The sequence below is a fragment of the Paraburkholderia sp. BR13444 genome, assembly GCF_040948755.1.
In the GTDB taxonomy this organism is placed as follows: Bacteria; Pseudomonadota; Gammaproteobacteria; order Burkholderiales; family Burkholderiaceae; genus Paraburkholderia; species Paraburkholderia youngii.
In genome coordinates this window covers 799,991-986,685 of record NZ_JBFPKM010000001.1, presented here as the reverse complement: position 1 = coordinate 986,685, position 186,695 = coordinate 799,991, and the positions used below count along the sequence as shown (strand labels likewise).

At 65.0% G+C, this 186,695-nt stretch carries 160 protein-coding genes and 1 pseudogene (1 of these 161 cut by a window edge); 97 read left to right on the top strand and 64 right to left on the bottom strand.

Features of this window, described 5'->3' with window-relative positions; all coding sequences use genetic code 11:
• Positions 1-499 precede the first annotated feature (499 nt).
• A complete protein-coding gene (locus tag AB3X95_RS04355) occupies positions 500-757 on the bottom strand; it encodes a DUF4148 domain-containing protein (protein WP_184227213.1) in 258 nt (85 codons plus the stop codon).
• Positions 758-897: 140 nt separating this feature from the next.
• Positions 898-1,842, bottom strand: coding sequence for a LysR family transcriptional regulator (locus tag AB3X95_RS04350; protein ID WP_368620753.1), 945 nt, complete (start codon positions 1,840-1,842; stop codon positions 898-900).
• A 183-nt stretch (positions 1,843-2,025) separates the two neighbouring features.
• Between AB3X95_RS04350 and AB3X95_RS04345 the strand changes: the two genes are divergently transcribed.
• The 4 genes and pseudogenes from AB3X95_RS04345 to AB3X95_RS04330 all read left to right on the top strand — a co-directional run bounded on the left by AB3X95_RS04345 (position 2,026) and on the right by AB3X95_RS04330 (position 7,610).
• Positions 2,026-2,949: a dihydrodipicolinate synthase family protein gene (locus tag AB3X95_RS04345; protein ID WP_184227211.1), complete on the top strand. Its 924-nt coding sequence runs from the start codon at positions 2,026-2,028 to the stop codon at positions 2,947-2,949.
• 237 nt (positions 2,950-3,186) lie between these two features.
• The gene (locus AB3X95_RS04340; protein ID WP_184227210.1) at positions 3,187-4,629 is read left to right on the top strand and encodes an MFS transporter; all 1,443 of its coding nucleotides are present in this window, start codon (positions 3,187-3,189) and stop codon (positions 4,627-4,629) included.
• A 189-nt stretch (positions 4,630-4,818) separates the two neighbouring features.
• The gene (locus tag AB3X95_RS04335) at positions 4,819-5,892 is read left to right on the top strand and encodes a porin (protein WP_368613831.1); all 1,074 of its coding nucleotides are present in this window, start codon (positions 4,819-4,821) and stop codon (positions 5,890-5,892) included.
• 270 nt (positions 5,893-6,162) lie between these two features.
• Positions 6,163-7,610, top strand: a pseudogene (locus AB3X95_RS04330) (IS1182 family transposase).
• A 322-nt stretch (positions 7,611-7,932) separates the two neighbouring features.
• On the opposite strand, the gene AB3X95_RS04325 reads toward AB3X95_RS04330, so the two are convergent.
• The gene (locus tag AB3X95_RS04325) at positions 7,933-9,378 is read right to left on the bottom strand and encodes an IS1182-like element ISBusp4 family transposase (protein WP_368620752.1); all 1,446 of its coding nucleotides are present in this window, start codon (positions 9,376-9,378) and stop codon (positions 7,933-7,935) included.
• 235 nt (positions 9,379-9,613) lie between these two features.
• Positions 9,614-10,441, bottom strand: coding sequence for a hypothetical protein (locus AB3X95_RS04320; protein ID WP_368620751.1), 828 nt, complete (start codon positions 10,439-10,441; stop codon positions 9,614-9,616).
• Between the two features lie 673 nt (positions 10,442-11,114).
• Here AB3X95_RS04320 and AB3X95_RS04315 point away from each other — a divergent pair.
• The 12 genes from AB3X95_RS04315 (at position 11,115) to AB3X95_RS04260 (ending at position 21,618) form a co-directional block, all read left to right on the top strand.
• On the top strand, positions 11,115-11,366 hold the full coding sequence (locus AB3X95_RS04315) for a LysR substrate-binding domain-containing protein (protein WP_176125556.1): 252 nt from the start codon (positions 11,115-11,117) through the stop codon (positions 11,364-11,366).
• A gap of 72 nt (positions 11,367-11,438) precedes the next feature.
• Positions 11,439-12,038, top strand: a complete 600-nt coding sequence (locus tag AB3X95_RS04310; RefSeq protein ID WP_368620750.1) for a 2'-5' RNA ligase family protein — start codon at positions 11,439-11,441, stop codon at positions 12,036-12,038.
• 501 nt (positions 12,039-12,539) lie between these two features.
• Positions 12,540-12,938: a DnaJ family domain-containing protein gene (locus tag AB3X95_RS04305; RefSeq protein WP_368620749.1), complete on the top strand. Its 399-nt coding sequence runs from the start codon at positions 12,540-12,542 to the stop codon at positions 12,936-12,938.
• A gap of 113 nt (positions 12,939-13,051) precedes the next feature.
• Positions 13,052-13,666: a tRNA adenosine(34) deaminase TadA gene (gene tadA, locus AB3X95_RS04300; protein WP_368620779.1), complete on the top strand. Its 615-nt coding sequence runs from the start codon at positions 13,052-13,054 to the stop codon at positions 13,664-13,666.
• A gap of 26 nt (positions 13,667-13,692) precedes the next feature.
• Complete coding sequence (gene ldcA, locus AB3X95_RS04295; protein WP_176108311.1) at positions 13,693-14,619, top strand: muramoyltetrapeptide carboxypeptidase; 927 nt, start codon at positions 13,693-13,695, stop codon at positions 14,617-14,619.
• A gap of 319 nt (positions 14,620-14,938) precedes the next feature.
• Positions 14,939-15,652, top strand: a complete 714-nt coding sequence (locus tag AB3X95_RS04290) for a GntR family transcriptional regulator (protein WP_368620748.1) — start codon at positions 14,939-14,941, stop codon at positions 15,650-15,652.
• 368 nt (positions 15,653-16,020) lie between these two features.
• Complete coding sequence (locus tag AB3X95_RS04285; protein ID WP_184227202.1) at positions 16,021-17,502, top strand: NCS1 family nucleobase:cation symporter-1; 1,482 nt, start codon at positions 16,021-16,023, stop codon at positions 17,500-17,502.
• A gap of 55 nt (positions 17,503-17,557) precedes the next feature.
• Positions 17,558-18,352 carry an aspartate/glutamate racemase family protein gene (locus AB3X95_RS04280; RefSeq protein WP_368620747.1) on the top strand — a complete coding sequence of 265 codons (795 nt, stop codon included), beginning with the start codon at positions 17,558-17,560 and terminating at the stop codon, positions 18,350-18,352.
• Between the two features lie 210 nt (positions 18,353-18,562).
• Positions 18,563-19,513, top strand: a complete 951-nt coding sequence (gene puuE, locus AB3X95_RS04275; RefSeq protein WP_018435546.1) for an allantoinase PuuE — start codon at positions 18,563-18,565, stop codon at positions 19,511-19,513.
• Positions 19,510-20,031 (top strand): 2-oxo-4-hydroxy-4-carboxy-5-ureidoimidazoline decarboxylase, encoded by a 522-nt coding sequence (gene uraD / locus AB3X95_RS04270; RefSeq protein WP_176368918.1) that lies wholly within the window; start codon positions 19,510-19,512, stop codon positions 20,029-20,031. The genes puuE and uraD overlap by 4 nt, the downstream gene beginning before the upstream one ends.
• 67 nt (positions 20,032-20,098) lie before the next feature.
• Positions 20,099-21,109 carry an allantoicase gene (alc, locus tag AB3X95_RS04265; protein WP_176368917.1) on the top strand — a complete coding sequence of 337 codons (1,011 nt, stop codon included), beginning with the start codon at positions 20,099-20,101 and terminating at the stop codon, positions 21,107-21,109.
• Entirely contained in the window at positions 21,106-21,618 is a 513-nt protein-coding gene (locus AB3X95_RS04260; RefSeq protein ID WP_176125565.1) for an ureidoglycolate lyase, read from the top strand. The genes alc and AB3X95_RS04260 overlap by 4 nt, the downstream gene beginning before the upstream one ends.
• A gap of 95 nt (positions 21,619-21,713) precedes the next feature.
• Here AB3X95_RS04260 and AB3X95_RS04255 read toward each other — a convergent pair whose 3' ends face one another.
• From AB3X95_RS04255 to uraH, 4 genes are all read right to left on the bottom strand, one after another.
• Positions 21,714-23,060, bottom strand: a complete 1,347-nt coding sequence (locus tag AB3X95_RS04255; protein WP_176125566.1) for a type II toxin-antitoxin system HipA family toxin — start codon at positions 23,058-23,060, stop codon at positions 21,714-21,716.
• Positions 23,057-23,323 (bottom strand): helix-turn-helix transcriptional regulator, encoded by a 267-nt coding sequence (locus AB3X95_RS04250; protein WP_008920757.1) that lies wholly within the window; start codon positions 23,321-23,323, stop codon positions 23,057-23,059. The genes AB3X95_RS04255 and AB3X95_RS04250 overlap by 4 nt, the downstream gene beginning before the upstream one ends.
• Before the next feature lie 270 nt (positions 23,324-23,593).
• The gene (locus AB3X95_RS04245; RefSeq protein ID WP_176108320.1) at positions 23,594-24,787 is read right to left on the bottom strand and encodes a urate hydroxylase PuuD; all 1,194 of its coding nucleotides are present in this window, start codon (positions 24,785-24,787) and stop codon (positions 23,594-23,596) included.
• Between the two features lie 169 nt (positions 24,788-24,956).
• Entirely contained in the window at positions 24,957-25,310 is a 354-nt protein-coding gene (gene uraH / locus AB3X95_RS04240) for a hydroxyisourate hydrolase (RefSeq protein ID WP_176125568.1), read from the bottom strand.
• Positions 25,311-25,810: 500 nt separating this feature from the next.
• Between uraH and AB3X95_RS04235 the strand changes: the two genes are divergently transcribed.
• Positions 25,811-27,199, top strand: a complete 1,389-nt coding sequence (locus tag AB3X95_RS04235) for an 8-oxoguanine deaminase (RefSeq protein ID WP_368620746.1) — start codon at positions 25,811-25,813, stop codon at positions 27,197-27,199.
• A gap of 74 nt (positions 27,200-27,273) precedes the next feature.
• Here the strand turns inward: AB3X95_RS04235 and AB3X95_RS04230 are convergent, their stop codons facing one another.
• Positions 27,274-28,206 carry a LysR substrate-binding domain-containing protein gene (locus AB3X95_RS04230; RefSeq protein ID WP_368620745.1) on the bottom strand — a complete coding sequence of 311 codons (933 nt, stop codon included), beginning with the start codon at positions 28,204-28,206 and terminating at the stop codon, positions 27,274-27,276.
• 272 nt (positions 28,207-28,478) lie between these two features.
• Here AB3X95_RS04230 and AB3X95_RS04225 point away from each other — a divergent pair, with 272 nt between their 5' ends.
• From AB3X95_RS04225 to AB3X95_RS04210, 4 genes are all read left to right on the top strand, one after another.
• Complete coding sequence (locus AB3X95_RS04225) at positions 28,479-30,077, top strand: ABC transporter ATP-binding protein (protein WP_368620744.1); 1,599 nt, start codon at positions 28,479-28,481, stop codon at positions 30,075-30,077.
• A gap of 93 nt (positions 30,078-30,170) precedes the next feature.
• Positions 30,171-31,277 (top strand): ABC transporter permease, encoded by a 1,107-nt coding sequence (locus AB3X95_RS04220; RefSeq protein ID WP_176108324.1) that lies wholly within the window; start codon positions 30,171-30,173, stop codon positions 31,275-31,277.
• 40 nt (positions 31,278-31,317) lie between these two features.
• A complete protein-coding gene (locus AB3X95_RS04215) occupies positions 31,318-32,247 on the top strand; it encodes an ABC transporter permease (protein ID WP_176108325.1) in 930 nt (309 codons plus the stop codon).
• Positions 32,248-32,309: 62 nt separating this feature from the next.
• Positions 32,310-33,404, top strand: a complete 1,095-nt coding sequence (locus AB3X95_RS04210; protein WP_176108326.1) for a BMP family ABC transporter substrate-binding protein — start codon at positions 32,310-32,312, stop codon at positions 33,402-33,404.
• Positions 33,405-33,513: 109 nt separating this feature from the next.
• Here the strand turns inward: AB3X95_RS04210 and AB3X95_RS04205 are convergent, their stop codons facing one another.
• Complete coding sequence (locus AB3X95_RS04205; RefSeq protein WP_176125571.1) at positions 33,514-33,723, bottom strand: dodecin; 210 nt, start codon at positions 33,721-33,723, stop codon at positions 33,514-33,516.
• A gap of 247 nt (positions 33,724-33,970) precedes the next feature.
• Between AB3X95_RS04205 and AB3X95_RS04200 the strand changes: the two genes are divergently transcribed.
• Positions 33,971-34,912: an NAD(P)-dependent oxidoreductase gene (locus AB3X95_RS04200; RefSeq protein ID WP_368620743.1), complete on the top strand. Its 942-nt coding sequence runs from the start codon at positions 33,971-33,973 to the stop codon at positions 34,910-34,912.
• Between the two features lie 93 nt (positions 34,913-35,005).
• Entirely contained in the window at positions 35,006-36,598 is a 1,593-nt protein-coding gene (locus tag AB3X95_RS04195) for an ABC-F family ATPase (protein WP_176125573.1), read from the top strand.
• A gap of 102 nt (positions 36,599-36,700) precedes the next feature.
• On the opposite strand, the gene AB3X95_RS04190 is transcribed toward AB3X95_RS04195, so the two are convergent.
• The 3 genes from AB3X95_RS04190 to AB3X95_RS04180 all read right to left on the bottom strand — a co-directional run bounded on the left by AB3X95_RS04190 (position 36,701) and on the right by AB3X95_RS04180 (position 39,256).
• Entirely contained in the window at positions 36,701-37,585 is an 885-nt protein-coding gene (locus tag AB3X95_RS04190; RefSeq protein WP_368620742.1) for a uracil-DNA glycosylase, read from the bottom strand.
• Positions 37,586-37,628: 43 nt separating this feature from the next.
• Positions 37,629-37,832 (bottom strand): DUF1289 domain-containing protein, encoded by a 204-nt coding sequence (locus AB3X95_RS04185; RefSeq protein WP_090800501.1) that lies wholly within the window; start codon positions 37,830-37,832, stop codon positions 37,629-37,631.
• A 122-nt stretch (positions 37,833-37,954) separates the two neighbouring features.
• Positions 37,955-39,256: an Nramp family divalent metal transporter gene (locus AB3X95_RS04180; protein ID WP_176125574.1), complete on the bottom strand. Its 1,302-nt coding sequence runs from the start codon at positions 39,254-39,256 to the stop codon at positions 37,955-37,957.
• A 534-nt stretch (positions 39,257-39,790) separates the two neighbouring features.
• Here AB3X95_RS04180 and AB3X95_RS04175 point away from each other — a divergent pair.
• The 5 genes from AB3X95_RS04175 to AB3X95_RS04155 all read left to right on the top strand — a co-directional run bounded on the left by AB3X95_RS04175 (position 39,791) and on the right by AB3X95_RS04155 (position 44,063).
• Positions 39,791-40,891, top strand: coding sequence for a polyamine ABC transporter substrate-binding protein (locus AB3X95_RS04175; protein ID WP_176125575.1), 1,101 nt, complete (start codon positions 39,791-39,793; stop codon positions 40,889-40,891).
• Positions 40,892-40,981: 90 nt separating this feature from the next.
• A complete protein-coding gene (locus AB3X95_RS04170; protein ID WP_368620778.1) occupies positions 40,982-42,148 on the top strand; it encodes an ABC transporter ATP-binding protein in 1,167 nt (388 codons plus the stop codon).
• Positions 42,145-43,077, top strand: a complete 933-nt coding sequence (locus tag AB3X95_RS04165; protein WP_176125577.1) for an ABC transporter permease subunit — start codon at positions 42,145-42,147, stop codon at positions 43,075-43,077. Before AB3X95_RS04170 ends, AB3X95_RS04165 begins: the two co-directional genes overlap by 4 nt.
• The gene (locus tag AB3X95_RS04160) at positions 43,074-43,892 is read left to right on the top strand and encodes an ABC transporter permease subunit (RefSeq protein WP_176108333.1); all 819 of its coding nucleotides are present in this window, start codon (positions 43,074-43,076) and stop codon (positions 43,890-43,892) included. Before AB3X95_RS04165 ends, AB3X95_RS04160 begins: the two co-directional genes overlap by 4 nt.
• 45 nt (positions 43,893-43,937) lie before the next feature.
• On the top strand, positions 43,938-44,063 hold the full coding sequence (locus AB3X95_RS04155) for a hypothetical protein (RefSeq protein WP_255208739.1): 126 nt from the start codon (positions 43,938-43,940) through the stop codon (positions 44,061-44,063).
• A gap of 27 nt (positions 44,064-44,090) precedes the next feature.
• Here the strand turns inward: AB3X95_RS04155 and AB3X95_RS04150 are convergent, their stop codons facing one another.
• On the bottom strand, positions 44,091-45,581 hold the full coding sequence (locus AB3X95_RS04150) for a flavin-containing monooxygenase (RefSeq protein ID WP_368620741.1): 1,491 nt from the start codon (positions 45,579-45,581) through the stop codon (positions 44,091-44,093).
• A gap of 211 nt (positions 45,582-45,792) precedes the next feature.
• On the opposite strand from AB3X95_RS04150, the gene AB3X95_RS04145 reads away from it, so the two are divergent.
• The gene (locus AB3X95_RS04145; RefSeq protein WP_368620740.1) at positions 45,793-46,461 is read left to right on the top strand and encodes a TetR family transcriptional regulator; all 669 of its coding nucleotides are present in this window, start codon (positions 45,793-45,795) and stop codon (positions 46,459-46,461) included.
• Between the two features lie 92 nt (positions 46,462-46,553).
• Here AB3X95_RS04145 and AB3X95_RS04140 read toward each other — a convergent pair whose 3' ends face one another.
• The 3 genes from AB3X95_RS04140 to AB3X95_RS04130 all read right to left on the bottom strand — a co-directional run bounded on the left by AB3X95_RS04140 (position 46,554) and on the right by AB3X95_RS04130 (position 49,732).
• Positions 46,554-47,738: a tetratricopeptide repeat protein gene (locus AB3X95_RS04140; protein WP_368620739.1), complete on the bottom strand. Its 1,185-nt coding sequence runs from the start codon at positions 47,736-47,738 to the stop codon at positions 46,554-46,556.
• Positions 47,739-47,929: 191 nt separating this feature from the next.
• Positions 47,930-48,610 (bottom strand): PspA/IM30 family protein, encoded by a 681-nt coding sequence (locus AB3X95_RS04135; protein ID WP_013089644.1) that lies wholly within the window; start codon positions 48,608-48,610, stop codon positions 47,930-47,932.
• 459 nt (positions 48,611-49,069) lie between these two features.
• Complete coding sequence (locus AB3X95_RS04130; RefSeq protein ID WP_176368907.1) at positions 49,070-49,732, bottom strand: hypothetical protein; 663 nt, start codon at positions 49,730-49,732, stop codon at positions 49,070-49,072.
• Positions 49,733-50,290: 558 nt separating this feature from the next.
• Between AB3X95_RS04130 and AB3X95_RS04125 the strand changes: the two genes are divergently transcribed.
• Positions 50,291-52,792 (top strand): penicillin-binding protein 1A, encoded by a 2,502-nt coding sequence (locus AB3X95_RS04125; RefSeq protein ID WP_368620738.1) that lies wholly within the window; start codon positions 50,291-50,293, stop codon positions 52,790-52,792.
• Between the two features lie 406 nt (positions 52,793-53,198).
• Here the strand turns inward: AB3X95_RS04125 and AB3X95_RS04120 are convergent, their stop codons facing one another.
• The 3 genes from AB3X95_RS04120 to AB3X95_RS04110 are packed head-to-tail and all read right to left on the bottom strand — an operon-like array spanning position 53,199 to position 59,061.
• The gene (locus tag AB3X95_RS04120) at positions 53,199-54,773 is read right to left on the bottom strand and encodes an efflux transporter outer membrane subunit (protein ID WP_368620737.1); all 1,575 of its coding nucleotides are present in this window, start codon (positions 54,771-54,773) and stop codon (positions 53,199-53,201) included.
• 14 nt (positions 54,774-54,787) lie between these two features.
• Entirely contained in the window at positions 54,788-57,916 is a 3,129-nt protein-coding gene (locus tag AB3X95_RS04115; protein WP_368620736.1) for an efflux RND transporter permease subunit, read from the bottom strand.
• Positions 57,913-59,061 carry an efflux RND transporter periplasmic adaptor subunit gene (locus AB3X95_RS04110; RefSeq protein WP_368620735.1) on the bottom strand — a complete coding sequence of 383 codons (1,149 nt, stop codon included), beginning with the start codon at positions 59,059-59,061 and terminating at the stop codon, positions 57,913-57,915. The genes AB3X95_RS04115 and AB3X95_RS04110 overlap by 4 nt, the downstream gene beginning before the upstream one ends.
• Positions 59,062-59,278: 217 nt before the next feature.
• On the opposite strand from AB3X95_RS04110, the gene AB3X95_RS04105 reads away from it, so the two are divergent.
• Positions 59,279-59,896: a TetR/AcrR family transcriptional regulator gene (locus AB3X95_RS04105; protein WP_176108343.1), complete on the top strand. Its 618-nt coding sequence runs from the start codon at positions 59,279-59,281 to the stop codon at positions 59,894-59,896.
• A gap of 77 nt (positions 59,897-59,973) precedes the next feature.
• Here the strand turns inward: AB3X95_RS04105 and AB3X95_RS04100 are convergent, their stop codons facing one another.
• Entirely contained in the window at positions 59,974-60,186 is a 213-nt protein-coding gene (locus tag AB3X95_RS04100) for a hypothetical protein (protein ID WP_176368931.1), read from the bottom strand.
• Between the two features lie 266 nt (positions 60,187-60,452).
• Here AB3X95_RS04100 and AB3X95_RS04095 point away from each other — a divergent pair, with 266 nt between their 5' ends.
• Positions 60,453-61,562 carry a LysR family transcriptional regulator gene (locus tag AB3X95_RS04095; protein WP_368620734.1) on the top strand — a complete coding sequence of 370 codons (1,110 nt, stop codon included), beginning with the start codon at positions 60,453-60,455 and terminating at the stop codon, positions 61,560-61,562.
• Here AB3X95_RS04095 and AB3X95_RS04090 read toward each other — a convergent pair.
• The 6 genes from AB3X95_RS04090 to AB3X95_RS04065 form a co-directional block, all read right to left on the bottom strand.
• A complete protein-coding gene (locus tag AB3X95_RS04090; RefSeq protein ID WP_176108346.1) occupies positions 61,551-61,781 on the bottom strand; it encodes a DUF2795 domain-containing protein in 231 nt (76 codons plus the stop codon). The genes AB3X95_RS04095 and AB3X95_RS04090 overlap by 12 nt on opposite strands.
• A gap of 192 nt (positions 61,782-61,973) precedes the next feature.
• Entirely contained in the window at positions 61,974-62,228 is a 255-nt protein-coding gene (locus AB3X95_RS04085) for a hypothetical protein (protein ID WP_176125587.1), read from the bottom strand.
• A 216-nt stretch (positions 62,229-62,444) separates the two neighbouring features.
• Complete coding sequence (locus AB3X95_RS04080) at positions 62,445-63,782, bottom strand: C45 family peptidase (RefSeq protein ID WP_176368902.1); 1,338 nt, start codon at positions 63,780-63,782, stop codon at positions 62,445-62,447.
• A 153-nt stretch (positions 63,783-63,935) separates the two neighbouring features.
• A complete protein-coding gene (locus AB3X95_RS04075; protein ID WP_176368901.1) occupies positions 63,936-65,669 on the bottom strand; it encodes a ClcB-like voltage-gated chloride channel protein in 1,734 nt (577 codons plus the stop codon).
• A 112-nt stretch (positions 65,670-65,781) separates the two neighbouring features.
• On the bottom strand, positions 65,782-66,519 hold the full coding sequence (locus AB3X95_RS04070; RefSeq protein ID WP_176368900.1) for a glutathione S-transferase: 738 nt from the start codon (positions 66,517-66,519) through the stop codon (positions 65,782-65,784).
• Between the two features lie 201 nt (positions 66,520-66,720).
• Positions 66,721-67,800: a YeiH family protein gene (locus AB3X95_RS04065; protein WP_368620733.1), complete on the bottom strand. Its 1,080-nt coding sequence runs from the start codon at positions 67,798-67,800 to the stop codon at positions 66,721-66,723.
• A 137-nt stretch (positions 67,801-67,937) separates the two neighbouring features.
• Between AB3X95_RS04065 and AB3X95_RS04060 the strand changes: the two genes are divergently transcribed.
• The 8 genes from AB3X95_RS04060 to AB3X95_RS04025 all read left to right on the top strand — a co-directional run bounded on the left by AB3X95_RS04060 (position 67,938) and on the right by AB3X95_RS04025 (position 75,821).
• Positions 67,938-68,828 carry a LysR family transcriptional regulator gene (locus tag AB3X95_RS04060; RefSeq protein ID WP_368620777.1) on the top strand — a complete coding sequence of 297 codons (891 nt, stop codon included), beginning with the start codon at positions 67,938-67,940 and terminating at the stop codon, positions 68,826-68,828.
• A 167-nt stretch (positions 68,829-68,995) separates the two neighbouring features.
• The gene (locus AB3X95_RS04055) at positions 68,996-69,790 is read left to right on the top strand and encodes a sugar phosphate isomerase/epimerase family protein (RefSeq protein ID WP_368620732.1); all 795 of its coding nucleotides are present in this window, start codon (positions 68,996-68,998) and stop codon (positions 69,788-69,790) included.
• 81 nt (positions 69,791-69,871) lie between these two features.
• Complete coding sequence (locus tag AB3X95_RS04050; protein WP_184227183.1) at positions 69,872-70,855, top strand: sugar kinase; 984 nt, start codon at positions 69,872-69,874, stop codon at positions 70,853-70,855.
• Positions 70,856-70,980: 125 nt separating this feature from the next.
• The gene (locus AB3X95_RS04045) at positions 70,981-72,270 is read left to right on the top strand and encodes an MFS transporter (protein ID WP_176108355.1); all 1,290 of its coding nucleotides are present in this window, start codon (positions 70,981-70,983) and stop codon (positions 72,268-72,270) included.
• Positions 72,270-73,235: a 2-hydroxyacid dehydrogenase gene (locus tag AB3X95_RS04040; protein WP_368620731.1), complete on the top strand. Its 966-nt coding sequence runs from the start codon at positions 72,270-72,272 to the stop codon at positions 73,233-73,235. Before AB3X95_RS04045 ends, AB3X95_RS04040 begins: the two co-directional genes overlap by 1 nt.
• 54 nt (positions 73,236-73,289) lie before the next feature.
• Entirely contained in the window at positions 73,290-74,363 is a 1,074-nt protein-coding gene (locus AB3X95_RS04035; protein WP_368620730.1) for a LacI family DNA-binding transcriptional regulator, read from the top strand.
• A gap of 84 nt (positions 74,364-74,447) precedes the next feature.
• Positions 74,448-75,359: a YhfC family intramembrane metalloprotease gene (locus AB3X95_RS04030; protein WP_368620729.1), complete on the top strand. Its 912-nt coding sequence runs from the start codon at positions 74,448-74,450 to the stop codon at positions 75,357-75,359.
• Positions 75,360-75,455: 96 nt separating this feature from the next.
• Positions 75,456-75,821 (top strand): DUF3022 domain-containing protein, encoded by a 366-nt coding sequence (locus AB3X95_RS04025; protein WP_176125597.1) that lies wholly within the window; start codon positions 75,456-75,458, stop codon positions 75,819-75,821.
• A 40-nt stretch (positions 75,822-75,861) separates the two neighbouring features.
• Here AB3X95_RS04025 and AB3X95_RS04020 read toward each other — a convergent pair whose 3' ends face one another.
• Together AB3X95_RS04020 and AB3X95_RS04015 are read right to left on the bottom strand one after the other, a co-directional pair.
• Positions 75,862-76,299: a PGDYG domain-containing protein gene (locus AB3X95_RS04020; RefSeq protein WP_176125598.1), complete on the bottom strand. Its 438-nt coding sequence runs from the start codon at positions 76,297-76,299 to the stop codon at positions 75,862-75,864.
• Positions 76,300-76,412: 113 nt separating this feature from the next.
• Positions 76,413-76,931, bottom strand: coding sequence for a Spy/CpxP family protein refolding chaperone (locus tag AB3X95_RS04015; RefSeq protein ID WP_176125599.1), 519 nt, complete (start codon positions 76,929-76,931; stop codon positions 76,413-76,415).
• A gap of 341 nt (positions 76,932-77,272) precedes the next feature.
• On the opposite strand from AB3X95_RS04015, the gene AB3X95_RS04010 reads away from it, so the two are divergent.
• The gene (locus tag AB3X95_RS04010; protein ID WP_176108362.1) at positions 77,273-77,731 is read left to right on the top strand and encodes an Lrp/AsnC family transcriptional regulator; all 459 of its coding nucleotides are present in this window, start codon (positions 77,273-77,275) and stop codon (positions 77,729-77,731) included.
• A gap of 257 nt (positions 77,732-77,988) precedes the next feature.
• Entirely contained in the window at positions 77,989-79,086 is a 1,098-nt protein-coding gene (locus AB3X95_RS04005) for a saccharopine dehydrogenase family protein (RefSeq protein ID WP_176108363.1), read from the top strand.
• Between the two features lie 110 nt (positions 79,087-79,196).
• On the opposite strand, the gene AB3X95_RS04000 is transcribed toward AB3X95_RS04005, so the two are convergent.
• Together AB3X95_RS04000 and cydX are read right to left on the bottom strand one after the other, a co-directional pair.
• Positions 79,197-79,778 (bottom strand): AAA family ATPase, encoded by a 582-nt coding sequence (locus tag AB3X95_RS04000; RefSeq protein ID WP_368620728.1) that lies wholly within the window; start codon positions 79,776-79,778, stop codon positions 79,197-79,199.
• Positions 79,775-79,921: a cytochrome bd-I oxidase subunit CydX gene (gene cydX / locus AB3X95_RS03995; RefSeq protein WP_026228716.1), complete on the bottom strand. Its 147-nt coding sequence runs from the start codon at positions 79,919-79,921 to the stop codon at positions 79,775-79,777. Before cydX ends, AB3X95_RS04000 begins: the two co-directional genes overlap by 4 nt.
• On the opposite strand from cydX, the gene AB3X95_RS03990 reads away from it, so the two are divergent.
• The 13 genes from AB3X95_RS03990 to AB3X95_RS03930 all read left to right on the top strand — a co-directional run bounded on the left by AB3X95_RS03990 (position 79,908) and on the right by AB3X95_RS03930 (position 98,865).
• Complete coding sequence (locus AB3X95_RS03990) at positions 79,908-80,078, top strand: hypothetical protein (RefSeq protein WP_176126225.1); 171 nt, start codon at positions 79,908-79,910, stop codon at positions 80,076-80,078. The genes cydX and AB3X95_RS03990 overlap by 14 nt on opposite strands.
• Before the next feature lie 748 nt (positions 80,079-80,826).
• Complete coding sequence (gene corA / locus AB3X95_RS03985) at positions 80,827-81,804, top strand: magnesium/cobalt transporter CorA (RefSeq protein WP_176126227.1); 978 nt, start codon at positions 80,827-80,829, stop codon at positions 81,802-81,804.
• A 315-nt stretch (positions 81,805-82,119) separates the two neighbouring features.
• Positions 82,120-83,094, top strand: a complete 975-nt coding sequence (locus AB3X95_RS03980) for a sugar ABC transporter substrate-binding protein (protein ID WP_176108367.1) — start codon at positions 82,120-82,122, stop codon at positions 83,092-83,094.
• A gap of 356 nt (positions 83,095-83,450) precedes the next feature.
• Positions 83,451-85,043 (top strand): sugar ABC transporter ATP-binding protein, encoded by a 1,593-nt coding sequence (locus tag AB3X95_RS03975; protein WP_368620727.1) that lies wholly within the window; start codon positions 83,451-83,453, stop codon positions 85,041-85,043.
• Positions 85,043-86,122 carry an ABC transporter permease gene (locus tag AB3X95_RS03970; protein WP_368620726.1) on the top strand — a complete coding sequence of 360 codons (1,080 nt, stop codon included), beginning with the start codon at positions 85,043-85,045 and terminating at the stop codon, positions 86,120-86,122. The genes AB3X95_RS03975 and AB3X95_RS03970 overlap by 1 nt, the downstream gene beginning before the upstream one ends.
• 115 nt (positions 86,123-86,237) lie before the next feature.
• The gene (locus tag AB3X95_RS03965; protein ID WP_176126230.1) at positions 86,238-87,281 is read left to right on the top strand and encodes a LacI family DNA-binding transcriptional regulator; all 1,044 of its coding nucleotides are present in this window, start codon (positions 86,238-86,240) and stop codon (positions 87,279-87,281) included.
• Positions 87,282-87,329: 48 nt separating this feature from the next.
• Positions 87,330-88,259, top strand: coding sequence for a ribokinase (rbsK, locus tag AB3X95_RS03960; RefSeq protein ID WP_368620725.1), 930 nt, complete (start codon positions 87,330-87,332; stop codon positions 88,257-88,259).
• A gap of 360 nt (positions 88,260-88,619) precedes the next feature.
• Positions 88,620-90,404, top strand: a complete 1,785-nt coding sequence (locus AB3X95_RS03955; RefSeq protein ID WP_368620724.1) for a methyl-accepting chemotaxis protein — start codon at positions 88,620-88,622, stop codon at positions 90,402-90,404.
• Positions 90,405-90,771: 367 nt separating this feature from the next.
• Complete coding sequence (locus AB3X95_RS03950) at positions 90,772-91,533, top strand: 2-keto-4-pentenoate hydratase (protein ID WP_176126233.1); 762 nt, start codon at positions 90,772-90,774, stop codon at positions 91,531-91,533.
• A gap of 619 nt (positions 91,534-92,152) precedes the next feature.
• Entirely contained in the window at positions 92,153-94,075 is a 1,923-nt protein-coding gene (locus tag AB3X95_RS03945) for a PrkA family serine protein kinase (protein ID WP_176126234.1), read from the top strand.
• Between the two features lie 162 nt (positions 94,076-94,237).
• Complete coding sequence (locus tag AB3X95_RS03940; protein WP_176126235.1) at positions 94,238-95,509, top strand: YeaH/YhbH family protein; 1,272 nt, start codon at positions 94,238-94,240, stop codon at positions 95,507-95,509.
• A gap of 237 nt (positions 95,510-95,746) precedes the next feature.
• Positions 95,747-97,270, top strand: a complete 1,524-nt coding sequence (locus tag AB3X95_RS03935) for a SpoVR family protein (RefSeq protein WP_176126236.1) — start codon at positions 95,747-95,749, stop codon at positions 97,268-97,270.
• A gap of 287 nt (positions 97,271-97,557) precedes the next feature.
• The gene (locus AB3X95_RS03930; protein WP_176369378.1) at positions 97,558-98,865 is read left to right on the top strand and encodes an MFS family transporter; all 1,308 of its coding nucleotides are present in this window, start codon (positions 97,558-97,560) and stop codon (positions 98,863-98,865) included.
• A 135-nt stretch (positions 98,866-99,000) separates the two neighbouring features.
• Here AB3X95_RS03930 and AB3X95_RS03925 read toward each other — a convergent pair whose 3' ends face one another.
• The 5 genes from AB3X95_RS03925 to AB3X95_RS03905 all read right to left on the bottom strand — a co-directional run bounded on the left by AB3X95_RS03925 (position 99,001) and on the right by AB3X95_RS03905 (position 103,512).
• A complete protein-coding gene (locus AB3X95_RS03925) occupies positions 99,001-99,222 on the bottom strand; it encodes a hypothetical protein (RefSeq protein WP_176108377.1) in 222 nt (73 codons plus the stop codon).
• A 154-nt stretch (positions 99,223-99,376) separates the two neighbouring features.
• Positions 99,377-100,495 (bottom strand): glycosyltransferase family 2 protein, encoded by a 1,119-nt coding sequence (locus tag AB3X95_RS03920; protein WP_176126238.1) that lies wholly within the window; start codon positions 100,493-100,495, stop codon positions 99,377-99,379.
• A gap of 223 nt (positions 100,496-100,718) precedes the next feature.
• Positions 100,719-100,946, bottom strand: a complete 228-nt coding sequence (locus tag AB3X95_RS03915) for a hypothetical protein (protein WP_176369381.1) — start codon at positions 100,944-100,946, stop codon at positions 100,719-100,721.
• A 78-nt stretch (positions 100,947-101,024) separates the two neighbouring features.
• Complete coding sequence (locus AB3X95_RS03910) at positions 101,025-101,954, bottom strand: LysR family transcriptional regulator (protein ID WP_368620723.1); 930 nt, start codon at positions 101,952-101,954, stop codon at positions 101,025-101,027.
• A 94-nt stretch (positions 101,955-102,048) separates the two neighbouring features.
• Complete coding sequence (locus AB3X95_RS03905; RefSeq protein WP_303246728.1) at positions 102,049-103,512, bottom strand: DHA2 family efflux MFS transporter permease subunit; 1,464 nt, start codon at positions 103,510-103,512, stop codon at positions 102,049-102,051.
• Positions 103,513-103,597: 85 nt separating this feature from the next.
• Here AB3X95_RS03905 and AB3X95_RS03900 point away from each other — a divergent pair, with 85 nt between their 5' ends.
• On the top strand, positions 103,598-104,458 hold the full coding sequence (locus AB3X95_RS03900; protein ID WP_368620722.1) for a LysR family transcriptional regulator: 861 nt from the start codon (positions 103,598-103,600) through the stop codon (positions 104,456-104,458).
• A 53-nt stretch (positions 104,459-104,511) separates the two neighbouring features.
• On the opposite strand, the gene AB3X95_RS03895 is transcribed toward AB3X95_RS03900, so the two are convergent.
• The gene (locus AB3X95_RS03895) at positions 104,512-104,949 is read right to left on the bottom strand and encodes a carboxymuconolactone decarboxylase family protein (RefSeq protein WP_176126241.1); all 438 of its coding nucleotides are present in this window, start codon (positions 104,947-104,949) and stop codon (positions 104,512-104,514) included.
• Between the two features lie 242 nt (positions 104,950-105,191).
• Between AB3X95_RS03895 and AB3X95_RS03890 the strand changes: the two genes are divergently transcribed.
• Positions 105,192-106,250 carry an NAD(P)/FAD-dependent oxidoreductase gene (locus tag AB3X95_RS03890; RefSeq protein WP_368620721.1) on the top strand — a complete coding sequence of 353 codons (1,059 nt, stop codon included), beginning with the start codon at positions 105,192-105,194 and terminating at the stop codon, positions 106,248-106,250.
• 48 nt (positions 106,251-106,298) lie between these two features.
• Here AB3X95_RS03890 and AB3X95_RS03885 read toward each other — a convergent pair whose 3' ends face one another.
• Positions 106,299-106,532: a hypothetical protein gene (locus tag AB3X95_RS03885; RefSeq protein WP_176126252.1), complete on the bottom strand. Its 234-nt coding sequence runs from the start codon at positions 106,530-106,532 to the stop codon at positions 106,299-106,301.
• A 281-nt stretch (positions 106,533-106,813) separates the two neighbouring features.
• Here AB3X95_RS03885 and AB3X95_RS03880 point away from each other — a divergent pair, with 281 nt between their 5' ends.
• From AB3X95_RS03880 to AB3X95_RS03860, 5 genes are all read left to right on the top strand, one after another.
• Positions 106,814-108,790 carry a PAS domain S-box protein gene (locus AB3X95_RS03880; protein WP_368620720.1) on the top strand — a complete coding sequence of 659 codons (1,977 nt, stop codon included), beginning with the start codon at positions 106,814-106,816 and terminating at the stop codon, positions 108,788-108,790.
• A gap of 120 nt (positions 108,791-108,910) precedes the next feature.
• Positions 108,911-110,065: an acyl-CoA dehydrogenase family protein gene (locus AB3X95_RS03875; RefSeq protein WP_176126244.1), complete on the top strand. Its 1,155-nt coding sequence runs from the start codon at positions 108,911-108,913 to the stop codon at positions 110,063-110,065.
• Between the two features lie 33 nt (positions 110,066-110,098).
• Positions 110,099-110,704 carry an SAM-dependent methyltransferase gene (locus tag AB3X95_RS03870; protein ID WP_176126245.1) on the top strand — a complete coding sequence of 202 codons (606 nt, stop codon included), beginning with the start codon at positions 110,099-110,101 and terminating at the stop codon, positions 110,702-110,704.
• Entirely contained in the window at positions 110,701-111,366 is a 666-nt protein-coding gene (locus tag AB3X95_RS03865) for a glycosyltransferase family 2 protein (protein WP_368620718.1), read from the top strand. Before AB3X95_RS03870 ends, AB3X95_RS03865 begins: the two co-directional genes overlap by 4 nt.
• 89 nt (positions 111,367-111,455) lie before the next feature.
• Positions 111,456-111,950, top strand: a complete 495-nt coding sequence (locus AB3X95_RS03860) for a DUF421 domain-containing protein (RefSeq protein WP_176108388.1) — start codon at positions 111,456-111,458, stop codon at positions 111,948-111,950.
• A gap of 63 nt (positions 111,951-112,013) precedes the next feature.
• Here the strand turns inward: AB3X95_RS03860 and AB3X95_RS03855 are convergent, their stop codons facing one another.
• Positions 112,014-113,417 carry an MFS transporter gene (locus tag AB3X95_RS03855; protein ID WP_368620717.1) on the bottom strand — a complete coding sequence of 468 codons (1,404 nt, stop codon included), beginning with the start codon at positions 113,415-113,417 and terminating at the stop codon, positions 112,014-112,016.
• 230 nt (positions 113,418-113,647) lie between these two features.
• Here AB3X95_RS03855 and AB3X95_RS03850 point away from each other — a divergent pair, with 230 nt between their 5' ends.
• The 5 genes from AB3X95_RS03850 (at position 113,648) to AB3X95_RS03830 (ending at position 121,390) form a co-directional block, all read left to right on the top strand.
• Positions 113,648-113,791 (top strand): hypothetical protein, encoded by a 144-nt coding sequence (locus AB3X95_RS03850; protein ID WP_013089588.1) that lies wholly within the window; start codon positions 113,648-113,650, stop codon positions 113,789-113,791.
• Between the two features lie 365 nt (positions 113,792-114,156).
• Positions 114,157-116,748 (top strand): bifunctional lysylphosphatidylglycerol flippase/synthetase MprF, encoded by a 2,592-nt coding sequence (mprF, locus tag AB3X95_RS03845; protein ID WP_368620716.1) that lies wholly within the window; start codon positions 114,157-114,159, stop codon positions 116,746-116,748.
• Positions 116,745-118,010, top strand: a complete 1,266-nt coding sequence (locus tag AB3X95_RS03840) for a virulence factor family protein (protein ID WP_176370041.1) — start codon at positions 116,745-116,747, stop codon at positions 118,008-118,010. Before mprF ends, AB3X95_RS03840 begins: the two co-directional genes overlap by 4 nt.
• A 363-nt stretch (positions 118,011-118,373) precedes the next feature.
• Positions 118,374-119,945 carry a threonine ammonia-lyase, biosynthetic gene (gene ilvA, locus AB3X95_RS03835; RefSeq protein ID WP_368620715.1) on the top strand — a complete coding sequence of 524 codons (1,572 nt, stop codon included), beginning with the start codon at positions 118,374-118,376 and terminating at the stop codon, positions 119,943-119,945.
• A 254-nt stretch (positions 119,946-120,199) separates the two neighbouring features.
• Positions 120,200-121,390: a 4-hydroxybenzoate 3-monooxygenase gene (locus AB3X95_RS03830; RefSeq protein ID WP_176126003.1), complete on the top strand. Its 1,191-nt coding sequence runs from the start codon at positions 120,200-120,202 to the stop codon at positions 121,388-121,390.
• A 35-nt stretch (positions 121,391-121,425) separates the two neighbouring features.
• Here AB3X95_RS03830 and AB3X95_RS03825 read toward each other — a convergent pair whose 3' ends face one another.
• Positions 121,426-122,316 (bottom strand): helix-turn-helix domain-containing protein, encoded by an 891-nt coding sequence (locus tag AB3X95_RS03825; protein ID WP_368620714.1) that lies wholly within the window; start codon positions 122,314-122,316, stop codon positions 121,426-121,428.
• A 353-nt stretch (positions 122,317-122,669) separates the two neighbouring features.
• On the opposite strand from AB3X95_RS03825, the gene AB3X95_RS03820 reads away from it, so the two are divergent.
• Positions 122,670-124,052, top strand: coding sequence for an MFS transporter (locus AB3X95_RS03820; RefSeq protein WP_368620713.1), 1,383 nt, complete (start codon positions 122,670-122,672; stop codon positions 124,050-124,052).
• A gap of 46 nt (positions 124,053-124,098) precedes the next feature.
• Here AB3X95_RS03820 and AB3X95_RS03815 read toward each other — a convergent pair whose 3' ends face one another.
• The 5 genes from AB3X95_RS03815 to kduI all read right to left on the bottom strand — a co-directional run bounded on the left by AB3X95_RS03815 (position 124,099) and on the right by kduI (position 128,075).
• Positions 124,099-124,347, bottom strand: coding sequence for a hypothetical protein (locus tag AB3X95_RS03815; protein WP_026228520.1), 249 nt, complete (start codon positions 124,345-124,347; stop codon positions 124,099-124,101).
• Between the two features lie 75 nt (positions 124,348-124,422).
• A complete protein-coding gene (locus tag AB3X95_RS03810) occupies positions 124,423-124,809 on the bottom strand; it encodes a hypothetical protein (protein WP_176126000.1) in 387 nt (128 codons plus the stop codon).
• 650 nt (positions 124,810-125,459) lie between these two features.
• Positions 125,460-126,359 (bottom strand): DNA-binding transcriptional regulator KdgR, encoded by a 900-nt coding sequence (gene kdgR, locus AB3X95_RS03805; protein ID WP_368620712.1) that lies wholly within the window; start codon positions 126,357-126,359, stop codon positions 125,460-125,462.
• Between the two features lie 102 nt (positions 126,360-126,461).
• Entirely contained in the window at positions 126,462-127,232 is a 771-nt protein-coding gene (kduD, locus tag AB3X95_RS03800) for a 2-dehydro-3-deoxy-D-gluconate 5-dehydrogenase KduD (RefSeq protein ID WP_176125998.1), read from the bottom strand.
• A 6-nt stretch (positions 127,233-127,238) separates the two neighbouring features.
• Positions 127,239-128,075 carry a 5-dehydro-4-deoxy-D-glucuronate isomerase gene (gene kduI, locus AB3X95_RS03795; RefSeq protein ID WP_368620711.1) on the bottom strand — a complete coding sequence of 279 codons (837 nt, stop codon included), beginning with the start codon at positions 128,073-128,075 and terminating at the stop codon, positions 127,239-127,241.
• A gap of 289 nt (positions 128,076-128,364) precedes the next feature.
• Between kduI and kdgT the strand changes: the two genes are divergently transcribed.
• On the top strand, positions 128,365-129,369 hold the full coding sequence (kdgT, locus tag AB3X95_RS03790) for a 2-keto-3-deoxygluconate transporter (RefSeq protein ID WP_368620710.1): 1,005 nt from the start codon (positions 128,365-128,367) through the stop codon (positions 129,367-129,369).
• Between the two features lie 54 nt (positions 129,370-129,423).
• On the opposite strand, the gene AB3X95_RS03785 is transcribed toward kdgT, so the two are convergent.
• Positions 129,424-130,044: a GNAT family N-acetyltransferase gene (locus AB3X95_RS03785; RefSeq protein WP_368620709.1), complete on the bottom strand. Its 621-nt coding sequence runs from the start codon at positions 130,042-130,044 to the stop codon at positions 129,424-129,426.
• A 134-nt stretch (positions 130,045-130,178) separates the two neighbouring features.
• Positions 130,179-131,624: an NAD-dependent succinate-semialdehyde dehydrogenase gene (locus AB3X95_RS03780; RefSeq protein WP_176125995.1), complete on the bottom strand. Its 1,446-nt coding sequence runs from the start codon at positions 131,622-131,624 to the stop codon at positions 130,179-130,181.
• 293 nt (positions 131,625-131,917) lie between these two features.
• On the opposite strand from AB3X95_RS03780, the gene AB3X95_RS03775 reads away from it, so the two are divergent.
• From AB3X95_RS03775 to AB3X95_RS03755, 5 genes are all read left to right on the top strand, one after another.
• Positions 131,918-132,121 carry a cold-shock protein gene (locus AB3X95_RS03775; protein ID WP_007181784.1) on the top strand — a complete coding sequence of 68 codons (204 nt, stop codon included), beginning with the start codon at positions 131,918-131,920 and terminating at the stop codon, positions 132,119-132,121.
• Between the two features lie 36 nt (positions 132,122-132,157).
• Positions 132,158-132,568 carry a hypothetical protein gene (locus tag AB3X95_RS03770; RefSeq protein ID WP_176369188.1) on the top strand — a complete coding sequence of 137 codons (411 nt, stop codon included), beginning with the start codon at positions 132,158-132,160 and terminating at the stop codon, positions 132,566-132,568.
• Positions 132,569-132,949: 381 nt separating this feature from the next.
• Positions 132,950-134,371: a hopanoid biosynthesis associated radical SAM protein HpnJ gene (gene hpnJ, locus AB3X95_RS03765; protein WP_176108403.1), complete on the top strand. Its 1,422-nt coding sequence runs from the start codon at positions 132,950-132,952 to the stop codon at positions 134,369-134,371.
• On the top strand, positions 134,368-135,528 hold the full coding sequence (hpnI, locus tag AB3X95_RS03760; protein ID WP_368620708.1) for a bacteriohopanetetrol glucosamine biosynthesis glycosyltransferase HpnI: 1,161 nt from the start codon (positions 134,368-134,370) through the stop codon (positions 135,526-135,528). The genes hpnJ and hpnI (AB3X95_RS03760) overlap by 4 nt, the downstream gene beginning before the upstream one ends.
• A 202-nt stretch (positions 135,529-135,730) precedes the next feature.
• Positions 135,731-136,792, top strand: a complete 1,062-nt coding sequence (locus tag AB3X95_RS03755; RefSeq protein ID WP_176369186.1) for a lysylphosphatidylglycerol synthase domain-containing protein — start codon at positions 135,731-135,733, stop codon at positions 136,790-136,792.
• A 60-nt stretch (positions 136,793-136,852) separates the two neighbouring features.
• Here the strand turns inward: AB3X95_RS03755 and AB3X95_RS03750 are convergent, their stop codons facing one another.
• Positions 136,853-138,256: an ATP-binding protein gene (locus AB3X95_RS03750; protein WP_176369185.1), complete on the bottom strand. Its 1,404-nt coding sequence runs from the start codon at positions 138,254-138,256 to the stop codon at positions 136,853-136,855.
• Positions 138,253-138,912, bottom strand: a complete 660-nt coding sequence (locus AB3X95_RS03745; protein ID WP_176125991.1) for a response regulator — start codon at positions 138,910-138,912, stop codon at positions 138,253-138,255. Before AB3X95_RS03745 ends, AB3X95_RS03750 begins: the two co-directional genes overlap by 4 nt.
• A gap of 384 nt (positions 138,913-139,296) precedes the next feature.
• Between AB3X95_RS03745 and AB3X95_RS03740 the strand changes: the two genes are divergently transcribed.
• From AB3X95_RS03740 to hpnK, 3 genes are read left to right on the top strand one after another with little or no spacing between them, the layout of a single operon-like run.
• Entirely contained in the window at positions 139,297-139,647 is a 351-nt protein-coding gene (locus AB3X95_RS03740; RefSeq protein ID WP_368620707.1) for a hypothetical protein, read from the top strand.
• A gap of 19 nt (positions 139,648-139,666) precedes the next feature.
• Entirely contained in the window at positions 139,667-140,932 is a 1,266-nt protein-coding gene (gene hpnI, locus AB3X95_RS03735; RefSeq protein WP_176369184.1) for a bacteriohopanetetrol glucosamine biosynthesis glycosyltransferase HpnI, read from the top strand.
• The gene (gene hpnK, locus AB3X95_RS03730) at positions 140,929-141,762 is read left to right on the top strand and encodes a hopanoid biosynthesis-associated protein HpnK (RefSeq protein ID WP_368620706.1); all 834 of its coding nucleotides are present in this window, start codon (positions 140,929-140,931) and stop codon (positions 141,760-141,762) included. Before hpnI (AB3X95_RS03735) ends, hpnK begins: the two co-directional genes overlap by 4 nt.
• 38 nt (positions 141,763-141,800) lie before the next feature.
• Here the strand turns inward: hpnK and AB3X95_RS03725 are convergent, their stop codons facing one another.
• The 3 genes from AB3X95_RS03725 to AB3X95_RS03715 are packed head-to-tail and all read right to left on the bottom strand — an operon-like array spanning position 141,801 to position 147,383.
• The gene (locus AB3X95_RS03725; RefSeq protein ID WP_368620705.1) at positions 141,801-144,860 is read right to left on the bottom strand and encodes an efflux RND transporter permease subunit; all 3,060 of its coding nucleotides are present in this window, start codon (positions 144,858-144,860) and stop codon (positions 141,801-141,803) included.
• A complete protein-coding gene (locus AB3X95_RS03720) occupies positions 144,857-145,981 on the bottom strand; it encodes an efflux RND transporter periplasmic adaptor subunit (RefSeq protein ID WP_368620704.1) in 1,125 nt (374 codons plus the stop codon). The genes AB3X95_RS03725 and AB3X95_RS03720 overlap by 4 nt, the downstream gene beginning before the upstream one ends.
• The gene (locus AB3X95_RS03715) at positions 145,971-147,383 is read right to left on the bottom strand and encodes a TolC family protein (RefSeq protein ID WP_368620703.1); all 1,413 of its coding nucleotides are present in this window, start codon (positions 147,381-147,383) and stop codon (positions 145,971-145,973) included. Before AB3X95_RS03715 ends, AB3X95_RS03720 begins: the two co-directional genes overlap by 11 nt.
• Before the next feature lie 222 nt (positions 147,384-147,605).
• Here AB3X95_RS03715 and AB3X95_RS03710 point away from each other — a divergent pair, with 222 nt between their 5' ends.
• The 3 genes from AB3X95_RS03710 to AB3X95_RS03700 all read left to right on the top strand — a co-directional run bounded on the left by AB3X95_RS03710 (position 147,606) and on the right by AB3X95_RS03700 (position 150,632).
• Positions 147,606-148,268, top strand: a complete 663-nt coding sequence (locus tag AB3X95_RS03710; RefSeq protein WP_018434619.1) for a response regulator — start codon at positions 147,606-147,608, stop codon at positions 148,266-148,268.
• Positions 148,265-149,629, top strand: coding sequence for an ATP-binding protein (locus AB3X95_RS03705; RefSeq protein WP_176125986.1), 1,365 nt, complete (start codon positions 148,265-148,267; stop codon positions 149,627-149,629). Before AB3X95_RS03710 ends, AB3X95_RS03705 begins: the two co-directional genes overlap by 4 nt.
• A gap of 91 nt (positions 149,630-149,720) precedes the next feature.
• Complete coding sequence (locus AB3X95_RS03700; RefSeq protein ID WP_368620702.1) at positions 149,721-150,632, top strand: ProQ/FINO family protein; 912 nt, start codon at positions 149,721-149,723, stop codon at positions 150,630-150,632.
• 27 nt (positions 150,633-150,659) lie between these two features.
• Here the strand turns inward: AB3X95_RS03700 and AB3X95_RS03695 are convergent, their stop codons facing one another.
• Positions 150,660-152,009, bottom strand: a complete 1,350-nt coding sequence (locus tag AB3X95_RS03695; RefSeq protein ID WP_176369179.1) for a TAXI family TRAP transporter solute-binding subunit — start codon at positions 152,007-152,009, stop codon at positions 150,660-150,662.
• A 206-nt stretch (positions 152,010-152,215) separates the two neighbouring features.
• Here AB3X95_RS03695 and AB3X95_RS03690 point away from each other — a divergent pair, with 206 nt between their 5' ends.
• The 3 genes from AB3X95_RS03690 (at position 152,216) to AB3X95_RS03680 (ending at position 154,106) form a co-directional block, all read left to right on the top strand.
• Positions 152,216-152,674 carry a DUF2946 domain-containing protein gene (locus tag AB3X95_RS03690; RefSeq protein WP_368620701.1) on the top strand — a complete coding sequence of 153 codons (459 nt, stop codon included), beginning with the start codon at positions 152,216-152,218 and terminating at the stop codon, positions 152,672-152,674.
• 108 nt (positions 152,675-152,782) lie between these two features.
• Complete coding sequence (locus tag AB3X95_RS03685; RefSeq protein ID WP_176125983.1) at positions 152,783-153,715, top strand: hypothetical protein; 933 nt, start codon at positions 152,783-152,785, stop codon at positions 153,713-153,715.
• A 19-nt stretch (positions 153,716-153,734) separates the two neighbouring features.
• Positions 153,735-154,106, top strand: a complete 372-nt coding sequence (locus AB3X95_RS03680) for a copper resistance protein CopC (protein ID WP_368620700.1) — start codon at positions 153,735-153,737, stop codon at positions 154,104-154,106.
• A gap of 35 nt (positions 154,107-154,141) precedes the next feature.
• Here the strand turns inward: AB3X95_RS03680 and AB3X95_RS03675 are convergent, their stop codons facing one another.
• Complete coding sequence (locus tag AB3X95_RS03675) at positions 154,142-155,029, bottom strand: LysR family transcriptional regulator (RefSeq protein ID WP_368620699.1); 888 nt, start codon at positions 155,027-155,029, stop codon at positions 154,142-154,144.
• Positions 155,030-155,730: 701 nt separating this feature from the next.
• Between AB3X95_RS03675 and AB3X95_RS03670 the strand changes: the two genes are divergently transcribed.
• Positions 155,731-156,477 (top strand): glucose 1-dehydrogenase, encoded by a 747-nt coding sequence (locus AB3X95_RS03670; protein ID WP_176125982.1) that lies wholly within the window; start codon positions 155,731-155,733, stop codon positions 156,475-156,477.
• A gap of 114 nt (positions 156,478-156,591) precedes the next feature.
• On the opposite strand, the gene AB3X95_RS03665 is transcribed toward AB3X95_RS03670, so the two are convergent.
• The gene (locus tag AB3X95_RS03665) at positions 156,592-157,491 is read right to left on the bottom strand and encodes a LysR substrate-binding domain-containing protein (RefSeq protein WP_176108423.1); all 900 of its coding nucleotides are present in this window, start codon (positions 157,489-157,491) and stop codon (positions 156,592-156,594) included.
• A 118-nt stretch (positions 157,492-157,609) separates the two neighbouring features.
• Here AB3X95_RS03665 and AB3X95_RS03660 point away from each other — a divergent pair, with 118 nt between their 5' ends.
• Positions 157,610-158,863: a 2-aminoethylphosphonate--pyruvate transaminase gene (locus tag AB3X95_RS03660; protein WP_368620698.1), complete on the top strand. Its 1,254-nt coding sequence runs from the start codon at positions 157,610-157,612 to the stop codon at positions 158,861-158,863.
• Between the two features lie 48 nt (positions 158,864-158,911).
• Positions 158,912-159,715 (top strand): phosphonoacetaldehyde hydrolase, encoded by an 804-nt coding sequence (gene phnX / locus AB3X95_RS03655; RefSeq protein WP_176125980.1) that lies wholly within the window; start codon positions 158,912-158,914, stop codon positions 159,713-159,715.
• 18 nt (positions 159,716-159,733) lie between these two features.
• Here the strand turns inward: phnX and AB3X95_RS03650 are convergent, their stop codons facing one another.
• On the bottom strand, positions 159,734-160,663 hold the full coding sequence (locus tag AB3X95_RS03650) for a LysR family transcriptional regulator (RefSeq protein ID WP_368620697.1): 930 nt from the start codon (positions 160,661-160,663) through the stop codon (positions 159,734-159,736).
• A 62-nt stretch (positions 160,664-160,725) separates the two neighbouring features.
• Positions 160,726-161,943, bottom strand: a complete 1,218-nt coding sequence (locus AB3X95_RS03645; RefSeq protein WP_368620696.1) for an amidohydrolase family protein — start codon at positions 161,941-161,943, stop codon at positions 160,726-160,728.
• Positions 161,944-162,252: 309 nt separating this feature from the next.
• Between AB3X95_RS03645 and argG the strand changes: the two genes are divergently transcribed.
• From argG to AB3X95_RS03620, 5 genes are all read left to right on the top strand, one after another.
• On the top strand, positions 162,253-163,587 hold the full coding sequence (gene argG, locus AB3X95_RS03640) for an argininosuccinate synthase (protein ID WP_176108428.1): 1,335 nt from the start codon (positions 162,253-162,255) through the stop codon (positions 163,585-163,587).
• 179 nt (positions 163,588-163,766) lie between these two features.
• Positions 163,767-164,798 (top strand): sensor domain-containing diguanylate cyclase, encoded by a 1,032-nt coding sequence (locus AB3X95_RS03635; RefSeq protein WP_311733496.1) that lies wholly within the window; start codon positions 163,767-163,769, stop codon positions 164,796-164,798.
• Positions 164,799-164,932: 134 nt separating this feature from the next.
• The gene (locus AB3X95_RS03630) at positions 164,933-166,498 is read left to right on the top strand and encodes a transporter substrate-binding domain-containing protein (RefSeq protein WP_368620695.1); all 1,566 of its coding nucleotides are present in this window, start codon (positions 164,933-164,935) and stop codon (positions 166,496-166,498) included.
• 189 nt (positions 166,499-166,687) lie between these two features.
• On the top strand, positions 166,688-166,846 hold the full coding sequence (locus AB3X95_RS03625; protein WP_176369168.1) for a BBE domain-containing protein: 159 nt from the start codon (positions 166,688-166,690) through the stop codon (positions 166,844-166,846).
• 201 nt (positions 166,847-167,047) lie between these two features.
• On the top strand, positions 167,048-169,177 hold the full coding sequence (locus AB3X95_RS03620; protein ID WP_184227142.1) for a D-(-)-3-hydroxybutyrate oligomer hydrolase: 2,130 nt from the start codon (positions 167,048-167,050) through the stop codon (positions 169,175-169,177).
• A gap of 76 nt (positions 169,178-169,253) precedes the next feature.
• On the opposite strand, the gene gcvA is transcribed toward AB3X95_RS03620, so the two are convergent.
• A complete protein-coding gene (gene gcvA / locus AB3X95_RS03615; protein WP_176125974.1) occupies positions 169,254-170,144 on the bottom strand; it encodes a transcriptional regulator GcvA in 891 nt (296 codons plus the stop codon).
• A gap of 121 nt (positions 170,145-170,265) precedes the next feature.
• Between gcvA and AB3X95_RS03610 the strand changes: the two genes are divergently transcribed.
• Both AB3X95_RS03610 and AB3X95_RS03605 read left to right on the top strand, forming a co-directional pair.
• Complete coding sequence (locus tag AB3X95_RS03610; RefSeq protein WP_368620694.1) at positions 170,266-171,108, top strand: EamA family transporter; 843 nt, start codon at positions 170,266-170,268, stop codon at positions 171,106-171,108.
• 141 nt (positions 171,109-171,249) lie between these two features.
• Positions 171,250-171,528: a hypothetical protein gene (locus tag AB3X95_RS03605; RefSeq protein WP_176108433.1), complete on the top strand. Its 279-nt coding sequence runs from the start codon at positions 171,250-171,252 to the stop codon at positions 171,526-171,528.
• Here the strand turns inward: AB3X95_RS03605 and AB3X95_RS03600 are convergent.
• From AB3X95_RS03600 to AB3X95_RS03580, 5 genes are all read right to left on the bottom strand, one after another.
• On the bottom strand, positions 171,525-174,404 hold the full coding sequence (locus AB3X95_RS03600; protein ID WP_368620693.1) for an Hsp70 family protein: 2,880 nt from the start codon (positions 174,402-174,404) through the stop codon (positions 171,525-171,527). The genes AB3X95_RS03605 and AB3X95_RS03600 overlap by 4 nt on opposite strands.
• Positions 174,401-176,260, bottom strand: coding sequence for an Hsp70 family protein (locus AB3X95_RS03595; RefSeq protein ID WP_368620692.1), 1,860 nt, complete (start codon positions 176,258-176,260; stop codon positions 174,401-174,403). The genes AB3X95_RS03600 and AB3X95_RS03595 overlap by 4 nt, the downstream gene beginning before the upstream one ends.
• Complete coding sequence (locus tag AB3X95_RS03590; protein ID WP_368620691.1) at positions 176,257-176,856, bottom strand: DUF2760 domain-containing protein; 600 nt, start codon at positions 176,854-176,856, stop codon at positions 176,257-176,259. Before AB3X95_RS03590 ends, AB3X95_RS03595 begins: the two co-directional genes overlap by 4 nt.
• Positions 176,857-177,293: 437 nt before the next feature.
• Complete coding sequence (locus AB3X95_RS03585) at positions 177,294-177,941, bottom strand: hypothetical protein (RefSeq protein ID WP_368620690.1); 648 nt, start codon at positions 177,939-177,941, stop codon at positions 177,294-177,296.
• 176 nt (positions 177,942-178,117) lie between these two features.
• Positions 178,118-179,362 carry a tyrosine-type recombinase/integrase gene (locus tag AB3X95_RS03580; protein WP_368620689.1) on the bottom strand — a complete coding sequence of 415 codons (1,245 nt, stop codon included), beginning with the start codon at positions 179,360-179,362 and terminating at the stop codon, positions 178,118-178,120.
• Between the two features lie 544 nt (positions 179,363-179,906).
• Between AB3X95_RS03580 and katG the strand changes: the two genes are divergently transcribed.
• Positions 179,907-182,165 carry a catalase/peroxidase HPI gene (gene katG, locus AB3X95_RS03575; protein WP_176126042.1) on the top strand — a complete coding sequence of 753 codons (2,259 nt, stop codon included), beginning with the start codon at positions 179,907-179,909 and terminating at the stop codon, positions 182,163-182,165.
• A gap of 134 nt (positions 182,166-182,299) precedes the next feature.
• Here katG and AB3X95_RS03570 read toward each other — a convergent pair whose 3' ends face one another.
• Complete coding sequence (locus AB3X95_RS03570; protein ID WP_368620688.1) at positions 182,300-183,316, bottom strand: alcohol dehydrogenase; 1,017 nt, start codon at positions 183,314-183,316, stop codon at positions 182,300-182,302.
• A gap of 227 nt (positions 183,317-183,543) precedes the next feature.
• On the opposite strand from AB3X95_RS03570, the gene AB3X95_RS03565 reads away from it, so the two are divergent.
• The 3 genes from AB3X95_RS03565 to AB3X95_RS03555 all read left to right on the top strand — a co-directional run.
• Positions 183,544-184,455: a helix-turn-helix domain-containing protein gene (locus AB3X95_RS03565; protein WP_368620687.1), complete on the top strand. Its 912-nt coding sequence runs from the start codon at positions 183,544-183,546 to the stop codon at positions 184,453-184,455.
• 118 nt (positions 184,456-184,573) lie between these two features.
• A complete protein-coding gene (locus tag AB3X95_RS03560) occupies positions 184,574-185,845 on the top strand; it encodes an MFS transporter (RefSeq protein WP_368620776.1) in 1,272 nt (423 codons plus the stop codon).
• Between the two features lie 140 nt (positions 185,846-185,985).
• A protein-coding gene (locus tag AB3X95_RS03555; RefSeq protein ID WP_368620686.1) for a zinc-dependent alcohol dehydrogenase family protein crosses the window boundary here: on the top strand, positions 185,986-186,695 show its 5' portion. It continues 331 nt past the right edge of the window; 710 of the gene's 1,041 nt are visible here — the first part of the coding sequence; its start codon is at positions 185,986-185,988; the stop codon falls past the right edge of the window.

Sequence of the window (186,695 nt, the reverse complement as noted above, 5' to 3'; positions counted from 1 at the left end):
ACGTCCGGTTCGATGAGCGGGTTGTGGAACCGGGGTTAAGGCCAGGGTACTCGGGCACCGCCAGACGAAAGGGGCGGAAACAGACAAACCGAACCTAATGCTACCGCGCCACAACTCGACTCTACCGGTTGTACCCATTCACGGCGCCACAAAGCTGCCGCTGCCGTAGGGAACGGCGGCTCCCGATGAACGGAACTGAATGGGTACAACCGGCCAGGAAGAGATAATCGAGACTCTCTTTCCATGGACATTTGAACGGCAGGTACCGGTCCGCCAAGCGTCATTCAAGCGTGGAAGGGCCTTAAGTGGACAGCGTCAAGCAGCGCGGCGGGTCGACCACTTTGCTTGTCGTGCCCATTCAAGAACGCCGAGCCAAAGGTCGACCGCTTGGGAAAGCTTCGGAAGAGACGGGTTCACCGATGGAGAAGGGCCAGTTCGTGAGGCTTACAGCATCGGCCAGCCATAACGAGGTCCGCCGGCTAGCGGGCAAAAGGACAAGTCATCGTTGCTCGGTGCCAATTTTAGTCGCCGCCTGGCGCAGGGATGCCGGTTGCTCAGCTTGCAATCGAGCTTCGGCCTTCTGCAGCCTGGAAGGATAGTCCACATCATCGGGGATCGGGTTGTATCCAGCTCTTTCGAGCTTAACGAGTTCGGCTCGTACTTGTGCCCGCGTAACTGGTGCGTCAGTTTGGGCGAACGAAGCGACGGGAGCTGAGGCAAGCAGGGCGAGCGTACCCGCAACGAATATCTGTTTCATCACAAAACCTACTTTTTGGCGCTAGTTAGTCGGGCTTCTCAGAGGCACGAATTATATGCGCCAAAATCTAGGTGTTTACCCTCATCCGTACAAAAGTGAATTTCCACCCACAAGCAGAATTGTGCGCCCGCAGAAGCTTCTCAGATGGATCGCAGGAAGGCTGCAGACATGCCCAGCCGAAGGTCCGAGGACAAATTTCGCGATCGCGCGATTTCCTTGGTGAGTTGCATCACCGTGCGGCACGCCAGCGTTAGTTCGCCATGTGGGGACATAGCCAGCGCAATGAACCGCGGTACTGGCGGATCGACCACCATCGACGCTTGCAACTGACATTCCTTTTCGAGATTCGCGATCGCGTAAGGTCCGAGCAACGCGTAGATTCCGCCGTCCGCCACGATGTGCCCTTGCAGGCTCAATGAGTCGGCTTCTGCCGCGAAGTTAAGGGTTAACCGATGTTCACCAGCGATTTGTTCCAGGCGGTCGCGCCAGCTATTGGGGCGGCAGAAAGAGACCAGCGGAATTCCGTTGAGCTTCGAAAAGGCGATCGTACTCTGCTCGGTTAAAGGATCGCCCTTTGCCCCGACAAGGTAAGTGGCGGCCTCAACCAGATACTCATCACCGTCTTTCGGTGTCGGACTGTTTCGGAAAAGGATTGCGAGATCAACGCTGCCGTTTTCCAACCACGTTTCCAACAACGCTCCTTGACCTTCGCGCACCTGCAGTTGCACCAGGGGGTAACGCTCCCTGAGACGATGGTAAAGGGTGCTGACAAGGGGATGAGCGGTTGAGGGCAGTATCCCGATTCTGACCACCCCGATCGGCTCTCCCGCCGTGCTCCGGATGTCGTTGGACAATTGTTCGGTACTGGCGAGCCACGTTCTGACGCGCGGGGCAATTCGCGCCCCAAGCTCCGTCAATACAACGCCGCGCCCCGTCCGCTGAAACAGGCGGCCGCCGCAGTATCGCTCTAGCTCGACGATCTGGCGGCTGATGTGTGGCTGACTTGTCTCATAAGCATTGGCAACCTTGCTCAAGCTCCCCAACTCAGCCGCGTCGATGAATAGCTTCCAGGCAGCGTAGTCCATCGCTGGCCTCCAATCGAGATATACCAAATCAGTATAGCTGAAATGTCCCTTTCAGCAGTTCTCGCATGGGCCGCTCCTCCCTACACTGCAACGCATGCACCGTTGTTTCCAGCCTGAAGCGAAAGAACCAGCGGGCTCTCCTCTGCGGAAAGAGGAGCCGAAAAGCTCATATTTGGAGGCGTCATGAAGGCAATCGATCTGCGCGGTTTGGTCCCGGCACCTGTTACCCCCTTTACCCGTGATGGAGCAGTGGACCATGCAGCAATTCAACGGCTGGGTTCCTGGCTTGGCAGTATCGAGGGCGTGAAAGGTCTGACTGTTCTTGGCCACGCTGGCGAAGGCACGTTCCTCACGCAGAAAGAACAGGCTGAGGTCATTCAAAGCTTCGTCAAGTCGGTAGACGGCAAGATCCCGGTCATCGCCGGTATCACGCTGGAAGGCACCGAAGTGGCGGTGGAAGAGGCGAAGCGCGCTGTAGAGGCAGGCGCGTCGGCAGGTCTTGTGTACCCGTCGCACGGCTGGTTGCGCTTTGGCTACCAGAAGGGGGCGCCGCAAGATCGCTACCGCGCCATTTACGAAGGTAGCGGCCTGCCGCTCATCCTGTTTCAGTACCCGGATGCCACCAAGGCAACCTACAACCTGGACACGCAACTGGACATCGCAGCACAGCCTGGCGTCTTCGCAATGAAGAACGGCGTGCGCAACATGCGCCGCTGGGACACGGAAATCCCCGTCATCCGTCGCGAGCGTCCGGAACTGCAAATCCTCACCTGCCACGACGAGTATTTGCTCCACACGATGTTTGACGTCGATGGTGCGCTGGTCGGCTACGGTGGCCTGGCCCCCGAACCGCTGATTGAGCTGATCAAAGCGGGCAAGGCGAAAGACTACAAGGCCGCTCGCGCTATCCACGATCGCCTGCTGCCCGTGACACGCAATGTGTACCACCGCGGCTCGCACATGGAAGGCACCGTCGCACTCAAGCACGGTCTGGTGGCGCGCGGCATCCTCGAGCACGCTACGGTGCGCTCGCCGTTGATGCCGCTCGCCGAAGGTGCGGACGTGGAAATCGCAGACGCGCTTCGCTCGGCGGGCCTCGTCGACTGACGACAAAGCGGCGCACTGAAAGCGTCATTGCGGTAGTGGAGCGGCGCCCGGCTTCGCTATCGATGTCGAGCGGTAACGGCGACGCGCGAAGCCTCGTTTCGCGCGTCGCCCACAACAGGATCGGTAAACGACCAAGAAAGCTCCGAAGTCGCGACACAACCATAGAGAAACGCGACCAGTGCTTCAAGACAAGAAGAAATCTGAGGGCCCATAAAATGCAGCTTTTCAGGAGACAGCATGAACACCCCTTTGACCGCTTATGGCGTCGGCGTTGGTCAATCCGAGAGCGCAACGCGCACCACGCGCGAGCGGTTGCGTGCGGCGAATTTGCTGTTCCGGATCGAGAACGTACCGTTCTGTCGGTGGCACACGAAGGCCCGGATCATCATGGGCAGCGCGACCCTCTTTGACGCATTCGATGCGCTCTCGCTTGCTTTTGTCCTGCCGGTTCTGGTGGGTCTCTGGCATCTTTCTCCCGGCCAGATCGGCGTGCTGATCGCCGCCGGCTATCTCGGCCAGGTCGTGGGTGCGTTGGTGTTCGGCTGGCTTGCTGAGCGTATCGGTCGCGTACCGAGTGCGACCGTGACGGTAGGTGTGATGTCAGCCATGAGCATCGTCTGCGCCTTCACCGGCAGCTTCCACATGCTGTTCTTGATGCGTTTTCTGCAAGGCATCGGCGTGGGCGGAGAAGTGCCCGTCGCGGCCACGTATATCAACGAGCTGTCGCAAGCGCATGGCCGAGGACGCTTCTTTATCCTGTACGAACTCATTTTCCCGCTGGGTCTGCTTGCAGCCGCGCAGTTGGGTGCGTTCATCGTCCCACGCTTCGGTTGGGAGTATATGTTCCTCGTGGGTGGCATTCCGGGCATCATTGTCGCCTTCCTGATTGCGCGTCTCCCCGAATCGCCACGCTGGCTTATCTCAAAGGGACGCTTTGATAAGGCGGAAGGAATCATCGAGCGCCTGGAGGCCAGCACGCCCAAGCGCAACCTCGATACGCAGACGCAGAAGGCCGAGGTTGACGAGCGCGTGGTGAGCCTTTTGAACGGCCTGCAGTCTAAGCAGAAGGGATCGTGGAAGGAACTTTTCTCGCCGTTCTACCGTGGGCGCACCATCATAGTGTGGTTACTTTGGGCGACCTCTTACTTTGTCGCGAACGGCATCAACAACTGGCTGCCCAGCCTCTACAAGACTGTCTACCATCTGCCGCTGCAAGAGTCGCTTCACATGGCGTCCATCTCGAACGTCCTGAGCACGTGTGGGGTGCTTGCCTGCGCGTTGTTGATTGATCGTGTCGGGCGCCGCCGCTGGGCAATGGCCTGTTTCATCATCAGCGGCATTCTGCTCGCCGTGCTGGGCATTCATGGCGCTGGCAGCGCGTGGTCCGTGATGTTCCTGGGATCGTCGGCCTACGCGGTCATGGCGACCACAACCGTACTGCTGTACCTCTACACCCCTGAAATCTATCCGACCCGGATGCGCGCGATCGGTACGGGCCTCGCGACGTCCTGGCTGCGAGCCGCTTCTGCTGCCGCACCCGCGATCGTCGGCGTCGTATTAACAGGGAAAGGTATCGCCGCGGTATTCATCCTGTTCGCTGTGGTCAGCGCAGTGGGCTTCTTCGTGGCTTCGCGAATGGTGGAGACGACCAATCGCGCGCTCGAAGAGATCTCCCCGTAACCGCTCGCATCCCTTGTCGCTCCTTCTCCTGATATTGACTCAAGGGAAGGAGCCTCCGGGCTCGCAACACCTTTAATTTCAGCGCGACAGGTTCGCCAGATAGCGACAACGCTCCCAGACCTTCCGTTCGTAGTCCTGATCGGATGTCGGTGGAGGTCGCATATAAAAAGATGAATGGAGACAGCCGAGATGAAAAAGGCACAACGGGTCATGGCCCGCGCTTCGATACGGAACGTTGCAGGCACACTTGGCGTAGCAGCGATGCTAAGCTCGGGCCTCGCATTGACCTCTGTCAGCGCCCGCGCAGATAGTGGTTCCCAAGTCCAACTGTATGGGATCGTCGGCACCTATGTCGGCAGTGTCAAACGTAGTGACACGCCGCAATCCACGGTACTTATGGGCAGCGGCGGATTGACCACTTCATTCTGGGGAATCCGCGGCAAGGAAGATCTGGGCGGCGGCGTTAGCGCGATCTTCGCCTTGGAGAGCTTCTTCCAGCCTCAAAACGGCGCGCAGGGCCGCAATGCCACAGACCCGTTCTTTTCACGCAATGCGTACGTGGGCTTTCAAGGCGACTTCGGTCAGTTGACGTTCGGGCGCCACAGAAATCCGACCTATACGGCCGAATCCCTCATCAATCCGTTCAGTTCGTCGACTGTCTTTTCTCCGCTCGTCCTTCAGACATTCGTGACCAATTATGGCGGCACGATTATCGGCGATACGGTGTGGAATAACACCGCCAAGTACACAACGCCAGACTTCAAAGGTTTCGGCGCAACGGTGATTTATGGCCTCGGTGGCGTCGCGGGGTCGCCCGGCGTCAGTAACCTCGGCGTTCACCTGAATTATCAAGGTCACGGCCTCACGGCAGTGCTATCCGGTCAGCGCGTACGGTACACCGCAGCCGGGCCGGTGGGCGCACAATACGCCTACCTCGCGGGCGCAGCGTACGACTTCAAGGTCGTGACGCTTTATGGCGCGTGGGCGATGACAAGTGACGTGAGTACGCCTACAGGCAGCCACACGTACCAGGCGGGTTTCTCCATCCCGTTCACACCGGCCGATTTCCTGCTCGCCGAGTGGGCGCGGACGCAACGGTCGGGACCGACCCCTGCGACCAACGGCTTCCGCAATACGGCGTCTCTCGGCTATGACCACTTTCTCTCGAAGCGCACAGACATCTACGCGATTTACACCTACGACAAGCTGAGCGCTCGCCCCACCGGCAACACCTTTACGGTCGGCGTTCGACACACGTTCTAGTTTCGGCCCGGTGGTGAGCACCTCCTCCATTGGAGCCAGTGGACGATTCCAGCGGGTTCCCGAAGCATCCTGCAGACGGGAAGCGCCTCGATGAGCAAGCACCGAGATGGCGGGTGCTCGGTCGGCACTAACTCTGCCCGCGAGTGGCGGTTGTGCCCTCGGAAGCCGCCGTTCTGGCTAGATGAGGCGGAACGGCGGCTGAGGGTCGAGCTTGTGTGAAAACACGCTGATCACCTAAACTGGATTAACTCATTCAGCATGGGTGACCGGATGAAGAGATTCATTGAAGGTGAAGATCGCAAGCAGGTGACATTGCTTCCGGAGTGCCTGGATGACTTCGTTGCCGAAGACAATCCGGTCAGAATCATCGAGGCGTTTGTTGAAGAGCTTGACCTTGCATCACTAGGCTTCGATGGCGCGATGCCGTCGACTACTGGTCGCCCGTCCTATCATCCGGGCGTGCTGCTGAAGATCTATATCTACGGCTACCTTAATCGTGTCCAGTCGAGCCGCCGCCTGGAACGTGAATGCCAGCGCAACGTTGAATTGATGTGGCTCACGGGACGTTTGACGCCGGATTTCAAGACCATAGCTGACTTCCGCCGTGACAACGGCACTGGCATTCGCAACGTGTGCGGCCGTTTCGTGATGCTGTGCCGTGAACTGAAACTGTTCTCGCAAGCACTGGTCGCCATCGACGGCAGCAAGTTCAAGGCAGTCAATACACGCGATCGCAACTTCACCGAAGGTAAGGTTGATAAGCGCCAGAAGCAGATCGAAGAGAGCATCCAGCGTTATCTGAATGCGTTGGAGACCGCAGATCGTACTCAACCCGCGGAGCTGGAAGCGAAGACGACCAGGCTGAAGGACAAGATCGAGCGCTTGCGCGAACAGATGCGAAACCTGGAGCAGATCAAGGAGCAACTCAAGACTGAGCCTGACGGTCAGCTCTCGACGACAGATCCTGATGCGCGCTCCATGGCGACTAGCGGCAGAGGCTCAGGAATGGTGGGCTACAACGTACAGGTAGCAGTGGACGCCAAACACCACCTTATCGTCGCTCACGAGGTCACAAACTGTGGCAGCGACCGGGCGCAGCTTAGCCCCATGGCAAAAGCTGCGCGCGACGCGATGGGCAAGACCAGCCTGCGGGCAGTCGCCGATCGTGGCTACTACAGTGGGCCTCAGATCAAGGAGTGCGCGCCGATGCGGGGATTGCGGTCATGCTACCGAAGCCGACAACATCAGCTGCGAAATACCATGGCCGATTCGACAAGGCAGACTTCATCTACATTGCGAGGGACGACGAATACCAATGTCCGGCTGGAGAACGGGCAATTTACCGTTACACCAGTGAGGAACACGGATTGCAGCTTCACCGTTACTGGAGCAGTGCCTGTTCGCAATGCGCGATAAAGTCACAGTGCACTCCGAGCGATCAGCGACGGATAAGTCGATGGGAACATGAGTCGGTGCTGGAGGAAGTCCAACGTCGACTGGACAAAACACCTGATGCCATGACGGTACGCAGACGAACAGTTGAACATGTCTTCGGCACGTTCAAGCACTGGATGGGCTACACGCACTTCCTGACGCGCAGGTTGCCCAACGTAGGTACTGAGATGAGTTTGAATGTACTTGCCTACAATCTCACGCGCGTGCTGAGAATCTTGGGCTTTAAGAAGACAATGAAGGCAATGCAGCTTGTGGGGGCGTGAGTACCCCCAGTAGGTCGTGAAAGTAAGCCTTTAAACCCGACCAGAACGCATCAGAGCGGATCCACCTTCGCGTCTGCGCCGTGCAAGTCGTAAGGGCAGTCAAACGCGACGATGGCGTCAAGATCTCGCGTTAGCTTGTAATGCCTTCCCGTTTCCACACGCCCTGGGTCGGCTACGGCCGACCGCGTGGGGCCGTAGCCGGCCGAGGGTGTGTGGAAACCGTTCTACGGCTATGCAGGGGAAGTTGCCGGACAGGCCGGCCGTAGTTGGTGGCTTTGCGACAGTCTAAGGGTTGTCAGTATCAAGAAGGCCCCGCAGGACCTCAGCTTCCAGCCATTCGCATCGCCCTCATCGTTTTCGCAACGCCGAGTATCTCCATGACTCGCTTCAGGTTGTAAGCCAACACCTGAAGGCTCATCTCGGTGCTCACTCGTGCGAGGGTTCTGGTCTGGAAGTGCGTGGCACCCATCCAATGTTTGAGCGTACCGAACACATGCTCAACGGTGCTGCGCCGGATCGTCATTGCGTCTGGATTCCGGTCGAGCCGTCGCTGCATGGCTTCCAGTATCTGTTCGTGTTCCCAGCGTCGAATGCGTCGGTAGTCGCTTGGAGAACATCGCTCCTTGAGATGGCAACGCGGGCATGCGCTGGGCCAGTACACCTTCAGATTCATGCCATGTTCGACAGTCGTGAACCGATGAATGGCGCGCTCGCCGGCCGGACAACGATAGACATCGTCTTTAGCGATGTAGATGAAGTCGCGCTTGGTAAAAAGGCCTTTCTTTCGGGATGCAGACGTCAACGGCTTCGGTACATATGCCTTGATACCCGAGAGTTCGCAGGTACGAATATCCGGGCCACTGAAGTAGCCCCGATCGGCTAGCACCCTGAGTCCGGATTTGCCCATCGCGTCTCTTGCTGCGAGCGCGATCTTGCTGAGCTGCCCGTGATCTCCTCCGACATTGGTCACCTCGTGTTCAACGATCAGGTGATGTTTCGTGTCTACGGCGGCCTGTACGTTGTAGCCAACTGTTCCGGTCTTTTTGCCGCTGCTGGTCATCGAACGCGAGTCGGGATCTGTCAGTGACAGCTGTCTGTCCGGTTGCGTCTTCAGTTGCTTCCGGATCTGCTCGAGTTCGCGCATCCGTTGCCGCAGCAAAGCGACCTTCTCATACAGGCGGACGGTCTTCACATCGAAACCGGCTGGACTGACGCGATCCGCGGTCTCAATCGCGTCGAGGTACCGCTGGATACTCTCCTCGATCTGCTGCTGACGCTTGTCGATCTTGCCAGCGGTGTAGTTCCGGTCGCGGCTGTTTACGGCTTTGAACTTGCTGCCGTCGATGGCCACCATGTCACTGGAAAGAAGCTTCAGGCCGCGGCACAGTTCGACGAAGCGCCGGCACACGTTGCGAATGGCGGCACCATTGTCGCGGCGGAAGTCGGCGATCGTTTTGAAGTCCGGTGCCAGGCGTCCCGTCAGCCACATCATCTCGAGATTTCGCTGGCATTCCCATTCGAGACGCCTGCTGGAAGGCAAGCGATTCAGATACCCGTAGATGTAGACCTTGAGCATCACTGCAGGATGATAAGACGGCCGACCGGTGAGAGCGGGCGAAGCCCCATCGAAGCCGAGTTCCGCAAGATCGAGTTCGTCGACGAACACGTCTATGATCCTCACCGGATTGTCCTGCCCGATGTAGTCATCGATGCATTCGGGAAGCAGTGCGACCTGCTTGCGGTCATCGCCTTCAACGAATCGCTTCATGAGTCACCCGATCTCAATGCGTTGATTCAGTTTAGGCGATGAGTGCGTTTTCACACACCCTCGGCCAGGAGGCGCCCTTCGCTCATTCCATCGCCCGGACGCTTGCACGTCGGTTCGCCCCCAGCAAACGGCCATTCGATTCGCAAAGAGGAAGCGTATTCATCGCCATTCTGTTTGAAATGCTACACGCCGTTATGCCGCCTCTCCGCCAACTTCGTCGCCCGAGAGTTCCATCTCACGACTCGCTGGCGGTGAGCGGCTGCGGCCGAGACGCCCGATGTACTGACAACCTCGAAAGCAATAGCCCCAGCACAGCAATCACGGATGTGAGAATTACACTGTCTATCCGCATAGCTTCCGGAAAAGCCGTCAGATTACTAACGTGAACGTAAGTAGCGACAAGCAAAAACCGGCAAGCAAGGAACAGTGCCGTCGATAGCAGGACCGTTGCAGCTTCACGGCAAGCCGTCGTGATATGCCAACGGGCGACAATTCCCAGCACGAGGGCCGGCAATGAAAGAATGGCGAGCACGGCAATGGCTGTTGCAAGTTCAACCTTACCGGCGAAGCGATCTGCGAGGTTGAAGGACGTGTTCACGGCGCAAAAGGCAAACATCGCTCGCGCGAAGAGGTCTCGCACCGAAAGCGATCGCTTCGCGGCTCGTGGATGAGCAAAATATGTCCTTGCCGAAGGAGCAAGGAAAAGCAGCGCCAGAATTGTGGAACCTATCAGTAGGGCGAGTACGTATGAATAGATGCCTTGAGCATTTTGTACGGGGATGGTGATAGCCGCAGTGGCGAGAATAGTCGCCGCGAGAATCCAGCGTACCCAAGACTTGCCGTGGACCAAGCCCACACCAACAACGACAGCGACCGGCAACAGACTGGCCATGTAGGTCCATTGCGCATGCACAGAGAGCGGCGAACCAATGTATAACGGGACTCGATTGATATACGGGCTATCGAATGCCTTGAGTATGTGTACAGCAGTCAACAACTGGACGTACGCGATTCCTGCGATGACGGATGGCCTGCGCATCATATTTGTTTGCGGTTTGGACATGGGATTGTATGCGATGGACAGCGCAAGTTCATCCGCACTCGGCCGAATGACCAAGGTGCCGCGCTCAACGGTCGCTCGATGACCATGTGATGAGAGGCCGCTGCGGGTCGAGAGGACTCGTTCGCCAATAAGGAAAGCTGACACACGCCCGCACCAGGTCGCGAATGTCGGTGAAGCGATCTAGAACGGCCACACGTTCCTGATCGGCCACTGTCGGCTTTGGCCGACCAGCCGCCGGTCGGCTCAGTTAGGCAGTTGTGACCTGACGGTATCGCAGACGGTATCAACCTCCGAATGAACTGGAGATGCATGGTTTAGACGATCTTTGTTAAGCAGGCGGTGCCGATTTTCCGATGCGGCCCACCCAAGGCCGTTGAGTGCCGGGCGGGAATGTCGGTATCGCTGACGGTATCGGCGGGCGCCATGGGACCCGTGTCAGGCCCAGCGTTGGGTTTGCGGTGGGTAGTTGCTAATCGAGTGGGAATGATCAGCCGTCTCGACCGTATCGGCACGACCTGGCAACACAACACATCAAAGCCCGCGTTTTCGCGGGTTTTTTTGTTTTGGGCCGCAGGATTCGCAGGTTTTGAACGGCGCCGCGATTGACGCCGGCATGCCAGACCATATCGAGCCGCGCCCCCATCTCGACGACACGATTCGGCGGTAACCCCGGGTGGGCGGTCTTGGCATCGCGATTTTTCCGGGCATTCCGCTGGCGTCGTTTCCGCACCGCGATCTGGTCGCGCGCCGGCTCGAAGCGCCGCTCGTTGCGCGCGACGTGAATCTGATCCGACGCGCCGAGCATTCGTTGTCGCCGGCCGCTCAGTCCTTCATCGAGCTTTGGTACAAGCGCATCGGCAAGCCGGCCGGCCACTGGCGCGCTGTGATTGCGCATGGTCTGTCATACTGTATGAATATACAGTAACATGGCTGCAATGGGCCGCTTGTGCGGCGGTATGCGAATCGGCAGAAAAATTCAGCTAGGGAACGAGGCGCGATGCCTGAACAACTGTGGTTGCCCGGGCTAGAGGCGCCGCCCCCGCCCACCGACGGGCTCTTTTTCGCGGTTTATCCCGATGCCAATACCGCGGCCGGCATGGCGAAGTTCGCGCAACAGCTTTGCGCGGAGGTACGCGGGCACAGCGGCGTGCGCGGCAAAGCGCTCGCGGCGAACCGTTTGCACGTGACGCTGAGGCATTTCGGCAATTTCGCGGGCGGCTTGCCGGCGGATGTGGTCGAGGCGGCGAAACGGGCGGCCGCCGCGGTCAGCATGGCGCCGTTTACGGTCGAATTCGACGCGATCGCCAGCTTCGCGAAAAAGCCGCGGCTCGGGCCGGCGGTGCTCGTCGGCGAGCACGGTGTGCGCGGACTGCAGGCGCTTCACGATGCGCTCGAAGCGAGCTTGCGGGACGACGGCATCGAGCCCGATGCACGTTTTACGCCGCACGTGACGCTGGCGTACGGGATGCCGTGGATCGAGCGCCGTCCGGCCGAGCCGGCATGCTGGAACGTGCGCGAGTTTGCGCTGATGCACAGCCTGCTGGGACGATCCAAATATATCGTTCTCGCGCGCTGGCCGTTGGTGGGGCGTAGCTGAGGAGCGGGGGCGCGCCGGCCACCGCGGCGTCGAATGCGCGGGTGTATCGCCTGGCAACCGTTAGAACCGCACGCTTGTTCCGCAGCCTCCGGCATAGGCGCCACCGCTTGCCGCGGCGCCGCCGCAAAAGACGCCGCAGCAAGGCCGCTGCAATCGCCGTCAGCGCGGTACCCACGCCGATGCGCCGACACGTGTGCGGGCTCCCTCGCACCGGCTGCACGGCGCCGACAGGACGCGGATGCGCAACGGGAAAAGTACTGGGACCGCTGATCGGTTTGAATGACATCGCGGCATCGACTTCGACGGGAGGAAAATCATGGCTTGCCGCGCCAGTCAAGCGCTGCGCGCGTCGTACGGCTCGATGACCTACTCTAAGTCGACGCTGAAGCACCGTCAAACGTCGAATAGCCGGCAAATCGGCGCTTTTATGCCGTCGGGGGAGCACTGAACGCCCGTGCACTCCCTGATAGAATGCTCGGGCCGCAACGTAGTGGATTGCAGATGAAATTGCTTGATGCGCTTGTCGAACAGCGTATTGCCGCCGCCGCGCGCGGAGAGTTCGACGATTTGCCGGGCGCGGGCGCGCCGCTGGCCCTCGATGATGATGCGTTGGTGCCGGAAGAGGTGCGCGTCGCCAACCGGATTCTGAAAAACGCGGGCTTCGTGCCGCCCGCCGTCGAGCAGCTTCGCGCGTTGCGCGACCTGCAAACGGAGCTGAATGCCGTGAGCGATCAGGCGACCCGTTGCCGTCTCCAGGCCCGCATGCTCGCGCTCGATATGGCGCTCGAATCGCTGCGCGGCGGCCCGATGGTCCTGCCGCGCGAATATTGCCGCCGCATCGCCGAACGTCTGTCGGAACGCGTGGGCAATGTCGATGTGGCGGGAGCAGGTTCACAGTGAACGAGCCGCTCGCGTGTCCCGCCTCGATCGGCTCTTCGGCGCAAACCGAGGACGGCGAGAAATCCGTTGACGCTAGCATCGGCGCAGTGTCCGCGCCGGCGGCTGATCGACCTGTGGCCGGTCCCGCCATCCCTCCCGGAAATTCCGAAGCTCCCATCGTCTCCGAACGCGACTTGCGCTTCATGGCGCTCGCTCAGGCCGCCGCCGAAGAAGCGCGCGCGGCCGGCGAAGTACCGGTCGGCGCGGTGCTGGTGCGCGGCGACGAAGTCATCGCCACGGGCTTCAATCATCCGATCGGCGCGCACGATCCGTCCGCGCACGCCGAAATGATTGCGCTGCGCGCCGCCGCGCAGTCGCTCGAAAATTATCGTCTGCCGGGTTGCGAGCTCTATGTGACGCTCGAGCCTTGCCTGATGTGCGCCGGCGCGATCATGCACGCGCGCATCGCGCGTGTCGTGTTCGGTGCGCGCGATCCGAAAACCGGCGCGTGCGGCAGCGTGGTCGATGCGTTCGCGAATCCCCAGCTGAACCATCACACGACGGTCAGCGGCGGTGTCCTCGAAGCCGAATGCGGTGCCGCGCTCAGGTCGTTTTTTGCCGAGCGGCGTCGCGCGAGCCGCGCAGCGCGCGCGGCGGCTCGTGGTGAAGTGGCTGAAGGGTCCGTTGGCACCGCCACTGACCCCGCAACACCCCCGAGCAACGAACCCCTCCCAACCACGCCGCTCTAAAACAACAACGCCCAACGGGTCTCGCCATGACCGCTCATCGCACCATCGAATTGATTGCGCCATCCGGCTATCCGCATGATCCGGAGGTGTTGCATCGCGCGTTACATCGGCTGCGGGCGCAGGGGCATCGTGTCGACGGCGAGGCGGCCGCAAAGCGCCGCTACCAGCGCTTCGCCGGCACCGACGGCGAGCGCGCGGCCGATCTGAACCGGCTCGCCGATCCATCGCGCGAGTTGCCCGATGTCGTGCTGGCCGTGCGCGGCGGCTACGGCGCGGTGCGGATTCTGCACGGTCTCGACTACGAAGGCCTGCAGCGGCGGCTCACCGATCAGCCGATCGCGCTCGTCGGCCACAGCGACTTCACCGCGATCCAACTGGCGCTGCTCGCGCGCGCCGGCCTGAAGACCTTTGGCGGCCCGATGCTGATGAGCGATTTCGGCGCCGAGGAGCTCAGCGAATTCACGATGCGGCATTTCTGGTCGGCATTGACGCAGCCGACCCTCACGATCGCGAGCAACACGCCGCAAGCGCAGAACGTCGATGTGACGGGCACGCTGTGGGGCGGCAATCTGGCGGTGGTGGCGTCGCTGGTCGGCACGCCCTACATGCCGCCGGTGCAGGGCGGCATCCTGTTCGTCGAAGACGTCAACGAGCAGCCGTTCCGCATCGAGCGAATGATCTATCAGCTGCATCTGGCCGGCATCCTCGCGCAGCAGCAGGCGCTCGTGCTCGGCGACTTCACGGGCGGCAAGCCCTACGACTACGACAATGGCTACGACCTGCAGGCGATGGTCGAGCAAGTGCGTTCGCTGATCGGCATTCCAGTCGTGACGGGGCTGCAGTTCGGGCATGTCCACAACATGGTGACGCTGCCGGTCGGCGCTAATGCGCATCTGGTCGCGAATGCGCATGGCTTCAGGCTGACGGCATCGGGCTATCCGAGCCTTGGCTGAAGCCCGCGTGGGTGGGGCGGAGGCGGGCGGATCGCCCGCTTTTTTTCGCGTGGCTAACGCAACTAACTGTCTGCATTATGCAGCTCACCGTCACCCACACCCGTCGCCAATGTTTTCAGTTTTTGTTGACAAAAACCCGGCCGCCAACAGTCGGCTTCGCGCCGTGGAAACGGGTAGCATTTCCGCCAGACAGCCGCGCAGCTTGACTTGCAGGCCTTTCTTGACGCAACGCAGCACGAGAACTGTCGAAAATTGACGCAAAAATTGTTGACAATATTTGTGTCCGTCCTATGATGACCAACATACCGAGACGCCAATCATGTCCGACACCGAATCAGTCGCGAACAGTTCGAAGCCCGAAGCAATCGCCGAGCGCATCCGCGCGGCGATCCTCGAGCATCGGCTGGCACCCGGCGCGAAGCTCACCGAAGCTCAGCTATGCGAAGTATTCGGCGTGAAGCGCGGCCCGATCCGTCAGGCGCTGTCGCAGCTGGCGGGTGAGCGGCTCGTCGACCTCGAGCCGAACCGTGGCGCGTTCGTCGCGAGTCCGTCGTTGCAGGAGGTGCACGAGGTGTTCGAAATGCGCCGCATCATCGAGCTGGCCGTCGTCGAAATGATCTGTAGCGGACACGGCATGCGGCGTCTGAAGAACGTCGGCGGCATGATCGGCCGGGAACGCAAGGCATTCGAAACGCGCGATTTTCCGGCATGGATCCGCTTGTCGGGCGAGTTTCATACGGAGCTCGCGAGCCTGACCGGCAACTCGGTGCTGTGCGATTGCCTGAACGGGCTGGTCGCGCGTTCCACGCTGATTTCCGCGCTGTACGAGTCGCTCGGACGCAGCCCGTGCTCGTTCGAGGACCACGAAGCGATTCTCGCCGCGCTCGACGCCGGCGATGCAAAGCAGGCGGCCGCGCTGATGTCGCGCCATCTGCAAAGCGTCGAGTTGAAGATGCTGGAGCGCCCCGCGCGCGGTGCAGCGGATCTGCACGAAGTATTCGGTGCGCTCGCGCCGAAAGAAACATCAACGTAAAGAGCCGAAGCCGACTCCACTCCAGGCTGAGGCAGGTAGCAGGCGAGCGCCCGTAGGTGGTGCGCGCCGCACTGAATTGAACTGAACCGATAGATGCACGGCAGGGCGGCCTCGCGTGAGCGCCGCCGGCCTGAGCACGCACGTCCGTCGCGAGACGACGGACCTCAGGGTAGCGACGCATCGCCGGAAATCCGCGGCGGCCGGCGATGCGACAACCACAAGTACGTCAGTACGGAGACACGCGCGGCACGGTCCGGGACCACGACGCCGACTTCTGCGACCCATACAGGGCAAGAAGCGAGCAACTGGCATGGCCGATGCAATGCCCGTCGATGCGCTTTCGACGGTCCCTATCCAAAGGAGGAATCATGGCTCAGTTCAGTGCAGCGCCAGGCAGTCACCCCATTTCCAACTACCCGGACGGCACGGCCCAAACCGATCCGTCGATGCCGGCCGGCTACAGCGAGCGGCTCTACAATGCGGACCTCGCGCCGCTGCGCGCGCAGAACTGGACCGCATACAACATCTTCGCGTTCTGGATGTCGGACGTGCACAGCGTGGGTGGCTATGTCTTCGCGGGGAGTCTCTTCGCGCTCGGCCTGACGAGCTGGCAGGTGCTGGTCGCGTTGCTCGTCGGCATCACGCTCGTGAACGTGCTGTGCAACCTGATCGCGAAGCCGAGCCAGCTGAACGGCGTGCCGTATCCGGTCGCGTGCCGCGCGACTTTCGGCGTGCTCGGCGCGAACGTTCCCGCGGTGATCCGCGGCCTGATCGCGGTCGCGTGGTATGGCATCCAGACCTATCTCGCGTCGAGCGCGCTCGTGATCGTCGTGCTGAAGTTCGTGCCGCAACTGCTGCCGTATGCCGACGTGCATCGGCATGGCCTGCTCGGTCTGTCGACGCTCGGCTGGGCCGGCTTCATGCTGCTGTGGGTACTGCAGGCGCTGGTGTTTTGGCATGGCATGGAGACCATCAAGAAGTTCATCGATTTCGCCGGGCCGGCCGTCTACGTCGTGATGTTCATTCTCGCCGGCTACATGGTGTATCGCGCGGGCTGGCGCAACATCGGCATCAACCTCGGCGGCGTCAAATATCACGGCATGGAAGTGGTGCCGGTGATGATCACGGCGATCTCGCTGGTGGTGTCGTACTTCTCCGGACCGATGCTGAATTTCGGCGACTTCTCGCGCTACGGCAAGAGCTTTCGCAGCGTCAAGCGCGGCAACTTCTGGGGCCTGCCGGTCAACTTCCTCGCGTTCTCGCTGGTGACGGTGATCACGACCGCGGCCACGCTGCCGGTGTTCGGCGAGCTGATCACGGACCCGGTCGAAACGGTGGGCCGCATCGACTATCCGATGGCCGTGATTCTCGGCGCGCTGACCTTCACGATCGCGACGATCGGCATCAACATCGTCGCGAACTTCGTGTCGCCGGCCTTCGACTTCTCGAACGTCGCGCCGCGCCTCATCAGCTGGCGTGCGGGCGGCATGCTCGCAGCGGTCGCGTCGGTGTTCATCACGCCGTGGAACCTGTTCAACAATCCGGCCGTGATTCACTACACGCTCGACGTGCTCGGCAGCTTCATCGGACCTTTGTACGGCGTCCTGATCGTCGATTTCTATCTGGTCAAGCGTCAGAAGATCGTGCTCGACGATCTGTACACGGTTGCGCCGAACGGCTCGTACTGGTATCGCAACGGCGTCAACTATCGTGCGGTGGCCGCGTTGCTGCCGGCCGCGGTGATCGCGGTGATCTGCGTGATGGTGCCGGGCCTCGACGGCCTCGCGAATTTCTCGTGGTTCATCGGCGCGGGACTCGGCGCGCTGTTTTACCGGATGCTCGCGCGCTGAGCTTCATGGAGCGCCAGTTTTTTGCCGCTGCAATATGAGTCGAATAGGAGTCGCCATGCGTATCAAACTGATCAATCCGAACACGACACGCCGCATGACCGAGGCGATGGGGCGCTGCGCGCGCGAGGTCGCCGCGCCCGGCACCGAAGTGATCGCCGTCAATCCGACGATGGGCCCGCCGTCGATCGAAGGCTATTACGACGAAGCGCTCGCCACGCCCGGTCTGCTCGCCGAAGTCGCGGCCGGCGAGCGGGAAGGCTGCGACGGCTACGTGATCGCGTGCTTCGGCGACCCGGGTCTCTACGCGGCCCGCGAGTTGGCGCGCGGGCCGGTGATCGGCATCGCCGAGGCGGCGATGCACGCGGCGAGCGTGCTCGCGCCGGGCTTTTCGGTCTTGACGACGCTCGCGCGCACCTGCGGCATGGCCTGGCATCTGGCCGAGCGCTACGGCATGAAGCGCTTCTGCCGCAACGTGCGTGCGACCGACGTCGCCGTGCTCGATCTCGACACGCCCGGCTCGGCGGCGCGCCGCATCATCCTCGACGAATGCCGGCGCGCGCTCGACGAGGATGGGTCGGACGCGATCGTGCTCGGTTGCGCGGGCATGGCCGAGCTATGCGCGGAGATCGAGGACGCGCTCGGCGCGCCGGTGATCGAAGGCGTGACGGCGGCGGTCAAATGGACCGAGGCACTGGTGGCGCTGCGTCTCGCGACGGCCAAGCGCGGCGACTATGCACGGCCGCTCACGAAGCGCTACGACGGCGCGCTCGCCTCGTTCAGCCCCGGCCCGCTGCGGGTAAACGCCGACTCGGCGGGGACCCAGGCGGACGCGCACATACACTCGCTGTAACACGCACTATCTGCCCGGCCGTATGGGCTCACCAGGGCGTTTTCGCTACACTGGGTCAACTCGGTGCGGCGGCTTCGGCCGCCGCTGAAGCCTCCGAACGAGCGCTTGCAAAGGTCAGTTCCGGCGTCGTTGCCGAGGGGTTTCGAGCTCGAGCTTCATGCGCGAGCTTCACGCAAATTCCTGGTCCCGTCACTACGCATCCGTCAAACCATGCCACTCGACCCGAACTACCCACGCGATCTGATCGGCTACGGCCGCCACCCGGTGCACGCGAACTGGCCGGGGCGAGCGCGCGTCGCGGTGCAATTCGTCCTCAACTACGAAGAGGGCGGCGAAAACTGCGTGCTGCACGGCGACCCCGGTTCCGAGCAGTTCCTGTCGGAGATCGTTGGCGCGGCGGCGTATCCGGCGCGGCACATGAGCATGGAGTCGATCTACGAATACGGCTCGCGCGCGGGCGTGTGGCGCATCCTGCGCGAATTCGAAAGACGTGATCTGGCGCTGACGGTGTTCGGCGTCGGCATGGCGATCGAGCGGAATCCGGAAGTCGCGCGGGCGTTCGTCGAACTCGGGCATGAGATCGCGTGCCACGGCTATCGCTGGATTCACTATCAGGACATGTCGCCGGAGAAGGAAGCGGAGCACATGCGCCTCGGCATGGAGGCGATCGAGCGCGTGACCGGCGTGCGGCCGCTCGGCTGGTACACCGGCCGCGACAGTCCGAACACCCATCGGCTGGTCGCCGAATACGGCGGCTTCCTGTACGACTCCGATTACTACGGCGACGACTTGCCGTTCTGGATGGACGTCGAGGTGGCGGGCGGCAAGAGCGTGCCGCAACTGATCGTGCCGTACACGCTCGACACCAACGACATGCGCTTCGCGACGCCGCAAGGCTTCAACACCGCGGACCACTTCTTCACCTACCTGCGCGACGCGTTCGACGTGCTGTACGAAGAGGGCGACGAAGTGCCGAAGATGCTGTCGATCGGCATGCACTGCCGGCTGCTCGGACGGCCGGGGCGTTTCCGCGCGCTGCAGCGCTTTCTCGATCACATCGAACAGCACGATCGCGTATGGGTGTCGCGGCGCGTCGATATCGCGCGGCACTGGCACGAGACTCATCCTTACCAACAGGACAACCGCGAGGCTGCGGCATGAAGGCGATGCAATACACCCTGGACCAACTCAACAGCCTCTCGACCGACGCGTTCGTTGCGACGCTGTCGGGCATCTTCGAGCACTCGCCGTGGGTCGCGGAGATTGCGGCGCGGCAGCGGCCGTTCGCGAGCATCGACGAGCTGCATCGCAGCATGTCGCAGATCGTCGAAACCTCGGGCGAGGACAAGCAGCTCGCGCTGATCAACGCGCACCCGGAGCTGGCCGGCAAGGCCGCGGTGCGTGGCGAGCTGACCGCCGAATCGACCCGCGAGCAAAGCGGCGCCGGGCTCGCGCAATGCACGCAGGCAGAGTTCGACAAGCTGCATGCGCTCAACCACGCGTATCGCGAGAAGTTCGGCTTTCCGTTCATTCTCGCGGTGCGCGGCTACGACCGCCACGGCATCATCGCGAACTTCGAATCGCGCATGAACAATAGCCGCGCCGACGAGATGCGCGCGAGCCTCGATCAGATCTATCGCATTGCACGTTTGCGGCTCGACGACCTGATCGGCGTGTGACGCGCACCGCGTCACGCAACGAGCCGCAACGTTTTTCCCGCACCAATCGATATCAAGGACGACAAAGATGGCACTTCCGATTCTCGACCCCAACGCACCGGAATTCACGCGCCGTTACGTGAATCTGGCGGACCCGCGTCTGGGCGCGCAGGCGCTCGAGGCTAGCGACGAATTCTTCGCGCCGAAGGACCGCATGCTGAATCCGGAACCGGCCGTCTTCATTCCGGGCAAGTACGACGACAACGGCAAGTGGATGGACGGCTGGGAAACGCGCCGCAAGCGCACGACCGGCTACGACTGGTGTGTCGTCAAGCTCGCGCGGCCCGGTGTGATCAAGGGACTCGACCTCGACACCAGCCACTTCACCGGCAACTTCCCGCCGGCGGCGTCGGTGGAAGCGGCGCGGGTCGTCGATGGCGAGCCGAACCAGTCGACGCAATGGACCGAGATCGTGCCGTCCACCACGTTGCAGGGCAATAGCCACCACTACCTCGAAGTCGCCGACGCGAACGCGTACACGCATCTGCGCGTGAACATCTATCCGGACGGCGGCATCGCGCGTCTGCGTGTGTACGGTCAGCCGCAGGTGGACTGGGCGGGCGCGAGCCGCACCGAGCAGTTCGATCTCGCCGCGATGGAAAACGGTGCATATCTGGTTAGCGCGAACAACCAGCACTTCGGCGCGGCTTCGACGCTGCTGATGCCGGGTCGCGGCGTGAATATGGGCGACGGCTGGGAAACGCGTCGTCGTCGCGAGCCGGGCAACGACTGGGCGATCATCGCACTCGCGCAGCCGGGGGTGATCCGCAAGATCGAAGTCGACACCGCGCACTTCAAGGGCAACTATCCGGATCGCTGCTCGATCCAGGCCGCGTACGTGAAGGGCGGCACCGACAGCTCGCTCGTCACGCAGGCGATGTTCTGGCCGGTGCTGCTCGGCGAACAGAAACTGCAGATGGACAAGCAGCACTTCTTCGAAAGCGAGATCGCGGCGCTCGGGCCCGTCACCCATGTGCGCTTCAACATCTATCCGGACGGCGGGGTGTCGCGTCTGCGTCTGTGGGGTACGCTCGAATGAAAACGCTCGCCATCGAACCGCTGACGAAAGAGGCGTTCGCCGCATTCGGCGACGTAATCGAACTCGAAGGCGCGAAGCAGATTCCGATCAACCGCGGCACGACGATCCGCTATCACGACCTCGCGAAAGTCGACGTGACCGACGAGCACGGCCGCACGCTCGTCAATCTGTTTCGTGGCCAGCCGCGCGCGCTGCCGTTCGAAGTGAAGATGCTCGAGCGTCATCCGCTCGGCAGCCAGGCATTCGTGCCGCTGAACGACAAGCCGTATCTGGTCGTCGTCGCACCCGCGGGCGAACTGGACGCGGCGAAGATTCGCGCGTTCGTCACGAGTGGTTGGCAGGGCGTCAACTACGCGAAGGGCGTATGGCACCATCCGCTGATCGCGTTGGGCGAGATGAGCGACTTTATCGTCGTCGATCGTGGCGGCGAGGGGCTCAATCTGAACGAGCAGGATCTGGCGGAGTCGCTCTGGCTCACGGAAGATGCGTTGAGCGCGGTGGTGGTTTGATGGCAATGCAGCTGCCGGGTAGCCGGTAGCGTTGCGGTTGAAAAGAAAAGCCCGCGACGTGCGTTACGTCGCGGGCTTTCTTGCATGGATGACGATCACTTGCGCCTGCCGAGCAGCGGCGAATGCCCGATGACTTCTCTTGACCGCTCGGGCGGCTCCGGCGCCGAAAATCCCGCTGCTTCGATGGCCGGCTTGAGCCCGCTGAATTGCAGGCTCTTCTTTGGCGAACGCAGCGATGTCATGCCGTCGTCCCACGCATGCAGCATCTGCTTGGCGACCGTGCGCCACTGCGGTTCGTTGCGCGCTGCCTCGATCAACTCGTGACCGACGTCGACAGCCGAGTCGCACAGCGCCTCGACCATTTGCGCATATTGCCGCGGAGCGATGCCCATGCGAGTGTTGAAAAAGCGTTCGAGGGTTTTACCGGCTGCCCAGGTCTTGCGGCCGTCGATGGCGAGGCCCGGCGGATTGGCGGCGAAGCGCGGATAAGCCTGGGTCGTCACGACATCGTAGACGGGCGTGAACGCGACATCGTCGACCGACGTATAGAACAGCGCGACGTTCTTGGTGTGGCAGTCCGCATTGCGCACGACGTAGTTGGTCAGCAGATGCCAGCCGAGCTGCTGGAGCTGCGTTCGCGTGGTGTCGCGATCGAGCAGATACGCTCTTGCCGCGTTGAGCATTTTCTCGCTGGTCGAATTGTATTTTTCGTGCGGGGGCAAACCGAGCAGGCCGCACAGGTCTTCGACGCCGTACGCCGGCAATCCATCTTCGTCGACATCGAAGCGCTCGACGACGAGCGCCCGGCCATCGTCCGACATCTGGGTGCGCGCAACGGGCGCCACCCCGAGCCGCTCCAGCACCCGCATCGAATGGAACTCGTTGAAACCGAGAAAGGGCGTGTTGTCGTCCGAACCTTTGACGATGTGACGGCTCGTTCGAATCGTCGGCTTTCCGAGCTGCAACGGTGTCGATGCGGCAGGCTGCGCTTCCGGCGCGATGAACTTCGGCACGACACCTGAAATGGCCGCTCGCGCGTATTCACGCACCAGTTGCGCGAAATGTTCGGCGGTGTTGTCGCCGTGCAGGATGTGCTGGACGTCGAGCGCCTCCAGTTCGGTGCCCGGCGCCACGCCTTCTGGCGTGACGGTGACCCGGCCGATCCCCATCGAGCCCACGACGGCGAGCAGCGACAGATCGGTTCCGTCGAGCAAGGGCCCGAATTGCTCGCGGATCAGATTCAGCAGATAGCCCTCGGGCAGGTTCTGCCGGAAAAACGGATGCAGGTCGCGCGGCCAGCGCCAGGCCTCTTCGCGCACCGGCATCGTCAGACTGACGAAGTCGGCCGCGCTCGCATCGCGGTTGTATTTGAGGACATAGTCGTCGCGCTCGCGAAACAGCGTGGCAACGTTCTTGCCCAGTACCTGAACGTCGAGCTTCATGGCTGCGCGTCCGGGCTGCGCTGTTCAGCGAGGATGTCTTCGAGCGTGCGGCCATGTCCATGCGCGACGAACTTGAGGTCGTAACCGGCGGCTTCAAGCAGGCGCACGAGCACGGACACGCTCATATCGTTTTTGGCGAGCGTCTCCATCCGCGCGACGGTCGTGCGGGCCACGCCCGCGCGGCGCGCAAGCTCTTCCTGCGATAGCTTGCTGTCGCGTCGTACGGCTTTCAGCATGTCCGAGACATCGGCGAGGTTGGTCATTTGTGGCCTCAGGGCGTCAAATTCAGCATATTTGCCATTTATTGTAGCCCAAGAGGCACAACAAGTTTGTTTGTTTTTGTGCCTCTAGGGCTACATTTTATGCATCTTTGGCTTAGTTTGTGGCCCAAGGGCGACAAATCTAATGTATCGATGCCACTGACGGACCCGCCATTCCTCCCCAAACGACAACGGGCTTGCCGCTCTCGCGACAAGCCCGTACACACACCAGCCTCTACCTCGGAACCGGAATCGTGATCCGGACAGACGTCTTTACTTCGCCGCGCCGCCTTCGAACCACGCGGCGATCTTCATCCGCTCGTCGTCGGTCATGTGCGTGACGTTGCCGAGCGGCATCGCTTTCAACGTAACCGCCTGCTGGTAAATGCGCTGTGCGTTCTGCGAGATTTCGTCGGGGGTATCCATCAGCACGCCGGCGGGCGCGCTGCCCATCATCGTCGGATGCGAGGAGTGGCAAGCCACGCAGCGCTGCTGCAGCACCGGCGCGATGTCGGCGACCTTCAGCGTCGGCGCGTTGGCGGCCTGCGCCTGCGGCACTACCGGACGCGGCATGGTCCACACGAGCGCCGTGCACATCAGCGCCACGCCGACGAGCGGCAGATACCACAACACCTGGCCGCGATGGCGCATCACGAAGAACTGACGGATCAGCGCGCCGGCCAGCATGATGACGACGAGCACCGCCCAGTTGTACGGATGCGTATAGGTCATCGCGTAGTGGTTCGACAGCATCGCGAACACGACCGGCAGCGTGAAGTAGGTGTTGTGCACCGAGCGCTGCTTGCCGCGCTTGCCATAGATCGGGTTCGGCGTGTCGCCCTTGAGCATCGCGTCGACCATCTTGCGCTGGCCCGGAATGATCACGAAGAACACGTTGGCCGACATGATCGTCGCGAGCATTGCGCCCATGATCAGATACGCCGCGCGGCCCGCGAAGATATGACAGGCGAGATACGCCGCGATCAGCACATATACGCCGACACAGATGCCAAGCAGTTTGTCGCGCGTGCCGAGAATGCGGCACAGCGAGTCATAGACGATCCAGCCGGCCGCGAGGAAACCGATCGCCGAGGAGACAGCGACCACCGGTCCCATGTCGAGCACGTTCTTGTCGATCAGGTAGGTGCTCGGCGAAAACAGGTACAGCACGGTAAAGAGGCCGAAGCCCGACAGCCACGTCGTGTACGACGGCCATTTCGACCAGTGCAGGTCTTCGGGCATTTCCGGCGGCGCGACCGTGTACTTCTGCATGTTGTAGAAGCCGCCGCCGTGCACGTGCCACAGCTCGCCGAACACGCCGCGACGGCGCTGGTTCGGATCGGTCGGCGGTTTCAGGCTGTTGTCGAGCGCGACGAAATAGAACGATTCGCCGATCCATGCGATGGCGGCGATGACGTGGAACCAGCGAATCGCGAGGTTCAACCAGTCGGTGATAAAGCCTTCCATGAAACTCCTCCACTTCTGATTCGTTGTGCGCGCGATGACGTTCGACGTCGCCGGTCATCGCGCCGACTGCGGATAGAAGACGCAGCGCGGCTTGTTGTGGGTATCGCGGGGCGCTTGTGCGTATTGGTGTCTGTTCGTGCCGAAGCGGACGCGCTTGCATCCGGCAGGGCTAGCTGCCCCGATACGTGCTGTACGAAAACGGCGACACCAGCAGCGGCACGTGATAGTGCGCGCTGGCATCGGCGACGCCGAAGCGCAGCACGACGCGATCGACGAAGCGCGGTTCCGGCAAGCTGGTGCCGAGCGACGCGAAGTAGTCGCCCGCGCCGAACACGAGTTCGTACTCGCCAGCGACGAGCGCGTCGCCCTCGAGCAGCGGCTCGTCGCAGCGGCCGTCGTGATTGGTGACAGTGGTTTTGAGCGCGCGGCGCGTGTCTGCGGCGAGCGCGAAGAGTTCGACCTTGATGCCTGCGCCGGGACGGCCGTTCGCGGTGTCGAGCACGTGGGTAGTGAGCTTGCCCATTCGCAATTGTCCTTGTGTGAATGCGAGGTGTCGGCGGCGGCCCGATCCATTACGTTTCTCGGCGGATCGAGGCTCCACGTCAGTGGCTACATACCCGTCGGCGAATTGAAGCGAGCGCCGTGGCAGCCATTGTAAAAAGGATGCCCTGTTCAGCGCGCGAGCGATAGGAAAGATAATAGTTCGCGCATGATGGACAGCCAGTCGAAAGCCGCGCCGGCTCATCGGCCGATCGTACCGGCGCCAAAAATGCACCACTATATTGGCGGTGTGAAGTTGGGTATCGCAGCCGCGCGAGTTGCCAGCGGGATTTTGGCTACCGAAGGTAAGCGCTGTGCGACACACCCGTGCAAAGGCAGGCCTTTGGCACGGCAAACCCCGAAGACGGCGATTCACGCTGGGTAACCGGGCCAACGGCGTTCAACCGAACGCGGCGGCACGGTGGCGTGCCGCCGCATCGCGTTCGAACGGCTTTGCATGCAGGCAATCAGGCGGACAGACGAATGACGATGAATGAAGCACTGAAACAACCCGGCAAAACGATGCTCGTGAAGCACGCGGACGTGCTGGTCACGATGGATGGCGAGCGGCGCGAATTGCGCGACGCCGGCCTCTTTATCGAGGACAACCGGATCGTCGCGGTCGGGCCGACTGCGCAACTGCCGCAAACGGCCGATCAGGTACTCGACCTGCGCGGCCACCTGGTGATTCCCGGCCTCGTCAATACGCATCACCACATGTACCAGAGCCTCACGCGCGCGATTCCCGCCGCGCAGAACGCCGAGCTGTTCGGCTGGCTGACGAATCTGTACAAGGTGTGGGCGAACCTCACGCCCGACATGATCGAAGTATCGACGCTGACCGCGATGGCCGAGCTGCTGCTGTCGGGCTGCACGACGTCGAGCGACCATCTGTATATCTATCCGAACGGCAGCCGTCTGGACGACAGCATCGCCGCGGCGCGCCGCATCGGCATGCGCTTTCATGCGGCGCGCGGCAGCATGAGCGTGGGACGGAAAGACGGCGGCTTGCCGCCCGATTCGGTGGTCGAGCGCGAAGCGGACATCCTGAAGGACACGCAGCGTCTCATCGAGACGTATCACGACGACGGGCGCTACTCCATGCTGCGCGTCGTCGTGGCGCCGTGCTCGCCGTTTTCGGTGAGCCGCGACCTGATGCGCGAATCGGCGCTGCTCGCGCGCCACTACGGCGTGTCGCTGCACACGCATCTGGCGGAGAACGGCAACGACGTCGAGTACAGCCGCGAGAAGTTCGGCATGACGCCGGCCGAGTATGCGCACGATCTCGGCTGGGTCGGCCGCGACGTATGGCATGCGCACTGCGTGCAACTCGACGACGCGGGCATCGCGCTGTTCGCCCGCACCGGCACCGGCGTCGCGCACTGTCCGTGCTCGAACATGCGGCTCGCGTCGGGCATCGCGCCGGTCAAGCGCATGCGGCTCGCGGGCGTGCCGGTTGGACTCGGCGTCGACGGCTCGGCGTCGAACGACGCTGCGCAGATGATCGCCGAAGTGCGCCAGGCGCTGCTGCTGCAGCGCGTCGGTTTCGGGCCCGATGCTATGACCGCGCGCGAGGCGCTCGAAATCGCGACCCTGGGCGGCGCGCGCGTGCTCAATCGCGACGACATCGGCGCGCTCGCGCCTGGCATGGCCGCGGATTTCGTCGCGTTCGATTTGCGTGCGCCGCACTTTGCCGGCGCACTGCACGATCCGGTGGCGGCTCTGGTATTCTGCGCGCCGTCGCAGGTCAGCTATAGCGTGATCGACGGCAAGGTGGTGGTGAAGGAGGGGCGCTTGGCGACGCTCGAACTCGGGCCGGTGATCGAGCGGCATAACGCGCTCGCGCGGCAGCTTTACGAGGCGGCGGCTTGAGCTTGAGCGGAAGGGGCGGCACTCACGCGCGGATGCCGCGAGTCGTTGATATCTGAGCGGTGCCGCATGCGGGCTCAGGGCTTGTCGATCAACGTCCGGGTCGTCTCGCCAACCAGCCCGCGCAGCCAGCGCACTTCGTCGGAGTAGTGCACGCGCTCGTGCCACAGCTGGTAGTACTGCATCGGCGGGAAGTCGAGCGGCGCGGGCACCACGGTCAGCGGCAGGAACTTCGCGTAGTAGTCGGCAAAGAGGCGCGTCGTCGTGAAGATCAGATCGGATTTGATCAGCACGTACGGCGCGAGATTGAAGTAGGGCAGCGTGACGACCACATGGCGCTTCAACCGCTCGCGCGCGAGATGCACGTCGATCGCGCCGCGCTGGCCGACCGAGTACGGCGTCGGCGCGAGATGCGGTGCGTTCAGGTACTGGTCGAGCGTGAGCCCGCCACGTTTGGCAAACGGATGCGAGTTGCTCATCAGGCAGACGATCTGATCGACGAACAGGTTCGACAGATGCAATTGCTCGGGCGGCTCCGGCCAGTTGCCGACCACGATGTCGAGCTTGCCGTCCTCGAGCGCGAGTTCGTAGTCGAACGCGGGGCCGAGCGAATGGAATTCGAGCGTCGCGTTCGGCGCGGCCTGGCGAAAACGTTCGACGACTGTCGGCACGAACAGCACGTTCAGGTAGTCGGGACAGCCGATCCGGTAGCAGCGGATGGATGTGGCCGGATCGAAGTTGTGCTGCTGGAACTTGATGCGCTCGATTTCGCGCAGCGCGTTCTGCACCGGTTCGAGCAGGCGCAGGCCGTACTCCGTCGGCACCATGCCGGACTTGCCGCGCACCAGCAGCGGGTCGCCGGTGATGTCGCGCAGACGGCGCAGCGCCGCGCTGATCGCGGGTTGGGACTGATTCAGTTTGACGGCGGCGCGCGTGACGCTGCGCTCCATCAGTAGCGTGTGCAACACGCGCAGCAGGTAGGTGTCGATCGCCTCGCGTTGCTGGCTCATGGATTCTCCGAAATATATGTGCTGGCTGATCGAACGGACGTAGGGGTATATGGGTTTTAATATGGACGAAAAACGACGTCAAGGGTGACATACCCGCAGAGCTTGTAGCGGCGCGGGTTTGCGGGAATTTTGTCAACTCGACTGAGTGGGTCGAATTAGGTATCGTCATTCGGTTGTGGTGACGGATCGCCCGTCGGCACGGTGGACGTCATCGACGTCGACCCGGCGGTATTCAGGCAGCAAGCGGCGTCTCAAACGCACTACGGAATCTCATGAGCGACACTCCACTTAGCGACGGCGCACAACTCACCGGCCAGGCGGTGCCCCGGCTCGCGCTGACGGGCATCACCAAGCAGTACCCGGCCGTGCGCGCCAACGACGACGTCACGCTCGTCGTCGCACCCGGCGAGATCCATGCGGTGCTCGGCGAGAACGGCGCGGGCAAGAGCACGCTGATGAAGATCATCTACGGCGCGGTGCGGCCCGACGCCGGCGAGATCCGCTGGGAAGGCGAGACGGTCGACATCGCGAGCCCGGCGGCCGCGCGCAAGCTCGGCGTCGGCATGGTGTTCCAGCACTTCTCGCTGTTCGAAACGCTGACGGTCGGCGAAAACATCGCGCTCGCGCTCGACGAACCGTTCGATCTGAAGTCCCTTGCGAAACGCATTCGCGAGGTGTCGGCCGATTACGGGCTCGACATCGATCCGCAACGGCACGTGCACAGCCTCACCGTCGGCGAGCGCCAGCGCGTCGAAATCGTGCGCTGCCTGCTGCAGAATCCGCGTCTGCTGATCATGGACGAACCGACCTCGGTGCTGACGCCGCAGGCGGTCCGCAAGCTGTTCACGACGCTGCGTCGGCTCGCGGCCGAAGGCTGCAGCATTCTCTACATCAGCCACAAGCTCGACGAAATCCAGGAGTTGTGCGACACCGCGACCGTGATGCGAGGCGGCCGCGTGACCGGCAATGTGACGCCGAAGAACGAGACGCATGCGTCGCTCGCGCAGTTGATGGTCGGCCACTCGCTGCCCGACTACACGCGGCGCGAGCACAAGCCGGGCGCGGTGCTGCTCGACGTCAGGCAGTTGTCGGTCGCGAGCGACGATCCGTTCGGCACGTCGTTGCGCGACGTGTCGTTCAGCGTGCATGCGGGCGAGATCTTCGGCATTGCCGGCGTGTCGGGCAATGGCCAGGCGGAACTGCTCGCGGCGTTGTCCGGAGAAAAGCGCGCTGAAAAACGCAGCCTGCCGGCCGACGCGATCAAGATCTGCGGCAGACCGGCCGCGCGCCTCGGCGCGGGCCACCGGCGCGCGCTCGGCTTTGGCTTCGTGCCCGAGGAGCGGCTCGGCCGCGGCGCGGTGCCGGCGATGAGCCTTGCCGACAACGCGCTCCTGACCGCGCATCGGCAGAACATGGTCAAGTCAGGCTGGATCAGGGCGGGCGCGATGCGCGCGTTCGCGAAGCGCTGCATCGACGCGTTCGACGTGCGCTGCGGCGGCCCCGACGCGCTCGCGCAAAGTCTGTCGGGCGGCAATCTGCAGAAATACATCATGGGCCGCGAGATTTTGCAGGCGCCGAAGGTACTGGTGGTCGCGCAGCCGACGTGGGGCGTCGATGTCGGCGCGTCCGCATTCATCCGTCAGCAACTGCTCGATCTGTCGGCGCGCGGCGTCGCGATTCTGGTGATCTCGGAGGAACTGGAAGAGCTGTTCGATATCTGCGATCGCATCGCGGTGCTCGCGGGCGGGCGGCTCTCGCCGGTGCGCGCGACCGGTGCGACCAACGCCGAGGAAATCGGCCGCTGGATGGCGGGGCTATTCGGCGACCGCGAGGGCGCGGCGCCTGCGGCAGACCAACCGGCGCATGCGTGAGGCGACGCGTTGCCCGCCGGCCACGCCAAAACGCTAAGCACGCACTCGAATGCGGACCCTGAAGAACAGAACCCGAACAAACCCACGCCACCCATGATGCTTCCTTATCGACTCGAAGCCCGCACCACGCCCTCGCGCACGATGCAGCTCGCCGTGCCGCTGATCGCCGCAGTGCTGACGCTCGCGATCGGCTTTCTGATTTTCGGCCTCGTCGGCCGCGACCCGTTGCAGGCGATGCACGCGTTCTTCATCGAGCCGCTGTCGAGCATCAACGGCTGGTCGGAGCTATTGCTGAAGGCGTCGCCGTTGTGCCTGATCGGCCTCGGTCTCGCGATCGGTTATCGCGCGAACGTGTGGAACATCGGCGCCGAAGGGCAGATGCTGCTCGGCGGCATCGCGGCGAGCGGCGTCGCGATCTATTTCGATCAGGCGAGCGGCTGGTGGATCCTGCCGACGATGATGCTCGCGGGCATCCTCGGCGGCATGGCGTGGGCTGCGATTCCCGCATTCCTGAAGAGCCGTTTCAATACCAACGAGATTCTCGTGAGCCTGATGCTCACCTACGTCGCGACCCAACTACTGATCTACCTGGTGAGCGGCCCGTGGCGCGATCCGCAGGGCATGAACTTTCCGCTGTCGGAGATGTTCAGTGGCGACGCGCTGTTTCCGACGCTGTATGGCGACTGGCACTGGAAATTTCTGCGCGGCACGCGCCTGAACGCGTCCGTGTTCCTCACGCTGATCGCGATTCCACTCGTCTGGCTGTTCATGCGCAAAAGCTTCGCGGGCTACCGGATGAACGTCGGCGGACTCGCGCCGCTCGCCGCGCGCTACGCGGGCTTCTCCGACAAGAAGACGATCTGGACCTCGCTGCTGATCAGCGGCGGCCTCGCCGGCCTCGCCGGCATGGGCGAGATCGCCGGTCCGATCGGCCAGTTGCAGGCGACGTGGTCGCCGGGCTACGGCTTCACCGCGATCATCGTCGTGTTCGTCGGCCGGTTGCATCCGCTCGGCATCGTGCTCGCCAGTCTGCTGATGGCGCTGCTGTATCTCGGCGGCGAAGCGGTGCAGACCTCGATGCAATTGCCGCAGGCGCTGTCGGGCGTATTTCAGGGGTTGCTGCTGTTCTGCCTGCTCGGCGCCGATCTGTTCGTGAACTACCGCGTGCGGCGCCGCTCGGCTGTGGCAGTGGGTCATTGAGCTTGCCAATCAGCTCGCTAAACCGCTTTCAGAACTCGATATGGATATCCAGCAAGCCAGCGCGCTCACGTCGAGCGCGATCACCGCGTCGATCCCGCTGATGTTCGCGGGCGCCGGCGAACTCGTCGCCGAAAAATCGGGCGTGCTCAACCTCGGCGTGGAAGGGATGATGCTGATGGGCGCGGTCAGCGGCTACGCGGTCACGTCGATCACCGGCAGCCCGTGGCTCGGCGTGCTCGCCGCGATCGGCGCCGGTCTCGCGATGTCGCTGCTGTTCGCGTTCCTGACGCTGACGATGCTCGCCAACCAGGTCGCGACTGGCCTGTCCCTGACGATCTTCGGCATCGGATTGTCCGCGTACGTCGGCAAGCCGTACACGTCGGCCGCGGTGCGCGCGACGATCGATACGTGGACGATCCCCGGCCTGTCGAAAATCCCGGTGCTCGGTCCCGCGCTGTTTACGCTCACGCCGCTCGATTACCTCGCGTTCCTGATGTTCGCGGCGATCGGCTGGTTCCTGTACCGCACGCGCGCGGGGCTCGTGCTGCGCTCGGTCGGCGAATCGCCGCAGGTCGCGCACTCGGTCGGCTTTCCGGTGGTCGGCGTGCGCTATGGCGCGGTCGCGTTCGGCGGCGGCATGGCGGGGCTCGCGGGCGGCTACTATTCGATCGTCAATCTGCACCTGTGGCAGGAGAACCTGACCTCGGGCCGCGGCTGGATCGCGCTGGCACTCGTCGTGTTCGCGACGTGGCGCCCGGGACGTCTCTTGATCGGCTCGCTGCTGTTCGGCGCGGTGACGGGGCTGCAGTTCTACGCGCAGGCGATCGGCGTGCCGGTGCCGACGCAGTTCCTCGCGATGCTGCCCTACGTCGCGACGATCGTCGTGCTGGCGCTGATCTCGCGCAATCCGAACACGATTCGCCTGAATGCGCCCGCGTCGCTCGGCAAGCCGTTTTTTTCGGCGGGCTGACGGCGACACAGTTTTTTGTCAATCCGCTCACTACTATTCGCTCATCACGACAGGGGAAAAACATGAAGAGAAGAAATCTGCTGACCGCTTTCGCGTGGGGTGCGGCGTCGCTGGCACTTGCCGCGCCGCTCGCGCAAACCGCGCAGGCCGCCGACGTGCCGGGCGTCGCGTTCGTCTATCTCGGCAATCCGGGCGATGCCGGCTGGACCTTCGCGCACGATCAAGGCTCACGCGAAGCGGAAGCGAAGTTCGGTAACCGGATCAAGGTCACGCGCGTCGAGAACGTGCCGGAATCGGCCGACTCCGAGCGCGTGTTCCGCGATCTCGCCAACAAGGGCAACAAGATCATCTTCGGCACGAGCTTCGGCTTCCAGGACTTCCAGCTGAAAGTCGCGAAGGACTTCCCGGACACCATCTTCCTGCACGCGACCGGCTACAAGAAGGCGCCGAACTTCGGCACCTACGACGTACGCATGTACCAGGGCGCGTATCTTGCCGGCGTCGCCGCGGGCTACGTGACGAAGAGCAACACGCTCGGCTTCGTCGCGTCGGTGCCGATTCCGGAAGTGGTGCGTAACATCAACGCGTTCACGCTGGGTGCGCGCTCGGTGAACCCGAAGGTGCATACGAAGGTGATCTGGATCAACAGCTGGTTCGATCCGGGCAAGGAAAAGCAGGCCGCCGAAACGCTGATCGGCCAGGGCGCCGACGTGCTGCTGCAAAACACCGATTCAAGCGCGACGCTCGCCACAGCTTCGGAGAAGCACGTGCACGCGTTCGGCTGGGATTCGGACATGAAGAAGTTCGGTCCTGATGCGCATCTCGGCTCGGTGGTCGCGCACTGGGGCGTGTACTACAGCGCGGTGATCCAGCAGGTACTCGACGGCAAGTGGAAGAACGATCCGGTGTGGTGGGGCATTCCGCAGAAGGCCGTCAACCTCGAAAACCTGAACACGTCGGCGATTCCGGCCGATGGGCAGAAGCAGGTCGCCGCAAGGCGCGAAGAACTCGCGAGCGGCAAGCGCGACGTGTTCACTGGCCCGATCAAGGATCAGTCGGGCACGGTGAAGGTGCCGGAAGGCAAGACCCTGACCGATGCGGAATTGCAGCGCCTGAACTGGTACGTCGAGGGTGTCGACGGGGCGCTGCCGAAGTAAAGCGGGCGGTCCGCTGTTGAAAAAAAGCTGCATCCAGCCTGGGCTGGATGCAGCTTTTCTGTTTGCGGCCTGCGCGTCGCAGCGCGCAAGCGTGTCGTGCGGTCGCCGCTCAGTCCTCGATGCGCAGGCCGACCTTCAGCGTGACCTGCCAGTACGCGACCTTGCCGTTCTCGATCTGGCCGCGCGTTTCCGTGACCTCGAACCAGTGCAGATTGCGCAGCGTTTCCGACGCTTTGGCAATCGCGGTGGTGATCGCGTCGTCGATCGATGTCTTCGACGAACCGGTCAGTTCGATCTTCTTGTAAACGTGTTCTGACATGAATTCCTCCTTGGTGTGCGCCGCTGGTCGATAAAACGCTGCTCGGAAACGCGCATGGAAAAAGTATAGGCAACGGTTCGCGCAGTCCGTCGGACATATGCGTGCTCGCGAGCGTCATCGCCTGCGCGGCGGATCAAACGTCTTTGCCCGGACCATCGATGCCGCACGTCGCGTGCCCGGTATCGCATGGTCGCTATCATGTGTACGCAACATAACCCATTCAATCTGATAGCAACGAGGTTCGAACGTGGAAATTGGTTTTTGCGGCCCTGGTCTGATGGGCGCGCCGATGATCCGGCACCTGCTGCGCGCGGGCCATACCGTGCATGTGTGGAACCGCACGCGAGCGAAGGCCGAGGCGTTGCGGGCCGAGGGCGCGCACGTCGTCGATGCGCCGCGTGAGCTGGCCGCGCGCTGCGACGCGGTGCTGCTGTGCGTCGCGGACGCGGCGGCGGTCGAACAGACCGTGTTCGGCCCGGCGGGGCTGCTCGATGGCGATCCTTCGACTCCGCGCCGTGTGCGCTGGATCGTCGATCATTCGAGCATTGCGCCTGCAGCGACGCGCGCGCTGGCGCGAAGGGTGGCGGATTTCGCCGGGCAGGGCGGGATGGCGGGCGCGGGAGCCTGTCGGGATGGCGCTTCGATCGGCTGGATCGACGCACCGGTGTCGGGCGGCGTCGCCGGCGCCACGGCGGGCACGCTCGCGATCATGGCAGGCGGCGCGGCCAGCGATCTCGCCGCGGTGCGCCCCTTGCTCGATGCCTATGCCGCCCGCGTCACGCACATGGGCGAGGTCGGCGCCGGGCAAACCGCGAAGCTGTGCAATCAGGCGATCGTCACCGCGACCGTCGCCGCGATCGCCGAGGCCGTGAGCCTCGCGCAGCGCAGCGGCATCGACGCCGCGAAGCTGCCCGAGGCGCTCGCCGGCGGCTGGGCCGATTCGGTGCTGCTGCGGACCTTCGTGCCGCGGATGACGCAAAGCGATCTCGCGCCGATCGGCGCGTTGCGCACGTTCCAGAAGGACGTCGATACGGTCGCGGCGACCGCCTACGAGACCGGCACGCCGATGCCGGTCGCGTCGACGATCCAGCAATTGCTGCGACTCGGTGCCGCGATGGGGCTCGCCGACGCGGATTTTTCGGCCTTCATCGACATTCTGCAGACGCCGCGCGACGGCTCGAACGGGTAACGCGGGCCGGGGCGGGCGAACTGTCGGGTTGAAATCTCTAAACCTGCTAAAATATTGGGTTTTTCGCCGATATCACATTCAAAGGGACGCGCCGTGCTGTCTACTGCCAATATCACCATGCAATTCGGGCCGAAGCCCCTCTTCGAGAACATTTCGGTCAAATTCGGGGAAGGGAACCGCTATGGCCTGATCGGTGCGAACGGCTGCGGTAAATCCACCTTCATGAAGATTCTCGGTTCGGATCTGGAGCCGAGCTCGGGCAACGTGATGCTCGAGCCGAACGTGCGTCTGGGCAAGCTGCGTCAGGACCAGTTCGCATACGAAGACGTGCGCGTGCTCGACGTCGTGATGATGGGCCACACCGAAATGTGGGCCGCGATGACCGAGCGCGACGCGATCTACGCGAACCCCGACGCGACCGACGACGACTACATGCACGCGGCCGAACTCGAAGCGAAGTTCGCCGAGTACGACGGCTACACGGCCGAAGCGCGCGCGGGCGAACTGCTGCTCGGCATCGGCATCGCGATCGAAGACCACAACGGCCCGATGAGCAACGTCGCACCGGGCTGGAAGCTGCGCGTGCTGCTCGCGCAGGCGCTGTTCTCGAAGCCGGACGTGCTGCTGCTGGACGAGCCGACCAACAACCTGGACATCAACTCGATCCGTTGGCTGGAAGATATTCTGAACCAGTACAACTCGACGATGATCATCATCTCGCACGACCGGCACTTCCTGAACCAGGTCTGCACGCACATGGCCGACATGGACTACGGCACGCTGAAGGTCTATCCGGGCAACTACGACGACTACATGCTCGCAAGCACCCAGGCGCGCGAGCGTCAGCAGGCCGCCAACGCGAAGGCGAAGGAGCGCGTGGCCGATCTGCAGGACTTCGTGCGCCGCTTCTCGGCGAACAAGTCGAAGGCACGCCAGGCGACCAGCCGTCTGAAGATGATCGACAAGATCAAGATCGAGGAATTCAAGCCGTCGTCGCGGCAGAATCCGTTCATCCGCTTCGAGTTCGAGAAGAAGCTGCACAACATCGCGGTGGTCGCCGAGAGCATTTCGAAGAAGTACGAGCGCTCGATCTTCAATAACTTCAGCATCAGCGTGCAGCCGGGCGAGCGTATCGCGATCATCGGCGAGAACGGCGCGGGCAAGACCACGCTGCTGCGCTCGCTGCTCGGCAATCTGCAACTCGATCACGGCACGGTGAAGTGGGCGGAAAACGCGAACGTCGGCTACATGCCGCAGGACACGTACGAAGAGTTTCCGGACGACGTCACGCTGATGGACTGGATCGACCAGTACCGCAAGGAAGGCGACGACGAGCAGATGGTGCGCGGCACTCTCGGCCGCCTGCTGTTCAATGCCGACGACATCCGCAAGTCGGTCAAGGTGCTGTCGGGCGGCGAGAAAGGCCGCATGATCTGGGGCAAGCTGATGCTCGGTCGCCACAACGTGCTGCTGATGGACGAGCCGACCAACCACATGGACATGGAGTCGATCGAGTCGCTGCAGATCGCGCTGGACAAGTTCGAAGGCACGCTGATTTTTGTTTCGCACGACCGTGAGTTCGTCAGCGGCCTCGCGAACCGGATCATCGAAGTGCGCACGGACGGCACGCTGAACGACTTCGGCGGCAACTATGAGGACTTCCTGGCGAGTCAGGGCGTTCAATAAGCGCTGGGTCGCTGGTTTTCAGCGATCCCCAGAGGCCCATGCTGGCAGTTTGCCCGCGTGGGCCTTTTGTTTTGGTGGCTAGCCGGTGCCCCAGGCGCTGGACTAATGCCGGCTCAGCGCGAGCCGTCGAATGACTTCATCCAGCGTACCCATGGGGCGATTCTTCGCTTGAACCGCGCTATTTGCAGGTTTCGCCGCTCTAGCTGTAGGGTGCCTCACGAGTTCGTGCAGCGGCCGCATCGGGTGACTGAGCAGCGCGCTTTCCGCTTCCCGTCCAAGCGCAACGAACCGCACGTTTGGAGGGAACAGGCCGATGAAGTCAGTCAGAATCTGGACTGTCGCATGTAGCTCTGGATTCGTGGGGCGGCGGTTGCTTTCGGTGTCTTCGTCCGCGAACGGATGAAACGGGAATGCATTCCATAGCGCGAACTCGGTTGGATCGAAGCCATTGGAAAGCATCGTCTGCCAGACGACCGAGGCCGTTCTCTCATAGACACCGTATTCGCGGTCCGTCATTCGAGGCAGCGCATCGCGGCAACTGGTGCGGGTTGCCGAACCCGGCAGATAGTCCGGTAGCGGGCCGCACTCCGTTCTACTGGCGAAGCCGTTGAGCTTCGCATCGTTGCCAAGCAGAATCCGCTCGGAGGTCATCGCGATGCCCGTGAAACGTCCGCCGCGGCAGCTCAGCGCTTCCGCAATCAGGATCACCTTGACGCTCGTCCGGCGGGCTTGCAGGTAGGCGGCGAGCTGTTGCTGGCGAATCAGTGGCGCGTTGATGCCGGGCTGATCGCGTTCATCGGTCTCGGACCACGGATTGAACACGTGGGCCATTCGGCGCCATTGCGCGAGGCACTGAACGAAGTCCCTGGTGGTGGTCATGGAGCCGAAGTTTTCCGAAGCGTTCTCGGGTTTGGATGCATGCGCTTCCAACGCGCACAGAGGAAACCACAAACCAAAAAAATGCCGGGACATCCCGGCATTCTTCATGGTCGCAAGCAACCTCGAACTGCGATGCGTGCAGACGACCGGCTCACACCTTGTCGTTCTGAAAGCGCATCGCCGTGCCTTCCCGTTCGATCCGGGTCCAGATCGCGCGCTTTTCCTCGTCGCTGAGGAACACCCAGTTCGACACTTCGGTCGCGGTGCGGCCGCAGCCTTTGCAGACCTCGTCGAAGAGCGTGGAGCAGACGCCGATGCACGGGCTGTCGGGAAGATCGTGGAGATTCGAAGTCATCGGAAACCTTGGGGCGGGGAGGCAAAGTTCCGCTATGTTAACCGATGCGCGGAGCGTGCCTTGCAAGCGGCGTCAGCGCGATGCGAAGTTCACGACGGCCGCGCGGACGTGCGCGGCCGCCGTCATGCCCCGGTCGCCAGCTGCCACAACAACGCGCCGTTGAGCGCAATGATGAACCACGCCGACAGCCAAGCCAGCACGAGCGGCAGACCGTGCACACGCCAGCCGCGCATCAGCGTCGGATCGGACGCACAGCGGATCAGCGGCACGACCGCGAGCGGCAATTGCAGGCTCAGCACGACCTGGCTCGCGACCAGCAACTGATTCGAGCCATGCTGGCCGAACATGCCCACCGCGAGCAGGGCCGGCCCGATCGCGAGCGCACGCGTGAGCAGTGCGCGTTTCCAGCGCGGCAAGCGCAGCCGCAGGAAGCCCTCCATCACCGCCTGACCGGCCAGCGTGCCGGTGACGGTCGCGCTGAGTCCGCACGCGAGCAGCGCCGCCGCGAACAGGATGCCGGCCCAGCGGTTGCCGACGAGCGGCGCGATCAGCCGATGCGCATCGGCCAGATCGGTGACGTCGCGATGGCCGCTGGCATAGAACACGGCGGCCGCGACGATCAGCAGCGCGGCGTTGATCACGAACGCGAACGCAAGCGAGCCGAAGGTGTCGATATTAACGACGTGCAGCGCGGCCTTGATCTGCGCGTCGCTGCTTTCGGGCGCGTGGTGCTTGACGAGCGCCGAATGCAGATACAGGTTGTGCGGCATGACCGTCGCGCCGACGATGCCCGCCGCGAGCCACAGCATGCCCGCGCTTCTGATCAGCTCGATGCTCGGCGCGGTGCCGGCGAGCGCCGCGTGCCAGTCGGGCCGCGCGAGCGCGAGCTGCACGACGAAGCACAGACCGACGAGGCCGATCAGCGCGGCGATCACCGCTTCCAGCCTGCGGCCGCCTTTCTGCCGGAGCGCGAGCAGCGCGAACGTGCAGACCGCCGACATCAGCACGCCGACCGTCAGCGACACGCCGAGCAGCAGTTGCAGCGCGACCGCGCTGCCGACCACCTCGGCGACGTCGACGGCGATGATCGCGACTTCGCTAGTCAGCCATAAGAACAGCGTCGCGCGCCGGCCATTGCGCTCGCGGCACAGTTGCGCCAGATCGCGCCCGGTCACGACGCCGAGGCGCGACGACAGCCACTGCATCAGCATCCCCATCAGGCTCGCCAGCAGGACGATGCCGAGCAGGCGGTAGCCGTAGCCCGCGCCGGCGCCGAGCGCGGTCGCCCAATTGCCGGGGTCGATATAGCCGACCGCGATCAGCGCGCCGGCGCCGAGGAACGAGAACCAGTGCGCCGGACGCGTCGGCTCGCCCGGCAGACGCCGGCGCCGGTTGGGACGCATCGCGAAAGGATTGGTGTTCATCGTGCCAGAGCTTCCGGGAAACGCAGCCTGTTGCAAGTCATATGCCCACCGCAGGCGCGCAGCGGCTGGCCGGCCGTCGCGCGGCGACGTCGCGCAATCCGCATCAATGGATCATGATAGGAGCATTCGAGCCGTCGTGGCGAAGCCGGTGCGCGTGAAAGGTGCGCTGCCGCGCCGACGCGGCTCTGCACCGGCATGCAGCGTCCGGCACCCGCGCGGGCGCGAGCGGCGCCCCGGCCAGGTGCGAGCCGACGCCGACCTGACAAGCAGATAACAGCGACGCGACGAAACCCCCGCAACCTGCGCCAGAGCGGGGAAAGCGCGACCCCGGCGCGCGTATTTTCCGGTAGACACGCGCCGATAACCCGTTAAAATTGCGGCCATTTTGCAAGGGTGCGGCCAGAGCCTGTGCCGTTTGCGCGACAGCTCCGGGTTTTTTTTGGAGTGGGCAATAATTGGTGGTAGTTTTCGGGGTTTTCAGGGGGCCGTGCACGCGAGCGCGCGGCTTGAGTGACGACGGGAGCGGAGAACGGGATGAACAAACGGATAGTGGGGCAGGTGGCGGCGCTGATCTTGTGCGCGGCGCCGTGGTTGACGGCCGCTGCGAAAGATACGCAGCTGAACGTGTATAACTGGTCCGACTATATCGCGAAGGATACGATCCCGAACTTCACGAAACAGACCGGCGTTCAGGTCAAGTACGACAACTACGACAGCGACGACACGCTGCAGGCGAAGCTGCTTACCGGCAACTCGGGCTACGACATCGTCGTGCCGACCAGCAACTATGCGGGCAAGCAGATCGCCGCGGGCATCTTCGAGCCGCTCGACAAATCGAAGCTGCCGAACCTGAAGTACCTCGACCCGTCGCTGATGGCGCTCGTCGCCGGCGCCGATCCGGGCAACAAGTACGTGGTGCCCTGGGCGTACGGCACGACCGGCCTCGGCTACAACGTGACGAAGGTCCAGCAGATCCTCGGCAAGGACGTGCCGCTCGATAACTGGGACATTCTGTTCAAGCCGGAAAACATCTCGAAGCTGAAGGCCTGCGGCGTGTCGGTGCTCGACGCGCCGGACCAGATGTTCGCGGCCGCGCTGCACTACATGGGCAAGGACCCGATGAGCACGAACCCGGCCGACTACCGCGCCGCGCTCGAAATGCTGAAGAAAATCCGTCCGTACATCACGCAGTTCAACTCGTCGGGCTACATCAACGACCTCGTCGGCGGCGACGTGTGCTTCGCGTACGGCTGGTCGGGCGACGTCGTGATCGCCAAGCATCGCGCGCTCGAAGCGAAGAAGCCGTACAAGATCGAGTACTTCGTGCCGAAGGGCGGCGCACCGGTGTGGTTCGACGTGATGGCGATTCCGAAGGACGCGAAGCACAAGGAAGCCGCACTCGAGTGGATCAACTACATCGAGACGCCGCAGGTGCACGCCGCGATCACCAATGCCGTCTACTACCCGAGCGTCAATATGGAAGCGCGCAAGTACGTGGACAAGGACGTCGCGAACGACCCGGCCGTGTACCCGTCGCCGGAAACCATCAAGACGCTGTTCCTGTTGAAACCGCTGCCGCAGGAAATCCAGCGGCTGCAAACGCGACTGTGGACCGAGTTCAAGTCCGGCCGCTAAGCGCGGCAACAAACAGATAAGAAGCCTATGAAGCCCTCGGTGTTCACCGGGGGCTTTGTTCGTCAAACGCCGGAGTGAAGCAGCATTATGATGAGTAGTGACCAGCCGGGCGTGCTGGCCGGGACGGCCGTGCCGTCGACAGGCCCGAGCACCGTTACGGGAGCCGCAGCGGAGCAGTTCATCCAGATCGTCGACGTCGTGAAGAAGTTCGGCGAGACCGTCGCGGTCAAAGGGGTCAACCTGACGGTAAAGAAGGGCGAGCTGTTCGCGCTGCTCGGCAGTTCGGGCTGCGGCAAGTCGACCCTGCTGCGCATGATGGCCGGGCTCGAAACCGTGACGTCGGGCAAGATCCTGATCGATGGCGAAGACCTCGCGCAACTGCCGCCGTATCGCCGGCCGGTCAACATGATGTTCCAGTCGTACGCGCTGTTCCCGCACATGACGGTCGAGGCGAACGTCGCGTTCGGCCTGAAGCAGGAAGGCGTGCCGAAGGCCGAGCTGAAAGACCGCGTGCACAACGCGCTCGAACTCGTGCAGATGGGCCGCTTCGCGAAGCGCAAGCCGCATCAGCTGTCGGGCGGCCAGCAGCAGCGCGTCGCGCTCGCGCGCTCGCTCGTCAAGCGGCCGAAGCTGCTGCTGCTCGACGAGCCGATGTCGGCGCTCGACAAGCAGATCCGCCAGCGCACGCAGATCGAGCTTGTCAACATTCTCGACCAGGTCGGTGTCACCTGCATGATGGTCACGCACGATCAGGAAGAAGCGATGACGATGGCCAACCGCCTCGCCGTGATGAGCGAAGGCCAGATCGTGCAGCTCGGCACGCCGCATGAAGTCTACGAGTATCCGAACAGCCGTTTCTCGGCGGAATTCATCGGCTCGACCAATCTGTTCGAAGGCCGCACGGTCGAGGACGAACCCGATCACGTATTTATCGAAACGCCGGATCTGACTTGCCGTTTGCACGTCAATCACGGCATCACGGGTCCGCTCGGCATGCCGGTGACGATTTCGGTGCGGCCCGAACGCATCGCGCTCACGCGCAAGCCACCGGAGGGCGCGTACAACTGGGGCAAAGGCGTCGTCACTAATATCGCGTACATGGGCGGCTATTCGCTGTATCACGTGAAGCTCGAGGGCGGCAAGACCGTCATCGCGAACGTGACGAGCCTCGCGCTCACCGAAATCGATCCGCCGTCCTGGGGCGACGAAGTCTACGTGCGCTGGAGCGCATCGGCCGGCGTGGTGCTGACGTCATGAAAGAAGCGCTTCGCTCGTTTTTCACGTGGCCCGTGCGGCGTCTGAAGCTCACGGGACGTAGCGCGGTGGTGGCGGGACCGTTCATCTGGCTGCTGCTGTTTTTCCTCGTGCCGTTCCTGCTGGTCGTGAAGATCAGCTTCGCCGATTCGCAGCTCGGCATTCCGCCGTACACGCAGCTCGTCACCTTCGCGGAAGGCGCGCTGCACATCACGCTCGATCTGTCGCACTACGCGTTTCTGCTGACCGACAGCCTGTACTTCGCGACCTATGTGAATTCGGTCGTGGTTGCGGCGATTTCGACCCTGCTGTGTCTGCTGATCGGCTATCCGATGGCGTACTACATCGCGCGCTCCAATGCAGCCACCCGCAATCTGCTGATGATGGCCGTGATGCTGCCGTTCTGGACTTCGTTCCTGATCCGCGTGTACGCATGGATCGGCATTCTGAAGAACAACGGGCTGCTGAATAACTTCCTGATGTCGGTCGGCCTGATCCATACGCCGATCGAGTTGTATCACACGAACACGGCGGTCTACATCGGCATGGTCTATTCGTACCTGCCGTTTCTCGTGATGCCGCTTTACGCTCACCTCGTGAAAATGGACCTGACCTTGCTGGAAGCCGCCTACGACCTCGGTGCGAAGCCGTGGAAGGCGTTCTGGCAGATCACGCTGCCGCTGTCGAAGAACGGCATCGTCGCGGGCTGCCTGCTGGTGTTCATTCCGGCGGTCGGCGAGTACGTGATTCCGGAACTTCTCGGCGGCGCGAACACGCTGATGATCGGCCGCGTGATGTGGAACGAGTTCTTCGACAATGCGGACTGGCCGATGGCGTCCGCCGTCACCTGCGCGATGGTGTTGCTGCTGCTGGTGCCGATGGCGCTGTTCCAGCATGCGCAGGCGAAGGCATTGGAGGAGGGCCGCCAATGAAACCGAATCGCATGCTGCAGCTGATTGCTCTCGGCATCGGCTTTCTGTTTCTGTATATCCCGATCGTTAGCCTCGTCGTGTATTCGTTCAACGAATCGCAACTGGTCACGGTGTGGACACGCTTTTCGACACGCTGGTACGCGGCGCTGTTGCGGGACGACGAGCTCATCACATCGGCGTGGCTGTCGCTGCGGATCGGCTTGCTGACGGCGTTCGCGTCGGTGATCATCGGTACGTGGGCCGGCTTCGTGCTCGCGCGGATGGGCCGCTTTCGCGGCTTCACGCTGTACACGGGCATGATCAACGCGCCGCTGGTGATCCCCGAAGTGATTCAGGGCATTTCGCTGCTGCTGCTGTTCATCGAAATGGCGCGCTGGATCGGCTGGCCGGCCGAACGCGGCATCTTCACGATCTGGATCGGCCACGTGATGCTGTGTATTTCGTACGTCGCGATCATCGTGCAGTCGCGCGTGCGGGAGCTGCATCCGTCGCTCGAGGAAGCCGCGCTCGACCTCGGCGCGACTCCGTTGCGCGTGTTCTTCTCCGTGACGCTGCCGCTGATTTCACAGGCGCTAGTGTCGGGTTGGCTGCTGTCGTTCACGCTGTCGATCGACGACCTCGTGCTGTCCGCGTTCCTGTCGGGTCCCGGCTCGACGACCTTGCCGCTCGTCGTGTTCTCGCGCGTGCGTCTCGGCCTGAATCCGGAGATGAATGCGCTCGCGACGCTGTTCATCGCGGTCGTCACGGTCGGCGTGGTCGCGGCGAACTTCTTCATGCAGCGCGCGGAGCGCAAGCGGGCCGTGATGGCGGTTTGAGGTCGCGCGACGCGCTGGGCGCCTTCATTTCTTCTGGCGATAGCGATGTTCGAGTCCCTTCTGCGCGTGCTGGACTGGCAGCCGCTTTATCGGCTGTGGGAACTGATCGTGATCATCGTGAAGTTTCTATGGGAGCTGTTGCGATTGCTGAGCGGTGGCGGAGGGCAGTGATTGCGCCTGCCGCCGCGCGAGGCCGATTCAACGCGCGAAGCGGTAATCCTGCGGCCGCACGCGCCGCGTACGCTTGCGAAAGCTGAACGTGAAGCCGGGCCAGATCGCGGTGACCTTGCCGCTGTGGGTCTGGTACCAGCTATGGCAGCCGCTCGTCCATACCGCGTGCCGCATCTCCTGCTGCAAACGCGCATTGAAATCGCGCTGCACGTCGGCGCGTAGGGTCATCGTGCGCGCATTGCGTTTGCGCAGCACGCGCAGGCAATCGCCGATGTAGCGCAGTTGCGACTCGATCATGTAGATCATCGAGTTATGGCCGAGCCCCGTGTTCGGGCCGACGATCATGAAGAAGTTCGGGAAGTTCGCGATGCTCGTGCCGAGATAGGCCTCCGGGCCATCGCGCAGCCATAGCGTGCTGAGGTCGGTGCCGTCGAGGCCGGTCACTTCGAACGGCGCGGGCACGTCGTTGACCTGGAAGCCGGTGCCACAGATGATCGCGTCCGCGTGGTGATGCACGCCGTCCTCGGTCACGATGCCATCCGCGACGATCTCGCGAATGCCGCTCGTCACGACATCGACGTTCGGCTGGCACACGGCCGGGTAATAGTCGCTCGACAGCAGCACGCGCTTGCAGCCGAGCCGATAGTTCGGCGTGAGCTTCGCGCGCAGCGCCGGGTCCTTGACGCGTCGCTCCAGATAGCTGAGGCCGAACTTCATCGGCATCTCCATCAGCTTCGGATTGACGACGAACGCGATCCCACGCGATTCGAGCTGCCAATAGATCGCGCTGCGAACGAAGCGCTGCGTGAACGGCAGCGTACGGAACAGCCATTGCGCGCGCGGGCCGATCGGCTTGTCGCGCTTCGGCATCACCCACGGCGCGGTGCGCTGGAACAGGTCCAGATGCGCGACGCGCGGCTGGATTTTCGGCACGAACTGGATCGCGCTCGCGCCGGTGCCGATCACCGCGACGCGTTTGCCGTCGAGCGGATACGCGTGATCCCAGCGCGCCGAGTGAAACAGCTTGCCTTCGAAACGTTCGATGCCGGCGATGCGCGGCAGCGCGGGACGCGACAGCGGACCGTTCGCGGCGATCAGCACGTCGGCCTCGATTGTTTCGCGCGCGCCGTTCGTGTCGAGCTCGACGAGCCAGATCTGCCGCGCTTCGTCGAAGCGCGCGGCGCTCACTCTCGCATTGCAGCGCACATAGCGATCGACGCCGTACTTGCGCGCGCAGTGCTGCAGATACGCGAGAATTTCGGCCTGGCTGCTGAACGAGCGCGACCACGCCGGATTCGCCTCGAACGAAAACGAATACAGATGCGAGGGGACGTCGCAGGCCGCGCCGGGGTAGGTATTGTCGCGCCACGTGCCGCCGATGCCGCTCGCGGCCTCGTAGACCGTAAACGATGTGATGCCCATCTGCTGCAGACGGATTGCCATGCCGATGCCGGCAAAGCCACTGCCGACGATCGCAATGCGCGGCGCGGTGGATGAGGGGGAGGGGGCAGGCGTCACGGCGGTCTCCGGCACGGGCGAAAGCGGGGGTGAAACGACAGCGGCTACCGAGCGGCGGGCTCGCGCGGCGCGTACGGCCCAAGCCGAAATCGCGCGTCACCACCTGTCTATACATGGCTTACCGCGCAGGGTAGACAACCGTACACATCGCGTCAAGATCGTTTAGAGTGCAGCTATTGAACGCGTATACCGCGCGATGATTGAACGCACGATGACCACTGTCCCCGAAGCATCGTCCGTCGCCGGCCCGGAGTTGCCGCCCGGCAAGCGCAAGCTGATCGAAGCCGCGCTGCGGTTGACCGCCGGCGGCCGCAGTTTCGCGAGCCTCGGCTTGCGCGAGCTCGCGCGCGAGGCGGGCGTCAATCCGAACACGTTCTACCGTCATTTCAGCGCGCTCGACGAACTCGCGCACGAAGCCGTCGCCGCCGTGAGCCGTCGGCTTCGGCCGATGCTGCGGCGCGAGCGCTGGCTCGCCGCGCATGACGAGCCGCACAGCGTGCCGCGGCGCGCGTGCGTCGCTTTTTTCGCGTTTGCGCTCGCGAACCGCGAGGCGTTCCTGAGCGCGCTGGCGGAGTACCACGGCACGTCGCCGGCCTTGCGCGAAGCGGTGCGCGCGAACCTGCACGAGGTGTCGGCGGAAATGGCGGACGACGTCGTGCAACTCGAACTGATGCCGCGACTTGCGCGCGAAACCGTCGACGAAGTCTGCACGCAGATCGTGCTGCAACTGTTTCATCTATCCGCTGAATACATCGACGCGAACGACGCGCGCCGCGACGCATTGATCGATTACGCCGAGCGTTTCATCGTGCGGCTGTTCGCAGGGGCGGTCGTGCTCGCGCAGCACGAGGGTAGCCAGGCGGAATCGGCGCGGGCCTGAAATAAGCGCAAGCGCTACACAAAACCGGCAGGCAAAAAACAGGCTCCGCGAAGGAGCCTGTGTTTCATTCGACGCGGATCGATCGGGTGAGATCAGGTATCGGTCCAACCGCCGGAATCGTCGTTGCTGCCCATGTCGATGCCGCCGCCGCTGCCGTCATCGTTCCAGTCGTTCGAACCCTGGCCGAAGTCGAGGCCGCCGCCGTTTCCGCCGTCGTTGCCGCGCCGGCGCAGTTCGTCGGGGTCGACGACCACGTCGCGCTCGATCACGCGGTCACGCCCATGACTGAGCGCCTCGCCAAGCAGCACGCCGGTCAGCAGACCGCCCATGCCGCCACCCATGCCACCGCCTTGCTGCACGATGACCTGCGGCTGCTGCTGAACCGGACCCTGTTGCGGATAAGGCGGCTGCGGATTGCCGAAGCGCTCGGCCTCCTGCGCATACGCCGATTGCTGGCCGGTGCCCACCGACGCGGCGGTCGGATCGGGCCGGCCGTCGGCGCGCGCACGCAGGCTCGCGATGCGTTGCTCGAACTCGTCGAGTGCATAAGGCGGCAGCGGATTCTTGCCGTTCGACAGCGTTTCGACAGTGCTGCGCAACTGGTCTTCGGTCGCTTCGACGTCTTTCTCGAGCAACTCGTGACCCGGCGCGGTGGACAGCTTCACGTCGAGCTTGATCGAACGCACCGTGTTGAGCATGTCGGTTGCACGCTTCAATTGCGCGCGACGGTCCTCGTCAGCGCGCGTGTCTTCCTGGCTGCGCGCGCGGCGCAAGGTCCAGCGCAGCACAAACGCGATCGCCACGATCAGAACAACGATACCGATCCACATACCCACCCCCGGACCATGCCGTAATTGCGCTTGCGACGCCATTGCCGACTGTTGCTGCACAGCAGGCGCATTCTGCTGCGCGAACGGATTCGCGGCATGACGGGTGACGTTGTTGCCCGCGCGCTCCGCGTCGCGGCGCAGGCGCGCTTCGGTTTGCGCGAAGCGGCTCGGGTCGGTGAAGCGGATCTGCGGATCGAGCGTCTTCGCCTGTTGGAGTTGCGCGAGCGCCTCGGCGGAACGGCCTTCGCGATCGAGCACCTGGGCGTACAGATAATGCGCGTGTGCGTTGTTCGGATGCGCTTGCAACACTTCGGTGAGGCCGGCGTCGGCCTGCTGCCAGTTGCCTTGCGCCATCGCCGATTCGATTTGCTGAGCGGTCGGCACCGCGAACGCCGCGGCCGACACGAGCAGCAGCGAAGCGAAGGCGGTTGCGAAAAGTTTTTTCATTTGCGGACCGGGCGCGGCGCGCCCGTCTCCATCAGTCGATTGCGGTGGCTGCCTGTGGCTGCCGATATGCCGTGCATTCAGGGGCGAGCGCACCGGCATGTACTGCTACTGCTGTTGTCACTGCCGCGTGTACCTGCTTCGTGTACCTGCTTCGCGTACTTGCCATGAGGTGGTACACACGCATCCAGCATTTACTGCGCCGGCGTATTGAGCTGCTTCTTCAGCGCTTCGAGCCGGTCGTCGATGGACGGGCCGCGGTTCAGGTCCGCGAGCTTGTCGTCGAGCGCTTTGCCGCTTTTCTCGTCGGCGGAGTTCAGACGCGCGTCGGAACGCGCGTTCGACAGCGCGACTTTGTCTTCGAGCTTCTGGAAATCTTCGGACAGGTTTTTGCCGCCGATGCCGCCCAGTGCCGTGGCCGCCGTATCTTTCGCCTGCGCGATCTGCTGCTTGGCTTGCAGGATGTTCGAGCGTGCGTTCAGGTCGTTGCGGCGCGTGCGCATGTCCTCGATCTGGCTCTTCAGTTGCGCGACCGACGGCTCCAGCGAGGTCAGCTCTTTCGTCAGTGCATCGCGTTCGGCTTCGGCGGTGGCCTGCGCGCCGAGCGCTTCACGCGCGAGCGCTTCGTCGCCGGACTGCAGCGCACGACGAGCACCGTCTTCATACTTCTTCGCCTTGTCCGCGGCAACATCGCGCTTGCTTTGCTGGGTGGCGACCTGCGCCTGAATCTCGATCAGCGAGTTCTCGGCCTTGCCGATGCTGTCGTCGAGTTCGCGCACGATCTGGCGCGAGTCACGCGACGGATCCTGCACCGAGTCGGCCGCATCGTTCAGAAGACCCTTGAGCGTGCGCGAAATGCTGTCAAAAAGCGACATGAAAACCTCCAGAGAATGTGAGCGCCGCCGACGATGCGTGCGCGCCTGACTGCTTTGAACTACTGCTACTTTACGCCGCCGCGCGCGATGCTGCGCAACGTTCGGACCGGAGTTCGGGGCGTACTTGCCAATTGCAATAGCGCGGTCCGTTTTTGTTGGGGCGCAATGCCGGGTCGAGGCTTGCCTGGATGATGGAAAGCCGCGGCGGGCATGGACTTGACGGCGGATATTACACCATCGGCTGTCTTAAAGATGGCTTGAACGATGCGGCCTTCCGGAGGCTGAAGCGATGCTTGAGAGCCACTGTTTGCAAGCGTGTGCGGGCATTATCGAGCAGCGGTTCATACAGGTGTCACTGATGTAACGATATGCAACGCGGACTCGTTGCATACCTCCGCCTGTTCGTTCGGATGCAGTGATCGCGGCGCGATGCGCGGTAATTCTCCGTCACGCTTTCGGTCACGCGAAGCGGCCGCCTTCGGCGCTCGGGTCGCTGTGCGGTTCGTCGTCGTCGGGGGCCGGCTCGTTGGGGCGGCGCTTCAGAGAGTTGCGCAGACGCGCCGAGGTGCCGGACAGCCGTTGCGACGCGGCATGTTCGATTGCGTCCGGCTCCGTGTTTTCGGCGTTGTCGGCGGCTCGTGCCGCGGTCAGACGCGCGACGGCTTCGGCGGTGGCCGCGGCCTGTTCGTCCTGCTCGGCGGCGAGCGCGGCGGCGACACCCGCGGGAAGCAGCGGGGCGGGGGAATCGGCAGCGTCCGTCGCGACAGCGGGGCGACCGGCTTGCGGCATTGCGGGCGGGTCCGCGGCATCGGCCGCGCCGGCAGCCGCGCTTGCCGCGTCTTTGTCAGGCGCTTGCAGCGACGCCGGCAGGGCGGCGCGCGCATAGCGCGTACCGCGCGCGACGCGTTGCAGCGCCGCGTTCAGCGCATCGGGCGCGCGCGGCGCGCGCAGCCGGTCGACGATGCTCGCGGCCTTGACCTGCTCGCTGGTTGCACCGAAGCTCAGCACCGCGCGCCGCATCAGTTCGCTGACGCTGATGCCCAGTTCCTCCGCGGTCGCGGTAATCGCACGTTTCTGCGCAGTCGTGACGAATACGACGATGCGCTCGCTGGGCTTGGACATGATCGACTCGCAGTCTTGTTGGCATGGGCGGATCGGCGCGCGCCCGCGGATACGGTGTCGAACCCGTCAACGGAGCTGCCGGTGGAACCCGCCGCTGGGTCCCCGTCGCGCGCATCGAAAGACGTGCGCGGGGTTCATCATATGACGAGTTGCGCCGCCACGGAATAAGCGCGATGCGAAAATCCCGTGACATCAATGAGTTGTAATGATTGCGGCCGGTTTGTCCACAGCCCTTTCAACAGAAAATGTTGATAACCGCGCATAAGCCGCGCTTCGCACGCACGCTGCGATCCGCACTGCGCGAAATTACAGCCCCTTACCAGGAAAAGGCGGCCGTCGAAGGGAATTCTTACAAAAAAACCGCGTTGGAACGCTGCTGATTTCTTTAAAATGCGCTGTTACGTTGCGCCGGACATGGTCCGAGGCGTGCCGTGCGGCCGGCCGGGGGCAAGGTCCGCAGGGCGGCGTACGTCCCCGGCCAGGATGTCGATCACGACCCATGCGCGCGCCGTGTGCGCGTGCAGACAGGCGCGCAGTTGCGGGCCCATTACTCCAGTCATGCCAATCATCAAACGACCGCATTCCTCGAATTCTCCGGCCGGTGAATACCGGGACTCCCATCAACGCACCCCAGGACGCAATGCCGCTTCGCGCGACGCCGAGTACGGCCGTCGTTCGATCGGTGCGTCGCTCGTGCTGTGGTTTATCGGCCTGATCGCGACCGTCGCCGTGATCGGCGCGCTGATCGTCGGCTATGCGCTCGTCGTGATGGGGCCGCAGTTGCCGTCGCTCGACGCGCTCACCGACTATCGCCCGAAGGTGCCGCTGCGCGTCTACACCGCAGATCACGTGCTGATCGGCGAATTCGGCGAGGAGCGCCGCAGCCTCGTGCGCTTCCAGGACATCCCCGACCAGATGAAGAAAGCGGTGCTCGCGATCGAGGACTACCGCTTCTACGAACACGGCGGCGTCGACTTCGTCGGCATTCTGCGCGCCGGTTTCGCCGACCTTGCGCATGGCGGCGCATCGCAGGGCGCGAGCACGATCACGATGCAGGTCGCGCGCAACTTCTTCCTCTCCAGCGAGAAGACCTATACCCGCAAGGTCTACGAAATGCTGCTCGCGTACAAGATCGAGCGAGCGCTGACGAAAGACCAGATCCTCGAGCTGTACATGAACCAGATCTACCTGGGCGAGCGCGCATACGGCTTCGCCGCGGCCGCGCGCGTGTACTTCGGCAAGGACCTGAAGGACATCTCGCTGGCCCAGGCCGCGATGCTCGCGGGCCTGCCGAAGGCGCCGTCCGCGTATAACCCGGTCGTCAATCCGAAGCGCGCGAAAATCCGTCAGGAGTACATCCTGCGACGCATGCTCGAACTGCGCTACATCACGCAGCAGCAGTATGACCAGGCCGTGAAGGAAGAGATTCACACGAAGAATCCGGGCAACGAGTACAGCGTGCATGCCGAGTACGTCGCCGAAATGGTGCGGCAGATGATGTACGCGCAGTACAAGGATGAAACCTACACGCGCGGCCTGAACGTCATGACGACGATCGATTCCGCCGACCAGGACGCCGCGTACCGCGCGGTGCGCAAGGGCGTGATGGACTACGAGCGGCGCCACGGCTATCGCGGACCGGAGGGCTTCGTGCAGTTGCCCGAGGCCGGCGACGACCGCGACCAGACGATCGACGACGCGCTGACCGATCATCCGGACAACGGCGAGATCATCGCCGGCGTGGTGACGGCCGCGAACGCGAAGCAGGTGGTCGCGCAACTGGTCGACGGTACGCAGGTGACGGTGTCGGGAGACGGCCTGCGCTTCGTCGCCGCCGCGCTGAGCCCACGCGCGAACCAGACGCTGCACATCAGGCCGGGTTCGATCGTGCGCCTCATCGCCGACGACAAGGGCAACTGGCAGATCACGCAGCTGCCGCAGGTCGAGGGCGCGCTGGTGTCGCTGACGCCGCAGGACGGTGCGATCCGCGCGCTGATCGGCGGTTTCGACTTCAACAAGAACAAGTTCAACCATGTGACGCAAGCGTGGCGCCAGCCGGGTTCGAGCTTCAAGCCGTTCATCTATTCGGCCGCGCTCGACAGGGGTCTCGCCCCGGCGACGATCATCAACGACGCGCCGCTGTACTTCCCGCCGAGCACACCGGGCGGCGACGCGTGGGAGCCCAAGGACGACGACCAGCCTGATGGTCCGATGTCGATGCGCCTCGCGCTGCAGAAGTCGAAGAACCTCGTGTCGATCCGCATCCTGTCGTTCATCGGCACCAAGTATGCGCAGGACTTCGTCACGCAGCGCTTCGGCTTCGATGCCGACAAGACCCCGCCGTATCTGCCGATGGCGCTCGGCGCGGGCCTCGTCACGCCGCTGCAGTCGGCGGGCGCGTACTCGGTGTTCGCGAACGGCGGCTACCGGATCAATCCGTATCTGATCAGCGTAGTGACCGACGCGCGTGGCGTGGCGATCTCGCGCGCGCAGCCGCTCGTCGCTGGGCACGATGCGCCGCGCACGCTCGAGCCGCGCAACGCGTACATCATGAACAGCCTGTTGCACTCGGTCGCGACCGCGGGTACGGGCGCGGGCACCAACGTGCTGAAGCGCTCGGACCTGCAGGGCAAAACCGGTACGACCAACGATGCTAAGGACGGCTGGTTCGCCGGCTATCAGCAGTCGCTGGTGGCGGTCGCGTGGATGGGCTACGACCAGCCGAAGAGTCTCGGCAGCCGTGAATTCGGCGCGCAACTCGCGCTGCCGATCTGGGTCGAGTACATGCAGCGCGCGCTGCGCGGTGTACCACAGGCCGAGCCGCCGCAACCCGACGGCGTGACGGCGATGGACGGTGAGTTGTTCTTCAGCGACAAGTTGCCGGGGCAAGGCTTCGTCGCCAGCATCGGTCTCGATTCGAGCAATCCGATGGCGGGCGCGACCGATGCGGTGGGCGGTGTGGGGCCGGCGGGCATGACGCCGCCGGTGGTGCCGCCGCCGAGCGTGTCGACGACCGAGAAGAAGCAGATTATGGATCTGTTCGAGTCGAACAAGCCTTGATGTTTTTGACAGCGCGTACGCGGTCGGCTTCGGCGGGTCGCGCACGCGTTCACCCCTTCGGGTCGGATTCCTGACCTATCCTTCCTTCTTTGCGCGATGCGTGCGCGAATGCATCGGCGGCTGAATCCATCGCGCGCTCAAGCACTTGGACGCGATCTCCAGGCCTTATCAACAGGTCTTTCAACACATTCTGTGGATAACGGCGCTGGCTGTTTTCTTCCCGTCGTGACTCCGCTTGATCGCGTCGTTGCTTCGAAATTGCCGCGCCCGATGACACGCAGGACAAAACGATTCGCCTCAAGCACTTAGCCGCTTCGCCCCTGGCTTATCAACAAGTCTGTCAACACAAACTGGGGATAACACGAACTGGGGACAAGTGCTCGGCGTTCGCTAGGGAATCCCAGGTTTAGTTGGATGCGGTCGTGTTCGGTGTACCGACGGGCGTCGACGCAGACGCAGCAGTAGAAGCGGCCGCCGCCGGCGCGGACGACGTCCGGCCCTGATCGAGCGGCGGATTCCCCATCGCTTGCAACAGCGCAGCCGTATCGGTGAGCCGCGCACTCGTATAGCGGATCTCGTCGAGCTGCGCGTTGCGCCATTGCTGCTCGCTCGAACGGGTCGCCGCGACGGGCAGCGAGCCGAGCCGATAGCGCGCCGACGTCTCGTTGAACACGCCCTGTGCCGAGCGCGCGGCGATGTTCGCGGCATCGAGCGACTGCGCGTCGTGCTCGAGCGAGGCGAGCGTATCGGCGACGTTCTGGAACGCGGCCAGCACGGTCTGTTTGTACTGCGACACGCTCGCTTCGTAGGTATGTTGCGCCGCGCGGCGCTGCGCGAGCAGCGCGCCGCCATGAAACAGCGGTTGCGACAGCGACGCGCCGATGCTCCAGATCGCCCCCGCACCGGACATCGCGACCGGCCAGCTAAACCCGCCTTGTCCCATCGATGCAGACAGCGACAGACTCGGGAACATCTGCGCGGTGGCGACGCCGACATCGGTCGCAGCGGCCTTCAGCGCGGCGTCGGCGGCCTCGATGTCAGGCCGCGTGCGTAGCAGCTCCGACGGCACCACGACCGGCACCTGCTCGGGCAGATGCAATTGCGCGAGATCGATGTCGTCCGGCGCGGCATCGGGCGTGCGGCCGAGCAGCACCGCGAGCGCGTGACGCGTGGTGAGCCACTGTTGCTTCAGCGCCGGCAGACTTGCCGACACGCTCGCCGCGCTCTGCTGCGCGTTCAGCAGATCGGCATGCGAGACCGCGCCGAGCGCGAAGCGCCGTTCGGTATCGCGTGCCTGATCGTTGGCGAGGACCACGAGCCGCTCGGTCGTATCGATCTGCGCGTGCAGCGCGGCGCTCGTGATCGTCGCGGTGACGATGTTCGCCGCGAGCGCACGCCGCGCCGCCTCGAGCTGGTAGACCTGCACGTTCACGCGCGCCGCGAGCGCCGCGTTCGCGAGCCGCGCAGAGCCGAACAGATCGAACGTGTAGTGCGCCTGCAACTGGCCGACGAACACGTTGTACAGAAACGTGTTCGGTCCGATCTCGGGGATCGCGAGCGCGCGATTGCGGGTGGCCTGGCCGCCGGCGTCGATGGTCGGCAGCAGCGAACTGCCGACCTGCGCGCGCAACTGCTCGCGCGCGGCGGCGAGACTGCGGTCGGTCGCGTCGAGCGTCGGACTATTGCGCAAGCCTTCGTCGACGAGTGCGTTCAGCGCCTCCGAGCGGTACAGCGTCCACCATTCGGGCACCGGCTGCGCGCCGGTCACGAACTGCTGCGTGATGCCCTGCGCGGGCACGGTTTGCGTCGGCAGCGGCTCGGCACCGTAGTGCGCGGGCTGCGGCATCGCGGGCGCGTCGCCGTTCGGTCCGAACGAGCAGGCGCCGAGCATGCAGGTGACGCTCGCGATGCTGGTGGCAAGCGTGGTGCGGGCCAGCGCGTCGAAGCGCGCGCGGCAGCGGGATGGGGCGGGAATAGTCATGCTCGTGCTCATGCTCAGTTACCCGTATGCGTGGCGCCGGAACCGGACGGCGTCTGCGGCTCGCGCTCGTCGGCACGCACGCGGAACGACGCGGCGTACAACGCGGGCAGATAGAACAGCGTCAGGATGGTCGCGCTCGTGATGCCGCCCATCAGCGCGGTCGCCATCGGCCCGAAGAAGTTCGAGCGCAAGAGCGGGATCAGCGCGAGCACGGCGGCGGCGGCGGTCAGCGTGATCGGCCGGAACCGCCGCACGGTCGCGCCGACGATCGCATCGAAACGCTTGTGCCCCGACGCGATGTCCTGCTCGATCTGATCGACGAGAATCACCGAGTTGCGCATGATGATGCCGAACATCGCGATCACACCGAGCATCGCGACGAAGCCGAACGGCTGGCCGAACAGCAGCAACGTCAGCACGACGCCGATCAGGCCGAGCGGCGCGGTCAGCACAACCATCAGCACGCGCGCGAAGCTTTGCAGCTGGATCATCAGCAGCGTCAGCACCGCGATCACCATGATCGGAATCTGCGCGTTGATCGAGGTTTGACCCTTGGCGCTTTCCTCGACGGAGCCACCGATCTCGATCCGGTAGCCGACCGGCAGCGTCGCGCGGATCGGCGCGAGCGCGCGGTCCACCGCGTGGGTCACGTCGATGCCTTGCGCGCCGGCCGACACGTCGGACTGCACGGTGATGGTCGGCTGGCGGTCGCGTTCCCAGATCACGCCGTATTCGAGGTCGTTGCGCAGATGTCCGAGGGTGCCGAGCGGCACCGGGCCGTTCGGCGTCGGCATCGCAAGCGCGGTCAGCTGCGACGGGTCGACGCGTTCGGCGCGCGGCGCGCGCAGATCGACGCTGATCAGCTTGTCGCGCTCGCGATACTGCGTGACCGTGTAGCCGGACATCGTCAGCGCGAGGAAGCTGGAGATGTCTTCGGATGTCACGCCGAGCTCGCGCGCGCGTTTCTGGTCGATCTCGAAGCGCACCGAGCGCTCGGCGGGTTCGTCCCAGTCGAACTGCACGTTGCGCGTGCCGCGATTGGCGCGCATTGTCGCGGAGACGCGTTCGGCGATCGAGCGCACGGTCGCGATGTCGTCGCCGCTCACGCGGAACTGCACCGGATAGCCGACCGGCGGGCCGTTCTCGAGGCGCGACAGGCGCGTGCGGATCGCCGGGAAGTCGTTGCGCAACTCCGGTTCGAGCCACTGCGCGAGCTTCTCGCGATCCTTGACCGACTTCGCGGTGATCACGAACTGCGCGAAGTTCGGCTGCTGCAATTGCTGATCGAGCGGCAGATAGAAGCGCGGCGCGCCGGTGCCGACGAAGCTGACCGAGTGATCGATTTCCGGCCGCCCTTTGAGAACATGTTCGAGCCGCTGCGCCTGACGCAGCGTTGCATCGAACGACGCGCCTTCGGGTAGCCGCACATCGACCAGCAACTCCGGCCGGTCCGAGCTCGGGAAGAACTGCTGCGGCACCAGCGAGAAGCCGGCCATCGCGAGCACGAACAGCAGCACGGTGATCGCGAGCACCACGAAGCGCCGCTCGATGCACCAGCCGATCCAGCCGCGCAAGCGCGTGTAGAAGCGTGTGTCGTAGATGTCGTGTTCGTGATCGTCGGGCTCGTGCGCGTGGCGTTTGCGCTCGGGCAGCATGTGATAGCCGAGCAGCGGAATCAGCACGACCGCCGCGAGCCACGACGCGATCAGCGCGATCGCCGACACCTCGAAGATCGAACGCGTGTATTCGCCGGTGCTCGATTTCGCGAGTGCGATCGGCAGGAAGCCGGACACGGTCACGAGCGTGCCGGTCAGCATCGGAAACGCGGTGCTGGTGTACGCGAAGGCCGCGGCGCGCGTGCGGTTCCAGCCTTGCTCGAGCTTCACCGACATCATTTCGACCGCGATGATCGCATCGTCGACGAGCAGGCCGAGCGCGAGCACAAGGGTGCCGAGCGATACCTTGTGCAGGCCGATATCGAACAGGTACATGCACAGCGCGGTGACCGCGAGCACCACCGGAATCGAGATCACGACGACCATGCCGGTGCGCACGCCAAGTGACACCAGACTCACGATCAGCACGATCGCGACCGCTTCGGCGACCGCTTCGAGGAAGTCGTTCACAGAGCGCGCGACCGCGTGCGGCATGCTCGATACTTCGACCAGATTCAATCCGACGGGCAGCGCGGCGCGCAGTTGGGTCATCTGCTGATCGAGCGCGCGGCCGAGGCGGATCACGTCGCCGCCCGGCTGCATCGTCACGCCGATGCCCAGCACGGGTTTGCCGCCGAAGCGCATCTGCGTGACGATCGGGTCGTCGTAGCCGCGCCTGATCGTCGCGATGTCGCCGAGACGGAACGTGCGGTTGTTGATGCGGATCAGCGTGTCGGCAAGCGCGTTGACGTCGTTGAACTGGCCGCTCGGGCGCACGAACACGCGGTCGTCGGTGGTGGTGAGCGTGCCCGCGGGCGCGATCGCGTTCTGCGCGTTGATCGCCTGGCCGAGCTGTTGCGGCGAGATGCCCAGACGCGTCAACTGCGTGTTCGCGATCTCGATGTAGATGTGCTGATCGGGGTCGCCGAAATAGTCGACCTTGCCGACGCCCGGCACGCGCAGCAGCACCGAGCGCAACTGGTCCGCGTAATCATGCAGTTGCGCGGCGGAAAAGCCGTCGCCTTCGAGCGTGTAGATGTTGGTGTAGACGTCGCCGAATTCATCGTTGAAGAACGGGCCCTGGATGCCCGGCGGCAAGGTCGCCGAGATGTCGCCGACTTTCTTGCGCACCTGGTACCACGTCTCGGGCACCTGGCTCACCGGCGCGGAGTCTTTCATCGTGAAGAAGATCAGCGATTCGCCGGGGCGCGAGTAGCTGCGCACGAAATCGATGTACGGCGTTTCCTGCAACTTCCGGCCGATGCGATCGGTCAGCTGCTCCTGCACCTGGCGCGCGGTGGCGCCGGGCCAGAACGTGCGGATCACCATCACGCGGAACGTGAAGGGCGGGTCTTCCGATTGCGCGAGCCGCGTGTAGGCGAGGATGCCGAACGCAGTGGCGAGCGCGATCAGGAACACGACCAGCGCCTGATGACGCAGCGCCCACGCGGAAAGATTGAAGCGGCCTTCTTCTTGCGCCGTGCTCATGAAGCGAAGTCCTCGGGATGCAGCGGCGCGATCGCGCGGACTTTCTCGCCGGCGCTCACGGTGTGCACCCCTTGCAGTACGACGCTTTCGCCATCTTTCAGGCCCTCGCTGACGACAAACGTGCGCTCGTAGTAGCGCGTGACGGTCACGCGACGCAGCTCGAGCGTGTTGTCCGCGGCGCGCACGACCCACACGGCCGGTTCACGCCCCTCGTGAAACAGCGCGGTGACCGGCAGCGTGAACACGCCGTGCTGCGCGGCCGCCGCGGTGAGCGGCAGGGCCGGCGTGACGTCCGCGGTCATGCCGAGGCGCACGTCGGCGCCGGCATCGACGAGCGTCAGACGCGCGCGCCATGTGCGGCTTTGCGGATCGGCGGCCGGCGACAGCTCACGCACGCGCGCGCTGAGCTTGCGGCCCGGCAGCGCGGCGAGCGTGACGCTCGCACTCTGGCCGACCGCGAATGCGGCGAGCGCGCTTTCGGGCACGTCGCACAACACGTCGACGTCGCCGCTCCAAGCGAGGTTGTAGACGGCCTGACCCGCCGACACGTTTTGTCCCGTGTCCGCCTGTTCAGCCGTGATGACGCCCGCATGACCGGCGGTGAGCGTCGTGTACTGCAGTTGGTTCTTCGCGAGCGCCGCCTGCTGCTGCGCCTGATCGCGCTGCGCGAGCGCGGAAGCGTAGGCGTTGGTGGTCTGTTCGAGCTGCGCCGGCGCAATCAGGTTTTCCTTGGCCTGGGCCCTGTCGCGTTCGAGCTGCTGCTGCGCATAGACGAGGTTGTGCTGCGCGGCTTCGACCTGCGCCTGTGTGCTCGCGGCGTTTTTCTGCGCATCGGCCGGGTCGAGCAGCGCGACGACTTCGCCGGCCTTCACCGTGTCGCCGAGCCGCACCCGTCGCTCGATGATCTTGCCGGCGACGCGGAACGACAGCGGTGTCGAATAGCGCGCCTGCACTTCGCCGGGCAGCGACGCCGCCTGCAGCGCGTGACCGTCCGCATGCACGGCGAGCGCGACCACCGGGCGCGGCGCGGGTGCCGCGGCTTCCTTCTTCGAACAGGCCGAAAGCGCGAGCACGCCTGCCAGCGCAAGTGCGCAGGTCTGCATGGCAAAACCGCGGTGATGGGATGGGGGGGACTGCTGGCGCATCGCTGACGATGCAGGAAAACCGGGACGCTTCACAATTACCCCAACTGGAGACAGCGAACGAACACGGCAAGCCGCGCGGCCCGCCAGCGAAGACCTGCACGCCGTTCATGCTAATGGCATACAGATATGGCTTTGGATGACGAAATGCATTCTAATACACTCGTGTATCTGAATGTATAGATGGATTTGAATTCTTTTGGATGCTAGGCTTGCGGCCATGAAACGTCAAAGACTGACACGAGAGCAGAGCAAAGACCAGACGCGGGGGCGCCTGCTCGATGCTGCGCAGGCAACTTTCATGAAGAAGGGCTTCGTCGCGGCGAGTGTCGAGGACATCGCGGCGGCGGCCGGCTATACGCGCGGCGCGTTCTATTCGAATTTCCGCAGCAAGACCGAGCTGTTTCTGGAGCTGTTGCGGCGTGATCACGAAGCGATGCAGGCGGGACTGCATGCGATCTTCGAAAACGCGGCGTCGCGCGAGGAGATGGAGGCGCGCGTGCTGCGCTACTACAGCTCGCTGCATCGCGAGAACAAGTGTTTTCTGCTATGGGTCGAGGCGAAGCTGCTGGCGGTGCGCGACGGCCGTTTCCGGCTGCGCTTCAACGCGTTCATGCACGAGAAGATCGAACAGTTGAGCGCCTATGTGCGCGAGTTCTCGGAGCGCGTGGGCACGCCGATGTCGATGCCGCCCGAGCAGCTCGCGATCGGACTGATGGGGCTATGCGACGGCGTGCAGTTCTTCTACACGGTGGATCCGCAGAATGTGCCGACCGAAATGGCTGAAATGGTGCTGGCGGGGTTTTTCTCGCGCGTGGTGTTCGGGCGCGATGCGTGACAGTGGGCGTTGAGCCCGCATGCAAGAACGCGCGACCCCGACGGATCGCGCATCAGATACGGCTAGAACCGCAAAAATCAGTCAACAGGCAGTTGGGCGCAGGCTTCGGCGGCGGGTGCCGCGCAAGCGAACGCGTATTGGCCGCTGGCGTCGAGGATCTTTACCCCTGCGTGCAAGGCGACCTTGATATCCGGGCAGCGCTCATAAGCGATATATGCCGAGCTAGCGGCGGCCGACCAGCAAACCAGCGAAAACGCGATTTTTTCGAGCAGATGAAAACGATGTGGCATGGCGATGTGGCGGTAATTTCTTTCGGCCGCCATTTTACCAATAGACTAGGGTTTATACCTAGTTAAAACCCGCAATAGACGCCGCAATAGTGGCGGGATCGACACGCCGCCTCGAATCTGACCGGAATGTCATGTCTGGGTCAGGGTTGGGACATGTCCGATAGCTAGAATCGGTTGGGTTGGGCAGGCCCGCGCGCATGCCGCGCGGGTCCACACAGGCGGCAACCATTGCGCCGGCCCGGCTTTACCGAGGCAGGAGTCGTCCCATGAATCAACTGCAGTCGATGCGCGTGTTCGTCAAGGTGGCGGACCTCGGCAGTTTCGTTGGCGCGGCGGACGCGCTGGATCTATCCACCGCGGTCGTCACGCGGCACGTCGCGGATCTCGAAGCGCGGCTCGGCACCCGTTTGCTGAACCGCACGACCCGCCGTCTGTCGCTGACCGAATCCGGCGCGACCTATCTGGAGCGCGTACGTCACATCCTCGCCGATCTCGAAGGCGTCGAGCAGATGGTGGTGGCGCGCAATCACGAACCAGTCGGCACACTGCGCATCGTCGCGCCGGTCGTGTTCGGGCTGCATAGTCTCGCGCCGGTCGTGCAGTCGTACGCGGCGCGCTATCCGGACGTCGTGCCCGACGTCACGCTCGCCGACCGCCACGTCGATCTCGTCGAAGAGGGCTTCGACGTCGGTATTCTGGTTGCGCGGCAGATGCGCAGCGCGAGCATCGTCACGCGGCGGCTCACGACCGGCTATATGACCGTGTGCGCGACGCCCGAGTATCTGGCGCAACACGGCACGCCGAAACGCCCCGAGGATCTGCTCGGGCATTCGTGCCTGAGCCGGCCGGCCGAGCAGGGCGGCGGCGAGGAGCGCGTGTTCAGCGGGCCGGACGGCGAAGTGCGGGTGCGGCCGACCAACGCGATCGCGGCGAACAACGCCGAGATGCTGCGGCAGTTCGCGCTGCTGGGCATGGGCGTGGCGATTCTGCCGAGCTACCTGATCGGGCGGGATCTGGCGGCTGGGCGGCTCGTGCGTCTGCTCGACCAGTACAGCCTGCCGCCCATCGAAATCACGATTGCGTATCCGAGCCGGCTGCATCTGCCGGCGAAAGTACGGACGTTCATCGATCATCTGGTCGAGCATTTCCAGCCGGACAGCGCACAGGCGCGGGATTCGCGCAGTGCGGCGCTGGTGGGGGCGGTAGCGCAGGTGAGCGGGTCCGACGATCAGGTCGCGCGCGAGATGGCCGAAGACGCGCTCGAACGAACCCGCACGACACGCCGTGTGACAAGGTGCCGCGCACGCGGATCGCGGCGTCGTCGCAGTTCTGAAGGGGGAGGTGACGCGTGTCTGAATCGGGCTTCAGATGCTTAAGCCCGGACCATAATTGCCGCCGATCAGACGCGTGACCGACTCGATGTCGACATAATCCTGCTCCGGCATGCTATCGAGCATCGCCAGCACCTCGTTGCTCGCGCCGGCTTCGCGCGCCGCGTCGACGAGCGCATCTTTGTTGGTCGGAAATTCGACTTCGCTGAGAAGATCGGCGATCTGCAGATCGATCGATTCGCCGGGGATGTCCGAGGCCGTCATGCGCATGCTCCTGTCGAGCTCGAGTTAGTCACGTTGTTATTGCCGCCGCGAAAAGACAGCGCCTCGCCGCGATGAGTTTCTCGCAGTGTGTCGCAAACCCGCGCGCATCGCCACCTCATCGTTATGACAGCCGGCGCAAGCCGGGCCAGCGCGCCGTCGCGGCCGCGCCATCGCCCGCCGTTGCGGCCGCCATCACGTGGTCAGATGCTCGTGCTGCCCGGTCAGGCTGCGTTCCAGATGTCGGGACTTTGGCAGCGCAATATGCTCCCAGTGCTGCGGACGGTTCGAGTCGGCGCTCGCCACGTCCGGGGCAGGAGGTGCGACCGGCGCCGCGTCCACGCGTTGCGCAAGCGAAATGGAATCCTTGCTGTCCGGCGCGGTATGAACCGGCGCGGCGAAACACGAGGCTGACAGCGTCACCATGATTAACAGTGTCGAGGTTTTCATCGCCCGACCTCCTAAAGCTCATGCGGCGCTGACAATCGAGCAAACCCTGTGCCGTCCCGCGTCGAAAGGACGGTGCAAGCCAAGGGCGGCGTGTCGCTACGCGGCCCAAGCTCCTTACCATCTTAGACGGCAAATACTGCAAAGCGCGCACATTTGCGACAAAACCGTATTGTAGATTCCATCATCGCACGAACCACCGCGCGCGTCCGCCATGCGTTAGCGCAGCACGTCGAAGCGCGTCCACGGCCACGACGGACGGTCGCGCATATAGCCGTTCAGCCAATTCCACTGCGGATGCCGCTTCATAAACGCCTGCGCATCGAACGGCCGGCCGCACGGATGCCCCCAGCGCGCGGTAAACGCCATCTCGCGCGCCATTTCGCTATCGACCACCTTGCCGTCGTTCGCGCCCCACGGATTGAACGGGCCGTGATCGGTGCCGCCGAAGCGCGCGTCGTCGAGCTCCAGATGCCCGCAGATCGTGCGCGAGCACGGGTTGTCGTTGCGATCGAGATAGACGTCGTGATGATCGGCGATCATCTGCTTCGCGAGTTCGACGTCGATGCTGCCGCGATGCATTTGCTCGAGCTGCATGAAACGCAGACGCCGCGCGCCGTTCTTGCGCACGTCGGTATAGTCCTCGCCTTCACCGATGCATTCCTGGTTGCGGATCTTCAGATCCGTCGCGGTGTTGTAGCCGCTGTAGAAACCGTCCCTGGTGGTCTCGAAGCCCGAATAGTGCAGCCCGAGTTCGTAACGCGCGATCTCGCCGGTCTTCGTGTCACCTAGCAGCCAGCTGTTCGCGTAGCCGCCGTTGTTCGCGAGCGAGAACATCTCGCACCATTCCTTGATGCTGTTCGCATATTGCGACGCGCGCCGCGAGCGATAGAACTCGGGCGCGCCGGCCGGGTTGTAGCCCGCGAAGTTCGAGATCGTCGTTTCGGTGATCATCAGGCCGGCCGCCGTGACCCAGAAATCGGTCAGGCTCGAGATGCAGCCCGGCAGGCCCTGCATCAGGATGCGGTTGCCGCGCTCGGGCACGATGTCGAACACGACATTGAACGCGTCGCCGGCCGCATAGCGGTCCCATGAGTTGTGCGCCATCACGATGCGGCCGTCGCGCGTCGCGCTGCCGGTCGCGATGAACGCGCTGCAGTGGTGACCGCGCCGGCCGCGCCACAGTTTCGCGCCCAGATGCGGCTGTGCCTGCGCCGCGTGTGTCGGCCACCAGCTTTGCAGCAGATCCATGTAGCCGTTCCACGCGAGCACTTCGGCGAACGGCAGCTTCGCGCCATCGGCGATGCCATGAATTTCGTCGGCGAATTCGGTGTCGAGCTTGCTCGCGAACTGGCTGGTCGCGGCGTTGACGAAGGTGTCGAACTCCTCGCCGGTGTCCCACCTGGCGAGATAGCGCGCGGTGCGGATCGCGTTTCTGATTTCGTCGGCGAGCAACTGGCCGTGCTGCTCGCCGCGATCGTACGGCTCGCCTTCGATATGCACGAAAATCCAGCCGGCCTGATCGCGGCGTACGGCCTCGGGGGACGGTTCGCTCATCTTCGGCTCCGACGATACCGCGTATAGGGCGGGCGCTGTCGTCGCGCCCATGCTGGGCTCACGCGTGCCGGCCGCATGAAGGGCCGGCGGTCTGTTCATTGTAGAGAATCCGCGGCGCTTTGCATCGCGCGCCGCGAAGCTTGCGCGAAGGCCCTAGCGCGACGGATTCATGCGGAAGTACGCGTCCAGCAGCGAGGTCTTGTAGACGACCCCGGCAAGCAACGGACGCGCGGTGCTTTCGATCACCGGCAGCCGCTCGCCCTGAAACGCCATGAAGTGCTGCAACGCGACGGCAAGCGACATGTCCGGCGTCAGCACGTCGAAATGCGGCTGCAGATAATCGGCGGCGGTTTTCATCGACGTGTCGGTCCGGTCGAGCAGATCGGACGTGATGTCCTTCAGCGCGACCACGCCTAGAAATGCGCCCGAGTCGTTGGCGACGTACAGGTACTTGACCGGATATTCGAGAAACACGCGCGTCATGTCGTGCACGGTCGCGTTCGGCGGCACGACGGTCTGCGCGGGGCGGATCAGCTCGCGCATCTGCGTCGCGCGCAGTCGCGTTCGTTCCTGCTCCTCGCGATTGCGGCGCAGCGTGATCTCGTACATCGAGGTCTTGCCGATCGCGCGCGCGATGAAGTACGCGACCACGCACGACACCATCAGCGGCAGCACGACCTGATAGCTCAAGGTCATTTCGAAGATCATCAGGATCGCCATCAGCGGCGCCTGGGTCGCACCCGCGAGGAACGCGCCCATGCCCACCATCGCATACGCATAAGCGGCCGACGTCGCGTGCGGCCACAACGCGTGCATGCCCTGGCCGAACAGCGAGCCGACCGCCGCGCCGACGAACAGCGTCGGCGTGAACACGCCGCCGACCGCGCCGGAGCCGGCCGTCGCCGCGGTCGCCGCGAGCTTGCAAACGAGCACGAGCACGAGCGCGGACCACGTCCACGGCGAATGCAGGATCGAGTTCACGACGCTGTAGCCGTTGCCCCACACCTCGGGCTCCGCGACCGAAATGATGCCAACCACGAAACCGCCGATGCCGAGCCGCACCGGCAGCGCCACCGGCAGCTTGCGAAAGGCCTGCTTCGAGGCATCGAGCAGCCGCAGGAACTGCGGCGCGGCCGCGCCGCACAGCGCGCCGAGCGCGACGAACAGCAGCACCTCGGGACCGGTCACGGTCGGAAACTCCGGCATCTCGTAGGGCGGCTTGTAGCCGGCGAATTCGCGCATCGTGATGTTCGCGACGACCGCCGCGACCACCACCGGCCCGAAGCTCTCCATCGCGATCGAGCCGAGCACGATCTCGGTGACGAAAAACGCACCCGCGATCGGCGCGCTGTACGCGGACGTGATACCGGCCGCCGCGCCGCACGCGACCAGCAGGCGCAGCCGCGGCGGATCGAAGTGGACCCAGCGGCCGATCAGCGACGAGGCGAGCGCCGCGAGCTGCACCATCGGACCTTCACGGCCGATCGAGCCGCCGCTCGCGATCGTAAATAGCGACGACACGCTGCGCCACAGGCTCAGGCGCACCGGCACGGCGCCGTCGCCGATCGCGACCGCTTCCATGTAGTCGGAGTGCGGGTGCCTGTCGGCGTGACGCTGCGCGATCAGCAGAAACACGCCGGCGACCAGACCGCCCGCGGCCGGCACCCAGATGCGCACGGTCCACGGCAGGCTGCGCGCCGTTTCGACGAAGCTGCCGGAGTGGCCGGTTATCGCCAGTTGCAGCAGTTCGATGCCCTTGCGAAACGCCACGGTGGCGAACGCGCCGGCAATGCCGACGACGACCGACCAGACCAGCATCGTATGGGCATCGGAGAGGCGGAAAAGGCGTTGGGCGCGGGTGCGCAGCTTCAGCAGGAATGAAAGCACGTCGACGGTACGGGGCGTGATGGGAGGTTGAAAAATCCGCGCCACAACGACAGCGCGCCCGCCTCGAATGGCGGGCGCGCGGCGGCGAACGGGCGGGGGCGGGCGGCGCGGTTCAAGTCGCCGCCTCGTCGAGTTCCGGGTAGTGCCGGAAGACGCAGCTTTCGTTATGGGCGATGCGCCGGTCCGAGTCCAGGTACGCGGCGATGTTCGGTCTGGCGATCACCTTGTCGTGCAGCGCGGCGAGCCGCGGATAGTGCTCGCCGAAGCGCTTCAGCGCGCGCGGAAACGCATACAGCAGACCATCGATCAGCTGGAACATCGACAGGTCCACATAGGTCAGCGCGTCGCCGACCATGAAGCTGTCGCCGGCCGGATTCTGCGCGAGCACGCGCTCGAAGTACGACATGAACTTCGGAATCCGATGCTCGATGAAATCGTGCGCGCGCACCTTCGCCGCGTCTTTCTGCTCCTCGTAGTAGAGGCCGCTCGCGAGCGGATGGTGGGTGTCGTGCGCTTCGGTGACGACGTCGGCGATCGTCAGTTGCAGGCCGTTCGCGACGTAGCGCAGGCTCTCCACCTTGGGCGCGAGATTGAGCCGCGGGCCGAGATAGAACAGGATGTTGGCGGTCTGCGGGATCACCAGATCGCCGTCTTTCAGAAACGGCGGCGCGAACGGCGGATACGGCTCGTCGGGGCTGTCCATCACGGCCATCATCGCCTCGGTGCCGAGGCCCTTCGAAGGCTTGCCGCGCGCGACTTCGACATAGTCGACGCCAGCTTCCTCCAGCGCGAGCCGCACGAATTCGCCGCGGCCTTGCAGGCCATCCCAGTAGTACAGTTCCAGGCTCATCGATCGATCCTCATTCCGGTCGCCGGGACGCGTCGCGGGAAGACGGTTTCACCGCTGCCATCGGACCATGCGCACAGGCGGGTTGTGGGAGCAAAGTTCGCAGCAACGAGTATGCCGTGTGGGCGGGCCGGATGGGCGCCAGAATGCCCAAAACCCCGCGCGCGGCGGGGTGTCGGGGAAGGCGGGGAAGCTGGCGACGGCTCAGCGCAACAGGTGCTGGACGGCCCATGTGATGCCCAGTCCACCGGCGATCAGCCACACATACAGAATCAGGCCCGTGGTCAGCGCGCGCGGACCCGCTTCGCGAATCTGCGAAATGCGCGTTTCCATGCCGAGTGCGGTCATCGCCATCGTCAGCGCGAAGGTGTCGAGCAGGTTCAGCGACGAGGTGGCGCTTTGCGGCAGCACATGCAGCGAGTTGATCGCGACGCAGGCGAGAAAGCCGAGTGCGAACCAGGGGATCGCAAGCTTGCGCGGGACGGCGCCGTCCGTATTGTCATCCTTCGTGCCGCGCGCCGCGCGGTTCACCCACAGGCCGACCACCAGCAATACCGGCACGAGCAGCATCACGCGGGTCATCTTGACGATCGTCGCGATGTGCGTCGCTTCCGGGCTCACGTTGCTCGCCGCGCCGACCACCTGCGCGACCTCGTGGATCGTGCCGCCGAAGAAGAGACCCGCGCCGACCGTATCGAGATGCAGCCAGCCCGCGTTGAACAGCACCGGGTACAGGAACATCGACAGCGTGCCGAACAGCACGACGGTGCCGACCGCCATCGCGCTCTTGTGCGGCTTCGATTGCAGCGTCGATTCGAACGCGAGCACCGCGGCCGCGCCGCAGATCGCGCTGCCGGCCGCCGTCAGCAGCGCGGTGTCCCGATCGAGCTTCATGATCTTGATACCGGCCCAGGTGCCGATCACGAGCGTGCTGACGACGATCAGCACCGATTCCGCGAGGCCCGGCAGGCCCACCTGAGCGATTTCCTGCAGGCTCACGCGCAGGCCGAAGAACGCGACCGCGATGCGCAGCAGCTTGCGCGCCGAGAAGTTGACGCCCGCCGCCCAGCTGGCCGGCATGCTGTCGCGCAGCGCATTGCCATAGATCGCACCGGCGACGATGCCGACGATCAGCGGACTCAGGCCAAGACCGGCAACCGCCGGAATCGCCGCGATGCGCGTGACGGCGGCGGCGAACAGCGCGACGAACAGCACGCCATTGAGTTGGCCGCGAGTGGACAGCGCGGGTGAGGCGGCAGTGAGCGGGACGGTGGGTGTGGACATGATCGGGTGCCTGACTTCGTAGCGAACTTGCACAGAACTGCATGAGCAGCAACGGGGCTAATCCTAAATTAGATATAACGATATGAAAAATCGTGATTTAGAATGTGAACTATCGGTCTAACCAATACTTCATCGAGATGACCCCGGATCAACTTATAACGTTCGCTGCCGTCGCTGAGCATCGCAACATCAGCCGGGCGGCGGTGGCGCTGCATCTGTCGCAGCCGGCGGTGTCCGGACAGCTACGGCAATTGCAGGACGAATTCGGCGAGCCTCTGTACCAGCGCGATGGCCGCGGCGTACGGCTGACGCCGGCCGGCGAGCAGCTCGCCAGCTATGCGGCGCGGCTGCACGATACCTGGCGGCAGGCGCATGCGTATCGCGACGCGCTGCGCGGTCTGGAGCAGGGCACTTTGCGGATCGGCGCGAGCACGACGCCGGCGAGCTATCTGCTGCCCTATCTGATCGCCGAATTCCATCGCCGCTATCCGGACGTGACCGTGCATACCGCCAACGGCAATACGGCCGAGATCGTCGGCGCACTCGGCTCGGTCGACATCGCGATGATCGAGGGTCCCGCCGGCGCCGATCTGCCGCCGGATACGGTCGTCCATGCGTGGCGCGAGGATGAAATCGTCGCGATCATGCCGCGCTCGCATCCGCTCGCGCAGGCGGACAACGGCGCGCGCATCGAGCTGGCCGCGTTCGGCGCCTATCCGCTGGTGCTGCGCGAGGAAGGCTCGGGCGTGCGGCAGACGGTCGAGCGCGAATTCGCTCGCGCGGGCGTGCGGATGCGCGTGGCGCTCGAGATCGCCGGGGTCGAAGGCGTGAAGGAGGCGGTGCGGGCCGGCATGGGCGTCGGCTTCGTGTCGGCGATGTCGATGCGGCATGAGAACGGTGCGCTGCGCCTGATGTCGCTGAGCCCGCAGCCGCTGACGCGGCGGCTGTCGATTCTGGTGCCCCATGCGAGCGCGCCGTCGCGGGTTGTCGAGCAGTTTCTGGCGATGTGTATCGCGGACGGCGGCTGACTGCAGCGCTGGCGGCGTGCGGCCGGTGCGCCCAGGGATTTCCTCTATGGTGCGCGATGGCCGTCCCGCGCACTATTCGCACATCGCAGCGCCTCGGCGCTTTTTTTCGAAGTGTGATTGGAACCGGTTCCAAGAACGGTTTCTCGTCAGGATCGAGTGAGTTGGACATGGCTGATGCAGTTGAGATCGTGATCGTCGCCAGCGCGTTCGGTGTGAACGCCGTGCGCGCCGACGGCCATCTGAAATGGGCGCAGGCGGCAAAGCGAGCCGGCGCGGCGGGTTTCGAAGTGCGTCGCGAGCTGTTCGCGAGCGACGCGGACGCGGACCCGCAACGGCTGCGCGCCCTCGGCGCGGCGTTGGCCGATCTCGGGCTGTGGCCGGCGTTCTCGACGCCGGCATCGTTGTACGCCGCGAACGGCCAGCTCGATACCGGCGCGCTGCGTCTGGCGCTCGACGAAGCGGCCGCGCTCGGCGCGCGCTTCGTCAAGCTGCAACTCGGCGGCTTCGCGGGGGAGGCTCACGGTGCGGCGCTCGTCGCTCAGGTGGCGAGCGGCTGCGGCACCACGGACGGCGCGCAGCCACGGCTCGTCGTCGAAAACGGGCAACTGGCGCAGGGCGGCTCGCCCGCGCAGTTCGTCGGGCTATTCGACGCGCTCGCGCTTGAAGGCCACGCGGACGCGCTCGGTATGACTTTCGATACCGGCAACTGGGCGTGGCTCGACGTCGCGCCGCTCCAGATCGCGCCGCAGCTTGCGCCGTACGTCGAGTACATCCATTGCAAGAGCACGACGGGCGAGGGCGCGCGGCGCTTCGCGACCGCGCCGGCCGACGATGACGCTTCCTTGCGCGCGGTCCTCGACCAACTGCCGCGCGATGTGCCGCGTGGCATCGAGTTTCCGTTCGACCCGAGCCGGATCGATGCGGATGCCGCGCACTATGTGAACTGGCTAGCGCGGGTATAGACCGCGACGCGGCAAGCAAGGCAGCAAACAACGCAACGCAACCTGAATCATCGGCATCGGATGCACCACCAGGAGCCCAGCATGACCCACCCGTACCCCGCCCTCGACGTGATCACCTACGGCGAAGCGATGGCGATGTTCGTCGCCACCGAAACCGGCCCGCTGGCAGGCGTCGGACACTTCACGAAGCGCATCGCCGGCGCGGATCTGAACGTCGCGATCGGCTTGTCGCGACTCGGCTTCAGGGTGGGCTGGATGAGCCGCGTCGGCGACGATTCGTTCGGCCAGTACGTGCGCGACACGCTGACGAAGGAGGGCATCGACCAGCAATGTGTGAGCACCGACGCGCGCTATCCGACCGGCTTCCAGCTGAAGTCGAAGAACGACGACGGCGGCGATCCGGCGGTCGAATACTTCCGCAAAGGCTCGGCGGCGAGCCATCTGTCGCGCGACGACTACGTCGCCGACTACGTGCTGCCCGCGCGTCACTTGCATCTGACCGGCGTCGCGCCAGCGATCTCGGCGAGTTCGCGCGAACTCGCGTTCCATCTGGCCCGTGAAATGCTTGCGGCAGGCAGGACGATCTCGTTCGACCCGAACCTGCGCCCGACGCTGTGGCCGTCGCGCGCGGCGATGGTCGAAGGCCTGAACGCGCTCGCGGCACTCGCCGACTGGGTGCTGCCCGGCATTGGCGAGGGTGAGATTCTGACCGGCTACACGCAGCCGGAGGACATCGCGCAGTTCTACCTCGAGCGCGGCGCGCGCGGCGTGATCGTCAAGCTCGGCGCGCAGGGCGCGTATTACCGCACCGCGACCGATGCCGCGACGATCGCCGGCCGGCCGGTCGCGAACGTCGTCGATACGGTTGGCGCCGGCGATGGTTTCGCGGTCGGCGTGATCAGCGCGCTGCTCGAAGGCCGCACGCTCGCGCAGGCGGTCGCGCGCGGCAACCGGATCGGCGCGCTCGCGATTCAGGTGATCGGCGATTCGGAAGGTTTGCCGAGCCGCGCCGAACTGGACGCGCTGGAACTGGCCGAGGTGCCGGGCATCGCAAGCGCGGCCTGACGCGGCTCGGACTGCATCGATAGCGATGCACACACGACCAGCATCCACACGACAAAAAGAGCGCCCTCAGCGCGCCAAGATTTTTTCATCATTGATTCGGGACGACGCCGTCCAAGGAGACTTCCATGACCTCATCACTTGCGATTCGCCGCTGGTGGACGATCATGCCGATCGTGTTCATCACCTACAGCCTCGCGTATCTGGATCGCGCGAATTTCGGCTTCGCGGCGGCGGCCGGCATCAACCAGGATCTCGGCATCAGCAAGGGGCTCGCGTCGCTGATCGGCGCGCTGTTTTTCCTCGGCTATTTCTTCTTCCAGATTCCGGGCGCGATCTACGCCGAGCGCCGCAGCGTGAAGAAGCTCGTGTTCTGGAGCCTCATCCTGTGGGGCGGCTGCGCGGCGTTGACCGGCATGGTCAGCAACATCCCATCGCTGATGGCGATCCGCTTCGTGCTCGGCGTCGTCGAAGCCGCGGTGATGCCGGCGATGCTGATCTTCATCAGCAACTGGTTCACCAAGAGCGAACGCTCCCGGGCGAACACGTTCCTGATTCTCGGCAACCCGGTCACGGTGCTGTGGATGTCGGTCGTGTCGGGCTATCTCGTGCATTCGTTCGGCTGGCGGCAGATGTTCATCGCCGAGGGCGCGCCCGCGATCCTCTGGGCGGTGTGCTGGTGGTTCCTCGTGAAGGACAAGCCCGAGCAGGTGTCGTGGCTCACGCAGCAGGAAAAGGATGCGCTCGCGCAGACATTGCGCGCGGAGCAGGCCGCGATCAAACCGGTGCGCAACTACAGCGAGGCGTTTCGCACGCCCGCGGTCATCAAGCTGTGCGCGCAGTATTTCTGCTGGAGCATCGGCGTGTACGGTTTCGTGCTGTGGCTGCCGTCGATCCTGAAGAACGGCTCGTCGATCGGCATGGTCGAGACGGGCTGGCTGTCTGCGCTGCCGTATGCGGCCGCGACGATCGCGATGCTTGCAGCTTCGTGGGCATCGGATAAACTCAACCGCCGCAAGGTGTTCGTGTGGCCGTTCCTGCTGGTCGGCGCGATTGCGTTCGCGGCGTCGTACGGGCTCGGCTCCGCGCATTTCTGGATTTCGTACGCGCTGCTCGTGATCGCGGGCGCCGCGATGTACGCGCCGTATGGCCCGTTCTTCGCGATTGTGCCGGAACTGCTGCCGAAGAACGTAGCCGGCGGCGCGATGGCGCTGATCAACAGCATGGGTGCGCTCGGTTCGTTCGTCGGCTCGTACGTGGTCGGCTATCTGAACGGCGCGACCGGCTCGCCCGCGGCATCGTATGCGTTCATGAGCGTGGCGCTCGTCGCCGCGGTGATCCTGACGCTCGCAGTCAAGCCGGCCGCCGCCGAACGACGCGACCCCGCTCGTCCCACCGTCGCAAGGAAAATTAGCTGATGAAGAAGATCGTCGCCTGGAAGTCGCTGCCCGAGGATGTGCTCGCCTATCTGCAACAGCATGCGCAGGTCGTGCAGGTCGATCCGTCACAGCATGATGCTTTCGTCGCCGCGTTGCGCGATGCCGACGGCGGCATCGGCGCGAGCGTGAAGATCGCGCCGGCGATGCTCGAAGGCGCGAGCCGGCTTAAGGCGCTGTCGACGATCTCGGTCGGCTACGACCAGTTCGACGTCGACGACCTCACGCGCCGCGGCATCGTGCTCGCGCACACGCCGGACGTACTGACCGAATCGACCGCCGATACCGTGTTCTCGCTGATCCTCGCGTCCGCGCGGCGCGTGGTCGAGCTGGCCGACTGGGTCAAGGCGGGCCAGTGGCGCACGAGCATCGGGCCCGCGCAGTTCGGGGTCGATGTGCAGGGCAAGACGATCGGCATCGTCGGCCTGGGGCGGATCGGCGGCGCGGTCGCACGGCGCGCTGCGCTCGGCTTCAACATGAAGGTGCTGTACACGAACCGCAGCGCGAACCGCCGGGCGGAAGAGGCGTATGGCGCGCGGCGCGTCGAACTGGCCGAATTGCTCGCGCAGTCCGATTTCGTCTGTCTGCAGGTGCCGCTCACGCCGCAAACGCGGCATCTGATCGGCACGGCCGAACTGCGCGCGATGAAGAAGAGCGCGATCCTGATCAACGCGTCGCGCGGCGCGACCGTCGACGAAGCGGCGCTGATCGAGGCATTGAAGAACGGCACGATTCACGGTGCGGGCCTCGACGTGTTCGACACCGAACCGTTGCCGGCCGACTCGCCGTTGCTGTCGATGCCGAACGTGGTCGCGCTGCCGCATATCGGTTCGGCGACGCATGAGACCCGTCATGCGATGGCGCTCAACGCGGCGGAGAACCTGGTCGCCGCGCTCGACGGCACCTTGACGACCAACATCGTCAACCGTGAAGTCCTGGCGAAGTGAATCGCAGGGCGGCACGCAAGCTGCCGCCCTCGGACCGACACGAGCGATCAGCGAATGAGCACGACCCCGCCCGCCACGCCACCCAATCCGCCGACCGCGCCGACGCGCCGCGCGACGATCACCGATGTCGCGCGCGAAGCCGGCACCGGCAAGACCAGCATCTCGCGCTATCTGAACGGCGAGTTCAGCGCGCTGTCGCCCGAGCTGCGTGCGCGCATCGAAGCCGCGATCGCGCGGCTCGACTACCAGCCGAATCAGATGGCGCGCGGCCTGAAGCGCGGCCGCAACCGGCTGATCGGCATGCTGGTCGCCGACCTGACCAATCCGTACTCCGTCGAAGTGCTGCAAGGCGTCGAGGCCGCGTGCCACGCGCTCGGTTTGATGCCGCTGATCTGCCACGCCGCGAACGAAGTCGAGATGGAGCGCCGTTACCTGCAACTGCTGACCACGTATCGCGTGGAAGGCGTGATCGTCAACGCGCTAGGCGTGCGCGAGGAGACGCTGAGGCCGGTCGGCGACGGCGGGATTCCGGCGGTGCTGGTCGATCGGCGCGTGGAGGGGCTCGTCGCCGACATGGTCGGCCTCGACAATGGCGCGGCCGCCGAGCTCGGCACGCGGCATCTGCTCGAACGGGGCTTCGAGCATATCTGGTTCGTCGTGCAGCCGTTCGAGCGGGTCAGCTCGCGGCGGCAGCGCGTCGACGCGTTCGATCGCGCGATGCGCGACGCAGGCCGCGCCCGCGGTCGTACGCTAGTACTCGATCTCGCCGATGAAACTGCTGTCGAACGCGCCCTTGCGGAGCTGGATCGTGCGATCGACTCGCTGGACGGGGCCGGCACCGCCCCACGCGTCGCGCTGTTCGCGGCCAATGCACCGGTCGCGTTGCGCCTCGCGCTGCACCTGAACGCGCGTTACGGCGCGCACTGGCAGAGCCGCGTCGCGCTGCTTTCCATCGACGATCCGGATTGGGCCGAACTCGCCGGCATCACGACGATCCGTCAGCCGACCTACGACATCGGTTATCGCGCGGTCGAATTCCTGCACGAGCGCATCGAAGGCGCGCAGACGGGTGCGCGCGACTGCCTGCTGCCCGGGGAGCTGATCGTGCGTGCGTCGACGGCGCGCTGATTTCCGGTCAATCTGCGATCATTCGGGGCTGCGGCGCGCAGCGGTTGCGCGCCGGGGATTGCAAGGAACCCCGCAAGGATACTCATGGTCGTGCCACCGCTTACCCTCGCGAGCCTCGCGCTCGCCACCCTCGTCATCGCCGCTTTACCTTTTCTGCTTTACCGGCAGTTGCGCCGTCCGCTCGCGCTCAGGCCGCGCGACGCGATCGCCGGCGTCGCGGTGTTTGCGCTGTTCGCGATGGTGATCGAGCGGGCGCTGAACGACTATCTGCTGCGCGGTAACGCGGCGACGGCGGCGTTCCTTTCGCAGCCGCTCGCGTTCGTCATCTATGGAGCTCTGGTCGCGGGCGTTTGCGAGGAAGTGGGGCGGTTCTTCGGCATGCGGCTGCTGATGAAGCGGGCGGCGACGCGGCCGGCCGTGCGCAAAAAGTCGAGCGTGGACGCGCCCACCGGCGTCGCTGCAAGCGCGGGCGCCAACGCCGCCGCCAGCCCGAGTGCCGACGCCGACGCCGACACCCGCACCGCCGCCTTGCGCGCCGACGATGGCGCCGCGCTGAGCTACGGCCTCGGCCACGGCGGCGCGGAAGCATGGATGGTCGGCGTGCTCGTGCAGTTTCAGTGGCTCGTGTTCGCGGTCCTCGAAAACCGCGGCCAGCTCGGCGATTACCTCGGCAATCTGCCGGCCGAAGCAGTGATGCGCGTGCATCTGATTCTCGCAAGCCTGACGCCGCAACTGGCCGGCATTTTCGCGCTCGAACGCGTCGCCGCGCTGGTGTTCCAGATCGGCCTGTCGGTGCTGATGTGGCGCGGCGTGCGGGCCGGCTCGCGCGCCATCCTGCCGCTCGCGATCGTGGTGCACGCGCTGATCGACGCGCCCGCGGCGATGACGCAGGCGCGGCTGCTGCCGCTCGCGGCGGTCGATACGATCTATGCGGTGGCGGCGGTGTTCGTCGCGGGACTGTTGATCCGCAGTTACCGGCGGCCAGCGGCGGCGTGAGCGGATGAACCGCTGGATCGCAGGCGCCTCGCCATCCCTTCAGCGTTTCTCTAAAATGCGCCTACGTTTCAGGATCTTCTTTTCCCGGCAGCCTTCATGGAAGCTTACCAATACGACTGCGCGCATCCGGAGTTCGGCGAGCTCGCGCGCGTCATCAGCGATCTGTTTCCCGAGCAGACGCAGTTCATCGAGCGTGCCGCCGACGATGGCGCGCCCACACTGACGATTCACTGGGTAGCGATGCGCTTCGGTTCGACCGCGCGGCGCATCGAGATGACGGTCGCGATCGCGCCGGCGGCGCTCGCGCGTTATCGCGCGATGCCGGCGCGGCTGCGTGGTCGCAGCTTCGCGGTTTTGCGCGCGTACGTCGAAGCGAGCCTGGGCTCGCTCGAAGAAATGTACGCGAACGGCGAGGCGGTGCCGCGCGAAGTCACGGTCGAGCTCGGCGACGAGTTCGCATGAAGCGCGGGTGATGTGCAAATGAAGCGTAGGTGAATCTGCTTCAATCCGCGAGACGATAGACCTTCGCGAAACGCGCGGCCTGCACGACGCCATAGTCGCCGGGCGCGTACTGCATGACCCAGTCGCCGGCCGCGCCGTGCAGCACGTCGCCGCCGCTCGCCGAGCGCGCGAGCGAGAAGGGCTCGTCCATCCGGCGGGCAAGCACGACTGCGGGGATGTTGCGATAGGCGCCGGCTTCGCCGTGCGCGAGCGCTGGATCGGCGGGCAGGTACTTCGCGTCGAAGCGCTCGCGCGACACGACCCAGCGGTCGCCGGTCGAACCGGTGATCAGCGCATCGCCGCGCACATAGCGGTTCGGGCCTTCGAGGCTCATCAATTGGCCTTCGGAGACGGCGAATTCGACGCTTACCGTTTCGTCCTTGACGACGCGTTGGGCGTGCGGATCGTCACGCAGATCGAGATTCCTGAGTTCGGTCATGAAGCGGGTGGGAGATTAGGGGGTGGGCGTTGCGGCGAGACTCGCCGCTTTGCGAACCCGAATCATGCCAGATGCCCGCAACGGGGCAACCCCCCGCCACGGGCGCTCTTTCATTACGGCTTGACGGCCGCGTCGCTCGCGGCTTCGGCCGCGGGCTTGCTGCCCTTGCCATGGTGGACGCGCTGATGACCCTCGGGGCCGCCATGGTGGAACGTCGCATCGGCGAGCTTCTTCTGCTCCGGAGACAGGCTGCCATACAGCGGCTCGAACGCATCGACGAGCTTCTTCATGCCGTCCGCATGCGCCTGCGCAATCGTTGCGTACTGTTTCATGTCGTCGAGTGCGCTCACGTTGGTGGCGGCTTTGCGCTGCTCGAACAGCTGGCCCATCGTTTCGCCATTGCTGCGCATCACGTCGGCGAACGCCTTCCATTGCGTTTCCTGCGCGGGCGTGATCTTCAGTTGCGAATGCAGATAAGCGATGCGGTCTTCGACGTTGCGTTCATGGCCGGCCTTGGCCGCGGAAGCCGTTGCCGTGGTGTCCGGTGCCGAGGCCGAGGCCGGCGCGGCGGTTTGAGCGAACGCGCCGCCCATCGAAACGGCCGTAGCCAGCATAACGAGTGCTTTTTTCATCGAAACTCCTGATGTCTGTTCGTATTGAGACTCGGCGCGCCGGCGTGCGTATCGCCTCGCGCCAGCGACGAATAGCGGCGCGCCGCAACCAGCTGCCGCATTCGCCCGTCGCCGCTATTAGTAACACGATATCCCTGCAATACGGCTGCTGTGCGACAAACGCTTACAACCGAAACGAACGGGAAACGGCTCGCGCCTGAGCGGCAAGTGCGCCGATCTGCCGCGCCGAGGACGACCCACAGTGTGCCGGGCAGCGGTGAGCGCACACCATCACACGGCGCCGCTGCCCGCGCAGACGCGCGATAATCCGCGACATTCCATACCAACTTCCCGTCCCTTCGATGAGACCTCCGCGCCTCGACCAGCTCGACGACCTCGACCGTAATCTCGTTGCACTGCTGCAAGCCAACGCGCGCGAGAGCGTCGCGAATCTCGCGCGACAGCTCGGCGTCGCGCGCACGACCGTGATCGCGCGCATTGCGCGGCTCGAACGCAGCAACGTGATCGCCGGCTACAGCGTACGGCTGGGCCAGGACGTGCTCGATTCGAGCATCGTCGCTTATGTCGGCATCATCATCGCGCCGAAGCACGGGCCGGCCGTGCAGAAGCGCCTCGGCAAGATGCCCGAGGTGCAACTGCTGTGCGCGGTCAGCGGCGAGTACGACTACGTGGCATGGCTGCGTGCCGATTCGCCTGAGCGGCTCAACGATCTGCTCGATCAGATCGGCGGGCTCGAAGGTGTCGAGCGGACCACGACGTCGATCATTCTCGCGCGCAAGATCGACCGCGGCACGGTGTGAGTCAGCGCGCGGCGTAACCTCTTCGCGAATGCTTCGACGGTCTGTCGTTTACGCGTTTTTTACGCGTTTTCGACGAATCGTTTGAGAAGTTCGTCGGAACGTCGAACCTGATGGTCATACCGCAGCATTTTGCGCGTATGAACTGTTTTTGCTTCTTCCTACACTGTCATTCAAGGGTTCGGCCCGCAGGCGCCGCGCGCAATACGCGGCGCACTTCCCAAGCTCAGAGACAGCACATGGATAACAAGGAGAAGCAGATGAAAGTAGCTATCGTTGGCGCAGGTCTGATCGGTCACACCATTGCTCATATGCTGCGCGAGACGGGCGACTACGAAGTCGTCGCGTTCGACCGCGATCAGCACGCACTCGACAAGCTCGCCGCCCAGGGCATTCCGACCCGCCGCATCGATTCCGCCGACGCCGCCGTGCTGCGCGCCGCGATCCAGGGCTTCGACGTGCTGATCAACGCGCTGCCGTACTACCTTGCGGTGAACGTCGCATCGGCCGCGAAGGGCGCGGGCGTCCATTACTTCGACCTGACCGAGGACGTGCGCGCGACGCACGCGATCCGCGCGATCGCCGACGATGCCGATCACGCGTTCATGCCGCAGTGCGGTCTCGCGCCGGGCTTCATCGGCATTGCCGCGCACGAGCTTGCGAATCGCTTCACGGAAATCCGCGACGTGAAGATGCGCGTCGGTGCGCTGCCCGAGTTTCCGACCAATGCGCTGAAATACAACCTGACGTGGAGTGTCGACGGCCTGATCAACGAGTACTGCCAGCCGTGCGAGGCGATCCGCGACGGTCGCACGCAATGGGTGCAGCCGCTCGAAGGCCTCGAACATTTCTCGCTCGACGGCACCGAGTACGAAGCGTTCAATACGTCGGGGGGCCTCGGCACGCTGTGCGAGACGCTGGCAGGCCGCGTCGAATCGCTCGACTACAAGTCGGTGCGCTATCCGGGGCATCGCAACCTGATGCAGTTCCTGCTGGAAGACCTGCGTCTGTCGAGCGACCGCGATACGTTGAAGACCATCATGCGCCGCTCGGTGCCCTCGACCGCGCAGGACGTCGTGCTGGTGTTCATCACCGTGAGCGGCATGCGCGACGGTCAGCTCGTGCAAGAGGTCTTCACGCGCAAGATCTTCGCGAAGACCGTCTGCGGCGTGCCGATGAGCGCGATCCAGATCACCACCGCCGGCGCGATGTGCGCGGTGCTCGATCTGTTCCGCGAGCGCAAGCTGCCGCAAAAGGGCTTCGTGCGGCAGGAGCAGGTGTCGCTTGGCGATTTCCTCGCGAACCGCTTCGGCAAGCTGTACGAAGGGCAGTCGCTGGAGGCGATGGCGACGGTTTGAGGTTCGAATCGCTCGCGTCAAATGAAAATCCCCGTACGTCACTGACGTACGGGGATTTTTCGTTTTTCAGCCGATCAGCGCGGATGCGCTGCACCGCACTCGCGTGGCCGTCACCCAGCCACGATTTGCGCAACGAGCGCTTGATAGTCCGCCGAACTGGGCGCGGTATTGTCGAACATCAGCAGACCCTCGCGGTTCGCGCCGCTCGGCTCGAAGCGCCGCCGCCGGTAATCGTCCCAGTGCGCGAGCTTGTACGCATCGTTGGGATTCGCGCGCGCGACGATCCGCTGCTGCGCCACGTCCTCCGAGGTCCGCACCCACACGACACGCAATCTCACGTCCGGCGCGACGCCGAGCCACGCATGATCGAACAGTCGCCGCTCGCGCACCTCGCGCGACAGCGGGCCGACGACCAATGCGCTGATGCCGAGTTCGAGATTGTCGCGCGCGGTATCGATGAGGCCGCGATATTCGGGGTCGCGCAGATGCTGCAGGAAAAGAGGGCTGTCGCGATCGTTCGGATCGCCGGTCACCATCGCCATCGCGGCCGCGCTATAGCCGCCGTACAGTGTGTCCTTGTCGAGCAGGCAGAAGGGGGTGCCGCTCGCTTTCATCAGCGGGCCGAACAGTTTTTTCGCCAGCGTCGTCTTGCCCGTGCCCGCATGACCGCAAAAGAAAACCAGAGAAGTCACGCAGGCTTGTCCTCACGCGGCGCGGCGGCCGCATCGGGGCGCGGGTCGCGCGCGAACTTGCCGTTGGTCTCGAGCCACATCACGTTGATGATGCCGAAGCCGAGCGCCACACCCACGCCGAGAATCCAGGTGAAATACCACATCGCAGTCTCCTTGATCGTGCGTCCGGCGACGCCAATCGACAGGCTTGCCAGTTACCCACGACGGCCAGCCGTGAGCGCGGCCGCCTTCAACGATCATGAAGAAGAACGCCGCGCCATGCAAGAGGGCGCGGCGCCCGAGTTCCGCGCGTTGCTATGATGCGGGACAGTCATGCGTAAGACCCGCACCGCGTAGTCACGAACTCGGCCCACCATCGAGAGCACACGGGAGAACCAGTATGCCGATGCGCCTGTCTCGCCGCGGCCGGGCCGCACGCCGCGCCGCGTTGGCCGCATGCGTCGCGCTCAGCGTGCTGAGCGTGCTCACGCTAGCCAGCTGCGCGTCGACGCCGGCCGAGCCGGTGCCGTTCAAATCGGTGCCGGCCGAGCGCATCGTCAGACAGGGCTATACGCAGCCGGGCCCCGGGCTCGTCGCGGTGGACGTGCGGCGCGAGCGTTCGCGCGACGTGATCGTGCGGTTCCGCGATGCGCTCGTCTATATCGACGGCGAGCGCGTGACCGACCTGATGAACGGCGAGCACGTGGTGTTCTATCTGCCGCCCGGCATTCATCGGATCGGCGTATCGACGCAGTTCGATCCGGTCGTCGAGCTGAACTTCGTCGTGACGGCCGACCCGCGCTACACGAACCGCGCGTCGGTCACGTTCAACGACGATCACCGCATCGGCCTGCAGCGGGTCGCGGTAGCCGCAGTAGCCGCAGTAGCAATGCGGCCGCGCATTAACAATTCGAAACGCGCGCCTTACGCAGCGCGCCTTAACATGGCGGCTGATCCAAGCCTGCTGAAAGGTGTGCTTGTCCGTTCACGCGAGACCGGTCGCCCGTCTTACGCAACGCTTACGCGAGAGGGTGGCCCGGTCTGTTTTCGTTTCGAGGGTAATCCGAACATGTTGATCAATTGCGCCGCCTATCAGGACGGCCGTAAGCTCGCCGACATCGATATCGACGCCATCAGCGACTACGTCGCGCGGCCCGAGTGCTTCGTCTGGGTCGCACTGAAAGACCCGAGCCCCGACGAACTCGCGGTCATGAAAGAGGAGTTCGATCTGCACGAACTCGCGATCGAAGATGCGCAACACGGCCATCAGCGCCCGAAGATCGAGGAGTACGGCGATTCGCTGTTCACCGTGATGCACACGGTCGAGATGGACGAGAACGGCGAGTTCGTGATCGGCGAAGTCGCCGTATTCGTCGGCAGCAACTATGTGCTGTCGGTGCGGCGCGGCACGCGCGCCGGTTTTCAGAGCGTGCGAACGCGCTGCGAGCACGAGCCGCATCTGTTGAAGGAAGGCTCGGCGTTCGTGCTGTATGCGCTGATCGACGACGTGGTCGACCGTTATTTCCCGATCGTCGAGGCGATGAGCACCGAGCTCGAAGCGCTCGAGGACCGCATCTTCGAGAAGAACGATTCGGCCGCCTCGCGCGCGATCGTGCAGGACCTGTACACGATGAAGCGCCGGCTCGTGACCCTGCAGCACCACATCCAGCCGCTGCGCGAAGCGGTGAGCAAACTGACCGGCGGCCGCATTCCGAGCATCTGCTCCGGCATGCAGGCGTACTTCCGCGATGTCTACGACCATCTCGACCGGATCGTCAGAACCATCGAGGGGCGCCGCGAAATCGTCGTCACGGCGGTGCAGGTGAACCTCGGCATGATATCGCTCGCAGAGAGCGAAATCACCAAGCGGCTCGGCTCGTTCGCGGCGCTGTTCGCGGTGCCGACGATGATCGCCGGTATCTACGGGATGAACTTCGAGCGCATTCCCGAGTTGCATTTCAAGTTCGGCTATCCAGTCGTGCTGATCGTGATGCTGGCGATCGACTTCGTGCTGTACCGGCGCTTTCGCAAGGCCGGTTGGCTGTAGCCGGCACGCCTTTCAAGATCCTCGCGGTTTCGCTTGCAGCGCGCGCAATACCAGGCCAGCATAAGCGGCCGGTGTGTCGCGCCGCACGCGACGCATCGGCGTTCTCGACTGCACGGACTGAGCGAGGGGACCTTGCCACACGCTGCCCGGATTGATCGAGCGCATCGCGGCGCCGCACATGCTGCGCGCCGGTGCGTTGCAACACCGCGAATCGTTGACATTCCGAAAAGCTTGCGCTGAGAATAGGCCTCGCAAACGTTTGCGCATCACAAAAAATACGGCTCGCCCGCGAGCCTGACAAACTTGGAGATACGCATGAGCCATCGAACCCGTCGTCGCATTCTTGCCGCCGCAGTTCTCGCCACCGCCTCCGCCGTCCTGCCTTTTTCCGTCGCCCACGCGCAGAACGCCCCGGCTCATAAACCCAAGGTCGCGCTGGTGATGAAGTCGCTCGCCAACGAGTTCTTCCTGACCATGGAGACCGGCGCGAAGGACTATCAGAAGCAGAACCCCGCCAAGTTCGACCTGATCACCAACGGCATCAAGGACGAAACCGACACCGCCAACCAGATCCGCATCGTCGAGCAGATGATCGTGTCGAAGGTCGACGCGATCGTGCTCGCGCCGGCCGATTCGAAGGCGCTCGTACCGGTCGTCAAGAAGGCCGTCGACGCGGGCATCATCGTCGTCAACATCGACAACCGGCTCGATCAGGACGTGCTGAAGTCGAAAGACCTGAACGTGCCGTTCGTCGGCCCCGACAACCGCAAGGGCGCGCGGCTCGTCGGCGACTACCTCGCGAAGCGGTTGAAGGCTGGCGACGAGGTCGGCATCCTCGAAGGCGTATCGACCACCACCAACGCGCAGCAGCGTACCGCGGGCTTCAAGGACGCGATGCAGGCGGTCGGCGCGAAGATCGTGTCGGTGCAGTCGGGCGAGTGGGAAATCGACAAGGGCAATGCGGTCGCATCGGCGATGCTCAATGAATATCCGAACCTGAAGGCGCTGCTCGCCGGCAACGACAACATGGCGATCGGCGCGGTGTCGGCCGTGCGCGCGGCCGGCAAGCAGGGCAAGGTGCAGGTGGTCGGCTACGACAACATCAACGCGATCCATCCGATGCTGAAGGACGGCCGCGTGCTCGCGACCGCCGACCAGTTCGCGGCGAAGCAGGCCGTGTTCGGCATCGATACCGCGCTGAAGGCGTTGAGCGAAAACAGGAAGCAGTCGGAGTTGTCGGGCGTCGTCGAAACGCCGGTCGTGCTGGTGACGAAGGACACGCTGAAGTAAGCGCGGCGCGCCCGGCGTCGAGCGCGAGCCGGGCGCGGCCGGACAGGCTCGCGGGAAACCGCCAATGCCGCCGCGAAGCGCGCATCGCACGCTTCAGCGGCAGTGCGGCAACCCGCCGATCCGCTTTTATTCAACGAACGCTCAAGAATTCCGCCCGGCCGCCGTTATTTCCAGAGATAAGCGTCATGACGGCGGCTCGCGCGGTGAGAGAAGCGCGGCCGTGAGCGCCTGCGCATTCCGCGCAGTGGGCCGGCATGACTCGTGGCAGCCAGGAGCGATGTGCTGTGCGGCAAGCGCAGCGGACCACCGCAAGGGTGTCACGAAGGCGCCAGAGGCGCCATGCAATCAGGAGCGCGATGGATTCGACCGACCACGACGCCTTGCCTGTCGTGCTGACCGTCAGCGGCATCGGCAAGACCTATGCCGAACCGGTGCTCGCCGACGTATCGTTGTCGCTGCGAGCAGGCGAGGTATTGGCATTGACCGGCGAGAACGGCGCGGGCAAGAGCACGCTGTCGAAGATCGTCGGCGGGCTGGTCGAGCCGAGCGCGGGCACGATGCAGCTCGCCGGCGCGCCGTACGCGCCCGCGAGCCGCACCGAGGCCGAGGCGCTCGGCGTGCGCATGGTGATGCAGGAGTTGAATCTGCTGCCGACCTTGTCGGTCGCCGAGAACCTGTTCCTGAACCGGCTGCCGCGCGCGGGCGCGTTCAGCTTCGGCTGGATCGATCGCGGCAGGCTGCGGGAGAACGCGCGCGAGGCGATGGCGCAGGTCGGGCTCGACGCGATCGACCCGGACACGCTGGTCGGCGAACTCGGTATCGGTCATCAGCAGATGGTCGAGATCGCCCGCAACCTGATCGGCGACTGCCGCGTGCTGATCCTCGACGAGCCGACCGCGATGCTGACCGCGCGCGAGGTCGATCTGCTGTTCGAGCAGATCGGGCGGTTGAAGGCGCGCGGCGTCGGGCTCGTCTATATCTCGCATCGGCTCGAAGAGCTGGCGCGGGTGGCCGAACGGGTCGCGGTGCTGCGCGACGGCCGCCTCGTGCATGTGGACGCGATGGCGAACCTGACGAGCGAGCAGATCGTCACGTGGATGGTCGGCCGCGAGCTCGGCGAGCATATCGATCTCGGCGCGCGCAACCTCGGCGCGCCGCTGTTGAAAGTGGAGCGGCTCGCGCGCGGCAAGGTCGTGCGCGACGTGTCGTTCGAGGTGCGCGCGGGCGAAATTTTCGGCGTCAGCGGGCTGATCGGCGCGGGCCGCACCGAGCTGATGCGGCTCATCTACGGCGCCGACCGCAAGGACGGCGGCAGCGTCTCGCTCGCCGCGACGCCGGGCGCGCCGCCCGCGCCGGTGCAGATCGACTCGCCGGCGGACGCGGTGCGCGCGGGCATCGCGCTCATCACCGAGGACCGCAAAGGCGAAGGCCTGCTGCTGCCGCAGCCGATCGCGGCCAACCTGTCGCTCGGCAATCTCGGCAGCGTCGCGCGGCATGGCGTTGTCGACGCGAAGCGCGAGAACGAGCTGGCGAACAAGCAGATCGCCGCGATGCGGATTCGCAGCTCGGGGCCCGCGCAGATCGTCGGCGAGCTCTCGGGCGGCAATCAGCAGAAGGTCGTGATCGGCCGCTGGCTCGCGCGCGACTGCCGCGTGCTGTTGTTCGACGAACCGACGCGCGGCATCGACGTCGGCGCGAAGTTCGATATCTACGGCCTGATGGGCGCGCTCGCGCGCGACGGCCGCGCGCTGGTCGTGGTGTCGAGCGATCTGCGCGAGCTGATGCTGATCTGCGACCGGATCGGCGTGATGTCGGCGGGCAGCATGACCGGAGTGTTCGAGCGCGCGAGCTGGAGCCAGGATGCGCTGCTCGCGGCCGCGTTCGCCGGCTACCGCGGCCGCGAGGCGCTGCTGCACACGCACGGCGTCAACGAAGCAGGGAGTCTGTGATGACCGATCAACCGTGGCGCGAGGCGGCGGGTGTCAAGCAGGGCGGCAAGCAGAACGAAAAGCCAGCCGGCGCGCCGGACGCACCCGTCGTGACACCGCCGGCCGATCCGTCGGCGCCGCTCGCGAGCGGCAAGCCGGCCGGCACGCGGCTCGGCTTTTCGAACTACCTGGGCCTCGCCGGCGCGCTGCTCGCGATGATCGTGCTGTTCTCGCTGCTGAGTTCGCACTTTCTGACCTACGACACGTTCAGCACGATCGCGAACCAGATTCCGGATCTCGTCGTGATGTCGGTCGGCATGACCTTCGTGCTGATCATCGCTGGGATCGATCTGTCGGTCGGCTCGGTGCTCGCGCTCGGGGCGTCGGTGGTCAGCGTGGTGACGTTGAAGTGGGGCTGGGGGCCGGCCGCGGGGGCGCTGCTCGGTGTCGCGGTCGCGGCGCTGACCGGCACCGTGACCGGCGCGGTGACGGTGGGCTGGCGGATTCCGTCGTTCATCGTGTCGCTCGGGGTGCTCGAGGCGGCGCGCGGCATGGCGTACCAGATGACCAATTCGCGCACCGCGTATATCGGCGACGCATTCGATTTTCTGTCGAACCCGATCGCGCTCGGCATCTCGCCGGCCTTTCTGGTCGCGGTCGCGGTGATGGTGATCGCGCAGCTGGTGCTGACGCGCACGGTGTTCGGGCGCTATCTGGTCGGCATCGGCACCAACGAGGAAGCGGTGCGGCTCGCGGGCGTCAATCCGCGGCCGTACAAGGTGATCGTATTCGCGCTGATGGGCGCGCTGTCGGGACTCGCGGCGCTGTTTCAGATCTCGCGGCTCGAGGCGGCCGATCCGAATGCGGGCGTCGGCCTCGAGCTGCAGGTGATCGCGGCGGTCGTGATCGGCGGCACGAGTCTGATGGGCGGGCGTGGGTCTGTGATCAGCACGTTCTTTGGCGTGCTGATCATTTCGGTGCTGGCGGCGGGCCTCGCGCAGATCGGCGCGAACGAGCCGACCAAGCGCATGATCACCGGCGCCGTGATCGTGGTGGCGGTGGTGCTCGATACCTACCGCAGCCACCGCAAACGCGGCTGAGGGGTGCGCCGCGGCGCAGCGATGAATCAGTGTGGCGTGTCTTCGATGAAGACGTCCGCGGGTCGCCAGGCGGCGCATCCGGCGGGAACAACAGGCAGTAGGAGAGCAACAGGTTATGGCGACGATCAAGGATGTAGCGGCCGTGGCGGGCGTGTCATTCACGACGGTATCGCACGTCGTGAACAACTCGCGGCCGGTGTCGGCCGATGTGCGCGCGAAAGTCGAGCACGCGATTCGTCAACTGCACTATGTGCCGTCGGCGGTGGCGCGCTCGCTGAAGGCGCGCGCGACCGCGACGATCGGACTGGTGGTGCCGAACAGCACCAACCCGTATTTCGCAGAGCTCGCGCGCGGCATCGAGGACGGCTGCGCGCGCAACGGCTACTGCGTGTTCTTCTGCAACTCCGACGATGACCCCGCGAAGCAGCGCAACTATCTGCGCGTGTTGCAGGAAAAGCGGATCGACGGGCTGATCGTCGCGTCGGCCGGTGACGACGCCGTGCTCGCGCAGACGCTCGCCGACTCGCGCGAGCCGCTCGTCGTGGTGGACCGCAACATCGAGGGGGTCAACGCGGACCTCGTGCAGATCGATCACGAGAAGGGCGCTTACCTCGCCACCCGTCATCTGCTCGAGCTCGGGCATGTGCGGATCGGCTGCATCACGGGGCCGGTGGAGACCGCGGTCGGCGCGATGCGCGTGCACGGCTTCATTCGCGCGATGGCCGAGCGCGGCATCGAGATTGCCGCCGATGCGATCGTCGAAAGCGATTTTTCGGGGACGGGCGGCCACCGCGCGGCCGCGCAGCTCTTCGACACGGTCAGGCCGTCGGCGATTTTCGCGGTCAACGACATGATGGGCATCGGCGCGTTGCGCGCGGCGGCGGAGCGCAATATCAGCGTGCCGCGCGATTGCTCGATCATCGGTTTCGACGATATCGAGCTGGGCCGCTTCACGTTCCCGTCGCTGTCGACGGTCGGGCAGTCGGTGCGCGCGCTTGGCGACACGGCCGCGCAGACGCTGATCGACCGGATCGCCGAGGCGGCGCCGAACAGCACCGCGCGCAGTCCGGCGCGCCGGCGGGTGGTGTCGCCGCGGCTGATCGTGCGCGAGTCCACCGCGACATGGGCGGGAGACGCACGGCGGAATCTGGCGGCCTGACGCGCCCGCGATACCAACGCGGCACGTCGCGCAATGGAGGGCACACGAGTGGCAAGCAACCCAACGCGTTCACGCGTCACGGTGGTCGGTAGTCTGAACATGGACCTCGTGGTGCGCTCGCCGCGCCTGCCGCAGCCGGGCGAAACGCTGGCCGGCCGCGGCTTCGCGCAGGTCGCGGGCGGCAAGGGCGGCAACCAGGCGGTCGCCGCCGCGCGGCTCGGCGCGCAGGTGTCGATGCTCGGCTGCGTCGGTACCGATGCGAACGGCGCGCAACTGCGCGCGGGCCTCGAAGCGGAGCACATCGACTGTGCGGCGCTCGAAACCGGTAGCGAACCGAGCGGCGTGGCGCTGATCGTCGTCGACGATGCGAGCCAGAACACGATCGTAATCGTCGCGGGCAGCAACGGCGAGCTCACGCCGGCCAGCATCGCGCGACACGAAGCGGCGCTCGCCGCCGCCGATGTCGTGATCTGCCAGCTCGAAACCCCGCCCGAATCGGTGCATGCGGCGCTGGCCGCGGCGCGGCACCTCGGCAAGATCGTGATCCTTAACCCGGCGCCCGCTACCGGCCCATTGCCGGCCGCCTGGCTGCCGCTGATCGATTACCTGATTCCAAACGAACTTGAAGCCGCCGCGCTGAGCGGTGTCGCCGTCGACTCGCCCGCGGACGCCGCGCGAGCCGCCGCCGCATTGCGCGCGGCCGGCGCTCGCAACGTGCTGGTCACGCTCGGCGCGCGCGGCGTGCACGCGGCGCTCGAAGGCGCGGCCGCGACGCTGTACGACGCGCCGCGCGTCGAGGCGGTCGATACGACCGCGGCCGGCGACACCTTCATCGGCGGCTTCGCGGCGCAGCTCGCCCAGGGTGCGAGCGTCGAAGCGGCGATCCGCTTCGCGCAACGCGCCGCCGCGCTTTCGGTGACGCGCGCGGGCGCACAGCCGTCGATTCCGACGCGCGCCCAAGTCGACGCGTCGGGCTGATGCCATCGCGGCATTAGCGCCCCCGCGAGCCGCCTGACGGCGCTGTGCTGCGATCGCTTCGGCGACTCCGTACGGCTCGCAATCCGCCCAATCCCCGCCGCTCAAACGTCAAAAGTCGCGTTTTGACGAATACCGTCGCGTTGCCCCAACGCGACGCGAAGCCACACGTCTGCCGTCAACTCGCTTTCAACGTCTTACATCGTCTTTGTTCATACCTTTTAAATGCTTCAAGTCTATGAACGCGCTGCCGTAAACGGTGATTAGAGCAATGACTCAAAAACAGCGCCGGACCCAAACTCACGCCGCCCCCACGCTGCGCAAGCAGCAGCCTCTCATCGAGTACAGCACACAGGACCAAGCATGTTGAATAAAGGCATCACGATCAAGGCGCGAATTGGACTCACGATGGCGTTCCTCGCCGCGTTGCTGGTTGCGATCGGCGTTTTCGGTCTGTTCGGCATGGGCCGTTCGAACGACGCCTATGAAGCCACTTTCACCGATGCGATGCCGAGCGCCGTGAACATCGGCAACGCGGAAATCTACGCGGCGCGCGAGCGACTCGCGCTCGACCGCGCCGCGTTCCTCGTCGGCACGCCGGAAGCGGCATCCACGATCGAGCGCGCGCGCATGCTCGGCAGCACGTCGGACATGTGGTGGAAAAAATATCTCGATCTGCCGCGCGACGCGGACGAAGACCGGCTCGCGCAGGACGTCGCCGCGAAGCGCAACACGCTGCATCAGCAGCTCGAAGCGTTCGCGACGGCAATCGAGGCGAACGATCAGAGCAAGCTGGTCGAGCACGCGAAGAATCTGCAGGCCGTCTTCAACGATCTCGTCACAGCCGACGACGCACTGCGCAAATACCAGTTCGATTCGGCGAAGCAGGGCTTCGACTCCGCGCAGAACAGTTTCCACGTGTTCCGCATGGTCAGCATCGGCGCGTTGGTGCTCGGCGTGCTGGCGGCGGCGCTGTCGTATCTGACGCTGAGCCGCGCGATCGCGCGTCCGCTCGACGAAGCGCTCGGCCACTTCGAGGCGATCGCGGCCGGCGATCTGCGTCGTCCGGTGGTCGTGACTTCGCGCGACGAAATGGGGCAACTGCTCGAAGGAATCGCCAGAATGCAGCACAGCCTCACCGAAACGGTGCGCAGCGTGCGCGGCGGCAGCGAGTCGATCGCGACCGCGACGCGGCAGATCGCGGCGGGCAACGTCGATCTGTCGTCGCGCACTGAAGAGCAGGCGTCCGCGCTGCAGGAAACCGCGTCGAGCATGGAGCAGCTGACCGGCACCGTACGCCAGAACGCCGATAACGCGCGCCAGGCGAGCGCGCTTGCCGCCAGCGCGTCGGAGATCGCCAATAAGGGCAGCGCGGTGGTCGGCCAGGTGGTCGGCACGATGGGTGACATCAACCAGAGCTCGGCGAAGATCGCCGACATCATCTCGATCATCGAGGGCATCGCCTTCCAGACCAACATCCTCGCGCTGAACGCAGCCGTCGAGGCGGCGCGCGCCGGCGAGGAAGGGCGCGGCTTCGCGGTCGTCGCGGGCGAGGTGCGCAGCCTCGCGCAGCGTTCGTCGGCGGCGGCCAAGGAGATCAAGGAGCTGATCGATACGTCGGTCGAGCGCGTGCAGTCGGGCTCGGCGCTGGTCGACGAGGCCGGCCGCACGATGAGCGAAATCATCGGCGCGGTGCAGCGCGTGACCGACATCATGGGCGAGATCGCGTCGGCGTCCGAAGAGCAGAGCGGCGGCATCGACCAGGTCGCGCGCGCGGTCACGCAGATGGACGAGGTTACGCAGCAGAACGCTGCGCTCGTCGAGGAAGCGGCCGCCGCGGCGTCGTCGCTCGAGGAGCAGGCGGCCCGGTTGCGGAACGTGGTCGCGGTGTTCCAGCTCGACGACAGCGGCCGTGGCGGTCACGACGGGGCGTCCGCGCTTGCGGCGCCGAAGCGCCCGGTGTCCACGAGCCCGGTCGCCGCGCGCGCACGCAAGCACACGCCGGCTGCGGCGCAGGCGGCGATGCCGGCGAAGCCAGCGACGGTGGCCGCTGTCGCGCCGCGGGCTGGCGCCGCGCCCGCGCCCACCCGCGCGCCGGCCAGGTCCGCGGCGACGGCCGGCGGTGATCAGGATTGGGAGACCTTCTGAGCGGGCTCGGGGTTCACGTGTACATGGGCGGCGGCGCTGTCGCGCGTCAGGTGATTGAACACGCGCCGTTCGTCGCAACATCCGTTCCCGTCCGCTCGCTGGCTGTCCGGCATCCGCGTCGTACGAACGGCGATAGCTTCGCGAAAAGCCGCGCCTGGGGCCCCAGGTGCGGCTTTTTTTCGGCTCGCGCAAGAAATAACGTTTGCGCACGGCGTGGCTTTCACCGGCGCGTGTCGCGATCCGGTACATTGACGGGCACGGCCCCGATCCGCGTGCGCGGCGCGCGGCTGCCCGCACCTTCAACAGGTGGTTCCCACTCATTGCTACGTCCTGCGAACCTGCCATGCGCCAGCCACAAAGAACCGACATGACACGTTACGATCTTGCGCAACACCTCGTCGAGGCACGCCGGCAGCACCTGCCGATCGACGCGCCCGCCCCCGACAGCCTGCCGCCCGACGCGGCGACCGCCTACGCGATCCAGCAGGCGGTGATCGCGGGGCTGGGCGAATCGACCGGCGCGTGGAAGATCGGCGCGAAGTCCCCGGGCGGCGCCGCGTCGGGCGCGCCGATTCCGTCCTCGCTGGTGGTGCCGTCGCCGGCGCGGCTTGCGCATGACGGATTCTTTCGCGTGCTGGTCGAGCTGGAGATCGCGTTTCGCTTCGACGTGACGATCGAGCCGCGCGCTCAGGCTTATGCGCGCGACGAGGTGCTGTCCAAGCTCGGCGCCGTGCTGCCGGCCATCGAGATCGTCGACAGCCGCTTCACCGAGTGGCCGAACGTCGCGCCGCTCGCGCAGCTAGCCGACGCGCAGAACAACGGCGCGCTGATCACTGGCCATCCGGCCGTCTATGCGAGCCTCGCGCGCGGCTTCGACTTCGTGTCGCCGGAACTGGAGCTGAGCTTCAACGGCCGCTCGCTGATACCGGAAGTGACCGGCAATCCGGCCGGCGATCCGCGCGAGCTGCTCGTCTGGTTCGTCAACCATTGCGCGGCGATGGGGATCACGATCGAGCGCGATTGGACCCTGACCACCGGCTCATACGTCGGCGCGCACAAGATCGACGAGCCCGGCATCGTGCGTGGACATATCGATGGGCTGGGTGAAGTGGAAATTGAACTGACCTGATCGATGCTGCGGCGGTTGTAACCGCAAATTACAACGCTTCATCCATTCCAAACGGCTGCCCGCGTGCAGCCGTTTTTATTTTGGCGAATTCGAAACGGTGGCAGTCTTTGAATCGTTAACCTGTTCGAATCCATTTGTTGCAACTTTGCCGCTTCTTTCCGTATACACCTATGAAAGCGGCGCGAGCGGCTGCCGTCATCCAGTCATACGGATCAGGGGTATGCCTGCTTTTTGTGACGGAGTGTGCGTGCGCAGACAGCCGCATTTTTGTGAAGGGTCGACGGTGCAGGTACGGGATGTGCAACAGCAACGCGACGTCATGGCGCGATGCAGCGGTAAGGCGAAGTCGTGCAGGAGCACTGAATAGCGATGCGGTGCTGAAGAAAGTAACGGTACAGCGGAGCAGCGGATGATTTGATTCGTTGCGGCGCGAGTGAAAAATTGTAGGTGGTCGATTCTTTGTTTCCAAGTGAGGACTGTAGCTTCGCGGTTACGGAGCGATTTTCGCAACGTAGTCCGTGAAAAAAAATTTAAAAGGGTTTAGGATGAATTCGAGCGATGTCGTTTCCGAATAGCGCGCCGCGCACGACATCGCTCCAGACTTCGGCGAGGAGGTAGCATGGATATCTACAGCAGTTTCGCGACCCGCTTCGAGAAAACACGGGAGGATGAACTCTCGCTCGAGGAGTATCTCGCGCTCTGCAAAGACAATCCCGCCGCGTACGCCACTGCAGGCGAACGCATGTTGACGGCAATCGGAGAACCGGAACAGATCGACACTCGCAACGATCCGCGTTTATCGCGTATCTTCGCGAACAAGGTCATCAAGGTATACCCCGCATTCCGTGAGTTCTACGGAATGGAAGAGGTGATCGAGCAGGTGGTCGCCTACTTCCGGCATTCGGCCCAGGGGCTCGAAGAAAAGAAGCAGATACTGTATCTGTTAGGACCGGTCGGCGGCGGCAAGTCGTCGATCGCGGAACGGCTCAAGCAACTGATGGAGCGCGTACCGTTCTATGCGATCAAGGGCTCGCCCGTCAATGAATCGCCGCTCGGTCTGTTCGACTACGAGGAAGACGGTCCGATCCTCGAAGAGCAATATGGCATTCCTCGCCGCTACCTGCGAGGCATCCTGAGTCCGTGGGCGGTCAAGCGCCTGCACGAGTACAACGGCGACATCCGCAAGTTCCGCGTGGTGCGCCGCTATCCGTCGATCCTTCGTCAGATCGCTATCTCGAAGACTGAACCGGGCGACGAGAACAATCAGGACATTTCGTCGCTGGTCGGCAAGGTCGACATCCGCAAGCTCGAACAGTACGCGCAGGACGACGCCGACGCGTACAGCTACTCGGGCGGCCTGTGCCTCGCCAATCAGGGCCTGCTCGAGTTCGTCGAAATGTTCAAGGCGCCGATCAAGGTGTTGCACCCGCTGCTCACCGCGACCCAGGAGGGCAACTTCAAGGGTACGGAAGGCTTCGGCGCGATCCCGTTCGACGGCATCATCCTCGCTCACTCGAACGAGTCGGAGTGGAAGGCGTTTCGCAACAACCGCAACAACGAAGCGCTGCTCGACCGGATCTTCGTCGTCAAGGTGCCGTACTGCCTGCGCTATAGCGAAGAGGTCAAGATCTACGAGAAGCTGCTGCGCAACTCGTCGCTGGCCAACGCGGTCTGCGCGCCTGGCACGCTGAAGATGATGGCGCAGATGTCCGTGCTCACGCGTTTGCAGGAGCCGGAAAACTCGAGCCTGTTCTCGAAGATGCAGGTCTACGACGGCGAGAATCTGAAGGACACGGACCCGAAGGCGAAGTCGTACCAGGAGTACCGCGACTTCGCGGGCGTCGACGAAGGCATGACCGGGGTGTCGACCCGCTTCGCGTTCAAGATTCTGTCGCGCGTGTTCAACTTCGACTCGACCGAGGTCGCGGCCAATCCGGTGCATCTGATGTACGTGCTCGAACAGCAGATCGAACGCGAGCAGTTCCCGCCGGAAACCGAGCAGAAGTATCTGTCCTTCATCAAGGACGTGCTCGCGTCGCGCTATGCGGAGTTCATCGGCAAGGAGATTCAGACCGCGTATCTGGAGTCGTACTCCGAGTATGGTCAAAACATCTTCGACCGCTACGTCACGTATGCGGACTTCTGGATCCAGGATCAGGAGTTCCGCGACCACGACACCGGCGAGAGCTTCGACCGTGCCGCGTTGAACGCCGAGCTGGAGAAGATCGAGAAGCCGGCGGGCATCAGCAACCCGAAGGACTTCCGCAACGAGATCGTGAACTTCGTGCTGCGCGCGCGGGCTGCGAATGCGGGCAAGAACCCCGCGTGGATCAGCTACGAGAAGCTGCGCGTCGTGATCGAAAAGAAGATGTTCTCGAATACGGAAGAACTGTTGCCGGTGATCTCGTTCAACGCGAAGGGCTCGGCCGAAGAGCAGCGCAAGCACGAGGACTTCGTCAATCGCATGGTGGCGAAGGGCTATACGCCGAAACAGGTGCGCTTGTTGTGCGACTGGTATCTGCGCGTGCGCAAGTCATCGTGATGCGCGCATGATACTCATGATGTGCCGCCCGTACGGTTCGACCGTACGGGCAACCGGCGAGGCGCAAGCCGCATAGCATGCACTGCGCGGCGGGCGTCTCGCGCACCGGAAATATTAGTGCGGCCGCAGAGCAAACGCGGTTGCACGGACGGGAGACCGGGCGTGCTTCATCAAATCATCGACCGCAGGTTGGCAGGCAAGAACAAGAGTATTGCGAATCGCGAGCGTTTTTTGCGCCGCGTCAAAAACTATATCCGTCGCGCCGTTTCGGAAGCGGTGCGCGACCGCAGCATCAAAGATATCCAGAACACCCAGAGCATCACCATTCCGCGCAAGGACATCGCGGAGCCGTCGTTCCGTCACGGACCGGGCGGCCGGCGCGAGATGGTGCATCCCGGCAACTCGGACTACATCCGCGGCGACAAGATCCAGCGCCCGCAAGGCGGTGGTGGTGGCGGCGGAGGCAGTCAGGCCAGCAACGAGGGCGAGGGTCAGGACGACTTCGTGTTCGAGCTGAGCCGCGAAGAGTTCATGCAGTATTTCTTCGACGACCTCGAACTGCCGCGTCTCGTCAAAACCCATCTGATGGCCGTGCCGACGTGGAAAAGCATCCGCGCGGGCTGGGCCGCGGAGGGCACGCCGAACAACATCGACGTGGTGCGCTCGCTGCGCAGCGCGCTCGGCCGGCGCATCGCGCTCGGCGCGCCGCTCGTCAACCAGTTGCACGAAATGGAGCGGCAGCTCGAAGAGCTGAAGGCCGATCCCGCCGATCGCCGCGAAGAGATCAAGCTGCTCGAAGACGACATCCACCATCTGAAAGGACGCATCTGGCGGATTCCGTTCATCGATCCGTTCGATCTGCGCTACGTGAATCGCGTGAAGCAACCCACGCCGTCGAGTCAGGCAGTGATGTTCTGCCTGATGGACGTGTCCGGCTCGATGGACGAGCAGCGCAAGGATCTCGCGAAGCGCTTTTTCATCCTGCTGTACCTGTTTCTGAAGCGTAACTACGAGCGCATCGAAGTGGTGTTCATTCGCCACCACACGCGCGCCGAGGAAGTCGACGAAGATACGTTCTTCCACTCGACCGAAAGCGGTGGCACGGTGGTCTCGAGCGCGCTCGAACTGATGCGCAAGGTGATGGAGGAACGCTACTCGCCAACTGAATGGAATATTTACGGGGCGCAGGCTTCGGACGGCGACAATTGGACCGACGATTCGCCGAAGTGCCGCAAGATACTCTCGGATGACATCCTGCAGAAGGTGCGGTATTTTGCATATATTCAGGTGACGCCCGAAGAGCAGAATCTGTGGCTCGAATACGCGCAACTGGCGCTATCGCAACCGCATATGGCGATGAAGAAGGTCGAAACCGCGGCCGATATCTATCCGGTGTTTCGCGAGCTGTTCGAGAAGCAGGCGGCGACTTCGTGATGGAACGCTGATTGCGCTCCAGGCATCTGGATCACGACGCGTGCGGCGATGAATCGTACGACTTGAGGCAAGCCGTCGTACGACTGCGCCGCAGCGCAACAAAGGCGTGCCGCAGCAACTGTCGGGGCATGCCGAGGCAGGAGCGGCTAGCACGGCAGCCGCTCGCGCCGGAGCAGTCCGCAGTGCTGCAGCACGGGACACACCGGAACGCCCATCGAGGGGCAAAGGGAAGTCCGTATGAACGTAGCCGATAGACGGCCTCTGCCGTGCCCGTCCGACTGGACCTTCGAATTGATCGAAGAGTACGACTCGCATATTGCCCGTGTTGCGGAGCAATACGAGCTCGACGTGTATCCGATCCAGCTCGAACTCATCAGCGCTGAACAAATGATGGACGCCTACGCGTCCGTCGGCATGCCGGTGAACTACCGTCACTGGTCGTTCGGCAAACACTTTCTTTCTACCGAAAAAAGCTATCGTCGCGGCCAGATGGGGCTCGCGTACGAAATCGTCATCAATTCGAACCCCTGCATCGCGTATCTGATGGAAGAGAACACGATGACGATGCAGGCGCTCGTGATCGCGCATGCGGCGTATGGTCACAACTCGTTCTTCAAGGGCAACTATCTGTTCCGCTTGTGGACGGACGCGCACGCGATCATCGACTACCTCGTCTACGCGAAGAACTACATCGCGGAATGCGAGGAGCGCTATGGGCTCGATCGCGTCGAGGAATTGCTCGATTCGTGCCACGCGCTAATGAATTACGGCGTGGACCGCTACAAGCGGCCGCAGAAGCTGTCTTTGCAGAAAGAGTTCGCCGCGCGGCGCGAGCGCGAGGCGTATCTGCAGTCGCAGGTCAACGAATTGTGGCGCACGCTGCCCACGCGCCATACGCCGCTGCCCGAAGAGGTCGAGGAGCGCTATCCGCCCGAGCCGCAGGAAAACCTGCTGTATTTCGCGGAGAAAAACGCGCCGCTGCTCGAGCCGTGGGAGCGCGAGGTGATCCGCATCGTGCGCAAGATCGGTCAGTATTTCTATCCGCAGCGGCAGACCCAGGTGATGAACGAAGGCTGGGCGACGTTCTGGCACTACACGCTGCTGAACACGATGTACAACCAGGGCAAGCTGGAAGACGGCTTCATGATGGAGTTCCTCCATTCGCACAGCAACGTCGTCTATCAGCCCCCGGTCACGAAGCCGTATTACAGCGGCATCAATCCGTATGCGCTCGGCTTTTCGATGATGAGCGACATCCGCCGCATCTGCGAAGCGCCGACCGACGAAGACCGCAAGTGGTTTCCTGATCTGGCAGGCAGTCCCTGGCTGCCCTCGATGCACTACGCGATGCGCAACTTCAAGGACGAGAGCTTCGTCGCGCAATACCTGTCGCCGCATCTGATCCGCGAAATGCGCCTGTTTTCGGTGCTCGACGACGACATGCGCGACGCGCTGGAGGTGTCGGCGATTCACGACGACAGCGGCTACCAGTACGTGCGCCAGGCGCTGTCGCGGCAGTACGACATGCATCACCGCGAGCCGAACATTCAGGTATGGGCCGTCAATACGCGTGGCGATCGCAGCCTGACGTTGCGGCATTTCATGAGCGACAACCGGCACCTGTCGTCGGATAGCGACGAGGTGCTCAAGCACATGGCGCGCTTGTGGCAATTCGATGTGTACCTCGAAAGCGTCGACGAAAACGGTACCGTCAGAAAGCGCTACGAGTGCCGGTACGTGCCGCCGTCCGTGAGAATCTGACGTCTCCGTCCGAGCGCGGCACCGGTTCGTAACCGCCCGGGCGGTCCGCGTCGATCACCCGAAGCCCCCGCAGCCTCGCGGCTGGCGGGGGCTTCGTTTTCGTTGCAGTTCTAAATTCGCCGCGGGCCCGTACCCAGGGCTTTCCTGCAGTTCCGCAGACAAAACCCCATCTGAACTTTTCACTTATGTAAAATTCGCCGCGCGCGCGTGTGCGGTTGTCCGCGACGCGCATGAAGGCGGCGTTACGAGCGTCATCCTCGTTTAGAGAAAAAAGGACCGACATCAGCATGAACGATCTAACCGACCAACCCGTCGTCGCACACGCGGACGACACCCGGCGCCGCATCTTCGCGATCGTCGGCGCTTCATCGGGCAATCTTGTCGAATGGTTCGACTTCTACGTGTATTCGTTCACGGCGCTGTATTTCGCGCCGTCGTTCTTTCCTAGCGGCAACACCACCACGCAGTTGCTCAACACGGCCGGGGTGTTCGCCGCCGGCTTCCTGATGCGCCCGATCGGCGGCTGGTTCTTCGGCCGGCTCGCCGACAAGCGCGGCCGCCGCACCGCGATGATGGTGTCGGTCTTCATGATGTGCGGCGGCTCGCTCGTGATCGCGATGCTGCCCACGTACGCGCAGATCGGCGCGCTCGCGCCGGCGCTGCTGCTGATCGCGCGGCTGTTCCAGGGCCTGTCGGTGGGCGGCGAATACGGCACCAGCGCGACCTATATGAGCGAAGTCGCATTGAAGGGCCGGCGCGGCTTCTTCGCGTCGTTCCAGTATGTGACGCTGATCGGCGGGCAACTGTTCGCGCTGCTCGTGCTCGTGATCCTGCAGCAGATGCTGACGACCGACGAGCTGAAGGCGTGGGGCTGGCGCGTGCCGTTCGCGATCGGTGCGATCGCTGCGCTGATCTCGCTCTATCTGCGTAAATCGCTCGACGAAACCACCACCGCCGCGACCCGTCAGCGCAAGGAGGCGGGTACGCTGCGCGGCTTGTGGGAGCACAAGGCCGCGTTCATGACGGTGCTCGGCTTCACGGCCGGCGGCTCGCTGATCTTCTATACGTTCACCACGTATATGCAGAAATACCTGGTCAACACGGCCGGCATGCACGCGAAGACCGCGAGCTCGGTGATGACCGCCGCGCTGTTCGTCTATATGCTGATGCAGCCGGCGTTCGGCGCGCTGTCCGACAGGATCGGCCGACGCAATTCGATGCTGTGCTTCGGTTTGTTCGCGACGCTCGGCACGGTGCCGCTGCTGCATGCGCTGAAGGACGTGACGAGTCCGCTCGCGGCGTTCGCGCTCGTCGTCGTCGCGCTCGCGATCGTCAGCTTCTATACGTCGATCAGCGGCCTGATCAAGGCGGAAATGTTCCCACCGCAAGTGCGTGCGCTCGGCGTGGGGCTGTCGTATGCGGTCGCCAATGCGATCTTCGGCGGCTCGGCGGAATATGTCGCGCTGTGGCTGAAGTCGGCCGGCGTCGAGACGATGTTCTTCTGGTATGTAACGGCGCTCTGCGCACTCGCGGGTATCGTGTCGCTGCGCATGCGTGATCCATCGACGGAAGGGTATCTGCGGCACGAGCCGTGAGCCGCTAGCCGGGCACGGCGAAACGTCGTGCCGCGATGAAGCATTCGAGCGGCGGTCCGGGGCCAACCGGACCGCCGTTTTTCATCGCATCGACGTTCGCGCGCCACTACCCGAACTGGCAGCAGCGCGCTCCGCTCAACTGACGACGATCCGTGTCCCCCACGCATGCAGCAGGTCGCGCAAGCTCTCGGCCTGTTCCATCCTCGCGCCGCTGCGCAGATGAATCTGCACCGCACGCCCCGCGATGCCGTCGATCGGTTGGGCGAACCATAGCTCGACCGCGAGGCCGAGTCCTTCGGGTTGATCTTCGACGACCGGTTCGATCACGCGCGGTCTGAAACACGCATTGTCTGACATGGCGAAGCACCTCTGCGATGACGGGTCGTGCCCATCGTAATCAGCGGCGCGCTCGGGACCAAGTAACGAATACGCGTTTGCTAAGCAGGGAATGCTTAGCAGAAAATCGGCTTGCGCTCGCGCTCCGTCCGGTTCGCGACGCGCTTCTCGCTGCTCACACCGGCTTCGAGCGGTCGCCGACGAATTCATCGACCAGCTTGTCGACGAACTCTTCGACCCTCGCGGCCTCATGCGCGGCGACCGTCGCCATCGACGGCGCCGCCCCGCGGGCGGCAGCATCGGCCGCCGCGCTCGCCGTCGGCAGACGTGCGCGCCAGGCCGCGCGCGCCAGCATCAGCAGGTGGTAGTAAAGCCGCGCGCTAAAGCCGTAGTCGTAGGCGAACAGATGCGTGCGCGCGATCCGCCAGCCCGCGCGCGCGTCGCCGTTTCTCGCGTGAATCGACACGACGATCGGCACGAGCCGCCGCAGCGCCTGCCGCCGCGACGCTTCGAGCCGCGCCGGCAGACGCAGCGACTTCACGAACCCATACGCGCTCAACGGCGCTGCCGTGCTGGTGCCGCGCGTGCTGTGCGAGATCGACGTCGCGGTCTTCCGATACACCGACACGTAGTCGTGCAGATAAAACACCTCGCGCGCGGCAAGGCATAGCTCGGTGCCGAACACGTAGTCGCAGCAGACGCCGTACCGATCGTCGTAGCCGATCCGCTTCACGAGCCGCGCGTCGGCCATCCAGCCATTGTTCGGAAACATCTGGATCAGGCCGGTGCGGCCCGCGAGCGGCTGCAGCCCCTCATTGGCCTGGGTGCGCCGGAACGCCGCGTTCAGGCGCTCGCTCGCGGCGAGGTCGATCGCGCCGTCATGATCCGCTTCGTACTGGGCGCCGAATGCCGCATCGAGCCCCGGATAGCGCTGCCAGAGCGCCACGAGTTTGCCGACGGCGTCGCTCGTCAGCAGATCGTCGTCGTGGATCAACAGGATCTTGTCGCCGCGCGCCCGCTCGAACAGGCTCGACACATTGCGCGCCTGGCCAAGCGGCCGCTCGTGCTTCTCGTAGCGCACGCGCGGCTCGTCGCGGTAACGCTGCAAGATCAGTTGCCGTGAGCGGGAGTCCGTCGAATCGTCGCCAATCACGATTTCCACATGCGGATAGCTTTGCGCGAGGCACGAGTCGACGCACTCGACGAGCAGCTCCGGACGATTGCAGGTCGGCACGCAGATGGACACCTGGGCGATGGCCGCATTGGCGTGGGGAGAACTTGACGCGTTGGACATGGATGACGCCTTTTAACGATCGGAAGCGGCATGAACCGGCGCAAAGCGGAGCGGCCGGTTCGGGGGCGCACACTTCGCTGCTAGCAGCAAAATAGTCCAAGGCGCTGAAAAAATATTCGGTAAAAATGAGGAAGAAATGTTTGCTTACAGAAAGGCGCTGGAAGACAAAAGTGATGCGACCTGAATGCATGAAGCAGTCAGGCCGCCTTGGTACGGAGTTTTATCAACCGACCGACGGTTCGTCGTCGCCGCGCTTTTTGCCCGGACGGTCCGCCGGGGACTGCTTGCGGCCCTCGCCGTGGCGCTCGGGCATCTTGCTCTTCGCATTGTCGCTATGCACGGCGTGGTGCGGATGCGCTAAATCCTCGGTCCGGGTGCCGGCCTCGCTTTTCGTTTCGTTTTCGCCCGGATTTTTGGTTTCGCCTTGGGGTTTTTCCGTCGTCTTGCTCATCGCTGCTCTCCTGGAGGGAAGACAAGGCTCCGATAGCAAGACGCGGACCCCGGCGGGCGACAAACAGCAGTTCTGCGCTCAGGCGGCCGGGTGGCGCGGCTTGGCGCCGGTCAGCGAGATGATGAAGTCGAGAAACGCGCGCACTTTGGCCGGCGGATGGTGCCGCGACGGATATAGCGCATAGAGCGGATACACCTCGTCGCCCCAATCCGCAAAGAGCTCGACCAGCTTGCCGCTCGCGAGCAGCGACTCCGCGCCGAGCGCGAGAATCTGCGCGATCCCCTGGCCCGCCACGCATACGCTATGCAGCGTGCCGACGTCGTTGACGGTCAGCCGCCCCTGCGGCGTCAGCGCGAGCTTCTTGCGGCCCCGATGGAATTCCCAGATGAACGGATAACCGGTGAGCGGATCGCGAAACTTGATGCAGATATGCCGGCCGTCTTCGAGCTCGGCAGGGTCCGCCGGCTTGCCATGTTTCTTCAGATACGACGGCGCCGCCACGGTCAGGATGCGCGTATCGAGCAGCTTGCGGGCGACGAGCGTCGACACCGGCGGCTCGCCGAAGCGGATCGCGACATCGAAGCCGTCCGCGACCATGTCGCCCAACTGATCGCGCGTGATCAGTTCGAGTTGCAGGTCCGGATGTTTGTCGATGAAGCTGCCAAGGCGCGGCCCGAGCACGAGCCGTGAAAAGAACGGGTCCATGTTGACGCGCAGACGCCCGCGCACCGCGGTCGTACCCTGCGCGGCGGAGGCCGCCGCTTCCTCGAGTCCGCTGAGCAGCGGCACGATCTGCTCGTAGAAACGCCGGCCTTCGTCGGTCAGCGTAACCGAGCGCGTGGTGCGGTCGAACAGGCGAATGCCGAGGCGCGCTTCGAGCCGGGCAACCGAGCGGCTTACGCCCGATTGCGACATGTCGAGCGCTTCGCCCGCGGCCGCGAAACTGCCGCAATCGACGATCGCCGTCAGCACGCCCATGCCGTTCAGCACGCGCTCATCGAATGGCATCGGGGGTACCTGCCGGGTAGCCATGGATGCCAGACATGCTAACGCGAAGACCTTTCGAATTCATGCGTTGACACGCGAGCAAACGCGTCGCGGGTCAACGCCCCGCGCTCTGCGCAGCCTGGCCGCGAATCACGCGCGTACCGGACGGGGCGTCGAGATGACGGAAGATCCACGCGGACACCAGCGTAATCACGCCGACGCACACGAACGCTAGCCGGAAGCCGAGTTCCGCCGAGCCCCATTGATCCGCGAACAGATTGACGAGCCCGCCGCCGATCGACACGCCGAGCCCGATCGCCAGCATCTGCACCATCGAGAACAGGCTATTGCCCATGCCCGCGTCTTCGTGCGACAGGTCCTTCAGCGTGATGCTATTCATCGCCGCGTACTGCATCGAGTTGGCCGCGCCAAACACCGCGAGAATCGCGATTTCGACCACGAGCGGTGTGCCGCGCGAAATCAGCGAGAACGCGACGATCGCCGAGCCGACGATGATCGTGTTGACCAGCAGGAACGTGTCGTAGCCGTACCGGCGCACGAGCGGCGCGATCCAGCGTTTCGCGAGCGTGCCGGCGAGCGCCGCGGGCAGCATCATCAGCCCGGAGTGCAGCGGCGAGTAGCCGAGCTGCAACTGCAGCAGGAGCGGCACGAGGAACGGCACCGCGCTCGAACCGACCCGGCATACGAGGTTGCCGATCAGGCCGACGCTGAAGTTCGGCTCGCCGAACAGCGACAGCTTGAACAGCGGATTGCGGCGGTTTCTCGCGTACGGAATGTAGGCGAGCGCGCTGGCGACCGCCAACGCAAACAGCCCCGCCGACCACGCCGCGCGATGCGACGGGACCGGCGCGTCGATCGCGAGCGAAAACGCGATCATGCACAGCGACAGCAGCGCGCAGCCGATCACATCGAAGGGCGGCGCCTGCGTCTCGTCATGCGACGGCAGAAAGCGGTGCACCGCGTACAGGCCGAGCGCGCCGATCGGCACGTTGATCAGAAAGATCCAGTGCCATGTGATCGCCTGCACGAACCAGCCGCCGAGCGTCGGCCCGGCGATCGGCCCGAGCTGGCCCGCGATCGAAATGAACGCGAGCGCCGATACATATTGCTCGCCCGACACGCTGCGCAGCACCGCGAGACGTCCGATCGGCAGCAGCATCGAGCCGCCGAGGCCTTGCAGCACCCGCGCCATCACGAGCTCGCCGAGCGTGTGCGCGCTCGCGCAGCAGATCGAGCCGAGCACGAACACGAGAATCGCGGCGAAATAGACGCGGCGGGTGCCGAAGCGGTCGGCAAGCCAGCCGGAGGCGGGCGTCAGCATCGCCATCGTCAGCGTGTAGGCGACGACGACCGGTTGCATCGCGAGCGGTGCGACGTGCAGGCTGTTCGCGATCGACGGCAGCGCGGTGTTGACGATCGTCGTATCGAGCGACTGCATGAAGAAGCCGGCGGCGACGATCCACAGTAGGGCGGTTTGAGACGAGTGCTTGGTCATGGTTTCGACAGCGGGCGCGGCGGCAAAGCGCCACCGGAGCGGGGCCAGGCGGAATTCCGTCATCTTATTGACATCCCCGTCAATCGGGAACCCCGCTAAGCTCGCTGACTGTTATCGACAATGCCGATAAGCAGCGCGACAATCACGCATGCTCAATCCGATCTGGCTGAAGACCTTCTCGACCGTCGCAGCCTGCCATAGCTTCACTGAGGCGGGGCGGCGGCTCGACCTGACGCAGTCGAGCGTCAGCGAACACATCCGGCGCCTCGAACAGAGCGTGGGCCGGCGCCTGTTCGTGCGCGACACCCATTCGCTCGCGATGACGCCCGACGGCGAAGCGATGCTCGCGCATGCAAGCGTGATCCTGCAGGCGTTATCGCGCGCGGAGTCGCAGTTTCGCGCGCCGCGTCTGAAGGGGCGCGTGCGGCTCGGCTCGTCGGACGATATCGCGCTCGGCCCGCTGCCCACCGTGCTGGCGGCGTTTCCCAATGCGCATCCCGACGTCGAGCTCGAAATCACGATCGGCATGACCGGCAGGCTTTACGAGCTGCTCGACGCGGGTGCGATCGATCTGCTGGTCGGCAAGCGCCGGCTCGGCGACCGGCGCGGCGTGCCGCTTTTCACCGGGCGGCTGGAATGGCTCGCGCGGACCGGCACGCTTGTCGATCTGAGCCAGCCGTTGCCGCTGATTCTGGTCGCCGAGCCGAGCGTGACGCGCGCGGTCGTGCTCGATGCGCTCGCCGAAGCCGGCGCGAGTTGGCAGATCGTCTGCACGAGCAGCAGTCATTCCGGCTGTATCGCGGCTGCGCGCGGCGGACTCGGCATCACCGTGCGGCCGCAGTATCTGGCCGCACGCGGGCTCGCGCCGCCGTTGAATGCGGCCGGGTTGCCGACGTTGCCGTCGGTGGAATTCATTGCGCTGGCGGCGAAGCGCTTGAGCCGCCCGGCGGGCACGCTGCTGCAGTTGCTGCATGACAGCGATCTGCGCGGGTCCTGGATCGGCGAGTGAGGCGGGCAGTGCATCACCTCATGCCGCCGCTTATGCCGCCACTCATTTACCGCTCAGGCCGGCATCTTCCGGAACGAAATCGCGAAGCGGTTCCAGGCATTGATCGCCGAGATGAGCAGTGTCAGGTCGACCAGCTCTTCGTCGCTGAAGTGCGGGCGCACCGCCTGCCATACCGCGTCGGGCACGTGATCGTGCGACACCAGCGTCACCGCTTCGGTCCACTCGAGCGCCGCGCGTTCGCGGTCCGTAAAGAACGGCGTTTCGCGCCACACGACGACGGTCGCGAGACGCCGCTCGGTTTCGCCGCCCTTGCGCGCGTCGCTCGTATGCATGTCGACGCAATACGCGCAGCCGTTGATCTGCGACGCGCGCAGCCGCACCAGTTCGGTCAGCGATTTTTCGAGCGCCGACTTGCCGATGCGCTCTTCGACGCCGAGCAGCGCTTTGATCGCGGCGGGGTTGGCTTTGTAGAAGTCGAGACGTTGTTCCATGATGGGCTCCTGGGCGGATGGGACGCTGCGATGGATCGGACAGGTGTTAGCTTAGTCCGTCATCTGGATCACCAAAATGGCCGATTCCAGATATTTTCAGGTAGCCACTTTCGTGCATTGAGCGGACCCGCATAGCATCCTTACCGCCGACGATGGCATCGTTGCCGCGTGGGGGCCGATTCGGTAAGGTGAGTCATCGACGCTTGCTTTGCGCCTTTCACCGTGATCCGGAGACCTGCCTCATGACCGTTGCCGCCGACCCGTCCTCTGTGTCCACCTCGCCGATCCGCACCGATGTCCTGATCGTCGGCGCTGGTCCCGTGGGTCTGTTCGCGGCATTCGAGGCCGGTGTGATCGGTCTCAGCTGCCAGATCGTCGACATACTCGGAAGGGTCGGGGGCCAGTGCATCGAGCTGTATCCCGACAAGCCGATCTACGATATTCCCGCGATTCCGTCGTGCACTTCGCGCGAACTGGTCGAGCGACTGGTCGCGCAATGCAAGCCGTTCGATGTGCCGATTCATCTCGAACAGCGCGTCGATACGGTCGAGCAACGCGACGACGGCCGCTGGACCGTGCGCACCCAGCGCGGCCTCGTGTTCGACGTCGCGGCGATCCTGCTCGCCGCCGGCAATGGCGCGTTCGTCCCGCAAAAGCTCGGGCTCCCCGAGGCCGTGCCGCTGGAAAAGCGCCACGTGCACTACAGCGTGGCGCGCCTCGCCGATTTCGCCGACAAGAACGTGGTCGTCGCGGGCGGCGGCGATTCGGCGCTCGACTGGGCGCTGGCGTTGCGCAAGGTCGCGCGGCGGGTGACCCTCGTGCATCGGCGCGCCGGCTTCAGCGCGGCCGATTCGAGCGTCGAGCTGATGCGGCGCGCGGTCGAGGCGGGTGAGATGGACTTCGTCATCGGCGCGATCGCGGCGCTCGAGGTAGAAGACGGCGCGCTGCGTTCGCTGACGCTGCGGCAGATCCATGGCGAGACCCAGCTCGAAGCCGAACACCTGATCGCGCTGTATGGACTCGTCGCGGATCTCGGCCCGATCGCGCAGTGGGGACTGAAGATTCACGGCGGGCGTATCGATGTCGATACCTCGAACTACGAAAGCTCGCGGCCGGGCATCTTCGCCGTCGGCGACATCGCGAACTATCCGAACAAGCAGAAGCTGATCCTGTCAGGCTTTCACGAGGCGTCGCTCGCGCTGCGCAAGGCGTATGCATACGCGTATCCCGACAAGAAGCGCGTGCATGTCCATTCGAGCTACGACACGAAGCTCGCGGAAAAGATCGGCGCGGCCGCTTGACGGCGTGCGCGCAAGCGCAGCGATGTCGAGCCGGACCGGCCATTGGCATCATTTTCCAGCGGGCTGACTCGCGGCGGCCGCGGCGCTCGCGGCCTTCTCTTTTTTCTTCGCCTCATGGTGGCCGATCGCGCAGCCCGCGGCCGCACCCGCCGTCCCATGATGTCCGGCAACGTGGCCGGTCACCCCGCCCACGACCGCGCCTTTGGCGCAGCCTTCCGCCTGCGCGACGGTGGAGGCGAAGCTCAATGCCGCGGCGAGGGCGCACGGTGCCGCGAAGTTCATGGCGAAAGTCGTGAATACCTTTTTCAATTGACACTCCTGTTTTTGCTATCGAAGGGTGAAACCGAAAGCCGAAACCGCCGGGCGGCGATGCTTTCAGTGATGACCGGCTAGCAATCGCGGGGCCCGCCGGTATAAGCTTTGCGCCTTATGAGCCGGCGCCCGAGCGCTCTTCGCGAGGTATCCCGGCCCATGCGTGGGCCGCGCAACCGTTTGCGCGAAGGCTTCGGCGCCGGCCAGGCGCGAGATTTGCTGAACACAACAATTCCAATTACGTGTCCGCCATGACCCAGCTTGATGCTTCCACTCTCCGCGTCCACGGCGAGCCCGCTCGAGTGCAGGCCGAGGCCCAGGCCGCGCCGTCGGCGCTCGTCGGCGTCGATTATTGGTCGCTCGTGCAGGCGATCTCGGACTATGCGATCTTTCTGCTCGACGCGAAAGGCCACGTCGTGAGCTGGAATGCCGGCGCGCAGAAGCTGAAGGGCTACACGGAAAACGAGATCGTCGGCCAGCATTTTTCGCGCTTCTATACCGAGGAAGCCGTCTCGCGCGGCTGCCCAGGCTACGAGCTGGAGCAGGCGGCGCACACCGGCCGCTTCGAGAACGAGGACTGGCGCGTGCGCAAGGACGGCACGACGTTCTGGTCGAACGTCGTGATCACCGCGATACGCAACAGGCAGGGCGAGGTCACCGGCTTCGCGAAGATCACGCGCGATCTGACCGCGCAGCGCGAATATCTCGAAGCGCTGCACCAGAGCGAGGAGCGCTTCCGCCTGCTCGTCGATAGCGTGAAGGACTACGCGATCTTCATGCTCGATCCGCAAGGCTTCGTCATCAGTTGGAACTCGGGCGCCGCGCGCATCAAAGGCTATACGCACGATGAAATCGTCGGCCGGCACTTCTCGCAGTTCTATGTGCCCGAGGAGGCGGCGGCCGGCAAGCCCGCGCGCGAGCTCGCGATCGCGCGGCAGATCGGCACCGTCGAAGACGAAGGCTGGCGCGTGCGCAAGGACGGCTCGACGTTCTGGGCCAATGTGATCATCACGGCCGTCTATGACGAATCCCGACGCTTGCGCGGCTTTGCCAAGGTCACGCGGGATCTGACCGAGCGGCGCCGGCGCGAGGAGCTCGAGCGCTCCGGTGAGCGCATGCGCGAATTTCTCGCGACGCTCGCGCACGAACTGCGCAATCCGCTCGCGCCGGTGCGCAACGCGGTCGGCACGATGCAGATGGAAGCCAATCTAAGCCCGGTGGTCGCGCGTGCGCGCGATCTGATCGATCGCCAGGTCACGCACCTGACGCGACTCGTCGACGATCTGCTCGATATCGGCCGCATCATGTCCGACAAGGTCGAACTGCGGATTGCGCGCGTCGACCTCACCGAACTCGTCACGCGTGCGATCGAAGCGGCGCGGCCTTTCACCGACTCGCGCGAGCAGCGCGTGGTCGCCCAGGTCACCGACGCCCCCGTGAGCATTCGCGGCGACATGACGCGGCTCGTGCAGGTGCTGCAAAACCTGCTGCACAACGCGTCGAAATTTTCCCCGCACGGCAGTGTGATCGAGTTGCGTGGACGGGTCGACTTTCGCATGGCGGTGCTCGAAGTGCGCGACGCCGGCTGCGGTATTCCGGTGCGCTCGCTCGACAAGATCTTCGAGCTGTTCGCGCAGGAGAAGGAAGGGCAAAGTTTCGGCGAAGGCGGTCTTGGGATCGGCCTGACGCTGTGCAAGTCGCTCGTCGAAATGCATGGTGGCAGCATCGTCGCGAGCAGCGAAGGACCGGGGCTCGGCAGCACGTTCACGCTGAGTCTGCCGCTCTCCGCGCAGTCCGACACCGCGGAGAGCGGCGCGATCAGTGCCGCGCCCCACGTGCAGCCGCTGCGGATTCTGCTCATCGACGACAATCGCGATTCGGCCGACAGCCTCGCGATGCTGCTCGAACTGAAGGGCCATGAGGTGCGTATCGCCTACGAGGGCGAGCAGGCGCTGCAGATCGCGCCGCGCTTCTCGCCGCATCTCGCGCTGATCGATCTGGCGATGCCGAAGATGGACGGCTATGCGACGCTCGCGGCGTTGCGCGCGCGGCCCGAGATGGCTCGCACGATGTACGCGGCGATGACGGGCTTCGGTCATGCGAGCGATCTCGATCGCACGCGCAAAGCGGGTTTCCATGCGCACCTGGTGAAGCCGGTCGAGATGACGGTCCTCGACGCATTGCTCACGAAGGCCGATGGTCGACTGAGCGGAAGCGGGGGGACGTAGGCGCTTTTTCGCTGCGCGGCCGCATCGTCAGCCGGGGCATGATGTTTGCTCCGACTCTGCATACGTTCCGGTCCGCCGCCGCTCGGCGGGCCGCGGATCGAAACGGTGCAGGGAGGCACGATGCTCGACACGCGCGACCACGCGGCCAGCTTCAAGGCCCAGTCACGGCAGATCTCGAATCAACACGGCGGCCGCGCACCGCCGCTCGACGATTTCCTGCGCGACGCGCGCTTCGATGCGAACGATCCCGCTGCTCTCGGAGCACTGCTCGCTGATCTTATCGAGCGCGGCTACGATCGCGCGCCGAGCTTGCCGTTGCCAGGGCATGGCGAGACGCTGGTGCGCTGGCGCGCGCTGGCCGCCGTTGCCGCGTGCGACCTCGGTCTCGTCAAACTGTTCGAAGGCCATACCGATGCGCTCGCGATTCTCGCCGAGCTGAACGGTCCGCTGCCGCCGCCGGCAAGCCGCTGGGGCGTGTGGGCCGCCGAAGCGCCGGACGCGCGAGTGCGCGCGATCAATCAAGGAATCCAGAACGTTTCCGGCGAGGGCGCTCAGGTGCACTTGTCCGGCACCAAAGCCTGGTGCTCCGGCGCGCAGGCGCTCACCCATGCGCTCGTGACCGCATGGCGCGAAGACGAGCCGGTGCTCGCGGCCGTCGCGCTGGACCAGAGCTCGATCTCGATCGACACATCGAAGTGGCAGGCCGTCGGCATGAGGGCGACCGCGAGCGCCGATGTGACGTTCAACGAGACCGTGGCGACGCTCGTCGGCGCGCCGCATGAATATCTGCGGCGCGCGGGCTTCTGGCATGGGGGCGCCGGTATCGCCGCGTGCTGGTACGGCGCGGCCGCGCAGATCGGCCGCACGCTGCGCGACGCGTGCGCCCGGCGCGCGGATGCGCATCGGCTGGCTCATCTCGGCGCGACCGATGTCGCGTTGCGGTCGGCCGCCGCGGTGTTGCGTGAAACCGCCGCGTGGATCGACGCGCGACCTTCGGATGATGCGCAGACGCGCGTGTTGCGCGCGCGTCTGGCCGTCGAGCAGGCCGCGAGCGCCGTCATCGATCATGCGACGCGCGCGCTCGGCGCGGGTCCGTTGTGCCGCGACGCGCGCTTCGCCCGAGCGCTCGCCGACCTGCCAGTGTTTCTGCGGCAAAGCCACGCGGAATGCGATCTCGCCGCGCTTGGCGAACGGCTCGTTGCGTGCGCTGACACGACCGCAGTGCCGGCATCGGATCACGCGTCGTCGCAAACACTCACGTCGTGGACGCTATGACCTTTACTCCCCAGCCTTCGGAGGATCGCTGCGATGAGCTCGCCGATGCCGTACTTCGATGATCTTTACCGACGCAGCGACGATCCGTGGCGTTTGCGCGAAGGCTGGTACGAACGCCGCAAGCGTTCGCTGACGCTCGCGCTGCTGCCGCGGCCGCGCTATCGCAACGGCTTCGAACCGGGCTGCGCGAACGGCGAGTTGACGGCCGGGCTCGCGGCGCGCTGTGACGCGCTGCTCGCTGCCGATCTGCACCCGCGCGCCGTCGAGCTCGCGCGCGAACGCGTCGCGGGCGCATCGAACGTGCGGATCCAACAGCGCAGCGTGCCGTGCGAATGGCCGACGGAGCACGAGCCGTTCGATCTGATCGTGATCAGCGAGTTTGCGTACTACCTCGACGCGGCCGAGCTCGAAACGCTGGCCGCGCGCATCGCTGGTTCGCTGACGACCGATGGCACGCTGCTCGCCTGCCATTGGCGCCGGCCGTTCGCCGAAGCGCGCGAATCGGCCGACCGCGCGCACGCGCTATTCGATGCGCGCTGCGGCCTCGCACGTCTCGCGCATCACGACGAAGCCGACTTGCTGATCGACGTGTGGTCGCGCGACGCACGTTCGGTCGCGCAGCGAGAGGGGCTTCTATGATCGGCGTGATCGTCCCGGCGCATAACGAAGAGGCGTTGATCGCGGGGTGCCTCGCGGCCTTGCTCGAAGCGTCGCGACATGAAGCGCTCGCCGGCGAAGAGGTGCGGATCGTCGTCGCGCTCGACGCGTGCAGCGATTTCAGCGGAGCGATCGCTCGCGCTTACGGCGTGCAGACGCTGACGCTGAAGGCGCGCAACGTCGGGATCGCACGGGCGCTGGGCGCGTCGCTGCTGCTCGCGCTCGGCGCGCGCTGGCTCGCGTTTACCGATGCCGACAGCCGCGTGTCGCCGGATTGGCTCGCTGCGCAATTGGCGCTCGGCGCCGATGCGGTGTGCGGCTCGATCGCCGTCGACGACTGGAGCGCGCATCCGCACAGCGTGCGCGAATATTTTCGCAAGACCTATATCGATGCCGACGGACATCGTCACGTGCACGGCGCGAATCTCGGCGTATCCGCGCAAGCCTATCGGCGCGCGGGCGGCTTTCCGCCGCTCAAGTGCAGCGAGGACGTCGCGCTCGTCGATCGCCTGATCGCGACGGGCGCGCGCATCGCGTGGAGCGCCGCGCCGCGCGTGACCACGAGCGCGCGTACCGCGGCCCGCGCGCGCGGCGGTTTCGGCGATACGCTCATCGCATGGGCGACGGATCGCGCGCTGGCCTGAGCGACGGCGCTGCGCCGCGAGCTGGTCTCGCTCGCAACCATCCGGATACCGGAGCAATGGCACGGCAATACGCCGCGGGGAGGACGAACATGATGGACGCGTTTTTCGTTCTATTCGGCCAGGGCAGGGAGCTCGATCCGTTGCAGATGGGGCTGCGCTCGATCGTCGTGTTCGTGATCGCGATCGTGCTGATTCGCGTATCGGGGCGGCGCTCGTTCGGTCAGCGCACGCCGTTCGATCTGGTCGTCGTGATTCTGCTCGGCGCGATGCTGAGCCGCGCGATTGTCGGGGCGTCGCCGTTCATCGCGACCGTGGTCGCGTCGCTGGTGATCGTCGTATGTCACCGGGTGCTCGCGTGGGCGTTCATACGTTCGCGCCGCTTCGAGCTGTTGGTGTGCGGCGTCGAGCGCGAGGTGTTCAGCGACGGCAAGTTCCACGCGAACGAAATGCACGCGGCGCTCATTACGCGCACCGACATCGAGGAAAGCGTGCGGCAGAAAACCGGCTCGCGCTCGATGGACAACGTGGCCGCCGCGATCCTCGAACGCAATGGCGAGGTGAGCGTGATACGCAAGCGCGAGTGAGCGCCTGAACGCGGGAAGGGCGGGGCGTTTGTGCGGGCGGGCTGTAAGGGCTCGACGCGCGGCTCAGCCGCGCCCGCCTCGCGAAATCTCCGAGCCCGCGCCGCGCGGCAAGCGCAGCGTGACCGGAATCGACGCGAACGAGCACAGCCCGACCACCAGAAACGCGGGCCAGAAATCCGACCACGTGATGCTCGGATGTCCATGCAGCGCGCGCGAAATCTGCAGCACGATCCCGCCGACCGTCACGCCGAGACCGAGCGACATCTGCTGCACGACGCTGCCGAGACTCGTCGCGCGGCCGATGTCGCGGCTCGCAATCTCCGCGTAGGTGAGCGAATTGAGGCTGGTGAATTGCAATGCAGGGAAGAAGCCGCCGAGCAGCACGACGACCCAGATGATCCACGTCGGCGTGTGCGGGAAAAAGAGTCCGCACGCGGCGATCGACATGCCCGATAGGGCCGCGTTGAACACGAGCACCTGGCGAAAGCCGAAGCGGCGCAGCACGGTGGAGGCGATCGTGCGCATGAACATGCCGCCGAATGCCGACGCGCAGGTGATCAGCCCCGATTGGAACGCGCTCATGCCGTGGCCTTCCTGCAGCAGCAGCGGCAGCAGGAACGGCAGCGCGCCGAGACCGATGCGAAACAGCGAGCCGCCGAGCACGCTCGCCTGGAAAGTCGGCACCTTGAAAAAGCGGAGGTCGAGCAGCGGCAGCGCGACGCGCTGCGCGTACACGACGTAGATCGCGAGCAGCATCGCGCCGAGCGCGCACATGCCGAACGCGTCGGTATTCGAAATCAGTTCGCCGCCGACCAGCGACAAACCGAGCAGCAGCAGCACCGCGCCCGCCGCCGACAGCAGGAAGCCGATCCAGTCGAGCGGGCCGGGGTCCGGTTCGCGCGTATTGGCGATATAGCGATTGGTCAGATAAATGCCGAGAATGCCGATCGGCACGTTGATGAAGAAGATCAGACGCCAGTGCAGATACGTGGTGATGAAGCCGCCGAGCAGCGGACCGGCAGCGGGGCCGAGCATCGCGGGCACGCTCAGATAATTCATCGCGCGGATGAAGTCGGCTTTTTCCACCACGCGAAAGATGATGATCCGCCCGACCGGCACCATCATCGCGCCGCCGACGCCCTGAATGAAACGCGCAACGGTGAAAGTGGCAAGCGAGTTCGACGCCGCGCACAACAGCGAGCCCGTGACGAAGATGCCGATCGCCGTGCGGAACACCGTGCGGGCGCCGAACTTGTCGGCGAGCCAGCCGCAGACCGGGATGAACACGCCGAGCCCGAGCACGTAGCTCGTGACCGCGATTTTCAGCGTGACCGGGTCGCGGGCGAAATCGCGCGCCATGGCCGGCAGCGCGGTGACGATCACGTTGGCGTCGACGCTTTCCATGAACATCGCGCACGCGACGATAAGGGGCGCAATCAGAGCTTTCTGAGTCTTGGCGACGGTCATGGGGGCGAGGCTGCGGCAAAGCGTCGCAGGCAAAGGGGGCATTATTGCACCTGTACGGTGCGGATTGTTAATACCTGCTGGGCCGATGCCGACCCTTTACAGTTTCTGTATCCGACACGCGACGCCGGCGGTGCGACACCGCCAATAAATATCGATTTTTGTTGCGCTGCGGCACGAGATGGCTATAATCGGGTTATTGCTTAGGTACAAACCCTTAGTCAGGAGCCGCCATGAACACTGCATCGACTGTCGTCCGTTCCACCCCCGCCGCCACCACGTTCTTCGGCAAGCTGCGTGCGCTGGCGCTGCATGCGCTGAACCTGCATCTGCAGAACTGCGCGGTGATCGCCGAAGCGTATCGTCGCCCGCAATAAGCGCGTATTGCGCGTGCGGGCCGCGCAAGACCCGCCAACCGTGTCGATGCCCGCTCGTGTAGCGGGCATTGTGCTTTCTGGCCCCGCCAGCCAGGGCCCGTTCAGCCCGTCATCCGCGCCGTTGACGTCCGTCCCCAAAGAGTAGCCCTCCCATCGGGCCAGTTCTGGCCCGCCATCGCCGTTTCCCTTCCCGATATCGCTCGCGCGCTTTTGACGCGCAACGCGTAGGTGAATCGACAGCAAAATTGCTATTGCTGTCAACCTTTTGCACGTTTTGCCGTTATCACTTTGTAATCGCCGCCACAGGCGATACCGCGCGTGACGCACCCGTCGCCGCGACCGCTCTCGCAAGGCCCGCATTGACCATGTTCCACCGACTTCAACACAGCTTCGAGCGCCTGCGCGCGCTGCCCGGCCGTGCAGCGAAAGTGCTTGGCAGCCGGGGACTTCTGTCGCCCGTGCTCGCGCTCGTTATTTGCGGGCTGCTGCTGGTCGTGCTGCAGCATCTGTCGGAGGCGGTGAATTACCGTTCGGTGATGCGCGAACTGCGCGAGCTGTCGCCGCGCGAGTGGATCGGCGCGCTCGGCGCGACCGCGCTTAGCTACGTCGCGCTGGTCGGGCGCGACGCGGTCGGCCTGCGCTATCTCGGCGCGAGCGTGCCGCGCGCGGCGCTGTGGGTCGGCGCGACGGCCGGCTCGGCGCTCGGCAATGCGACCGGTTTCGGCGCGCTGACGGGCGGAGCGGTGCGCGCGCGCGTGTACGGCGTCGCGAACATCACGCCCGCGCAGATCGGCCGCATGACCGTGTTCACGAGCGTGTCGCTCGCACTCGCCCTGGTATTGATGACCGCGCTGGGCATGCTCGGCATGGCCGCACAGCTCGCGCCGATGCTGCATCTGTCGCCGGTCGCGCTGCGCTGGAGCGGCGCTGCGCTGCTGATCGCGCTGACGCTCGCCGCCGCCGCGTGCCGCCGCGAAACGCGGCCGATTCGCACGCGCTGGCAGTGGCTCTCGTTCGATATTCCCGCGCGCCGTGATCTGCTCGCGCAGGTCGCGCTGGCGGTGCTCGACGTGGTCGCCGCAGGTCTCGCGCTGTGGGCGTTGCTGCCGCATGCGAACGTGAGCTTCATCGGCTTCATCACCGTCTACGCGGCCGCGATGCTGCTCGGCCTGATCGGCCATACGCCTGGCGGGGTCGGCGTGTTCGAGGCGGCGATGGTGTTCACGCTGAGCGGCAGCGTGCCGATGCATCAGATGGTCGCCGCGCTGATCGCGTATCGCGCGATCTATTTCGGCGTGCCGCTGATCGTCTCCGCGGCGCTGCTCGCGGGCTTCGAGGGGCGCGCGCTGAAGAACCGTCTGTCGATGCTGCAGGCGCAGCGCGTGTCGGAACTCGCGCCGCTGTTTCTGAGCCTCGTTACGTTCGTGGTCGGCGGCATGCTGGTCATCTCGAGCGCGACGCCGGCGTTCTGGCAGCGCATTCATGTGCTGCGCGACGTGGTACCGCTGTGGGTGCTCGAAAGCTCGGCGATGCTGTGCAGCGTGCTCGGCGTGCTGCTGTTGTTCGTCGCGCGTGGGCTGCTGCGGCGGCTCGATGCGGCATGGTGGATGACGCTCGCGCTCGCATTGCTGAGCCTTGCGCTGTCGCTGACCAAGGGTCTCGCATTCGTCGAAGCTGGTGTGCTCGGCATGCTGATCGTGCTGCTGCTCGCGACGCGCAAGCGTTTCAACCGTCATTCGTCGCTGTTCGCCGAGCGTTTCACGGCCGGCTGGCTCGTGTCGATCGCGATGGTGCTGATGTTCGCGACGTGGGTCATGCTGTTCGCTTTCCGTGACGTGCCGTACACGCGCGACCTGTGGTGGCAATTCGCGTTCGACGAGCGCGCGCCGCGCGCGCTGCGCGCGACGCTCGCCGCGAGCGTGTTCGCCGCGACCTTCTCGTTCTGGCAATTGCTGCGTCCGGCGCCGGGCCGCTTCGTGAAGCCGGCGCCCGAAGATCTGCTCGACGCCGCGCGCATCGTGCGCGCGCAGGAACGCAGCGATGCCGGTCTCGCGCTGATGGGCGACAAGAGCTTCCTGTTTTCGGAATCGCGCGAGGCGTTCCTGATGTACGCGAAATACGGCCGCACGTGGGCCGCGTTGCACGATCCGGTGGGGCCGCGCGAAGAGTGGGCGGGTCTCATCAAAAAGTTCGTCGCGCTCGCGCATGCGCACGGCGGTCGCGCCGCGTTCTACCAGGTGCGCGCGAATGCGCTCCCGCTGTATCTCGACGCCGGCCTCACGCTGATGAAGCTCGGCGAGGAAGCCCACGTCGTGCTCGACGACTTCGATCTGAAGGGCTCGCACCGCGCGCATCTGCGCTATGCGTTGAAGCGCGGCGAGCGCGACGGCTTTAGCGTCGAAGTGATCGATCAGGCGCGTGTGCCGGCGTCGCTCGAAACGCTGCGCGGCATTTCCGATGGCTGGCTCGGCAGCCACGATGCGCGCGAGAAGAGTTTCTCGGTCGCCGCTTTCCACGACGAATACCTCGCCGCGCAGTCGGTGATGCTGGTGCGCCAGAACGGCGAACCGGTCGCGTTCGTCACCTTCATGACGACCGATATGAATACCGAGGCGACCGTCGGCGTGATGCGTCACGTCGAAAGCGCGTCGCCGTACGCGATGGAATATCTGTTCACGCAACTCGCGCTGCATCTGAAGCAGGCGGGCTTCCGCTCGCTCAGTCTAGGCATTGCGCCGCTCTCCGGCGTGCAGCCGACTCCCCTCGCGTCGCGCTGGCATCGGCTGGCCGGCATCGTGTGGCGCTTCGGCGGCCGCTTCTATAACTTCCGCGGACTGCGTGCTTTCAAGAGCAAGTTTCAGCCGCGCTGGGAGCCGCGTTATCTCGCGGCATCCGGTTCGGGCGTGTTCTTCACGCTCGCGGACCTGTCGCTGCTGGCAGGAGGCCGGCGTTCATGACATTGCATCCGTTGTTCCGGCTCGCCGTCGCGGCGAGCGTTCTGAGTTGCGGCGCGCTCGCGCACGCGGCCACCACCACCGTACCGGGCGGCCGCTATGGCGACGTGCGCGTCACGCAGCCCGAGGGGCCGCTGCGCGGCTTCGTCGTACTGTATTCGCAGGCGAGCGGCTGGAGCGCGGCCGATCAGCAGAGCGCCGATGCGCTCGCGAAAGCGGGCGCAATGACGGTCGGCGTCGATACCGCGCGCTACGAGGCCAACCTTGCCGCGAAAAAGGAAACCTGCCATCAACTGGTGGGCGATGCCGAGGCGCTTAGCCATCAGCTCGAACGACAATCGCAGTCGAGCCGCTACTTCGCGCCGATCGTCGCGGGTACGGGGCAGGGCGCAACGCTGGCGATGCATGTGCTCGAGCAGGCGCCGTCCAATACGATCGCGGGCGCGGTGTCGGTCGACGCCGACCGCACGCTCGACGCGCGCTTCGAACCGTGTCCGCCCGACCCGACCGTGATCCGCGACAAGGTGCCGGGCTTCGTCGAAAAGGCGAGCACGGGCAACGCCGATCGCGCGCGTCTGGTCGCTTTGCTGACGCCGCATCTGCAGCCGGTCTCGACGAGTGCCGACGACGTCTCCGACCTGCCGCTGATCGAGTTGCCGGCCGCGCATCCGAACGGCCTGATGGCGATCGTGATTTCCGGCGATGGCGGCTGGCGCGATCTCGATAAGACGATCGCGCAGGCGTTGCAGAAAGATGGCGTGTCGGTGGTCGGCTGGGACAGCCTGCGCTATTTCTGGAGCGAGAAGCCGCCCGCGCAAACGAGCCGCGATCTTGCGCGCGTGATGCAAACCTATGGCGAGCGCTGGCACGCGCAGCACGTTGCGCTGATCGGCTACTCGTTCGGCGCCGATGTGATGCCGTTCGCGTATAACCGTCTGCCGCAGGCGCAGCGCGATAAGGTGTCGCTGATGTCGCTGCTCGGCTTCGCGCCCGACGCCGACTTCCAGATCCGCGTCGGCGGCTGGCTCGGCATGCCCGCGAGCGACAAGGCGCTGAACGTGCGGCCCGAGTTGACGCATGTGCCGCCGTCGATCGTTCAATGCTTTTATGGCGAGAGCGAGACCGACACGCTGTGTCCGGCGCTCGACAAGAGCGGTGTAGAAGTCATCCGCACCTCCGGCGATCATCACTTCGGCGGCGATTACAACGCGCTGGAGCGACGCATTCTCGCGGCATTCAAGAAGCAGAGCGGCGTGCGCGATTGACTGCGGCGTTGGCTGTATCAGCGGGGCGCGCTTGACGGCGCGCCCCGTTTTTTTGCTGCTCCGTTCTGGCCGGAACCGTGGTCCGCGGAGATTGACAAAGCCTGCCAAGTCGACGAAGATCGCCGGCATGAACTGCCTCGACATCCGTATTGCGCTGATTATTAGCATCATTCATCGAATGGTGGGTTAGCGCGCGTCGACTTGCAGTGACACATAACCCGCCAAACGAGGCGGGTTTTTTTATGTCCGCTTTCAGGTTCATTCTCTACCTGCCTCCTGGCGAACATGCTGCGATTGCCATCGATCGATGTCGATCGCGGTTGATTCGTTGTTGCATCGAACGTTGCCACCCAGGAGCTTGCCGTGCTATTAACCGAACTCGAACAGGCCGCCGCAGCGGCCGGGCGCGTCGCGCCGTCTCATGACTACCTGAAAAAGACCCTGACCGCGCGCGTCTACGACGTGGCACGCGAGACCGAACTCGAACGCGCGCCGAACCTGTCGGCGCGGCTGCGCAATCCGGTCTATCTGAAGCGCGAGGACAACCAGCCGGTGTTCTCGTTCAAGCTGCGCGGCGCGTACAACAAGATGGCGCATATTCCGGCCGAAGCGCTCAGTCGCGGCGTGATCACCGCGTCGGCCGGCAATCATGCGCAGGGCGTTGCGTTGTCGGCCGCACGCATGGGCGTGAAGGCGATCATCGTCGTGCCGGTGACGACCCCGCAGGTCAAGGTCGACGCGATCCGCACGCATGGCGGGCCGACCGTCGAGGTCGTGCAGTTCGGCGAATCGTATAGCGATGCCTACGGTCACGCGGTCAAGCTGCAGGAGGAGCGCGGCCTGACCTTCGTGCATCCGTTCGATGATCCGTACGTGATCGCCGGCCAGGGCACGGTGGCGATGGAAATCCTCAGCCAGCACCAGGGGCCGATTCACGCGATCTTCGTGCCGATCGGCGGCGGCGGTCTCGCGGCCGGTGTCGCCGCATACGTGAAATCGGTGCGCCCGGAGATCAAGGTGATCGGCGTGCAGACCGATGATTCGTGCGCGATGGCCGCGTCGCTGAAGGCGGGCGAGCGCGTGACGCTGAACGAAGTGGGCCTGTTCTCGGACGGCACCGCGGTGAAGCTCGTCGGCGAGGAAACCTTCCGCCTGTGCAGCGAATATCTCGACGAAGTGCTGCTCGTGAACACCGATGCGCTGTGCGCGGCGATCAAGGACGTGTTCCAGGACACGCGCAGCGTGCTCGAACCGGCGGGCTCGCTCGCGGTGGCGGGCGCGAAGCAGTACGCCGAACGGGAAGGCATCGAGAACCAGACGCTGATCGCGATCACGTCGGGCGCGAACATGAACTTCGACCGCATGCGCTTCGTCGCCGAACGCGCCGAAGTGGGTGAAGCCCGCGAGGCGGTTTTCGCGGTGACGATCCCCGAAGAGCGCGGCAGCTTCAGGCGCTTCTGCGAACTGGTCGGCACGCGCAGCGTCACCGAATTCAACTACCGGATCGCCGACGCGAACTCAGCGCATATCTTCGTCGGCGTGCAGATCCGCAACCGCAGCGAACCGGCGCAGATCGCCGGCGCCTTCGAAGCGCACGGCTTCGCGACCGTCGATCTGACCTTTGACGAACTGTCGAAGCAGCACATCCGCTACATGGTCGGCGGTCGCTCGCCGCTCGCGCGCGACGAGCGACTGTTCCGCTTCGAGTTTCCCGAGCGTCCGGGCGCGCTGATGAAATTCCTGTCGTCGATGGCGCCGAACTGGAACATCAGCCTGTTCCACTATCGCAACCAGGGCGCGGACTACAGTTCGATTCTGGTCGGCATTCAGGTGCCCGAAAGCGACCACGCGGCGTTCGAGCGCTTCATCGAAACGCTCGGCTATCCGTGCTGGGAAGAAACGAAAAACCCGGTCTACCGGCTGTTTCTCGGCTAGTCGAAGCTCGTTTAGCGGATCGGGGTTTACCTGAGTGGACGTCACGCCGGCAGAACGAGCCGGGTGTCGTCCAAATCGCCGGAACGGCCCGCCAGTCTTGCGTTTTTGGCCGATACAGCGACGCTACACCGGCGCCTCTCTTACACCTTCTATCGCCTAGCGCGATACGGCCTATCCGCCATATCGCATTGCGGGATAGGTGTCACGATCGTCACACTGTGCGCAAATTTCATCACCGCATTCAGGAGACATCTATGCGCACCCAAGTTGGCATCATCGGTGCAGGGCCTGCCGGCCTGTTTCTTTCCCATCTGCTTCATCTGCGCGGTATCGACTCGGTCGTGCTCGAAACGCGCACCCGCGATCAGATCGAATCGACGATCCGCGCCGGCGTGCTCGAGCAGGGCACGATGGACCTGCTGACGCAAACCGGCGTCGGCGAACGCATGAAAGCCGAAGGCGCGCTGCATCACGGTTTCGAACTCGCGTTCGACGGCAAGCGCCGCCGCATTGATCTGACCGATCTCACCGGTCAGGCGATCACGGTTTATGCCCAGCACGAAGTGATCAAGGATCTCGTCGCGGCGCGTGTCGCCGCGGGCGCCGAACTGCGTTTCGGCGTGTCAGATACGTCGGTGCACGGCATCGATACCGATAAGCCGTCGATCCGCTATCGCCATGAAGGCGCGGAGCACGAACTGCAATGCGACTTCGTGATCGGCTGCGACGGCTCGCAAGGCGTGTCGCGCCAGGCTATTCCGCAGGCGCTGCGCAAGGATTTCGAGCGCGTCTATCCGTTTGGCTGGTTCGGCATTCTGTGCGAAGGGCCGCCGTCGTCGGACGAACTGATCTACGCACGCCACGAGCGCGGCTTCGCGCTGATCAGCACGCGCTCGCCGAACGTGCAGCGCATGTATTTCCAGTGCGATCCGAAGGACTCGGTCGACAATTGGTCCGACGATCGCATCTGGGCGGAACTGCATGCGCGCGCCGATTCGGACGAGGGCCATAAGCTCATCGACGGCAAGATCTTCCAGAAGAATATCGTCGGTATGCGCAGCTTCGTGTCGACGACGATGCAGTACGGCCGCCTGTTCCTCGCTGGCGACGCCGCGCATATCGTGCCGCCGACCGGCGCGAAGGGCCTGAACCTCGCGGTCGCCGACGTGAACGTGCTCAGCCGCGCGCTCGACGCGTTCTACAAGGAAAACCGCACCGATCTGCTCGACCGTTATAGCGAAACCGCGCTCAAGCGCATCTGGCGCGCCGAGCACTTCTCGTACTGGATGACCAGCATGCTGCACCGTATCGAAGGCGCTTCGGCGTTCGAGCAGCAGTTGCAGGTTGCCGAGCTCGAGTACGTGACGACGTCGCGCACGGCCGCGACGGTACTGGCGGAGAACTACGTAGGCGCCGCCGGCGCGCAGATGCAGGCGAATCTGTAAATGCCACTGCAAGCACCGCGCGATCATCGGGATCGCTAATTGATCGACAGATCCCGATGCGCGGCCGCCTGAAACTCCTTGGGCGTGACACCGGTCTGCTTGCGGAAATAGCGGCTGAAATAGGCCGCGTCTTCGAAACCGAGCGCATGCGCGATCTGTTTGATACTCGAACCCGAGTACACCAGATCGCGTTGCGCCTCGCGTATCAACTGGTCGTTGACGAGCGACAGCGGCGAATGGCCAAGCTCCTCACGACAGATGCGGCCCAGTTGCGCCGCGGTCACCCCCAACTTTCCCGCGTAAAAATCGATTGGCAGATGCTCGCGCACATGCGCGGCGATCAGTTCGCGTAGCCGTTTGATCTGCGCGGCGCGCCGGTCATTGACGGTCGCACCCGCGCTTGACGCGGCATCGGTCAGACGCGCGACCTGCACAAAAAGTGCAATCATCAGCGACATGCCCGCGGCGATATGGCCGCGCGCGCTGCCCCGAAATTCCTGCTCCAGCAAACCGAACAACGGCATCAACGTGCGCTCGCCGATGGCGGGCCGCACGGGAATCAGCGCGGGCCGTTGCAGCACCGGCATGAGGCCCGGCGACACCGCTTTCGAAATCGTCTCCAACGCGCGCTGTGCGGCGGTAATCACGAGCCCGTCGATCTCCGGCGAAAACACGAAACCATGCACCGTTTGCGCCGGAAGCAGGATCAGGCATGGCGCTTTGATCGTGAGCTTTTCGCTCTCGATCAGCACGTAGCCCGAACCGGTGCGGATATAGAGAATCTGCAGCAACGCATCGTGCCGGTGCGCGGAGATATGCCAGTCGTTCGGCCGACTGCGCTCGACGATCCATTCGAAATTGAACGCGTCGTACCACGGCGGCCGCGCGGACTCTCCGTACAGATCGTAGTTAGGGATATTTCTCATGCAGTTTGGTCTCCTATGTTCGAATTGTCCTGCGATGCGCTGCCTTTGTCCAATTTCGTCCCGAAGCGCGTGGCTATACTTTTTTCCATCGAAGACGCGGCCGAATGCCGTCCGCGCGGCATGATCCAGAGAAGCGCACGCCGATGCAACGCCTCGCGCATCCCGAAGCAATCGCCAACGCGAACGGCTCTCTCATGTCGGACGTGGCCAGCCATATCACTGGCGCGGTCCCGAGCGTCGATGGCAGCTCGCACGCCTGCGGCGCGGCAGGCGACGAGGCAATTCGAACAACAAGAAAATATCTCTTCATCTCAAGGAGACATAGCAATGACCAAGCAGAAAGGAGCACGCACATGAGCCGCTCCGAACGCAGTGTAGATGTGCAGGCCTTCATCGACGGACAGCGTTTCTCGCCGTTTCAGTGGACGATTCTGGTGCTGTGTTTTCTGGTCGTCGCGGCCGATGGTTTCGACACCGCCGCGGTCGGCTTTATCGCGCCGTCGCTCGTGCAGCAGTGGGACATCGCGCGCAGCGCGCTCGGCCCGGTGATGAGCGCGGCGCTGGTCGGTCTCGGCATCGGCGCGCTCGCGGCCGGCCCGTTCGCGGACCGCATCGGACGCAAGACGGTGCTGGTGCTGTCGGTGTTCTTCTTCGGGCTGTGGAGTCTCGCGGCGGCCCGCGCGACGTCGATCGAATCGTTGACCGTGCTGCGCTTTTTCACCGGCCTCGGTCTCGGCGCGGCGATGCCCAACGCGGTCACGCTGATGTCCGAGTACGCACCCGCGCGGATTCGCGCGGTCGCGGTCAATGCGATGTTCTGCGGTTTTTCGGGCGGGCTCGCGCTCGGTGGCTTCGCGTCCGCATGGCTGATTCCGAATCTCGGCTGGCCGAGCGTGCTGGTCGCGGGCGGCATCGGCCCGCTCGTGCTGAGCGTGCTGCTGATTCTGCTGCTGCCGGAATCGGCGCAATTCCTCGCGGTGCGCAAGCGGGCCGATCAACGGATCGCGCGAATCCTGCAACGCATCGCGCCTCACGACCGCTTCGACGGATGCCGCTTCTTCGCGGTCGACGTGCGCCGCAATAACGCCGACTCGCGCTCGCAGTGGACGCTCGCGATCATCCTGTCGGCGCGCTACCGTTTCGGCACGCTGATGCTGTGGCTCGCCTATTTCATGGGGCTGCTGATTTACTACCTGCTGACCAACTGGCTGCCGACGCTGTTCAAGGACACCGGCTTCTCCGGCGAAAAGGCCGCGTTGATGACGTCGCTGTTTCCGCTCGGCGGCATCCTCGGCAATCTGTGCGTCGGCTGGGTGATGGATCGCTTCGCCGGCCATCGCGTGATCGCGTTCACCTATGTGCTCGTCGGTGCGCTCGTGCTGCTGGTCGGGCGGGGCGTCGGCCATCAGGTCTGGCTCGGCACGCTGATCTTCCTGACCGGCACGGTCGCGACCAGCGCGGTGACGTCGATGTCGGCGCTCGCGGCGAGTTTCTACCCGACCCGGGCGCGCGCGACGGGCGTGGCGTGGATGCTGGGAATCGGCCGGGTCGGCGGCGTGGCGGGCGCGTTCGTCGGCGCGGCGTTGATGGGGCTCGGCTGGCAGTTCGGCGCGGTGTTTAGCCTGCTCGCGGTGCCGGCCGTGATCGCGGCGGGCGGGGTGGTGCTGATGATGCGGCGCGAGCCGCTCGATCACGCATCGGTCGAGGACAACGTCGGCGCGATAGCGATCGAGTGAAGTCCGGCGTCGGGCGTGCCGCTACGCTCGAACAATGCGCGACCGCTCAGGTCGCGCGCAGCAACGCCATTTCGTTGTGCAGCAGCGCGAGCAATTCGTCGTCGGTCGGCCGCGTGCCCCAGTGGCGCGCGCCGGCCACCGACGCGATCGCTATCCACGAATGCGGTGGAAACCATTCGCGCACCAGCGTGCCGTCCTGGCGCAGGCACAGCTGGCCGGTCAGCTCGCTGTATTCGGCGCAGATGTGCGCACCGTCGACCTGCGCGCTTACTCGTCTCGGATCATTGCGTAGCACGTCGTCGCTCCTGTCAAAGGGGTGGCGCGAATGCAAGCGCGGCATGGTGGCGCGACTAGCGCCACCTGGCTTCCATCAATGGTCATGCCCGTGACCGTGCCAGCCGTTGTCGTGCCAGCCGTTGTCGTGCCAGTCGCGATGCGGGCCGCGTGCATCGCGCCATTCGTCGTGGTGACGTTCCCACTCGCGACGCTCCCAATAGCGACGACCATCGTAGTAACGATCGCCGTACCAGCCCGGCGCGATCACGACCGCGGGCGGCGGCGGAGGCGCATACACTGGCGCGGGCTGCACATAGACCGGCGGGGGCGGCGGAGCCTCGACCACGGCGGGCGCGACCGCGATGCCCGGCACACCGATATTCACGCCGACATCGACGTGCGCGAAAGCGGCCGTCGATGCGCCGATCGCGAGACCCGCGACGACGCTCAACGATATCCAGCGGTTGCGTGAAAGACTCATGATTGTTCTCTGTTGTGTGGATGTCTGTGATGGAGTGGCGAGCCGGACGCGCACCTACTGCGCGTGATGGCCCGATCAATAGCGTTCGTAGTAGTGGTCGTGATGCGGATGATCGCCGCCAGGGACGACGATGCAGCCGCTCAACGCGCCGCCGAGCGTGGCGGCGAGAATGACCAATGCGAAGATTTTTTTCATGATGTTGCTCCCTGAAATCTGTGATGCGAGTGCCTGTCGTGCGAAGCGTTTCATCTAAACCGCTTTCGTTTGAACCGAACTCTACTGAGCGGCGCGATTACCGATGTGTTTGTGTGTAACAGGACGTGTCGATTGGAGGTCACATCGATACGTTCACGCGAGTGCGATGAACGGAGAGGGAAAGCACCGGGGGTGAGATGTCGAAATGCCGGGCGATAGTCAGGCGTGCGGGCAAACCCTTGAAGAGGCTATGAAAAAAACCGCGTTCAAGCGCCGGCGATGCATGGATGCGGAGCGAAGGTTCGGCGCATCGATTGGTGAAAAAAGAAGCGAATGGAATTTCGCCTTATCTATGCCACGCAGATACATTCGGTTGCAGACTGGTCATCGGGCTCGCCATGCGTTCGTGCGAGCACGATGAAATGACGCCACACCTGTAGCGTCATCTGGCTGTCTTACTGCGCGGCCGCGGGCTCCTGGGCGGTCGCCTCGCGATAGCCGAGCCGCGCCGAAATCGCGAGACCGGCTTCTTTGAGCAGCGCGACGTAATGCTGCTTCGTGTCGGCGCCGCAGCGCATCGTCGGAAACGAAATCGACAGACCGGCGATCACGCGGCCGAAGCGGTCGAACACCGGCACCGCGATACATTGCAGGCCTTCTTCCTGCTCCTCGTTGTCCTCGCCGTAGCCCTGCTCGCGTACGTGCGGCAGGATGCTCAGCACCGCTTCGGCGCAGGTCAAGGTTTTCTGCGTCGACTTGCGGAATTCGATGTGCGAGAGCACGTCACGCGCATCGGCCGGGTCCATCCATGCGAGCAGCACCTTGCCGATCGCCGTGCTATGCAGCGGATTGCGCCGGCCGATTCGCGACTGCATGCGCAGCCCGTAGTCGGCATCGATCTTGTGGATGTAGATGATCGCGTCCTCGTCGAATGCGCCGAGGTGTACCGCTTCGCGCGTCATCTGGCCGATGCGGCGCATGTCGACGTCGGCCTCGCGCACCAGATCGACGCTTTCGAGCGCTTTCGCGCCGAGCTCGAACAGGCGGATCGTCAGCCGATAGCGCTCGGTTTCGACTTCCTGAGTCACGTAGCCGAGCGCCTTCAGCGTTTGAATCACGCGATGCACGGTCGTCTTCGACATGCCGAGCCGTTGCGACAACTCGCTGATGCCGATCTGCCCGGTGTCGCCGATCGCGCCGAGAATCGCGAACACGCGCCCGATCGACGACGCCGATTCGCCTCGCTCAACGCTGTCCGCATCCAGCGCCTTATCGAGCGCTTTGTCGCGCGCAGTGCTTCTCGCCGTGTTCCTCGCCGTGTTCCTGTCTGTTCCCGTTGCCGCCATGTCGATCATTCCCTGTCTGTGCCAAGCCGCGCCGCTGTCGCATCGAGCCGATGCTCACCCGGCGCGAGAGCATAGCGCGTCGCGCGCGCTGGTGGCGAACTCGTGCTGTCGCTAGCGCGCGAGCCAGCCGCCATCCACCGCCAGTGTATGCCCATGCACGTAGTCCGACGCCGACGAGGCGAGAAAAACCACCGGCCCCGCGAGATCGTCGGGCACGCCCCAGCGGCCGGCCGGAATGCGCCCGAGAATTTCTTCGTTGCGCTGTGCGTCGTCGCGCAACGCGGCGGTGTTCGCGGTCGCCATATAGCCGGGCGCGATCGCGTTCACGTTGATGCCCCGCGCGGCCCATTCGTTGGCGAGCAGCCGGGTGAGACCGAGCACGCCGCTTTTCGACGCGGTGTACGACGCGACGCGAATACCGCCCTGGAACGACAGCATCGACGCGACGTTGATGATCTTGCCGCCGCCTTGCTGCCGCACGAACTGACGCGCTGCCGCCTGCGACAGAAAGAACAGGCTCTTCAGGTTCACGTCCATCACCGCATCCCAGTCGTCTTCGCCGAACTCGAGCGCATCTTCGCGGCGGATGATGCCCGCGTTGTTGACCAGCACGTCGAGGCGGCCGAACGCTTCGACCGCGGCGCGCACGATGTCGTCGACCGATGAGGTCGACGCGAGATCGGCGCGCACGTCGGCGAAGCGACGTCCGAGCGCCTCGACGCGCGCGGCGGTCGTGCCCGCGTCCGCGCGGCTGACGCCGACGATGTCGCAGCCGGCCGCGGCGAGCGCGACCGCCATGCCGGCGCCGAGGCCGGTGTTGCTGCCGGTCACGATGGCGACCTTGCCGCTCAGATCGAAAGTATTCATTGTGGTCGGGCTCATGTTCGCTCAGCGCAACTCGCGAACCGCGAGATGGTCCATGTCGCCAAACACCTGGTTCTCACCGACCATGCCCCAGATGAACGTGTACGCGCGCGTGCCGACACCCGAATGAATCGACCAGCTCGGCGAGATCACCGCCTGCTCGTTGCGCACGACGATATGCCGTGTTTCGTGCGGCTCGCCCATCAAGTGGAAGACGGCGGCGTCGTCGGCGACGTTGAAGTAGAAATACACCTCCATGCGGCGCTCGTGCGTGTGGCACGGCATCGTGTTCCACAGGCTGCCCGGTTCGAGCTTCGTCATGCCCATCGACAGCTGGCAGGTCGGTAGCACCTCGGGCACGATGAACTTGTAGATGGTGCGGCGGTTGCTCATGGCCGGATCGCCGAGTGTTTCGGGCGAGGCCTGCTCGAGCGAGATCGTGCGGGTCGGGTAGCTGGTGTGCGCGGGAGCGCAGTGCAGATAGAACTTCGCCGGCTGGCTGGCGTCGGTGCTGCCGAACGCGACCGCCTGCGCGCCTTTGCCGATGTAGATCGCCTCTTCGCGGCGCACCGGGTAGCGCGTGCCGTCGACGTCGACCCAGCCGTCGCCGCCGATGTTGATCGCGCCGAGTTCACGCCGCTCGAGCAGATAGTTGACGCCGATCGCCTTGCCGAGCGAACCCGGCACTTCGACCGCGCGCTCGACCGGCCACACACCGCCGACGATGATCCGGTCGATGTGGCTATACGTGAGTTTCAACGCGTCGCGTTCGAAGATCTGCTCGACCAGAAACTCGCGCCGCAGCCCGGTGGTGTCGAGCGTTTTCGCGTATTCGCTGTTGATGGCCTGTCTCACATCCATTTAGCGTTCTCCTGTCGGTATGCGGGGCGCGGTGCCGCCTTGTGCCGAGACTGTAACGCAGAATCGCAATTTCGGAACATCGGTCCGAAAATTTTTCGGCGAGCGATCGCGGCTGCAATGGCGTACTGAAACCAACCGGGTAAACGATAGTCAGGTTTAGGAAATAAAAACGGAACGACGTTCCTTTCATGATGCTATATTGCGCCGGACAGGGAGAGCCCGGCGCAGACCGGGACACCAACACGGGTCATTGATCCGATAACGGGACGTCGCCGTCCATGGAGGAGACATGAAGATCAAGAAGGCCATCGACCGCATTCCAGGCGGCCTGATGTTGGTGCCGCTACTGCTCGGCGCCTGTGTGCATACGTTCGCGCCCGGCGCGGGCAAATATTTCGGCTCGTTCACCAACGGCCTGATTACCGGCACCGTGCCGATTCTGGCGGTATGGTTCTTCTGCATGGGCGCAACGATCGACCTGCGCGCGACCGGCACCGTGCTGCGCAAGTCGGGCATGCTGCTCGCCACCAAGATGCTGGTCGCATGGATCGTCACGCTGATCGCGGCGCGCTTCATTCCGATCGACGGCATCAAGACCGGGCTCTTCGCGGGGCTGTCGTTGCTCGCGATCACGACCTCGATGGACATGACCAATGGCGGTCTTTACGCGGCCGTGATGCAACAATACGGCACGAAGGAAGAGGCGGGCGCGTTCGTGCTGATGTCGGTGGAATCGGGGCCCCTGATCAGCATGATCATTCTTGGAGCCACGGGTGTGGCGTTCTTCGAGCCGCGGCTGTTCGTCGGCGCGGTGCTGCCGTTTCTGATCGGCTTTGCACTGGGCAACTTCGATAGCGAGCTGCGCGAGCTGTTCGGCCGCTGCGTGCATCCGCTGATTCCGTTTTTCGGCTTTGCGCTCGGCAACGGCATCGATCTGAACGTGATCGTCACTAGCGGTTTGCCGGGCATCGTGCTGGGGCTCGGCGTGATCGTCGTGACCGGCGTGCCGCTGATTCTGGCTGATCGCTGGATCGCGGGCGGCAATGGCGCGGCGGGGCTCGCGGCGTCGTCGACGGCGGGGGCGGCGGTCGCGAATCCGGCGATCATCGCCGACATGATTCCGAGCTTCAAACCGCTGGTGCCGGCCGCCACCGCGATGGTCGCCACCGCTTGCCTCGTGACCGCGATTCTGGTGCCGATCCTCACGGCGCTGTGGGTGCGCCGGCATCATCCGCGCGGCACGCTGCGCGAGGAGTTCGCCACGGTGACGCAGGCCGCGCCGCTCAATGAGTAGCGCTATGCACCTGTTTGAATGAGTCAGTAGCAGGGCAGGAAGCTGGCGCGCCGCTCAGCGCGCCAGCTTCGTTTCGAGCATCGCTTTCACCCCGGGCCATTCGTCGTCGATGATGCTAAAGCGCACCGAGTTGCGCTTGCGCCCATCGGGCATGATCCGCTCGTGCCGCACGATGCCTTCCTGTATCGCGCCGATGCGCAGGATCGCCGCGCGCGATCTGTCGTTGAGCTCGTCGGTCGTGAATTGCACGCGCACGCAGCGCATCACGTCGAATGCGTGGCACAGCAGCAGATACTTCGCCTCGGTGTTGACGACCGAGCGCTGCGCCGAGGCGGCGAGCCACGTATGGCCGATTTCGAGCTTGCGGTTCGCGCGATCGATCTTCCAGAACCGCGTGGTGCCGACGATGCGGCCGGCGCCGTCATTCCCGTCATCCTCGTCACGCCGCACGATCACGAACGGCATCACCCGGGCGGCAGCGCGGCCGGCGAGTGCCCTGGCAATATAGGCATCGATCGTCGCCGGGCCCGGCACGACGGTCAGCTTCATGTCCCACAATTGACCATCGGCGGCGGCGTCGACGAGCGCCTGCGCGTGGTCCTCGCGCAGCGGCCGCAACTCGACGAACGAGCCGCTCAGCTTGGGTTGCATCGATTCGGCGGAGATATCGTTCATGGCAATGAAAAAGGTCCGCGAGCGGAACACTCGTGGACCTGGCAGACCGGTTGATCCGTGCTCGGGAACGACGCGAGCGGCAAACCCGCGGCGCCGTTACCGAAGCGCGCGATCAAGGTGATTAAATCAGGTGATTAAACCGCCATCACCGTGACAGCCTTGGTGACGAGGTAGGCTTCCATCGCCTCCGGGCCGCCTTCCGAGCCGTAGCCGGAATCCTTGACGCCGCCGAACGGCATTTCCGGCGTCGGCGTGGCGGGCTGGTTGATCCACAGCATGCCGACTTCCATGCGCTGCGACAGCAGATGCACGTTGGCGAACGACTTCGTATACGCGTAACCGGCGAGGCCGTACGGCAGACGGTTCGCTTCGGCGATCGCTTCTTCGAGCTTGTCGAAGCCGCGGATCGCGGCGACCGGGCCGAACGGCTCGTTGTTGAACACGTCGGCTTCGAGCGGCACGTCGGTCAGCACGGTGGCCGCGAAGAAGTTGCCTTCGGTACCGACGCGCTCGCCGCCCGTCGCGACCTTCGCGCCGGTCTTGCGGGCGTCGTCGACGACCTTGGCCATCGCGCTCAGACGGCGCGCGTTGGCGAGCGGTCCGAGCGTCGTGCCCTCGGCGAGACCGTCGCCGAGCTTCAGGCTTTCAGCGTGCTTGACGAGCGCCGCGGCGAACTCTTCGCGGATGCTGTTGTGCACGAGGAAGCGCGTCGGCGAGATGCAGACCTGGCCCGCGTTGCGGAACTTCGCGGCGCCGGCTGCCTTGACCGCGAGCGCGACGTCGGCGTCTTCCGCGACGATCACCGGGGCATGGCCGCCGAGTTCCATCGTCGCGCGCTTCATGTGCGAACCGGCCAGCGCCGCGAGCTGCTTGCCGACCGGCGTCGAGCCGGTGAACGTAACCTTGCGGATCACCGGATGCGGGATCAGGTAGCTCGAGATTTCGGCCGGATCGCCGAACACGAGGCCGACCGTGCCGGCCGGCACGCCGGCTTCGACGAACGCCTGCAGCAGGGCCGCCGGCGACGCCGGGGTTTCTTCCGGCGCCTTCACGAGGAACGAGCAGCCGCAGGCGAGCGACGCCGACAGTTTGCGCACGACCTGGTTGACCGGGAAGTTCCACGGCGTGAACGCGGCGACCGGTCCGATCGGCTCCTTCAGCACTTGTGACTGCGCGGCGAGGTTGCGCGACGGCACGATGCGGCCATACACGCGGCGGCCTTCGTCCGCGAACCATTCGATGATGTCCGCGGCCGCCAGCACTTCGACGCGCGCCTCGGCGAACGGCTTGCCCTGTTCCTGCGTCATCAGGCGGCCGATGTCGGCGGCGCGCTCGCGCACGAGAGCCGCAGCCTTGCGCATGATGGTGGCACGCTCGTTGGCCGGGACCTTGCGCCAGGCTTCGAAGCCGCGTTGCGCGGCTTCGAGCGCGCGGTCCAGATCGGGGATGCCGGCATGCGCGACCTTGCCGATGGCCTGGCCGGTCGCGGGGTTGATCACGTCGAGGGTCTTGCCGCTGGCGGCGTCACACCATTCGCCGTTGATCAGAAGACGGGTATCGGTATAGCTCGAGATGGCCATGCTGGGTTCCTGTGAGAGGGAAAACAACAGGCCGCGTGGTTGTGCGGCACGGGGCGGCACACCTACGCGGCCATGAATGAATTGCCGATATCAATTATCTTATCTGATTGCGGGCAATCGCACCGGAGGCGGGCCGCGGGCGTCCGCTCGTGGCATGCGGTTTGCTGAAGCTTGGCACCGGAGCGACTCTGCGGGTCACGCCGAGGTGCCGCGTCAGCGCCGCACGAAACGCCTGCAAGACGCAGCGCTTCATCCATTCAACCGCTACTACAGCGCATCACGAGGACATCGCCATGCCAACCGGAACAGTGAAATGGTTCAACGACGCGAAGGGCTTCGGCTTCATTACCCCCGATGACGGCGGCGAAGATCTGTTCGCGCATTTTTCGGAGATTCGCTCCGAAGGTTTCAAGTCGTTGCAGGAAAACCAGAAAGTCAGCTTCGAAATCAAGCAGGGGCCGAAAGGCAAGCAGGCGGCCGATATCAAGCCCGTGTGACGTCGGCATGGCGGTTCATCCGCATGCGAGGTAACGATGGATAAGGACGCCGCCTACGCGGAGATCGAGCGCAATGGCGGCGCCGCCTATGCGAAGACCTTCGCCGCGCGCTATCCCGACGAACCGCTTACACCGTTCTGTCATCGCTATCTGTTCGAACAGGCGCAGCGCGCGGAAGCGGAGCACGACGCGGCCGCGGCCACGCACGACGACGAGCGCGGTTTCGCGCTGAGGTCGCTCGCGCGCATGGAGGCGTCGTCGCATATCGCGCAGGCGGCAGCGAGCGCGTCGCGCGACGCGGCGGCCGCCGCGCACACATCGGCGCGCGCGGCGCGGCGCTCGGCCTTCTGGACTATGATCGCCGCGCTCGCGTCGGCGACGGGCGTAGTGGTAAACGCGGCCCTCAATCTCGGCTGGCTCGAATGGGCAAGGCATCTTGCGCAATAAGCGACGCGTCGGGCCCAGCGTTCGCGCCCGTGAATGTGATGTTCAATCGGAGGCGCCAGTGGGGCTAGTCCGCAAACCACGCGACAACCTATGCATGTACCACACCGATACGACATCGATGCGACACGGCTACACGAGCGCGTCGATCGCACAAATCGACCCATCGGAGCATGCCGCGGACGGTCTGAACGCAGTATTATTCTTCAGGTTTCCTTCAGCTTTGCTCCGTACTATTTGCGCCACTGCCCGTGGCCTTTCAGGACCGCGGCCGCCGCTACGTGCGGCTCGAGCACAGGCTTTCACGACCTGCATTCGGGCAATGGAACAGATAGATTCCTGACTGAAAACTGAAAGCGCCTATAAAGGCTTGCTGGAGCATCCATGAAAACTCTGTTCTTGCAGGCGCCGTCGTACGACGGCTTCGATGGTGGGGCGGGTTCGCGCTATCAGGCCAAGCGTGAAGTTCGCTCGTTCTGGTATCCGACGTGGCTCGCACAACCCGCCGCACTCGTTCCCGACAGCCGCGTGCTCGACGCAACTGCAGACGGCCTGTCCGTTGAAGCAGCGCTCGACATCGCTTCGCAATACGAGCTGGTGGTGATTCACACCAGCACGCCATCCTTCCCGACCGACGCACTGTTCGCCCAGGACCTCAAGAAGCGCAAGCCGTCGCTGCTGATCGGCATGGTCGGCGCGAAGGTCGCGGTCGATCCGCATAATTCGCTGATCGCGACCGAGGCCATCGACTTCGTTTGCCGCGAGGAATTCGACTACACCTGCAAGGAAATCTCCGAGGGCAAGCCGTTCTCGCAGATCCTGGGCCTGAGCTATCGCGCCCCCGACGGCTCGATCGAACACAACGAAGCGCGCCCGATCCTCGAGAACATGGACGAGCTGCCGTTCGTCGCGCCGATCTACAAGCGTGATCTGACCATCAAGAACTACTTCAACGGCTACCTGAAGCATCCGTACGTGTCGCTGTACACCGGCCGCGGTTGCCGCTCGAAGTGCACGTTCTGTCTGTGGCCGCAAACGGTCGGCGGCCATCGCTATCGGGTGCGTTCAGTCGAGAACGTGCTCGAGGAAGTGAAGTGGATTCGCGACAACATGCCCGAAGTCAAGGAGATCATGTTCGACGACGACACGTTCACCGACTTCAAGCCGCGCGCCGAAGAAATTGCGCGTGGCATGGGCAAGCTGGGTGTCACGTGGTCGTGCAACGCGAAGGCCAACGTGCCTTACTCGACGCTGAAGATCATGAAGGAAAACGGCCTGCGCCTGCTGCTGGTCGGCTACGAGTCCGGCGACGACCAGATCCTGCTGAACGTCAAGAAGGGCCTGCGCACGGACATCGCGCGGCGCTTCGCGCAGGACTGCCGCACGCTCGGCATCAAGGTGCACGGCACCTTCATTATCGGCTTGCCCGGCGAGACCCAGGAAACGATCCAGAAGACCATCGAGTACGCGAAAGAGATCAATCCGCTGACCATCCAGGTGTCGCTCGCCGCGCCGTATCCGGGCACCCGGCTCTATCACCAGGCGGTCGAGAGCGGCTGGCTCGCGGAGAACAAGGTGATCAATCTCGTCAGCAAGCAGGGCGTGCAACTGGCGGCGATCGGCTACCCGCATCTGTCGCGCGACGAGATGTATCACCAGCTCGAGAACTTCTATAAACGCTTTTATTTCCGGCCGTCGAAGATCTGGGAGATCCTGCGCGAAATGCTGACGAGCTGGGACATGATGAAACGGCGCCTGCGCGAAGGCGTCGAATTTTTCCGCTTCCTGCGCGCGCACGAGGCGTGAGCGCCGTACACATCGCCGCCGTCACGCTCGCGTACGCGTGCGCGGCGGCGACTGTTGTCGGCATCGGCTATACCGTGCTCGCAAGCGCGCTGATCGGGCGCTTCTTCGCGAGGGCGGTGGCCGTTCCCTCCAGCTTTCCACCCATTACGGTGATCAAACCGTTGCACGGCAACGAGTGGGCGCTGCTCGATAATCTGTCGAGCTTCTGCGCCCAGGATTATCCGGGGCCCGTGCAATTCCTGTTCGGCGTGCACGACTCGGCCGACCCCGCGCTGCAAACCGTCGACGAACTGCGGCGCCTGCATCCGCGGGCGGACATCGCCGTGGTCGCCGATGCGCGCCTGTACGGCCCGAACCGCAAGATCAGCAACATCCTCAACATGCTGCCGCAGGCGCGCCACGACGTGCTCGTGTTCGCCGACAGCGACGTGTGCGTCGGCCCCGACTATCTGCGCAACGTGATCGGCGAATTGCAGAAGCCGGGCGTCGGGCTCGTCACCTGCGCGTATCGCGGCCAGCCCGATCCGGGATTCTGGCCGCGGCTGTCGGCGATCGCCACCAACTACCAGTTCCTGCCGGGCGTCGTCACCGGACTCGCGCTCGGGCTCGCGCGCCCGTGCTTCGGTCAGACCATCGCGATGCGGCGCGACACCTACGAGCGGATCGGCGGCTTCAAGCCGTTCGTGCGGCACCTGGCCGAAGACTACGAAATCGGCGCGGCGGTGCGCGCGGCGGGCGAGCAGGTCACGATTCCGCCGTTCGCGATCGCGCATGCCTGTGTCGAAGCGAGCGCCGCGCAACTGGTGACGCACGAACTGCGCTGGAGCCGCACGATCCGCCGCATCGATCCGCTCGGACACTTCGGCACCGCGCTCGTGCATCCATTGCCGTTCGCGCTGCTCGCGCTCGCGTGCTCGGGCGGCGCGCCGTGGGCGTGGCTGCTCGCGGCAGTGACGGTGCTCGCGCGTGTCGCGTTGAAGTGGCGCGCGGATCGGGCGTTGGGTCAGCGCTGCCGCGATCTGTGGCTACTGCCGTTATGGGATATCGTATCGTTTGCGATTTTCGTCGCAAGCTTCCGCTCGTCGCGGGTGATCTGGCGGGGCTTCAGCTTCAAGGTCGACGGCGACGGGCTGCTGTCGGCGGCACAGGACGAATGACGAACGAACGGCAGATTGGGCGGGCAATGAGCGAAGAAGGATCGAGCGGGCGACACAGCACCGCACTCGAGACGCACGGCGGCGGCCCGGCGGCACAGGCGGCACAGGCGGCGGCGCACTCGGCAACCCGTACGGCAACCCATACCGCGGCACGCGGCGTGCGGCGCATCAGGTCTATCCAGGTCGCTTGCGAGGTGCCCGCATGATGAAGCATCTGGGCCGCGCGGCCGCGCTCGCGGGTTTGCTGATCTCTTTGTGGCTGGTCTGGCGCGAAGATCCGCGCGCGGTGCTCAGCGCGTTGCGCGCGGCCGGCGCGGGCCTCGTGCTGGCCGCGTTGGCGCACCTGCTGCCAATGGTCGCCAACGCCTGCGACTGGCGCTCGCTGATTCGCGGCGCGAATCGCCCGAGCTTCGGCAGGATGATGCATCTGGTATGGGTGCGCGAATCGGTCAACTCCATGCTGCCGGTCGCGCGGATCGGCGGCGAACTCGTGGCGTTCCGCATGTTCAAGCGCTGGGGGGTCCGGCCATCGACAGCGGTCGCCAGCACCATCGTCGATATGCAACTGACCTTGATCAGTCAGCTGATGTTCACGATGGTCGGCATCGGCTTTCTGTTCGCCAACGCGCAATCGGGCGCGCTGCGGCTCGCCGGGCAGCTCGCGTGGGGCGTGGTCGCGTTGACGCCGCTGCTATTGCTGTTCGGGCTCGTGCAGCATGCGAATCCGTTCGAGCGCATCACGCGGGTGGCAAACAATATGACGAGCGGCAAGCTGACCGCGCTGGTCGGCCAGTCCGCGCAGATCGATCAATCGATCAAGGTGATCTGGCGACGCCGCGCGGTCGTGCTGCGCTATCTGTTTTTCTGGCAGCCGCTGCAATGCGTGCTGACCTCGCTGGAAATCTGGCTCGCGCTGTATTTCCTCGGCGCGCGCGTGACGCTCGTCGAGGCGATCGTGATCGAATCGCTGATCCAGGCGGTCAGCAGCGCCGCGTTCTTCGTGCCGGGCGGTCTCGGCGTGCAGGAGGGCGCCTTCGTACTGATTGGCGGCGCACTCGGGCTCGATCCCGCCACCTGTCTTGCGCTCGCGGCCGCGCGGCGCATTCGCGACCTGCTGATGTTCGTGCCGGGCCTGATCGCGTGGCAATTGTTCGAGGCGTCCGGCAACGCGCGGCCGCATGCCGCGCCGCACCGCGTCGGCGCCGGGCTGGCCAAACAGCGTTCGGGCGTCGCCGACGTGAACCGCGGCGGCGAGCGGCGCTGAGCGATCGGCGCGCGGTTTCCCGCTTCCCGCTCGCGTCTTCGACGCGCATGCCGCGCGCCGTCAGCGCGGCGCGCGATAGGCCGGAAACGACACCCGCACCGCCAGCCCCTGGCCCCCGATTCCCGCGCCTAGCTGCAGACTCGCGCCGAAATGCTCGGCGATCCGTGCAACGATCGACAACCCCAGCCCGCTGCCGGTCGCCTGATTGCCGGTCGCGCGGAAAAAGCGGTTCGTGAGGCGCGCGAGATCGTCTGGCTCGACGCCGGGACCGTCGTCCCGCACGCTCAGCTGCACGTGCTCGTCGGCGTGGCGCACCGCGACTTCGATATTGCCCCCCGTACGTCCATACTTGATCGCGTTGTCGAGCAGATTGTCGAGCAGGATGCCGATCAGCACCGGCTCCGCATCGATCTCGGCGAGCATGTCGCCGACCAGCATCACGTTGATGTGCTTTTGCTGCGCATTACGCCGGTTCGCGAGCAGCGTATCTCTCGCGATCGCGGCCGGCTTCACCGGCTCGGTGGGCAGCTTCTCCTGCACGTCGAGCCGCGCGAGCAGCAGCAACTGCTCGGCGAGCCGGGCGCTGCGATCGACGCCTTGCACGACGCGCTCCATCGCGAGCCGCTGCAGCCCGATGTCGGGCTCCGCGAGCGCGACCTGCGCCTGCACCTTGATCGCGGCGAGCGGCGTCTTCAGTTCGTGCGCGGCATCGGCGGTGAAGGCGCGCTCGAGTTCGAGCGCATGCTGCAGACGCGCGAGCATCTGGTTGATCGCATCGACGAGCGGGCGCACCTCGAGCGGCGTGCGGCCGATGCCGACCGGTTCCATGCGGTTGATGTCGCGAGAACTGAGCGCGGCCGATAGCACCTTCAGCGGCGCGAGGCTCCAGCCGATGCTGAACCACACGAGCATCGCGAGCACCGGCAGCGCGATCAGCGTGGGCCGTGCGATGCGCCTCGCGATTTCGCTCACCAGGTCGCTGCGGGTATTGGCCGGCTCGAACACGCGCACGCTGTGGCCGAGCACGGTATCGCGCAACGTGAACGAGTGATAGAGCTCGCCGACCAGCATCACGTCTTGCGCGCCGCTCGCGGGCGGCAACGGCAAATCCCACGCGGCCAGCGCGTGCAGTTGCGGGCTGCCTGCCAGCACGACGCCGTCGGCCGAGCGCACCTGGAAAAGCGCATCGCGCGGCAGGGTGTCGTCGTCATCGTAGTTGTTCGCGCCGGCTTCGCCGTTTCGCTCTTCTTCGCGCAGGTCGATGCGCGCATTCGCGAGCGTCATCAGATTGGCCGAATCGAGCAGCGCGAGCATCTGCGCGAGTTCGGCTAGGCGGGCTTGCTCCCATAGGCCGACCTCGCGCGTCGCCTGCCGGTAGCTCGACAGGAGCGCGCCGCCCCAGACGAGCGCGATGCTCGCCAGCACCAGCAGCACGAGGCGCCGCCGGATCGACGGACCGATCATTCTTTCTCCATCACATAGCCGATGTTGCGCACGGTCTTGATCAGATTTGCGCCGAGCTTCTTGCGCAGGTTCGACACATGCACCTCGATCGCATTGCTTTCGATTTCTTCCTGCCAGCCGTACAGGCTTTCTTCGAGCCGCGAGCGCGACTGCGGAATGCCGAGATTGGTCAGCAGTTGCAGCAGAATCGCCCATTCGCGCGATGTAAGCGGCACGCGCGCCTCGTCGATCTGCACTGTTTGCGCGGCCGGATTCACTGTCAGATTCTGGTAACGAATCAGATCGATACTGCGACCTTGTGCGCGGCGCAACAGCGCGCGGCACCGCGCGACCAGCTCGGTGAGATCGAACGGCTTGCCGAGATAGTCGTCGGCGCCCGCTTCGAGACCGCCGACGCGATCGACGACCGTGCCTTTCGCGGTCAACACCAGCACCGGCACGTCATTGCCGGCGTCGCGCATGCGTTTGAGCAGCTCCGTGCCGCTCACGCGTGGCAGGCCGAGGTCGAGTACCACCAATGCATATTGAGTCGTGTCGAGCGCGAGGCCGGCCTTGTGGCCGTCGCGTGCCCAGTCGACCGTGAAGCCGGCCTGGCGAAGGCCCGCTTCGACACCGCAGCCGATGAGCTCGTCGTCTTCTACGAGGAGTAAGCGCATGAGGCAAATATTCCAATGTGAGGATTTATTGCATAACGTCCTGCATTTTTATGCAAGCGGCATTGATGCGTCCATACGAACAATCCGCCGGTGTTTCAAAGTGTAACCACGCCGTTCGTTAGCCGCTTTATGCCATGCCGATGCTTAAGGTTTCCTTCAGCTTGAATCGATACCATCGACGCGCTATAAAATGGTCGTCGCAGATCGTGATGCATGTGCGAGACCAGGTTGTCGTCAGGCCATCGCAACCTGATCGTAAGGACTTCGATGGAGCGACGCGCGAGGCATTCCTTATGCTGGTCGATAGCGTCAATGGACGATATCGACGAGTCCCGCCCAATGCCAGCATCCGGTCAGGCTGCAAGGCCCCGCACGAGGCACGTTATGAAGCGAGTCACCATCGACATGCTACGAGCCCATTTGCTAGTCGCGTCTCTGACCGCCGCAGGCACCGAAGCGCTGCTGTGCATCGCGCTGCCTGTACTGCCGGTCTCTGACGCTTTTTTCGCTTCAGCATCGTTCAGGCTGTCCGCGCTCGCGTTGATCATCGGCGGCGTGGTGATTGCGCGCGAATTCTCCGAGGTCGCCTTCGAGCTCGCGGTGCGGCGCGACTACGCGATTCGCGCTGCTCGCGGCGCATGGCCCGCCGTGATCTCAGCGAACTGTCCACGCCGGTGGCTCGTCGTGCTTCACCTCCGGCTAACGGGGCAACCGTTCGTGCTGGCCGAGCACTGACGGATACGGACGACACACGATGGCGGCCCACGCGTTGATTGCATGTCAATGGCTTCTGTTGGCCGGCTGCGTTAGCGCTTCGATCTACACGGTAGCCGCCGCGCTCGCCATGCCGTTTTTCACCGCGCGGCATAAATCGAACCATCATGGCGGCAGGGCGGTCAATGGCGCGTACGGCGGTTCGCTAGTGGGTTCGTCCGATGGACCAGGCGGGCCGTTCGCGCAGGTCGGTGTCAGCGTGCTGAAGCCGCTGTGCGGCGCCGAGCCGCGTCTCTACGAGAATCTCCGGACCTTCTGCGAGCAGCGGCATGAGCATTTTCAGCTGGTGCTGGGCGTGTCGTCGCCGCACGATCCCGCCATCGCGGTGGTGCGCCGCTTGCAGGCCGCCTATCCCAAGTGCGACATCGAGCTCGCGATCGACACGCGCGTACACGGCAGCAATCTGAAAGTCAGCAACCTGATCAACATGGCCGCACGCGCTCGCCACGACGTGATCGTGATCGCCGACAGCGACATCGCGGTCGACTCCGACTATCTCGACAGCGTCGCCGCGCCGCTCGCGGACCCGAGCGTCGGCGTGGTCACGTGCCTGTACGTCGCGCGCGGCGTCGGCGGCTTCTGGCCGCGCGTCGGTGCGCTGTTCATCAACGAGTGGTTCGCGCCGTCGGTGCGGGTCGCCCATGCGATGGGCTCGCGCCGCTTCGGTTTCGGCGCGACCCTCGCGTTGCGGCGCGCGACGCTGGAGCGCATCGGCGGCTTCGAGGCACTGAAAAACTGCCTCGCCGACGACTACTGGCTCGCCGAGCACGTGCGCGCTCTCGGTCTGCAAACGGTGCTGTCGCGGGTGATGGTCGCCACCGACGTGATCGAGCCGACCTTCGCGGCGCTGTGGCAGCGCGAAACGCGCTGGCTGCGCACGATCCGCTCGGTCAATCCGCCGGGTTTCGTGTCGCTGCTGATCACATTCCCCACGCCGTGGCTGTTGACGAGCGCAGGGCTGACCGTGTCGCTCGCAACCTGTGCTCACGCGCCGTTCGCGGCGGTGGTCGCGAGCGCGTCGGCGACCGCGCTCTGCGTTGGTGCGCGCCTGCTGCTGCATTTGCGTGCGGCGCGCCGTGCGCGCACGTTCTGGCGCGATCTGCCGCTGGTGCCGTTGCGCGATACGCTGCTCGCGCTCCAGTGGCTCGTCAGCGCGTTCGGTTCGCACGTCGTGTGGCGCGGCGAGCGCATGCAGCTCGGCACGCCGTCCGCCGAGCGCAGCGGCCGGCTGGACAGCCTCACGTGATAGCGCGCGGCAAACCGGCCCAGCCGCGCGGACTGATCATCACCGCCGACGATTTCGGCCTGCATCAGCGCGTCAATTTCGCGGTCGAGCGCGCGCACCGCAATGGTGTGCTGCGCGCGGCGAGTCTGATGGTCGGCGCGCCGGCCGCCGAAGACGCGGTTGCGCGCGCGCATACGCTGCCGGAACTGCGCGTGGGCCTGCATCTGGTGCTGGCCGACGGCGCCGCGCTGGCGCAGCGCGAGCAGATCGCCGCGCTGCTCGACGAGAACGGCCGCTTCGGCAGCAACATGGTGCGCGACGGCGTGCGCTTCTTCTTTCTGCCGCACGTGCGCCGGCAACTCGCCTACGAAATCCGCGCGCAATTCGAAGCCTTCGCCGCGACCGGCCTCAGGCTCGACCACGTGAACACGCACAAGCATTTTCATCTGCATCCGACCGTGCTCGGCCTGATCCTCGACATCGGCCGCGACTACGGCATGAAGGCGATGCGTCTGCCGTTCGAAGCGAACGCGCCGCTGTGGCTGCGGCCGTGGGTCGCGCACGTGAAGACGCGGCTCGAGCGCGCGGGGATCGCGCACAACGACTACGTGGTCGGCATTGCGGCGAGCGGGCGCATGGACGAGGCGAGCTGGCTCGCCGCGCTCGCGAATCTGCCGCATGGCGTCGGCGAAATCTATTGTCATCCGGCGCTGGCCGGTGACGCGCTGAGCGAGGGCATGCACGACTACCGGCATGCCGACGAGTTGCAGGCGCTGTTGTCGCCAAAGGTGGCCGCCGCGATCCGCGCGCTCGGCACGCGAGTCGGCGGGTTCGCGGATGTGCTTGCGTAGCGTCATGCTTCGCGAAACGCGGAAAACCCGGGCCGCGCTCACGCCGGCTGCTTTTTCATCAATAGCTTCAGCAACGCCGGCAGCAGCAACAGCACGAGCGGCAACTGGACGATCAGTCCAGAAATGATCGCGATCGCGAGCGGTTGCTGCATCGCCGAGCCTTGCCCCAGCGCGAACGCGAGCGGCAACAGCGCGAGGATTGCGGCGATCGTCGTCATCGCGATCGGCCGCAGACGATTGCGGCCGGCGGCCTGCAACGCGTCGTCGAACGGCATTTCGTCGTCGCGCACCAGCGCCTGCAATTCGGATACGTAAAAGATGGCAACTTCCGTCACGATGCCGATGATCATCGTCATGCCCATCATCGCCGAGATATTCAATTCAATGCCGGTGATCCAAAGGCCGATGAACACCGCGCCGGCAGCGAAGAGCGGCATTGCCAGCACCGCGAGCGCGACACGCAGGCGTTCGTACAGGAACAGCAGCAGGCCGAACACGAGTGCGATCGCGGCGCCGAACACGGTCAAGAGCCCCTTGAAGGCGATCTGCTGTTGCTGGTACAGACCGCCGAGCTCGTAATAGACGCCCGACGGCAGCAGGTCCGCGTTGCCGAGCGCCTTCTGCACGTCGGCGATCGTCGAGCCGAGATCGCGCCCGTCGATGCGCGCAGTGACCGCGACCATCCGCTTCAGATTCGAGCGGCTGATTTCGGGCTGACCGGTGACGCTCACGCGATCGGCGACGCGCTTCAGCGCGAACAGATGCCCGTCCGGCGCGCGAATCTGTAACTGACCGAGTTGCGTATCGGTCATCTGGCGCGCGCCGTTCACGCGCACGCGCACGCCGACCGTTTTCGGGCCGCTCTGGAACTGCGTCGCGACATTGCCTTCGAGCATGTCGGTGACGGCCTGTGCGATCGCCTGCGGGTCCATGCCTTCGGCCGCGGCAGCGGCGGGCAGCATGTGCAGCTCGATCGCGTCGCCGGCCGGGTTGATGCCGTCGTTCACGTCGACGATGCCCTGAATCTGGCCGATGCGCGCGGCAACTCTGCGCGCGGTGGTGTCGAGCGTGTGCGGATCGTCGGAGAAGATCTTGATCTGCACCGGCTGCGGCACCGCGGTCAGATCGCCGATCAGGTCTTCCATCAGCTGCGCGAGCTCGATGCTGACGCCCGGCACCTGCGTGTCGATCTGCGAGCGGATTTCCTCCATCACGGTGTCGATGGGTTCGCGCTTGCCCGACTTCAGGCGCACGAAGAAGTCGCCCTTGTTCGGCTCGTTCAGATCGCCGCCGAGGCCCGCGCCGGTACGGCGCGAATAGGTCGCGACGTTAGGGTTCGCGCGCACGATCTGCTCGATCTGCTTCATCAGCCGGTCCGTTTCGGTGATCGACGTGCCCGGCTGCGTGTGATAGTCGAGCACGAAGCCACCTTCGTCCATGCTCGGCATGAAGCCACTGCCGACGCGCGTGAATGCGAACGCCGCGACGACGATCAACGGCACGACGCCGAGCAGCACGAGCGGCGGCCGTGCGATCACGCGGCCGATCGTCACCGCGTAGCGCCGGTTCAGCCATGCGGCGAAACGGGTTTCCTGGTGCTCCTCGGCGTCTTTGGGCGTGAGCCAGTGGTCGCACAGGATCGGCACCGCGAGCCAAGTGACGAGGAACGAAATGAACAGCGCGCTCGCCATCGTCAGCGACAGCGCCTTGAAAAAGGCTCCCGTCACACCCGACAGAAACGCGAGCGGCACGAAGATGATCAGCGTTGCCGCCGACGAACCCGCGAGCGGCCGTGTGAATTCGAGCGCCGCGGCCATCACGCGGCCATGGAACGCGCGCGCGCCGGCTTCACGCATGCGCCGCACGATGTGCTCGATCATCACGATCGCGTCGTCGATTACGAGGCCCACCGCGGCCGCCATACCGCCCAGCGTCATGATGTTGAAGCCCATGCCGAACACGTCGAGCAGCAGAATCGTCGCGGCCATCACGACCGGCACCAGCGCGACCGCGATCGCGGTGATCTTCCAGTTGCGCAGGAAGAAGAACAGCGTCAACGCCGCGAGCACGATGCCGATCAGGATCGCGTCGCGCACGCTGGTGGCCGACGCGATCACGAGTTCGCTCTGGTCGTACCAGTTCGACAGATGCACGCCCGCGGGCATCTGCGGCTGGAACGCGGCAATCTTCGCGCGGATCGCGCGTGCCATCGCGACGCTGTTGGCGCCGGGCTGCTGGTACACGTTCAGGAGCACCGCATCCTGACCATCGGCGGTGACGCGCATCCATTGCGGCACGACGCCCTGGCGCACCGTCGCGACGTCGCCGAGACGGATCTGCGCGCCGTTCGCATTGCCGTTGACGGCCACGACGACGTTGCGCAGTTCGTCGAGCTGCGTGATCGTCGAGTTCGTGACGACGAGGTACAGCTTGTCGTGATCCTCGATGCGGCCGTTTGCCATCAGCACGTTGCTCGCGCCGATCGCCTTCGATACATCGGCGAGCGACAGCTTGTACGCGGCGAGGCGGGCGGGATCGACCGCGACCTCGAACTCGTCCTCGGCGCCGCCGGTCACCTCGACGCGCGCGACGCCTTCCACCGACGACAGCAGCGGCCGCATCTGGAACTGCGCGAGATCGCGCAGCGCGGACAGCGACTGTTGATTCGACGTGAGGCTGTACGCGAGCACCGGAAACACGGTCGGGTCCATGCGCCGCACCTGCATCGTCGTGCCGGGCGGCAGCGTCGCGAGAATTTCGCTGATCGCCGATTGAGCCTGCAGCGTCGCCTGCGCCATGTCGGTGCCCCAGTCAAAGTTCAGCGAGATCTCCGCGGCGCCACGGCTCGTCGTCGATTCGACGTCGCGCACGTTCGGCACGCGCCGCAGCGCTTCTTCGACCGGCATCGTGACGAGCGTGGTCATCTGCTCGGCGGGGCGGTCGCCCGCGTCGAGCGATACGACCGCGCGCGGAAACGCGACGTTCGGAAACAGCGAGATCGGCAGCCGGAACGCGCTCAGCGCGCCGGCAATCGCGAGCAACGCGATGACGAACAGCAGCGAGCGGCGATGCGTCTGCATCCATTGGCCGAAGTTCATCGCGCGCCATCTCCCGCGGCGCGGACCGCCATGCCGTCTTTCAGCTCGTAGTTGCCGCTCGTCGCGACGCCGAGCATGGGGTCGAGCGGGCCATCGACGCCGTAGCGCTCGCCATTTTCGATCGCGATGTTCACTGCGACGCGATGCGCCTTGTTTTGCGGCGTGATCTGGAACACGTACGCATGCTGCCCATCCTGCAGCACGGCCGCGCGCGGCACGATCCAGTGCGTGCCCGTGCGGGTCGCGATGTCGCCAGAAACGCGTGTGCCGGGGATGAACGGCGTCTGCGCGAGCGGTACCGTCGCGCCGATGTTGACCAGTTGCGATTGCGGATCGATCGCGGCACCGACGAGCACCACACGGCCTTCGATCGACGTCTGCGCGAGTGCCGCGGACAGGCCGTGCAGCGTAACGGCATCGCCGGGATGGATCGCTGCGGCGTCGGTGGGCTCGACGCCGAGCGTCACGTTTGCGCGCGCATCACGGCTCGCGCCACTCGCGAGTTGCAGAATCGCCGCGCCTGCCTGCACCTGGTCGCCCTGTGCCGCCGACAGCTGCAGCACCACGCCGTCGAACGGTGCGGTCACGACCTTGTTGCCGCTCGCGATGCCGCTCTGAGTCTGCGCGGCGAGCGCTTCGCGCGCATCGTCGACGGCCTTGCTCGCGCTCGCGAGCTGCGATTGCGTTGCGAGACCTTTGTCGTACAGCGACCGGGTCCGCGCGAGTTCGCCTTGCGCGAGCGTCAGCGCGCTTCTCGCCTGAGTTGCGGCAAGCACCGCGGCAGGATCGGCCTGGACGACGAACAGCGGCGTGCCGCGCTTGACGGTCTCGCCCGCCTGCACGCGCATCTGTGCAATACGCGACACATAGGGCAGGTTGATCGTCGTCAGGTTCGACGCGCTGGTCGCGACGATCCCGAAGCCGCGCACCGGCTGCGCGATCGCGGCGCGCTGCACGTGCACGGTCTGCACCGCGACCGACGGTTGAGTTTCGCTGGCGGGGTTGTCGTCCGCACGAACCGGATGGACTGCTGCGTACAGCAGGACCGCGCAAACCAGCGGCGCGGCGACGGCCGCAACACGCGGCCATCCGTACCGCGATGAAAACAGGCTATTTCGCATGAGTGTCGATGAAAGTTCGAGCGGGAGTGAAAGCGTCGGGAATCGCGCTGCCGAGCAGCGCCTGCAAGCCGACGCGTTGTTCGTCGAGCGCTTCGCGCAGCGTCGCGACGTCGATGCGTTTCGCGAGCGCGGCGCTTTGCGCGTCGGTGTACGCGCCGAGCGCGAGGTTGTGTTCGGCGTAGGCCGCCGCGGCTTCGCGCGCGGAGCGCTCGACGCCGGGTAATGCGGCTTCGGTCTGCTGCAGCTGCCGTGCGAGAATCGCGCTGTCCTCGCGCAGCCGGGCGACGTCCGCATACGCCTCGTTCAGTCGGGTCTGGTACTCGTCGCGAAGCCGCTGACGGGTCGCTTTTTCGATCGCGACATTGCCCTGATTGCGATTGAAGATCGGCAGACTCAGGTTGATCTGAAAGCCGCTCGTGTAGATGTTCGAGGTGTCGCGCGCCCGCACGAAACCGACCGACAGACTCGGGAACTGGCTCAGAATCGCCGCGCGGTATTTCTGCTCCTGCGCTTCGTAGCCGGCCTGTAGCGCGATCAGGTCGGGGCGGCGGTGCGCGAGCTCGGCGAGCGCTGAGTCGAGCGTGGCGTCGGAAAGCGGTGCGACTTCGTCGTCGTGGCCTGACTGCAACTGCAATTGCACGTCGGGCGCGAGACCCAGCAGAGCGTTCAGATCGTGATGGGTTTGCGCGGCCGCGCGCTCGGCGTCCGTATACTGCTTGCGCGCGTCGCTGTAAGCGATGAGCGCGGCGGTGAGCGTATCGTCGGTCAGATTGCCGTCCGCGCGCGCCGCGGCCATGCGCTCGTAACGGGTGCGCGCGAGTTCGCGTTGCTGTTGCAACAGCGGCAGCGTGCGCTGCTGAAAGCAGCTCTTCACGAACAGCTGGCGCGCCTGCGCGACGACCTGCCACTCCTGCCACAGAAGGCCGAGATCGGTCTTCGCCAGCGTCGCGTCGGCGGACTGTTTGTTCGCGCTGCGCAGCACGATCGCCATCACGTCGATGCTGAGGCCATAATTGAACGCGCGCGTGGTGCCGGCCGCGCCCGGATAGTCGCTCGACACGCTCAGTTGCGGATCGGGCAGCAGACCCGCCGAATAAGCCTGCGCGCGGGCGATGCCGAGATCGTCGCGGGCCAGCTTCAGATCGGGGTTGTTGGCGACCGCGAGCATCGCGACTTCGTCGATGTCTAGCCCGTCGGCGGGATCGAACCGATGCGTGGCCAACTCGGGCAGCGGCATGCTCGCGGGATCGATGCGCACCCGTTCGAGCGATCGCGCGGACGTCGAGGTGACCTGCGGCGCGAGCGGTTCGCGGTGATAGGTCGCGCAGCCGCTCATCAGCAGCGCGCACAACGGCATCAGCGCGCGCCGACGCAGCGCCGTCACGGGATGGAAATCAGGCAAAATCCGGCTCCTGCGAATCATCGGAAGGGGCGAGCGACCCGCGAACGAGGCCTCGCAATGGGAGCCGATTTTCCGAAGCGCGCGCTTAAGACAGGCTTAACGTCGAATCGCGTCACCCGAGCCGCGCGAAATCGGCGCCGTCATCAGTACCCCGTAAGGTTTCGTTAAGCTGCTGGGGCCGATAATGCGGCGGCTAAAACCGCAGCAAGGAGGGGAGAGACCATGCGCCTGCTATTGGTCGAAGACGACGACATGATCGCGGAATCGGTGCTGGGCGCGATGCGCCGCGCCGGCTACGCGATCGACTGGGCCGAGGACGGCCGCGCGGCGGAACTGTCGCTCGATAACGGCGTGTACGACCTCGTACTGCTCGACCTCGGCCTGCCGAAAAAAGACGGCATCGACGTGCTGAACGCGTATCGCCGCAACGGCGGCGCGGCGCCGGTCATCATCCTGACCGCGCGCGACGCGATCGACGAACGCATCCGCGGTCTCGACGCCGGCGCCGACGACTACCTGATCAAGCCGTTCGATCTCGACGAACTGGCCGCGCGCATTCGCGCGCTGCTGCGCCGGCGCACCGGCCAGAAGCAACCGGTCTACAGCCACGGCGAACTGACGCTCGACCCCGCCGCACATGAAGTCACCAAGGACGGCGTGCCGCTGCCGCTGGTGCCGCGAGAATTCGCGCTGCTGCAGGCGCTGATCGAGGAGCCGACCCGCGTGTTCACCAAGGCCGAGCTCGAAGAAAAGCTGTACGGCTGGGGCGAAGAAGTCGGCAGCAACACGATCGAAGTGCATGTGCACAGTCTGCGGCGCAAGATCGGCGCGGACCAGGTCGTGACCGTGCGCGGGGTCGGCTACCGCCTGAAGAGGTGCGGATGACGTCGATTCGCCGCTGGCTGCTCGGCTGGCTGATCTTCGGCATGGCGGCGACCTCGATGGTCGCGGCTTTCGCGATCTTCCATACCGCGCGGCGCGAGGCGAGCGAGCTGTTCGACTACGAACTGCGCACCGTCGCGTTGTCGCTGCCGTCGTCGCTGAGCGGCGCTGGGCTGCGCGAGCGTCGTGCCCCCGACCTCGGTGATCTCGCCGACGACCGCATCGTCATCGAGATATGGGACAAGAGCGGCACGCTCGTCTATCACTCCGCGCAGGCGCCGATGTTCGAGCGTCTGGCGCCGGGGTTCCACACGGTGCCGCGCGGCGAGTACCACTGGCGCATCTTCGGCGTCGCGCAGCCAGACCGCTACGTGCAGGTCGCGCAGCCCGTGTCGGTGCGCGAGGACCTCGCGTTGCGTCTCGCGCTGCACACGCTGTGGCCGCTCGGCGTGCTGCTGCCGGTGACGATCGCGCTGGTGCTGCTGGTGGTCGCGCGCGGGCTCGCGCCGATCGGCGGGCTGTCGCGCGCGCTCGCGACGCGTTCGATCGATTCGCTCGAACCGCTGCGGCTCGACGGCAACATGCCGGTCGAAATCCGCCCGCTCGTCGAAGCGCTGAACGATCTGCTGCAACGGCTGCATACGGCGTCGCAGGCGCAGCGCACGTTCATCGCCGATGCCGCGCACGAGCTGCGCTCGCCGCTCGCGGCGCTGAAGCTGCAACTGCAGGCGGCGTCGCGCGATGGCTCGCTGAGGGGCGAGGGGCAGACGCTCGAGCGTGTCGAAAATCGGGTGAACCGGATCATCCACCTCGTGCAGCAATTGCTGACGCTGGCGCGCGAAGACGCGCAGCCGGTCACGTCGACGGTGCCGGTCAGCCTGCGCCGCATCGGCGAGCAGGCGGTCAGCGATTGTTCCGTGCTCGCGGAGCTGCGCGAAATCGATCTCGGCCTCGAATGCGAACAGGCGCGCACACCGAACGACGCCTACACGGTGCTCGCCGAGCCGCACAGTATCAGCGTGTTGTTGGGGAATCTGATCAACAACGCGATTCGTCATACGCCGCGGGGCGGCCGTGTCGACGTGGTGCTGCGGCGCACGGGCGAGCGGGTTGGCTTCGAGGTCGTCGACAGCGGCTCGGGGATTCCGGAGGCGGAGCTCGAACGCGTGTTCGACCGTTTCTATCGCGGCGAGGAGTCGAAGGGCGAGGGCAGCGGGCTCGGTCTCGCGATCGTCGCGCGGATCGCCGAGCGGCATCAGCTCGGGCTGTCGCTGCGCAACAATGTCGGCGCGCCGGGCTTGCGGGTGTCGGTCACCGGGCTGCACGCGCCCGCCGCCGATGCGCCCGTCACGGCCGCGAATTAACGATCGTCATTGCGGCTAGCGGTTGTCACAAGCATATAGGCGCACGCTGCTACAATCTCATTTTTATAGATCGACAGATTGGTTGTGCACTATGGGTTTCGAACAACTCGCTGAACTGAAGAAGCAACTGGCCGCGGCGCGAGCCGCCGCCGAGGGCGCCGGCAAGCCCGATCGCAAATCGGCTGCGCGCCCCGCTTCGAAGTCCGCTGGCAAGCCCGCTTCAAATCCTGGGGCACATCCTGGCTCTAACGCCGAGCGCGGCGCCAATCCGGGCACGAAGTCCGGTGGCCGGGCCGGCGGAAAGCCGGCCGCGAAGGCCGGTGGTCGGCCGGACGGCAAGCCGGGCACGCGACCCGGCCGCCCGCAGCCGCGCCACGCCGCACCCGAAGGCGCCGCGCCCGCCAGACCGGCGGCGGTGGACGCCAAGCCGGTGGACCCGGTGGTGCGCTCGATCGGTCGTCTGCAAAAGCGTTTCCCGGTCGCTTTCCCGAAGAATCCGGCCCCGAAGCTGCCGCTGAAGATCGGCGTTTTCGAAGATCTCGTCGTGCATGCGAAGGAGCTGTCGCTGACCGAAGCCGAGCTGCGCGACGCGATCAAGACGTGGTGCCGTGGCGGGCGCTACTGGAAGAGCCTCGTCGAAGGCGCCGCGCGCGTCGATCTGGCGGGTGTCGAAGCCGGCAAGGTCACGGCGCAGGAAGCGGCCGGTGCGCAGCGCCTGCTCGCGCATCGCGCGGCGAAGGGCGCGCAGAAGGCCGCCGCGGCGACGGCAAGCGCGAATGCTCCGACCGATGCCGGTACACCGTCACCGTCCGCGAAGGCGACCGCCGACGAGCCGCAGGCCGAAGCAGCGGTAGCGCCAGTCGTCGAACAGGCGGTTCCGCAAGCGGATGCCGCTGCTGCAACGCCGGAAGCGGTAGCACCGAATGCCGCCGGCAGCGGAGACGCCCAGGCGCAAACCAGCGCTCAACACGAGACGCAAGCTTCCACTCCCTCCCAGGCCTAACCCTCGCATAATCCGTCGCGGCCTCGCTCACGAGGCCATGACGTGCGGCGCAGCCGTCAGCCGGCTGCGCACGAATCCCACATGCTCCCGCAGCACATAAAACGCATCCGCATACGCTAACGGCATGCGCAGGTGGTTCAGCGCCGCCTCGATCTCGTCCAGTTGCCCCAGTAGCTGTGTGCGCTCCTCGTCGGTTGCGCCGGCGAGCGCGTGCCGCTCGATCGCAATCAGCGAACCGTAATAGCGATAGATGCGCGAGCGCACCCGCCACCGGTACAGCGCCGGAATCACCCGCATCGCGGGCAACAGCAGTACGGCGACCGGCAACAGCAGGACCAGCGTGCGATCGCCGATGCTCGCGAGCCAGAACGGCAGCGTCCGATACAAAAAGCCCTTGCCGGTCCGGTAATAGCGCTGCGCGTCCTCGCTGATCCGGTATTCGTGCTCGACCGGTGTCGGGAACTGGCCGGCGTGCTGCAACAGGCCCGCGGCGCCATGTACTTCCTGCGCCGCCTCGATCAGCAGATCCGAGATCGCCGGATGCAGCGTGCTGCGCGCGACGAGTTCGACCGTCGGACTGATCAGATGCACGGTCTCGGGCGGAATGCGCCGCTTCAGGTCGAGCACGCCGGGCGGCAGGTCGATCTGGTCGAGAAACGGAAACACGCGCGTATAGGCGCTGGCTTCGTCGAAATTCATCACCGAAATGCCGGGTACGCGCAACAGCCGCAGCATCAGGCCGCGCGTCGCCGAGTCGCCGCTCAGGAGCGCCGCGTCGACCTCGCCGGCGACCAGCTGCGTGGCGGCCTGCAGACCGTCGCTCGGCACCAGCGTCGTGGCGCCGCCTGGCTCGATGCCGTTCGCCGCGAGCAGTTGCAGCGCGAGCAGCCGCGTGCCGCTGCCTTCGCGGCCGACCGCTATCCGCTTGCCTTCGAGCTGCGCCAGTTGCGTGAGCGCCGCGCCACGATAGAACACGACGATCGGCACATAGAACACGCTGCCGAGCGACACCAGCGACGACGTATCCAGCCCTTGGGCCACCCCGCCTTGCACGAACGCGATATCGACTTGCTGCTTCGGGTCCAGCAGCCGCTGCAGGTTCTGCACGGACCCATCGGATTCGAGCACGTTCAGGCGGATGCCGTTGCGCGCGAGGATCTTGCGGTACTGGTTCGCAGTGACGACGAACGAGCTGTCGCGCGGGCCGGCGCTGATCGTGATCGTGCGCGGCGGCGCCGGATTGGCGATCCAGACGATCAGCACGATCGCGAACGCGATCAGCAGCGCCGTGATGAAGTAGGGCAGCAGGTGCTCGCGCCATTCGGCGCGCGTAAGTTCGGCGGAAAAGTGCGGAGGACGCGGACGCTGCGCTTTCATGAATACTCCGTGCTTGAAGCCGGGAGCAGGCATTGTCGCCTGTGCGCGGTGGCTTTGCCGTAGCGGTTCGTTCTATCGACCGGGCGCGCGGCGCTCGACGGAGCCTGCCGCCCGCGGCCGGAGAATAACGCGTACATGGCATAATTTGCCGCAAATCGCGGTCTGGCAGTAGTGGACTTCACAACTCGCGGCGTGTCGCTGGGCGCATGTTGAATCGTCGGCATCGGAAGATCGGCAGCTGGCTGGGGTCGCTCGCGATCCTGCTGACGACGCTCGCGCCGACGATCTCGCAGACGCTCGCCGCCCATCGCCATGCCGACGCGATGATGGGCGAGCATTGCCAGATGGCGCCGATGGACGACATGGCGTCGATGCCGGGCATGCGGATGCAGGACGACACGCCCGAGTCCACCCAGACCATCGCCAACCCGCCAGACAACACCGACGACACCGGCAATCCGACGGACAAGCACGCGCAGATGTCCGGCGATGCCTGCGGCTATTGCAGCCTGCTCGCGCATCTGCCGGTGATGCCGAGCGTCGGCATGCTGTTCGTCGCAGCGGTCCGCGCGCGCCAGCACACGGCCGTGACGCGCGATAGCAGCGTGCGCCGTGTCGAACCGCTGACCTTCGCGCAGCCCCGCGCCCCGCCTTCCGCTTCCTGATCCGAATCCCTTACGACGCGATGCGCGTACGTGCATCGCGCTTGCTCGCGCGCGTCCGTTCGACGGCGCGCGCCGGCCTCGTCATCACCGAACAGACAGGATGCACTCATGCACACATCAGCAACGCGCGGTGGCCGTCCGCCGCGCGCGGCGCCGCTCATCGCGGCCGCCACCTATGTCGGCTACACCGCTTACGCCGCGTGCGGCGTCGTAGGCCTGATCACCGCGCCGTCCATCGCGCAGGCGCACGCGATCGCCGGCAACCGCGTCTTCCCGGCGACGCTCGCGGTCGACGACCCCGGCGTCGGCGACGAAGCCAACTTCGAGTACGGCCATCAGCGCGTGCCTGGCGACAACGGCGATCAGAGCATCAACACGTTCAGCTTCGAGTACGACAAGCTGATCACGCCGCGTCTGGCCGTGTCGATCGACGGCGCGTACGTGCTCCAGAACAACCCGCGCGCGGCCGGCTTCAACAACTTCGGCGTCGGCCTCAAGTACCTGCTGTACGTGAACGAGCCGCACGAGCTGATGACGTCGATCGGCGTCACTGCGGAGCTCGGCGGCACCGGCAGTCGAGCGATCGCCGACAACTTCTCGACGATCTCGCCGACCGTCTACATCGGCAAGGGCATGGGCGATCTGCCCGATTCGCTCGCGTATCTGCGCCCGCTCGCGATCACGGCCGAGGCGGCCCCCGCGCTCAACACCGGCGCGGGTCAGCCGAACGCGTTCAACTACGGCTTCACCGTGCAGTACAGCCTGCCGTATCTGCAGCAGCACGTGCACGACGCGGGTCTGCCGCAGCCGTTCTCGAACCTGATCCCGCTCGTCGAGGTCCCGCTGTCGCGCAGCCAGGGGCAGACGACCGGCACGGTCAATCCGGGCTTTATCTGGATCAATCGCTACGGACAGTTCGGCGTCGAGGCACAGATTCCGATCAACCGTGCGAGCGGCTCGCACGTCGGCATTCTGGTGCAGGCGCACTTGTTCTTCGACGACATTGCGCCGACTACGCTCGGCAAGCCGCTGTTCCCATGAGTAGTGCAGGAGAAAAACGATGATGAACAGCTTCGAATATCACGCAATGCGCCTGGCGGCACTGATCGCCGGTGTGACGTTCGCGAGCGCGGCACTCGCGCATGTGTTTCCGCAGAAGCAGGAGCCGGGCGCGGGCGCATCGGTGGCCGCGCCCGCGCAGGTCAAGGTGACCTTCGACGGGCCGCTCGAACCGGCGTTCAGCTCGCTGAGCGTCACCGATGCGAGCGGCAAGCAGGTCGGCACGCAGAAGTCATCGGTGGATGCGCGGCAACCCGCGGTGATGACGCTGCCGCTGCCGAGGCTCGCGGCCGGACACTACACCGTGCATTGGGTCGCGGTGGCGTCGGACGGGCATCGAACGCATGGGGACTACGGCTTCGATGTGAAGTAGGGCGGCACGATGCGCCGTGTTCGCGCAAGCGGCGCTCAAACCCGCTTGAACAACTGCCGCGCGAGCGAGCACATCAGCATCGTCGCGGGCGATTCGTCCTGCAGGCGCCGGCTCATGATGATCGGCGACGCGGCGCTTGCCGACGGAATCGGCCGGTACGCGACGCCGTGCGCGCGCAAGCCCTCGACGCTCTCCGGCACGAGACACACGCCGACCTGCGCGGCGACCAGACCGAGCGCGGTCTGCAACTCGCGCACTTCGTGAATCGCCTTCGGCTCCAGCGCCTGATCGTGCATCGCCGAGATCTGCTGGTCCGCGTAGCTCGGCCGCGGCGTGCTTGGATAGACGATCAGCGTTTCCTCGGCGAGCGCGGCGAGCGTCAGCGGCTTCTTCTGCCGTGCGAGCGGATGGTCCTGCGGCAACGCCGCGATCATCCGTTCCTCGACCAGCACTTCGCGCGCGAGTTGCGCATCATCGAAGCGCAGGCGGCCGAAGCCGACGTCGATGCGGCCGCCTTTGAGCGCGGCCAACTGCTCGAGTGTGAACATCTCGATCAGCGATAGCTCGATATGCGGCGCGGCCTCGCGAAACGAGCGTATCACCGCGGGCAGCGCGCCATACAGAGTAGACGGCACGAAGCCGATCACGATGCGCTCCGCGAGTTGTGCGAGCCGGCGCGTGAGCGGCGCGAGATCGTCGGCTTCATCGATCAGACGCTTCGCCTGGGTGTAGAAAATGCGGCCGGCTTCGGTGAGCCGCAACGGTCGCGAGCCGCGCTCGAACAGCGGCAGGCCGACGTCTTCCTCGATCTGCTGGATCTGCCGCGACAGCGGCGGTTGCGTCATATGCAGACGATTGGCCGCCCGCGTGATGTTCATCTCCTCGGCGACCGCGATGAAGTAGCGAAGTTGGCGAAATTCCATGCATGCCTCAGAGGTGTGATGCGTCGGCGATCGGGTTGGTGTTGGAATGCCGCGCGCTGAATGTCCGTTTACGGCTCTGTGCTCCCGCAGGAGCGCTCCGCGGCGGCAACGAATGATAGCAACAGCACCGTCAAACCCTATCTGTAGGGGCTCGACGAATTTTCGTCGCTGGTTCTTTATCTGTCTGCTCGGCCTCGACGTTCAATCAATACCGCGCGCATTCGTTTAAATGACGTCGAGGCAGCAGATAGCGGAGGAGGGAGATCATGTGGTCCATCATTCTCGATACGCTCGGTGCGCTCGCGGTGCTCGCGAGCGTGGCGGCGCAGATCGCGCTGCTGCGCAAGCATTGAATAAAAAGCGCACTGAATAAAGCGCTTTCAGTGTGTAGCGCCTGATTTTGGCGTCTACTCGTAGGAGTCTGATGCATCGATCTGGTACGAGATGCACCGCGAACCAGATCAGCGCGTATTGCCCGAAATCTTCGTAAGCCCCGCGTAAACAGGTCCAACGAAATCCGCTTCGAATCGATTGTTCGTCGGAAGCGGCGTGTCAATTCGCCTCGAGCCGCTTTATCCGAGCTCACGCGATGCCTAAATTTACGACCTGTGACAGCGCCACTGCATTTCCAGCTTTTAGCGGCGTGGACCTCGCGACTTCTCGCGAGGCATGCCGGCGCGAACCATTGAAAGGACACGATGATGAGCAAGCTCACAGGCAAGGTAGCGGTTGTAACGGGTGCATCGAAAGGCATCGGTGCGGCGATTGCGAAGGCATTGGCGGCGCAAGGCGCGTCGGTCGTGGTGAACTATGCGTCGAGCCGCGCGGGCGCCGACAAGGTGGTCGCCGATATCACCGCGGCGGGCGGCAAGGCGGTCGCGGTTGGCGGCGACGTGTCGAAGGCCGCGGACGCGAAGGGCATCATCGATGCGGCGATCGAAACCTATGGCCGGCTCGACGTTCTCGTCAACAACTCGGGTGTCTACGAATTTGCGACGCTCGAAGAGATCACCGAAGCGCATTTTCATAAGCACTTCGATGTGAATGTGCTGGGTCTGCTGCTGGTGACGCAGGCGGCGGCCAAACATCTGGGCGAAGGCGGCAGCATCGTCAACGTGAGCTCGGTCGTGACCCGCATCACACCGGCGACCACCGCGGTCTACACGGCGACCAAGGGCGCGGTCGATGCGATCACCGGCGTGCTCGCGAAGGAACTCGGTCCGCGCAAGATCCGCGTGAATTCGGTGAATCCGGGCGTGGTCGAAACCGAAGGCGCGCACACCGCCGGCGTGATGGGCTCGGAGTTCGAAACCTGGGCGATCAGCACGACGCCGCTCGGCCGTATCGGCCAACCCGACGATATCGCCGATGTCGTCACGTTCCTGGCTTCGGACGACGCGCGCTGGTTGACGGGCGAGAGCCTGATCGCGAGCGGCGGCTCGCGTTGAGTCCGACGGGTTGCCAACGCTTACGGCAACCCGCTCTTCAGATCGACTGCGATAACGGATGGCGCGGCCGGTAGCACGACGGCCGCGCCGCCTGTTGCAGCGACGGCGCGCGAGCTACGCGCGTTGAACCTCGCCGACCGAGACCTCGGTTTCCGCTCCCGGCAATTCCACCGCAAAAAAAGCGTCGAGCAGATTCGAACCCGGCCGCTCGGCGAGCCGCGTCAGCGATTCGATCATCTGCACGCGGCAGTCGACGAGCGGCACCATCCGGATGCGCCGCGACTCGTTGAACTCGGCGCGCGCAATCACGCCGACCCCGATTCCCTGCGCGACCGCTTCCTCGAGCGCCTCGCGGCCATCCACGTACATGACCGGCTCGACCTGCAACGACTCGCGCACGAGCTCGATTTCGAGCAGTTGTTGGGTGACCGATTGCGGCTCGCGGAAGATCATCGGCTGTTCGACGAGCTCCGCGTAGCTGAGGCGGCGCTTCTTCGCGGCCGCATAGCTGGCCGGCACCATCGCGACCAGCGGATCGCGCCGCAACACGCGCGACCGCAGGCGGCTATGCACTTGCGGCGCAGCCGTGATCGCCGCGTCGACCGCACTCGACAGCACGCGCTGCATGCACTCGGCCGCATTGGCGATCGACAGCGTGACGACGATGCCCGGATGCCGCTGGCGAAACGCGCCGATCAGCGCGACGGCGAGATCGGGCGCATCGGCCGCGAGCGATAGCGAACCCGACTCCAGCCCGCCCGCCGATTCGAGCAGCTGACGCGCATCACGCTCGCAGCTGAGCATATGCCGCGTCACGCTGAACAGGCGCAGCCCGAGTTCGGTCGTCTCCACGCCGCGCGGCCCGCGCTCGAACAGCTTGACGCCGTAATCCTGTTCGAGGCGCCGCACATGGTCCGACACCGCCGGCTGCGTCAACGACAACGCCTGTGCCGCTTTAGAAAAGCCGCCATGTTCAGCGACCGCATGAAACGCCCGCAATTGCGCGTACTGCACGTGTGCCTCGCCGACTGATAAGTTTTTACGATACTGCCATCGATTATATCGATTTTACCGATGGACAGCGTTTCTATATCGTGTGAGGTATCGACATAGCGATATCGGAGTACCCGACATGGAAAGCGCGATCGGCGGTTCGGCGGCGGCATTGAGCGTTGCGGCCGCGGCAACGTCCGTCACCCGTGGCACGACATCCTGCGCGGCGCCGGCTGGCGGCGAGCCTTACTTGTTGACTCCGGGTCCGCTGACCACGGCACTCTCGACGAAACAGGCGATGCTGCGCGACTGGGGCTCGTGGGACGGCGACTTCCGCGCGATGACCGCTCAGTTGCGCGCGAGCCTGCTCGAAATCGCCGGCGACACCGCGGGGGAGTACGACTGCGTGCCGCTGCAGGGCAGCGGCAGCTACTGCGTCGAAGCGATGCTCGGCAGCCTGATTCCGCGCGACGGCCATGCGCTCGTGCTCGCGAACGGCGCGTACGGCAAGCGCGCGGCGACCACGCTCGGCTACCTCGACCGCGCCTGCACGCTGCTCGACAAGGGCGACTACCTGCCGCCGCGCGGCGTCGAAGTCGAGCGCATGCTGGCCGCCGATCCGTCGATCACGCACGTGGTCGCGATCCATTGCGAAACGAGCTCCGGCATCCTCAATCCGCTCGAAGAGATTGCGGCCGCGGTCGCGAAGCATAGCCGCAAGCTGCTGATCGATTCGATGAGCGCCTTCGGCGCGGTGCCGCTCGACGTGCGGCAGATCGCGTGCGAGGCGTTCGTGTCCTCGGCGAACAAGTGCATCGAGGGCGTACCGGGTTTCGGCTTCGTGATCGCGCGCAAGAGCGCGCTCTCCGAAGCGAAGGGCCGCAGCCATTCGCTCGCGCTCGATCTCCACGATCAATGGGACGTGATGAATCGTACGGGCCAGTGGCGCTTCACGCCGCCCACGCATACGGTGGCCGCGTTCCTCGAGGCGCTGCGGCTGTTCAGCCTCGAAGGCGGGCAGCCCGCGCGGCTCGCGCGCTATGCGAACAATCGCGACGTGCTGGTGGCCGGCATGCACGAGCTCGGCTTCGAGCCATTGCTCAGCGCGCACTGGCGCTCGCCGATCATCGTGACGTTTTTCTCGCCCGCGCATCCGTCGTTCGAATTCGCGCGCTTCTATGAACTGATGAAGGAGCAGGACTTCATCATCTATCCGGGCAAGCTGACGGTGGTCGACAGTTTCCGCATCGGCTGCATCGGCCAGGTCGACGAGCAGGTGATGCGTCGCGTGGTCGAGGCCTGTGCGCAGGCGCTGCGCACGATGGGCGTCACGCACGCGGCGCCGCCGCCCGCCGCGCTCGACGAACGCAAGGCGCTCGCGCAGGCGGCCTGAGCCGCGACGGCAAACCCAATACATTCGAATTTCCGGGGATTCAAGCAGATGAAATACGTGAAGGCAGTGATTTTCGATTGGGCCGGCACGGTGGTCGACTACGGTTCACGCGCGCCGATGGGCGCCTTCGTCGAGACCTTCGAGCAGTTCGGCGTGCCGATCACGATCGACGAAGCACGCGGCCCGATGGGCATGGCCAAGCGTCCGCATATCGCGGCGCTGATGGCGCTGCCGCGCGTCGCGCAGGCTTGGGCCGAGCGTCACGGCCATACACCGACCGACGCGGATATCGACGCCGTGTACGACGTGTTCGTGCCGAAGAACATCGCGGTCGCGGCGAGCTATAGCGCGGTGATCCCGGGCGTCGCCGAAGTCGCGAGCGCACTGCGTCACGACGCTATCCGCATCGGCACGACCACCGGCTATACCCGCGAGATCATCGACGAAATCGTTCCGGGCGCGGCCGCGCAGGGCTTCTCGCCGGACAGCATCGTGTGCACCGGCGATACGCCGGAAGGACGGCCGTCGCCGTACATGATCTACCGGACGCTGCCGCAGCTCGGCGTATGGCGCGCGAAAGAGGCGATCAAGGTCGACGACACCGAGGTCGGCATCGAAGAGGGCATCAACGGCGGCACGTGGGCGGTCGGCGTCGCGGTGAGCGGCAACGCGTTCGGCATGAGCGAGGCCGAGGTGAAGGCGCTGCCGGCCGACGAATTCGCCGCGCGCCGCACCGCCGCGACGGCCAGGTTGAAGGCGGCGGGCGCGCATTACGTGATCGACAGCGTCGCGGATCTGATGCCGGTCGTGTACGACATCGACGCGCGGCTTGCGCGCGGCGAGCGGCCTTGAAGCGTCAGCCCGACAACGTCACTTGAAGAAACCGACCGCGAGATCGATGAACTCGCGCACCTTGCGCGGCACGAACTCGCGGCTCGGGTACACCAGCGACACGGCCACGTCGCCATTGAGCACCGCATAGCCCTCGAGCACGCGCACCAGCGTGCCGGCGCGCAGTTCGTCCTCGACCATTTCGAGCGGCAGCAGCGCGATGCCCATCGCGCCGAGCGCGGCCTGCTTCTGCATGATCATGCTGTTGACCGTGAACGAGGCATCGATCGCGATGCTCTCGCCGCTGTCGTCGCCGCCCGCGCTCGCGCTTTCGGCGTCGCCGTCCCCCTTGCGGAAGATCCACATCGGGCCGGTCGTGTCGAACGGCGCGGCGATCAGCCGATGCGTCTCCAGCTCGGCCGGCGTTTGCGGATGACCGGCCTGCGCCAGATACGCGGCCGCGGCCACCGGCACCGCGTGCGAGTTGATCAGACGCCGCACCACCAGCGACTCCGAGCGGATCATATGCTCGGTCACGATGCCGACATCGAAGCCGCCTTCGAGCAGATCGACGCGTTTTTCCGTCAGCGTGACGCGCAGGTTCACCTGCGGAAAGCGCGCCTGATATTCGGCGAACAGCGGCGTCAGCCGAAACAGCGAAAAACTGCCGAGCGCGACGATGCGCAGGTCGCCGGCCACTTCGCGCGACGCCGTGGTCGCGCGCGATTCCACTTCCTCCAGTTCGGCGAGCAGCACGCGGCAACCGTCCGCGTATTGCGCACCGGCCTCGGTCAGCACGACCTTGCGCGTGGTGCGCTGAAACAGCCGAATGCCGAGATGCTGTTCAAGGCTCGACACATGGCGCGTGACGACCGATGTCGACACGTTCAGTTGCGCGGCGGCCTGCGCGAAGCTGCCGACATCGGCGACCTTGACGAAAGCCTGCATGGCCTGAAAAAGATTGATCATCTGAGTGCAAGAAACGTCTTTGTTGTTGCGCACGGCGGGGCCGCGTTCGCGCCCATGCTCAACTACCGCGCGAGCAGCGCGCCATCGCGCGCGACGACGCGGCCGTGCGCGACCACCAGCTTGCGCACCGGCCGCGCGACGAGCGCATGCGCGAGCGTGTCGGCATCGACCAGCACGAGATCGGCCCGGGCGCCCGGCTGCAAACCATAAGCTTCGAATCCGCAGGCGCGCGCGGCGACGCCGCTGACGCAATCGAACGCGAGCGCGAGATCGTCGTCGCGGCGCAGGCCGTAGCGCATCGCGATCAGCATCGCCCGTTCCAGCATGTCGGGCGAGCCGTACGGCGTCCACGTGTCGCGAATCCCGTCGTTGCCGCCGAACAGCGCGACGCCGTGCGCGCGGCAAGCCGTGAGCGGCGGCACCGGCACCGACGGCGGCGCGGTGGTCAACAGCGCGACGCGCAGCTCGGCGATACGCGCGAGCAGCGCATCGCGTTCGCGCTCGGGCAGCGCGCCGAGACAGAACGCGTGGCTGACCACTACTTGCCCCTGCATGCCGTGCGCGGCAACGCGATCGAGCAGCAAACCGAGCGTGAACGCGCCGATTTCGCCGGGCTCGTGCAGATGAATGTCGATCGGCTTGCGGTGACGCTCGGCGAGCGCGAACGTCAGATCGAGCGACTTCACCGGATCGCCGTCGATCAGCGCGGGATCGAGCGCGCCGAGCACGTCGGCGCCCGCCCCGAGCGCACGATCGAGCAGCGCGTCGGTGCCGGGCCGGCCGAGCAGCCCGGATTGCGGAAACGCGACGATCTGCAGGTCGAGCACGTCGCGCAGCGTGTCGCGCGTGGCCAGCACGCCGTCGAGATGGCGCAGGCCCGCGTCGGTGTCGATATCGACGTGCGTGCGCACCCGCGTCGTGCCGGCCGCGAGAAACGCGCGCGCGAGCGCGAGCGATTGCGCACCCGCGTCGTGGCCGCTTTCGGCGCGCCAGCGGCGCTCGTTTTCGATGCGGTCGGTCAGCTTCGGCCCGACTTCGTTGCGATACCACCGCAAGCCCCAGTTGGTCTTGTCCAGATGCGTATGCCCTTCGACGAAACCTGGCAGCAGCAGCGCGTCGCCGCCGTCCTCGACCGGCACACCGGGCTCGCGCGACAGAGCGGCGCCGAGCGCGGCGATCCGGCCATCGACGATCGACACCTCGACGCGCCGGCCGTCGGCGAGACGCACGTTGGTGATCAGCGAGGCGTTCGTCGTGGGGCGTGCAGTGGTCGTGGTCATAAGCGGTAGGCAAGGGGAGTGAACGGGGTGAACGGGGTGCAAGGGATACGCGGCCGGTGCGTTGACGCAACCCGCGATGCTACCCCGAGACGGTAATAAATCGCTCCCCGTTACGACTGATAAAGCGTGAATTAATCCGGGAATTCGACACGCCGAGATCGCGGCGGAGGGCCGCGCCGACCGGCAAAATCCAAGGCCGGACGGCGGTTCGCGGTATACTCCCGCGTAACTTGCCTGATCGCCAGGCATGCCCGATACTCAGCTGTTCCCCCCAAATCTCCCCGTACGTCGAGTTTAACGCTACTGCTTATGAGTACAATCCTTGAAAGTCTTCCGATCGGCCAGAAGGTCGGTATCGCGTTTTCCGGCGGCCTCGACACCAGCGCCGCGCTGCACTGGATGCGCAAGAAGGGCGCCGTGCCGTACGCCTACACGGCCAATCTCGGTCAGCCCGACGAAGACGACTACGATTCGATCCCGCGTCGCGCCACGCAATATGGCGCCGAAGGCGCGCGCCTGATCGACTGCCGCGCGCAACTGGTCGCGGAAGGCATCGCAGCGCTGCAGTGCGGCGCGTTCCATATCTCGACGGCGGGCGTCACCTACTTCAACACCACGCCGATCGGCCGTGCCGTGACCGGCACGATGCTGGTCGCCGCGATGAAGGAAGACGGCGTCAACATCTGGGGCGACGGCAGCACGTACAAGGGCAACGACATCGAGCGTTTCTACCGCTACGGTCTGCTCGTCAATCCGAACCTGCAGATCTACAAGCCGTGGCTCGACCAGCTGTTCATCGACGAACTCGGCGGCCGCGCTGAAATGTCCGAGTTCATGCGCCAGTCGGGCTTCGACTACAAGATGTCGGCTGAAAAGGCCTATTCGACCGACTCGAACCTGCTCGGCGCGACGCACGAAGCGAAGGATCTCGAGAGCCTCGAGTCCGGCATCAAGATCGTGAATCCGATCATGGGCGTCGCGTTCTGGCGCGACGACGTGCAGATCGCCAAGGAAGAAGTGACGATCCGCTTCGAGGAAGGCCAGCCGGTCGCGCTGAACGGCCAGACGTTCCCGAACGCGGTCGAACTGCTGCTCGAAGCGAACCGTATCGGCGGCCGTCATGGTCTGGGCATGAGCGACCAGATCGAGAACCGCATCATCGAGGCGAAGAGCCGCGGCATCTACGAAGCCCCGGGCCTCGCGCTGCTGAATATCGCTTACGAGCGTCTCGTCACCGGCATCCATAACGAAGACACGATCGAGCAGTTCCGTGAGAACGGCCGCCGTCTCGGCCGTCTGCTGTACCAGGGCCGCTGGTTCGATCCGCAGGCGATCATGCTGCGCGAAACCGCGCAGCGCTGGGTCGCGCGTGCGATCACCGGCGAAGTGACCGTCGAGCTGCGCCGCGGCAACGACTACTCGATCCTCAGCACGAAGTCGCCGAACCTCACGTATCAGCCCGAGCGTCTGTCGATGGAGAAGGTCGAATCGACGTTCTCGCCGCGCGACCGCATCGGCCAGCTGACGATGCGCAACCTCGACATCAAGGACACGCGCGACAAGCTGCGCATTTACTCGCAGGTGGGTCTGCTGTCGTCGAACGAGACGTCGGCGCTGCCGCAGGTGAAGGGCGACAAGGAATAAAGCGGCGCGTCCGATTATCTCAACGTCGCATCGATCGATGGGCCGGCTCGCGAGAGCCGGCCCATTTTCTTTGGGGCCGCCGGATGCGCTCCGGCGCGTGCTCGCGGTCCCACATTCTGTGCTCAAGTTTGGCCTGCCTATGCCGTTGACATAAGCTAAGCCTATTCTGGAACCCTTCCGTGCAACTCGCTCACAGTATCGACCGCCTCGCCAGCCGGATGCCAGTCGACTCGACCGCCGGCGGCGAACCCGAGGTGGAGTCTTCAGTCATCGAGTGGCTGTTGCACGACGATCAGGTGATGCGCGAGTGCTTCACGCACGCGGCGGAGATTCTGAAGAGCGTGACCGGCGCGGCGATTACCGCGATCGTGCTGCTCGACGAGGAGTATCAGCACTATCGCGCCGAGGTCGGCATGGCGATGCCGCTCGTCACGCGCGCGCGTTCGCTCGCCGACTACGCGGTGCGCGACGCCGATCTGTTCGTGATCGAGGATGCTCACAACGACAGCCGTTTCGGTGAATGCATGCTGGTCAAGCGTCATCCGTTCGTGCGCTTTTACGCGGCGATCGCGCTGCGTGCACCGAACGGCGAGATCGTCGGCGCACTATGCGCGATGGACCCGGCACCGGGCCGGCTCGACGCGGGCCAGCGCGGCGTGTTCTACCACCTGCGCGCGATGATCGAAAACGATCTGAAGATGCGCACGGCCACCGCGATCGATCCGCTCACGCAGTTGTACAACCGGCGCTTTCTGCTGGAAACCATCGCGCGACGCTGGAAGGAGGCGCGCGACGGCGACATGATGGGCTCGGTGGTCGTCGACGTCGACTGGTTCAAGCAGTACAACGACACCTACGGCCATCAGGCCGGCGATCATTGTCTGCGGCTGGTCGCCTCGGTGATGCAGGCCGCCGCCGACAGCGAGCACTTCGTGGTCGGGCGCATGGGCGGCGAGGAGTTCGGACTGCTGATGCTCGAAGCACAGAAGTCGAAGCTCGAAGACACGCTCGAAACGCTGCGCCAGGGCGTGGCGGATCTCGCGATCGAACATCGCGCGTCGCCGCTCGGGGTGGTGACGGTCAGCGTAGGCGCGTCGCTTACGCGTATCAGCGATTTATCGCGGCCCGCGCATCGCGACGGTTTCGCGAGCGCCGACCGGGCGCTGTATCGCTCGAAGCATAACGGGCGAAATCGCGTGACGATGGCGTAGCTCTAGTCTTCGTCGTGACGGCGGCATCGCTTATAGGACCAACGTCCCATTTCCAACCGTTGCCATCGTGGCAATATCGAAGCGCGTAGTGAACGTCGACGCAGTCGCCGGGTGCGGCAGCAGGGCTTTTTACGATGCGCATCATTCAAACGTTGCTGTTCATCGCGGCGTTCTGCTCAGGCATGACCGTCGGCGTTGCGACGTGCGTCGCCGCCCAAACTGCCGCTGCGCAGCCGGCCGCGTCGTCGGCCGCCTCGTCGGCCGCCTCGTCGGCCGTTTCCGTCCCGGCAGCCCCAGGTGCCCCCGCCTCAACTCCCGCCGCGCGCCAAATCGATCTCGGCAATCAACCGTTCACCGGCGATTTCGACGCCATGCTGGACCGGCGGCTGATCCGCGTACTGGTTCCCTACAGTCGAACGCTCTATGTGAATGAGCAAGGCCACGAGCGAGGGCTGACCGCCGGCCTGATGCGGGACTTCGAGCGTTATCTGAACAGGAAATACCAGGCGACGCTCGGCAAACGTCCGCTCACGCTGGTCATCATTCCGACGACGCGCGACCAGTTGCTCCCAGGGCTGATAGCGGGCCGGGGCGACATCGCCGCGGGCAATCTGACGGTCACGGAGGCCCGCCTGAAGCAGGTCGACTTCGTGTCGCCTCGTGACCGCATAGCAGTACGCGAAGTGGTCGTGACCGGTCCGAAGTCGCCAGCCCTAGCGAAGCTCGACGATCTGAGCGGCAAGACGGTCCACGTGCGACCGAGCAGCAGCTATTACGAGAGCCTGAACGCGTTGAATGCGCGGTTTGCCAAGGAACGCAAAGCCCCCGTGAAGCTCGTACCGCTGCCCGACGCGCTAGAAGACGAAGACGCGATGGAGATGCTCAATGCCGGGCTGGTCCAGATCCTCGTCGTGGACGACTGGAAGGCAAAGGTATGGGCGCCGATACTGCCGGGAATCGTCGTGCATAACGACATCGCGGTGCGCGACGCAGGCTACATCGGCTGGGCGGTCCGCCTCAAGAGCCCGAAACTACAGGACGCGATCAACGACTTCTACCTGAATTACGTGAAAAAGCAGAGTGTCGCGGAAGTCCGTCTGCAGCAGGAAATGAAGCGCATCAAGCAGATCTCCAACAATACGGAGTCAGCGGAGCTGAAGCGATTCAAACAGACGGTCGGCCTTTTCGAAAAATACGGCGCGCAGTACGGCTTCGATCCGCTCCTGCTTGCGGCTCAGGGCTATCAGGAATCGCAGCTGAACCAGAGTGCGCGCAGTCACGTTGGAGCAATCGGCATCATGCAGCTGATGCCAGCCACGGGGAAGGAACTTGCGGTTGGCGACATCAGGGTGGCGGAGTCCAACGTCCATGCGGGAGCGAAATATCTCGACGTGCTGATGGCCCGTTACTTTCCCGATGCTCACTTCTCGGAAAGGGACCGCTCGCTGTTCGCATTCGCGAGCTACAACGCAGGACCCGCAAACATCGCCAGGATGCGCAAGGAGGCGCAGGCGCGCGGTCTCGATCCGAACAAGTGGTTCAACAATGTCGAAATCGTAGTCGCCGAGAAAATCGGCATCGAACCCACTACGTACGTGCGCAATGTCTTCAAATATTATGTTGCGTACCGGCTCGTCCGGGAGGCCGAGGCGGCACGGGCTCGCGCTATCGGGCAGATGCGCAAGCAGGGCGGAACGTAACGGAAGTGCTCGTCTGAAAGCGCTGTCACCGCAGCGACGCTTCGAACGCACCGGATTCCTTGATGAGATGGACGCGCGCGATGAACGCCATCAGGAATCACGATGCTTTCGTTCCAAGCGGTTGTGACGGGATCATTCCACCCGGACCCGCGGTAAGCGTCGGGGCAGGGGCGATCTGGATGCATACCTATGAAGCCGTTACCGGCGCCGTGGGTCGATATTTACAGGGCGCGTCTTCTGTCGATCAAGAAACGTTACGACCCGCACGGAGTTTTCTTCGTTCGTCACGGTGTCGGCTCCGAAGCCTGGAGCGACGACGGGTTCACCCGCATGGCCGATTCCGACTAGCCGGCCGGCTGTTTCAAGCGAATCCCGATGCTCGTTGTGTGTCGGTATGAGCGTGTATTGACTCCGGCGAGAGCTCAATGCACGCTAGCGATGCATCGGCATCCGAAGCATCTCTTTCTAGCGAACCTGGTGAAGCGGAGTCGGTAATAAGTTCGGTGCCGTTGCCAATACAACGTCGTATAAATGACGGAGACAGAAAAGATGACAACACCGAAGAAGATCCCGGCGGCCATGCACAACCCTTGGTGGCTCACTACCGCGGCGAGCCTGATGGCGTCCGCGATCGTGCTGGCCGGCTGCGGCGGCGGCAACGACGACGGACTGCACCCACCGCCGCCGAACAACGTGCTGCCAGGCTTCATCAAAAGCGCGGTGACGACGAAATCTTATGACGGCAACAGCGACGATCTGCTGACCGCGGGCCTCGGCAAGACCGGCCTCGCCTCGGCGACCGCGCCGGCCATCGCGAATACCGCGCAACCAACGGCCGCCGAACTGCGGCGTCTCGCGATCTGGTCGAACTACCGGGCGCTCGTCGACATGACGGCGAACGGCGGCTATGGACGCTTCTGGGGCCCCAACGTCGACCTGAACGGCAACGACACGCTGGGCGAAGGCAAGATCGCGGGCAAGGAATACCTCGCCTATGCCGATGACGGCAGCGGCGCGCAGAACGTGAGCCTGCTCGTGCAGATTCCCACCAGCTTCAATCCGGACCAGCCGTGCATCGTCACCGCGACGTCGTCCGGTTCGCGCGGCGTGTACGGCGCGATTTCGGCGGCCGGCGAGTGGGGCTTGAAGCGCGGCTGCGCCGTGGCCTACACCGACAAGGGCAGCGGCAACGGCGCGCATGAGCTGTCGACGAATCGCGTGACGCTGATCGACGGCACGTTGCAGGATGCGAGCACAGCGGGCAAGGCGAGCCTTTTCACCGCGAAGCTCGGCAGCAGCACGCTGGCAACGTTCAACGCGCAGTTCCCGAACCGCTATGCGTTCAAGCACGCGCACTCGCAACAGAACCCCGAGCAGGACTGGGGCAAGAACACGTTGCAGGCGATCCAGTTCGCGTATTGGGCGCTCAACGATTCGTTCGGCGCATTGAATGGCACGACGCGCACGGTGCGCTATGCGAGCGGCAGCATCACGACGATCGCCGCGTCGGTCAGCAACGGCGGCGGCGCGTCGCTCGCGGCGGCCGAGCAGGACACGTCGGGCCTCATCACGGCAGTGGTGGTCGGCGAACCGCAGATCAACATGCGGCTCACGCCACAGGTGTCGGTCGCGCAGGGCGGCGTGCCGGTCGGCGCGTTCGGCAAACCGCTCGCCGATTACATGACGCTCGCGAACCTGCTGCAGCCGTGCGCCGCGCTCGCTCCGGCTGCGGCCGGCGCGCCGTATCTGACCGCGCTGCCGAGCGCAACCACCACCGCGCTGCGGACCGCGCGTTGCGCGTCGCTCGCGGCAGCCGGCGTGATCGCGGGAGCGGATACGGTGACGCAGGCCACCAATGCGCTCGCGCTGCTGCATCAGAACGGCTATCAGACGGACTCGGACCTGCTGCAAGCACCGATGTGGGACTCGCAGGCAGTGCCGGCCGTCGCCGTGACCTATGCGAATGCATATGCGCGTGCAAGCGTCGCCGACAACCTGTGCGACTTCAGCTTCGGCACCACCAGCGCGACGGGTGCAGCCGGCGTGACGCCGGCGGTCTCGCCGATGCTGACGGTGTTCGGCAACGGCAACGGCGTGCCGCCGACCAATGGCATCAACCTCGTCTACAACGCGGGCACCTCGGGCGCGGCCGATCATCGGCTCGCGACCGCCGATGCGAGCTACGCGGGCGCCGCATGCCTGCGCGCGCGGTGGACAAGCGGTTCGTTGAGTGCCAGCGTCGATGCAATCCGCGTGAATGCGAACCTGCATGGCAAGCCGACCATCATCGTGCAAGGACGCGCGGATGCGCTGGTGCCGATCAACCACGCGTCGCGGCCGTATCTTGGCTTGAACCAGGTGGCCGAGGGCGGTGCGAGCAAGCTGGCGCTTTACGAAGTCACGAACGGTCAGCACTTTGACGCGTTCCTCGGCGTCGCCGGTTTCGACACGCGTTTCGTGCCGTTGCACTACTACAATCTTCAGGCGCTCAATCTGATGTGGGCTCATCTGAAGAACGGCACGGCGCTGCCGCCGTCGCAGGTGATCCACACGATACCGCGCGGCGGCACGCCAGGAGCCGCACCGGCGCTGACCACGGCCAACCTGCCGGCGATCGCGGCGAGCCCGGGTGCCAATGCGATTTCCGCAACGAACGGCGCCGTGAACGTGCCGAATTGAGCGGCGCGAGCTGAAGCAACGCGCACACAGGCGCCCGCCTGTGTGCGCGTTGCTGTGAGATGACCTGCGTCTGCGCTCAAGAACACATCCCCTCGCGCTCGAGCCACGAACGGAACTGCACGACCAGTTCATCGCCAGACTTCTCATCCGCAATGTAAGTGCAGTAACTGCGAGACCGCAGACGCGGACCGTCGAACGGCGCGACGAGCCGGCCAGCGGCGAGATCGTCGGAGACCAGCGCGGTCGGTCCCATCGCGATGCCGATCCCGTCGATGGCGGCCTGCAAGGTCAGATAGAAGTGATCGAAGGTCAACGTGGCGGCCGGCCTCAGCGCGGCAAGCTGCGTGCTCGCCAGCCAGTCGGGCCAAAGCCGCGGAAGACTCGAGGTGTGCAGCAACGTGTGCTGCCGCAAGTCGCCCGGCGATCGAAGCGGCACTCGCTGCAAGAGCGCCGGACTGCAGACCGGAAGCCTCTCCTCGGACAGGAATGGCCGCATCGAATAGCCATAGAACGTGTCCGGGCCGCCCCGGATGACGATGTCGTAACTCTCTTTCAGACTCTCCAGCGGTCCGTTCGACGTCTCCACCTTGACCTCCACGTCGGGATGCTCGGCGCGGAATGTCGCCAGTCTCGGCACCAGCCAGCGCAACGTGAATGTCGCGGGCGCGTTGACGGATAGCGTCCGCGACAGCGTTTCGGGCACACCGTATCGCGCGGTTGCCTGCGACAGCTGTTCGAACAGTGGGCCGATTTCCTCCAGATAGGCCTTCGCCGCCGCCGTCAGTGTCACGCGCCGGTGGTGCCGTTCGAACAACGAGGCGCCGAGCCATTCCTCGAGCAGACGCACCTGCTGGCTCACCGCGCCGTGAGTCACGTGCAGCTCCGCGGCGGCTTCCTTGAAGCTGCCGAGCCGGCCCGCGGCCTCGAAGGCCCGTAACGCATTGAGCGGAGGCAATACCCGTTTCATTTGCAAGAGTTTTTCTAACGCAGGCGGCCAATTTATCTGGTTTGAGGGGCCACGACAAGATAGATATCCTTCCCGTTGTACCGCTAATGCCTTTCCCGCCCACTCTCGGCCTCAAAACCCCATGCTTAGTTATACCGGTGGCATCGTGCTTTTTGCTGCGATGCTTCACGCGAGCTGGAACGCGATGCTGCACGGCAACCGCGACCGGTTCCTGTCGATGACCTGGATGAGCATCGCCATCGCGGCGGTCGCCACGCTCGTCGTCCTGGTCAATCCGTTGCCAGCCAGCGCCTGCTGGCCCTACCTCGTTGCATCGGGGCTCGTGCATATCTTCTACAACGTGAGCCTCGTGCGGTCGTATCGACGCAGCGACCTGGCGCTCGCGTACCCGATCGCGCGTGGCTCGTCGCCGCTGCTCGTCACGCTCGGCGCGGCGCTGTTCGCGCGTGAAGCGATCGGCCCGTTGCACGCGCTCGGGATCGCGATGATCTCGGGCGGCATCATCGCGATCGCGTTGCAGGGACGGCACGTGTCGCGCGCGGGCGTGCTGAGCGCGCTGACGACTGGTGCGACGATTGCGCTCTATACCTTGATCGACGGCATCGGCGTGAGACTGTCCGACGGTCAGCCGCTGACCTACACCGCGTGGATGTTCCTGTTCTATTGGCTGATGCCGCTGCTGTTCGTCGCAATGCGCGGCCTCGCGCCGCTATGGACACCGGTACGTGCCGAGCCGCTGTCGGTGGGCTCGTCGCTCGTCGGCGGTTTGGTGTCGATCGCGGCGTATGGCATCGTGATCTGGGCGCTGCAGTCGGGCGCGATGGGTGCGGTGTCGGCGTTGCGCGAAACCAGCGTGGTGTTCGCGGTGCTGATCGGGCGGGTGTTTCTTGGGGAAGCGGTCAATGGCGGGCGCTGGCTCGCCTGCCTGGTCGTTGCGGCTGGAGCGGCATGTCTGGGGCTTTGACGAGAGAGAGGATGCGGGTCGTTCATCGCCGGCTTGCCTTGATGTGACGGGTGGCAAGCAAACCATGCGCGATTCGTCCTAAGGTTTCCTTCAGCTTTGACTGATAGATAGCGGGTTCGACAATGGCAGAGAAAAACAACGATGCCCCGTGGACCCCGATCCGGCCGACAGGCCGAAAAGAACCGTTACCGCTCGACCTATCTGCTCGAATTGGCGCGCGGCAGCTCGCACATTTCGAGCACGCTGGGCGCCGACAGCCGGCAAGCGGCGATCGCCGAAGTGCTGTGCGAATTTGGGCTCCAATACGGCAAGGACAAGTTGCCGGTCTTTCGCGCTCTGCTCGCGGAAAGCCTCGAGGACCGTGACAATCCGGACGCGGCGCGAGCGGTGCTGAGCTTCGCGCAGCGCCAAACGCTCTAGCCGCCGATCAGCTTCAACCCCACCGGCAGCGATTCGCCGAACACGCGGCCTTCGTCGGCGTTATCGAGCGCGACGACTTCGCTGACCATCGTGATCCAGGCGCGCGGCGCGCTCGCCGCTTCGAGGCGTCGCACGACGCTCGCGCGCAGTTCGTCGGGCAGATCGCGCGAGCGATCGCCGGTCATGCGGGCGATCTGCACCGCGGCGAACGCGGCCGGGTCGACCTTCTTCCAGTCGAGCGCGAGGATCGCGTCGAGCCATTGCGCGGCGACCTCGGGTGGCACGACGCTGTGCGCGCTGCCGTAGAACGGCTGGCGCGCGCCGATCCGTCCGACTGCCCACCAGCTTTGATGGTTTTCCGCGGGCTTTTTCAAGCGCGTGAGCACCGCCTCGCCGAGTTCGATCTTGCGTTCCGCCGGAATCCGTTCTAGCGATGCGGACAGGCGCACCATATCGGCGAAGCCGGTCTTCGCGACATCGAACGGCAGCTTGTGACGCGATTGCGCGGCCTTCTGCAGATAGTCCATCGCGTCGAGCACGCGCAACTGTGCGTCCTCGCCGAGACCGCCGGCCGCGCGGCGCCACAGCGTCCACCATTCGGACCACACCTGGCTGTCGGTCACGTATTGAATGCCGTCGTCGAACAGCGTCCACAGTTGCTCGACGCGCCATTCGTCGAGCGGATAGCCGAAGCCGGGGCGCACGCAATAGCCGGCCAGATTCAGCCACAGCCGCTCGTGATCGGCGGAGCGGCGCCGGCGCCGCGCGCGTTCCCACAGCGCGCCGAACAGCTCGCGCAGCAATGCGCTACCCCAGCCATCGCGCGGACCGAGCAGATGTTCGAGCTGCGCGCGCAGGCGTTTGATTTCCTTGGGGTCGACGTTATGCGCGCGGGCGCCGAAGCAACGGTCGATCAGTTCGATCGCGCGATCGAGCGCCGGGTGGCGTTGCGGCGCGCCATCGGCGGATAGGTCTACTTGCGCGTCGCCGTGGCGCAGCTGGAATTCGAGTAGCCAGCGTTGCGATGGATCGTCGAGCTCGATGCAATGCACGTCGAGCGTGCCGACCTCGGTCAGCGACGTCGCGATGCGCACCGCGGTTTCGCGGGCGCGCTGGCCGTCGCGTGGCTGGACGATCGTCGCGATCGGCGGCAGGCGCACGAAGTCGCCGCCCGCGAGATCGACCAGCTCGCCAGGCCGATATGCGGTGTCCGCGCTAGACGACACCAGGTGAAAGCGCACCGGATGTCCGAGCCGCAGTGCGAACGTGCGATCCTCGATCAGAATCTCGTGAGCTTCCTCGGTGCCGCGCGGCAGCAGGCAGATGCCGCGTTGCGCGGGCGCTGCGTCCGGTTCGGCAACGTCTTTGCCGGCAGGCGTTTCGTCGAGCACCAGAAAATAGCTGCGCGGCGAACCGCCGCCGATTTTCGGCGCGAAGCCGGCGCGCGCTAGCGTATAGGCGACCGCGCCGCGCGCGACCGCGACGTCGGGGTTGTCGTTGTGCAGCACATGGAGCGGCGCGCCGCGCCAGCCGCCGAGCGTGTCGGCGAGACGCCGCGATAGCGCGTCGGCGCGGAACACGCCGCCGTTGAGCAGCAGCGTGTCGGGAACGGGCAGGGCGGCTGTGCCGGATGGGTCCGGCGTGCTGAAGTGCGCGCCGAGGGCCTTGCGCGACTGCGCGGCGAAGCGTTCGAGAAAGGCCGCGATATGCCGCGTGACCGCCGCATCGGTCGCGTACGGCAGGCCGAATTCGACGATCGCGCCGCGCGGGCGGCCCGGTCGCTGATCGGCGGCGACGCGCGGAAAGAAGCCATCGACGATGATTTTCTCGACCTCGTCGCGCGTGACCTGGGTGGTGCGCGCACCGCCGATCAGCTTCGAGCCGGCGCCGAGCAGCGTGACCGGCGCCGCCTCGGGCGCCTGCGCGCCGAGCAACTGCTCCTTCGCGACGCGGCATCGCTCGACCAGCTGCGACAGGCTCGCCGCCGACAGCCGCTGCGGCGCCTGCCCAGCGCCACCGGCACCACCCAACAGCCGCGCCTCGACCAGATGCGCGAGCGCGAGGTCCATATTGTCGCCGCCGAGCATCAGGTGATTGCCGACACCGACCCGCGTCAGGCGCGGCTCGCCGTCGTCGGTCACACCGACTTCGATCAGCGTCAGGTCGGTGGTGCCGCCGCCGACGTCGCAAATCAGCACGAGCCGGGTGTGCGCCAACTCGTCGGCAAGCGTGTCGCGATGCCGGAACAGCCAGTCATAGAACGCGGCCTGCGGCTCTTCGAGCAGCCGCAGCGACGGCAGCCCCGCAAGCCGCGCCGCTTCGACGGTCAACGCACGCGCGCCTTCGTCGAACGACGCCGGCACCGTCAGCACGACGTCCTGCTGTTCGAGCGGCGCCTTCGGAAAGTGCTGGTTCCACGCGGCGCGCACGTGCGCGAGGTAGCTCGCGCTCGCATCGAGCGGAGAAATCTTGCGGACGTCGTCGGGTGCGCCCCACGGCAGGATCGGCGCGACGCGATCGACCGACGCGTGCGACAGCCAGCTTTTCGCGCTCGCGACGAGCCGCCCGGGCACTTGCGCGCCGAGCAGCCGCGCGAGCCGGCCGACCACGACCGGTTGCCCGGCGTCCTTGCCCTGGCCCGACGCTGCCCGAGCACCGGCGGACCACGGCAACTGCAGATCGGCCGCGCTCAGCTCGCCGTCGGCCGCCTGATAGCGCACCGACGGCAACAGCGGCCGCGCGGCGACCTCGCCGGGGCTCACCAGCTGCTCGATCTCGAACACGCGGATCTGCTGCGATCCTGCTTCCGCGTACGCGAGCACCGTGTTGCTGGTGCCGAGATCGATGCCGACGCTGTACCGCTTCATGTCACTCACGCATTCGGGTTGCCGCGCACGTCGAATTCGACTTTCCAGCGCTCGTCGGAGCCGCGCGGGATCGCCTCCAGTTCGAGCGTGCCCGCTTCGGTCACGCGCGCGTGCAGCTTCACCGGCACGACTTCACCGGCGGTGCGGCCGGCCGCCGGCAGCGTCGCCTGAATTTCCTCGAGTTCCTGCAACTCCTCGGGGCCCCAGTATTCGAGCAGCGTGCCGACCTGATCCTGACGACGCACCGACGAGCCGAAGAAGCGGAAATGCACGGGCTCGCCGACGACCAGCCCGAACTCCTGTGCGGGCAGCTCGGCGTCGGTGCCTTCCTCCATGCCGAACGGCGCGACGCACAGCGCCTGCACCGGCGGTTCGAGCCCCGGCACGGCCGGCATCGCCGATTCGATCGCGATGTAGTACGCGCGCGCGGTGCCGCCGCGAATCCGCACGCCGCGGCCGCGTCGCACGTAGCCGTAGTAGGCCGCGCCGCGCGCGACCGCCAGATCGAGGTCCGCGCCTTCGAGCAGACGCGCGCTCGCCGCGCCTTCGGCCGCGAGCCAGCCGTTCAGCGTGCTCATGATGCGCTCGACCAGCAGCGTCGACTTGAACACGCCGCCGTTGAACAGCACCGCGGTCGGATGCAGAAAGCTCGCGTTTTGCGCGGCGGCATTGGCCGCAGCTTCACCGAGCCCTTCGAGTTCGGCGAGCGCGCCGACCTGACGGCCGAGGAACGCCGCCAGATGCCGCGTGATACCCGCGTCCTGCGCATAGGGCAGACCGAGCTGCGTCAGACCCACCCGCGCGCGGCTCACCGGATGCGCGCCGCTGTCGACCTGCGGGAAGAAGCCGTCGAGGATCGTCTGCGTGAGCTCGGCGCGCGTCAGCTCGGTGCGGATCGAGCCGCCGATCAGCTTCGAGCCGCGGCTCGGCACGACGAGCGGCACGGTGTCGGTCGCGGGGTCGCTGAGCAGTGTTTCCTTCGCCGCGCGGCAAGCGTAGGTCAGCGCGCGCAGCTGCCACGCGTCGGCCTGGGTGCCCTGCGCGGCGAGCTTGCGCGCGACCACGTGCGCGAGCGCGAGGTCCATGTTGTCGCCGCCGAGCAGGATGTGATCGCCGACCGCGACGCGATGCAGTTCGAGATTGCCGTCGCGCTCGATCACCGCGATCAGCGACAGGTCGGTCGTGCCGCCGCCGACGTCGACGACGAGGATGATGTCGCCGACCTTGACCTGCTTGCGCCACTGGCCGGCGCTCTTCTGGATCCAGCTATAGAGCGCCGCCTGCGGCTCTTCGAGCAGCGTCATGCGCGTGAAGCCGGCGGCCTCGGCCGCTTCCGCGGTCAGTTCGCGCGCGGCCGGGTCGAACGACGCGGGGATCGTCACCGTGACGTCCTGCTCGCCGAACGGCGCGTCCGGATGCGCGTGGTCCCACGCCTCGCGCAGGTGCGTCAGATAACGCACCGAGCTTTCGAGCGGCGACACGCGTGTGACTTCGGGCGGCGCGTCGTTCGGCAGAATGCCCGCGCGACGGTCGACGCCCGGATGGCACAGCCAGCTTTTCGCGCTCGACACGAGCCGGATCGGCGTGCCGGCGCCGCGATTGCGCGCGAATTCGCCGACCGCGAATTCGCGCTGGCCGGTCCACGGCAGGTACAGGTCGCCGGAGGCCAGTTCGTCCGGATGCGGCAGGTACAGGAACGATGGCAGGAGCGGCAGGCTGTCGATTGCGCCGGGGCCCGTCAGCTGCGCGATCGACAGCACCTCCTGGGTGGTTTTCTCGCCGTCGCTCGCGTGCGTGTCCACGTAGGACAGCGCGCAGTGCGTGGTGCCGAGGTCGATGCCGATGGAATAGCGTGCGTCGCTCATAGCTCCACCTCCGCCGGTGCGATGACCTTCGCGTTATGGCCGTCCGCGAGCTTCGGCAGACGCACCTCGTCGACGCGCCAGCCGCGATGGCTGATGCTGCCGCTAAACGGCGCGCTGCCGACCACGTTGCCCGTCAGACGCACCGAACTCGCGTCGAAGCCCGCGGGCAGCGTCACGCGGCTGCCTTCGGCTTCGTCGCGCACCGGGCGGATCGTGAAGTGCTCGCGCAGCGTCGCGCGGCAGCCTTCGTGCACGAGGCGCGCGGCCGCGCCGATGTCGGCGTCGCTATAGGCCTTGATGTCTTCCTCGACGAAATCGATGAAGCGCGCGTCGCGCTGCAGCAGGCCGAGCAGTTGCAGCGCGGCGTCGGGGGTGGCCTCCTTCAGCACCGGCGCGGGTTGCGGCTTCGGTTGCGGGGCGGGGGCGGGTGCCGGGGTTGCCGCGGCGGCGGTGGTGGGCGCGGGGGCCGCGCCGAACTTTTCGCCGTTGCGCAGGCGCTGCACGTCGGCGGCGAACTCGCCATCGCCGAGAATGCGGAAAAACGTGCCCACGGCCAGCGAAATCCGGCCGAGGAAGGATGGGTTCGAATCGCTCATAAAGGCTCCTGATCTGCTCTGTTAGGGACGAGCGGTCCTCGCCGCGCCACGTGCGCCGGGCAGCGAAGCTGACGGGCCGGGCGCGGCTGTGATGTTGCGGGTCGGCGCGCGGCAGGGGGCGCGAGCCTTGGGCGATGATCATGCAACCGCCGGGCCGCCAGACGGTCCGGGACGCTTCGCAACCGGGCCGGCCGCGCGTGCGGCGCGCGCAAAACCCGTATTTTGCCTTGCGGCGCGCCCGACGCGGGCAAAGCCGGCAATTCTAGCGGGCAATGGGGTGGGAATGGCGGGGAGTTGGGGGGAAGGGGCGGTGTGCGGAGCTGCTTTGGGAGCGGGTTTCGGCTTGCTGCTGGCGGACCGGCGCGAGAGGCCGGCCGCTTGCCAGCCGCTCCCCGCGCAGTCTTGCCGCTTACGCGATGATGCGCATGTCGGCGACGTTACGACTTGCTCGGCTCTTTCGGTACCCGCTTGCCCGATGGTGCCGGCGCGGGCGTGACGGGCCCGGCGACTTTCATGTCGCCTCGGCGCGGTTGTCTGTGTGCGGCCATCGAGCGTCCAGGCCTGACCGACCCGGCGGCGTGCATGTTGGCAAGGCGCGGTTGCCCGTGCGCGGCTGTCACGCGCGCAGGCCTGAGCGGCCCGGTGGCGTGCCTGTGGGCGCGCGGCGGCTCTCCGTGCGCGGCCATCGCCGGCGCGGGACCGGCAGGGCGCGCGAGCGGCGCACGCGCATCACCCGGATACTCCGGCAGATGACCGTCATGGCTCGCCATCACGCGACGCAACTCCTCACGGCGATGGAAAACCTCCGCGCGACGATCGCCATGCGCATAGAACTGGCGCTGCCGGACGCCGTCCCGGCCGACGACCCAGATATACGTATCGCCGCCGACGAATACCACGTCGCGGTCGACCACATTCGCGACGTACACATCGGTGGGCAACGGCTGATACGCGGTCACGGTCGCTTCGGTAGGGCGGTTCGGGCCGCTGACGAGCTGGCCTTGCCCACTGGTCGCGCAGCCCGCGAGAAAGCTCGCGCACGCAGCCGACGCCAACAGCGCCTTGGTGATCTTTTTCAACTTCATTCCCCGGTTTGTCTTGTTTATTTGTCGAGCGACGCCCTTTTAACGGCCAGGCGTTTTGCGTTCTTGAGATACGAATCGCCGATCGGGAAAATTAGTTGGTGAATGCGCAGGCGAAAACCGCGCAGGCGAAAACGCATGCGCCATTGCGCGTGCGCAGCCGGGGCTCCGATCCGCGCTTAATTGCCGCCCGGATTGCCTTCTTTAGACTTCGCGTCGTGCCAGTTCATCCGGTGCCGATTGACGGTCTCGGTATGGCGCGCGTCGTCCTCGGTGTGCAGATAAAGGCTGGTCGTATTCAGCGACACGTGGCCGAGATTGTCGCGGATCGTGCGCAGATCGACGCCGCCGTCCGCCTGATGCGAACCGGCCGTATGCCGCAGCCAGTGCGCCGACGCGCGCTCGAGTTCGTCGGCGCGATCGGCGAATTCGGGGCCGCGCGCGCGCAGCCACATCGCCGCGCCCGCGAAGATGCCTTTGATCGCGTCGTGAATCGCGGAGCGCGACAGGCAGCGGTTGCGACCCTTGAAGGGCAGCACGAGCGGGGTTTCCTCGGCGCGGGTCGGCAGCGCGGCGAGGCCATTCAGCGTCCGGTAGCTGCGCAGTTCCTGAACCAGTTCGGCCGACACTGGCACGATCCGCTCCTTGTCGCCCTTGCCGAGCGTTTCAAGCCACCACTGGTCCTGACCGTCGGCGCCGAGCCTTCGGAAGAACTGGCCCATCTGCCCGCCGGCGACCTCGGAAATGCGCATGCCCTGCAGATAGAACAGCGTGGTCAGCCAGCGGCAGCGCGCGTAGTACGCGCGCTGCGCGTCGGTATCTTGCGGCAACTGCTCGACGAACAGTTTCACTTCGTCCCACAGCGACGTCGACAGATAGCGCGTGACGCGCGGCGCCGAGCGCTTCGCGCGCTGTCGCAGCAGCGCCATCGGATTGCCGCGCAGATAGCCCGCGTTGACGAGCCACGTGAACATTGCGTTCAGGATGATCAGCGCCTGGCGCTGGCTGGCCGGCGACAGCGGCCCGTTGAACGGCCGCCAGCGCGTGTCGCCGCGCGCGTACTTGCCGCCGTTCGCCGACACCCAGCGCGCGGCCGGCTGCGGATCGGCGATGAACGCTTTGAACAGCAGCAGATCCTCGTGCGTCAGCGACGACAGCGGCTTGTTGAGCTGCACGACGGCCCACAGCAGCAGCCGCTCGGCTTCCTTGCGGTAGTTGTCGAAGGTGGTCTTGGTGTCGGCGTAATTGGAGAGCCACGCGCGCACGGCGTCGAGGTCGTTGCGCGCCGATAGCTGGGAGTTTTCCGCCGCGCCGCGATTGGTGCCGTCGCGGCCATCGAGCAGTTCCGGCACGACGAGCGATTCGACGGGCTGGACGGTGGCGAGCTCAGCATTCGGGGCAGCTTTCGGCACGGCTTTGGACACGGTTCGGGACACTCCTCGGGCGCACGCCGGTTGGCGTCATTCTGCTCCGCTCAGGCGTTGTCCGAAGCGTTTGCCTGAAAAGAAAACAGTGCCCATTCTGTTGCTGATGAAACGCGAAACCCTATCACACAGTAGGCCGCGCCTGGCGCAAAACAGCGGGGCGCGCTCAAGCTTCGACGCAGCGACGATCGATCGGCATACAGTAATGGAGCGCGCCGCGCGATTGTTGCCGCTATAGTCGCGATCTATTACCGGCATTGCCGGATTCGAATTCTATTGAACTTTGCCCTCGCCTATATTCGAATAGGAGTGGCGCGTCGGCCGGAGTCATCTGTTAGAGACTCCGGCTGCGTTTCCTTCAACCCTGGATTTCATGAGTGCACTGCCGAATCATTCGGCCGACTGTCGGGTTCCTCGATCGTCAAATTGCCACGGACGCCTGACAGGATGACAAACGCATAACAAGTACCTTGCATGGGATTGGAGAAAGTGCTTCGCACCGACTCCGATCGACAACGGAGACATCCTCCAAAGGAGAGAACGCATGTCAAACGAAGCAAAGTGCCCGTTCATCCACACCGCCGGCGGCGGGACGACCATTCGAGACTGGTGGCCGAAGCAATTGCGCGTCGATCTGCTGAACCAGCATTCCAACCGCTCCAATCCGCTAGACAAGGACTTCAACTATGCCGAGGCATTCAAGAGCCTCGACTACGACGCGCTCAAGAAAGACCTCGCCGCGCTGATGACCGATTCGCAGCCGTGGTGGCCCGCTGACTTTGGCCACTACGGACCGCTGTTTATCCGTATGGCATGGCACAGCGCCGGCACCTACCGCATCGGCGACGGCCGCGGCGGCGCAGGGCGCGGCCAGCAGCGTTTCGCGCCGATCAACAGCTGGCCGGACAACGTGAGCCTCGACAAGGCGCGCCGGCTGCTATGGCCGATCAAGCAGAAATACGGCCAGAAAATTTCGTGGGCCGATCTGCTGATCCTGACCGGCAACGTCGCGCTCGAAACGATGGGTTTCAAGACATTTGGTTTCGGCGGCGGGCGCGAGGACACGTGGGAACCGGATCAGGACGTTTATTGGGGCAATGAAAAGACCTGGCTCGGCGGCGACGTGCGCTATGGCAAGGGCGCGGCCGGCAGGGAAGACGACGAAGGCGTGCTGGTCGCCGACGAAGAACTGCACGGCACCGAAAAGAGCCGCACCGATCCGCCCGGACGCAACCTCGAAAACCCGCTCGGCGCGGTGCAGATGGGCCTGATCTACGTGAACCCGGAAGGCCCGGACGGCAATCCCGATCCGCTCGCGGCCGCGGTCGACATCCGCGAAACGTTCGCCCGCATGGCGATGAACGACGAGGAAACGGTCGCGCTGATCGCCGGTGGCCACACATTCGGCAAGACGCACGGCGCGGGGCCCGCCGAGAACGTCGGTCCGGAGCCGGAAGGTGCCGGTCTCGAGGAGATGGGGCTCGGCTGGCGCAACAGCTTCGGCACCGGCAAGGGTGGCGACACGATCACGAGCGGTATCGAAGTCACGTGGACCTCGACGCCGACGCAGTGGGGCATGGGCTATTTCCACAACCTGTTCGGCCACGAGTGGGAGCTGACCAAGAGCCCGGCCGGCGCGAATCAGTGGGTTGCGAAGGGCGCGGAGCCCACGATCCCGCACGCGCACGACCCGTCGAAAAAACTGCTGCCGACGATGCTGACGACCGACCTGTCGCTACGCCTAGACCCGATCTACGAAAAGATCTCGCGGCGCTTCATGGACAACCCGGACGAGTTCGCCGACGCGTTCGCGCGCGCGTGGTTCAAGCTCACGCACCGCGACATGGGTCCGCGCGCCCGCTATCTGGGCCCGGAAGTGCCGGCGGAAGAACTGCTGTGGCAGGACCCGATTCCGGCCGTCGATCACCCGCTCGTCGATGACAAGGACGTCGCGGCGCTGAAGCAGAAGATCCTCGCGTCCGGACTGTCGGTGTCGCAGCTGGTCACGACCGCGTGGGCATCGGCCTCCACGTTCCGCGGCTCGGACAAGCGCGGCGGCGCCAACGGCGCGCGCATCCGGCTCGCGCCGCAGAAGGACTGGGCCGTCAACCAGCCTGCCGAGCTCGCGAAGGTGCTGAAGGTGCTCGAAGGCATCCAGAGCGAGTTCAACGGTGCGCAGTCCGGCGGCAAGAAGATTTCGCTCGCCGACCTGATCGTGCTGGCGGGGAGTGCCGGCATCGAGCAGGCTGCGAAGAACGCCGGGCAGCAGGTGACGGTGCCGTTCTCGCCGGGTCGCATGGATGCGTCGCAGGATCAGACCGACGTCCAATCGGTCGGCGCGCTCGAGCCGGTCCACGACGGCTTCCGCAACTATCTGGGCGGCAAGTTCCCGGTGGAGGCGGAGAAGCTGCTGATCGACAAGGCGCAACTGCTGACGTTGACGGCGCCCGAGATGACGGCGCTGATCGGCGGCCTGCGCGTGCTGAAGGTGGGCGGTGGCAAGGAAGGCGTGCTGACGGACAAACCAGAAACGCTGACCAACGACTTCTTCCGTAACCTGCTCGATATGGGTACGGAATGGACGCCGGTGTCGGAGGCCGCGGAAACGTTCGAAGGCGCCGACGCGAAGACCGGCGAGGTCAAGTGGACGGGTACCCGTGTCGATCTGGTGTTCGGCTCGAACTCGGTGCTGCGCGCCCTGAGCGAGGTCTACGCGAGCGAGGACGGTAAGGAGAAGTTCGTGCGCGACTTCATTGCCGCGTGGGTCAAGGTGATGAATCTGGATCGTTTCGATCTGGCTTGATCCAGCTACTGCGGCGCGCGTGGTTCGTTGCCACGCCGACGCTGTGTTCGAAGGTAGCTTTGAGTAGTCATCGAGCGCGATTGCCGGGATGCCGGCAATCGCGTTTTTTCTTCGTCTCCTTCCCAGTCATCGACTCAGACCATCTTCAGCACCACCCTGAAACGCGCGTGACCGCTCAGCATCCGATCGTAAGCCTGGGCCGCCTCGGCGAGCGGATACTCCTCGATCATCGGCTTGACGCCGGTGAGCGCGCTGAACGCGAGCGTGTCCTGCGAATCGGCCGAGGTGCCGGACGGCCAGCCTTGCACCGAGTTGCGTCCCATGATGAACTGCACGATCGGCACTTCGATCGGCTCTTCGGACACGCCGACCATCACGAGCTTGCCGTTCAGGCCGAGACCGCCGAGCGTGGCGGTCATCGCCTTGCCGCTCGTCACCGTGGCGAGGATCAGCTTCGCGCCGCCCAGTGCCTGCAATTTCTCGGCGACGTTTTCCGTTTTGCTGTCGATGTAGTGATGCGCGCCCAGTTGCTGCGCGAGCGGGGCCTTGTCCTGACCGCGCGCGATCGCCACCGTACGAAAGCCCATCTTGCGCGCGAACTGCACGCCGAGATGACCGAGGCCGCCGATGCCGAGAATCGCGACCACGTCGCCGGCGCGCGCGCCGCTATTGCGTATCGCGTTGAAGGTCGTGATGCCCGCGCACAGCAGCGGCGCGGCATCGACATCGGACAGATCGTCGGGAATGCGCGCCAGCGCTTCGACGGGGGCTACCATGTATTCGGCGTAGCCGCCGTCGTAGCTGATGCCGGGGATCAGCGCAAACTTGCACAGCACGAAGTCGCCCCGGCGGCAGTGTTCGCATTTGCCGCAGTGCCCGCCGTGCCAGCCGACCCCGACACGCTGCCCGAGCTGCCAGCCTTCGACACCCGCACCTAGCGAATCGATCACGCCCGCGATCTCGTGACCGGGCACGCGCGGATAGGCGAGGCCCGGCCACAGCCCGTCCTTGGTCATCACATCGCTATGACAGATGCCGCAAGCCTGAATCCTGATGCGCACGTGACCCGCGCCCGCCTCGGGCACTTCACGTTCGACCAGTTCGAGCGGGCCGCCGGCCTGCTTCACTTCGACTGCTTTCATCGTGGGCATGATGTTCTTCCTTTCCAGTGGTGAACGGGACAAGAGGGGAACAAACTCAAACATCATAGTCCGCGCCCAGGCGGGTCGCCAGAAAGAAGCCGCCGTCAATTGGCCGATGACGATGACATCCGATGTAATTGGCGCGCCGCGCGGGCGCCGCTACTCTTCGGCTATCGCGCCGCCAATTCGATGGCGCGCAGCAGTTCTTTTCGGTCCATTAAAAGGAGGGCAAAGCGATGAACGTCACGAGTCACGATCCGAAAGTGCAGCCGGGCGATCTCGGTAGTCTGTTGCGCTATTGGCGTGACGTGCGCGGCGTGAGTCAGCTCGATCTGTCGCTCGAGGCCGGCTTCTCGCAGCGGCAGATCAGCTTCATCGAAAGCGGGCGCAGCGTGCCGGGCCGCGACACGCTGCTGACGCTTGCGCAAACTCTCGACGTGCCGCTGCGCGAGCGCAATGCGCTGCTGCTTGCCGCCGGTTACGCACCGGTCTATTCGGAAGCGCCGTGGAATGCGCAAGAGATGAACGGCGTGGTTCGCGCGCTCGAACGGGTCGTGCGTCAGCATGAGCCGTTTCCGGCGCTCGTGATGGACCGCGACTGGAACGTGCTGATGAGCAACGACGCGGCGCCGCGCTTTTTCAACTGCTTCATCGACATGGCTGCGCGCGAAGGCCCGCGCAACATGCTGCATCTGATCTTCGATCCGCTCGGCATGCGTCCGTTCGTGGCCGATTGGGATGAGGTCGCGCGAAGCCTGCTGCAACGCGTGTATCGTGAATCGGTGGGTCATGTCATCGGTGCCCACACGAAGCGTCTACTCGATGAACTGCTTGCGTATCCCGATGTGCCACGCGACTGGAAGACGCATCATGGCTCTTCCACGACGCCCGCGACGCTGCCGATGATTCCACTCGGCTTCATCAGCGAAGGCGTGGTGCTGCGCTATTTCTCGATGGTCACGACCGTGGGTACACCGCAAAACGTGGCCGCGCAGGAACTGCGCATCGAATCCATGTTTCCCGCCGACGAGGCCACCGAAGCACGCCATCAGCAACTGCTTGCGAAGCATGCATTGCCGCAACCAAAGCATCCGCCCGGTCGATCGGACAAATCGATAGAAAATGCTGCTCCGAATGAATGGCGGTGACCTTCACGGCAGTCCCAGGCACGCTCGATGCTCCAGCGGGATATGCGCTGATCGCCTTGCGCAGTGTCCCGACGGACGCCTGATCGATGGAAGCCCATCGCCCGCGCCCGCCAAAAAACTGGAAGAACACAACACGAAACCGACCACCCCCTTACTGGCAGTCAGCTTCTTCGCAGCCGATGTGCAGGCAGGCGCGGGACCCTTTCTCGGCATCTATCTGCAAGCGCATGGATGGAGCCCCGACATGATCGGCACCGTGCTGACGCTGGGGGCCATCGTCAGCGTGCTCGTGACGGCCCCGGCTGGCGCGCTGGTCGATGCCATTTACCATCGGCGCGCGGTGGTGGTTGCCGCAAGCGCGCTGACAGTCGTCGCCGCGTGCGTGATCTGGCTCTCGCGCGGCTACTGGCCGATCGCGTTCTCGCAGATCGCCACGGCAGTGGCGGGCTCGGTCATGGGCACCGCGCTAATGGGATTGACGCTCGGCATGACCGGCCGCAGAAACTTCGACCGGCAATACGGCCGCAACCAGGTGGCGAACCACGCCGGCAACATCGTGGCGGCGGCTTTGTCCGGCGCAATCGGCTGGTGGCTCGGCATCGTCTGGGTGTTCGCGCTCGGGGCGGCGTTCGGCATCGCGTGCATTGTCTCCGTGCTGCTGATTCCCGCGCGCGCGGTGCATCGGCACTATGCGCGCGGCCTCGCGCACGAGGACGACAAGGATCGCTCGCAGGTGCGCGCGGACAGCGTGCGCGCGCTGATCCGCTGCCGCCCGTTGCTGTTGCTCGCGCTCGCGCTGGCCGCCTTCAGCCTCGGCAATTCCACGCTGCTGCCGCTTTACAGCCTTGCGCAAGCGGCGGCGCACCACCGCGACGCCAGCGCGATCACGGCGGCCAATATCATCATTTCCCAGCTCGTGATGCTGGGCGCCGCTGTCTACGCGAGCCGCGCGATCCGCCGCTGGGGTTTCTGGTGGGTCATCCTCGCGACGCTGATCACGCTGCCGCTGCGCGGCTTGACCGCGGCATGGATCACGGCCGAGTGGGGGATCGTGCCGGTGCAAATCTTCGACGGTCTCGGCTCCGGGCTGCAAAGCGTCGCGATCCCGGCTCTCGTCGTGCACCTGTTGCATGGCAGCGGGCGGGTGAACCTCGGTCAGGGCGCGGTGCAAAGCGTGGAAGCCGCCGGCGGTTGCCTGAGTCCACTGCTCGGCGGATGGCTCGCCAGCCGCTTCGGCTACCCGACGGCGTTCGTTGCGCTCGGTAGCCTCGCGTTCATTTCGCTGGCCGTGTGGATCACCCAGGGCGCGACGATCAGGCGAGCGTGCGATACGCGCCGCGACGAACTCGAGAAAATGACCGACATCGACGCGTCGGCGTTGTTTTCGTAGCTCGGACGCCGCGGCCCGCAATCAGTTGAACCCACATGCTTGACCCAGATCAAGCCGCCCGCCATGCCGGGGCGCATGATGTAAGCGAGTGATGCAATAGGACGCATCTTGTTTCATTCCGGCCGCAGGAGAAGTCCGTCATGAAAGCACTCGTTTATCACGGTCCGGGCAAAAAGTCGCTCGACGAACGGCCGATCCCCGAACTGACGGCGCCCACCGATGCAATCGTCAAAGTCACTCGCACGACGATCTGCGGCACCGATCTGCACATTCTCAAAGGCGACGTGCCGAGCTGCGAGCCGGGCCGCATTCTCGGCCACGAAGGCGTCGGTGTCGTGCAACAGGTCGGCGACGCGGTGAGCGGGCTCGCGGCCGGCGATCACGTGCTGATCTCGTGCATTACCTCGTGCGGTCGCTGTGACTACTGCAGGCGCGGCATGTATTCGCATTGCACGACGGGCGGCTGGATTCTCGGTAACCGGATCGACGGCACCCAGGCCGAATACGTGCGCATTCCGCATGCGCAGAGCAGTCTGTACCGGATTCCGGCCGGCCTCGACGAAGAGGCGCTCGTGATGCTGTCCGACATTCTGCCGACCGGCTTCGAATGCGGCGTGCTCAACGGCAAGGTTCAGCCGGGCTCCACGGTGGCGATCGTCGGCGCCGGACCGATCGGGCTCGCCGCGCTGTTGACCGCGCAGTTCTACTCGCCGGCGCAGATCATCATGATCGATCCCGATGTCAACCGGCTCGAAGTCGCGCACCGCTTCGGCGCGACCGCGTGCGTCGACAACGCGCATACCGATGCGGTCGCGCAAGTGCTGAAGCTGACGGAATCGGTCGGCGCCGA

Excerpts from the sequence above, each read along its gene's own strand:
- AB3X95_RS04165 (WP_176125577.1), top strand. The coding sequence starts at position 42,145 with ATGAAAGAAGCGCTTCGCTCGTTTTTCACGTGGCCCGTGCGGCGTCTG.
- AB3X95_RS04005 (WP_176108363.1), top strand. The coding sequence starts at position 77,989 with ATGAAAGTAGCTATCGTTGGCGCAGGTCTGATCGGTCACACCATTGCT.
- AB3X95_RS04340 (WP_184227210.1), top strand. The coding sequence starts at position 3,187 with ATGAACACCCCTTTGACCGCTTATGGCGTCGGCGTTGGTCAATCCGAG.
- AB3X95_RS03925 (WP_176108377.1), bottom strand. The coding sequence starts at position 99,222 with ATGTCAGACAATGCGTGTTTCAGACCGCGCGTGATCGAACCGGTCGTC.
- AB3X95_RS04235 (WP_368620746.1), top strand. The coding sequence starts at position 25,811 with ATGACGATGAATGAAGCACTGAAACAACCCGGCAAAACGATGCTCGTG.
- AB3X95_RS04250 (WP_008920757.1), bottom strand. The coding sequence starts at position 23,323 with ATGACCAACCTCGCCGATGTCTCGGACATGCTGAAAGCCGTACGACGC.
- AB3X95_RS03750 (WP_176369185.1), bottom strand. The coding sequence starts at position 138,256 with ATGATCGGTCCGTCGATCCGGCGGCGCCTCGTGCTGCTGGTGCTGGCG.
- AB3X95_RS03860 (WP_176108388.1), top strand. The coding sequence starts at position 111,456 with ATGATGGACGCGTTTTTCGTTCTATTCGGCCAGGGCAGGGAGCTCGAT.
- AB3X95_RS03870 (WP_176126245.1), top strand. The coding sequence starts at position 110,099 with ATGAGCTCGCCGATGCCGTACTTCGATGATCTTTACCGACGCAGCGAC.
- AB3X95_RS04125 (WP_368620738.1), top strand. The coding sequence starts at position 50,291 with ATGCCAATCATCAAACGACCGCATTCCTCGAATTCTCCGGCCGGTGAA.
- AB3X95_RS04155 (WP_255208739.1), top strand. The coding sequence starts at position 43,938 with ATGTTCGAGTCCCTTCTGCGCGTGCTGGACTGGCAGCCGCTTTATCGG.
- AB3X95_RS04035 (WP_368620730.1), top strand. The coding sequence starts at position 73,290 with ATGAGCACGACCCCGCCCGCCACGCCACCCAATCCGCCGACCGCGCCG.
- corA (WP_176126227.1), top strand. The coding sequence starts at position 80,827 with ATGTTGATCAATTGCGCCGCCTATCAGGACGGCCGTAAGCTCGCCGAC.
- cydX (WP_026228716.1), bottom strand. The coding sequence starts at position 79,921 with ATGTGGTATTTCACCTGGATTCTCGGCGTGGGTGTGGCGCTCGGCTTC.
- AB3X95_RS04060 (WP_368620777.1), top strand. The coding sequence starts at position 67,938 with ATGACCCCGGATCAACTTATAACGTTCGCTGCCGTCGCTGAGCATCGC.
- mprF (WP_368620716.1), top strand. The coding sequence starts at position 114,157 with ATGTTCCACCGACTTCAACACAGCTTCGAGCGCCTGCGCGCGCTGCCC.
- AB3X95_RS03785 (WP_368620709.1), bottom strand. The coding sequence starts at position 130,044 with ATGAACGATATCTCCGCCGAATCGATGCAACCCAAGCTGAGCGGCTCG.
- AB3X95_RS04310 (WP_368620750.1), top strand. The coding sequence starts at position 11,439 with ATGCCTGAACAACTGTGGTTGCCCGGGCTAGAGGCGCCGCCCCCGCCC.
- AB3X95_RS04245 (WP_176108320.1), bottom strand. The coding sequence starts at position 24,787 with ATGGAAGGCTTTATCACCGACTGGTTGAACCTCGCGATTCGCTGGTTC.
- argG (WP_176108428.1), top strand. The coding sequence starts at position 162,253 with ATGAGTACAATCCTTGAAAGTCTTCCGATCGGCCAGAAGGTCGGTATC.
- AB3X95_RS04065 (WP_368620733.1), bottom strand. The coding sequence starts at position 67,800 with ATGTCCACACCCACCGTCCCGCTCACTGCCGCCTCACCCGCGCTGTCC.
- AB3X95_RS03720 (WP_368620704.1), bottom strand. The coding sequence starts at position 145,981 with ATGCGAAATAGCCTGTTTTCATCGCGGTACGGATGGCCGCGTGTTGCG.
- AB3X95_RS03725 (WP_368620705.1), bottom strand. The coding sequence starts at position 144,860 with ATGAACTTCGGCCAATGGATGCAGACGCATCGCCGCTCGCTGCTGTTC.
- katG (WP_176126042.1), top strand. The coding sequence starts at position 179,907 with ATGTCAAACGAAGCAAAGTGCCCGTTCATCCACACCGCCGGCGGCGGG.
- AB3X95_RS03935 (WP_176126236.1), top strand. The coding sequence starts at position 95,747 with ATGAACGTAGCCGATAGACGGCCTCTGCCGTGCCCGTCCGACTGGACC.
- AB3X95_RS04285 (WP_184227202.1), top strand. The coding sequence starts at position 16,021 with ATGGCTCAGTTCAGTGCAGCGCCAGGCAGTCACCCCATTTCCAACTAC.
- AB3X95_RS03875 (WP_176126244.1), top strand. The coding sequence starts at position 108,911 with ATGCTCGACACGCGCGACCACGCGGCCAGCTTCAAGGCCCAGTCACGG.
- phnX (WP_176125980.1), top strand. The coding sequence starts at position 158,912 with ATGAAATACGTGAAGGCAGTGATTTTCGATTGGGCCGGCACGGTGGTC.
- AB3X95_RS03930 (WP_176369378.1), top strand. The coding sequence starts at position 97,558 with ATGAACGATCTAACCGACCAACCCGTCGTCGCACACGCGGACGACACC.
- AB3X95_RS04050 (WP_184227183.1), top strand. The coding sequence starts at position 69,872 with ATGACCCACCCGTACCCCGCCCTCGACGTGATCACCTACGGCGAAGCG.
- AB3X95_RS04230 (WP_368620745.1), bottom strand. The coding sequence starts at position 28,206 with ATGAGCCAGCAACGCGAGGCGATCGACACCTACCTGCTGCGCGTGTTG.
- AB3X95_RS03570 (WP_368620688.1), bottom strand. The coding sequence starts at position 183,316 with ATGCCCACGATGAAAGCAGTCGAAGTGAAGCAGGCCGGCGGCCCGCTC.
- AB3X95_RS03650 (WP_368620697.1), bottom strand. The coding sequence starts at position 160,663 with ATGATCAATCTTTTTCAGGCCATGCAGGCTTTCGTCAAGGTCGCCGAT.
- AB3X95_RS04070 (WP_176368900.1), bottom strand. The coding sequence starts at position 66,519 with ATGAGCCTGGAACTGTACTACTGGGATGGCCTGCAAGGCCGCGGCGAA.
- AB3X95_RS03965 (WP_176126230.1), top strand. The coding sequence starts at position 86,238 with ATGGCGACGATCAAGGATGTAGCGGCCGTGGCGGGCGTGTCATTCACG.
- AB3X95_RS04220 (WP_176108324.1), top strand. The coding sequence starts at position 30,171 with ATGATGCTTCCTTATCGACTCGAAGCCCGCACCACGCCCTCGCGCACG.
- AB3X95_RS04015 (WP_176125599.1), bottom strand. The coding sequence starts at position 76,931 with ATGAAAAAAGCACTCGTTATGCTGGCTACGGCCGTTTCGATGGGCGGC.
- AB3X95_RS04010 (WP_176108362.1), top strand. The coding sequence starts at position 77,273 with ATGAGACCTCCGCGCCTCGACCAGCTCGACGACCTCGACCGTAATCTC.
- AB3X95_RS04215 (WP_176108325.1), top strand. The coding sequence starts at position 31,318 with ATGGATATCCAGCAAGCCAGCGCGCTCACGTCGAGCGCGATCACCGCG.
- AB3X95_RS04350 (WP_368620753.1), bottom strand. The coding sequence starts at position 1,842 with ATGGACTACGCTGCCTGGAAGCTATTCATCGACGCGGCTGAGTTGGGG.
- AB3X95_RS03775 (WP_007181784.1), top strand. The coding sequence starts at position 131,918 with ATGCCAACCGGAACAGTGAAATGGTTCAACGACGCGAAGGGCTTCGGC.
- AB3X95_RS03700 (WP_368620702.1), top strand. The coding sequence starts at position 149,721 with ATGGGTTTCGAACAACTCGCTGAACTGAAGAAGCAACTGGCCGCGGCG.
- uraD (WP_176368918.1), top strand. The coding sequence starts at position 19,510 with ATGAAGGCGATGCAATACACCCTGGACCAACTCAACAGCCTCTCGACC.
- AB3X95_RS03620 (WP_184227142.1), top strand. The coding sequence starts at position 167,048 with ATGACAACACCGAAGAAGATCCCGGCGGCCATGCACAACCCTTGGTGG.
- AB3X95_RS04120 (WP_368620737.1), bottom strand. The coding sequence starts at position 54,773 with ATGACTATTCCCGCCCCATCCCGCTGCCGCGCGCGCTTCGACGCGCTG.
- AB3X95_RS04115 (WP_368620736.1), bottom strand. The coding sequence starts at position 57,916 with ATGAGCACGGCGCAAGAAGAAGGCCGCTTCAATCTTTCCGCGTGGGCG.
- AB3X95_RS03590 (WP_368620691.1), bottom strand. The coding sequence starts at position 176,856 with ATGAGCGATTCGAACCCATCCTTCCTCGGCCGGATTTCGCTGGCCGTG.
- hpnJ (WP_176108403.1), top strand. The coding sequence starts at position 132,950 with ATGAAAACTCTGTTCTTGCAGGCGCCGTCGTACGACGGCTTCGATGGT.
- AB3X95_RS04280 (WP_368620747.1), top strand. The coding sequence starts at position 17,558 with ATGCGTATCAAACTGATCAATCCGAACACGACACGCCGCATGACCGAG.
- AB3X95_RS03915 (WP_176369381.1), bottom strand. The coding sequence starts at position 100,946 with ATGAGCAAGACGACGGAAAAACCCCAAGGCGAAACCAAAAATCCGGGC.
- AB3X95_RS04290 (WP_368620748.1), top strand. The coding sequence starts at position 14,939 with ATGTCCGACACCGAATCAGTCGCGAACAGTTCGAAGCCCGAAGCAATC.
- AB3X95_RS03660 (WP_368620698.1), top strand. The coding sequence starts at position 157,610 with ATGGAAAGCGCGATCGGCGGTTCGGCGGCGGCATTGAGCGTTGCGGCC.
- AB3X95_RS03900 (WP_368620722.1), top strand. The coding sequence starts at position 103,598 with ATGCTCAATCCGATCTGGCTGAAGACCTTCTCGACCGTCGCAGCCTGC.
- AB3X95_RS04090 (WP_176108346.1), bottom strand. The coding sequence starts at position 61,781 with ATGACGGCCTCGGACATCCCCGGCGAATCGATCGATCTGCAGATCGCC.
- AB3X95_RS03630 (WP_368620695.1), top strand. The coding sequence starts at position 164,933 with ATGCGCATCATTCAAACGTTGCTGTTCATCGCGGCGTTCTGCTCAGGC.
- AB3X95_RS03955 (WP_368620724.1), top strand. The coding sequence starts at position 88,620 with ATGTTGAATAAAGGCATCACGATCAAGGCGCGAATTGGACTCACGATG.
- AB3X95_RS04095 (WP_368620734.1), top strand. The coding sequence starts at position 60,453 with ATGAATCAACTGCAGTCGATGCGCGTGTTCGTCAAGGTGGCGGACCTC.
- AB3X95_RS03670 (WP_176125982.1), top strand. The coding sequence starts at position 155,731 with ATGAGCAAGCTCACAGGCAAGGTAGCGGTTGTAACGGGTGCATCGAAA.
- AB3X95_RS04190 (WP_368620742.1), bottom strand. The coding sequence starts at position 37,585 with ATGAAGAATGCCGGGATGTCCCGGCATTTTTTTGGTTTGTGGTTTCCT.
- AB3X95_RS04145 (WP_368620740.1), top strand. The coding sequence starts at position 45,793 with ATGACCACTGTCCCCGAAGCATCGTCCGTCGCCGGCCCGGAGTTGCCG.
- hpnI (WP_176369184.1), top strand. The coding sequence starts at position 139,667 with ATGGCGGCCCACGCGTTGATTGCATGTCAATGGCTTCTGTTGGCCGGC.
- AB3X95_RS03905 (WP_303246728.1), bottom strand. The coding sequence starts at position 103,512 with ATGACGGAATTCCGCCTGGCCCCGCTCCGGTGGCGCTTTGCCGCCGCG.
- AB3X95_RS04260 (WP_176125565.1), top strand. The coding sequence starts at position 21,106 with ATGAAAACGCTCGCCATCGAACCGCTGACGAAAGAGGCGTTCGCCGCA.
- gcvA (WP_176125974.1), bottom strand. The coding sequence starts at position 170,144 with ATGAAACGGGTATTGCCTCCGCTCAATGCGTTACGGGCCTTCGAGGCC.
- AB3X95_RS03970 (WP_368620726.1), top strand. The coding sequence starts at position 85,043 with ATGACCGATCAACCGTGGCGCGAGGCGGCGGGTGTCAAGCAGGGCGGC.
- AB3X95_RS03980 (WP_176108367.1), top strand. The coding sequence starts at position 82,120 with ATGAGCCATCGAACCCGTCGTCGCATTCTTGCCGCCGCAGTTCTCGCC.
- AB3X95_RS03830 (WP_176126003.1), top strand. The coding sequence starts at position 120,200 with ATGCGCACCCAAGTTGGCATCATCGGTGCAGGGCCTGCCGGCCTGTTT.
- AB3X95_RS03820 (WP_368620713.1), top strand. The coding sequence starts at position 122,670 with ATGAGCCGCTCCGAACGCAGTGTAGATGTGCAGGCCTTCATCGACGGA.
- AB3X95_RS04185 (WP_090800501.1), bottom strand. The coding sequence starts at position 37,832 with ATGACTTCGAATCTCCACGATCTTCCCGACAGCCCGTGCATCGGCGTC.
- AB3X95_RS03865 (WP_368620718.1), top strand. The coding sequence starts at position 110,701 with ATGATCGGCGTGATCGTCCCGGCGCATAACGAAGAGGCGTTGATCGCG.
- AB3X95_RS04085 (WP_176125587.1), bottom strand. The coding sequence starts at position 62,228 with ATGAAAACCTCGACACTGTTAATCATGGTGACGCTGTCAGCCTCGTGT.
- AB3X95_RS04080 (WP_176368902.1), bottom strand. The coding sequence starts at position 63,782 with ATGAGCGAACCGTCCCCCGAGGCCGTACGCCGCGATCAGGCCGGCTGG.
- AB3X95_RS03685 (WP_176125983.1), top strand. The coding sequence starts at position 152,783 with ATGCACACATCAGCAACGCGCGGTGGCCGTCCGCCGCGCGCGGCGCCG.
- AB3X95_RS03695 (WP_176369179.1), bottom strand. The coding sequence starts at position 152,009 with ATGAAAGCGCAGCGTCCGCGTCCTCCGCACTTTTCCGCCGAACTTACG.
- AB3X95_RS03645 (WP_368620696.1), bottom strand. The coding sequence starts at position 161,943 with ATGACCACGACCACTGCACGCCCCACGACGAACGCCTCGCTGATCACC.
- AB3X95_RS04180 (WP_176125574.1), bottom strand. The coding sequence starts at position 39,256 with ATGAACACCAATCCTTTCGCGATGCGTCCCAACCGGCGCCGGCGTCTG.
- AB3X95_RS03910 (WP_368620723.1), bottom strand. The coding sequence starts at position 101,954 with ATGCCATTCGATGAGCGCGTGCTGAACGGCATGGGCGTGCTGACGGCG.
- kdgT (WP_368620710.1), top strand. The coding sequence starts at position 128,365 with ATGAAGATCAAGAAGGCCATCGACCGCATTCCAGGCGGCCTGATGTTG.
- AB3X95_RS03975 (WP_368620727.1), top strand. The coding sequence starts at position 83,451 with ATGGATTCGACCGACCACGACGCCTTGCCTGTCGTGCTGACCGTCAGC.
- AB3X95_RS04225 (WP_368620744.1), top strand. The coding sequence starts at position 28,479 with ATGAGCGACACTCCACTTAGCGACGGCGCACAACTCACCGGCCAGGCG.
- AB3X95_RS03595 (WP_368620692.1), bottom strand. The coding sequence starts at position 176,260 with ATGAGCGACGCACGCTATTCCATCGGCATCGACCTCGGCACCACGCAC.
- AB3X95_RS04255 (WP_176125566.1), bottom strand. The coding sequence starts at position 23,060 with ATGAAGCTCGACGTTCAGGTACTGGGCAAGAACGTTGCCACGCTGTTT.
- AB3X95_RS03610 (WP_368620694.1), top strand. The coding sequence starts at position 170,266 with ATGCTTAGTTATACCGGTGGCATCGTGCTTTTTGCTGCGATGCTTCAC.
- AB3X95_RS04205 (WP_176125571.1), bottom strand. The coding sequence starts at position 33,723 with ATGTCAGAACACGTTTACAAGAAGATCGAACTGACCGGTTCGTCGAAG.
- AB3X95_RS04170 (WP_368620778.1), top strand. The coding sequence starts at position 40,982 with ATGAGTAGTGACCAGCCGGGCGTGCTGGCCGGGACGGCCGTGCCGTCG.
- AB3X95_RS03625 (WP_176369168.1), top strand. The coding sequence starts at position 166,688 with ATGAAGCCGTTACCGGCGCCGTGGGTCGATATTTACAGGGCGCGTCTT.
- AB3X95_RS03770 (WP_176369188.1), top strand. The coding sequence starts at position 132,158 with ATGGATAAGGACGCCGCCTACGCGGAGATCGAGCGCAATGGCGGCGCC.
- AB3X95_RS04110 (WP_368620735.1), bottom strand. The coding sequence starts at position 59,061 with ATGCGCCAGCAGTCCCCCCCATCCCATCACCGCGGTTTTGCCATGCAG.
- AB3X95_RS03895 (WP_176126241.1), bottom strand. The coding sequence starts at position 104,949 with ATGGAACAACGTCTCGACTTCTACAAAGCCAACCCCGCCGCGATCAAA.
- ldcA (WP_176108311.1), top strand. The coding sequence starts at position 13,693 with ATGACCGCTCATCGCACCATCGAATTGATTGCGCCATCCGGCTATCCG.
- AB3X95_RS04045 (WP_176108355.1), top strand. The coding sequence starts at position 70,981 with ATGACCTCATCACTTGCGATTCGCCGCTGGTGGACGATCATGCCGATC.
- AB3X95_RS03740 (WP_368620707.1), top strand. The coding sequence starts at position 139,297 with ATGAAGCGAGTCACCATCGACATGCTACGAGCCCATTTGCTAGTCGCG.
- kdgR (WP_368620712.1), bottom strand. The coding sequence starts at position 126,359 with ATGATCGACATGGCGGCAACGGGAACAGACAGGAACACGGCGAGGAAC.
- AB3X95_RS04210 (WP_176108326.1), top strand. The coding sequence starts at position 32,310 with ATGAAGAGAAGAAATCTGCTGACCGCTTTCGCGTGGGGTGCGGCGTCG.
- AB3X95_RS03855 (WP_368620717.1), bottom strand. The coding sequence starts at position 113,417 with ATGACCGTCGCCAAGACTCAGAAAGCTCTGATTGCGCCCCTTATCGTC.
- AB3X95_RS03690 (WP_368620701.1), top strand. The coding sequence starts at position 152,216 with ATGTTGAATCGTCGGCATCGGAAGATCGGCAGCTGGCTGGGGTCGCTC.
- AB3X95_RS03880 (WP_368620720.1), top strand. The coding sequence starts at position 106,814 with ATGACCCAGCTTGATGCTTCCACTCTCCGCGTCCACGGCGAGCCCGCT.
- AB3X95_RS04325 (WP_368620752.1), bottom strand. The coding sequence starts at position 9,378 with ATGAAGCGATTCGTTGAAGGCGATGACCGCAAGCAGGTCGCACTGCTT.
- AB3X95_RS03710 (WP_018434619.1), top strand. The coding sequence starts at position 147,606 with ATGCGCCTGCTATTGGTCGAAGACGACGACATGATCGCGGAATCGGTG.
- uraH (WP_176125568.1), bottom strand. The coding sequence starts at position 25,310 with ATGGGCAAGCTCACTACCCACGTGCTCGACACCGCGAACGGCCGTCCC.
- AB3X95_RS03945 (WP_176126234.1), top strand. The coding sequence starts at position 92,153 with ATGGATATCTACAGCAGTTTCGCGACCCGCTTCGAGAAAACACGGGAG.
- AB3X95_RS04135 (WP_013089644.1), bottom strand. The coding sequence starts at position 48,610 with ATGTCGCTTTTTGACAGCATTTCGCGCACGCTCAAGGGTCTTCTGAAC.
- AB3X95_RS04140 (WP_368620739.1), bottom strand. The coding sequence starts at position 47,738 with ATGAAAAAACTTTTCGCAACCGCCTTCGCTTCGCTGCTGCTCGTGTCG.
- AB3X95_RS04055 (WP_368620732.1), top strand. The coding sequence starts at position 68,996 with ATGGCTGATGCAGTTGAGATCGTGATCGTCGCCAGCGCGTTCGGTGTG.
- AB3X95_RS04335 (WP_368613831.1), top strand. The coding sequence starts at position 4,819 with ATGAAAAAGGCACAACGGGTCATGGCCCGCGCTTCGATACGGAACGTT.
- AB3X95_RS03605 (WP_176108433.1), top strand. The coding sequence starts at position 171,250 with ATGCCCCGTGGACCCCGATCCGGCCGACAGGCCGAAAAGAACCGTTAC.
- AB3X95_RS03675 (WP_368620699.1), bottom strand. The coding sequence starts at position 155,029 with ATGGAATTTCGCCAACTTCGCTACTTCATCGCGGTCGCCGAGGAGATG.
- puuE (WP_018435546.1), top strand. The coding sequence starts at position 18,563 with ATGCCACTCGACCCGAACTACCCACGCGATCTGATCGGCTACGGCCGC.
- AB3X95_RS04030 (WP_368620729.1), top strand. The coding sequence starts at position 74,448 with ATGGTCGTGCCACCGCTTACCCTCGCGAGCCTCGCGCTCGCCACCCTC.
- AB3X95_RS04025 (WP_176125597.1), top strand. The coding sequence starts at position 75,456 with ATGGAAGCTTACCAATACGACTGCGCGCATCCGGAGTTCGGCGAGCTC.
- AB3X95_RS03885 (WP_176126252.1), bottom strand. The coding sequence starts at position 106,532 with ATGAACTTCGCGGCACCGTGCGCCCTCGCCGCGGCATTGAGCTTCGCC.
- AB3X95_RS03825 (WP_368620714.1), bottom strand. The coding sequence starts at position 122,316 with ATGAGAAATATCCCTAACTACGATCTGTACGGAGAGTCCGCGCGGCCG.
- AB3X95_RS04130 (WP_176368907.1), bottom strand. The coding sequence starts at position 49,732 with ATGTCCAAGCCCAGCGAGCGCATCGTCGTATTCGTCACGACTGCGCAG.
- alc (WP_176368917.1), top strand. The coding sequence starts at position 20,099 with ATGGCACTTCCGATTCTCGACCCCAACGCACCGGAATTCACGCGCCGT.
- AB3X95_RS04355 (WP_184227213.1), bottom strand. The coding sequence starts at position 757 with ATGAAACAGATATTCGTTGCGGGTACGCTCGCCCTGCTTGCCTCAGCT.
- AB3X95_RS03745 (WP_176125991.1), bottom strand. The coding sequence starts at position 138,912 with ATGCGCTTACTCCTCGTAGAAGACGACGAGCTCATCGGCTGCGGTGTC.
- AB3X95_RS04345 (WP_184227211.1), top strand. The coding sequence starts at position 2,026 with ATGAAGGCAATCGATCTGCGCGGTTTGGTCCCGGCACCTGTTACCCCC.
- AB3X95_RS03920 (WP_176126238.1), bottom strand. The coding sequence starts at position 100,495 with ATGTCCAACGCGTCAAGTTCTCCCCACGCCAATGCGGCCATCGCCCAG.
- AB3X95_RS03565 (WP_368620687.1), top strand. The coding sequence starts at position 183,544 with ATGAACGTCACGAGTCACGATCCGAAAGTGCAGCCGGGCGATCTCGGT.
- AB3X95_RS04105 (WP_176108343.1), top strand. The coding sequence starts at position 59,279 with ATGAAACGTCAAAGACTGACACGAGAGCAGAGCAAAGACCAGACGCGG.
- AB3X95_RS03705 (WP_176125986.1), top strand. The coding sequence starts at position 148,265 with ATGACGTCGATTCGCCGCTGGCTGCTCGGCTGGCTGATCTTCGGCATG.
- AB3X95_RS03755 (WP_176369186.1), top strand. The coding sequence starts at position 135,731 with ATGATGAAGCATCTGGGCCGCGCGGCCGCGCTCGCGGGTTTGCTGATC.
- AB3X95_RS03780 (WP_176125995.1), bottom strand. The coding sequence starts at position 131,624 with ATGGCCATCTCGAGCTATACCGATACCCGTCTTCTGATCAACGGCGAA.
- kduD (WP_176125998.1), bottom strand. The coding sequence starts at position 127,232 with ATGAGCCCGACCACAATGAATACTTTCGATCTGAGCGGCAAGGTCGCC.
- AB3X95_RS03890 (WP_368620721.1), top strand. The coding sequence starts at position 105,192 with ATGACCGTTGCCGCCGACCCGTCCTCTGTGTCCACCTCGCCGATCCGC.
- AB3X95_RS03950 (WP_176126233.1), top strand. The coding sequence starts at position 90,772 with ATGACACGTTACGATCTTGCGCAACACCTCGTCGAGGCACGCCGGCAG.
- AB3X95_RS03680 (WP_368620700.1), top strand. The coding sequence starts at position 153,735 with ATGATGAACAGCTTCGAATATCACGCAATGCGCCTGGCGGCACTGATC.
- AB3X95_RS04020 (WP_176125598.1), bottom strand. The coding sequence starts at position 76,299 with ATGACCGAACTCAGGAATCTCGATCTGCGTGACGATCCGCACGCCCAA.
- AB3X95_RS04040 (WP_368620731.1), top strand. The coding sequence starts at position 72,270 with ATGAAGAAGATCGTCGCCTGGAAGTCGCTGCCCGAGGATGTGCTCGCC.
- AB3X95_RS03840 (WP_176370041.1), top strand. The coding sequence starts at position 116,745 with ATGACATTGCATCCGTTGTTCCGGCTCGCCGTCGCGGCGAGCGTTCTG.
- AB3X95_RS03585 (WP_368620690.1), bottom strand. The coding sequence starts at position 177,941 with ATGAAGTTGAAAAAGATCACCAAGGCGCTGTTGGCGTCGGCTGCGTGC.
- AB3X95_RS04320 (WP_368620751.1), bottom strand. The coding sequence starts at position 10,441 with ATGTCCAAACCGCAAACAAATATGATGCGCAGGCCATCCGTCATCGCA.
- AB3X95_RS03850 (WP_013089588.1), top strand. The coding sequence starts at position 113,648 with ATGAACACTGCATCGACTGTCGTCCGTTCCACCCCCGCCGCCACCACG.
- AB3X95_RS03810 (WP_176126000.1), bottom strand. The coding sequence starts at position 124,809 with ATGAGTCTTTCACGCAACCGCTGGATATCGTTGAGCGTCGTCGCGGGT.
- AB3X95_RS04160 (WP_176108333.1), top strand. The coding sequence starts at position 43,074 with ATGAAACCGAATCGCATGCTGCAGCTGATTGCTCTCGGCATCGGCTTT.
- AB3X95_RS04175 (WP_176125575.1), top strand. The coding sequence starts at position 39,791 with ATGAACAAACGGATAGTGGGGCAGGTGGCGGCGCTGATCTTGTGCGCG.
- kduI (WP_368620711.1), bottom strand. The coding sequence starts at position 128,075 with ATGGATGTGAGACAGGCCATCAACAGCGAATACGCGAAAACGCTCGAC.
- AB3X95_RS04100 (WP_176368931.1), bottom strand. The coding sequence starts at position 60,186 with ATGCCACATCGTTTTCATCTGCTCGAAAAAATCGCGTTTTCGCTGGTT.
- AB3X95_RS04305 (WP_368620749.1), top strand. The coding sequence starts at position 12,540 with ATGAAATTGCTTGATGCGCTTGTCGAACAGCGTATTGCCGCCGCCGCG.